This is a genomic window from Pseudomonas sp. 910_21, from assembly GCF_052850735.1.
The window spans coordinates 1-229,933 of record NZ_VXCY01000008.1 but is presented as its reverse complement, the minus strand read 5'-3'; the positions used below and the strand labels follow the sequence as shown (position 1 = coordinate 229,933).

The window sequence follows — 229,933 nt, the reverse complement described above, 5'->3', positions numbered from 1 at the left end:
AGGAATGCTTTACGACTAACAGTCAATACGGCACGGACTGGCCGGAACCTCCTCCCGTGAGTTACCCTTACGGCTTATGTGTGTTTTCCCACAAGGATTCTAGAATGTCCGAGCCAGTTAAACTGCGCGCTCATAACCAGGCCCATTGCAAGGATTGCAGCCTGGCCCCTCTGTGCCTGCCACTTTCCTTGAATTTGGAAGACATGGACGCGCTGGACGAAATCGTCAAACGTGGCCGCCCATTGAAAAAAGGCGAATTCCTGTTCCGTCAGGGTGACGGCTTCGACTCGGTGTATGCCGTGCGTTCAGGTGCCCTGAAAACCTTCAGCCTCAGTGACAGCGGCGAAGAACAGATCACCGGCTTCCACCTCCCCAGCGAGCTGGTGGGGCTGTCCGGCATGGATACCGAAAGCCATCCGGTTTCGGCACAAGCCCTGGAAACCACCTCGGTGTGCGAGATCCCCTTCGAACGCCTCGACGAACTGGCTCTGCAACTGCCGCAACTGCGCCGCCAATTGATGCGAGTCATGAGCCGTGAAATCCGTGACGATCAGCAGATGATGCTGCTGCTGTCGAAAAAGACCGCAGACGAGCGCATCGCCACCTTCCTGGTCAACCTCTCCGCGCGTTTCCGCGCACGGGGCTTTTCGGCCAACCAGTTCCGCTTGAGCATGTCGCGCAACGAAATTGGCAACTACCTGGGCCTGGCAGTGGAAACCGTGTCCCGGGTATTCACCCGTTTCCAGCAGAACGAACTGATTGCCGCCGAAGGCAAGGAAGTGCACATCCTCGATCCGATCCAGCTCTGCGCCCTGGCCGGCGGCTCGGTAGAAGGCTGAACCACAGCGCTGGCGACTGAGCCAAGCCGCTCGGTCGCGGGTATACTGGCGCGGCCTATTTGCCCGCCAGGACACCTGAAGATGGCCTTCGATTCCTTCGACATCAAATCCCTGATCCGCCCCGTCATCGACTTCCCGAAACCGGGCGTGATCTTCCGCGACATTACCCCTCTGTTCCAGTCTCCCCGGGCCCTGCGCCTGGTGGCCGACAGTTTCGCCCAGCGTTATGTCGAAGAAGACTTCAGCCACATCGGTGCCATGGACGCCCGGGGTTTCCTGATCGGCTCAATCATCGCCTACCAACTGAATAAACCGCTGATCCTGTTTCGCAAACAGGGCAAGCTGCCTGCGGACGTACTCGCCGAGGGCTATCAGACCGAATACGGCGAAGCCTTCCTCGAAGTCCACGCCGACAGTCTGTGCGAAGGCGATTCAGTACTGATGTTCGATGACCTGATTGCCACCGGCGGCACCCTGATTGCCGCGGCCAATCTGGTACGGCGCATGGGGGCGAAGATCTACGAGGCCGCCGCCATCATCGACCTGCCGGAACTGGGCGGCTCGCAGAAGCTGCAAGACATGGGCATACCCACCTTCTGCCTGACGCAGTTTTCGCTGACTGAGCGCTAGAGTCCACCCGCGTATTCATCGGCAAGCAGGTTCCTACAGGCCCATCTGCTTGCTGATGATTTCGTTCATCACCTCGCGGGTGCCGCCACCGATCGAGAGAATGCGGTTGTCGCGATACAGGCGCTCCACCAGGCTCTCGCGCATGTAGCCCATGCCACCGAGTATCTGCACCGCATCATGGGTAATACGGTCAGCGGTGTCGGTGGCAAAGTTCTTGGCCATGGAAATCTCCTTGATCACGCTCTTGCCGGCGGCCATCTTCGCCGCCTGGCGATAGGTGAACTCCCGCGAGACCTCCAGAGCCGTAGCCATCTCTGCCAGACGATGCTTGAGCACCTGGAACTTGGCGATGGGCTTGCCGAACGCCTCCCGCTCGCGAGCCCACTTCAAGCTTTCCTCCAGGGCCATCTGTGCGGTCATGTTGGCCATCAGCGCCAGGGCCAGGCGCTCGCTCTGGAAATTGCCCATGATGCAGGCAAAGCCCATGTTCTCGGCGCCGATCAGGTTGCCCACCGGCACCCGGCAATCGTCGAAGAACAACTCGGCAGTGTCCGAGGCCCACCAACCCATCTTTTTCAGCTGTCGACCGATAGTGAAGCCCGGCGCGCCCTTTTCGATCAGCAGCAAGCTGATACCGCCGTAACCGGACTCACCGGTACGCACCGCAACGGTATAGAAATCGGCGCGTACGCCGCTGGTGATAAAGGTCTTGCTGCCGCTGACCCGATAATGATCGCCGTCGCGCACAGCGCGTGTCTGCAGATTGGCCACGTCCGAGCCGCCCCCGGGCTCGGTCACCGCCAGAGCGCAGATTTTCTCTCCGGACAGCACTTGGGGCGCCACTCGGTCCCGCACCTCGGGACGGGCCCATTTGACGATGGGCGGCAGGCCGATATCCAGGGAGCCCAGCCCCGCTACCAGGCCACCGGAACCGCTGCGCATCAGCTCTTCACTGGCGGCGATCTTGGCAAACAGGTCACCTTCGTGACTGCCCCCCAGCGCTTCGGGATAACCGATACCCAGAATCCCTGCAGCACCGGCCTTGAGATACAGCTCGCGGGGGAAGCTTTCAACCTCCTCCCACTGATCGATCTCGGGGAGGATTTCCCGTTCGACGAAACGTCGCACGCTGTCACGGACCAACTGGTGGCTGGGGTCGAAGTATTCCTGGCAGGCAGACATCGGCAAGATCCTCTGAAGGGTCGAGGAAACTTACCAAGCGCTTGCTTGGTTTTCAAGAAGATGTGTGACGCGTCTTTCGCCGGCAAGCCGGCTCCTACCGCCTTATAGCGCTATGGGTTTGCGGCCGGCGAAAGAATGGGCCAGGGTGCCACCATCCACCAGCTCCAGCTCGCCACCCAGGGGCACGCCGTGGGCGATACGCGAGGTGATCAGGCCTTTGTTGGTCAGCAACTGGGCAATGTAATGGGCCGTGGCCTCACCTTCCACCGTGGGGTTGGTGGCCAGGATGACCTCGGTAAAGCTGCCCTGCTCTTCAATCCGCGTCAGTAACTGAGGGATGCCGATGGCTTCCGGGCCCAGGCCATCCAAAGGTGAAAGATGCCCCTTGAGCACGAAGTAGCGACCGCGGTAACCGGTCTGCTCCACCGCGTAGACATCCATCGGCCCTTCCACCACACACAACAAGCTGTCGTCACGGCGAGGATCGGCGCACTGCGGGCACAACTCGTCTTCAGTCAGGGTCCGGCATTGACGGCAATGGCCCACCCCTTCCATGGCCTGGCTCAGGGCCTGGGCCAGGCGCAAACCGCCACTGCGATCACGTTCAAGCAGCTGCAAGGCCATGCGCTGGGCGGTTTTCTGACCCACGCCCGGCAAGGTGCGCAGGGCATCGATCAGTTGGCGAATCAGGGGGCTGAAGCTCATGAGCAAAGGTCCGACAAAACAACGAGACGCGGTTTATACCCGCGCCTCAGGGTAGCGTCAAATACTCGCGTGCGCGGCAACCTTGACCACCAGCTTGCCGAAGTTGCGCCCTTCCAGCAGGCCGATGAAGGCTTCAGGCGCCTGCTCCAGGCCTTCGACCACATCCTCCTTGAACTTGACCTTGCCTTCGCGCACCCAGGGCGCCATGGCCTTGATGAACTCTGGATGCCGGTCGCCATAGTCGTCAAAAACGATAAAGCCCTGAATCCGCACCCGCTTGGTCAGCATGGTGCGCTGCAACAGCGGCAGGCGGTCCGGACCCGGCGGCAGCTCTTGGGCGTTGTACTGGGCGATCAGCCCGCACAGAGGAATGCGCGCCTTGGGATTGAGCAACGGCAGAACGGCATCGAACACCTTGCCACCGACGTTCTCGAAGTAGATATCCACACCCTTGAAGCAGGCCTGGGCCAGTTCATCGGCAAAACTGGCGCTCTTGTGATCGATGCAGGCGTCGAAACCCAATTCCTCGACCACGTAACGGCACTTGTCCGCACCGCCGGCCACACCCACCACCCGCAACCCCTTGAGCTTGGCCACTTGCCCCACAACAGAGCCCACAGCTCCGGACGCCGCAGCCACCACCAGGGTTTCCCCGGCCTTGGGCTGACCGATGTCCATCAGCCCCATGTAGGCGGTCATCCCGGGCATGCCCAGCACGCCCAAGGCCATGGAGGGGCTGGGCAGGCCGGAAGGCACGGGAATCAGGTTACGGCCATCACTGATGCAGTGGCTCTGCCAGCCAGTGGCCCCCACCACCAGATCGCCTTCCTGGAACTTCGGATTCAGCGAACGTTCGACCCGACTCACTGCGCCACCGGTCATGACTTCATTGATTTCCACCGGTGCGGCGTAGGACGGTGCGTCGCTCATGCGGCCACGCATGTAGGGGTCCAGGGACAGGTAGAGGGTCTTCAGCAGGACCTGGCCGTCCGCCAGTTCCGGCAAGGCGACCCGCTCCAGGCGGAAGTTCTCAGGGACCGGTGCACCCTGGGGACGAGAGACCAGCACCACACGCTGGTTGAGGGTCAATGTTTGCGGCATCACAGACACTCCTGTATCGAGGGTTGGATAGGACTGTATAGGGTGCAGACCCTGAGAGGGCCGTGGCGTTCGATGTTTCTGCAGAGAGATCGGGGGGCGGCCTTCGCCGGCAAGCCGGCTCATGCGAACAGCGCAGTGCTTATCGACAGGATAAAAAAAGCCAGGCTCAAGGCCTGGCTTTTTTACGTCCATCCGAAACGCCCGGGCGAATCAGAACGGCAGTTTCATGCCTGGAGGCAGTTGCATGCCGGCAGTCATGCCGGACATTTTTTCCTGGCTGTTGGACTCGATCTTGCGCACGGCATCATTGACCGCCGCCGCAAACAGATCTTCCAGCACTTCACGGTCATCTTCGCTGACGCCTTCCAGCAGGCTCGGGTCGATGCTCACACGCTTGATGTCGTGACGACCGGTCATGACCACAGTGACCATGTCGCCGCCGGCCTTGCCGGTGACTTCGGCGTTGGCCAGTTCTTCCTGCATCTTGGCCATTTTTTCCTGCATCTGCTGTGCCTGCTTCATCAGGCCGGCCATGCCACCTTTCATCATGGGAATTACCTCAAAGTACGGGGATTGAAACAGCGCCCGGCCCATGGCCCGACGCCCTTTAAGTGATCAACCCTGAGCGGCCAGGGCCTCGACAGGTTCAATAGTATCCTGGCGCACCACGGCACCGAACTCCTGGACCATCTGCTGGATGAACGGATCGCCGTGAATCGACTCCTCCGCCTCGCGCTGACGGTCGGCCCGGCGCCGTGAAGCCGCCTGGGCCGGGGTTTCCTGCTCGGGCTTGATCAGCTCGATGGCCAGGGTCAGGGTACGTCCGTGGTACTGGTTCAGCGCGTCATTGAGCCGGCGCTGCTGAGTGGCGTTGAACAGCGCGCTGTGGGCCGGGTCCAGGTGCAACAGCCAGTTGTCGCCCTCTACGGCCATCAGGGTGCAGTTGGCGGCGATGCTGCCAGTCATGCCGGAGATCGGTAGTTTCGGGAACAGCTGCAGCCATTCCAGGGCCAGGCCGGTGGCCGGCTTGGCCGCGGGTTCCGGCTCGGGTTCCGGGGCCGGATCGGCGGCGTGCTCACTGGCCAGCTCGTCAAGATAGCTGTAGGCCGAGTCCATGTCCGGCTCGATGTAGTCCTCGTCCAGGGGCGGCTCGTCATCCAGATCGATGCCCGGGGTGGCAGCCTCGACCTCGGCGACACTCGGCTCAGGCACCGGCGCACTGACCCACTCCGGCGCATCCGGCACCACACTGTCGGGCGTTGGAGTTGGCATTGGCGTCAGCTCGGGCTGTTCGGCCACCACTTCCAGCACCGGTTCAACAGCTGGTTGCTGCTCGATCTGCGGCGCTACCGGATCGTTCCAAGGCAGGTCGACCACCTCCTCGGCGGCCACCGGCCCAGGCTCGACGTCAACCGCTTCGACGGCAACCGCTTCGGCAACCGGCGGGGCGACAGGTACAGGCGCAACCGGCGGAGCGGGAATCGCTGCCGGTGCGACCGGCGCGCTGGCAATCGGAGTAACGGGAGCCACAGGCACAGCAGGTGCTGGTACCGCCACGGCTTGGGCGGAATCAACTGTGGCCTGGCTGATCCCCACTGGCTTTAGCGGCTGTCTCGGCGCATCCGCGGTGTCCGCCGGACGGAAGGCCAGCATCCGCAGCAAGACCATTTCGAAGCCCCCCCGCGGGTCCGGAGCCAATGGCAGATCGCGACGGCCGATCAGGCCCATCTGGTAATAAAACTGTACGTCTTCGGCCGGCAGCGCCTGGGCCAGGGCCAGTACCCGGTCACGATCGCCATGACCGTTGTCGACCCCTTCGGGCAATGCCTGGGCAATCGCCACCCGGTGCAGCACGTTGAGAATTTCCGAGAGCACGCCGTTCCAGTCCGGGCCCTGCTCCGCCAGATGGCGCACAGCCTCCAGCAACGCCTTGGCGTCACCATTGATCAACGCATGGAGAACGTCATAGACCTGGCCGTGATCAAGGGTGCCGAGCATCGCTCGCACATCGGCGGCCATGACCTTGCCTTCACCGAAAGCAATGGCCTGGTCAGTCAGACTCATGGCGTCACGCATCGATCCGTCGGCGGCACGGCCCAGCAGCCACAATGCGTCGTCTTCGAACGGCACGTTCTCCACACCCAGCACATGACTCAGGTGCTCGACCACCCGTTCGGGCGTCATGTTCTTCAGGGAGAACTGCAGGCAACGGGACAAAATGGTCGCCGGCAGCTTCTGCGGGTCGGTGGTTGCGAGGATGAACTTGACGTAGGGTGGCGGCTCTTCGAGGGTCTTGAGCAAGGCGTTGAACGAGTGACTGGAGAGCATGTGCACTTCGTCGATCAGGTAGACCTTGAAGCGTCCGCGACTCGGTGCGTATTGCACGTTATCCAGCAATTCACGGGTGTCCTCGACCTTGGTCCGGCTAGCGGCGTCGATCTCGATCAGGTCGACGAAGCGCCCTTCATCGATCTCGCAGCACACCGAGCAGGTGCCGCACGGTGTGGAAGTGATGCCTGTTTCACAATTCAGACATTTGGCAATGATCCGCGCGATGGTGGTCTTGCCCACCCCGCGGGTGCCGGTAAACAGATAGGCGTGGTGCAGCCGCTGGCTGTCCAAGGCATTGATCAGAGCCTTGAGCACATGGGTCTGGCCGACCATTTCGCGGAACGAGCGCGGACGCCATTTACGTGCAAGAACCTGATAACTCATCGAAAACCGTCGCAACTGGAAAGCGGAAGCCGGTAATGCTAGCGGAGCAAGGGCGAAATTGCATCCGGCGCGCTCGTCTAATCTGTCTAAGCTGCATTTTGCAAAGGATTGCTCGGCCGTTTGAACCGTGGGAGACCGTATGCGTTTGACCTGGGGCGCCCTGCTACTCCTGAGCACCAGCCTGGAAGCCGCCGAAGCGCCTTTACGCTTTGTCATCGCCGACAGCTGGGCCATGCCGACCATCGAGGTCGATGGCGAGCAGCCCACCGCCGGCATCCTTTACGACACCATGAACAGCCTCGCCCGACATATGGGCACCCGCGCCGAGTTCCACGTCCTGGCCCGCGCCCGGGTGCAGAACGCCATGGCCCAGGGCGAAGTCGATGTGCGCTGCTTCGCCGCCCAGGCCTGGCTACCGAACCTGTCCGGGGATTACCTGTGGAGCGTGCCGCTGTTCGTGCAACGCAACCTGCTGGTCAGCGATCGCTACCATCATGAGCCGATCAATCCGCAGGAGTTGCCCACTCAGCACATCGGCACCGTACTGAGCTACACCTACACGTCACTGCAACCCCTGTTCGAGAGCGCCCGGTTGATTCGTGACGATGCCCGCAACGAGGAGCAAGTCCTGCAAAAGCTTCAGATAGGACGCTACCAGTACGCAGTCGCCAGCCAGTGGACCCTTGACTGGTTCAACAAGACCCAGGCCTCCAGCAAACCCTTGCACCGCGTCGCGCTGCTGCAGGAACAAGCCGTGGGCTGCTATGTGCGCAATGACCCTGCAGTACCGGCCCAGCGGATTCTGCGGACCCTGCTGAAGATGAAGATGTCCGGCGAGATCGATGCCATCGTCCAGCGCTACGTCGACCCGCAGACCGGCGCTCAGGCCTCCGACACCGCCTCGCCCTGAAGCGTGCCGCACCGCCACGGCAGCGGCGGCTCGAAACTGCTGACCCACTCCAGCACGGCGTCGGCGGGCATGGGCGCAGCAATGAAATCCCCCTGAGCCACCTCACACCCGAGGGCCATCAATCGCTCCCCATGGGCCAGGCTTTCCAGGCCTTCCGCCACTACTTGGCGGCCAAACGCCCGGGCCAGCCCGACCAGAGCCTGGATCAGGGCCTGATCATCCTGGTCGTGAAGCATGTCGCGGACAAACAATCGATCGATCTTGATGGTCTGGGTACGCAGACGCTTGAGGTAGCTGAGGGACGAATGCCCAGTGCCGAAATCCCCCAGGGAGAACTGCACACCAAAGCCCTGACAGGCATCGAGGCAATCGCTGACACGCTGGATATTGTCGATGGCCACCGACTCGACGATCTCCAGATCCAGCAAGACCGGTGACACATCCGGGTAGCGATCGAGCATCCCCTTGAGCCGCTCGACAAAATCCGTGCGCTGGAAATGCCGGGCCGCGACGTTCAGGCTCACCGGCCAGACATGGCCCGCCGCCTGCCAGCGTTGCAGTTGGCTCATCACCTGATCCATGACCCACTCGCCGATGTCGACGATCAGGTCGGTCTCCTCCACCTGAGGCAGGAAGTCCTGGGAACCCAACATCCCGCGCTGCGGGTGCTGCCAGCGCAACATCGCCTCGAACCCCACCACCGCGCCGCTGCGCATGTTGACCTTGGGCTGGAAATACAGATGCAGCTCGCCGCTGTTCAGCGCCTGGCGCACGTGCTCTACCGTCTGGTAGGTGACCATCACTTCGCGATCACGCAGAACATCGAACAGGTGGAAGCGGTTGCGCCCGCTTTGCTTGGCCACGTACATCGCCTGGTCGGCGTGGCGCAACAAGGTATCGGCATCATGGTTATCGGTGGGAAACAGAGTCACTCCAATGCTGGCAAAGACATTGATGTCCTTGCCCTGGATCGAATACGGCTGGGAAATGCTCGCCAACACCCGCTGCAGCGCAGCACGCAGCTCCAGCATGTCCCGTACGTAACGCAGGATCAGCACGAACTCGTCCCCGGCCAGGCGCGCCACTACATCCTCGCCCCTGATGATCGAACGCAGGCGCGCAGCCACTTCCACCAGCAGCAGGTCGCCACAGGCGTGACCGTAGCCATCATTGACCGCCTTGAAGCCGTCCAGATCGAGCATGCATACCGCCAGGGGGATATTCTCCTGGCGGGAGAAATCCAGGGCCTGATGCAGCAAATCGGAAAGGAAGGCTCGATTGGGCAGACCAGTGAGCACGTCATGCCCAACGCGCCATTGCAGCGAGTGCAGCAACTGGCGCTTCTCACTGACATCGAAGCGGATCGACACGTAGCGCATCACCTTGCCGGAACGCTGGTCCACCAGGGGCACCATGGTGCTGTCGACCCAGTACAGGCTGCCATCCTTGGCACGGTTGCAGATCTCCCCCTTCCACACCCTGCCCTGGACGATGGTCTGCCACAGCTCGGTAAAGAACTCCGGAGGGTGTAGTCCCGAACTGAGCATCCGGTGGTTGGCTCCGATCAACTCTTCACGGCTGTAGCCCGATACCTGGCAGAACAGGTCGTTGACATAGGTGATGCAACCGCCGAGATCTGTCTCGGAGAAGATGGCGGCAGCATCGACGGCCCTGCGGTATTTCTCATCCATGAGTCGAACTCACTGTCGCTAGCGGTTGAACCGCTCGACCAAGGCACGTAGCCCGGAAGAGATGTTTTCCAGCTCCGCGCCGCGAACCACGCCAGCGCTGGCATTCTCGGCAGTGCGCTGCACCGTGGCGGCGACACTGTTGATCTGTTCGGAAACCGATTCCGCTACATGGGACTGCTCCTGGGACGCCGCAGCCATCTGCTGGCTCATGTCGGTGATGCGCTCCACCGCCGCGCCTATGCCCTGCAACGCCTGCTGCGCCTGCAAGACCTGTTGCACCCCTTGCTCGGCCTCCTCGATGCCGAGGCTGGCGATCTGCACCGCCTCGTCGGCACCGGCCCGCAGGCTTTGGATGATCCCCTGGATCTGCTGGGTGGACTCACGGGTCTTGCCGGCCAAGGCGCGCACCTCGTCGGCCACCACGGCAAACCCGCGCCCCTGCTCACCGGCGCGAGCGGCTTCGATGGCTGCGTTCAAGGCCAGCAGGTTGGTCTGGTCGGCAATCGCCTGGATCATGCTCGCCGCCACCATGATGTCCTGGGTCTGCCCGGCCAGATCGCCCACCGCCTGGTTGATCTGGGTAACAGTGCGGGCCAGCAACTGGATGGCGTCACGGGAAGTGCCCGCCACCTGACTGCCCTGCTGGGCCAGCAGGTTGGCTGTGTGGGCCTCGCTGGCGGTGTGCTGTACGTGTTCGGCAACCTCGGTGATCGAAGCGGCCATCTGGGTCATGGCGGCGGCCGTCATATCGGTCTCCGCTCGCTGCTCCAGTAGCGCCGACTCAGTACGGCTGGACAGCTGGCTGGAGTCGGCGGCCGCCGTTGCCATCTGTCGGGCCAGGTCGCTGAGGCGGGTCAAGGCGGTTTTCAGCCGCGCCTCTTCACTGAGCAGAATCAGTTGCAACTGCGCCGCTGGCCCCAGTGCGTCGCTGTAAGCCAGGGCACAGATCGGATCGGCAAAGGTGTTCGCAGTGCTACGCACAATCTGCTTGAGCTGCTGCCCCAAGCGGCGCTGGGCCAGCAGCCCGACAGCCACGAATCCCGTGACCGTCAGTCCCTGGGCCACCAACGTCGGCAGCCAGGTGAATGCCGCCAGGCAACCCACCGCCACCGCCACCGGCAATAGCAATGGCCTGGCTGCAGCCTCCAGGCGCCGCCAGGCCGAGACCGGTGCCTTGTCGGCGCGCAATCGCGCGTAGAGGATTTCAGCGCGGTTCACTTGCTCCCGGGTCGGCTTCACCCGCACCGACTCATAACCCACCAGTCGCCCCTCTTCGAGGATGGGCGTGACATAGGCGCTGACCCAGTAGAAATTGCCGTTTTTGCAGCGGTTCTTCACCACACCCATCCAGCTCTGTCCCGCCTTGAGATACCCCCACATCGACTCGAACACCGCTGCCGGCATGTCCGGGTGGCGCACCAGATTATGGGTGCTGCCGATCAGCTCGGCCTGGCTGAAACCACTCATCGCGGCAAACTCGGCATTGCAGTAGGTGATGTGGCTGTTGGTATCGGTGGCGGATATGAGCCGCTGCTGGTCGGGAAAGGTCTGCTCAACAGAGGTGACCGGCAAATTGAGACGCACTTTAGAACTCCATAGACAGCCTGCGATCAACAGTACCGGGAGGCCGGCAACAGCTTGATTCGCGACGTACTTTCCTGGCGGCACGACTCAATCGAAAGGTTCGCCCTGATTGCAGCCGTACAGCGGTTTGCGCGGCAGTTGACCATCGATTCGACGAAGATCAACTAGGATCAGATAAGGCGTCAGGTGGGGACGGCGGACGGAACGTTGGCGGGATTTACGAGACGGTCGGGCCTCTGCCAAGTCCTCGGTTTAGGTGAACAAGGGAAATGCAATGATTTCTTGTTTCATAAACCTGCCTTCTGAAACTAGATCACCAAATACCTGTCCGAAGCGCCGATTCTACGAAATGCATCACATTTTGCAAAGCAAGGTGATGAACCATGGTGTTGTCTAATGCCAATATTTATCGTTAAGTTCTTGATTCTAAATGGGAATTGAGCGATGCAAATTTCAAGTTTGGGTGCAGCCATCAAGCGTTATCGAAAGGTAGCGGGGCTTACTCAGGCTGAACTAGGTGAAAAAACCGGTTTTGACCCAAAAACCATCAGCCGCTTCGAAACCGGCACCTACACCCCCAGCGTTGAAGCTCTATTTCTGCTAGCCGAAGTACTGGGAGTGAAGCTGAAAGCCTTCTTCGCCGATCTGGGCGACGAAGAGGAACAGCGGGCTTATTTGTTCGGTGTCATTCACAAAGCCACCCCGAAGGATCTGGGAAAGCTGATAGCAGCGGTAGACCAGGCCTTGTCCAAGCCTTGAGCCCCGCAACAAATCAACGAGAAGAGGCACGCTTATCAACCCTGATAAGTTGGCCTCTTTTTTAATCCACGACTCCTGACAGGAACTGACAGACCCAGCCCATAAGCTTGTGCCCACAACACAGCCCAAAGGACCCTGGAGTCGTCATGATCACTAACACCTACTTCCTGCTTTATGTGGACAGCCCGACCGCCAGCGCGGAGTTCTACAGTCGCCTGCTGGACAAGCCACCGGTGGAGTCATCGCCGACCTTTGCCCTGTTCATCCTCGATTCGGGGATCAAGCTCGGCCTCTGGTCCCGCCACACGGTTGAACCGAGCGCCCAGGCAACCGGTGGTGGCGGCGAACTGGGCTGGGCCGTGGACAGTCGAGAAGCCGTGGACGAACTGCATCACCACTGGCATGCCCTGGACATGACCATCGCCCAGCCCCCCACCCAGATGGATTTCGGCTACACCCTGCTCGCCCTTGATCCGGACGGGCATCGCTTGCGCGTGCTCTATCTCACTGTCGACTGAGCCCATGACCCAGCAGAGGCGCCGATACCGGCGCCTTCCTCGCCCCAGACGGAAAATTAATAGAAACGTCTCATTGAGCGCCCCGACACTCATCGTTATCCTCCCCGCCGACTTGTCACAATTTGTAAGGGAATACGATGAAGTACCTGCGCCTCCTCATGGCGATGGCCGTCCTCTGCGCCACGCCACTCCTTGCCTTTGCTGCCACGCCGAACGAGAGCAAAGACGCCGAATCCCAGACCGCCGAACAGTTTCTCGCCTCGCTCTCCCCACGCCACGGTAACGTCAAGCTACCCGGGGATATCGCCAGCCTCGACCTGAGCCAGGAGTTCTACTACCTCAATCCCAAGGACACCGAGAAGCTGCTGACCGAAGGCTGGGGCAACCCGCCCGGCTTCACCACCTTGGGCATGATCGTGCCCAGCGCAGTCAGCCCGCTGTCCGCCGAAGGCTGGGGCGTAATCATCAGCTACAAGAATGACGGCCACATTTCCGACGACGACGCGGCGAAAATCGATTACCAGGACCTGCTCAAGCAAATGCAGGAAGCGGACGAGGAAGACAATAAGCAACGCAAGGAACAGGGCTACGGCGCCATCCACCTGCTGGGCTGGGCCGAACAGCCAAGCTATGACGCGCAATCCCACAAGATGTACTGGGCCCGCGAACTCAAGGCCGAAGGCGCCCAGAGCAACACCTTGAACTACAGCATCCGCGTGCTGGGACGCGAAGGCGTGCTGGAACTCAACGCAGTCGCTTCCATGGACGACCTGGCAACTATCAAACGCGAGATTCCCAAGGTCCTGGCCTTCACCAACTTCACCGACGGCAACCGCTACGCCGACTACAACCCCAGCACCGACAAACTGGCGTCCTATGGCCTGGCCGCTCTGGTGGCCGGAGGCCTGGCCAGCAAGGCTGGCTTGTTCGCCAAGCTGGGGGTACTGCTCCTGGCCGGCAAGAAGTTCATTGTCATAGGCGTGCTCGCCCTTGCCGCGTTCGCCGGCCGGCTGTTCAAGAAGAAAGGCTGACTGCAAGCTGCAACGCCCCTGCATGACGGGGTGTTGCAGCTCATCAACCACCCTGTTTCACCTGCACATCACACTCTTTCTCAGGCGATGTCCGCAGCCGCCAACGTCCTTCCAATTGCATGGCCATCACACTGCCCAGCACCACGGCCGCCCCCAGCACCACAGAAGATTGCACCCTCTCTGCAAGGACCATCGCAGCCAGCAGCATCGCCACCGGCGGAATCAGATACATCGCGATCGATGCCCGGCTGACCTCCACCCGCGCCAACACGTAAGCCCAGGCCAGATACGCCAGAGCACTGGGAAACAGCCCCAGCAACAACACCGCCAGATTCACCCGCCACGACGCCTGTGCCACCGCCTCGGGTAACCCGGGCGCATACACCGACAACAGCAACGTGCCGCCCCAAACCATGTAGCACACCGTGGTCAACACTCCGTAGCGCCCGGAAAAGCGCCGCTGCAAAACGAAGTACAAGCCCCAGGAAAACGCCGCCAACAACACCAGCAATCCACGCGGCTCGATCGATCCCAGCCCCTTGTCGGCGGCAACCACCAGCACCGCCCCAAGCAAACCCGCCAGCACGCAGCCCCAGCGCCAACCACTGACCGGCTCCTTGAGCCAGAAGAAGGCGATCAGCGTGCTGAAGATCGGCGCCGACTGCGCCAGCACGCTGGACGCTCCGGCACTCAAGCCCTGCTGACCATAGTTGAGGCTGACGTGATGCAGGGCGATGGCAAAGAACCCCAGCACCAGCAGCCAGGGCAGATCACGCCAACGCGGCAGGGATATTTTCAACAGCACTGCCATTGCCGCCATGAACAGCGAAGCGATCAGGAAACGCAACAGCGCCAGATGCCCAGGACTGTAGCCCTCAAGGCCAATATGGATGCCCACCGGCGAATAGGCCCAGCACAGAATGACCGCAGCGGTAGCCAGCAATAGCTTGAACCCAGGTAAGCGCTTCACGACACAGGCATCCAGACAGAGAGAAGAAACCCAGTCTCTCGCCCTCCACAACTCACCACAACTAACCGATACTGAGGCCATTCCTCACTGGAAATGAGCAATGGAACTGACCCAACTGAAGATGGTGAAAGCCGTGGCTCGCACCGGCAGCATTGCCCGCGCGGCCGAGCAATTGCATTGCGTGCCCTCCAACATCACCAACCGCCTCAAGCAGCTGGAGAACGAGCTCGGTACCCCGCTGTTCACCCGGGTCGGACGCGGCCTGAAGATCAGCCCGGCCGGGGACATATTCCTCGGCTACAGTGAGCGCATCCTGGCCCTGGTCGACGAAGCCAAACGCGCCGTGGACAGCCAGGCGGAGCCCAGCGGGTTGCTGCGCCTGGGCTCGATCGAATCCTGCGCCGGCGGCCGTTTGCCACCGCTGCTGGCGCAATACCACCGACGCTATCCCCAAGTGAACGTGGAACTGGTGACCGGCACCTGGTCGCAACTCTTTGAAGAACTGCAACACCAGCGTATCGACGGCGCCCTGGTGGCCATCGACACCTTGCCGACAAAGCTGCAGCAAACCGTGCTCTACCACGAGCCGCTGGTACTGATTTCCAGTGCAGGCACCGCCCCCATCCGCAACGCAAGCGATTTGCAGGGGCAAAATCTGTTCATGTGGCCACCGGGCTGCCCTTATCGCCGCGCCCTGGAAAACTGGCTGGCCAGGCACGGCCTGAACCTGCCCATTACCGGGTATGCCAGTTGGGGCACCATTATCGGCTGCGTCAGTGTGGGTGCCGGCGTCTCGCTAATACCGGAAGGCGTGCTGGAGCGCTATTCACAGTCGGCGACCCTGAACGTGCAGCGTTTCAGCGACCTGCTGCCAGTGGACAACCGCTTTGTCTGGCACCAGGACGTGCAGCGACACAGTGCGCGGGATGCGTTTGCCCAGCTGTTACGGGAACAGTTGGGGGCATGACGACGCCCCTCCTCGGCAAGCCAGCGAGCGTTTCGGCACAATGCACGAGCGCCCCGGCACAACAGCGGATTCTGCCTGCCAATAAACTCGTCTTTCATCACCAACACCCAGACGAGCCCCTCATGAAAAACCGACTTTTACTCAGCGCGCTTTCCTTGGGTCTGAGCCTTGGCGCTCACGCCGCCGAGTTCAGCATCAGCAGTCAAGACATCAGCGACGGCCAACCCTTGAGCCCTGGTGAAGTGTTCCAGGGCTTTGGCTGCGAAGGCGGCAACACCTCTCCCGAACTGTCCTGGAAAAATGCCCCACCGGGCACCAAAAGCTTTGCCATCACTGTTTATGATCCGGACGCCCCCACCGGCAGCGGCTGGTGGCACTGGACCCTGGTCAACCTCCCGGCTTCCACTCAGCAATTGCCCAGGGGCGCCGGCAGTGCCAAAGGCGAGCAACTGCCACCCGGCGCCATCCAGGGTCGTACCGATTACGGCCAACCCGGCTTTGGCGGCGCCTGCCCGCCAACGGGCGATAAACCGCATCGTTATCAGTTCACCGTCTGGGCATTGAAGGTGGATAAACTGCCCGTCGATGCCCAGGCCAGCGGCGCATTGGTGGGCTACATGCTCAACGCCAACGCCCTGGCCAAGACCACACTGACCGCTACTTACGGACGCTAGTAACGATGAACGCCCCTGCCGGCCTGCAGCATCATGAAAGCCGTATCGACACCTGCATCATCCGCGCCCGGCAAGCCCATGCCCTGCAACGGGTACCGATTTTCGTCAGCGCTCTGTGCCGAGTGCGCCAGGGCGAGAAACGCATGAACTGGGACGACCGCGAAATGCGCGTGGGCGGCCAGCACCTGATCCTGCTACCGGCGGGACGCGAAGTGGGCATCAGCAACTATCCGGGCGCGCAAGGTCACTACATCGCCGATGTCGTGACCTTTCCTGCCTCGGCCTTGCGGGCGTTCAGCCTGCGCTACCACCAGCAGATCATTACCCGTCCCGGGCGCAGCGGCGCGGACCTCTGCGTCCCCCTGGAGCGGCACACCGCCCTGGCCTGGGACAACCTGCTGGAATGCATTGCCAGCAATGCACCGGATGCCCTGCGCAGCCACTACGGCGAAGCGGTGCTGCTAGCCCTGGCCCTTGGCGGCTGGATTGGTCCGTTGTTGCTGGATCGTCACGACCCACTGTGCGAACGGGTGCAACAGATACTCATGAGCAACCCGGCGCGGGACTGGACGGTAGCCTGCGTTGCCGAGCGCTTGAACCTCGGGGCTTCCACATTGCGCCGCCAGCTGGCGCACGAGGACAACAGCTTCAGCAACATCCTCGAGAACGTCAGGCTGGGCCTGGCCCTGCAGTGGCTGCAAACCACGCCACGTCCCATCGGTGAAATCGCCGCAGCCAGCGGCTACGCCTCGGCTTCACGCTTTGCGGTGCGCTTTCGCAAGCATTACGGGCTTTCGCCCCGAGCGCTGCGGGCAGCGATCTAGCCAGCGCGCCTCACCGCGACAGGCCATCCATCACCGCATCGATGAAGGGAGCCTTTTGCGCGAGATACTCGCCAATGCCCTCGCGATTGCGAGCTTCAAGCTCAAGCTTCAGGTTTTGGTATTGCTGACGCAGATCGCCGTCCTGGCGCAGCAGGTCGCGAAAATGCAGCATGCGCTCGATCTGCTCATGACCCGAGAGACAGACATGCACTTTGTGGGTGCGCACGCCATCGACATCACGACGATAAAAATGATGTCCCTGGCTAAGGTTACTGCCTCGGACATAACCCAAAGTGACCATGAAGGCATTGCGCGCCAGTTCATCTCGGTGTTCTGCAACCACGACCAGCAGATCGATTTCCGGCTTGGCCGCCAACCCGGGAACAGCAGTGCTGCCCACGTGATGTACATCCATCAGTTCGCAACTGAAACCTTTGGCTATGCGCTCCTTCTCAGCTCTGAATGCCGCAGGCCACTGATCGTCATAGAGGGAAATCTTACTGGTAAGCGCCATGACCACTCCTTGATGCAAAGGCGTTGGATATTCCAGGAACGAACCGCACGGGCTGACTGGACAAGGGATTCGCGAGCCAGAAACCGGGCGCACGACAAAAAACACGCCAACAGAAATACTGCGCGAGTTCGAAGATTTTCAAGTGCTTTAAGAGTTTTGATCAATCTCGTTGAGGACCAACGAGAGGCGTTATGGAGGCAACCCCACCAGCCACACCCCGGCACACAATGTTCCCGCTGTGGCTGCTGCCTTCCGGCTCTGACCAGGTTCACGGGTAATCGTTGCGGGGGGACCGATGGGGTCACCATAACGACGCTCACCTGACGGCGAGCCGCGCCATTGTACCTATCTGAGTTGAACTTACAACCGCTCGTTGCAGATTAAAAAATCCGATGAGCTTCAAGCACTTGGATGTGGTCCGCCGACCGTACGGAGAGGCTCAGTCCAGGGACAGCACTTCGTCGGCGCGGCCACCTTCTTGCTGGATCACCAAGTGGATGAAATGCAGCTTGGCAATCACCGCCGGCGGCAGGATGAAGGGATAGAAATCCGGCTGGCCCATGCTGCGGGACAGTTCGTTGAGCATCCCCGCCAGTTCGATCCAGGCGTTGACGAAGGCCAGGAACGCCGGGCCGCCAGGGTGCTGCGGGTCGTACAGGCTGCTCAGGGGAAACGGCTGGTAGTCGAGATCGACGTCGCGGGCACTCATGCCAAAGCCCAGGGCGGTGTCCACCGCGTCCATCATGTGCAGGTAGTGAGCCCAGGTTTCCGCCCAATCCTCCCAGGGGTGCATGGTGGCGTAGGCGCTGACGTGGCTGTGTTGCCAGCCGTTTGGTGCGCCCTTCTGATAGTGCCGCTCCAGAGCCTCAGCGTAGCTATAGCGCTCGTCGCCGAACAGGCTGCGAAACGACTCCAGCCAGGGGCTATTGGCAATCAGCCGATCCCAGTAGTAATGCCCTACCTCATGACGGAAGTGCCCAAGCAGGGTGCGGTAAGGCTCATGCATCTGTGCCCGTACCCGCTCGCGATGGGCGTCATCGGCTTCCTTGATGTCCAGGGTGACCAGGCCATTGGCGTGTCCGGTAATCGGCGCCCTGCCCTCAAGATCGACACCAATGAAGTCGAAAGCCAGGCCCCGTTCTTCGTCGTCGCTCTTGGGGATCACTTGCAGGCCGAGGGCAATCAGCTGTGCTACCAGGCGGCGCTTGGCAATTTCCACTTTGCGCCAGCGCTCCGGATTCTCCGGGACGGACAAGTCGGGGATGGTGCGGTTAAGGTTGCAGGCTACGCACAGGGTGTCGGTCAGGTGGGCCGGCAGCAGCCAGTTACAAGCCGCGGGAGTATCGAGGTTGGCGCAGCGCTTGAAGGCACCCGCCTCAGGCTCGGCATCCAACACCCAGGTCCCAACAGCGGGTCCCGGCTGCAGGGACGACAGACAGCCCAGTTGCGGCGCGTAACCGAGCAAGGCCGAGCACGCCAGGCACTGGCTGTTGCGAAAGAACAGCGACTGCCCACAGCGGCATGACCAGAGTTTGCTGTTGCGTGAGCGGTCACCGACGAAGGGCGCGGCGATCCGGGAACTGAGCTGCTCGAAGAAACGGTACATGGCGCATCCTCCCTGGGGCTTGCCAAGACTAGATCATCCTGGCTGCCTCATCGTTCCCTCGGCCAGTCAGGAGCCGGCTTGCTGGCGAAACCATCACTGCCCAGCCGGCTCCAAGGATCACGCGGGGACGGGGATGCCGTGGTCGCCGAGGAAGGCAACAAAGGCCGCTTCATCCAGGACCTTGAGCCCCAACTCATTGGCCTTGGCCAGCTTGGAACCGGCTCCGGGGCCCGCGACGACGCAGTGGGTTTTCGCCGAAACGGACCCCGCTACCTTGGCGCCCAGGCTCTCCAGCTTTTCCTTGGCCACATCGCGACTCATCAACTCCAGGGAGCCGGTGAGCACCCAGGTCTTGCCAGCCAGGGGTAGGCCTTCGACCACCTTCTTCTCGCTCTGCCAATGCATGCCAAAGGCCTTGAGCTGCTCCTCGATGGCCTGGGCCAACCGAGCATTGGCCGGGATGTCGAAGAACTCCCGCACCGACTTGGCCTGCTTCTCCGGCAGGGCCTGGCGCATATCCAGCCAGTCTGCCGCAATCACGCCCTGCAGGGAGCCGAACTTGTCCGCCAGTTTCTGCGCCGCACCCGGCCCCACCGAGGGGATATTGAGCTTGTCGAGCATGCCGCCCAGCGTGGTACTGGCGGCGAACTCCGCCCCCAGCTCGCCCTGATCCTGCAACACCAGGCCGCATTGATCCGCGGCCAGCAAGGCACCAATCACATCCTGGTTATGGCTGTCTTCGAAGAAACTGTGAATCTCATGAGCCACTTCCAACCCCACATCCGGCAGGTAGGTCAGCACCTGGGGCAAAGCCTGCTGGACCCGCTCCAGGGTTCCCAGGGAACGGGCCAGGACCTTGGCGGTTTCCTCGCCTACGTCAGGAATACCCAAGGCATAGATGAAGCGAGCCAAAGCTGGACGCTTGCTGTCTTCGATAGCCTTGAGCAGCTTGTTGCTGGAAACCTCGGCAAAACCTTCCAGGTCGATGATCTGCTCGTACTTGAGCTGATAGAGATCCGCGGGCGAAGCGATGAGCTTTTCGTCCACCAGTTGCTCGATGGTCTTGTCCCCCAGGCCTTCGATGTCCATGGCGCGACGGGAAACGAAGTGGATGATCGCCTGCTTGAGCTGGGCACCGCAGGCCAGACGACCGACGCAGCGATACACCGCGCCTTCGCTGACGGTTTCCCGGCCCTTGCTGCGCTTGACCAGTTGCGTGCGCTCGACATGAGAGCCACAGACCGGGCAGCTTTGCGGAATCTGCACCGGCCGAGCGTTTTCGGGGCGGCGCTCAACCACCACTTGCACCACTTGCGGAATCACGTCACCGGCGCGGCGGATGATCACGGTGTCGCCGATCATCAGCCCCAGGCGCGCCACCTCATCCATGTTATGCAAGGTGGCGTTGGACACAGTGACTCCCGCCACCTTGACTGGCTTCAGGCGTGCCACAGGCGTCACGGCGCCGGTGCGGCCAACCTGGAATTCCACATCCAGCAACTCGGTGAGTTCTTCCATGGCCGGGAATTTATGGGCAATGGCCCAACGCGGCTCCCGGGCACGGAAGCCCAGTTCACGCTGAGAGGCGATGCTGTTGACCTTGAACACCACACCGTCGATCTCATAGGGCAGCGCGTTGCGTCGCTCGCCGATCTCACGGTAATAGTCCAGGCATTCGTCAACCCCTTTGGCCAGGCGTAGCTCTCGACTGATGGGCATGCCCCACTGCTTGAGTTGCTCCAGGTTGCCGATATGGGTGTCGGCAATGTCGGCAGTGACCTGGCCCAGGCCGTAGCAGCAGAACTCCAGCGGCCGGCTGGCAGTGATCTTCGAGTCCAGCTGGCGCAGGCTACCCGCCGCGGCGTTGCGCGGGTTGGCAAAGGTCTTGCCACCCGCCTCGAGTTGCGCCGCGTTCAGGCGCTCGAAACCAGCCTTGGACATGAAGACTTCGCCGCGCACTTCCAGGGTCGCCGGCCAGCCGCTGCCTTGCAGCTTGAGCGGAATATTGCGCACGGTACGCACGTTGACACTGATGTCTTCGCCGGTGGTGCCATCGCCACGGGTGGCGCCCCGGACCAATACGCCGTCCTGATACAGCAGGCTGACCGCCAGGCCGTCGAGCTTGGGCTCGCAGCTGTACTCCACCGCCGCGCCACCACCGAACAGATCGCCCGCCGGCAGGTCCAGGCCTTCGTTGACTCGACGATCAAACTCGCGCATGTCGACTTCTTCGAAGGCGTTGCCCAGGCTGAGCATGGGGATTTCATGGCGCACCTGAGTGAAGGCCGAGAGCGCCGCGCTGCCCACACGCTGGGTAGGCGAATCGCTGGTCACCAGCTCCGGGTGCTCGGCCTCCAGGGCCTTGAGCTCGTGGTACAAGCGGTCGTACTCGACGTCCGGAATGCTCGGCTCGTCCAGTACGTGGTAACGGTAGTTGTGTTGGTCCAGCTCAGCGCGCAGCTCAAGAATGCGGGTTTCAGCGGCGGTCATGGGGTTCTCTCATAAAGCAAAAGAGCAGCCTAGGCTGCTCGATCTGAAGATGGGGGCAAGGGCTTCGCTGGCAAGCCAGCTCCTGCGAGAGGAGCTGACTGTGGAAGCTTAGCGCTTTTGGGTCAGAGCACGGCGTTCGAATTCGACGATACGCTGACGGTAGTGCTCGATGGTCTGGGCAGTCAGCACGCTGCGCTGGTCGTCCTTGAGTTCGCCGTTGAGCTCCTGGGACAGCTTGCGCGCCGCCGCCACCATCACGTCGAAGGCTTGCTTCGGGTGACGCGGGCCAGGCAAGCCGAGGAAGAAGCTCACCGCCGGAGTGCTGAAGTGATCGATATCATCCAGATCGAACACACCGGGTTTGACCGCATTGGCCATGGAGAAAAGCACTTCGCCATTGCCTGCCATGCTTTCGTGGCGGTGGAAGATATCCATCTCGCCAAAACGCAGGCCGCTTTCAAGGATGTTCTGCAACAGTGCCGGGCCTTTGAAACCGGCGCTGTCGCGGCAGATCACACTGATCACCAGGACTTCTTCGGCTTGCGGCTGTTCCTTGTCACTGTGACCGGCGGCCTTGCCTTCATCCGCCGGGAAGTCATCGTCGCGGCTACTGAAGCTTGGGCCGCTATCCAGATCCAGGTCCAGATTGAGGTCGCCCTGATGAGGCTCGCCACCGCGCTTGCCGCGCTTGGATGAAGAACTTTCCCGGGGCTCGCGGGCAGGCATGCTGACTGACGGCAGATCGTGCTCGTCCAGTTGCGGTTCTTTATGAGTATCCAGCACCCGAGGCGGCCCCAGAAGTTCGGCACTGCCTTCATCATCCGGCAGATTGGAAAGACTTCGATCAAGACGGAACTTCAACTTCCCCTTGCCGCCGCGCATACGCCGCCAGCCATCAAAAAGAATACCGGCGATAACAATAATGCCGATGACGATCAGCCACTCGCGCAGACCGATTTCCATGTAATCCCGTGCCTCTATAAAAAATGCTGAAAAATAAGGGGTTTACAATCTGTAAACCGCTTTAAAACGTGGCGCCAACTCTATGTTCTGAATGGCGTTTTGCCCACGCATAGGAAAAATTGACATTAAACTAGCACGACCAAAGGCAACTTTACACCGTCTGTCGCAACGGTTACGGCCAATATGTCGATTGGCCAGCTTGGTAATGGGAAAAATCCCCTGAATTGCCCTCCAACAGTCGCCTTAGTCGCACGGACTCAAGCGTCCACCATCGCCATCGCCTCCTCGACATCCACGGCTACCAGCCGCGAACAACCGGGTTCGTGCATCGTCACCCCCATCAACTGATCGGCCATTTCCATGGCGATCTTGTTGTGGGTGATATAGATGAACTGCACAGTCTGCGACATCTCTTTAACCAATCTTGCATAGCGTCCAACGTTAGCGTCATCCAGCGGCGCGTCAACTTCATCGAGCATGCAGAACGGCGCCGGATTCAACTTGAAGATAGCGAATACCAGAGCCAATGCAGTCAATGCCTTTTCGCCACCCGAGAGCAAATGAATGGTGCTGTTCTTCTTCCCGGGAGGACGCGCCATGATCGTTACCCCTGTATCGAGTAGATCTTCGCCCGTCAGTTCCAAATAAGCGCTGCCGCCACCGAAAACTTTTGGAAAGAGTGCCTGCAAACCGCCGTTGATCTGATCAAAGGTATCCTTGAATCGATTGCGGGTTTCCTTGTCGATCTTGCGAATCACGTTTTCCAGGGTTTCCAGGGCTTCCACCAGATCGGCGTCCTGGGCATCCAGATAGCGCTTGCGCTCGGACTGCTGCTGATACTCGTCGATGGCCGCTAGGTTGATCGCGCCCAAACGTTGAATTCTTGCCGCAATGCGTTCCAGCTCTTCTTCGGCGGCCTGCTCGCTGGCCTCCCCGGTCAGGGTCGCCAGCACGCCGTCCAGGTCGTAGCCATCGGCCAGCAACTGCTCCTGCAAGGTCTTGCGACGCACGGTCAGGGCTTGCCATTCCATGCGCTGCTGTTCGAGCTGGCCGCGGATCAGCTGGGATTGCTGCTCGGCCTGGTTACGGCGCTTCTCGGCATCGCGCAGTTCGCGATCGGCATCTTCCAGGGCGATCTGCGCGGTCTTGAGCTCGACATCCACGGTCATGCGCTTTTCCAGCAGCTCTTCGAGCTTGAGGCGCAGTTCTTCCAGTGGCGCCTCGCCCTCCTCCAGGTTGAGGCTGAGCTGTTCGCGCTTCTCGGTCAGACGCTCGGACTGCAGCTCCAGGCGCTCCAGGGCCTGACGCGTGGAATCATGCTGGGCCTTGAGGGAGCCCATGCGCACCGCCAATTGATGAGCATGATCCTTGTGCTGGCGTGCCTCCTGGCGCACCCGATCAAGGCGCTCGCGCAAGCTGTCGCGCTGAGCCAACAGCAACTCACGCTGCTCGGTATCCAGGGCCATGCTGTCGAGGGCTTCCTGCAACTGCAGGCGCGCCTCGCCCACCTGTTCATGCTCCAGCTCACGCTGTTCGCCAAGCTCTACCAATTCTTCATCGAGGCGAGTACGACGCAGATTCAACTGCTCGGCCTTCGCCTTGCCGGCGGACAGCTTGGCTTTCAATTCACCCTGCTGGCGAGCCTCGTCCTGCAACAGGCGACGCAAGTGTTCGCGACCGTTCTCCTGCTGACGTTGCTGGGCCCGCAAGTTGAGCAATTGGCTCTCCAGGGCTTCAACACTGGCTTCGCGCTCATCGCGCTCCAGCGTCAATTGCTGGATTTCCTGGCCCCGTGCCAGCACGCCACTCTCCGCTTCACTGGCCCGTCGCACCCGCAGGAAATGCCGACCGACCCAATAGCCGTCGCGGCTGATCAGACTCTGCCCGGCTGCCAGTTGCCCACGCAGGGCCAGGGCCTGTTCGAGATTTTCCACCGGTTTGACCTGACCCAGCCAGGGCGACAGATCCACTGTGGATTCCACCTTGTCCAGCAGGCTGCCGGGGATGCGCAAGGCATCGCCCTGCAGGCTCAGCAGACGCAGATCGCCTTGCTGGAAACCGGCCAGATCGATGCTGGAAAAATCGTCCACCAACACCGCTTGCAGGTCGGCACCCAGCACGGTTTCCACTGCCAGCTCCCAACCCGCCTCCACGTGCATGCCATCGGCCAGGCGCGGACGCTCGGCCAACTGCTGCTCACGCAACCATTCTGCAGTGCCGGTGCCAGGGTCCAGCGCAGCCTGCTGCAAGGCTTCCAGGGACGCCAGCCGGCCATTGAGGCGCTGCAATTCACCCTGGGCCTGCTGCTGTGCCTGGGTCGCCTGCTGTAATTGCTGGCGCAGTTGTTCCAGGCGCTCGACCTGGGATTCCTCGCTGGCTTGCAGGTCTTCCAGAGTTGCTTCGCTGGCAGCCAGTTGCTCGTTGAGCTCGAGGATCGCCGCGTCTTCCGGGTCGGCCGAGAGCAACTCGCGCTCCTCCCCCAGGCGCCGCTGGCGCTCGGACAAACGCTCCATGCTGCCTTCGAGCTGCTGGATCCGCGACTGCTGCACTTCCGCCTGGCGCCGCGGCTCGGCGGAGCTCAGGTTGAAGGCGTCCCACTGCTCCTGCCAGCCATGCATGGTGGTTTCGGCTTCTTCCAGGGTCGCGGCAGCTTCCTCCGCGGCGGCCGCCGTGACCTCCTGCTCGGGCTCGAGCATGGCCAGCTCTTCCCCCAGGGTTGCCAGCAAGGTGCGGTCGTGCCCCAGGTGCGACTCGGTCTCCAGGCGCGCACGCTCGGCTTCCTTGAGATCGTCCTGCAACTGCCGCAGGCGCTGCTGGCCGTGCTGGATGCTTTGCTCGACCCGAGCAATGTCGCCACCCACCGAGTAGAAGCGCCCCTGCACCAGATTGAAGCGCTCGGACAATTCATGGTGACCGTCACGAAAGCGTTCGATAGCAGCATCGGCATTACGCTGCTCGGCCACCAGGGCCTCGAAACTGACTTCCTGGCTACCGATCACCGACTCGCGCTGGCCAACCTGCTCATTCAATGCCTGCCAGCGCAGAGCCGACAGTTGCGCCTTGAGCTGGCGCTCCTCGGCCTTGTATTCCTGATACTTCTCGGCGGCCTGGGCCTGGCGATGCAGACGCTCCAGCTGACGCTCCAGCTCTTCGCGCAGGTCGGTCAGGCGGGCGAGGTTCTCGTGGGTGCGGCGGATGCGGTTTTCCGTCTCGCGCCGGCGCTCCTTGTACTTGGAGATGCCCGCGGCTTCTTCGATGAAATTGCGCAGATCCTCCGGCTTGGCCTCGATCAGCTTGGAGATCATGCCCTGCTCGATGATCGAGTAGCTGCGCGGCCCCAGGCCAGTGCCGAGGAAGATGTCGGTGATATCCCGACGGCGGCACTTGGCGCCGTTGAGGAAATAGCTGTTCTGGCTGTCGCGGGTCACCTTGCGGCGGATGGAGATTTCCGCATAGGCGGCGTACTCGCCCACCAAGGTGCCGTCGGAGTTGTCGAACACCAGTTCGATACTGGCCTGGCTCACCGGTTTGCGACTGGTGGAGCCATTGAAGATGACGTCGGTCATCGACTCGCCGCGCAGGTTTTTCGCCGAGCTTTCGCCCATCACCCAGCGCACGGCGTCGATGATATTCGACTTGCCGCAGCCATTGGGGCCCACCACTGCCGCCATGTTACTGGGGAAGTTCACCGTGGTCGGATCGACGAAGGACTTGAACCCCGCCAGCTTGATGCACTTGAGTCGCACGCTTAAGCATCCGCCAACGCAGACACCACCAGATCGCTGCTGCGCTGGGCGTAGGCCGTCAACACCTGGCGGATCTGCTCCAGATCACGGGCCAGCACCGCGGCCAGCAACTGCTCGAACAACGCCAGGTACTCGCTCATCGACGCCTTGCGCTGATCCAGTGCCAGGTAATAGGCACGGCTCATGGCCGGCTGCAGGTTCTCGACGGTTTCCTGCAGATAAGGGTTGTTGGCGAAAGGATAGGCCGCGCGCATCACGCTGAAGCTGTCCTCGACGAAGGCGCGGATGTCCTGGCGCTCGTAGGCGCCCTCCAGGCGCTGCTGAATCTGCAGGAACGGCGTCATGTCGCTCTGCTGCGCCCAGCCGCTGGCCACCGAATTACCCAGCAGGATGTACAGCTCGCTCATCAGGGTGCAGAGACTGCGGACCTTGTGCTCGGTGAGCTCGGTCACATGAGCACCACGGCGCGGCAGGATGGCAATCAGATGGCGGCGCTCAAGAATCAGCAAGGCCTCGCGGACCGAACCACGGCTGACATTGAGGGCCAAGGTGACCTTCTGTTCCTGGATGCGCTCTCCAGGCTTGAGATCCCCGCGAATGATACGTTCGGCGAGGTGGTGAGCAATCTGCTCGGCGAGGCTGTCCGGCGCCTTGAACGTCATGGTTTTCCTTCAAAATCTTTAATCGGCACAAGCGGCGCAGTGTAGCGCAATTGCTACATCATCGCGGAGTGCCCCGACAGGGGAATTTGGCATGAAACAAGCAGATTGATGTTGATTCAAGGGTTTCTCAAATGCCGTTCATACTTGAAATGTTGAGCATGGAAAATTCCTGACCTCAAAGTCAGAAAATCATTGACCGAAAAGTCAGACATGACTAAATTCGGCTCAGTTCGCTTAACAACAATAAAGAGTCTGCGAGGCCTTCCGTGATCCAGTTTTTACTCAACCAGGAACTCCGTAGCGAGCACGCCCTGGACCCAAACCTGACCGTGCTCAACTATCTGCGCGAGCATCTGGGAAAACCCGGTACCAAGGAGGGCTGCGCCAGCGGTGACTGCGGCGCCTGCACCGTGGTGGTGGGCGAGTTGCAGATGGATGCCCAGGGCGGCGAATCCATTCGCTATCGCAGCCTCAACTCGTGCCTGACCTTCGTCTCCTCCTTGCACGGCAAACAGCTGATCAGCGTCGAAGGCCTCAAGCACCAGGGCCAACTGCACAGCGTGCAGCAGGCCATGGTCGAGTGCCACGGTTCACAATGCGGCTTCTGCACCCCCGGGTTCGTCATGTCGCTGTTCGCCCTGCAAAAGAACAGCAGCGAGCCGAACGCCCACAAAGCCCATGAAGCCCTGGCCGGCAACCTGTGCCGTTGCACCGGCTACCGGCCGATCCTCGCTGCCGCCGAGCAGGCCTGCTGCGGCCAGCAGAGCGATCAGTTCGACGCCCGCCAGACCGAGACCATCAGTCGCCTCAAGGCCATCGCACCCAAGGACACCGGTGAACTCAACAGCGGCGACAAGCGCTGCCTGGTGCCGCTGACCGTGGCCGACCTGGCCGACCTCTACGACGCCTACCCCCAGGCACGGCTGCTGGCCGGCGGCACAGACCTGGCCCTGGAAGTCACCCAGTTCCACCGCACCCTGCCGGTGATGATCTACGTCGGTAACATTGCCGAAATGAAGCGCATCGAGCGCTTTGACGATCGCCTGGAGATTGGCGCGGCCACAGCCCTCACCGACTGCTACGACGCACTGCACGCCGAGTACCCGGATTTCGGCGAATTGCTCCAGCGCTTCGCCTCGTTGCAGATCCGCAACCAGGGCACTCTGGGGGGCAATATCGGCAATGCCTCACCCATCGGCGACTCACCGCCCCTGCTGATCGCCCTGGGCGCGCAAATCGTACTGTGCAAGGGCGAAGTACGCCGCACCCTGGCCCTGGAAGACTATTTCATCGATTACCGGGTCACGGCCCGTCAGGACAGCGAGTTCATCGAGAAGATCATCGTGCCCCGGGCCAGCGCCGAACGGCTGTTCCGTGCGTACAAGGTCTCCAAGCGCCTGGACGACGATATCTCCGCGGTCTGCGCGGCCTTCAACCTGCAGATTGAAAACAGCGTGGTCAGCGACGCCCGCATTGCCTTCGGCGGCATGGCGGCGATCCCGAAACGAGCCAAGAGTTGTGAAACCGCACTGATTGGCGCGTCCTGGAACCTGTCCACGGTGGAGCGCGCCTGCGCCGCCCTGGCAGAGGATTTCACCCCGCTTTCGGATTTTCGTGCGAGCAAGGAATACCGCCTGCTGAGTGCACAGAACCTGCTGCGCAAGTACTTCATCGAACTGCAAACACCGCACATCGAGACCCGGGTGACCGCTTATGTCTAATCATCACAAAGTCGAGAAGACTCAAGCCGAACTGACGGCCCTGTTTCACCAGGACCTGACCACGGGCGTCGGCCGCAGCGTCAAGCACGACAGCGCCGACAAACACGTGTCCGGTGAGGCGCAGTACATCGACGACCGCCTGGAATTCCCCAACCAGTTGCACGTCTACGCGCGACTGTCGGACCGAGCCCACGCCAAGGTCATCAGCATCGATACCGCGCCCTGCTATGCCTTCGAGGGTGTGCGCATCGCCATCACCCACGAGGACATTCCCGGCCTGAAGGACATTGGCCCGCTGATGCCCGGCGATCCGCTGCTGGCCATCGACACCGTACAGTTCGTCGGCCAACCGGTGCTGGCGGTGGCGGCCCACGATCTGGAAACCGCGCGCAAGGCGGCCATGGCCGCGATCATCGAGTATGAAGACCTGGAGCCGGTGCTGGACGTAGTGGAAGCCCTGCGCAAGCGTCACTTTGTGCTGGACAGCCACACCCACCAGCGCGGCGACTCGGCCGGCGCGCTGGCCAGTGCCGAACACCGCATTCAGGGCACGCTGCACATCGGCGGCCAGGAACACTTCTACCTGGAAACCCAGATTTCCTCGGTAATGCCCACCGAGGACGGCGGCATGATTGTCTACTGCTCGACCCAGAACCCCACCGAAGTGCAGAAACTGGTGGCGGAAGTGCTCGACGTGTCGATGAACAAGATAGTGGTCGACATGCGGCGCATGGGCGGCGGTTTCGGCGGCAAGGAAACCCAGGCTGCCAGTCCCGCCTGCCTATGCGCCGTGATCGCCCGCCTCACCGGCCAGCCGACCAAGATGCGCCTGCCACGGGTCGAAGACATGCTGATGACCGGCAAGCGCCACCCCTTCTACGTCGAATACGACGTGGGCTTCGACAGTACCGGACGCCTGCACGGCATCCAGCTGGAACTGGCAGGCAACTGCGGCTGCTCACCGGACCTCTCGGCGTCCATCGTCGACCGCGCCATGTTTCACTCCGACAACTCGTACTACCTGGGCGATGCCACCATCAACGGCCATCGCTGCAAGACCAACACCGCGTCGAACACTGCCTATCGCGGCTTCGGCGGCCCGCAAGGCATGGTTGCCATCGAGGAGGTGATGGACGCCATTGCCCGCCACCTGCACCTGGACCCGCTGGCGGTACGCAAGGCCAACTACTACGGCAAGACCGAGCGCAACGTCACCCACTACTACCAGACCGTCGAGCACAACATGCTCGAAGAGATGACTGCCGAATTGGAAGCCAGCAGCCAGTATGCCGAGCGCCGCGAAGCCATACGGCTGTACAACGCCAACAGCCCGATCCTGAAAAAGGGCCTGGCACTGACCCCGGTGAAGTTCGGCATCTCCTTCACCGCCAGTTTCCTCAACCAGGCCGGCGCGCTGATCCACATCTACACCGACGGCAGCATCCACCTGAACCACGGCGGCACCGAAATGGGCCAGGGCCTGAACGTCAAGGTGGCCCAGGTAGTGGCCGAAGTGTTCCAGGTGGATATCGAGCGGGTACAGATCACTGCCACCAACACCGACAAAGTACCCAACACCTCACCGACCGCTGCATCCAGTGGCGCCGACCTCAACGGCAAGGCCGCGCAGAACGCAGCGCAGACCATCAAGTCGCGCCTGGTGGAGTTTGCCGCGCGCAAGTACCAGGTCAGCGAAGAAGATGTGGAATTCCACAACGGCCACGTGCGTGTCCGCGAGCATATCCTGACCTTCGAGGAACTGATCCAGCAGGCGTATTTCGCCCAGGTGTCGCTGTCCAGCACCGGTTTCTACAAGACCCCGAAGATCTACTACGATCGCGCCCAGGCTCGGGGTCGGCCGTTCTACTACTTCGCCTTTGGCGCAGCCTGCGCCGAGGTCATAGTCGATACCCTGACCGGCGAGTACAAGATGCTGCGTACCGACATCCTGCACGACGTCGGTGCCTCGTTGAACCCGGCCATCGACATCGGCCAGGTAGAAGGCGGTTACATCCAGGGCATGGGCTGGCTGACCACCGAAGAACTGGTGTGGAACGCCAAGGGCAAACTGGTGACCAATGGTCCCGCCAGCTACAAGATCCCGGCGGTGGCCGACATGCCCCTGGACCTGCGGGTCAAGCTGGTGGAGAACCGCAAGAACCCGGAAGACACAGTGTTCCACTCCAAGGCCGTGGGCGAGCCGCCGTTCATGCTTGGCATCGCCGCCTGGTGCGCGATCAAGGACGCAGTGGCCAGCCTTGGCGACTACCGCCATCAACCGCAGATCGATGCCCCGGCGACACCGGAGCGAGTGTTGTGGGGCTGCGAGCAGATGCGTCGCTTGCAGGTGACCAGGGCCGCGGATCAGCAAGTCGAGCTGGCGCCGCTGTAACGGCCTTCGCCGGCAAACCTGCTCCTGCCTCACGCCCGTAGGAGCCGGCTTGCCGGCGCAGAAGCCTGAACAGACCACCAAGATGTCGAGGTAAACATGTACAACTGGATCAGCGCCCTCGCCGACCTGCAGACCCAGGGTGAACCCTGTGTGCTGGTGACCATCATCGAGGAGCTCGGCTCGACGCCGCGTAACGCCGGTTCGAAAATGGTCGTCAGCGCCACCCAGGCCTTCGACACCATCGGCGGCGGGCACCTGGAACACAAGGCCATGCAGATCGCCCGAGACATGCTCGCCAGCGGCCAGCAGGCCACCCATCTGGAGCGCTTCAGCCTCGGCGCCAGCCTTGGCCAGTGCTGCGGCGGCGCCACGGTGCTGCTGTTCGAACCCATGGGCCAGGTGCAAGCGCAGATCGCCGTATTCGGTGCCGGCCATGTCGGCCGCGCTCTGGTGCCGCTCCTGGCCAGCCTGCCGTGCCGGGTACGCTGGATCGATTCCCGGGAACAGGAATTCCCCGAACAGATTCCCCAGGGCGTGCGCAAGATCGTCAGCGACGAGCCGGTGGAGGAAATCGATAACCTGCCGCCTGGCAGCTATTGCATCGTCATGACCCATAATCACCAACTGGACCTGGAGCTGACCGCCGCCCTGCTCAAGCGCAACGATTTCGCCTATTTCGGCCTGATCGGCTCGAAGACCAAGCGGGTGAAGTTCGAGCACCGCTTGCGCGATCGCGGCTTCGACGCGGCCACCTTGCAGCGCATGCGTTGCCCGATGGGGCTCGCTGAAGTCAAAGGCAAGTTGCCCGTGGAAATCGCCATCTCCATTGCCGGTGAGATCATTGCTACCTACAACGCCCATTTCGGCCAGTCCAGCGCCAGCGCCGAACCCATTGCCAAACTGCTGCCGGCCTCGCGCCGCAGCCAGACTTCGAACTGACAAGCCACACACTGAGAACGACCATGCCTTTGACTCGCAAAGCCTACCGTGCCGCCATCCTGCACAGCATCGCCGACCCGGCCGAAGTCGGAATCGAAGCCTCCTATGAGTATTTCGAAGACGGCCTGCTGGTGGTCGAGGACGGCCGGATCAGCGCCCTCGGCCACGCCAGTGAACTGCTTGCCGGCCTGCCTGCCGATGTGCAGATCAATCATTACCCCGACGCCCTGATCACCCCGGGCTTCATCGACACCCACATCCATCTGCCCCAGACCGGCATGGTCGGTGCCTATGGTGAACAGTTGCTGGACTGGCTGAACACCTACACCTTCCCCTGTGAGAGCCAGTTCGCCGATCAGGCCCACGCCGATGAAGTGGCGGACATCTTCATCAAGGAACTGCTGCGCAACGGCACCACCACCGCGCTGGTGTTCGGCAGCGTGCACCCACAGTCGGTCAATGCCTTCTTCGCCGCCGCCGAGAAACTCGACCTGCGGATGATCGCCGGCAAGGTGATGATGGACCGCAACGCCCCGGACTACCTGACCGACACCGCAGAGTCCGGCTACCTGGAAAGCAAGGCACTGATCGAGCGCTGGCACGGCAAGGGCCGCCTGCACTACGCGGTGACCCCGCGTTTCGCCCCGACCAGCACCCCGGAACAACTGACCCTGGCCGGCAAACTGCTGACCGAGTACCCCGATCTCTACATGCAGACTCACATCAGTGAAAACCTGCAGGAGATCGAATGGGTCAAGGAACTGTTCCCGGAGCGCAAGGGTTACCTGGACGTATACGACCACTACCAACTGCTGGGGGAGCGCTCGGTATTCGCCCACGGCGTGCACCTGTGCGACGACGAATGCGCGCGTCTGGCAGAAACCGGTTCGGCCGTGGCCTTCTGCCCAACCTCGAACTTCTTCCTCGGCAGCGGCCTGTTCAACCTGCCCATGGCGGAAAAACACAAACTCAATGTCGGCCTGGGCACCGACGTCGGTGGCGGCACCAGCTTCTCGCTGCTGCAGACCCTGAACGAAGCCTACAAAGTCATGCAGTTGCAAGGCGCACGCCTGAGCCCGTTCAAGTCCCTGTACCTGGCAACCCTGGGCGGCGCCCGCGCCCTGCGCCTGGAAGAGCGGATCGGCACCCTGCACCCTGGCACCGACGCCGACTTCGTGGTCCTCGACTACCACGCCACGCCCTTGCTCAGCTATCGCCTGAAGCAGGCCAACAGCATCGCTGAAACCCTGTTTGTGCTGATGACCCTGGGAGATGATCGCACCGTGCTGCAAACCTACGCCGCCGGCCGGCCAGTCCACCAGCGCTAACCCCGCAAACGAAAAATCCCCCGCTCGCCGAACATCGAACGGGGGATTTTTCATGCCTGAGTCCCAGGCGATCAGGTGAAGACTAGAACGTCACTTCCATGTTCAAGGTCGGCGCCGTGGTCCGCGTACCCCGTCCACCGTCCACCCCGAACTTGTTGTGCCAGTACTCGTAGCCGACGCCCAGGTACAGGTTGGGCTTGACGTTCTTGCCCGGCAGCACCGCAAACATCAGCGACGTCCGCACCAGGGTTTCCGGCGCAGTGTCTCGGTAGTTGTAGTCGTGGCCCTTTTCCCCGATGTAGTTGACGAAGCCCTGGAACTTGGCGGCGTGACTGCCAACTTCGAAGGGGCGCATCCAGGCCAGGTTGAGCAGGTAGGTATCGTCGAAGGTGTGATCCGGGTCCTTGGCCCCGGGGATGCCGGAATGGTTGTTTTCCTTGTAGTACAGCAAGCTCAGGTCCAGCACGCCGACGGTATTGAACTTCAGGGTCGGACCGAAGACCAGGGCGCGTTTCTTGGCCGAGCCCAGGTTGTTGTTGCGGCTGGCATCGAAGCCCAGGGTCAGCGCGTAGTCCTTGACGAGGCCAGTGCCCAGGGGCGTATCGAACACCCGGGACGCGAAGAGCTGGTGACGATAGACGCCGTAGACTTCGCTACTGCCCTTGTTGGTGCCCTTGCGCGGATCGTCGTTGTCGGAGAGCAGTACGTCCAGGTGCAGGTAGTTGCTGCCGTACTGGTAGCCACTGGCGTGGGTGAAACTGTAGATGCGCTTGCTGATGTAGTGCGGATTGTTCGGGTTGGTGAACTCCTTGCCGTACCGAAAGCCGACGCTGTTGTTCATCCACTCCAGGGCGGCTGCTTCCCCTGCTCCGATCAATGTCATCAGCAGGGTTGCGCCTTGTAATGCCTTTTTCATTTTTATTATGTCCTGTGGCGGTGTGGCGTAAGGCAGCTTCGCTGGCTGCCGTCCGCACGCAGTATCGGCACAAGCACCACAGGGCCCAAAGAACAGAATATCGATCAGCGCGCTGCCAAAACGGCAACAGCCGCCCACAGCCATGGACTCAGAGCACTGGCTGGCCGAAGGCGCGCTCGGCCCGCTCGCGAATGGCGATCTCCTCGCCGAGCAGATGCGCCAGCGCCTCCACCGCGCTGGGCAGATCCCGACCGCTGCGGGCATAGAGCCCCAGGTCGCTGTAGATACCACCCTGGTCGCTCAGCGGGATATGCACCAGCTCTCCCTTGCTCAAGTCGCCCTCGACCCCGACCCGGGTCTGGAAGGCCACCCCCATGTTGTGCCGGGCCATCTGCCGCGCCAGCTCCATGGAGTTGCTCTGCAAGGGCGGCTTGTCCAACAGGCCCAGGCGCTTGTGCAACGGCGCCAGCAAGTGATGGATCGACAGCTCGCTCTTGGCCAGGATCAGCCCGTGCTCGGCGCAAGTGGCGAAATTGACGCTGCCCCGCTCGGCCAGGGGATGATCGGGGCTGACCAGGGCCCCCAGGCGAAAATGACCGACGCTCAACGGACGGATCTCCGGCGCCCTGGGCAGGGCGAACGCCAGGCCCAGGTCCGCACGACTGTTGATCAAGGCCTGGGGAATGGATTGCGAGCCCTGTACCGTGACGCCGATGGTCACCTGTGGATAGAGATCGCGCATGCGCTTGAGCACCGAGGGCAGCAGGTCCACCGTCGCGCCTTCCACAGCGGCGATCTCCACATGCCCGCTCTTGAGGCCACGCAAGGCATCGAACTCCAGGCGCACCCGCTCCAGGTCCTGCAGCACCAGATTGACATGACGGCTCATGACCTCTCCCGCCAGTGTCAGGCGCAAGCCGCCCGGCAGGCGTTCGAACAGTGGCGCGCCGATTTCATCCTCGATCTTCAGGATCTGCCGGTTTACCGCCGAAGACGCGACATTCAGGCGCCGAGCGGCCTCGCGGATCGAGTGACAGCGGCGAACCATATCGAAGTAATGGATGGCGGAAGAATGAATGCGTAGCGTTCTACCGATCATGCCGCGGCTCCTTTCGCAGGACCAGAGGCGCACCGATTGCCGGCCGTGAGCCTCGAAGCAGGCACTGTATACAATCCTCACAAGAATATAAAACAATCTTCCTACTCAGCAGGCAGACCCGCCGCCAAACAAAAATCCCCCGCTGCATAGGGTTACGCAGCGAGGGATTTTCAGTCTGATCGAGGCTTACAGCTTGGCGGTCGGCCGCCCCGGCTTCTTGGTTTGCAGCAGGTGCGAGAACACAGCATGCAGGTCGTCCGAGGCGCTTTCCTCGTCCAGGTTGAGCTTGCTGTCGATGTGATCCATGTGATGCATCATCAAGTTCACCGCCAGCTCGCCGTCTCGGGCCTCGATGGCGTCGATCAGCTGAGTGTGCTCATCGTAGGAGCAGTGGGAGCGGTTGCCGCTTTCGTACTGAGCGATGATCAGCGACGTCTGGGACACCAGGCTGCGCTGAAAGCTGATCAGCGGCGCATTCTTCGCCGCTTCCGCCAGCTTCAGGTGGAACTCCCCGGACAGGCGGATACCGGCACCACGATCACCTCGGGAAAAGCTGTCGCGCTCCTCGTTGACCATCTGCCGCAACTCCAGCAACTGCTCGGCGGTGGCGTGCTGGACCGCCAGCTCGGTAATGGCTCGCTCCACCAGACGCCGGGCGAGAAATACCTGACGGGCTTCCTCGACGCTCGGGCTGGCAACCACCGCCCCCCGATTGGGCCGCAACAGGACCACGCCTTCATGGGCCAGCCGCGACAATGCACGGCGGATGATAGTCCGACTGACTCCGAATATTTCCCCAAGCGCCTCTTCACTCAACTTGGTGCCGGGCGCCAGGCGCTGCTCGAGGATGGCCTCAAAGATGTGCGCGTAGACAATATCGTCCTGGGTTCCGCTGCGACCGGCTTTGCCTGCTCGCGGTTGTTTCTTGAGAGGTTGCAACTGTTCGTTCATGGGCACTCGGGTCGGGAGGACTGCGGCGATTTCGGCGTGACTTTAATACGCCACGGTGGGTCGCTGGCAAGTATCGCGTTAAAACAGGGGCACATTGTACACAACCGCTGGGGATCATTAGCAAAAAGTGTTACCGGCCCCACCACTTATTCAACGACTGTACGGCTATTTGTAGTCACGGCTGTATTGCAATGCAAAGTTGCTTTTAAGTTTAGGCTTGAACCTTGAACCCTATTACCGGCTCGTTGCTTGCGCAGGCTGCAAGCAGCGTTAGCTGGGTGTGGGGTTTGCGTCTTTCAAGAACAAGGAATAGCAGTAATGTCCGATGCCACCCACGCGCAATTACGCCCCCTAGCGGACACTTCGCCCTCCGCCATAGTCGCCGGTTTCATCGCCATGATGACCGGCTACACCAGCTCCCTGGTGCTGATGTTCCAGGCTGGGCAAGCCGCCGGCCTGACCAGTGGTCAGATCTCCTCCTGGATCTGGGCCATCTCCATTGGCATGGCGGTGTGCAGCATCGGCCTGTCCCTGCGCTATCGCACCCCCATCACCATCGCCTGGTCCACACCCGGCGCCGCCCTGCTGATCACCAGCCTGTCGGGGGTGACTTACGGCGAAGCCATTGGCGCCTACATCACTTGCGCGGTCCTGGTGACCATTTGCGGACTCACCGGCAGCTTCGAGCGCCTGGTGAAAAAGATCCCAGCGTCCCTGGCCGCCGCCCTGCTGGCCGGAATCCTGTTCAAGATCGGCAGTGAAATCTTTGTGGCGGCCCAGCACCGCACTGGTCTGGTACTGGGCATGTTCTTCACCTACCTGGTGGTCAAGCGCCTGTCGCCACGTTATGCCGTTCTCGCGGCCCTGCTGATCGGCACTGCACTTTCCGGGCTGATGGGCTTGCTGGACTTCAGTGGCTTCCACCTGGAAGTGGCGACCCCGGTCTGGACCACGCCACACTTCTCCCTGGCGGCCACCATCAGCATCGGTATTCCGCTGTTCGTGGTAGCCATGACCTCGCAAAACATGCCCGGGATCGCGGTGCTGCGCGCCGACGGCTACAACGTTCCGGCCTCGCCACTGATCACCGCCACCGGCCTGGCTTCGTTGCTGCTGGCGCCGTTCGGTTCCCACGGCATCAACCTGGCGGCCATCAGCGCTGCGATCTGCACCGGCCCCCACGCCCATGAAGATCACAGCAAGCGTTACACCGCCGCAGTGTGGTGCGGAATTTTCTATGGCATCGCCGGGGTCTTCGGCGCCACCCTGGCCGCACTGTTCGCGGCCTTGCCCAAGGAACTGGTGCTGTCCATCGCCGCCCTGGCGCTGTTCGGCTCGATCATCAACGGCTTGAGCATCGCCATGAGTGAAGTGAAGGAGCGAGAAGCGGCGCTGATCACCTTTATGGTGACGGCCTCGGGGCTGACGCTGTTTTCCATTGGCTCGGCATTCTGGGGAATTGTCGCGGGGGTGGTGACCTTGATGATTCTGAATTGGCGCAGCGCCTGATGGGCTTCGCTGGCAAGCCAGCTCCTACACAGACCGGCGCCCGCTGCAGGAGCCGGCCTGCCGGCGAATAGCGCCCACGACAAAACCCGGGGCTGGCCCGTGGCAGAGGCAAGGATACAAAGGGGAAAATCGACAGGTTGCCCTGGGGCAACAACGCATGAGCGACCCGGACGGGCCGCTCATGCATGACATCACGCGACTGGGTTGATCGCGTTGTCCGGGTACCAGACGTCCAGCAGCGGGCTGACTTCAACGCTGGTCAGCTCGGTACGGCCTTTGAGCCAGGCTTCAACAGCTGCACGCTGTGCTTCGCTGACGGAACCGCGCTTGCTCAGGCAAACCAGACCGAAGTCATCGCCGCCGACATAGCCCAGACCGTTGGCTTCCATCGCTTCTTTGAGGAACGCGTCGAGGAAAGCGTCAATAGCTTCTTCAGCCAGATCTTCTTTGAAATCCAGGTTCAGCTCAAAACCCAGCTCCTGAAATTCATCTACGCAGAGTTTTTTGCGCAGACGGCGGGAACGGTTAGTGGCCATGGAACAATCCTCATAAGTAATAACGGGCGGCACTTTACCAGTTTAGGCGGGCGATTGCCTGACTCTATGAGGATGCAGGACCGCCATTGGTAAAAAAAATACCGCCCTGGCGGCCCGTGGCACGGCACAAGCCGCTATACCTTGGGGCATAATGCCGACACTTTCATGACCACTGAGGGATTTTATCTGCATGCCCTCGCCTTTTTTCCCCTCGACTGCAGGGTTCCACTTCATATGATCAAATCGTTGCGTCCTCTGTTGCTTGCCAGTGTTTTTCTTCCCCTGGCATTCCCTGTCTCCGCGGCTCCGGTCAACACCACCCTGACCCCCAAGGTTCAACAAGCCCTCAAAGCCAGCAAACTCCCGGACAACGCCCTGTCGCTGGTGATGATTCCCCTTAACGGCCCTGGCACACCGACGATTTTCAACGCCGATGTCTCGGTCAACCCGGCCTCCACCATGAAGCTGGTGACCACCTACGCGGCCCTGGAAATGCTCGGCCCGACCCATCAATGGAAGACCGAGTTCTACACCGACGGCACCCTCAGCGGTGGGATTCTCAACGGTAATCTCTATCTCAAGGGCGGCGGCGATCCCAAGCTGAACATGGAGAAGCTCTGGCTGCTGATGCGTGACCTGCGGGCCAATGGCGTGCAGCAAGTCACCGGCGACCTGGTGCTGGACCGCAACTACTTCGTGCAACCGCAATTGCCGGAGTTCAATGACGACGGCAACGACGAGAACAAGCCGTTCCTGGTCAAGCCTGACGCGCTGATGGTCAACCTCAAGGCCCTACGCTTCGTCGCCCGCAATGATTCCGGCCGGGTGCTGGTGTCGGTGGAGCCGCCGATCGCCAAGATCCGCATCGACAACCAGGTCAAGGCCGTCAACACCAAGCAGTGCACTGGCGATGTTCGCTACAACCCGGTGACCCAGGCCGATGGCAGCGTAATCGTCACCGTTGGCGGCCAGCTCGGTGATGGCTGCAGCTCCCAGACCTACCTGTCGCTGCTGGACCATGCCACCTACACCGCCGGCGCGGTGCGGGCGATCTGGAGCGAGCTGGGCGGCAGCATCCAGGGCAAGGACCGCCTCGCGGTAGTCCCCAAGGATGCCAAGGTCCTGGCCCGTGCCTTCTCTCCGGACCTCGCGGAGATCATCCGCGACATCAACAAATACAGTAACAACACCATGGCCCAGCAGCTGTTCCTGAGCCTGGGGGCCAAGTACCGCAACGAAGCCGACGGCGATGACGCCAAGGCGGCCCAGCGCGTGGTGCGCCAGTGGCTGGCGAAAAAAGGCATCACCGCGCCGCATCTGGTGATGGAGAACGGCTCCGGCCTGTCCCGTGCCGAACGGGTCAGCGCCCGAGAAATGGCCGGCCTGCTGCAAGCGGCATGGAAGAGCCCCTACGCCGCCGAGTTCATCAGCTCCATGCCCATTGCCGGCATGGACGGCACCATGCGCAAGCGCCTGAAGCGTACCGCCATGTCCGGTGAGGCCCACATCAAGACCGGCACCCTGAACACCGTGCGCGCCATCGCCGGCTATAGCCGCGACGACAACGGCAACACCTGGGCGGTGGTGGCGATCCTCAACGATCCACGCCCCTTCGGCGCCTCTTCGGTGCTGGATCAGGTGCTGCTGGATCTGTATCGCCAGCCAAAACTGGCCACCAGCGCATCAGTTCTGTAACTCGCTGTTCCGACAGTGGCGGCCCCGCTCCGCCACTGTCAGCGATCAGGGCAGCTCTGGCTGGACTCGATCGCGTCCGGCCTGCTTGGCGGCATAGACCCCGGAGTCGGCCCGCAACAGCAAGCCATCCGCCCCCTCGCCTTCGCGCCAGCTGGCAATGCCAAAGCTGGCGGTGACACTGCCCACCGGCTCGATCGGCGAGCTGCGCAGTCCCTGCCACAGTTCCTGAGCCAGGATCAGCGCCTGCTGGGCACTGGTGCCCGGACACAGCACCATGAACTCCTCACCGCCGAGGCGGCAGAACACATCGGTACGCCGCAGACGCCCGCCAATGCGAGCACACAACCCCCGCAACACTTGATCCCCCACTCCGTGCCCGTACTGGTCGTTGATCCGCTTGAAATGATCGATGTCCAGCATGATCACCGCCATATCGCCTCCGACACGTTCCAGACGCTGCATTTCATTCTGCAACTGTTCCTGGAAATAGCGCCGGTTGTGAATGCCCGTCAGGGAGTCGGTCACCGACAATGCGCGCAACTCTTCCTCGACCCGCTTGAGGTCTGAAATGTCCGAGATATAGCCGTGCCAGAGCACCCCGCCGCCCTTCAGGCTTTCCGGGGTCGCCGCGCCACGCATCCAGCGCAGCCCCCGTTGCGGCAGGCAGACCCGGTACTCCTCGCGCCACGGACTGAGCTGCTGAGCGGAAACCTGGATCGACTTGCGTACCCGCTGCACATCCTCGGGATGGATACGCTCGAACACCGCCTCGGCATTCTCCTGCAGCAACTGCGGCTCGATCTCGTAGATTTCGCGAATGCCATCGCTGGCATAGGTGAAGCTCGCGTGTCCGGCGGCATCCAGCTTGAACTGGTAGATCCCTCCGGGAACATGGGCACTGAGCCTTTTCAACAGGCGATCCCTTGCCGCCAGGGCTTCGTGCACCCGCTTGCGCTCGGTGATGTCAATGCAGATGGCCAGGTGACCGATCCACAGCCCCTGGTCATCCAGCACCGGAGTCGCCAGCATATTCACTTGCAGGTGGCTGCCGTCACGCCTGACCAGCGTCCACTCCCGCGCCTCATGGCCACCGGCCAGGCCTTCTTCCACCAGCATGGCCTGAGACACCGGAATCGCCTTGCCATAGCGCTGGGTAAGACTCTGGGCCCAGCTTTCCAGCTCCTGGGGCAGGTGCAGGCTTTCCAGGGTCAGGTGGCCCACCGCTTCACTGCTGCTGTAGCCGAGCATCTGCTCGGCCCCGGCATTGAAGGTACTGATGACCCCACGCAGGTCCGTGGCGATGATCGCCACCTGGGTAGCGGCATTGAGGACGCAACGCAACTGACTGTGAGTGCCACGCAATTCCTGTTCGCGACTGCGCAGCTCCCCAGTGCGTTGCTCCACCAGGGCCAAAGCCCGTTGCCGCTGGCTCACCAGCACATAGAGCAAGGCGCTGAGCAGCAGACTGAGCATGCCACCGAGAATCACCAGACTGCTCAGGGAAGAGTGGTTGGCATGCAGGAACGCCGCGCTGGGGCGAATATCTACCTGATAATCCCGGTCCGCCAGGCGTAGCAGGCGGCTGGCCGTCAGGTGACTGGTGATCGGTGGATTGTTCGATTCATAGAGCACCTCGTGCTGACCCTCGGTGGACAGATCGAGAATCCGCACCGACAGGTTATCGCTGGCCGGCACCGGCAAGCCGTCCGCCACCAGTTGCCGCAGGCTGATCACCGCCAGCACATAACCGTAGGGCCTGGCCTGGGGCAAGGGGCTGTCCTGGGGTCGCCTGACCGGCGCCGCCAGCAGCACACCCCGGGCATAGGCAGGGTCCACGGCAACCAGATGCAAAGGCGGCGAAACCGCCAGGCCGTTGAGCTCCCTGGCCCGCTCCAGAGTAGCCCGGCGCTGAGGCTGGGCCAGCAAGTCATACCCCAGAGGCGAGCCCAGAGGGCTTTGGGTCTGGCTATACAGAACCGGGGCAAAGTCTTCCTGCTCACCCGCCGGCTCCATCTGGCCGCTGGCGTTCAATTGCAGAATGGTAAACCCCGGAACGCCCTGATCCCGCACCGCCTGTTCGAACGCCGGCCGCTGGGCACGACTCACCAGAGGCGCCCAGGCATAGGCCTGGGTGCGCCGCAGCAAGGGCTTGGCGTAACCATCGAAGTCCTGGCGGGTTACCAGATCGGAATTAACAAAGAAACGCCGCAAACCGTCCAGGCGTTGCTCCTGGTCTTGAAAGCGCTCTTCGATACGGCTGTAGCGTTCGCTGGCCAGCAATTGAAAGCGTTGGCGCAGCTGCTGTTTGTTCAGGTTGTAAGTGGACCAGGCCAGCAGCCCGGTGAGAATGCTGCCCGCAAGCAACACCAGCACGGCCACTAGCCAGGCAGATACTTCTTCACTAATGAAACCCAGGATTTTCGGGCGTACCACATGCAACGGCATAAGTAGAACTCATCACGCCAGCGAGTTTGGGTGTCATCCGGACTTGGTGTGAGTTATAGCTATTAGCCATTAATTTGACCAGCGTTAAACAGCCCCCAAAGCCCGAAAAAACGGGCTTTGGGGACTTATCCGGCCATCAGCGGGCGCTGATTTTCCAGGCGCGGTGAATTTTGCTGTTACGGGCAAAATCCGGGTCGATGGTTTTCGCCGTGATCTCCTCGACCTGATAGCGCGCGGCGAGGTTCTCATCCAACTGGAACTTGCGGAAGTTGTTGGAGAAGTACAGCACGCCACCCGGGGCCAGGCGGGCCATGGCCAGGTCCAGCAACTGCACCTGGTCACGCTGGACGTCGAACACCCCTTCCATGCGCTTGGAGTTGGAGAAGGTCGGCGGATCGATGAAGATCAGGTCGAACTCGTCACGGCAGCTGTCCAGCCAGGCCATCACATCGCCCTGCTCCAGACGGTTCTTGTCGGAGAAACCGTTGAGGGAGAAGTTGCGTCGCGCCCAGTCCAGGTAGGTTTTCGACAGGTCGACACTGGTGGTGCTGCGGGCTCCGCCCTTGGCCGCGTGCACACTGGCGGTGGCGGTGTAGCAGAACAGGTTGAGGAAACGCTTGCCGGCAGCCTCTTTCTGAATGCGCATGCGCATCGGCCGATGATCGAGAAACAGCCCGGTATCCAGGTAGTCGGTCAGGTTCACCAGCAGCTTGACTCCGCCTTCGCGGACTTCGGTGAACTGGCCCTGGGCGCTCTGGCGCACGTATTGCTTGGTGCCGCTCTGACGCTCGCGACGCTTGATCACCACCCGGCTCTTGTCCACGTTCAATGCCTGGGGAATCGCCGCCAGGGCATCGAACAGACGCGCCTGGGCCTTCTCCGGGTCCACCGACTTGGGCGCCGCGTACTCCTGAACGTGCACCCAGTCCTGATACAGGTCGATGGCCAGGGAGTATTCCGGCATGTCGGCGTCATAGACCCGGTAGCACTCGACACCTTCGCGCTTGGCCCACTTGCCCAGCAGCTTGAGGTTCTTTTGCAGACGGTTGGCAAACATCTGCCCGCCCTCGCTCAGGCGGGCCTGCTCGACCACCGGAGCCGGGGTCGGAGCCGGCTTGATCGGGTTGCCGTTCTTGTTGTACTGGCGCACTGGCGCTTCGTCAGCAGCGGCCTGGGCCTGCTCGCGTTCCACCTGACGCTGCTCGGCAGTGCGACGCTCGCCGGTGACGAACTGATCCGGCAGCACCTTGATCAGCAGCAGCTTGCACGGCAAGGCGCCGTTCCAGAACGAGTACTGCTTGTGGCTGCGAATGCCCATGCGCTTGCCCAGGTCCGGGGCGCCGGTGAACACCGCCGCTTCCCAGTTCAGGCAGGCCTGACGCAGGCGCTCGCCGAGGTTCTGGTAGAGGTAAAGCAGGCTGGCTTCATCACCCAGGCGCTCGCCGTAGGGCGGGTTGCAGATCACCAGCCCTTTCTGGTTCTGGTCCGGGCGCGGCTCGAACGTGCCCACTTCGCCCTGGTAGATCTTGATCCAGTCGCTGAGACCGGCGCGCTCGACGTTGTTGCGACCCGGCTGGATCAATCGTGGATCGGCCTCGTAGCCGCGAATCCACAGCGGTGGCTTGGCCAAGCCGGCCTGGGCCCGAGCCAGTGCTTCATCGTGCAGTTTGCGCCACAGCGCCGGCACATGGCCGAGCCAGGCGGTAAAGCCCCACTGCTCGCGCTTGAGGTTGGGGGCAATGTCCGCGGCAATCATCGCCGCTTCCACCAGGAAGGTGCCGACACCGCACATCGGGTCAGCCAGTGCTCCGCCTTGCGCGGCGATACGTGGCCAGCCGGAGCGGATCAGGATCGCCGCCGCCAGGTTTTCCTTGAGCGGCGCGGCGCCTTGCTGCAGGCGGTAGCCGCGCTGGTGCAGGCTGTGGCCGGAAAGATCCAGGGACAGGATGGCTTCACCGCGATCCAGGCGCAGGTGGATGCGCAAGTCCGGATTGAGCTTGTCCACCGAAGGACGCTCACCAGTAGGTGTGCGCAGCTTGTCGACAATGGCGTCCTTGACCTTAAGGGCGCCGAAGTGGGTGTTGTCGATGCCTGAACCGTGACCGCTGAACTCCACCGCCAGGGTGCCATCGGCCAGCATATGGTCTTGCCAGTCGACATCCAGCACACCGTGGTAGAGGTCCTCGGCGTCCTTCATTGGAAAGCGCTTGAGGACCAGCAGCACCCGGTTGGCCAAGCGCGACCACAGACACAACCGATAGGCCGTCTCCATGTCAGCCATGCCGCGCACGGCAGAAGTGTGCTCACGCGCTTGCTCAAGGCCAAGCCCGACGGCTTCCTCGATCAGCAGGCCTTCAAGGCCTTTGGGACAGGTGAGGAAGAGTTCGTAACGATCCGACATGGGAGTACCAGGGCCTTTAGCAATAAGTGAACGGACAACGCATCGCCCGTTCGGTTTTCAATCAAGCGCTTTTCTTCAAGAGCGCTCGTGTGGCACGAAACTGTGCCGTCCCACCCCGGCAGGCAGGCTTTCTTGCAAGGCAAAAGAGCTTAGAGGCCGGGACAGATAAAAAGTCAGGGCAACAAAATGACATAAGTCGACCCTTCGTCGAATAGTAGTTGAGTGCAACCGTTCGACATTCTCACTAAAGCATTAACCTCATCATCTAGTGAGAGGCTGATCACAGCGGGCTTTGCCTGACAAACAGGCTAAAAAACCCGCCCCGGCTTATGGCCTGGACAGCATTTTCGTTACGTCCTTATGACAAAACGATCATTCACTTGCTGTGACCTATTGGTTAGAACTCAACACAGGTTGGCGCCGCAATGGCGTCAACATCAAGGCTCGCGACGCCGGCAGCGAGCACCAACGGCAGAGACAATCTGCCCGACCTCAGAAGAAGGTCGACGGGACATAAGACAGTCAACAAGTGAGGGAAACACCCTATGAGAAGACTAAAGCGTGATCCGTTGGAAAGAGCATTTTTACGCGGATATCAGTATGGCGTTAATGGCAAGTCCCGTGAGCTTTGCCCATTTACTCTACCGTCGGTACGCCAAGCCTGGATTAACGGCTGGCGAGAAGGACGCGGCGACAACTGGGACGGTATGACAGGCACTGCGGGCATCCACAGACTCAACGAACTTCGCGCTGTCGGCTGATCAGGGCACATTCCGACACCTAAAACTTGAATAGATGACGACTTAACCACGCACGCCCCATCCGGGCGGCGGGCTTCGGCCCAGGGGCTCCTTCGAGGAGCCCTTTTTTATGCCCGCGCTTGCGCCCGTTCTTATCGGCCCATGGCCGCGATAGCATCCACCGACTCGCGAATCAACGCCGGCCCCTTATAGATGAAGCCCGAATACAGCTGCACCAGGCTGGCGCCCGCGGCGATCTTCTCAGCCGCGTGCTTGCCTTCAGTGATGCCGCCCACGGCAATGATCGGTAAACGGCCGGCCAGCTCAGTCGCCAGTACCTTGACCGTATGGGTGCTCTTGTCTCGCACCGGCGCGCCGGATAGACCGCCCGCCTCGTCGCCATACTCCATGCCTTCGACGCCTTCACGGCTCAGGGTAGTGTTGGTGGCGATCACTGCGTCCATGCCGGTTTCCAGCAGGGCGCGGGCCACTTCCAAGGTTTCCTCGTCGCTCATGTCCGGGGCAATCTTGATGGCCAGCGGCACACGCTTGCCGTGGATTGCGGCCAATTCCTGCTGGCGCTGGCTCAAAGCCGCCAGCAGCTGCTTGAGGGACTCGCCGAACTGCAGGCTGCGCAAGCCCGGGGTGTTGGGCGAGCTGACATTGACCGTGACATAGCTGGCATGGGCATAGACCTTGTCCAGGCAGATCAGGTAGTCATCCACCGCTCGCTCTACCGGCGTGTCGAAGTTCTTGCCGATATTGATCCCCAGCACGCCCTTGTATTGGGAGGCAGCGACCCGCGCCAGCAGATTATCGACCCCAAGATTGTTGAAGCCCATGCGGTTGATGATGGCTTCGGCCTGAGGCAGACGGAAGATCCGCGGCTTGGGGTTGCCCGGCTGCGGACGCGGGGTGACGGTGCCGATTTCGACGAAGCCAAAGCCCAGTTGAGCGAAGCCGTCGATGGCGGCGCCGTTCTTGTCCAGACCGGCAGCCAGACCCACCGGATTCGGAAACTCCAGGCCCATGACCTGCACCGGCAACTGCGCCGGCGCCTTGCACAACAGACCGTTAAGGCCCAAACGCCCGCCCGCACCGATCAGGTCCAGGGACAGATCGTGGGAGGTTTCCGGGGAGAGTTTGAACAACAGCTGGCGGGCCAGGGTATACATGGGCGGGATGAACTCGGTTGGCGGCGAATAAGGCGCCGATTATAGCCGCGCCTGGGGCTTGCAGGCGAGGCGCAGAATGAAATCCCCGGCAATGGCATATGCCTTGCACCCACTTGCTTCATCAGACCTGCGCCAATGGCGGTCCAGGTTCAAGGACAACGGCGTCGTCACCCGCACGGGCTTTGCCTGACCAGTGGGTACGACGCTTTTTTATGCAAGGTGCCAAGCCATGACTGAACACCCCAACTCCGCGCTGGCCTGGGTCAACGGCAGCGACGCCCCGGAAAAGTCCGCCATCAACCTGGGCTTCATGGCCCTGACCGATTGCGCTTCAGTGGTGGTCGCCGCCACCCAGGGCTTTGCCCAGCCCTACGGGCTGACCCTGAACCTCAAGCGCCAGAGCTCCTGGGCCGGGCTGCGGGACAAGCTGGTGAGCGGCGAACTGGACGCAGCCCACAGTCTGTACGGCCTGATCTACGCCGTGCACCTGGGCATCGGCGGGACCCATGCCTGCGACATGGCCGTGCTCATGGGCCTGAACCAGAACGGCCAGAGCATCAACCTGTCCCGGGAACTGCAGGCCCTCAAGGTGACCAGCCCTGATGCATTGGACCGCCATGTGCACCAAAGCCGGGCACGACTGACCTTCGCCCAGACCTTCCCCACCGGTACCCACGCCATGTGGCTGTACTACTGGCTGGCCAGCCAGGGTATCCACCCGCTGCAGGATGTCGACAGCGTGGTGGTGCCGCCGCCGCAGATGGTGGCTCATCTGCAGGCCGGGCGCATCGACGGGTTCTGCGTCGGCGAACCCTGGAGCGCCAGTGCAGTGCAGCAGGATCAGGGCTTCACCCTGGCCACCAGCCAGGCGATTTGGCCGGATCACCCGGAAAAAGTCCTTGGCTGCACCCGTGCCTTCGTCGAGCAATACCCCAACACCGCCCGGGTCCTGGTGATGGCGATTCTCGAAGCCAGCCGCTTTATCGAGCAAAGCCCGGAAAACCGCCGCAGCACTGCCCAGTTGCTGAGCGCCGCCGATTACCTGAATGCACCGCTGGACTGCATCGAGCCGCGGCTGCTGGGGGATTACGCCGACGGCCTGGGCAATCGCTGGCAGGACCCCCACGCCCTGCGCTTTCACCACCATGGCGCCGTCAACCTGCCCTACCTGTCCGACGGCATGTGGTTCATGACCCAGTTCCGGCGCTGGGGCCTGCTGCGTGAGGACCCGGATTACCTGGGCGTCGCTCGCCAGGTGCAGCAGCTTGAGCTGTACCGCGAAGCCGCCACCGCGCTGGGCATCGCCGCCTGGGGCCAGGACATGCGCAGCAGCCAGTTGATCGATGGCAAGGTGTGGGACGGTTCTCAGCCTGCCGCCTATGCCCGCAGCTTCCGCCTGCATGCGCTGAACGACACCCCTCCCCTTGTTGCCCAGCGCTGACCGGAGCCCGCGAACATGCTGCGTATCCTGCTGATCAACGACACCGCGAAAAAAGTCGGAAGGCTCAAGGCCGCCCTCAGCGAAGCCGGTTTCGAGGTGATTGACGAATCCGGCCTGACCATCGACCTGCCGGGCCGCGTCGAAACGGTGCGTCCGGACGTGATCCTGATCGATACCGAGTCACCCAGCCGCGATGTCATGGAGCAAGTGGTGCTGGTCAGCCGCGATCAACCACGACCCATCGTGATGTTCACCGATGAACACGATCCGGGGGTGATGCGCCAGGCGATCAAGTCCGGGGTCAGCGCCTACATCGTCGAGGGCATCCAGGTCCAGCGCCTGCAACCGATTCTCGACGTGGCCATGGCACGTTTTGAAAGCGACCAGGCCCTGCGCGCGCAACTCCAGGCCCGGGACCAGCAACTGGCCGAACGCAAGCGCATCGAGCTGGCCAAGGGCCTGTTGATGAAGATGAAAGACTGCGACGAAGAACAGGCCTACACCCTGATGCGCCGCCAGGCCATGAGCAAACAACAGAAGCTGATCCAGGTCGCGGAACAGATCATCGCCATGCAGGAACTGCTGGGCTGACCCCCGCCCCGTAGGAGCCGGCTTGCCGGCGAACAGGCGTATGAACCTTGGGCCAGTCTTGAGGACGTCTTCGCTGGCAAGCCAGCTCCACAGCCAGCTCCTGAGCCAGTTCCTGCCGCCGGTGTCGACCGGGGTTGGCGCGGCTCTTGCTATCAGATCCACAACGGTAACCAACGGCGGTTGCCCCACCTACGACAAAGACGTCGCGCACCCTGCTCGCCCTCAACGAGCCGGGTGCCGACGTTTTTTCGTTTTGGCCCCATTGACCGGGGTCGGTGGCGCGGCCGTGGCGGCGCTCCACCTGCAAGCTCATGACGACTCCAACGATTCTTATCAGCTGAGGTGCGCGATGAATTCAAGCTTCTGGAAATCCGGCCACACCCCGACCCTGTTCGCGGCCTTTCTGTATTTCGACCTGAGCTTCATGGTCTGGTACCTGCTGGGGCCCCTGGCGGTGCAGATCGCCGCCGACCTGCACCTGAGCACCCAGCAACGCGGGCTGATGGTGGCCACGCCGATCCTTGCCGGCGCGGTACTGCGCTTCATCATGGGCCTGCTGGCCGATCGTCTGTCGCCCAAGACCGCTGGCCTGATCGGCCAGGTCATCGTCATCGGCGCCTTGTTCGGCGCCTGGAAGCTGGGCATCCACAGCTATGAGCAAGCGCTGCTACTGGGGGTATTCCTCGGCATGGCCGGCGCCTCCTTCGCCGTAGCCCTGCCCCTGGCGTCGCAGTGGTATCCGCCACAACACCAGGGCAAGGCCATGGGCATCGCCGGTGCCGGCAACTCCGGCACCGTGTTCGCCGCACTGATCGCTCCGGTGCTGGCGGCGGCTTTCGGTTGGAGCAATGTCTTCGGCTTCGCCCTGATCCCGCTGATCCTGACACTGGTGCTGTTCGCCTGGCTGGCGAAGAACGCCCCCGAGCGGCCGCGAGCCAAATCCATGGGCGACTACTTCAAGGCCCTGGGGGACCGCGACAGCTGGTGGTTCATGTTCTTCTACAGCGTGACCTTCGGCGGTTTCATCGGCCTGGCCAGCGCCCTGCCCGGTTACTTCAATGACCAGTATGGCTTGAGCCCCGTCACCGCCGGCTACTACACCGCCGCCTGTGTCTTCGGCGGTAGCCTGATGCGCCCTCTGGGCGGCGCCATGGCCGACCGTTTCGGCGGTATCCGCACCTTGCTGGCGATGTACGGCGTGGCGGTGATCTGCATCGCCGCCGTGGGTTTCAACCTGCCCAGTTCCTACGCTGCCCTGGCCCTGTTCGTCTGCACCATGCTGGGCCTCGGCGCTGGCAACGGCGCGGTGTTCCAACTGGTACCGCAACGTTTTCGCCGGGAAATCGGGGTCATGACCGGGCTGATCGGCATGGCCGGCGGCATCGGCGGCTTTGCCTTGGCCGCCGGCATGGGCGCGATCAAGCAAAGCACCGGCAGCTATCAACTGGCGCTGTGGCTGTTCGCCAGTCTCGGGGTCCTGGCCTGGTTTGGCCTGCACGGGGTCAAGCGCCGCTGGAGAACCACCTGGGGCTCCGCCGCCGTGACTGCGGCGCGAGTCTGAGCGCGCCATGGGCCTGCAACTGAGCCACGCCGAGGCCAGCGCCACCGGACCGCGGGCGGAGAATCAGGACGCCTTGCGCCGGGTCACCCCGGCGCCGGATCTGGCGGCGAGCAAAGGCCAGCTGTTCGCCATCGCCGATGGCGTCAGTCAGTGCGCCGACGGCGGCCTGGCAGCGCGTTCGAGCCTGCAGGCCCTGGCCCTGGATTACTACGCCACCCCGGAAACCTGGGCCGTGGCCGAGGCCCTGGAACGCCTGCTGACCGCTCAGAACCGCTGGCTCCAGGCCAACGGCGGCGGTCAGCCCCTGCTCACCACCCTCAGCGCCCTGGTGCTGCGGGGCCAACGCTTTACCCTGGCCCATGTTGGCGACTGCCGGGTCTACCGCTGGCACCAGCAGCAGTTGCAACGCATCAGCGAGGACCACGTCTGGGATCAGCCGGGTATGCAGCATGTGCTCAAGCGTGCCCTGGGCCTGGACCAGCATCTGGTGCTGGACTTCCTCGATGGCGAACTGCGCCAGGGGGAAAGCTTTCTGATGCTCAGCGACGGGGTCTGGGCCACCCTGGGCGACAGCGCCATCGCCGCCATTCTGCGGGACCAGCCCGACCTGGACAGTGCGACACAGACCCTGGTCAACGCCGCGCACCTGGCCGGTAGCCAGGACAACGCCAGCGCGCTGCTGGTGCGGGTCGACGAGCTCGGCGAAAGCAGCCTCGGCGATGCCCTGCTGCACCTGCGGCAATGGCCCTTGCCGCCGGCGCTGAAACCCGGGCAGCGCTTTGAGGGCTGGCAGGTCGAGGCGCTGATCAACCAGAGCCAGCAATCCCTGCTGTACCGAGTACGTGACGAGCAGCACCAAGCCTGGCTGCTGAAAACCCTGCCCGAAGCCCTGCATGACGATCCCGGCGCCTGCCAGGCGCTGCTGTCCGAAGAATGGCTGCTGCGGCGGATCGCCGGCCGCCACTTTCCCCAGGTACATGGCAGCCCTTCGCGCCAGCACCTGTATTTCCTGATGCGCGAATACCCCGGCCAGACCCTGGCACAACTGTTCCAACAACACGGCCCCCTGCCCCTGGCTCAGTGGCAGTCCCTAGCCGAGCGCCTGTTGCGGGCCGTGGGCCTGCTCCATCGGCGGCAGATTCTGCACCGGGACATCAAGCCGGAAAACCTGCTGTTGGGGGACGATGGCGAACTGCGGGTGCTGGATTTCGGCCTGGCCTACTGCCCGGGCCTGTCGGCCGACCCGGCGCATTTGCTGCCCGGCACCCCGAGTTTCATCGCCCCGGAAGCGTTCAATGGCGAACCGCCCAGCCCACAGCAAGACCTCTACGCAGTGGGCGTGAGCCTGTACTTCCTGCTGACCGGGCACTACCCCCATGGTGAGATCGAAGCCTTCCAGCGTCCGCGCTTCGGCGTGCCGACCAGCCCCAGCCGCTATCGCCCGGACCTGCCGGAATGGCTGGAGCAGAGCCTGGAGCGCGCAGTGGCCAGCACCCCGGCACAGCGCTATGAAACCGCCGAAGAATGGCTGCTGGCACTGGAACAGGGCGAACGCCGCAGCCTGAACAGCCGACCCCGGCCCTTGCTGGAACGCGAACCGCTGAAGGTCTGGCGCGGCATCGCCCTGGCCGCCCTGCTGCTCAATCTGCTGCTGGTATTGCTGTTGCTGCATCGCTGACTGCCACTGCGGCAGCGCCTAGCAGTACCGAAAGTGGGCGTGGCGCCTCGATTCGGTGCAGCGCTCAACATCGGCCAGGACGAAATCTGTGCCTGAGCCCGGTAAAACCGCGCCCTCGGCAACTTGGCACAAGCGCTGCATTAGATCAGGCAACAGACATAAAGCCCGGCCTTCAACGACGAAGGCAGGCTTCCCGAGAGAACGGGATCGGACAAAGGCGTCCTCGTCAGGCCACTGACGGGACGCCTTTTTTGTTTGCGCGCATTTTGTCGAGCCAGGCCTCACTGACCCTGCCTGAGCTCCGGAGAAGCCCATGAAAAGACTCAAACTGGTGATGATCGGCAACGGCATGGCCGGGGTACGTACCCTGGAAGAGCTGCTCAAGCTGAGCGATGAGCTGTACGACATCACGGTCTTCGGCGCCGAACCCCACACCAACTACAACCGCATCTTGCTATCGCCAGTGCTGGCCGGTGAACAGACTTTCGAGGACATCGTCCTCAACGACCTGGACTGGTACCTGGACCACAACATCAAGCTGCTGCTCAACCGCAAGGTGGTAGAGATCGACCGGATCAAGCGCCGGGTAATCGCCGAGGACGGCAGCGAAGCCGAGTATGACCGTCTGCTGATCGCCACCGGCTCCACGCCCTTTATCCTGCCGATTCCCGGTAAGGACCTGCAGGGGGTAATCGGCTATCGCGACATTGCCGACACCCAGGCGATGATCGACACGGCCAGGACTCACAAGCATGCGGTGGTGATCGGCGGCGGCCTGCTGGGCCTGGAAGCCGCCAACGGCCTCAAGCTGCGCGGCATGGACGTGACCGTGGTGCATATCGGCGAATGGCTGCTGGAACGACAACTGGACCAGACCAGCGGCCAGTTGCTGCAAAGCGCCCTGGAAAACCGCGGCCTGAAGTTCCGCCTGTGCGAACAGACCCAGGCCCTGATCGATGCCGGCAATGGTCGGGTCGGGTCGGTGCAGTTCAAGAATGGCGAGATCATCCCCGCCGATCTGGTGGTGATGGCCGCCGGCATCCGCCCCAACACCGAGCTGGCGGAACGGGCCGGCCTGCCCTGCAACCGCGGAATACTGGTCAACGACACCCTGCAAACCTTTGACCCGCGCATCTACGCCATCGGCGAGTGCGCCAGCCACCGCGGTATCGCCTACGGGCTGGTGGCGCCGTTGTTCGAACAGGCCAAGGTCTGCGCCAACCACCTGGCCCAACTGGGTTTCGCCCGCTACCAGGGCTCGGTGACTTCCACCAAGTTGAAGGTCACTGGCATCGATCTGTTTTCCGCCGGGGATTTCATGGGTGGCGACGGCACCGAAACCATCACCCTCGCCGACCCCATTGGCGGGGTCTACAAAAAGCTGGTGATCAAGGACGACGTGCTGGTCGGCGCCTGCCTGTATGGCGACACCGCGGATGGCGGCTGGTACTTCCGGCAAATCCGCGAGCAGCAGGCCATCGGCGAGATCCGCGACCACCTGATGTTCGGTGAGAACGCGTTGGGCGACGTCGGCCATCAGGGCCAGGACAAGGCCATGAGCATGGCCGACACCGCCGAGGTCTGCGGTTGCAATGGGGTGTGCAAGGGCACCATCGTCAAGGCCATTCAGGAACAGGGGCTGTTCAGCGTCGACGAGGTCAAGAAGCACACCAAGGCCGCCAGTTCCTGCGGCTCCTGTGCCGGGCTGGTGGAGCAGATACTGATCAACACCGTGGGCGGCGCGGCGGACGTCAAGCCGAAAAGCGAAAAAGCCATCTGCGCCTGCAGCGACCTGAACCACGGGCAGATCCGCCAGGCAATTCGCGACCAGCATCTGCTGACCATCGCCGGCACCATGAGCTACCTCAACTGGCGCACCCCCAACGGTTGTGCCACTTGCCGTCCGGCGCTGAACTACTACCTGATCTCCACCTGGCCGGGGGAAGCCCGGGACGATCCGCAATCGCGGCTGATCAACGAGCGGGCCCACGCCAACATCCAGAAAGACGGCACCTATTCGGTGGTCCCCAGGATGTGGGGGGGCGTGACCAATCCGTCCGAGCTGCGACGCATCGCCGATGTCGCCGACAAGTACCAGGTGCCCATGGTCAAGGTCACCGGCGGCCAGCGCATCGACCTGCTGGGCATCCGCAAGGAAGACTTGCCCGGAGTCTGGAAAGACCTGGACATGCCGTCTGGCCACGCCTACGGCAAATCCATCCGCACCGTGAAGACCTGCGTCGGCAGCGAGTTCTGCCGCTTCGGGACGCAGAACTCCACCCAGCTGGGGATCGAGCTGGAACACGACCTGTTCAACATGTGGTCACCGCACAAGGTCAAGCTGGCGGTCTCCGGTTGCCCGCGCAACTGCTCGGAAGCCGGGATCAAGGACGTGGGCATCATCGGCGTCGATTCCGGCTGGGAGATGTACATAGGCGGCAACGGCGGGATCAAGACCGAGGTGGCGGAGTTTTTCGTCAAGCTCAAGACCGCCGAAGAGGTGCGCGAGTACAACGGCGCCTTCCTCCAGCTGTACCGCGAAGAAGCCTTCTACCTCGAACGCACCGTGCACTACCTGCAACGGGTCGGCATGGAGCACGTGAAAAAGGCCGTGCTGGAAGACCCCGAACGGCGCAAGGCGCTGAACGAACGCTTGCAGTTCTCCCTGTCCTTCGAGCAGGACCCATGGCAACAGCGTCTGGCCGAGCCGCAGCTGAAAAAAGAGTACGAGTCGATCCCCGTAAAACAACTGGAGGTGCCGGCATGAACTGGCTGGATATCTGCGCCCTGGAAGAGATCAATGCCCTGGGCTCGCGCATCATCAAGGGCCCCAAAGGCGATATCGCGATTTTTCGTACCAGCGATGATCAAGTCTTCGCTCTCGACGATCGCTGCCCGCACAAGGGCGGCCCCCTGTCCCAGGGATTGATCTACGGCAAGCGCGTGGCCTGCCCACTACACAACTGGCAGATCGACCTGGAATCCGGCGAAGCCCAGGCCCCGGACACCGGCTGCGCCCATCACCATCCGGCGCGGGTGGAAAGTGGCCGGGTGCAGTTGGCCCTGCGGGATGCTGGCTGATGAAGCCCCAGAGCACGGCCTCGACCTGTTGCTACTGCGGGGTCGGCTGCGGTGTGCTGATCGAGCATGACGGCCGGCAGATCCTCGGGGTTAGCGGCGATCCGGCGCACCCGGCCAACTTCGGCAAGCTGTGCAGCAAGGGTGCCAGCCTGCATTTGACCGGCGATCGCGACGCCCGCGCCCTGCACCCGGAACTGCGCCTGGGCAAGGATCTGGCTCGCAGCCGCTGCGACTGGGACAGCGCCCTGGAGCATGCCGCCGGGGTGTTCGCCCAGACCATCACCGAACACGGCCCGGACAGCGTGGCCTTCTATGTCTCCGGGCAATTGCTGACCGAGGACTACTACGCCTTCAACAAACTGGCCCGGGCCCTGGTAGGCACCAACAATATCGACAGCAACTCCCGACTGTGCATGTCCTCGGCGGTGGTGGGCTACAAACGCAGCCTGGGGGCCGATGCGCCACCTTGCAGTTATGAGGACCTGGAGCAGAGCGATTGCGTGGTGATCGTCGGCAGCAACATGGCCTATGCCCATCCGGTGCTGTTTCGGCGCCTGGAACAGGCGAAAAGCCAGCGTCCGGACATGAAAGTCATCGTCATCGACCCGCGCCGTACCGATACCTGCGATCTGGCCGACCTGCACCTGGCGATACTCCCCGGCACCGATGTCGCACTGTTCCACGGGATTCTCCACCTGTTGCTGTGGGAGGACTGGGTCGATCGGGATTTCATCCGTGAACACACCGAGGGCCTGGCCGAGCTGAAAACCCTGGTCCGCGACTACACCCCGGCGATGGTGGCGCAACTCTGTGGTATCAGCCTCGAGCAACTGCAGCAGTGCGCCCAATGGATAGGCACGGCGCCCAGTTTCCTGTCGCTGTGGTGCATGGGCTTGAATCAGTCCAGCGCCGGCAGCGCAAAAAACAGTGCGCTGATCAATCTGCACCTGGCCACCGGGCAAATCGGCCGAGTGGGTGCGGGCCCCTTCTCCCTCACCGGTCAGCCCAATGCCATGGGCGGGCGCGAAACCGGCAGCCTGAGCAACCTGCTCCCCGGGCACCGGGAAGCCGCCGACCCTCAACATCGTGCTGAGGTCGCCGCTTATTGGGGGGTGGAACAGTTGCCCGCCAGCCCCGGACTGACCGCTATCGAGTTGTTTGAACAGCTGCAAAACGGTCGCATCAAGGCCTTGTGGATCGCCTGTACCAACCCGGCGCAGTCCCTGCCGGACCAGAACGCTGTGCGCGCAGCACTGCAGCACTGCCCTTTCGTGGTCCTGCAAGAAGCCTTCGCCACCACGGAAACCGCGGCCTTCGCCGACCTGCTGTTACCTGCCGCCAGTTGGGGCGAAAAGGAAGGCACGGTGACCAACTCGGAACGGCGGGTTTCTCATGTGCGCCAGGCCGTGATCGCGCCCGGCGAGGCACGACCTGATTGGGCCATTACCGTGGATTTCGCTCAGCGCCTGGAGCAACGCCTGCGTCCCGGGCAGCCGAGCCTGTTTGGCTTCGATTCCCCCGTCCAGCTATTCGATGAGTACAAAGGCCTGACCCGGGGCCGCGATCTGGACCTGTCCGGCCTCAGTCACGAGTTGATCGACCGTCTCGGCCCGCAGCAATGGCCCTTCCCCAGCGGCGCGACACAGGGCACGCCGCGCTTGTATGGGGATGGGCGTTTTCCCACCGCCACTGGCCGTGCGCACTTTGTCAGTGATCCTTACCTGGCCGCCAAGGAACAACGGGATGCACGCTTTCCCCTGACCCTGATCACCGGTCGGCTGCGAGACCAATGGCACGGCATGAGCCGCACCGGTACCGCGGCGCAGCTGTTCGGCCATGTCAGCGAAGCGCTGCTGAGCCTGCATCCGGACGAACTGCGGCGCCAGCGGCTACGGGAGGGTGATCTGGTCAACCTGAAAAGCCGCCGTGGCAGCGTGATCGTCGCCGTCAGCAGTGATGACAGCGTGCGCCCCGGCCAGGCCTTTCTGCCGATGCACTGGGGCGATCGCTTCCTCAAGGGCGGGGTCAATGCCGTCACCCAGCCGGCCTTCGATCCTCTGTCCAAACAGCCGGAACTCAAACACAGCGGTGTGCGCCTGGAGCCGGTGCAGTTGCCTTGGCAATTGTTTGCCCTGATCGAGGGCGACGTGCAGGCGCACTTCAGGGCGCTGCGCCCCCTGTGCGAAGCCTTTGCCTATGTCAGCCTCAGCCTGACCGGTCGCGAACGTCCGGCCCTGGTGATTCGGGCCGCTCACCAGGCGGCGCCGCAGTCGGCGTTGCTCAAGCTCATCGATCAGCAGTTGGGGCTGGAAACCGGGCCGGTGCTGGCCTATGACGATCCGCGTCGGGCCATCGGCAAACGGGTGCGCATCGAACAAGGGCGGATCACCGCGATTCGCCTGGCCGGGGAAACCCTGGCCCAGCACTGGCTGCAAGAACTGTGGCTCGAAGGGCGCGCCGATGAGCAACTACGACGCTGGTTGCTGGCGCCGATGAGCAGTCCGCCGGGGGCCAGTGGCCTGGGCGGGGAACGGGAGCGCACCCTGTGCAACTGCAAGAACGTCAGCTACCGGGCGGTTCGTGCCGGTATCGCTGAAGGCCTGAACCTCGACCAACTGAAACAACAACTGGGTTGCGGTAGCCAATGTGGCTCCTGCGTGCCGGAGATCAAGCGCCTGCTGGCGGCTCCGGTGCAACCTGTCGCCGTCCCTGTGTGAGGAAAACGTATGAGCGCAAAAGTCTGGCTGGTAGGAGCAGGGCCTGGAGACCCCGAGCTGTTGACCCTCAAGGCCGTACGCGCCCTCGGCGAAGCCGATGTGGTGTTGATCGACGATCTGGTGAACAGCGCGGTGCTGGAGCATTGCCCCACGGCGCGGGTCATCCCGGTGGGCAAGCGCGGTGGCTGTCGCTCCACGCCCCAGGCCTTCATTCATCGCCTGATGCTGCGCTATGCCCGTCAAGGGCGCTGCGTGGTGCGCCTCAAGGGTGGCGATCCATGCATTTTCGGGCGTGGTGGCGAGGAAGCCCAGTGGCTGAAGGAACGTGGAATCGAGGTGGAGTTGGTCAACGGCATCACTGCCGGACTGGCGGGTGCAACCCGTTGTGATATTCCCTTGACCCTGCGTGGTGTGGCTCGGGGCGTGACCCTGGTGACCGCCCACACTCAGGATGACAGCAGCCTGAACTGGCAGGCTCTGGCTCAAAGCGGTACGACCCTGGTGATCTACATGGGGGTGGCGAAGCTGGCGGAGATTGCCAAACACCTGCGTGACGGTGGTCTGGCAGCCGATACGCCGGTGGCGATGATTGAAAATGCCTCGCTGCCTGAACAGCGGGAATGCCGCAGCGATCTGACGGGAATGGAGCGCGATGCCCTGCGCTTCGAGTTGAAGAGCCCGGCGATCCTGGTGATCGGTGCAGTGGCGGCCACTGAGTCCGCCATCCAAGCCTGCGCGCGACAAGCCTGAGTCGCACCTCTGGGCCAGGTAAATCGCAGACAAAGAAAAACCCGGCCTAGGCCGGGTTTTTCCAAGCTACAAGGCTAATTACTTAGCTTGAGCTTCAACCGAGGCTTCTACGCGACGGTTAACTGCGCGACCAGCTTCAGTTGCGTTGTCGGCAACTGGGCGGGACTCACCGTAACCAACGGATTGAACGCGGTTAGCGCCAACGCCGTACTGGTTGACCAGAACTTGTTTAACGGCGTTTGCACGACGCTCAGACAGCTTCTGGTTGTAAGCGTCAGGACCGACGGAGTCAGTGTGACCTTCAACAACGGTGGTGGTCTGTGGGTACTGATTCATGAAATCAGCCAGGTTTTTGATGTCAGCGTAGCTGTTAGGCTTAACGACCGACTTGTCGAAGTCGAACTTCACGTCCAGCTCAACACGAACAACTTCAGCAACTGGAGCTTCTGGAGCTGGCTCAGGAGCCGGAGCTGGAGCTACTGGAGCTGGAGCAACTTTGCCGCCGCTGCCACCGAAGTTCACACCCAGACCGATAGTAGGAGCGTAGTCCCACTTGCCGTTGTCCAGCTTGTAGTCAGCTTCAACGCCGGCACGGGCGAACAGGTTGTCGGTGAAGTAGTACTTAACACCAGCGCCTGCAGTCAGGAAAGTCGACTGGTCGCGGCCGCTGTGACCGTCAGCGATCACGTTGGTCATGCTCTTGTGAGCAACACCGCCGGAAACGTATGGACGCAGAGCGTCACCCACGGTACCAAAGTGGTACTGAGCGTTCAGGCCGAAGTTGTCGCCTTTGATTTTCTGGTTACCAGTACCGTCGTTAGAACGGGTGTGGTTGGTCTTGTCGTAGGTGGCGTTCAACGACAGATCGTCGGTCAGGAAGTAACCGATCGATGCGCCTGGGTTGAAGCCGTCTTCAACGTGATTAACGCTGTCGTTGTACTGTTTTTTGTAAAACAGTTCACCCTCGACCGCGCCTTGGCCTTGCGCCAGAACGCCGAACGAAGTCACGGCAACAATAGAACCAATGGCAATGCCCAAGGTGTTTTTCAGTTTCATCCGTTAAATCCCCATCTGGTGATTGTAAAGCAGTCCCACATACCGGGGGACAACTCGGCGGTAAGTCTATCAGAACTCACCTAGACGTAAGAGATATTTGCGCCGAACTAAGTTTCAGCAATGCCTGCAAATTTCTCACGCAATTTATCAAGAGCACGTTTGTAACGCATCTTTGTAGCACTCAACCCCATATGCATGATGTCCGCGATCTCCTGAAACTCCAGCTCTGCGACAAATCGTAGCACCAGAATCTCCCGATCAATCGGGTTCACATGCACCAACCAGCGGTCAAGTCCGCCCTTCTCCTCAGGTTTCGGCGCCTTCTCTTCAGAGGCCTCCTCGAGGGGGTCAAGACTTAAAGCGTCCATCAACCGACGCTTGCGCCGCTCCTTGCGATACTGCGTGATGCATTCGTTGTACGTGATGCTATATAGCCATGTCTTGAACTTCGATTTACCCTCAAAGTTCTTAAGGCCATACAGCACCTTCAACATCACTTCCTGACAGACATCATCCGCATCCCGATCGTTCCCTAGATAACGTGCACAAACATTAAATAGGGTCCTCTGATAGCGCCGCATCAACTCTTCATAGGCGCGTGTTACGTGAAACAGCTCCGTATGTGAGCGCGCAACCAACTCCTCATCAGAGAGCTCACGGGGGTCATAGCGCGTGGATAGCGATTGGGTTTTATTCAAAACGAGTCGTGCCGACAGTCAGGTCAATGTCCGCCGCTGCCCGGTGGGGCATTTTGCGGCGGCATACATTAGCAGGGTTTGCCGGGTTAGCGGCTACTTACATGCTGCTCCAGCAGGATCCGATTGGACAGAGAGACTAGCTCACCCTCCTCGGTCAGCAATGTAGTTTTAACCGTGCCGATCTCTTCGATCTGGCCTTCGACCTCACCAACACGTACTTGTTGCCCAACCTGATACAACTCACGCACATAGATTCCCGCAAGAATCTGTCCGGCAATTTCCCGGCTTCCCAAACCCATGGCCAGCGCAACGGCCAGACCAACGGTAATCAACACGATCACGATCACATGGTTGAGCAGGTCGGTTTTGACCTCCAACTGACTGATCGCAACGGAAATACTGATGATGATGACCAGCCCCTGGGCAATCCGTCCCAGGCCACTGGCGTAATCGAGGCCTACACCTTCCGCGGCTCCGCGCACCAGGCCGTTGGCCAATTGCGCCAGCAGAACCCCCACCAACAGCACCAGCGCAGCACCGAAAACCTTCGGCAAATACAGCGCAAGCATGTCGAGCGTAGCCGAAACTCGCTCAAGTCCAAGGGATTCAGCAGCAGAAACCAGAAAAATAAGCAGAACAAACCAATAGACGATCTTGCCGATCAAGGTTGAGATCGGTACTTGCAAGCCAGCGCGGGACAGCAATTTGGTCAAACCGGTACCGCCCATCAGGCGATCCAGGCCCAGCTTGGCCAGCAATTTCGACAGCAGGGTATCCAGCAGCTTGGCCACCACGAAGCCCAGCAACAGCACCACCAGCGCGCCGAACAGGTTCGGAATGAAGTTCGCCACCTTGGTCCACAAGGCAGTCATCGCCGTGACGAGGCTCTGCGTCCAGAGATCAAGTTCCATATTCAATCAGCCTTATCAGCAGTGCGAGCAGAAGATTTACGACGGGAAACCGGCGCGATATGGGCCGATCCGTTATTCAAGGCGATCATCAGCGCCGGCAGCCAACGGCCCAGCAGGCTGAACAGATCCCCCGCCCCAACCTGACGGTTGGCGGTTTTCAGTACGCGGCCCAGGCAGGCATCGTCATCGCGGCTCGATGGCGAAGCTTTGAGCATGTCACGCAAAGACTGTTCAAACGGATCGTGCATACGCACCTCTGGTGATGTCTGGAAAAGACGCGATCAGATTTATTCGGGTCACATGACGCATCATCACACCCAGCGCAAACGGCGAAACAACCACCATTGTCCCAGGGCCACCGACACCAGCAGCAGGCAGGCGATGATGAATCCGTAAGGGCTGGCGGAGAACGGAATGCCGCCAACGTTGATCCCCAGAAGACCGGTGAGAAAACTCATGGGCAGGAAGATCCCGGTGATGATTCCGAAGCGATACATGGTGCGATTCATGCGTACGCTCAAGCGTCGGTCTTCGGCCTCCAGCGCAAGCCCCACGCGCTCTCGAGTCAATTCCAGCTCTTCCAGGTAACGGGTCAGGCTGTTGTGCAGTTCGTTCCAATAGTCACCATCATCGACGGCGAACCAGGGCAGTTTTATTCGACTCAGTTGGGAGAAAATATCCCGCTGCGGCGCCAGAAAACGCTTCAACCCGGCAGCCCGGCGACGGATCTGCAAAATGCTTCCATGCTCAGGGGTATACCGTTCGTCGGCATCTAGCTTTTCCTCTTCAGCATCGACCACTTCAGACAGGTCGCTGACCAGATCCTGCACTTTATGGGTCAGGTACTCGGCCATATAGAGGAGGAGTTCGGCGGCGGTTTTCGGCCCCTTGCCCTCGGCCAGCTGCAACAACAGCTCATCGGTGGCCCGCAAAGGCCGCAAACGCAGGGAAATGACCCGCTGTGCAGACGCAAAGATGCGCACCGAGACCATGTCTTCAGGCTCGGCACCCGGATTGAGATTGATGCCCCGCAGAAACAGCAGCAGTTCCGACTCCGGCAAGGCCAGCAAGCGCGGCCGGGTATTTTCCTCCAGCAGCAGATCACAGCTGAATTCGCTCAAGCCACTGGAGCGGCGTAACCAGGTCTGGGTTTGCGGATGACTGCGATCCCAATGCAGCCACAGGCTTTCATGGGCCTGCAGCTGCAGAGCGTCAAGCTCAGTCCGGGCAATCGAACGCGCACCGCCTTCACCATCCAGTACCAGGGCATGCACCAGCCCCCATTGCGCGTTTTCTTCCTCGAACATCCTCATCCCTTGTCAGGCCAATTGCTTATTCAGGCATTTTCAGCGGGCTCGGCGATACGATCACGCCGTTGTTATCGGCGTAGACATACTGGCCCGGACGGAAAGTCACACCGGCGAAGGTCACCGCTACATTGAGATCACCAATGCCACGCTTGTCGGTCTTCATCGGGTGACTGGCCAGGGCCTGAACACCGAGGTCAGTCTGTGCGATGACATCCACATCGCGGATACAACCGTAGATCACCAGACCTTCCCAGCCATTCTTCGCCGCCTTCTCGGCCAGCAGGTCGCCCAGCAACGCGCGACGCAGGGAACCACCGCCATCGACCACCAGCACCTTGCCGTGACCCTTGAGTTCCACTTGCTCCTTGACCAGCGAGTTGTCTTCGAAGCACTTGATGGTGACGATTTCCCCGCCAAAGGAATCGCGACCACCAAAGTTGCTGAACATGGGCTCAACCACCTGGACCAGGTCCGGGTAAGCGTCGCACAGGTCGGGAGTGAGGTAATGGTTCATCGAGAAACTCCTGTAGCAGAAAGAACACGATCGAAGGTATCGGCAAATTCCAGGGGCTGCCTTGAAAATACGAGCTCAGGCGGCAGATGTTTAACCCGCAGTGCCTGAGGCGCTGACCGGCCTGTCGCGTATTTTGCAGCCGCACCACTGGAACGGAAAGTCGACTCAATAACTGAATGTGACCAAAACAGCACAATTCGTCATATCTTAGCCGCAAGCGCTATCGAGCGAAATGCCCTTGTCAGAGCCTTCGCGTCAGACCACAGCCACCTGCTCGGACGCTGAAACCAGCAACGGCGTCTGCTGATCCCTGAGCCAGCGCTCCACTAACGGCCAGACCTCAGTCTGCGCCGGTTTGCTCACCAACATCTCGACATGACCGAAATTGCTACTGAACCCTAGCTCACGGCCCAGGCAGACAAATTGTTTCTGCTCGCTGGCCAACTGATCGAACAACTTGCGACAGGCCCAGGTCGGGTCCTGATGATCCCCAGTTGCACTGACCGCCAGCGCCGGCACTGAAACCTCCGCGAGCCCCGCCCACCAATCCTTCTCGGCATCACCAAAACGACCGAACAGGCCATGCCAGCGCATGCTTTCCAACGCCAGGCCAATAGGCTCGTCTTCCGGACCGCGCTTGAGCCGGGAACCGGAGAGTTGAGCAAAGCGCTTGATCACCAGGCGCCCACCCCACTCCACCATAGGAATCTTCAGCGGCCAGTAGGTGCGACTGACCTGTGTGCCGAAAAACGCCGCCGAAGCCACCCCCGCATCCCCCAGATACTGCCCGCCCAAAGCCGCCGCCAGGGTGGTACCGCCCAGGGAATGGCCAATCCAGTGGGGTATTTGCGCACTTTGCTCACGAACGAAGGCAGCAATCGCCGGCAGGTCGTAACGGGCGTAGTCGGCCACCCGATTCTTGCGGTAATCGGCGTTGCGTCGCGACAGACCGTGGCCGCGCATCTCGGGAATCCACACATCAAAGCCCGCTCGGGCCAGATAGGCCCCGAGGCCAATGCCCTTGGGCGAATACCAGAAACGCCGGTTGGAAAAACTGCCGTGAAGCAGGACCACAGGCACACCCCGGGCTTCGGGCTCATCGGCCAGCCCCAGACGGGTCACCGCCAGCTCCACGGAGCTGTCCGGACTGTTGCCGGGTTTCAAGCGATAGACATCTTCGCTGAGGTCGCCTCGACGCTCGGCACTGATCAAGGCAACGGGAAATAGGTTGCTGCTGCTTTGCATATTCTTCTTGCACAAAAAAGGGCGGCATCCAGAAGAAGCGCGCCCTGCTTGAATCTTCAAGAGCCGGCCAGTCTCACGAGCGACCGGCTCTTCGTTCACCGATTACGCCGCGCCCTGGCCTTCAGCCAGGAAGAACCAGGTTTCCAGCACCGAATCCGGGTTCAACGAAACGCTTTCAATGCCCTGCTCCATCAGCCACTTGGCCAGGTCCGGGTGATCCGAAGGCCCCTGGCCGCAGATGCCGATGTACTTGCCGGCCTTGTTACAGGCGGCAATGGCATTGGCCAGCAGCTTCTTGACCGCAGGATTACGCTCGTCGAACAGGTGAGCAATGATCCCCGAGTCACGGTCCAGGCCCAGGGTCAGCTGAGTCAGGTCGTTGGAACCGATGGAGAAACCATCGAAGTACTCGAGGAACTCATCCGCCAGGATGGCGTTGGATGGCAGTTCGCACATCATGATCACGCGCAGACCGTTTTCGCCGCGCTTGAGGCCGTTTTCAGCCAGCAGATCCACCACTTGGCTGGCTTCGCCCAGGGTACGCACGAACGGCACCATGATTTCGACGTTGGTCAGGCCCATCTCGTTGCGCACGCGTTTCAGCGCGCGGCATTCGAGCTCGAAGCAGTCACGGAAGGATTCGCTGATGTAACGCGAAGCACCGCGGAAGCCCAGCATCGGGTTTTCTTCTTCCGGCTCGTAGAGCTTGCCGCCGATCAGGTTCGCGTATTCGTTGGACTTGAAGTCCGACAGACGCACGATGACCTTCTTCGGCGTGAACGCTGCCGCCAGGGTGCTGATGCCCTCGACCAGCTTGTCGACATAGAAGTCCACCGGATCGTGGTAACCGGCGATGCGCTTGTCGACGCTGTCCTTGATCTCTTGCGGCAGCCCGGCGTAGTTCAGCAGCGCCTTGGGGTGCACGCCGATCATGCGATTGATGATGAACTCCAGGCGGGCCAGGCCCACGCCGGCATTGGGCAGCTGGGCGAAGTCGAAGGCACGATCCGGGTTACCGACGTTCATCATGATCTTGAACGGCAGCTCCGGCATGGCATCCACGGAGTTCTTCTTGATGTCGAAGCCCAGTTCGCCTTCGAAGATGAAACCGGTGTCACCCTCGGCGCAGGAAACGGTCACACCCTGACCATCCTTCAGCAGCTCGGTGGCGTTGCCACAACCGACCACTGCAGGAATACCCAGCTCGCGAGCGATGATCGCGGCGTGACAGGTACGGCCGCCACGGTTGGTGACAATGGCGCTGGCGCGCTTCATCACCGGTTCCCAGTCCGGGTCGGTCATGTCGGAGACCAGCACGTCACCCGGCTGAACCTTGTCCATCTCGGAAACGTCCTTGATGATCCGCACCTTGCCGGCGCCGATGCGCTGACCGATGGCACGGCCTTCCACCAGTACGGTGCCGGTTTCCTTGAGCAGGTAACGCTCCATGACATTGGCCTGGGTGCGGCTCTTCACGGTTTCCGGACGTGCCTGGACGATGTACAGCTTGCCGTCGTCGCCGTCCTTGGCCCATTCGATGTCCATCGGGCACTGATAGTGCTTCTCGATGATCATCGCCTGCTTGGCCAGCTCGCTGACTTCCGCGTCGGTCAGGCAGAAACGTGCGCGATCGGCCGCGTCCACGTCCACGGTCTTCACCGAACGGCCGGCCTTGGCTTCATCGCCGTAGATCATCTTGATCGCCTTGCTGCCCAGGTTGCGGCGCAGAATGGCCGGACGACCGGCTTCAAGGGTGTTCTTGTGGACGTAGAACTCGTCCGGGTTGACCGCACCCTGAACCACGGTTTCACCCAGGCCGTAGGCGCCGGTGATGAACACCACATCACGGAAGCCCGACTCGGTGTCGAGGGTGAACATCACGCCGGCAGTGCCGGTTTCCGAACGGACCATGCGCTGCACACCGGCAGACAAGGCCACCAGCTTGTGGTCGAAACCCTGGTGTACACGGTAGGAAATGGCGCGATCGTTGAACAGGGAGGCAAACACTTCCTTGGCAGCGCGAATCACGTTCTCCACGCCACGGATGTTGAGGAAGGTTTCCTGCTGGCCGGCGAAGGACGCATCCGGCAAGTCTTCGGCAGTGGCCGAAGAGCGCACAGCCACGGCCACTTCGGGATTGCCCGCCGACAGTGCAGCAAAGGCAGTACGGATCTCGGTGTTGAGGCGCTCGGGGAATTCGGCGTCCATGATCCATTGACGGATCTGCGCACCGGTCTTGGCCAGGGCATTCACGTCATCGACATCCAGCGCATCGAGCGCCGCATGGATCTGGTCGTTCAGACCACTCAACTCAAGAAAATCACGGTAAGCCTGAGCTGTCGTGGCGAAGCCACCAGGGACCGATACGCCCGCACCTGCGAGGTTGCTGATCATCTCGCCCAGGGATGCGTTCTTGCCCCCCACATGCTCAACATCGTGTTTGCCGAGCTTATCGAGGGAAACTACGTACTCTACCAAGGTGATCTCTCCACTAACTGTGTTGGAAAAGCTCAGAAGCCGGCTGCTCTTTGGAGCGTTTGCCCGCTATATGGCCTGGACCTGGAAAATAAGTGAGAATGCGGGCCATTCCCGGCCGACAAATCGCGCCTATCATATCCAAGAATCGTCACTAGCTTAAGGCCCAAGCCGCAAATGAAACGATCTGCTTTCTTTATCTCCGACGGTACCGGCATCACAGCGGAAACCCTCGGCCAGAGCCTGTTGGCGCAGTTCGAAAACGTTACCTTCAGCAAATTCACGCGGCCGTATATCGACAGCATGGAAAAAGCGCGGGCCATGGTACAACAAATCAATATAGCCGCCGAAAAAGACGGCTATCGACCGATTATCTTCGACACCATCGTCAATCAGGACATTCGTGAGATTCTCGCGACCTCCAATGGTTTCATGATCGACATCTTCTCGACCTTCCTCGCGCCCCTGGAACAGGAGCTCAGCGAGCATTCTTCCTACTCCGTCGGCAAGTCCCATTCCATTGGGCACAACTCCAACTACATGGAACGGATCGAGGCGGTGAACTTCGCCCTGGACAACGACGACGGCGCCCGCACCCACTACTACGACAAGGCCGACCTGATCCTGGTGGGCGTGTCCCGCTGTGGCAAGACCCCGACCTGCCTGTACATGGCCATGCAATTCGGCATCCGTGCGGCCAACTACCCGCTGACCGAAGAAGACATGGAGCGCCTGCAACTGCCCAACGCCCTGCGCGCCCATAAACACAAGCTGTTTGGCCTGACCATCGACCCGGACCGCCTCACCGCGATCCGCAACGAGCGCAAACCCAACAGTCGCTACTCCAGCTATGCCCAGTGCGAGTTCGAAGTGCGAGAAGTGGAAAACCTGTTCCGCCGCGAAAACATTCCCCACATCAACTCCACGCATTTCTCGGTGGAAGAGATTTCGGCCAAGATCCTCGTGGAAAAAGGTGTGGAACGGCGCTTCAAGTAAGCATCGACGCCACTTCAGCCGATCCGAGGTGGCAAGGACCCGTCCTTGCCACCTCCCCTTGCTCCTTCAGCGCCTCACCACCCCGGCAATCCGGGTTCCTGACTCAGCGCCGTCGCCAGCGCAGCAAAGCCCTCGGTCAGTTTCCGATCATCGGCCGTGGTATTGCAGACACTGGCACGAATGAACTGCGGCACCGCCGCCTGGCCTACGGCAAAGGCCTCGGCCGTGGCCACCAGATAGTGCTGCTGCTTCAGATGCACTTCGATCTCCGAGGCCCGCCAAGGCTCGGGGACCCGGACCCAGAAATGCGGACACGCCTGCGGACTGCGCCACTCCAACCCTTGCAGCAAACCCGCCACCAGCTCCTTGCGACGAGTGATCTCGGCCATTTGCTGCTGACGCAGGCGCTCGGCAATGCCGTCGTCGATCCACCCGGCAGCAAGCTCCAGGGCTAACGGAGTGGCCATCCAGCAGGTCGCGCGCAATGCTGCGGCCAATCGTCCCACCAAAGGCTGCGGCCCATGCACGAAGCCGACCCGCAACCCAGCCGCCACGGCCTTGCTCAGGCTGCTGATCAGCACCGTGCGCTCCGGGGCAAAATGCGCCAACGGCGCTGGGCGCCGATCCATCAGCACGGCATGGGTTTCGTCTTCAAGAATCAACAGATTATGCCGCCGACAGACCTCGGCAATGGCCCCCCGTCGCGCCGGGGATTGCACCGCAGTGCTGGGGTTCTGCAAGGTCGGCGTGCAATACAGAGCTGCCAGTCGGTGATGTCGGCAAGCTTCCTCCAACGCCTCGGGCAGCAGCCCCTGCTCATCCATGGGCAAACCCAGCAACTTGATCCCCAACATCCGCGCGGTACTGATCAGGCCAGGATAGGTCAGGTGCTCGGTGGCCAGGGTATCCCCGGCCTTGAGCAGCGCCAGCAGGGCGATATGCAGGCCGTGCTGGGCCCCGTTGACACAAATGACCTGACGGGGATCGACCTGCAACCCCTCCTGGGTCAGCCAGCGCGCCCCGGCCTCACGATAGCGGGGCAACCCGGCCTCGGGACTGTAGCGAGCCACCTCCAGCAGCCCGTGGGGATCTTCCGCCAGTGCCCGCAGGCTCTGGGCGATAAAACGACTCTCCGGTCCGGGAATATGGGTATTGCGACTCATGTCGAACAGCGTGGGCGATTCGTCACCGGCAGTGCGGAATCCCGAGTCGCGCTGACGCTGCAAGCCGTCCTGGCGCACATAAGTGCCATCGCCGACCCGCGCCACCACCTGCCCCAGGCGCTCCAGTTCAGCATAGGCACGGCTGATGGTGCCGATGGTCACGCCCAGTTGGTCGGCCAGCAGCCGATGGGGGGACAGTTTGCTGCCGGGCGCCAACAGCCCTTGATCAATGCCTTGCTCCAGCGCCTCTGCCAGACGCTTGTACTTGGGCCCCGAGCCATCTCGCAACGCGGAACGCAACATTGACACCATGTCAATACTTACTTTGACAGCCATCACTTACCCCAATAACGTGCTTTACAGGTTCAATCACCGGAAATGACTCGCTAAATATAGGGGTCAATTGCCGATCACGAAAGGAATGTCAGTGTGAGCACAACCACGGCAGCACCCATTACTCAGGCGCCTTCGCGCCGCTGGCTCGCCGTTCTGGTGACCTGCAGCCTGTTCCTGATTGTCTGCCTGAGCTGGGGTACCACCTGGCTGGGGATCAAGATGGCCGTAGAAAGCACTCCCCCCTTGACCGCTGCCGGACTGCGCTTTCTGATCGCCTTCCCGCTGTTCGCCTGTTTTGCCTGGCTGCGGCGCGAACCCTTGATGTTTCCCAAGGGCAGCCGCGGCTTTCTGCTGTTTGTGACCCTGTGCTACTTCAGCCTGCCCTACACCCTGCTCAACTACGGCGAGTTGCACGTGTCTTCCGGCCTCACTGCATTGCTGTTCAGTTGCATGCCGGTATTCATCCTGATTTTTTCCGCCCTTCTACTGCGGGAAAAGATCCATCTGGCGCAGATGCTCGGCATCGCCATCGGCTTTGCCAGCCTGTACCAGATCATCCGCGGCCAGGGCCTGCACCTCGATCACCAAGGACTCAGCGGCGTACTGGCCATACTCGGCGCGGCGCTGCTGCATGCCTTGTGTTACGTGGTCACCAAGAAACATGGCAGCGCCATCAGCGTCATCACCTACAACACCCTGCCCATCGGCATCGCCGGCCTGCTGCTGTGCCTGGCAGGACTCTGGATCGAGCACCCGGATTTTGCCGCCATCACGCCACGCTCCTGGGGCGCCCTGCTGTACCTGGGGCTGGCGGCTTCGGTGGGTGGGTTCATCGTCTATTTCTTCCTGCTCAAACGCCTGAGCCCGGTCATCCTGTCCTTTGTCTTCATCATCTTTCCGGTGTTCGCGGTGATCATCGGCGCCTGGTATGAAGGCCAGAGCCTGTCCCGGGACTTGCTGCTGTACTGCGCCACCCTGCTCGGCGGCTTCGCCATCACCAAATTGCCATTGGATAAATGGCTGTCCACAAAGCCCACCCAACGCTAAAGAGACACTGTAGGAGCGAGCATGCTCGCGAAGCTTCTCGGAACGCCAGGTTCGCCCGGCAAACCCATGTCATCGTTGACGTTCATCGCGAGCAAGCTCGCTCCTACAAGGGGGGATCAGATCACCAGCAGGTCGACGAACCGGTGCACCGGCGTTGCCTCAAGCCGAGCCGGGTCCTTGCACAGTTGGAAAATCTGCGTCGAACGCTGGGTGGTGAAGCGCGTGGCCAGGTTGGCCCTGAACTTGTCCTCCAGCAATGGAATGCCTTCGGCGCGGCGACGACGGTGACCGATGGGATATTCCACCGCCACCTGTTCGGTGCTGGAGCCGTCCTTGAAGAACACCTGGATCGCATTGGCAATGGAGCGTTTGTCGGCCTCCAGGTATTCACGGGTGTAACGCGGGTCTTCGACGATCTCCATCTTGCCCCGCAACTGATCGATGATCGGATGCGCAGCATGGAAATCATCTTCGTAATGCTCGGCCACCAAGGTGCCGAAGGCCAGGGGCACTGCGGTCATGTATTGCAGACAATGGTCGCGGTCGGCGGCATTGGCCAGCGGCCCGACCTTGGAAATGATGCGGATCGCCGATTCATGGGTGGTGATGACGATCCGCTCGATCTCGGGCAAGCGATTGCGCACCAGGGGGTGCAGAGTCACCGCCGCTTCACAGGCGGTCTGCGCGTGGAACTCCGCCGGGAAGCTGATCTTGAACAGTACGTTTTCCATCACGTAACTGGCGTACTTCTGCGGCAGGCTGAAACAGCGCTGCGCCTCGGACTTCAACGCCAGGTCCTTGTTGGTGTGACTGAACAGCACGTCATAGAAGCCCCACTGCGGCGCCGTCAGGACACCGGGAATGCCCATTTCACCACGCAGGGCGATGTCCGCCAGACGCACCCCACGGCTTGAAGCATCCCCCGCCGCCCAGGATTTGCGCGAACCGGCATTGGGGGCATGACGATAGGTGCGCAGCGCCTGACCGTCGACAAAGGCATGGGACAGCGCCGCCAGCAACTGCTCGCGGTTAGCGCCCAGCAGCTTGGCGCAGACCGCTGTGGAGGCAACCTTTACCAACAGCACATGATCGAGACCGACCCGGTTGAAGGAGTTTTCCAGGGCAATCACCCCCTGGATCTCATGAGCCATGACCATCGCTCGCAACACATCGCCCATGGTCAACGGCGCTTCACCATTGGCCACACGCTTTTGCGAAAGATGGTCGGCCACCGCGAGAATGCCGCCGAGGTTGTCCGAGGGATGCCCCCATTCGGCCGCCAGCCAGGTGTCGTTGTAATCCAGCCAACGCACGATGCAGCCGATATCCCAGGCCGCCTTCACCGGGTCCAGACGATAGCTGGTGCCTGGAACCCGGGCACCGAAAGGCACCACGGTGCCTTCGACAATCGGTCCCAGGTGCTTGGTGCATTCGGGGAAACGCAGGGCCAACAGGCCGCAGCCCAGAGTATCCATCAGGCAATTGCGCGCGGTATCGAGGGCTTCTCGGGAGTCGATGGCATAGTTCAGGACATAGTCGGCAATGTCCTGCAGGACCGGGTCGTAATCGGGACGGTTGTTCAGGTCAACGTTGGCGCTCATGAGTGTGTCACTCCAGTTGCAAGGTTGTAGGTGGGGTCATTCCTCAGGTACAGGTCAATAACGGCATCGCAGGTCTGCGCCTGCTCAGCGATTCAATAACAATGTCACGACTGGCGGTTGTGGCGAGGGAGCCCCGCCACCACCGCCAGCATTACTCTGCCTAGAAACTGTCGCCGGGCACTCGCACCCAGCCTTCCATCAGCACGCGGGCGCTGCGGCTCATGATGGCCTTGACCACGGTCCAGTCACCGCCGCTTTGAGTGGCTTCGGCGCCGACGCGCAAGGTGCCCGAAGGGTGACCAAAACGTACCGCGCTGCGCGCACCGCCCCCGGCCGCCAGATTGACCAGGGTCCCGGGAATCGCCGCCGCGGTGCCGATGGCCACCGCTGCGGTGCCCATCATCGCGTGGTGCAACTTGCCCATGGACAGGGCGCGCACCAGCAGGTCGACGTCCCCGGCCTTGATCGCCTTGCCGCTGGAAGCCTGGTAATCCGCCGGCGCGGCGACAAAGGCCACTTTCGGCGTGTGCTGACGCTGGGCGGCTTCGTCCAGGTGCTTGATCAGCCCCATGCGCAGGGCACCGTGGGCGCGGATGGTCTCGAACATGGCCAGGGCCTTGGGGTCGCCATTGATATCGCCCTGCAGCTCGGTGCCGCGATAACCAAGGTCCGCCGCGTTGATGAAGATGGTGGGGATCCCGGCATTGATCAGGGTCGCCTTGAAGGTGCCGACACCGGGCACTTCCAGGTCGTCCACCAGGTTGCCGGTGGGGAACATCGAACCGCCGGCGCCCTCTTCCTCGGCCGCCGGATCGAGAAACTCCAACTGCACTTCGGCCGCTGGGAAGGTCACTCCATCCAGCTCGAAGTCACCGGTTTCCTGAACCTCGCCGTTGGTGATCGGCACGTGGGCAATGATGCTCTTGCCGATATTGGCCTGCCAGATGCGCACCACCGCCACGCCGTTCTGCGGAATGCGACTGGCGTCCACCAGGCCGCTGCTGATGGCGAAAGAGCCCACCGCCGCCGAGAGGTTGCCACAGTTGCCGCTCCAGTCGACGAAGGCCTTGTCGATGGCCACCTGACCGAACAGGTAGTCGACGTCGTGATCGGCCTTGATGCTCTTGGACAGGATCACCGTCTTGCTGGTGCTGGAGGTGGCAGCGCCCATGCCGTCGATCTGCTTGTCATAGGGATCGGGGCTGCCGATCACCCGCAGCAGCAGGGCATCACGCGCCGCGCCCGGCAGCTGGGCCACCTCGGGCAGGTCCTGCAGATTGAAGAACACACCCTTGCTGGTGCCGCCACGCATGTAAGTGGCAGGAATCTTGATTTGCGCTACAAATGCCATGGATTTCTGGTCCTGATAAAGACCGGGGGCGGCACCTTGCGGCCCGCCCCCGGTACGTCACTTAGCTGGCTACTGCCGATTCCAGGAAGTCCTGGGCGAAGCGCTGCAACACCCCGCCCGCGTCGTAGATCGACACCTCTTCGGCGGTGTCGAGGCGGCAAGTCACTGGCACCTCCAACCGCTCGCCGTTGCGGCGATTGATCACCAGGGTCAACTGCGCCCGTGGTGTGCGTTCGCCGATCACGTCATAGGTTTCGGTGCCGTCGATACCCAGGGTCTTGCGGTCGGTGCCCGCCAGGAACTCCAGGGGCAGCACGCCCATGCCCACCAGGTTGGTGCGGTGGATACGCTCGAAGCCTTCGGCAACGATCGCCTCCACCCCGGCCAACCGTACGCCCTTGGCCGCCCAGTCCCGGGACGAGCCCTGACCGTAGTCGGCACCGGCAATGATGATCAGCGGCTGCTTGCGCTCCATGTAGGTTTCGATGGCTTCCCACATCCGCGTGACCTGGCCTTCCGGCTCGATCCGCGCCAGGGAACCCTGCTTGACCTTGCCGTTTTCCTCGACCATTTCGTTGAACAGTTTCGGGTTGGCGAAGGTCGCACGCTGGGCGGTCAGGTGGTCACCACGGTGGGTCGCGTAGGAGTTGAAGTCCTCTTCCGGCAGGCCCATTTTCGCCAGGTACTCGCCGGCCGCGCTGTCGAGCATGATGGCGTTGGACGGCGACAGGTGGTCGGTGGTGATGTTGTCCGGCAGCACCGCCAACGGGCGCATGCCCTTGAGGCTGCGCTCCCCGGCCAGGGCTCCTTCCCAGTAAGGCGGGCGGCGGATGTAGGTGCTCTGTGGACGCCAGTCGTAAAGCGGTTCGACTTTCGGGCCGGTGTCTTCGTGAATGGCGAACATCGGAATGTAGACCTTGCGGAACTGCTCCGGCTTGACCGCCGCTTTGACCACCGCGTCGATCTCTTCATCGCTCGGCCAGATGTCCTTGAGGCGGATTTCACGGCCGTCGGCGTCCAGGCCCAGCACGTCCTTCTCGATATCGAAACGGATGGTGCCGGCAATGGCGTAGGCCACCACCAGCGGCGGCGAAGCCAGGAACGCCTGCTTGGCGTAAGGGTGGATACGCCCATCAAAATTGCGGTTGCCCGAGAGCACCGCGGTGGCGTACAGGTCGCGGTCGATGATCTCTTTCTGGATCACCGGGTCCAGGGCGCCGGACATGCCGTTGCACGTGGTGCAGGCAAAGGCCACCACGCCAAAGCCCAGTTGCTCCAGCTCATGGTCCAGGCCGGCCTCTTCCAGGTACATGGCCACGGTTTTCGAACCCGGGGCCAGGGACGACTTGACCCACGGCTTGCGGGTCAGCCCCAGCTTGTTGGCATTGCGCGCCAGCAGGCCCGCCGCGATCACGTTGCGCGGGTTGCTGGTGTTGGTGCAACTGGTGATGGCGGCGATGATCACCGCGCCGTCCGGCATCTGCCCCGGGGTTTCGGACCACTGCCCGGCGATGCCCTTGGCCGCCAGATCGCTGGTGGCGACCCGGGCGTGAGGGTTGCTCGGCCCGGCCATGTTGCGCACCACCGACGATAGATCGAACTGCAGGCCGCGCTCGTAGCGTGCGCTCTTCAGGCTGTCGGCCCACAGGCCAGTGTGCTTGGCATAGCTCTCCACCAGGCGCACTTGTTCGTCTTCACGGCCGGTGAGCTTGAGGTAGTCGATGGTCTGCTGGTCGATGTAGAACATCGCCGCAGTGGCGCCGTATTCCGGAGCCATGTTGGAGATGGTGGCGCGATCGCCCAGGGTCAGCGCCGCGGCGCCTGCGCCGAAGAACTCCAGCCAGGCACCCACCACTTTCTGCTTGCGCAGGAACTCGGTCAGCGCCAGCACCATGTCGGTGGCAGTGATGCCAGGTTGCAGCTTGCCGGTGAGCTCGACGCCGATGATTTCCGGCAGGCGCATCCACGACGCGCGACCGAGCATGACGTTCTCGGCTTCCAGGCCGCCCACACCAATGGCGATGACCCCCAGGGCATCGACGTGGGGGGTGTGACTGTCGGTGCCGACGCAGGTATCAGGGAAGGCCACCCCGTCGCGCACCTGGATCACCGGGGACATTTTCTCCAGGTTGATCTGGTGCATGATGCCGTTGCCCGGCGGGATCACGTCGACGTTCTTGAAGGCCTTCTTGGTCCAGTTGATGAAGTGGAAACGGTCTTCGTTGCGCCGGTCTTCGATGGCGCGGTTCTTGTCGAAGGCGTCCGGGTCGAAACCGCCGCATTCCACAGCCAGGGAGTGGTCGACGATCAACTGGGTCGGCACCACCGGATTGACCAGCGCCGGGTCACCACCCTGGTCGGCGATGGCGTCGCGCAGGCCGGCCAGGTCCACCAGCGCGGTCTGGCCAAGGATGTCGTGGCACACCACGCGGGCCGGGAACCACGGGAAGTCGAGGTCATCGCGGCGTTCGATCAGTTGGCCCAGGGACGCGTTGAGGGTCGCCGGATCACAGCGACGCACCAGGTTTTCCGCCAGCACGCGGGAGGTGTAGGGCAGGCTGTCGTAGGCGCCTGGCTGGAGCGCATCGACCGCCGCACGGGCGTCGAAATAGTCCAGCTGGCTGCCGGGCAGCGTCTTGCGAAATTCAGTGTTCATGGTCAGGGGACTCGATCACGGTAGTTTCAAAGGGAGCGCCTGGCACCGTATTGAATGAACATCTATCCCTTGTAGGAGCGAGCTTGCTCGCGATGACCGAAGCAGATCCGACATGGCTGTCGGCTGATCCATCGCTATCGCGAGCAAGCTCGCGCCTACAGGTGTGTGGTTCATTCAATGAACAGTGTCGGCACCCTCCCGGTCAGCGACGTTCGATTGGCACGAACTTGCGCTGCTCGACGCCGATGTACTCGGCGCTTGGACGGATGATGCGGTTGTTGCCACGCTGCTCGAACACATGGGCCGCCCAGCCGGTCAGGCGCGAACAAACGAAGATCGGCGTGAACAGCTTGGTGGGGATGCCCATGAAGTGGTACGCCGAGGCGTGGTAGAAGTCGGCGTTGGGGAAGAGTTTCTTCTGCTCCCACATGGTCTGGTCGATGGCCTCGGAAACCGGAAACAGCACCTTGTCGCCCACTTCGTCGGCGAGTTTTTTCGACCAGCCCTTGATCACCTCGTTGCGCGGATCGTTGTCTTTGTAGATCGCGTGGCCAAACCCCATGATCTTGTCCTTGCGCTCCAGCATGCCGAGGGTGCCCTTGATCGCCTCTTGCGGCGAACTGAAGCGCTCGATCATTTCCATGGCCGCTTCGTTGGCGCCGCCGTGCAGCGGGCCACGCAGCGAACCGATGGCCGCGGTGATGCAGGAGTACAGGTCGGACAGGGTCGAAGCACAGACCCGGGCAGTAAAGGTCGAGGCGTTGAACTCATGCTCGGCGTAGAGGATCAGCGATACGTTCATCACCTTGACGTGCAGGTCGCTGGGCTTCTTGCCGTGCAGCAGGTGCAGGAAATGACCGCCAATGGAAGGCTCGTCGCTGACACAGCTGATGCGCACGCCTTCGTGGCTGAAGCGGTACCAGTAGCACATGATCGCCGGGAAGGCCGCCAGCAGGCGGTCGGTGACGTCATGCTGCTGGGAGAAGTCTTTCTCCGGCTCGATGTTGCCGAGGAACGAGCAGCCCGTACGCATCACGTCCATCGGATGGGCCTGGGCCGGAATCCGCTCCAGCACTTCCTTCAGCGCCTGAGGCAGGTCGCGCAGCTTGCCCAGCTTGCTGGTGTAGGCCGCCAGTTGTTCCTGGGTCGGCAGATCGCCGTACAACAGCAGGTAGGCGACTTCCTCGAACTGCGCATCGGCCGCCAGTTCGCGCACGTCATAGCCGCGATAGGTCAACCCGGCACCGGCCTGGCCCACGGTGGACAGCGCGGTTTGCCCGGCCACCTGGCCGCGCAGACCTGCGCCACTCAATACTTTTGCTTCGGCCATTGCTCTCTCCAATCTTGAATTTGTTAGGGACTTGGCAACTTCGTTGGTCGGGACTCACCCCGACCATGGAGGAGCGAGCTTGCTGGCGATCTGGGCCCGCGCGCCCCAGCGTGTCAGGGATTGCGCGTCATTGTTGGTGGCCATCACGAGCACGCTCGCTCCCACAGGGATTGATTCAACCTTTCTTCTGGGCGAACAGCGCATCGAGCTTCTGCTCGAAGCTGTGGTAGTCGATGCGCTCATAGAGCTCCATGCGGGTCTGCATGGTGTCGATCACGTTCTGCTGGGTGCCGTCGCGACGGATCGCGGTGTAGACATTCTCCGCCGCCTTGTTCATGGCACGGAACGCCGACAGCGGGTACAGCACCAGGGAAACATCCACGGATTTCAACTGTTCGGTGGTGTACAGCGGGGTTGCGCCGAATTCGGTGATATTGGCCAGGATCGGCGCTTTCACCCGATCGGCGAAGATCTTGTACATCTCAAGCTCGGTGATGGCTTCCGGGAACACCATGTCGGCGCCGGCCTCGATGCACGCCGCGGCACGCTCCAGGGCCGACTCCAGACCTTCCACCGCCAGGGCGTCGGTGCGCGCCATGATCACGAAGCTGTCGTCGGTGCGGGCATCCACCGCGGCCTTGATGCGGTCGACCATTTCCTGCTGGGACACGATCTCTTTATTGGGACGGTGACCGCAGCGCTTGGCGCCCACCTGGTCTTCGATATGGATCGCCGCGGCGCCGAACTTGATCATCGACTTGACGGTGCGGGCCACGTTGAACGCCGAAGAACCGAAACCGGTGTCCACGTCCACCAGCAATGGCAGGTCGCAGACGTCGGTGATGCGGCGCACGTCGGTGAGGACGTCGTCGAGGCCGGTAATGCCCAGGTCAGGCACGCCGAGGGAACCGGCGGCGACCCCGCCACCGGACAGGTAGATCGCCTTGAAACCGGCGCGTTTGGCCAGCAACGCATGGTTGGCGTTGATCGCGCCCACCACTTGTAACGGCTGTTCGCTGGCGACCGCATCGCGGAAACGCTGGCCTGGAGTGCTCTTGTTGGAACTCATGACTCACCTCGTGGAGTGGCTGTCTGATGGGCGCTGTCCTGGTAGTGACGCGCGATGTTGCGTTTCGAGGCGCCGATGTGGCGGCGCATCAGTAGCTCGGCCAGTTCGCCGTCGCGATCGGCAATGGCGTCGAGAATCCGGTGGTGTTCGGCAAAGGCCTGGTGCGGACGGTTGGGGGTCGCGGAGAACTGGATGCGGTACATGCGCACCAGTTGATACAGCTCGCCACAGAGCATTTGCGTGAGGGTGCGGTTGCCGGCGCCCTGGATGATCCGGTAATGGAAGTCGAAATCCCCTTCCTGCTGGTAGTAGCCGACGCCAGCCTGGAACGCCGCATCGCGCTCGTGGGTATCGAGCACCCGGCGCAGCTCGTCGATTTCCTCGGTGGTCATGCGCTCTGCCGCCAGGCGACAGGCCATGCCTTCCAGGGATTCGCGGATTTCGTAAAGCTCGATCAGCTCGGCGTGGCTGAGGGACACCACCCGGGCGCCGACATGCGGCACTCGTACCAACAGGCGCTGACCTTCCAGGCGATGGATGGCCTCGCGCAGCGGACCACGACTGATGCCGTAAGTACGGGCCAGTTCAGGCTCGGAGATCTTGCTGCCCGGGGCGATCTCGCCCTTGACGATGGCGGCCTGGATCCGCCGGAAGACGTTTTCGGACAGGGTTTCAGAATCGTCCTGCGTCGGCAGCGGATGTTCCAGTTGATCCAGCATATTGTCGACACCTTGAAAATCAATTAGGCAAAAATTAGCCAATACACCCTAAACAGTCAAAGGAAAAATTGAGATTGTCGACAATCGTCTAATAACCCTTTGCACCAAAACGAGACAAAAGGCCCGCCCCCGACGCTGGCGCCATAAAACCAGCATGCTAGAATGCCGCCCGCATTGGCCTGTCATCTTTTTATGGCACGCATACGAGGGAGCTTGCGCAGCAATGCCGGTCGCCTTGAACTGAAGAACCCAAGCCCATCAGGATCTATGAGACTCAAGGCCCTTCCCCTACTCCTCTGTCTGCTTGCCCTGCCCGGCATCAGCGCCGCCGCCGGCAAGACGGTCTACGGTTTGAACGAGTACGCGCAACTGTCAGGTATCGACCTGGAAGTTGCAGCCAAACTCGACACCGGTGCCAAGACTGCTTCCTTAAGTGCCCGCGACATCAAGCGCTTCAAGCGCAACGGCGAATCCTGGGTGCGTTTCTACCTGGCCATCGACGCCGCCCATTCCCACCCCATCGAACGGCCGCTGGCCCGAGTCAGCAAGATCAAGCGCCGCGCCGGCGACTATGACCCCGATGAGGACAAGAACTACACCGCGCGTCCGGTGATCGCCCTGGATGTCTGCATGGGCAGTGCCTTGCGCAGCATCGAAGTGAACTTGACCGACCGCAGCGCCTTCCAATACCCGCTCCTGATTGGCTCCGAAGCCTTGAAACGCTTCGATGCGCTGGTCGACCCCAGTCTTAAATACGCTGCTGGCAAACCCGCCTGCGCCACCGACGCTCATACCGCAGAGTAATTCCAATGCGCTCTCTTACCCTTCATCTGAAAGTCCTGATCGCCATCCTGGTGGTGCTGGGCATTTCGATCACGGCCTATCAGATCTTCGTGCTCGGCATTCCGGTGACCGAAGACGCCACCGACGATCTGTGGAACATCGATGCCAAGGTCGAGTTCGTCGCCAACGGCAAGGACCCGATCAAGATCCAGATGTTCGTGCCGCCCCTGAGCCGCGACTATGTGAGCCTCAACGAGAGCTTCATTTCCAACAACTACGGGGTGGCGGTCAACCGCGTCGACGGCAACCGCAAGGTCACCTGGTCGGCACGCCGGGCCAAGGGCAACCAGACCCTGTACTACCGCCTGGTACTGACCAAGCGCTACAGCGCCGAGAAGTCCAAGATCAAGGGCCCGACCTTCCGCGACAGCATGGCCGTGGAAGGCCCGGAAAAGATCGCCGCAGAAGCCCTGCTGGCGCCGATCCGCCAGCACTCGGCGGACGTCGAGACCTTCATCAGCGAGGCCATCAAGCGCGTCAACAACGCCAATGACGACAACGCCAAGCTGCTGCTGGCCGGCGACCCGTCCAGCGCCAACAAGGCCAAGATCGTCGAACTGCTGCTGTCCATCGCCCACGTGCCGATGGAGAAGGTCCATACCATTCGCCTGGTGGCCGATCAGCCGCAGACTCCGGAACTCTGGCTGCGCAGCTTCAACGGCACCGACTGGCTGTACTTCAACCCGGAAACCGGCGAACAGGGCATGCCCAGCGATCGCCTGCTGTGGTGGACCGGCGATGACAACCTGATCACCGTCGATGGCGGCAAGAAGGCCAACGTCACCTTCAGCCTCAACAACAGCGAAATGAACGCCATTCGCCTGGCCAAGCTGACCGACGAGAACACCGACGCCAACTTCCTCGAATACTCGCTGTACGGCCTGCCGCTGCAGACCCAGCAGACCTTCATGATCATGGTGATGATTCCCATCGGCGTGCTGGTGATCCTGATCCTGCGCAACCTGATCGGCCTGCAGACCCTGGGCACCTTCACCCCGGTGCTGATCGCCCTGGCCTTCCGCGAGACTCAACTGGGCTTCGGCATCGTGCTGTTCACCGTGATTACCGCGCTCGGGCTGTCACTGCGCTCCTACCTGGAACACCTCAAGCTACAGATGCTGCCGCGGCTTTCGGTAGTGCTGACCTTCGTGGTGGTGCTGATCGCCGCCATTAGCCTGTTCAGCCACAAGCTGGGCCTGGAGCGCGGCCTGTCGGTGGCGCTGTTCCCGATGGTGATCCTGACCATGACCATCGAACGCCTGTCCATTACCTGGGAAGAACGCGGCGGCGGCCATGCGATGAAAGTCGCCATCGGCACCCTGTTCGCCGCGTCCCTGGCACACCTGATCATGAGCGTGCCGGAGCTTACGTACTTCGTCTTCACCTTCCCGGCGATGCTGCTGATCCTGGTGGGCTTCATGCTGGCGATGGGTCGCTACCGCGGCTACCGCCTGACGGAGCTGGTGCGCTTCAAAGCCTTCGTCAAGGCCGACTCCTGATGTTCGGCCTGTGGAAGACCTGGAAAGCCCTGGAAGCGCGGGGAATCATGGGCATCAACCGGCGTAACGCCGACTACGTGCTCAAGTACAACAAGCGCAGCCTGTACCCCATCGTCGATGACAAGATCATCACCAAGGAACGGGCGATCAAGGCCGGCATCCATGTACCGGAACTGTACGGGGTGATCTCCACCGAGAAGGAAATCGACAAGCTCGACGAGATCATCAAAGGGCGCAACGACTTCGTGATCAAGCCGGCCCAGGGCGCCGGCGGTGACGGCATCATCGTGATTGCCGACCGCTTCGAGGGCCGCTATCGCACGGTATCCGGCAAGATCATCAGCCATGAGGAGATCGAGCATCATATCTCCAGCATCCTCACCGGCCTGTATTCCCTGGGCGGCCACCGCGACCGGGCACTGATCGAATACCGGGTAACCCCGGACCAGATTTTCAAGAGCATCAGCTACGAAGGCGTGCCGGACATCCGCATCATCGTGCTCATGGGCTACCCGGTGATGGCCATGCTGCGCCTGCCGACCCGCCAGTCCGGAGGCAAGGCCAACCTGCACCAGGGCGCCATCGGCGTCGGCGTCGACCTGGCCACCGGCCTGACCCTGCGCGGCACCTGGCTGAACAACATCATCACCAAGCATCCGGACACCACCAATGCCGTGGACGGTGTGCAACTGCCCTACTGGGACGGTTTCATGAAGCTGGCGGCCGGCTGCTACGAGCTGTGCGGCCTGGGCTACATCGGCGTGGACATGGTGCTGGACCAGGACAAGGGCCCGCTGATTCTCGAACTCAATGCCCGGCCCGGGCTGAATATCCAGATCGCCAACGACTGCGGCCTGACCCAGCGCACCCACGCCATTGAAGCCCACCTTGAGGAACTCAAGGCTCGTGGCATCGAGGAAACCGTCGCAGAGCGTGTGCGCTTCGCCCAGGACCTGTTCGGCCACATTCCTCCCGTCGAAGGCTGACAGCCCCGGCTGTAGCCGCTGCCCCAGGCAACGGCTACAGGTCGGTAAATGCGCCGTTCAAGGGGCAATCGCCGACATCCCCTCTAGGAGCAACTCCTGCAGAGGCATACAATCGCCAGCCGCGCTCCGATGGCTGATCTGCCCCGCATGTTGACCTGCTCCGTACACCCGCTTCCCTATCGCGCCAACCCCGCCGAGTATTTCGCGGCAATCGAACACGCCCCCGGTGCCGTGCTACTGGACAGCGGCCGCCCCAGCGCCGAGCGCGGCCGTTATGACCTGCTCAGCGCCTGGCCCCTGGCAGAACTGACCCTGGCCGCTGACGAGCCTGGCGGCGACTTCCTGCAACGCCTGCGCGATAACCTCCAGCACCTGGGCCAGGCCCAAGTGCCCGCGCCTTATGAATTGCCCTTCGCCGGCGGCCTGATCGGCTACCTCAGCTACGATTTCGGCCGACACCTGGAGCGCCTGCCGAGCCAGGCCCGGGATGACCTGCAATTGCCCGAGGCACGCTTTGGCCTGTATGCCTGGGCGCTGATCAATGACCACCAGACGGGCACCAGCCAACTGCTGTTCCACCCCAGCCTGGAAGCCTCCGAGCGCCAGCGCCTGATCCAGCTGTTCAACCAGCCGCCCATGACGGCAGCAGCCTCGTTCAAGCTGACCAGCGCCATGCGGGCCGACCTGAGCGCCGAGGATTACCGCCAGGCCTTCCAACGCATCCAGCACTACATCCAGGCCGGCGACTGCTATCAGGTGAACTTCGCCCAGCGCTTTCGCGGCCAGTACCAGGGCGATCCCTGGGTCGCCTACTGCGCCTTGCGCGCCGCCTGTCCGACCCCGTTCTCGGGCTTCCAGCGCCTGCCGGATGACGGCGCGGTGCTCAGCCTGTCGCCGGAGCGTTTCGTTCATGTCAGCCAGGGCCGGGTGGAAACCCGGCCGATCAAGGGCACTCGTCCCCGGGGTCGGGATGCCGCAGAAGACGCCGCCAACGCCGCCGAGCTGCTGGCCAGCCCCAAGGACCGGGCGGAAAACCTGATGATCGTCGACCTGCTGCGCAACGACCTGGGGCGCACTTGCCGCACCGGCTCGGTGCGCGTGCCGGAGCTGTTCAGCCTGGAAAGCTACCCCAATGTGCACCACCTGGTGAGCGCCGTGACCGGCGAGCTGGCGGACGACAAGGATGCTCTGGACCTGATCGCCGGCAGCTTCCCCGGCGGCTCGATCACCGGGGCGCCGAAGATCCGTTCGATGCAGATCATCGACGAACTGGAGCCCACCCGGCGCGCGTTGTACTGCGGCTCGCTGCTGTACCTGGACGTACGCGGGGAGATGGACAGCTCCATCGCCATTCGCAGCCTGTTGGCCAAGGACGGGCAGATCTGTTGCTGGGGCGGCGGCGGGATCGTCGCGGATTCGGACTGGCAGGCGGAGTACCAGGAATCCATCACCAAGGTACGGGTGTTGCTGGAGACATTGCAGGGGCTTTAGGGCCTATTCGCCGGCAACCGGCGCCTACAAGAGCACGCCGTTCACCTGTCCGTAGGAGCTGGCTTGCCAGCGAAGGCGTCGACAGGATTTGTGAAAATCCAAGGGCCTCTTCGCCGGCGAACCGGGTTACAGGCTCAAGGTGCGATTGGAAGCCTTGATGAACTCCTGCTTCAACTCGGCAAAGCTGTGCACCGCGGGGAACTGCGGGAACTCGCGAATCACGTTGTCCGGCGCATGGAACAGGATGCCGGCGTCGGCCTCCCCCAGCATCGTCGTGTCGTTGTAGGAATCCCCGGCAGCGATGACCCGGTAGTACAGGCTCTTGAAGGCCAGCACCGACTGGCGCTTGGGGTCTTTCTGACGCAGTTGATAGCCGGTCACCCGGCCACCGTCATCGGTGATCAGGCGGTGACACAGCAGGGTGGGGAAACCCAGCTGGCGCATCAAGGGCTGGGAAAACTCATAGAAGGTATCGGAGAGGATCACCACCTGGAAGCGCTCGCGCAACCAGTTGACGAACTCCACCGCACCATCCAGAGGCTTGAGGGTGGCGATCACTTCCTGGATATCGGAGAGTTTCAGGCCGTGCTCGTCAAGAATCCGCAGGCGCTGCTTCATCAATACGTCGTAGTCGGGAATATCCCGGGTGGTTGCCTTGAGGGATTCAATCCCGGTTTTTTCGGCAAAGGCGATCCAGATTTCCGGGACCAGTACACCTTCCAGATCGAGACAGGCAATTTCCACAAGACACTCCCATTGGTTCTGATTATTTAAATTGAGCGAGCAAAAGGACTGCCGAACTCTAGCGATTCGCCTGCGCAGGCGCAACGCAGAGGAGCGCGCCAGGGCCGGGTGGATTTTGTTAAGATCGCCCCCCTATAGAGCGCACAGCGCCACCGACCTGTAGGAAACCGCCCTGATGAACCCATCGTTCGACGTCACTGAACTCGCCGCGACCTATGCCAACAAATCCGCCCAGGACATTCTCAAGCTGGCCTTCGCCCAGTTCGGCGATGACCTGTGGATTTCCTTCAGCGGCGCCGAGGACGTGGTGCTGGTGGACATGGCCTGGAAGCTGAACAAGAACGTCAAGGTATTCAGCCTCGACACCGGCCGCCTGCACCCGGAAACCTATCGTTTCATCGATCAGGTGCGCGAGCACTATAAGATCGACATCGAGCTGATCTCGCCGGACCACAGCAAGCTCGAACCCTTCGTCAAGGAAAAGGGCCTGTTCAGCTTCTACAAGGATGGCCATGGCGAATGCTGCGGCATCCGCAAGATCGAACCGCTGCGACGCAAACTGTCCACCGTCAGCGCCTGGGCCACCGGCCAGCGCCGCGACCAGAGCCCGGGCACCCGCAGCCAGGTGGCGGCACTGGAGATCGACAGCGCCTTCTCCACGCCGGAGCGCACCCTGTACAAGTTCAACCCGCTGGCGCAGATGAGCAGCGAAGAGATCTGGGGTTACATCCGCATGCTCGAGCTGCCTTACAACAGCTTGCATGAACGCGGTTTCATCAGCATTGGCTGCGAGCCCTGTACCCGTCCGGTGCTGCCGAACCAGCACGAGCGCGAAGGCCGTTGGTGGTGGGAAGAAGCCACCCAGAAGGAATGCGGCCTGCACGCCGGCAACCTCATCAGCAAAGCCTGACCCCTCCCTTCTTCTGTAGCAGCCGGCTTGCCGGCGAATGAGCCCTCCCCCCTGAGGACGCCTTCGCTGGCAAACGCAAGGCTCCCGGCCACCCCCCACAACCAACATGTACACATAAATGTCACTATCAGTGCCATTTTTGTGTGCACTTTCAGCAGCTACCGCCCCAAAAGGTTACAGACCTTTCTTCCGTCAGATTTCATGACATGCGCTGTCGTGCCTGACGAAAAATAAATACCTGTTCAAACGGTCAATTTTTAATCTCACTGTTTCATACAGTTAGGGACAACTCATAACAAAACGAAATCAGCAGCCCATTTCATAGCTGCGCAATTGGCACAGAAGTGGCTTTAGTCGATCTATGTTTTGTATACAAAAAAATCAAAACATACATACACTAACCGTCCGCACGCCTGATCCACGACTCAAGCTGCAGATGCCCCGAACCCAGTGATTCCTCCCCTGCGACGAAGATTGTCGAGCCTTGGGCTCAAGCACAGTCATCCAGGGCCGGAATCAGGAGCCGCCGGAATGCACACCAGCCCTTCCAACAACATCGCACTGGATCTGCCCTCCTCGCCGCACTCGCACAACCTGCAACAGCCCATCACTGCAACCGATCCGGACAGCGTCATCCTCAGCCCGCGCCTGCACAACCGCGACCTGGCGCCGACCAAGGTCGAAGGCCGCCGCTGGGGCGGCTACAGCATCTTCGCCCTATGGACCAACGATGTGCACAACATCGCCAACTACTCCTTTGCCATCGGCCTCTACGCCCTGGGCCTGGGCGGCTGGCAGATCCTCCTGTCCCTGGGAATAGGCGCGGCGCTGGTGTACTGCTTCATGAACCTGTCCGGCTACATGGGCCAGAAGACCGGGGTGCCGTTCCCGGTGATCAGCCGCATCAGCTTCGGCATCCATGGCGCACAGATTCCGGCACTGATCCGCGCGGTGATCGCCATTGCCTGGTTCGGCATCCAGACCTACCTGGCCTCGGTGGTATTTCGCGTGTTGCTGACAGCGATCCATCCGGGCTTCGCCGATTACGACCACAATTCGATCCTCGGCCTGTCCACCCTGGGTTGGGTCTGCTTCGTGGTGATCTGGCTGGTGCAATTGGTAATCCTCGCCTACGGCATGGAGATGATCCGCCGCTACGAAGCCTTCGCCGGGCCGATCATTCTGCTGACCGTGGCCTGCCTCGCCGGGTGGATGTACACCCAGGCCGACGGGCAGATTGCCTGGTCGATCCGCGAACCTTTGACCGGTGGCGAAATGTGGCGGCAGATCTTCGCCGGCGGCGCATTGTGGCTGGCGATCTATGGCACCCTGATTCTCAACTTCTGCGACTTCGCCCGCTCCTCGCCGTGCCGCAAGACCATCAAGGTCGGCAACTTCTGGGGCCTGCCGGTGAACATCCTGGTGTTCGCCACGATCACCGTGCTGCTGTGCGGCGCACAGTTCCAGATCAACGGCCAGGTCATCGAAAGTCCGACCCAGATCATCGCCTCGATCCCCAACACCCTGTTTCTGGTCCTGGGCTGCCTGGCGTTCCTGATCGTCACCGTCGCTGTGAACATCATGGCCAACTTCGTAGCCCCGGCCTTCGTCCTCAGCAATCTCGCGCCCAAGTACCTGACCTTCCGCCGCGCCGGGCTGATCAGTGCCGCGCTGGCGGTGCTGATCCTGCCGTGGAACCTGTACAACAGCCCGCTGGTGATCGTGTATTTCCTCTCCGGCCTGGGCGCCCTGCTGGGCCCGTTGTACGGGGTGATCATGGTGGACTACTGGATCCTGCGCAAAGCCCAGATCCACGTGCCGCAGCTGTACAGCGAAGACCCGCAAGGCGCGTACTTCTACAGCCGCGGGGTCAATCTGCGGGCGGTGGCGGCCTTCGTGCCCGCCGCGCTGATTGCCATCGTGCTGGCCCTGGTGCCGGGCTTTGCCAGCGTCTCGCCCTTTTCCTGGCTGATCGGCGCCGGTATCGCCGGCCTGCTGTACCTGATCATCGCCAAGCGCCAACCCGGGTACGCCGATGTCAGCGGCGAATCCATCGCCGTGGACAACGTCAGTCATTGAACCTGAACGGCCCGGCGCGCCGGGCCTTGAACTGCCCAACCTGTAAGGAACCCCCATGCGCATTCTCGTGGTCAACGTCAACACCACCGACAGCATCACCCAGGCCATCGCCCGCCAGGCACAAAGCGTGGCAGCGCCGGGCACGGAAATCGTCGGACTGACCCCCTACTTCGGCGCCGAATCGGTGGAAGGCAACTTCGAAAGCTACCTGGCGGCCATCGCCGTGATGGATCGCGTACTGGCCTACGACCAGCCCTATGACGCGGTGATCCAGGCCGGTTATGGCGAACACGGCCGCGAAGGTCTGCAGGAGTTGCTCGATGTTCCGGTGGTGGACATCACCGACGCCGCCGCCAGCACGGCGATGTTCCTTGGCCACGCCTACTCGGTGGTGACCACCCTGGATCGTACCGTGCCACTGATCGAGGACCGGCTGAAGCTGTCCGGCCTGTATGAGCGCTGCGCCTCGGTGCGGGCCAGCGGCCTGGCGGTACTGGAACTGGAAGAAGACCCACTACGGGCGGTGGAATCCATTGTGCGCCAGGCCGAGCTGGCGGTGACCCAGGACAAGGCCGAGGTCATCTGCCTGGGTTGTGGCGGCATGGCGGGGCTGGATGAGCAGATCCGCCAGCGCACCGGGGTGCCGGTGGTGGACGGGGTCACGGCGGCGGTGACCATCGCCGAGTCGTTGGTACGCCTGGGGTTGTCCACATCGAAGGTGCGGACCTATGCAACGCCGCGGCCGAAGAAAGTGCTGGGTTGGCCGATGCGCTTGGGGCGCTGAGCCAGGCCACGAGCGGATTCGCCGGCAAGCCGGCGCCTACAGGGCGCTGAAGGTTTGCGCCAGGCCCTGTTCGGCGAACTGCTCGATGACGAAGTCGACGAAGGCCCGGGTCTTGCCCGGGAGCATCTTGTGTTCGGCGTAGTAGATCGAGGTGTAGCCGTCATCGACGTACCAATCCGGCAAGACCCGCTGCAGAGCGCCGCTGCGCAGGTAGTTGACGGCAAACGGCATGCTCACCAGGGCCAGCCCCAGTCCCTGGGCCGCAGCGACGCAAGCCGCTTCGGAATCGCTCATGGTCATGCTGGCCTTGAGCTCCAGTGGGCGCACACCGCCGGCGCGGCCAGTCAGTTGCCAGGTGCGGATGCGCCCGGTCTGCGGTGAGCGAATCAGAATCCCCCGGCAGTGCCGTAGATCCTCCGGCTCGCCAATCGACGCCCGCCCTGCGAGATAGGCCGGGCTGGCCACCAGCACCCGATGGGCCGGTGACAGGCGACGGGCGACCACCCCTTGCGGCAGTTCGAAACCGCCACCGATGGCGGCGTCGAAGCCCTGGCCGATCAGGTCCACTTGGCGATTGTCGAAATGCCAGTCCGGCTGGATGTCCGGGTAACGCTGCAGGAAGGCCCCCAGCATCGGCACTATGTACAGACAGCCAAACACCGTTCCCATGCTGACCTTGAGCGTGCCCGCCGGACGCCCCTGGACGTTGGACAGGCTGCTCACGGCATTCTGGATGGTCAGCAGGCTGTCACTGACTTCTGCCAGGAACAAGCGTCCGGCTTCGGTCAGGGTCAAACGTCGAGTACTGCGCTGAAACAGCCGCACACCGACCCGGGCCTCCAGCTTGGCCACGCTTTTTCCTACCGCGGCCGGGGTCAATCCCAAGCGTCGCGCGGCCTCGGCAAAGCTGCCGACTTCAGCGCTGCGGACAAAACATTCGATACTGCTGAAAGCTTCCATTACCGGGCATTCCAAACTTTTGGTTTACACAGAGTATAGGGATTACCTGCTACACAGCGGCCAATCGACGGTCGATACTCGACGCAAAGCACAAGGCAACCCGCCCTTCAATCTCTGGAGAAGCACATGAGCAAGCACAACCTCAGCGGCAAAGTGGCCTTGATCCAAGGCGGTTCCCGCGGCATCGGCGCCGCCATCGTCGAGCGCCTGGCGGCCGAAGGCGCCAGCGTCGCCTTCACCTACATCAGTTCCGCGAACAAGGCGCAAACCCTGCAGGACAGCATCATCGCCAAGGGCGGCAAGGCCCTGGCGATACAAGCCGACAGTGCCGACGCCGGCGCCATTCGCGATGCCGTGAACAGCACCGTCCAGGCCTTCGGACGCCTCGATATCCTGGTGAACAACGCTGGCGTACTGGCGGTGGCGCCGCTGGACGAATTCAAACTGGAAGACTTCGATCAGACCCTGGCCATCAACGTGCGCAGTGTGTTCATCGCCACCCAGGAGGCCGCACGCCACATGGGCGAAGGCGGACGCATCATCAACATTGGCAGCACCAACGCCGAGCGCATGCCCTTTGCCGGTGGCGGCCCCTACGCCATGAGCAAGGCTGCACTGGTGGGCCTGACCAAAGGCCTGGCACGGGACCTGGGCCCGCGGGGCATCACCATCAACAACGTCCAGCCCGGACCAGTGGACACCGACATGAACCCGGCCGACAGCGATTTTGCCGACAGTCTGATGGACTTCATGGCCGTGCGTCGCTATGGCCGGGCCGAGGAAATCGCTGGCTTCGTGGCCTATCTGGCCGGGCCCGAAGCGGCCTACATCACCGGCGCCAGCTTGAGCATCGACGGCGGTTTCAGCGCCTGATCGGTCAACACAAAAAATAACCGGGCCACCTGTATCAGGGGGCCCGGTTGCTTACGCAGCATCCGCCAGCCGCTGCCGCAGAGGGCGAACCGGCGCGCAACGCCCTGCTTCTCTCTAACAGCGATCTGCTGACTTCAGACCCAGACCAGATGCGGCAAACCACAGGCGGCGGGCTGAAACCCCTTGAGCGAGCGCAGAATCCCGTCAGCGTGGGCGAACTTGGTATCCGCCATGGCCGGATCGGGCACCGCAAGCACCCGCATCCCCGCGGCCTTGGCAGCCGTCACGCCGAAGGGCGAGTCCTCGAACACCAGGCATTCCTCTGGAGCCACACCCAGGCGCCGGGCTGCCGTGAGAAAGATATCCGGCGCCGGCTTGGCCGCCGTCACTTCCGGATCATCGGCGGTGACAATGGTGTCGAACAGCGCGAACCAATCGCCATGACGGGTGATTTTCTCGCCGAAGGACATCTGCGACGAGCTGGTGCCCACTGCGATAGGCACCTGGTGCTGCTTCAAATGACGCACCAGTTGCTGAGCCCCCGGCATGGCCTCGGCTCGAGGAAAGCGCTCACGCATCAATGGCTCACGCATGACCAGGAACTCTTCGGCGCTGATGGGCAGGTCCAGTGCCTCGACCACGTAACGCGCCAGATCGGCGGCGCCACGTCCGATGATGTTTTGCTTGATGGTCCAATCGTAGGTGCGGCCATAACGCTCGGCGATCAACTGCGTGATCTCGGTGTAGATACCTTCGGTATCCAGGAGCAGACCGTCCATATCGAAAATGACCGCCTTGATCGGCCCCAAATCATTCAACTGTGCATTCATCGCATCTGATCCGTTAGCAAAAGTACATTCCAGGGAGCGGCTCAGGTACGGCCCGTTATGTTCGGCAACACGTCAATTAAAGGGTTCAGCAGCATAGCGGCGGGGCTGGCTCAGGAGCAACCGAGGGGCATGGCACAGGGAGCAGGATAGTTTCAGTCGCCAGGATCGAGCTCGTCGTCACCTTCTTCAGGTCCTTCCTGCAGCGGCACCAGCGCATCATCCATCAAGGAGCCGGGATCTTCATTCCCCGGGTCATTGATCACCAGCGGTTGCGCTGGGGCTGGCTCGACATTACCTGGCATTTCGCGGGGCATGATCCTCTCCTTAAACAGCGGGACTGGCTGCATCAAGTATGGCGAAGCCCTGGGTAACGCGCACAAAAAACCCGGCGCAGGGCCGGGTTTTTTGAACGTTGCGCCTAAATCAATGACGCTTCTTGTGCCCCATGCTGCTGCCCAGGGCACCGCCCGCCGCACCACCAATGCCGGCACCCACGGTGGAACCGGTGCTGCCGCCCAGGCGATTGCCGATCAGCGAGCCACCGGCCGAACCCAGACCACCGCCTATCGCGGCCTTGGCCCGGCTGCCCTTGCGCGCGCCCGCCGCACTACCGGCAGCCCCGGCAACTCCCGCACCAATGGCCGCGCCGGTACTGCCGCCGAGCTGTTGCCCGACCACGTTGCCCAGCGCACCGCCGAGACCGCCGCCAATGGCGGCAGTGCCATCGCCGGCCATCGCGCCTTGAGCCAGCAGAAGTCCCACAACCAGGGCAGGTAGAGTTGAACGCATGACTTGAACCTCAAAAAAAGACTGTCGAACTGACACAAAAGCCCAGCGCCGCGCGCCCTGCTACGGAGCGTCACGGCAACACCCGGTTGCTCTCCGGTGGCTTGGACAGCGGATTCTAAAAGAGTTTTATCGCCGCGCAAAAAAAAGCCCGCTGGGGAACGGGCTAGGGGTATTGCTTTTAACGGATGGTTTGAGCGTACTCAGGCAGATGTGAAGATTCTGTGAAAAGTACCCGCGACTGGGAGCAACAGACGCGGATCACACCATTTCTCATCCTGCCAACATCTTCAGTTCACCTTCTGAAGATGCTCGAAGCCGATCAATGCAGGTCAGCCCCTTGGTTGGCTGCCCCGCCACCGCTTCGATAGCGGCCTGAACGCTCACTGGCAACAGTGTTCTCAGCGAATGCTGCGAATGTTGCCCTTGTTGCCTTTGACAGTGACCGAGACTTTCTTGAAGACGAAGTAGTTTTCTTCGCTGACTTCATAGCGTGGAGCCACGATCAGGTCGGCGCCGGAAGACTTGACCGCCTTGAAGGCAGCAGCCGACTTGACTGCACTCACTGGATCCAGGCCCAGACCACCCAGACCGCCGCCGGTATCGCCGCCGTAGGTCACACCATCAGCAAACTGGTTATCGCCACCAAATTGCAGGAAACCAAAGAGGATATTCACCGACGACTGGCCCGAAATTGCCTCGCCCACTGCTACATCTGCCTTCAGGTCAGCCTTGACCTGGCTATCGATGGGCGACGATGGCTGGCTGATGTTGTAGCTGGTGCAACCAGAGGCTGCGGCTACGAGAGTGGACAGTGCGAGGAGTTTGAAAATAGCTTTCACGTTTATTTCCTTATCGCTTTTCATATAAAGGCATCATCGCTGGATGCGCAGCCCCGTTTGAATCGGGATAAAGAACATATCGCCAGTTATAGCCAATTGAGATAAGAAAATTCCTAAAAGCACAAAGGATGCCTCTTTACTTAACCCATCTCACTGGCGACAAACAATTAATACGACTACCCAAAATTGGAAAAAAAATTAATACACAAACAATGACCAAGAAAGTTATGACCTCAATCAACCACCGCAAATGAACCTGACAACTTTGTGACCGGCCCTCACCTCCAGCAGAACCACCCAAGCCCCTTCACAGAGCATCGTCCGGCGCAAACAGGAAGCTCTATCGCCAACAGGGCTGTTGGCCATATCAGGATTTTCCTCAAATTACCCATACCCTCGGATTGCAACTTCAATCCTGATAGACGTCCGGATTTAACTTTTTGCGGACAATAAAAAGCCCCGCATCAAACGGGGCACTCAGAACTAAATATTACTTTCTCTTTGGCATGGCCTTGGGAAAGAACATCGTATTACTGGCTACCGGCAGCGTTGCAGTTTTTTTCCTGCTACTGACCCGGGATTGTTCTTCAACATCGAATGCGGCCTGACCGCAACGCACCAAGTTGTTGATTGGGAACTCATCCCCGTTGTCTTCGATATAGGCAAGACTCCTCATATCCCAGCTCCCTCCAACAACCGATCAGTACCGGCAAGCTCCTGATTGCCTGGAAAATACTAACCGTCACGGCGTCTCAGACTAGCCAGTCATTTGTAGACCTGCCGTCCAAACCAGGCAAGCACCGACGAGCGGCAAGAGACCAGAGAAAAAAATGATCCAGAGCAAATTTCCGGACTCATGAACCCGACGGCCGCTTGATATGGCAGCACGTCCATTTAGAAATTAGCGGGGGCTTTGCTTCCAATTGCTTCATGGGGTGGCGGTGTACCCGCCTAGAAATGGAGACATTTCAGGGAAAACATTAACAACAGGCTCGTCAAACTCGAACTCTCGGGCCGGCCCCCCAATAAAAATCCAGGCTTTTAGCATTTTGTCAATAGTGCTGTTGAGCGACTGTGCGGAAGGCAGCACAGTAGTAGGCTTTCATGGCGCCACACTGCGCGAGCGCCCGATCTGTTCGGATTACTGATAAAGGCAGGTCAGGCTAATGTACAAGCCGCATGTCAGATACCTGAAAGGATTCGAACATGAAAAAGTCCATAGCTGCTCTGGCCGTATCCGCAACGCTCGCTTTCACCGCAACTGTCGCGAACGCCTCCGTGCATCCGACCCCCATCAAGGCTCCTCAGACCGTTAATCAGGTGACAGCCTCTGTTGACACTCCTTTCGGAACCCATCGGACAGCTGGTGAAATCCAGATGGCCAGCCTGGCCAGAAGCTGCTCCGATGATCGATATTCCTGGTGGGAATACAGCGGCTGGGAAATCGTTGGCTGTCTCATAAGCGGCCAGTGGTAACTATTCAGCCAGGCCTGGTGCGTGACTTACTTAATCAGTACGCACCAGAGCCTGCTAGTCCAGCCACATGCGACTTCGAAGATACAGATTCCCTCATACTGCTTACGCAACAATAGCCCTCGCCAGCAGACAATTGCTGGGGGTTTAGAGGCGAGCCTTGTTGCGTATTCGAGCTGGGACTTCAGCAACAAAATACCTTTTCATGCGCATGCTGCCGACGCTTAACGCTCGTCGAATTCGGCCTCGGTCATTTCGCCGAGATCGCTGCAGCCATCTACTACGCAAAGGGCAAACTTTTTAAGCAGATGTTATCCATTCAATGCTACCGAAAAACACCTGCCAGCCCCCTATTGGCCCCAGAGGCCATTTTTCAAACGCCAAAAACCACAAACCCCCGACTTCACTAGGAAAATTAGGGGTTTGTGTTTTCAGAATGTGGCGGTGAAGGAGAGATTCGAAACTACCCGCAAAGTTACTTCTATTATGCAAGTGCCCGGTTTACAAGGGCTGCAGGCCGATTGCTTTCGTGAAAATCGAGGCTCGCCAGTCCCATGGCAGTCCCATGGGTTTGTAAGCCAGGATGCTGCGAGAGGCCAAAAATGCCATTCCCCCCGATTTATGTTGAGCCCTGGGAAAAAGGTAATTTTGGTAATGCGTTGTCAGAACCCCAAGAAAACCCAATGAAATCAGTCATTTGGCGAACCTATCAATAGGTAATAAAAAGGTAAGTAAGAGGTTAGAAAATTACCTTCAGTCCGAGTAATACCTAACAACCCCAAACCCCAGCAAAATAAGGGCTTGAACAAAATATTACCTTTCTTATTACCTAAAATTACCCTCCAAGGTAATGTCTGAAAGCCACGCTCTATAAGGGCTCCAGCCCGTTTTGACCCATCGATTACCAAAATTACCTTTTTCCCAGCCCTCATCTGAAAAATGGTCATGAATCATCAGTCCAGGTGCTTACCTATCAACCCTTTACCTTGAACTCTAGGGCTCTCATGGAACCTGAGGCCCCAGGTATACTTTCAGTCATGCTCCGAGGTAACCCTCACCCACCGTGGACAAAATATGGACACTTTTTACGCTTAAACCAACCTTCACTTGACCACTTTTCGCTGCTGACGAATCATCATGTTGACTAGATCATTTAGAGGTCTGTCGAGCGCCAACTCCCCCCCGAACGATACAAACTTCAATGGCGAAGGATCCACTAGGCGTTGAACCATCAAACGCCCGAGCAGTGCGGCAGCTCTGAGATTGTCTCCGAAACCCTGTCGTAAACACCTCCTGATACCTGCACTTAGCAAATCCGCTAGCTGGACCCCAAAATCGCCTTGAGAATCAACAAACTGAAAGTCTTCTCTGAAGATTTTTCCGAGATTCAGTGATCCCGTTAGGTCTTTCTCAATGCCGTGACTCTCCCTGAGGTAGGTTGGTGCCTCTCCTTTTGCAAACACATAGCCAGAAAAGTGACTGTAATCAAACGCCTCACAGGTGACCAAGGGGGAACTGAGAGACATCGACTGTAAATACACAGGAGATAGCGTTTCAAAAGCAGACTCATACTCGGTCTTTTTCTCGCGAGCTTTCCGGTCAACACGCCACACAAATCCAGACAAGGTCTCCGGGGAGTTCTGCGGGTAGTAAAGGAGTGATTGCTGGAGCACTAACTGCATGAGTTCTACCTGACAGAAAAGCTGGATATAGAGCTGATCTGACAAGCTCCGAAGCAGATCAGCAGTGCTTTGAATAAGCGTGCGTCCCTCCTCGTGATACATTTTTTCTTTGTTTGTGAGTATTGCGCTTGCGGCACCCTCCTTGTGGGCAGCGACGGCTTGAGGAGTGTTAAGGTGGGCGTCAGTTGCCACCCCGTGCAACGTGCAATTCGCCCTCTCAAGCCGCCCTAGAAGGCGGAAGTAGCTCATCTCGTCCTTCAACACGCCAAGCTTGAGCTCTTCCGCAGGAGCACAGCCATTCTCTGATTTGAAGTCTCCTAGCGCACTCCTGGCCTCCTCAAGACTCCCTTCCGGGATAACAACAGCAGCAACCGCGCTCCAGGCTGCTACGTCTGGCGTAAAGACAAAGTTCCCGGACTCATCTATAAAAATGTGCATACCTCACTCCTATATCTTTGAACTCTTAGCTGCATATCATGGCAAGGCGACACAAGATGAAGATGCCAGCATAGTGAGATTTCATCGACCTTATGGACTTCAACCTCCTTTGACAAACTGTGAAATGGGGGCCTCCACCAACTGCCCCGGCGCTAGGTACTCTTGCCCCAAAACAGGAGGTTCCACCACCAGTCCCTGCAGGTAGCCGATACATCCCTTTCAGAAATGAAAAAGGTCTGATTGCGATGATTTTTTCTGCTCTCCCCAAGCGGGCTGGGCTTCTCAGAAAGGTCACTGCTTTAAGAATGCTCCATCGCACCACTAGCGGGAATAACATTTATCTGCAAAACCTTTCACCCTGTGCAATCACCAAACACCCGACAGACCCCGCAGCGGGCCTGGGTGGAGGCATGGTTTGCACCACCACGTGGCTTTGCACAAAAAAGGGACACAGAGCCCGTCGGCGGGAGGGGGATAAGTTTTTTTCAGAGGTTTTTTATTGGTAGGCCTGATTTTTACTTCACAAACTCATTGTGAAGCCCCTGCTACAGCAGGTATTGCGGCCCAAAGAGCCTAAATGTACCCTTGAAGACAGTTATTTGCGTAAAAACGCAACAAAACCCGCTTTGAGGTAAAAAAATGCTCCTTCGATTTGGCACTGCCAACCACCTTTCTATACGCGATTATCAAGAACTGTCCCTTACCGCGACGTCCTTGAAAGATCCTCAGGAGGGGCTGCTGCGAGTGACGCCCGATGTTGAGAAGGGGATTTCGGCTGTACCAGTGGTTGCTCTCTACGGAGCAAATGCCGCCGGTAAATCTACGATTCTGAGAGCATTAGACTTCTATGTAGCAGCCATTAGAAACTCTCAAACTGGTGCCACCGCTCGACGCGGAACGCCTTATGATCCTTTCTTACTAGATGACGACTCAAGAAATGAGCCATCTCGATATGATGCGGACTTCGTAATCGACGGTATACGCTATCATTATGGCTTTGAGCTTGATGGGGAAATTATCAATCGTGAATGGTTGTTCTCATTCCCTCCAGAAACACAAAGGCAAACCCGAAGTGTATTATTCCATCGGCAGGCTACCGAAGAAGAACCATTTTATTTTGGAAAAAACCTAAAAGGTGATAATAAAAGAATCGCCAAGATCACTAGGGAAAATAGCCTATTCTTATCTGCCGCTGCACAGAGTGCTCACCCACAACTATCAGAAATCTATGATTACTTTGATGTAGGCTTCTTGCGTCGGTTCGACAATATCGCTGATGAAAACAGCATGAACAAACAACTATCAGCATATTTCAGCCAAGATGATGAGCAGCGCAAGCGGGCTCTGAGCTTCCTAAAAGCAGCAGACATTGGAATTTCAGATATCCACTTCAAGAAAAAACCTATTGGTGAAAAAACAAAATTACTGATTCAAGAGTTCGAACACCTTTTCAGCAAGCACACAGACATAAACGGCTTAGATTTTGAAGGTTCGCTTTCAACCGTCGAAACTGAAATAGCGCACGCCGGCTCAAACTTCAAATCATACCCAATAAAGCTTCAGGACGAGAGTTCCGGCACAAAAGCACTCCTTCAGCTATTGGGACCAGTATTTACGAGACTGCAAATAGGTGGAATACTAGTTGTTGATGAACTAAACATAGCATTACACCCACTAGTATCACACGAACTAATCCGACTATTCTCTAATCCAGACACAAACCCAGGGGGGGCTCAGCTCATCTTCACGACTCACGATACGAGCATGCTGACCGCAGGCCTACTACGTCGGGATCAAATATGGTTTGTTGAAAAGGACAGAGTCGGTTGCACTTATCTTTATGCACTAAGCTCTATAAAAATTCGCCCTAGCGACAACTTTGAGAAAGGATATATTGAGGGTCGTTTTGGTGCGATCCCGATGTTCGGACTTGGGGAAAACGACTACCAGAAAATAGGACGTCGATTAGAAGAGGCCGAGGACTGAAAACATGGCCAGAAACATACCGGCAGCGCCTTCTCTAAAGCGAAGCGTACAGACAATTGACCCCAAAGTTGAAATATACATAGTCTGCGAAGGAAAAAATACTGAACCAACATACTTCGAAAGCTGCGCCAATTACTATGGTAATGGACTAGTCAAAGTAAAACCGCTACCGGGAGCAGGTGTACCACTAACAATTGTCCAGACCGCCAAAGACCTTAAGGAAAAACTGACTGATAGCCGAAACAAACAAAAAATTAAAAATAGTTTTGACTCATGTTTTAGAGTATGGGCTGTTTTTGATAGAGATGAGCACCCTGAAGTTGAGCGTGCATTAGCAATTGCAGCGGAAAGCAAAATAGATGTTGGCTTTTCAAATCCTTGTTTCGAAATATGGCCGCTTCTCCATCTTATCGAATATGGTAGCCAAGATGGCAGGCATGCGGTGCAAAAAAGACTCTCATCAGAAATGCCTAACTATGACCATGAGCGCGCTGCAATTATTGACTTCGATCTAATAAAAGAGAACTTTGGCACCGCACTAATCCGAGCCAATAAACTCCAAGCAGCAAGAGAGGCTGAAAACTGCATACACGGATGCCCATCTACGAACATTGGAAAACTTGTTGAAAAAATAGTACAAAACGGTAAAAAAGGGACTAAAAAACTCTAGATCTAGCAATAAAACTAAAAACAAAAACCCCTTTATTATTTAAGATATGAAAACCAATACAACCTAATAAATAATAGCCTTTAACTCTGTACTCAGAGCTAATGCCGTGGCTGCGTCAACCTTACAAGATATGGCTTCGCTCGGTATCGGACCTGCTTCATGCACATGCCTCGCGATTTGAGAAGCCATCTGTTCAATCAGACCCAACGTGTTACGTAACACCTGCAGCACATTGACCCACTCCAACCCGTGCCAGGTCTTCGGCGCCTGCAGGCGCTGACTGATCTCGCTCACGCTCTTGCGTAGGCCCTGGATCTGCTCCTGCAGGTCGTCCACGGCCGCCAGGCTCGCGGCCCCGCCGGAAAGCAGCTTGAGCGCCCCAATGGCCTCGATCTTCTTGACCTCTCCCACTGACTCGGTCGAATGGTCGTCCACCGTCCTGGTGTGATTCTGGGAGCGCTCGGCGTTATCCAGGGCCTCTACTTCGCGCTCGATCGCCTTGTCCTGAATCTTTCCGTCTGTCTGGCCCAACCAGTTGCCGTCGGCATCGACGCGGTGCTGGCAGGCCTCGCTGTGATGCCACACCTGATCGTCTTTCGGCACCCGGGGCAGGTTCAGGCCGTGCGGCAGGATCTGTTGGATAAACGGCCTGTGCGGCGTCCCATAGGCGAAGCACACAACCACCGTAGTGTTTTCCTCAGGGAAGCCGAACGCGGCGTGATTATTGAGATGGGTGAAAGTGAAAACAGGGGCCGAAGCCCCTGCCTATTACCGTTATGGTTGCAACAAGATGCGTACTAAACGAATTGACCAGTACGCGGCTTGCAATGCACGGATCAACTCTTCGGGGATGTAGCGATAAATAACTTTCATCGTTTAAACGCTCCGCTAAGTGAATGAAAAAGCTCCCACTAATGGAACTTGCCTCCCACCACCTAGCTGGCTCTTACGTCTGCGAGCTTCCAACTAGAACAACTTGCGTAAGCACTTACGCATATTGCACACGTTTCGCTCGGTTGACTGAGGGCTTGCTAGACCATACCCTTCGAATTGCGAGTACAAAGAGAAATGGCTGAAGCGGTGGTTGAGAGCATCTTCTGGTTTTTTTTGAGCCGGAGCAACCCCAGGTTTCAGCACGTGAAAGCCCAGCCCTAGCTGGGCTTTTTTCGTTTTCGAGGCTCTATAGTGGAAGGCTGGGCCGGACCACCCCCGAAAACAAAGGGCTTTGCTCAGGTCACTGCGCTAAAACCTGAAGCACTATAGTGTTTGCTAGTGTTTACATATCTAAACAACACACCAAAGAACTTTCCGACAAACGGTATGCGCCACTAGGACATAATGTCCTAAACAGGGCCTTATCAACTACCAATCCACTAAGCAAAAAAAACGATCGCAATTTTTAGCCGCTAAAAAACATTCGAAATTTTATGAAAAAACGTCATTCAAAAAAGCACTCCAAATAAACAGTCTCTAATAGGAACATTATTTGAGTTGTACGAAACGACGATAAAATTTCATCACTTTTTTTGGCATGCATAAACTGACGCTGAAAATTACAGCGTAATTGGTTTGAGCTTGATAGCTAGCGCTCCAGCTTTCGCTGCGTCGGACGTGAAGGCAGCGGCATTGCTAGGGAGTGGCGTTTGGCCGTGAGTGTGGCCAGCCAGCTGAACATTCATCTTCTGGACCAGGTCCAGCAGATCGCACATCACCTGCAGCACGTTGACCGACTCCGACCCGAGCCAGGTCTTGGGCGCCTGCTGACGCTGACTGATCCCGCTCACGCTCTTGCGCAGCCCCTGGATCTGCTCCTGCAGGTCGCCGCCCACTGTGGCGTTGAGCTTCTGCCCCACCACCAGGTTTAAGTCGCGGCCGGTGGCCTGGTGCAGGTCGTCTACGGCCGCCAGGCTGGCGGACCCGCCTGAAAGCAGCTTGAGCGCGCCCATGGCCTCAATCTTCTTGACCCCTCCCACTGACTCGGTCGAATGGTCGTCCACCGTCCTGGTGTGATTCTGGAAGCGCTCGGCGTTGTCCAGGGCTTCCACCTCGCGCTCGATCGCCTTGTCCTGGATCTTTCCATCGGTCTGGCGCAGCCAGTTGCCGTCGGCATCGACCCGCTGCTGGCAGGCCTCGCTGTGCTGCCACACCTGATCACCTTTCGGCACCCGGGGCAGGCTCAGGCCGTGGGGCAGGATCTGCTGGATAAAGGGCTTGTGGGGCAGTCCATAGGCGAAGCACACCACCACCGTGGTGTTTTCCTCGGGGAAGCCGAACATGCCGGCCTCTTGGCCGCCCATGGGCGCCGGCAGCGGCAGGCCGGCCAGGATTGGCAGATCCGGATCGGGTTCACCGTCGGGCAGCAGTACCTGGACGTCCACGCCATAGCGCGGCCGGAAGTCGTCGCACAACCCGGGCGCCGCCGGCGCATCCGGTACCGCGACCACACGGCCGAAGCGTGGCAGGTGGTAACCACCGGTGAGTTCGGGGAATTGCCGCTCTACACTGCGGCGGATTGCGTCTTCCATTTGATGGCCATCTGATTGCCGGCAAGCGTCACGCTGGTGACCCGCTCGCCCTGGTTGAAGGTGGCGCCCGGGCGCAGTCCTGGAAGAACCGCGATCATGGCGCTCTGATTGCCCTGGTAGTGGCCACCGCGATCATCGGCGCGGCGGTCATTGGCTACCAGGTGCATAAAACCCCTGAATCACGGACCCGGCTCGAAAGCTTGAGCCAGATGGCCAGCACCTTGGGAGAACTGAGTGACGCAGACGCTGCTGTAGTCGCCCAACTGCTCGCCCACCCCACCGATGGGGGCAAGTCAGGCCATGCCTAACAACACCGCAACAACGCCCGAACGGTCCTTTCCCTGGAATATTGACTACACCAGCGTTTGCGACCAGTGCGGCAAGTGGCGCGCCCAGGGCAATCATAAAAAATGCAGTCGGCGACGCCAGTTGCTGAATGCCCATCTACGCCAACACAAGCCCAAGCCATAGGCCGCGTCCACCAGAAGATGCGCACTTAGATACTTGGCCCGGAAACGGGCCTTTTTGTTTTCGATCATCAGACTGTCGATACACCAGTACAGCGTTAGGGGTTTACATGAGCGGGGTCGAAGCTCGCGGAAATTCCGTGAGAATCTATTTTCAGTACAACGGGGAAAAGTGCAGGGAATCAATCCCAGGAGGCAACAAACCAGCAACCATTGCCCAGGCAAAGCGCCTGATCGACATCATCGAATACGAGATCCAGACCGGCACCTTTGATTACGCAAGGCACTTCCCCAATTCGTCCAAGCTGGTCGAAAACACTTTCGGCCACTACCTAGATCTGTGGTTAAAGATCAAAGCCAACAGCGTGGCAGCATCGAGCTATCGAGGCTACGCAAACAAGGCGGAGGTTCACGTACGGCCACGCTGGGGGAAGGTGCAGATCAACGCGATTGATCACCTGGACCTGCAGGAGTGGATCCAGGGCACCCTGTCGAAGACACTCAAGAACAAGACCATCCGCGACATCATCAGCAACGTGCGACAGGTGTTCAGGCTGTACCGCACCAGGATGAAAGTTGCGCACGACCCCACCGAGGGTCTGATGGTTCGCCTGCCAGATCCCGAGGCACCCGACCCATTCACCAGAGCAGAGATCAAACAGATCCTCGAAACCCCGACCAGCCGCTCACAAGAGCTGCTGATGGTTCAGTTCATGATTTGGGCTGGTCCTCGAGTATCCGAAACCATCGCCCTGGCCTGGGAGGACGTAGACCTGGAGCAAGGCACCGTGACCTTCCGCAGATCAAAGGTCCGCGGAGCCTACCGAGTGACGAAAACCCGCCGATCGACACGCAAGGTGCGCCTGCTCGCCCCCGCATGGGATGCACTGCGCAAGATCGATGCACTCAATAGAAAGAAGAAGGCGGAAACAGTCGAAGTCGTTGAACGGGACAACAAGACGGTCAGGAAACACAAACTGCACTTTGTATTCCTGAACACCAAAAGCGGCCAGCCCCACGCCAATGACTTTGTGGTACGAGACAGGTTCTTCAAGGCACATTTGTTAGCGGCCGGGGTTCGCTATCGCGGCCCCGGCCAGTGCCGGCACACCTACGCCAGTCAGCTACTGACAACCGGCGTGGCCTCGATCGACTGGATAGCCGAACAGATGGGACATACCAACGGGAACATGATCCGTCAGCACTATGGAACGTGGATCAATGAAGACGGACCAGATGTGGTCGGAATGCTGCAGTTAGCCCTGAAGCTTTAAACTAAGCTCCCTTAGCCCAGCGTACCACTCCAGGAGAATTTAGTATCCAGGATCAAACAAAAAGGCCCCCGCACCTGACTTCGGTGTGAGGGCCGATTTGACGTAGGACACGTTATTCATATTCAGCGTTCAGTCTGCTAAACAACTCAGACCCTGGCTATCCACACAAAATAGATTAAGGGTTAATCGTGCCTGCGGCGGAGCCTGACTGGTTAGGAGATATTGATGCCTCTGTAGGACCAGCTTGAGGCGTGGGAACTGCTGCCAATGTCGCATGCGAAGCACCTTGGGAGTTTGCTGGTGCTGCCAGCATCTTTTCCGTTTCTTCTTGCGGTGGATGCATCTCGAACGCTTCTACGTTTTGATTATCTTTGCAGCGAGTAGTCATCGACTTTTGCTCACCCCATCGATCCACCAGCATAACAATGCTCTCGAAAATTTTAGCGTTCTGCGTCTTTTGGGAGGCCTGAATCACGAGGTACGCGCGCTTCTCCAAATTCACCAAGATCCCAACGAAGCACTCCTTCATCAATCGCTCGTCAAAGTCTCCATTCAAAACCCCTACAGAAATGAACTCGTAGTAGTTCAAAACATAGCTGAGATCGCGAGCAGCCTGCATGTATTCTTCAGGGAATTTAGCATTCTGGAATTTCTTGGCACTTGGATCAAGCATGAACTCGCTAAAAATCGGATTGACGGTCTTCTTCCGAGGAAACATCTTCATTACAAAATCATTTTTCGTGACGAAGAGTTCACTATTACGCTGATTCATTATGGTGTTGACGGTATGGGCCTTACGTGCAGCTGCAGAGCTAACCGTAGCTTGCACCCACCACCCCGCCCCGAGTAAAGCTGAAGAAACAAACAAAGCCAAAGAGGTCTGATAATCCTTATCCGCTTGGAGCCACAGTACTAGATAGGTAGCCACTGCAATACCGAACAGCGAATAGGCGATGTATTTTATACCTTTACGGGTCTCTTCATACCTTTCGTAAATTTTTGCATATAGCTTGTTAATTAACAGTGCAGAAATTGAGGAAAATATGACGAACCCAAGCCATTCGTCAATATTCTGCGTTTTCAATTTTTCCAGAATTACATCAAACTTTCTCAAGAATAGCAAAATGCTAATAATGACCGTCGTAGCCAAGAAAACACCATGACGGCATCCATGCTTTTGTTTTTTGTCCAACTTCTATTCCCTTATTCAAAGCGTAAAAAAGGCCTCTAAAGAGAGGCCTTCTCACGGACGTTAAATCTTATTCGTCGCAACCAATCAATACTAGCATCATGCTTCCCTCCATTAAGGTGGCCCTGACTATTGCACGCTCCTTCAGGGGTAAGCCTAATTTAGCTGAAGCGCAACCTCATGCCAAGGGGTATGACTTGATCAGAAGACTGAGTTGGTAGTTCCGACCCGGCCCTAAAAATATGGTCAAGGTCCACTCTTGAACCAAGGTAGTCACACACTGGGCAAGTCGTCCGTAGCCCGATGAATTGCCAACCCACAGATTCAGTGACTGGCGCCACCTTACGCACCAACCTAGCGCACCAGTCCCATGATAGTCCCATGGGGCTATTTTTCAGACGCCAAAAACCACAAACCCCCGACTTTCTCTAGGAAAATCAGGGGTTTGTGTTTTCAGAATGTGGCGGTGAAGGAGAGATTCGAACTCTCGATACAGTTTCCTGTATACACACTTTCCAGGCGTGCTCCTTAAGCCACTCGGACACTTCACCGTATCTCTTCAAACCGATTCAGTCTGTCGAGGCGCGCTAATGTAGTCGATAGCTTTTCAGATGGCAAACTTTTTTTTCAGAATTTTCATGCGCTTAAGGCCGATCCCTCCTTAAAGGGGTTCGCCCCCCCATCGACGACAAGGCAAACCGGCCATTCTCCAGCCTTGCCCACAGCTATATAGAAGAAACCACCCGTTACCCGCAGCGCCATACAGGCCGATGTCGGGCCACAAGCCTGACTCACCAGTCAGTCATGGCGCTTTACCAGATCTGTCGTGGTGGGTAACTTCTGCTGCACTTCAATACAAGGAATTGCGTCATGAGTGAGTTGATTTCCTACCATCTCGAAGACGGTATCGCGACCCTGACCTTGAGCAATGGCAAGGTCAATGCCATCTCCCCGGACGTGATTGCCGCTTTCAATGCCGCGCTGGATCAAGCAACGGCCGATCGCGCAGTGGTGATCATCACCGGTCAGCCGGGGATTCTTTCCGGCGGTTACGACCTCAAGGTGATGACCGCCGGCCCTAAAGAAGCGGTGGCGCTGGTGACCCTGGGTTCGACCCTGGCTCGCCGCCTGCTGTCCCACCCCTTCCCGGTGATCGTGGCCTGCCCCGGTCACGCTGTGGCCAAGGGCGCCTTCCTGTTGCTGTCGGCGGACTACCGTATCGGGGTCGACGGGCCGTTCAGTATCGGCCTCAATGAAGTACAGATCGGCATGACCATGCACCACGCAGGCATCGAACTGGCCCGTGACCGTCTGCGGCGCTCGGCCTTCCATCGCTCGGTGATCAATGGCGAGATGTTCGATCCTCAGAGCGCTGTGGATGCCGGCTTCCTCGACAAAGTGGTGAGCGCCGAGGAACTGCAAGGCGCGGCCCTGGCTGCCGCCCGGCAACTGAAGAAGATCAACATGCTGGCCCACAAGAACACCAAGCTGAAAGTGCGCAAGGCTTTGCTGGAGACGTTGGACAACGCCATCATCCAGGATCAGGAACACCTGAGCTAAAACACCCGCTGCCTCTGAACCAGCCCGACCTTCGTGTCGGGCTTTTTGCATTCGGCTGAACAACCAGCACCAACCGCTCTAGACCGCTGCTGGCCATCACAATCGGAAACATGCCCTTAAACATCGCCCATCTCCCGGCTGAGAACGGTAATTGCCGAAAACAGTGCACATCCGTACACTGCGCCACCTTTTGTCCCCGGTGGGCCGTTTAGATGCTGTATCTGTTTCGTATGTCGTTGATGGGCCTGCACTTTATCCTGGCCGGCAGCCTGGGCCTGCTGTTGGGGCTGTGCCGCCCGTTCAACCCGGACAACAGCCGCCTGTGCGCCCGCTTCTACGCCTGGCCGGCAATGTGCATTCTGCGCCTGCGGGTCAAAGCCGAAGTCGGGCCACTGATGGACAAACCCGAGAGCTGCGTGATCATCGCCAACCACCAATCCAACTACGACCTGTTCGTGTTCGGCAACGTGGTACCACGGCGCACCGTGTGCATCGGTAAGAAAAGCCTGAAATGGGTGCCTCTGTTCGGTCAGCTGTTCTGGTTGGCGGGCAACGTCCTGATCGATCGCGGCAACCCGCACAAGGCCCGACGCTCGATGCTCACCACCACCCACACCCTGCAGCACAAGGACACCTCGATCTGGGTCTTCCCGGAGGGCACACGCAACTTCGGCGAAGAACTGCTGCCCTTCAAGAAAGGCGCCTTCCAGATGGCCATCGCCGCCGGCGTGCCGATCGTGCCGGTGTGCGTCAGCAGTTACATCAAGCACATGCGCCTGAACCGCTGGAACAGTGGCAAGATCCTTATCCGTTCGCTGCCGGCTATCCCTACGGCAGGGTTGACCATGGAGGACATGCCAATGCTGATTGCCCAGTGCCGCGAGCAGATGCGCGAGTGCATCGCCAATATGGATCGCCAACTGCAAGCGGCCTGAAGCTGCCGCCCCATCAGTGACGCCGCCAAGCCCGCCTCGCGCGGGCTTTTATTTGTCGCCGAACTCAAGCTCCGCCAGTGACTCTGATGCTGCATTGCAGGCTAAGCTGCTGATCTGTCATCGCCACCATTGATAAGAAGAAGTGAACCGCAACCATGGGTAGAGTTGTTGCTGCCGCCGTATATAGCGGCGGGAAGAAAGTCGCTGATATCAGCCTCGACGAAGGGGCTGCCTGGGCCGCGAAACCCGGCCACTTCGTCTGGATCGGCCTGGAAGAACCCAATGCCCACGAGCTGGCCAATCTGCAACGCCAGTTCAACCTGCACGAACTGGCCATTGAGGACGCCCTGGAGAAACACAGTCGGCCCAAGCTGGAAACCTTCGGCGACGCGCTGTTCATCGTCACCTACTCACCGGTACGAACCGACGGCAAGCTGGAGTTCATCGAGACCCACATCTTTGCCGGCAACGGCTACATCATCACCGCCCGCAACGGCCACTCGGCGTCCTACGGCTATGTCCGCCAGCGCTGTGAGGCGCGCCCGCTGCTGCTGGAGCACGGCGAAGACTTCGTCCTCTATGCCTTGCTGGATTTCGTCACCGAGAACTACCAGCCGGTCAGCGAGGCCATCCACGGGGAAATCGACGAGCTGGAACGCAACGTGCTGTGCAATTCACTGAACGAGCGGGATATCCAGAACCTTCACGGCCTGCGCCGCGACGTGCTGCGCCTGCGCCGGTATGTGGCGCCCATGGTGGAGATCAGCGAGGAGCTGCAGAAACTCAGCTTTCCGTTCATCGACAAGAACATGCGCCCGTACTTCCGTGATGTGCAGATTCATGTCACTCGGCAAATGGAAGACCTGTCGACCCTGCGCGACATCGCCAGCCAGACCATCGAGATCGGCGTACTGCTGGAGGCTTCTCGGCAAAGCATCGTGCAACGCAAGTTCGCCGCCTGGGCAGCGATCCTGGCGTTTCCAACAGCGGTAGCAGGGATCTACGGGATGAACTTCCAGAACATGCCGGAGCTGAGCTGGCACTACGGCTACTTCGGGGTATTGGGCTTCATCAGTGTGGGCTGTGTCGGTCTCTGGGCCAGCTTCAAGCGTTCAGGCTGGCTCTGAAGAGACAATGGCCCTGCCCTCGCGGCAGGGCCACAGTCGCACTCAGGCGGCTTCCGGCTTGTGAGCGACAAAGCGCATCATCCACTCCGCAACGGTGGTGCCGTGATGATCATGCTCAAGGCTGGCCAGACCTTTCTGGTAGACCTGCTCACCGAGAAACTCCTGGCGCAGATCCAGCAGGGCCCGGGAATAATCGTGAATGAACTCAGGATGCCCCTGGAAGCACAGCACCTGGTCGTTGATGTGGTAGGCCGCGAACGGGCAGAAATCGCTGGAGGCGATCACCGTGGCATTTTCCGGTAACGCGGTGACCTGGTCCTGGTGGCTGATCAACAGGGTCAGTTCCTCCACCACCGGGCTCATCCACGGCGCCTTGGCCGCCAGCTTGTAGTTGTGGGTTCCCACACCCCAGCCCTGACTCGCCCGCTCGCTCTTGCCCCCCAGGAGCAACGCCAGCAACTGATGACCAAAGCAGATGCCCAACAGCTTGTCGCCGCGCTCGTAGCGACCCAGCAGGTAGGTCCTGAGGGTTTCAATCCAGGGATCGGTACCGAAGGAATCGGCCTTGCTGCCCGTCACCAGATAGGCATCGAACTCCAGCTCATCGCCGGGATACTCGCCCTGGACCACGTTGTAGACACTGAATTGGGCGGCGATGGGCTGCTGGGAAAACAGACGCTGGAACATCTGCCCGTAACCCTGATATTGATCGACCAGTTCGGGACGCAGGATATCGGTTTCAAGAATGCAGATGCGTAGCGACATAAAAAATTCCTGACAAGGCGATGGCAATAATGAACACCCCAGAGCCTGCCTTGAAATACCACGGCAAGGCAAGTCCCGGGGATGTCATTTACTGCCCGCTTATGTCAGAACAACTGGCCCTGGCGCGCCTTTTCCAGGAGCAGCGTCGGCGGGGTGAAACGCTCGCCGTACTGCTCCGCCAGGTATTGCGCGCGAGCGACAAAATCCTGCACCCCGTACTGATTGATGAACTGCAGGGCGCCACCGCTCCAGGCCGCAAAACCGATACCGAAGATCGAGCCGATATTGGCGTCAGCGGTGGACTGCAAGACGCCCTCCTCCACACAGCGCACGGTTTCGATGGCCTGGATGAACAGCAGGCGGTCGCGCACATCCTGGGGCGAGATCTGCCCGTCGGCCTTGTAGAAGCGCGTGCGCAATTGCGGCCACAGGTGCTTCTGACCGCCGGCCGGGTAGTCGTAGAAACCGCCACCGGCAGCCTTGCCCGCTCGCTTGTATTCGTTGAGCAGCAAATCGATCACGGCAAATGCCGGATGCTCGATGGCAGGCCGGCCTTCGGCCTGCAAATCCTTGGCGGTCTGCAGGCGAATATGGCTCATCAGGCTAAGGGAAACCTCATCGGAAATTGCCAGCGGCCCGATGGGCATCCCGGCCTTGCGCGCCTCGGCTTCGATCATCGGCGCCGCAATGCCTTCGCCCAGCATGGCGATACCTTCGTTGGTGAACGTGCCGAACACCCGGGAGGTGAAGAAGCCACGACTGTCATTGACCACGATCGGGGTCTTCTTGATCTGCAGGACGAAGTCGAAACCTCGAGCCAGGGTTTCGTCACTGGTCTTCGCCCCTTTGATGATTTCCACCAGGGGCATTTTCTCCACCGGGCTGAAGAAATGCAGGCCGATGAACTTGTCCGGATTGGGTACTGCGGTGGCCAGTCCGGTAATGGGCAAGGTGGAGGTATTGGAAGCAATCACGGCGTCCGCGCCGACCACCTGCTGGGCATCCCTGGACACCTTGGCCTTGAGTTCTCGATCCTCGAACACGGCTTCGATGATCAGGTCGCAGCCGGCCAGGTCGGCCTCTTCGGCCGTGGTGAGAATCCGGGCCAAGGTCGCCTCCCGCTGCTCGTTGCTCAGTTGTCCGCGAGCGACTTTTTTCTCCAGTAGCGCTGCCGAGTGGGCCTTGCCCTTCTCCGCCGCTTCGCGACTGATGTCCTTGAGCACCACCTCGATGCCCGCCACGGCACTGACGTAGGCAATCCCCGCGCCCATCATCCCGGCACCGAGCACCCCGAGTTTTTTCGTGGTCTGCGGCGCTATGCCTTGAGGACGTGAACCGCCGGCATTGATCTCGTTGAGCTGGAACCAGAAGGTACCGATCATGTTCTTCGCCACCTGGCCGGTGGTCAGCTCGGTGAAGTAGCGTGTCTCGATCAGTTGTGCGGTGTCGAAGTCCACCTGGGCGCCTTCGACGGCGGCGCAGAGGATCTTCTCCGGTGCCGGGAAGCAGCCCTGGGTCTTGTTCCGCAGGATCGACGGGGCAATGGCCAGCATTTGCGCCACTTTTGGGTTCGCCGGCGTGCCTCCGGGAATCTGATGGCCGCGCACATCCCAAGGTTGCCTGGCCGCCGGATTGGCCTGAATCCAGGCCCGGGCCTTGGCCAGCAGGTCGTCGCGGTCTGTCGCCAGTTCGTCGATCAGGCCGGCCTGCAGCGCCTGCTGCGGACGCACTTTCTTGCCCTCCAGCAGATAAGGCAAGGCCTTCTCCAGCCCCAGCATGCGCACCATGCGCACCACACCACCGCCACCGGGCAGCAGGCCCAGGGTCACTTCCGGCAGACCGATCTGCACCGAGTTGTCGTCCAGTGCAATTCGGCGATGGCAGGCCAGACAGATCTCCCAGCCACCGCCCAGGGCGGCACCGTTGATCGCGGCGACCACAGGCTTGCCCAGGGTTTCCAGGGCACGCAACTGGCCTTTGAGGGTCAGCACCATGTCGTAAAAGTCCTTGGCCTGCGCCTTGCCGACCTTGATCAGCTCATTGAGGTCACCACCGGCAAAGAAGGTCTTTTTCGCCGAGGTAATGATCACCCCGGCAATGGCATCCTGCTCGGCCTGCAGGCGGGCCACGGCAGCGGCCATGGCATCGCGGTACACCGCGTTCATGGTGTTGGCGCTCTGGCCCGGCATATCGATGGTCAGGACAACGATCTGGTCCTGGCCCTTTTCGTAACGGATGGCATCGGTCATGAAGGAAATTCCTTGAAGTCGGGGCTCAGAGGCGTTCGATGATGGTGGCGATACCCATACCGCCGCCGACACACAGGGTGGCCAGGCCATAGCGCAGGCGCCGGACTTCCAGTTCGTCGAGCAAGGTGCCGAGAATTGCGCAACCGGTGGCGCCCAGTGGATGACCCATGGCGATGGAGCCGCCGTTGACGTTGACCTTGGCCGGATCGATGGCCATGTCCTTGATGAACTTGAGTACGACCGAGGCAAAGGCTTCGTTGACCTCGAACAGGTCGATGTCCTCGACTCGCAGCCCGGCCTTGGCCAGGGCCTTGCGAGTGGCCGGCGCCGGACCGGTCAGCATGATGGTGGGATCGGTGCTGGTCACCGCAGTGGCAACGATCCGCGCCCGGGGCTTGAGACCCAGCTCACGGCCTTTGGCTTGCGAGCCGATGAGCATCAGCGCCGAACCGTCGACGATCCCTGAACTGTTGCCCGGGGTGTGCACATGGTTGATACGTTCCACATGGCTGTAGACCCGCAGCGCAGTGGCGTCGAAACCCATCTGCCCCATCATCTCGAAACTCGGCTTGAGACTACCCAGGCCTTCCAGGGTCGAATCGGCACGAATGAACTCGTCATGCTCCAGCAGCACGATGCCGTTCTGGTCCTGAACCGGCACCAGGGACTTGCTGAAGGCACCGCTGGAGCGCGCACGGGCGGCCTTCTGCTGGGATTGCAGGGCGAACCGGTCGACGTCCTCGCGGGAGAAACCTTCCAGGGTCGCAATCAGGTCGGCACCTATCCCCTGGGGCGTGAAATGACTGTGCATATTGGTCTCGGGGTCCAGTACCCAGGCGCCGCCGTCGCTGCCCATGGGGACCCGCGACATGGACTCAACGCCACCGACCACCACCAGTTCCTCGAAGCCCGAGAGCACCTTCATCGCGCCCAGGTTGACCGCTTCCAGCCCCGAGGCGCAGAAGCGATTGATCTGTACCCCCGCCACGCTCACATCCCAGTCCGCTGCCTGGACGGCGGTCTTGGCGATGTCGGCCCCTTGATCGCCGATGGGGGTCACGCAGCCCAGAACCACATCATCCACCTGGCTGGTGTCCAGCTCGCAACGTTGTTGCAGGGCCCTCAACAGGCCGGCTACCAGATTCACCGGTTTCACACTGTGCAAGGCGCCATCAGCCTTGCCTTTGCCACGGGGCGTGCGTAACGCATCGAATATCAAAGCTTGGGTCATGACGTCCTCGAACCGCTATCCAGGGGAAAATGTCGAGCTCCCACCTTAGGCGCGGCAGCGGCGGATTCAATGACCGATGCGCTCAGCCGCCTTGACGGTGACGCTCAGACGAACGGTAGGCAGCTAAGCGACCCCGCGATCAAGGGTCGCGAGCTGTCTAGCCAAAGGGCGGCCACCCGGTATCCGGGCGGATTTATAGCTTTTTAAGGGAATGCAGCTATAACTTCATACGAATTGGATCTAAGCCAGAGGATTCAAGGCCCCTAAGGTAGAAACTGTAGGAAGTCCCAGACGGATTCTGCGCCGGGACAGATCAGAGAAAGGACACATAGCCGGCTCATCGTAAAAATCAGCGACCGGCATGCATTGATGCTCAGGAATAACAACAAAAGGCATTCAGCCATGTTCAAACATTCGAAAGTACGTCAGGCGGGGCTCATTCTCTTCGCAACCACACTGCTGTTGATCTTGCCGAACCTCACCAAAGTGATCGGCTGATCTGTGGCTGCTCGATCAACGAGACAGAAAATCGTACCCCGGTTCCTACCGGGGTTCAGACTTGTGTGCCAATCTTCCTGAGGAACTGGACGAGGAAGATTCATGCGCCATTGGATTGCACTTGCCACACTCTTGAACGCTTGCGGCGCTCACGCCGGAATCATCGACGTCAACCGTGCGGTAGACGAAATCAATGACGGTGCGCTAATCCTCGATCTGCGCAACGAAAGCGACTTTGCCGCCGGCAACGTCCACAACTCGCTGCAGGTCAATCTCGAACTGGAGGACGGCACCGGCATCAGCGCCGAGGGCCTGGCCTTCCAGTTGCGCAAGGTGGTGCTGGACCCCAACGCTACGGTGGTGATCTACAGCGACACCAGCCAGCATGCCCTGGAAGCCGAAGATACCCTGGTCAAACGTGGCTATTTCGGTATCGTCAACGGCGGTAACTACGAAGAACTCCGGGACGCCCTGTTCGACCATGTGTCGCGACCAGACGATGTACTCCCCGGCGACGAACCCACTGACGACGATCCGACGGCCATCAATTGAAAGCTCTCATCCTTTGCGCTGCTCTGTTGTCGAGCAGTCCGCTATACGCTGCGCAACTGTTGATCGACCTGGGCTCAGGCAGCCGCACCTGGCAAACCGAAGAACTGCTCAAGCACCCCGAAGCCCGGGACATCCGCATCAAGGACGATGTGTCCTACAAGCGCGAGATGCAGTACCGAGCCGTTCCCATGGCGACCCTGCTCAAGGGCCTCAAGGCCGATGACCATCTGCAGGCCGTGGCCCTGGACGGCTTTGCCGCAGAGTTGAACGCCGCGCCCCTGCTCAACCGCAAGGGCGCCCAGGCCTGGTTGGCCATTGAGGACCCTGACAAGCCCTGGCCGGCACTGGCAGCAGACAAGCCCAGCGCCGGACCTTTCTACCTGGTCTGGAGCAATCCTGCGGCCGGGCACATCAGCCCAGAGCAATGGCCGTTCCAGGTTGCGCGCATTCAGCGCCTGGCGCCGGTGGCGGAGCGCTTCCCGGCCCTGGGCCCGGACCCGAAGCTGGCGGTCGATGATCCAGTCAACCAGGGGTTCGCCCTGTTCCAGAAGAACTGCCTGGCCTGCCACCGACTCAATGGTGCCGGCGACTCCCAGTTCGGACCGGATCTGAATATCCCCTATAACCCCACCGAGTATTTCGGCGGCGATTTTCTCAAGCGCTATATCCGCGATCCGCAAAGCCTGAGGCGCTGGCCCCAGGCGAAGATGCCGGGATTCAGCAGCAGTGTCCTGCCGGATGGGGAGTTGGAATTGTTGCTGGAGTATCTTCGGCATATGGCGGGGCGCAAGCAGACTCCTTGAGGACCTGTCATCGGCGAGCCGGCTCCTGCAGGAGTGACTATTGCTGCAGAATCCTGGCATGCATCTGTTCGCCAGCACCGCCCCGGTGCATGCCCCGCACCGGGCAGGCATCCAGGTAGTCCAGGCCCACCGCCAGCTTCAGGTGGCGCTCGGGACGAACCAGTTGATGGGTCACATCGAAGCTGTACCAGGCGCCGTCCAGCCAGGCTTCGGCCCAGGCGTGGCTGACCAGTTCCACGCTGTCCTGGCGATACAGGTAGCCGGAGACAAAGCGCGCCGGGATTCCCAGGCTGCGAGCGCAAGCCAGAAAGGCGTGGGTGTGATCCTGACAGACGCCGGAGCGCCCGGCGAAAGCCTGGGCCGCGCTGGTAGCCACATCCGTTGTCCCCAATGTGTAGGCCATGTGCTGGTGGAGCCCGTGCATCAGGTCGATCAGCCCGATGCGATCGCGGCGCCGTGCGCATTGCTGGCTGGCAAATTCGCGCAGCGCCTCGTCGGGCTCGGTCAGGCGAGTGAAACGCAGGAACGGCAGGGCCGACTGAGGTTCATGCTCGGCTTCACGCCGCTCATCGATCTCCACCTGGCCACGGGCGCCGATGATCACGGCCTCATGGGGCTCATCCAGAGTCAGTACATGAAGGATGTTGCCGAAGGGGTCCAGTTGCGCCCGCACGGGTCGAGGCAGGTCGAGCTGCCAGCAGAGCACCTGCTGGCGCTCGCTGTCGTGGGGTGTCAGGCGCAGGTACTGGATGCTGGCCCGCACCGGATCCTGGTAGTGATAGGCGGTTTCATGACTGATGGAGAGTCTCATGCAGCCTCCAGGTAGGCGCGGTGAATGGCATCGCCCAACTGGCGCACCAGGGGAATGAAGTCGGTCAGCCAGGCATGCAGGCCCTCGTCGAGAATTTCATCGATGCCGATGTAGCGCAGACGCGCATCCATCTCCGCCGCCAGACGCTGGGCCGGACGCCCGTTATCCCCTGGCAGGCTGGCGAGGATCTGGTCGATTTCTTCGGTGCAGGCGCGCAACGAGCGCGGCACGTCGGCACGCAACAGCAGCAACTGGGCTACATGCCGGGCACCGGGAGCTTCGCGGTAGATCTCGGTATAGGCCTCGAAAGACGACAGGGCACGAAGCAAGGCGCTCCATTGATAATAAGCGTGGGCGGTACCGTCACTGGCCGCATCAACCTGATCGCCAGCCATCTCGTAGCGGGCGTCCAGCAGGCGCAGGGTGTTGTCGGCCCGCTCGATAAAGGTGCCCAAGCGGATAAACCGAAAGGCATCATTACGCATGATGGTGCCGTAGGACGCTCCGCGAAACAGGTGGGAGCGCTCCTTGATCCATTCACAGAAGCGGTTCATGCCGTAGGTACTGAGGCCTTGGCGAGCAATCTGGTGAATATCCAGCCAGGTGGCATTGACGTTTTCCCACATATCGGCGGTGATCCGCCCGCGTACCGCATGGGCACAGGCCCGGGCCGATCCCAGGCAACTGTAGATACTGGCGGGATTGGCGGCATCCAGGGCAAAGAACTGCAATAGCCGCTCGGCATGCAGCGTCTCATGGCGGGCCCGGTAATCTTCCAGGGTGTCGGTGATCAACAGCGGCATGGCCAGTTCGTGCAGACCGTCACCGTGCCCATCCTGGGGCATCAGCGACAACGAATAGCTGACGTCGAGCATCCGCGCGAGGTTTTCCGCGCGCTCCAGATAGCGGGACATCCAGTACAGGTCCGAAGCGGTTCGACTCAACATGGCAGGCTTCCTTAATCCTCCACTACCCAGGTGTCCTTGGTGCCGCCACCCTGGGAGGAGTTCACCACCAGGGAGCCTTCCCGCAGGGCCACACGGGTAAGACCACCAGGCACCACACGGGTTTCACGACCGGCGAGGACAAAGGGGCGCAGATCGATATGCCGTGGAGCGATACCGTTCTCGACAAAAGTCGGGCAGGTGGACAGGGACAGGGTCGGCTGAGCGATATAGGCCTGCGGTCGGGCCTTGATCCGGGCACGGAAGGCCTCGATTTCCGCAGCGCTGGCGGTCGGCCCCACCAGCATGCCGTAGCCACCGGAGCCTTGGGTTTCCTTGACCACCAACTCCGGCAAATGCGCCAGCACGTGGGACAGCTCCTCGGGCTTGCGACACTGCCAGGTGGGCACGTTCTTGAGGATCGGCTCCTCGTCCAGATAAAAACGGATCATCTGGGTGACAAAGGGGTACACCGACTTATCGTCGGCCACTCCGGTGCCGATGGCGTTGGCCAGCACCACATTGCCCGAACGATAGGCCGCCAACAGCCCCGGAACACCCAGCATGGAGTCGGGGTTGAATGCCAAGGGATCCAGGAAGGCGTCATCCAGGCGCCGGTAGATCACGTCCACCGCCTGGGGGCCATCGGTGGTGCGCATGAAGACCCGATCGTCGCGAACGAACAGGTCGGCGCCCTCCACCAGTTCCACACCCATTTCCCGGGCCAGGAATGCATGTTCGAAGAAAGCGCTATTGAAGCGGCCCGGGGTCAGCACCACGACACTCGGATCGTCCATCTGGCTGGAGCTCTTCAGGGTATCGAGCAGCAGATTGGGGTAATGATCGATGGGAGCGACGCGCTGGGCGGCGAACAGTTCGGGGAACAGCCGCATCATCATCTTGCGGTCTTCGAGCATGTAGCTGACACCGCTGGGGGTACGCAGATTGTCCTCCAGCACGTAATAGCTGCCGTCGCCGTCACGCACCAGGTCGATGCCGCTGATATGGGAGTAAATGTCCCCGTGCAGATCCAGATCCTGCATGGCCAATTGGTACTGATCATTGGCCAGGACCTGCTCGGCGGGAATGATTCCGGCGCGGATAATTCGCTGCTGATGATAGAGGTCAGCAAGAAACAGGTTCAGCGCCCGCACCCGTTGAATGCAGCCGCGCTCGATGATCTGCCATTCACTGGCCGGAATAATGCGCGCAATGGTGTCGAAGGGAATCAGGCGCTCGGTGCCCAGCTCGTCGCCGTAAAGGGTGAAGGTGATACCGGCGCGGTGGAACAGCAGATCGGCCTCACGACGACGGCGGGCCAGAAGCTCGTCGGGGGTGCGCTCCAACCAGCTGGCAAACTCTCGATAGTGCGGACGCACCTGACCATCGGCCCCATGCATCTCATCAAATCCGCTGCAGTTCATGCCGCACTCCCTGTCACCCGGACATCAGGGCCTGGCAAGCCCCGTGTCATCGGCATAAGCGCCTTGAAATCCAAAAATTGCAGCAATCTGGTGCCCTCCGTTGCGCGGAGCCGCTGCCCTCCCTTGCGCATAATGGCCAGGCACGGGTTTTGGCTATCACCAGCATAGTCAGAGTTGATTTCACTGCCGGGTGGCGCACGGGGATAATCGCCCCATCGAGCAAACACTTCGCCAAGCCTGATGAAGTCGCTGCTGCAACCTTGATGACGCCGATGACAACCGGGTCCGGGCTCTCCCGACCGGTTCCCTCTCCTGACCGGTCTTCCCTTTTAGCCACCCTCTCGGGTGGCTTTTTTTTGCCTTTTCAGCCCCTGAAAACACAATTGGCCGACCCGAAGGTCAGCCAATTGCCAGTCTCGATGCACACAACCTGGGTTATACCAGTCGCCCACGGATTTCCTGTTTCACCCCCCAGCCTTCAATGATGCCGCCCAGGGGTTCGACCACTGCCTCGAAGTCCTGTTCAAAATCCCCGATGCCGCCATGAGTGGCGTACATCACCTTGCTCAACTCCAGATACCAGGCGCCGTCGTCACGCACGCTGACCTGGGCATTCAAGGATTCACCGCGAAACTGTCCTGCCGCCCTGCGCGCCCGCTCCTCATCCGGAAAAATGGCGTAGAACTCGATGGGATGGAATCGTGAAAAGTCAAAACCGCCTTCTTTCATGCGGCGCAACACACTGCTGCTGAGGTCTTCTTGAACGGCTGTGCTCATGAAACGTCCTCCTCAAACCGATGGATAGACTTTCCGTGCTTCCCGACCCGCCAGCCAAAAGTGACCGGCATCACGACCCGGGGTGGGTCGTCAGGAAACAAGCATGGAGCTGACAAGATCAGAGCTTAGCGAAGAATTCGCTGATCTCGTTTGCAGATTAGCGCCAACACCTGGACGACGCCAGAAATTGCTGTCGGAGCCCTCTCTGCTCTCATTGCATCGGCGTAATGCTGAGAATCTGAATGCTGTTCTGCTCTTTCAGGCTCTTGAGGGTGGGGGCATCGGTGCGCCCGTCCAGATCATTGAGATCCAGTTCGGCACTCACCGGCAGCAACCTGGCCCGCACCAATTGTGCGGCGCGCTCCAACGTCGGTTGCTGCTCGCAATCGAACTGCTCGACGGACTGGACGCCATGATCATCCACGAAAGTGACTTGCCACTTTTGCATCAACGCCTCCTCGATAGCCCCATGAGTGGGCCTACAGCATCTCGACCTTGAGTGACGGGCAAACGTTCCACAGTGCCGGCGGGCCAAACCAATAAAAAGACCGCCCGGAGGCGGCCTTGATGAATCCCTTGGACAATCAGCCGATTACGGCTTTTCGGCACGGGCCTTGAGTGCTTTCAAGGTGTTGAAGGGCGCATCCACCACGAACTTGTTGGCCAGCCAGGACGGCACGCTACCACCCGGCTCGGTGTGCACCTGATAGGTCACTTCCACCTGATCGGCACCTTTGGGCACAAACTTCCAATAACCCTCGACCTGAGACACACGCACGAAGCCTTTCTCCTCGGGAATGTAGGTCGGCACGCCTTCCAGCTTACGGATCAGGCTGCCATCGGCGGCTTCGCTGCTGGTGATGTGCAGTACCGAGTCACGGGCAGTGACCGGCCAGGGGGTATTGAACTGGGTGTAGGTCCAGCTTTGATCGCCCTCATGCTTGAGCAGCTTCTGGGTCTTGCACTCGTGAATCCAGGAGCAGGCACCGGCCACGTCTTCCTGCAGCGCGCGAAGCTTGGCGATGGAGGTCTTCATGGTGGTGACGCCGCGATAAGCCTTGTACTTGGAACCGGCCACTTCACTCAGGGAGATCTTGATGCCGTCTTCATCCTTGGCCGTTTGCCAGTCTTCGGCGTGGGCCGTTGCCGACAGCAGCACGGTTAAACCACAGAGCACAGCAATTCGATGCAGCGAACCCATTGTCTTATTCCTTATTGTTGAAGTTCCGTTCATTAAAACTAAGCAGCCGTCACTTGTTCCCACCAACCGAGCAAACGGATGGCATCTTCTCGGCTTTCGCCACACACCTCAGGATCCGCCTGAAATGCCCCACAGACCGCTGGCCGCTCCGGCATGCCGAAAAGACCACACAGGTGTTCGACAGAAAGGTGCAGGCAACGTTCTCCCGCCGGTTTGCCATTGGGCATTCCGGGAATCGGCGTACTGATGGAAGGGGCAATGCAGCAAGCGCCACAACCTTCACGGCAGTTCATGACGAAAAGCTCCTCGCGACAAGCATAGTGTTGAATGAGGCCGAACAAGAGTAACCGCTAAAACAGCCGTTTAAAATTACTCAAAGAACGGATTTGACGCACAACCGTGCGTGACTGATCAGTCTCCGACAAAGTGTCGGTCAACTCGGTCACAGAGAGGTTGAAGAATTTATTGCTTGAACTCGAAATCCAGGGCCGCACCCTCGATATCCCGACGCTCCTCGTTGCGTAACTGCAACTGCATTTCGTTGCTGAGCAACCGGCCGTTGAGTTGGAACGGAGTGCTTTCCTTGGGCTTCTCGCCAAACATCTGCGGCAGCAGAGGCTCGCGCTTGGGCAGCGGCACCGCCCCCACAGGCTGCAAGTGCTTGACCATTTCCGGAGGCAGGCTCAAGTCGAGTTTGGGAGTGGACAGAGGTGTCTTGATATCTTGATAGGCCCACTTGGACTTGGTCTGGGCCTTCTTGGGCGCAGGCTTGGCCTTTTTCTTGGGCTGGGCTTTGCTGGCATTGGCGGAGGGTTTGGTCTTGCTCGCCGGAGCCTGCTTGGCGCTGGAGGCCTTGCTTGAATGAGTAACGCTGGCAGCCGGTTTGTCCGGGGTCGAGGCCGCCTGGACAGGCGCCGCAACGACTCCCAAGAGGCAGGCACTCAACCAGATGGCAGGAAAAAAGGCTTTCATAAAGGCAGGTAGATCGACAAAAGGTGCCCTATGCTCGCTTGTTGCAAGCCCCATGACAAGCACGGGACCGCAGTGTTTAGAATCCGCCGGCCGCTTCTTGGCACAACTGACTGGCGAGCATGCCCAGGGTCATCAAGGCTCGCTCGGCCTCACGATTCCAGGGAGTCCCGCAATTCAGGCGCACGCAGTGGTTGAACTGCTCGGTGTTACTGAAGATCAGCCCCGGAGCGATGCTGATGCCCTGCTGCAAGGCCCGCACGTGCAGTTCCTGGGTATTGACCCGACCCGGCAGGCTGACCCAGAGGATGAACCCTCCGTTGGGCCGGGTAATCTGCGTGCCCTCCGGAAAATACTGCTGCACCGCCAGTTGAAAGGCGCTGAGGTTCTTGCGGTACTCCTGGCGGATGTAGCGCAGATGCCGGTCGTAACCACCATTCTCCAGATACGCCGCAACCCCCATCTGCGTCACGCTGCATGCAGAATGGGTACTGAAGGTCTGCAGACGCTGGATCTCCTGCTGATACTTGCCAGCGATCATCCAGCCGATACGCACTCCCGGCGATAGGGTCTTGGAGAAGCTTGAACAGTAGATCACCCGGTCCAGGCGGTCATAGGCCTTGAGGGCCTTGGTGCGCCCCACTTCGAACATCAATTCGCCGTAGATATCGTCCTCGACCACCTGGATATCAAAGTCCGAAGCCAGACGCAGCAGTTGCTTCTGCCGCTCCTCCGGCATGGTACCGCCCAGGGGATTGCTCAGGCGCGTTGTCAGTACCAGGGCCTTGATCGACCACTGGTTGGCTGCCAGTTGCAGAGCCTCAAGACTCATGCCCGTTGAGGGATCGCTGGGAATCTCGATGACCTTGAGCCCCAGCAGGTCCGCCAGTTGCAGCAGCCCGTAATAGGTCGGCGATTCCGCGGCGATCAGATCACCCGGCCGGGTCAAGACCCGCAGGGACATCTGCAGGGCATCGACGCAACCATGGGTAATCACCACTTCCGAAGGGTCGACCACCACCCCGGCATCGCGCATGCGAATCGCCACCTGGCGCCGCAAGGGCTCGAATCCCGGACTGAACATGTAGCTGAACGCCCGCGGACTGTGAAAGCGCGTGACCTTGGCCAATTGCTGATGCAGCGCCCGTACCGGCAGATAGTCAACGCTGGGCACCGCGGCCCCCAGGGGAAACACCCCTTCACGACGGGACTCCACCAGCACCTGCTGGATGATGCTGCTGCGAGTGACCAGTCCCGGACGTTCGACCCGGGCAATGTCCGGGGTCGGCGCGGTCAGCGCTGGAGTCTGGTGCACGTAATAACCCGATTGGGGACGCGCACGGATCAGCCCCTGGTCTTCCAGATTGGCGTAGGCCTGGAGCACCGTGGCGTGGCTGACATTGAGCTGCGAGCTCATCTTGCGCACCGACGGTACGCGCTCCCCCGGCTGGTAGACACCACGGCGAATATCCTCAGCCAGTTGCTGAGCGATACGTTGATAGAGCAAGAGATTGGTCATGGCGCAGCACTCGATTTCACGGCGTTTTATTCTTGTGTGAAACAATACCGGCACAGTTTAGAAGTGTACTGGGACAGTTTCTACAATAGTCGAGGACACGGGGCAGTGAAAAGTAGAACTCTAGGGTTTTTGCGACACCCTCAGACATAAAAAAACCCGACGCTTGCGAGGCGTCGGGCTTTTCGGGGGCAAAGGGGTCAGTGTTTCAGCGAGCAGCGCCGAGCTGGCCCTTGTCGTCGGAAAAGACAATTTCCACCCGACGGTTCTGCGCCCGGCCCCGCTCGGAGGCATTGGCTTCCACTGGGTAGTCGTCGCCATAGCCCTCGACATGGATACGCTTCTCGTCGAGCCCCAGGTCCACCAGCACATCGGCCACCGCCTGGGCACGATCGCGAGACAGCTGCAGGTTGCTCTGGCGCTCCCCGGTGTTATCGGTGTAGCCCTCGATGCGCACTACCCGCTTGGGGTTCAGCTGGAGGAACTGCACCACCTTGAGCACGGTGCGGTTCGCCGAATTCTTCAACTCAGCTTCACCGGTGTCGAACAGCACGTCTCCCAAAGTCATCACCAGGCCGCGATCGGTCTGGGTGGTGGCGAGGCTGATGATCTGCTCTTCGAGCCATTTGCCCTGCTGCTGCACGCTCAGCAGCTTGGCCTCACGCAGGGCCAGTTGCAGGCGTTGGCGCTCCAGCTCGAGCTTGGCCGCACGCTCCTGATTCAGCGCCTGTTCAGTGTGCTCACGGGCGATTTCGCTGTAACGACGGCTCAGGTAGGCATAGTGCTCTACGTCGCCACCGCTGCCCCAGTAGGTCGACAGGCGATCGGCGCGGGCCAGGGACTCACCGGCGCGTATCACGTCCTTGGGCGCGATACGCAGCACATTGGAGTCTTCCTTGACCTTCTGGAAGTCGTTGCCGGCTTGCTGCAAGGCTTCCTCGCTGTGCTGGCCGGCACAACCATAGAGACCGGCACAGGCCAACAGCACAGCGCCGCCGAAGATACGGATAGAGAGGCTCATTGGGCGTCTCCCAGTTGCTTGCGCAGACGCGTGATGCGGGTATTGAGCACATTCACCTGCTCCTGGCTTTTCTGGGTCAGGACCTTGGCCTCTGCCAGACGCGCATCCAACTCGGCCTGCTCGGCGCGCATCCGCGCCTTCTTGTACGACTCATCCTGCATATTGCCCTGGGCCCGGGAGAACTTGTCTTCGGCCAGTTTCAACTCAGGCATGTCCTCGGCCGAAGCCCCCACGGCCTTGGCTTGTTCCAGGGCCTGGGCAGTGAGGCGCATCTGCTCGTTGGGCGCCGGATCGGTTGCACAACCCGCCATGGCCAGCAGGGCCAGGGCAGCGAAAAGAGGTCGAATAGTCACACGTGATTCCTACGGTTTTGGGCTGCTGACGGGTTGCTGCAACTGGGCCTTCCAGCGCTCCAGATTGCGCTGCAGCAAGGCCTCCGTCAGACCGGACGCGGGCAATTCTGTCATCTTTTTTGCCAGCTGTCCGCGCAACCATGGATCATTGCAGGCGGAGTTGTGGGACAGGGCAAGGAACAGCCCCGGTTTGTCGACCGGCTGAGCAAAGGACGCCAGATCCGCCGCCATCCCCAAGGACTGGGCCATGGCCATGCCCGCGTAACGCGGCGCCAGAACGTAGTCCACTTCCCCCAGGAGCAAGGTCTGGAAGACCTGGGTCAGGTTCGGCAGACGCTTGAGTTGCAGATGCTCCTTGGCCATCGCCTGAAAGGGCTGGGTCAGCCTGGCCTTTTCCGATACCGCGCCGGGATGGCCGGCAAGATCCGCCGGCTGGGTATAGCTCAGGGTCGAGTCCTTGCGGGTCCATACAAGGTAGTCATTCTGCACCAGGGCCGGATGGATGTAGTCCAGGGACTCCAGCTCGTTCAAGGTCAGGGGCGCGTCGGCCAGCAGATCCATGCGCCCGCTGCGCACTTCATCCAGGGCCTCTGAACGTTTGCCGGCATACAGCAAATCGACCTTGAGCCCCAGCTCTCCCGCCACCTGCTGCAACAGGTCGGCGCTGGCCCCGATCAGGTGCTTGGGATTTTGCGGGTCGCGCCACAGGTACGGCGGTGCATCCGGGCTACCGGTAACCACCAGGCGTTCGCACTTGCCTGCAGCCATCGACAGCGATGGCAACAACGTCAGGCCCAACAGCGCTGACCAGCCACTCATGCGGCGCAGATCCATGGCGAAATTCTCCCCAGCAAAAAAAACACATAAAAAAAGCCCGGCCAAGGGGCCGGGCTCTTTATAAGTGAAGCCGCCGGATTAGACCAGCTTCTCCAACTCAGGTACGGCTTCGAACAAGTCCGCCACCAGGCCGTAATCGGCCACCTGGAAGATCGGAGCTTCTTCGTCCTTGTTGATCGCAACGATCACCTTGGAATCTTTCATGCCTGCCAGGTGCTGGATCGCGCCGGAGATACCGACGGCGATGTACAGCTGTGGCGCAACGATCTTGCCGGTCTGGCCGACCTGCATGTCGTTGGGCACGAAGCCTGCGTCCACCGCAGCGCGGGAAGCGCCGACAGCAGCGCCCAGCTTGTCGGCCAGGGCGTACAGGTGCTTGAAGTTGTCACCGTTCTGCATGCCACGGCCGCCGGAAACGACGATCTTGGCAGCGGTCAGTTCAGGACGATCGGACTTGGCCAGCTCTTCGCCAACGAAGCTCGACTTGCCGGCATCGTGAGCGGCGCCGACGGCTTCAACCGCGGCCGAACCACCTTCAGCGGCAACGGCGTCGAAGCCGGTGGCACGCACGGTGATGACTTTCACGGCAGCCGAGGACTGCACGGTAGCGATGGCGTTACCGGCATAGATCGGACGCTTGAAGGTATCAGCGCTTTCTACCGAGATGATCTCGGAGATCTGGTCGACGTCCAGCTGAGCGGCAACCCGCGGCAGGATGTTTTTGCCGTTGGAGGTAGCGGCAGCCAGGATGTGGCTGTAGCCAGCGCCCAGTTCGGCCACCAGCGGCGCAACGTTTTCCGGCAGTTGGTGAGCGTAGGCGGCGTTGTCGGCCACCAGCACTTTGGCCACGCCAGCAATTTTTGCAGCGGCTTCAGCCACGGCGCCAACGCCCTGGCCGGCTACCAGTACATGCACGTCACCACCGATTTTGGCGGCGGCGGCAACGGTGTTCAGGGTGGCCGGAGCCAGCGCCTTGTTATCGTGTTCGGCGATTACCAAGATAGTCATGATCAGATTACCTTCGCTTCGTTTTTCAGTTTCTCGACCAGTTCAGCCACCGACTTGACCTTGATACCCGCGCTGCGTGCAGCCGGCGCTTCGACTTTCAGGGTCTTGTTGGTGGAGGCGGTGGAAACGCCCAAAGCATCAGGAGTCAGCGTTTCAAGCGGCTTCTTCTTGGCTTTCATGATGTTTGGCAGAGACGCATAGCGCGGCTCGTTCAAACGCAAGTCGGTGGTGACGATGGCTGGCAGGTTCAGCGCAACGGTCTGCAGGCCGCCGTCGATTTCGCGAGTGACGTTGACCTTGTCGCCGGACACTTCGACCTTGGAGGCGAAGGTGCCTTGAGCGTAACCGCTCAGGGCCGCCAGCATCTGGCCGGTCTGGTTGTTGTCGCTATCGATGGCCTGTTTGCCCAGGATCACCAGTTGTGGCTGCTCCTTGTCGACCACAGCCTTGAGCAGCTTGGCCACAGCCAGGGAGTTCAACTCTTCAGCGGACTCGACGAGGATTGCGCGATCGGCACCCAGTGCCAGGGCGGTACGCAGTTGCTCTTGAGCAGTAGCAGGACCGATGGAGACGACGACGATTTCAGTCGCTACGCCTTTCTCTTTCAGGCGTACGGCTTCTTCCACTGCGATTTCGCAGAAAGGGTTCATCGACATCTTGACGTTGGCGAGGTCGACGCCGGAGTTGTCCGCTTTGACGCGAACCTTGACGTTATAGTCGACCACTCGTTTGACAGCTACAAGAACCTTCATGGATTCCTCGTTACTCTCCGGTGAAAAGAAAGTCGCCTAGGCGAGAACCTGGCGGTTGATGCTCATCGGCACAAGGGCACCTCCAAAAACGCTGGCGCATATCAGGTTGACCTTGCTCACGGGGTGATGACCGTTCGTCAGTGGTGACCGACGAGTCATTCATTATCGCGGCGTGTAAACTGCGCACTTTCAAGCTGCGCGGTGCGTCACCTTTATTGCCTTTGCCCTGTCTTTAGAGGTGCTCTTGAAACCAACAGTCAGCCTACGGCGAGCGCAAAACCGACCGTATCTTGACCGGAACGCCTTTTCCGGTCAATACGGCAAAATAGCCGTTTATAAGCCGCGCTTCTTTGATTTATCTGGGCTGCGGCAAATTCAAACAAACGTTTGTATTGGACGCTGAGAGTGGTGTAGATATAATGCGCCGCCCAGAGAGAAAGGTCGGCCGTCCTCCCCTTCTCCCCCCATGCGCGATGGGAGAAAGCGGGGATGCAACGCCAAACCTCCAATTAGAAAAAACCGTTGAGCCTTGAGTAGGAGATAGCCTAGTGGAACGCGAATACATGGAATTCGACGTGGTCATCGTCGGTGCCGGCCCCGCAGGCTTGTCCGCCGCTTGCCGCCTTAAGCAGAAGGCCGCTGAAGCCGGTAAGGAAATCAGCGTCTGCGTGGTTGAAAAAGGCTCCGAAGTCGGTGCTCACATCCTTTCCGGTGCCGTGTTCGAGCCTCGGGCCCTGAATGAACTGTTCCCGGACTGGAAGGAACTGGGCGCCCCACTCAACACCCCGGTCACCCGCGACGACATCTATGTCCTGCGCAGCGGCGAAACCTCCACCAAGGTTCCAGACTTCTTTGTGCCCAAGACCATGCACAACGAAGGTAACTACATCATTTCCCTGGGCAATCTGTGCCGCTGGCTGGCCCAGCAGGCCGAGAACCTGGGCGTGGAAATCTACCCGGGCTTTGCCGCCCAGGAAGCCCTGATCGATGAAAATGGCGTGGTCCGCGGAATCATCACCGGCGACCTGGGTGTCGACCGTGAAGGCCATCCGAAAGACGGTCTCTATACCCCAGGCATGGAACTGCGCGGTAAGTACACCCTGTTCGCCGAAGGCTGCCGTGGCCATATCGGCAAGCAACTGATCAAGCAGTTCAACCTGGACAGCGACTCCGATGCCCAGCACTACGGCATCGGCCTCAAGGAAATCTGGGAAATCGATCCGGCCAAGCACCAGCCGGGCCTGGTGGTCCACACCGCCGGCTGGCCGCTGGAGATCATGGGTAACGAGAACACTGGCGGTTCCTTCCTCTATCACCTGGAAAACAACCAGGTCGTGGTGGGCCTGATCGTCGACCTGTCTTACGCCAACACCTATCTGTCGCCGTTCGACGAGTTCCAGCGCCTCAAGCATCACCCGGTGCTCAAGCAGTACCTGGAAGGCGGCAAGCGCATCAGCTACGGCGCCCGCGCCATCTGCAAAGGTGGCCTGAACTCGTTGCCGAAGATGGTATTCAAGGGCGGCGCCCTGATCGGCTGCGACCTGGGCACCCTGAACTTCGCCAAGATCAAGGGCAGCCACACTGCCATGAAGTCCGGCATGCTGGCCGCCGATGCGGTGGCCGACTCGCTGTTCACCGGTTCCGAAGGTGCTGATGAGCTGAAGGGCTATGTCGACTCGTTCAAATCCAGCTGGTTGTACGAAGAACTGTTCGCCAGCCGCAACTTCGGCCCGGCGATCCACAAGTTCGGCGCTATCGTCGGCGGCGGCTTCAACTGGGTGGACCAGAACATCTTCGGCGGCAAACTGCCCTTCACCCTGCGTGATACCAAGCCGGACTACGCCTGCCTGAAGCTGGCCAAGGACTGCGCGAAGATCGACTACCCGAAACCCGACGGCAAACTCAGCTTCGACAAACTGAGCTCGGTGTTCATCTCCGGTACCAACCATGAAGAAGAGCAGCCTTGCCACCTCAAGCTGACCGACCCGAGCATCCCTCTGGGCCGCAACCTGCCGCTGTACGACGAGCCTGCTCAGCGTTACTGCCCGGCCGGCGTGTATGAAGTGATCACTCAGGAAGACGGCGAGAAGCGCTTCCAGATCAACGCCCAGAACTGCGTGCACTGCAAGACCTGCGACATCAAGGACCCAGCCCAGAACATCACCTGGGTCACCCCGGAAGGTGCCGGCGGCCCGACTTATCCGAACATGTAAGTCACCGCGGTACAAAAAAGGCCCCCTTTATGGGGGCCTTTTTCATGCTCGGGATTCGCTGGCACAGCCCCCTGTAGGAGCCGGCTTGCCGGCGAAGCCCCCCCCCAAGCCTTGATCCGGCCCAAGGGCGCATTCGTTGGCAAGGCAACTCCTACAAGGTGCGCGGAGTTTTCAGGCGGCGCGCTCATCCCCGGGATTACGCTCGAAGTAGCGCTTGTACTCGCGACTGAACTGCGAGGTGCTCTGATACCCCACACGATGCGCCACCTGAGCCACCCCCAGCCCCTCCCCCAGCAACAGTTGCTGAGCCTTGAGCAGCCGCAAACGCTTGAGGTACTGCACCGGCGAAAGCAGGGTGCTGCGCTTGAAATGCTCGTGGAAGGTCGAGGTGCTCATGTTGGCGCAGCGGGCCAGAGTCTCGACGTTCAACGGCTCGGTGTAATGCTCGTGCAGATGATTGAGCGAAGCGGCGACCCGGGCGAACTGCCCCTGCTGTTCCACCAGCGCCCGCAACGCATCGGCCTGGGGCCCGCGCAAGGCGGCGAAGAGCAATTCGCGTACCCGCGACGCCCCCATGATCTTGCACTCCAGGGGATCTTGCAGGCAGCGCAGAAGCCGCTCCACGCAGCCGCGCATATGATCGTCGAGTACCGCCGAAGTCATGGACTCCAGAGTCTGCGCCGACGCCGCACGGCCCTCGGTGATGCCCATGGCCAGCACCAGTTCTCCCAGGACCGCCCGGTCGATGGCGATGGAAACCCCCAACAGCGGTGCATTGGGCAGGGCGAAGGTTTCACATTCGAAGGGCACCGACAGGGCCTGGATCAGGTAGTGCCCGGCGCCATATTCCAGGGTCCGCGTCCCCAGGTACGCCAGCTTGCTGCCCTGGACGATGACCATCAGGCTCGGCTCGTAGATCTGCGGTCCCCGGGTCACATCCCGGCTGGCCCGCAGGATCTGCACGCCCGGCAAGGCGGTAGCGACGAAACCCTCGCGACTGGCAAGGGGCTGAATCAGCGAAACCAGGGTGGCGTTGGCGTCCAGATGACGAGTCAGCAGCATGCAGAAATCTTCACGAAAAAAGGGATGAAAACATCATCGCAGGTCTGCTGGCCAATGCCGTGCAAAAACCGCCAATGCCGGAGGAATAGGCATGACATGCCGAGGAATCGCCATGGTTGCCCTCAGGCTCGACGCCGAGAATGCACCGCCTCACTTGTCAGCGTTTTTGCGAGGTTCATCATGTACACCGCCATCGGTTATGCCGCCCAATCGGCCACCACTCCCCTCGCCCCCATGAGCTTCCAGCGCCGCAGCCCCCGTGCGGACGACGTCGCCATCGAGATCCTCTACTGCGGCGTCTGTCACTCCGACATCCATCAGGCTCGCAACGAATGGGGTATCGCCGTCTACCCGTTGATGCCGGGCCACGAGATCGTCGGCAAGGTCACCGCCGTCGGCGCCAATGTCAGCAAGCACAAGGTCGGCGACCTGGTGGGCGTCGGCTGCATGGTCGACTCTTGCCGCCACTGCGAAGCCTGCGCTGCGAACCTGGAACAGTACTGCCTGGAAGGTCCGACCATGACCTACGCCACCCCGGATCGGGTCGATGGCAGCAACACCATGGGCGGCTACTCCGACAGCATCGTGGTCAGCGAGCACTTTGTCGTGCGCATCCCGGAGAAACTCGACCTGGCCAGCGCAGCACCGATTCTCTGCGCCGGCATCACCACCTACTCGCCCCTCAAGCACTATGGCGTCAAGGCCGGTGACAAGGTAGGGATTCTCGGCATGGGCGGCCTGGGCCACATGGGCATCAAGTTCGCCAAGGCCCTGGGCGCCGAAGTGACCCTGTTCACCCGCTCGGCGAGCAAGGCTGAAGAAGCCCGCCGCCAGGGTGCGGACCACGTGATCGTGTCTACCGATGCGGCCCAGATGCAGTCGGTAGCCGGGCATTTCGACTTCCTCCTGGACACCATCCCGGTGCCCCACGACCTCAACCCCTACCTCGACACCCTGCGCTTTGACGGCGTACACATCCTGGTGGGCCTGATTGAGCCGGTGGACCCGGCACTGCACGCCGGCAAGCTGGTGATGAGCCGTCGAGTACTGGCCGGATCGCTGATCGGCGGCATTGCCGAGACCCAGGAAGTGCTGGACTTCTGCGCCGAGCACGGCATTACCTGCGATATCGAAATGCTGGATATTCGCCAGATCAATGAGGCCTACGAGCGCATGATCAAAGGGGATGTGAAGTACCGCTTCGTGATCGACATGGCTACCTTGAAGGTCTGAATCTCGATGCCATGACGCTCCGGCTTGTCGCTGGGAGGCGCTCCACGGAGTACGCCTTCGTCGGCAAGCCGGCTCCTACAGCGGCCAGCAGACGTCAGCCCCGAGCGAAAGCCCGCAGCACTTCGCCGTCCATGCGGTACTTGACCCACTCCTCCTGAGGCTGCGCACCCAGGGACTTGTAGAACTGGATCGCCGGTTCATTCCACTCCAGGACACTCCATTCGAAGCGTCCGCAATCGTTGTCACAGGCGATCTGCGCCAAGTGCCGCAGCAGTTGCTTGCCCGCCCCGCCACCGCGCTGTTCCGGGGTGATGTAGAGATCCTCCAGGTAGAGGCAGTTGCTGCCCAGCCAGGTGGAATAACTGAAGAAAAACACCGCAAAGCCGATCGGCACGCCGTCACGCAAGCAGATCAGGCCGTGGGCCGTGGCACCTTCACTGAACAGGCTGCGCTCGATATCGGCGACGCTGGCAATCACTTCATGACGAGCCCGCTCGTAGTCGGCGAGTTCAGTGATGAAAGCAAGAATCTGTGGGGCATCGCTGGGCAGTGCTGGACGGATTACGACGGTCATCGACGGTTCTCTTGGCGGAATCAGGCGGCCATATTAGAACGACAGCCGAAATACATGCACGGGCATTTACGCGCTGCTGATTCCTCGACCCGAGGCTTACTCCGCTATCGACTAACCATGAGGCCTGCAGGATCACAACAAACAGCGCAGAGGGCCATGTTAGAAAGCCTCCCACGACTACAAGCATAAGAGAGAGGCGCTTTCATGTCCGTGCGGACTATGCAGGAATCCAGGGCCCCGGGCCCCTTGTTCGGGTTGTTTTGTCTGGGCAGCTATCTGTTGTCGCTGTCTTACGGTTCGACCTTTCTCCTGTCCTTGCTGATCAGCAGCCGCGGCGGCAATGAGCACAACGCCGGCAGCGTGATTTCGGCAGCGATGCTCAGCACCTTCGTCGCGGTGATCGGTTCCGGGCACCTATCGGACTGGCTCGGCGCCGCACGTTCGGTGGCGCTGTTCGGCTGCCTGCTGGCCCTGGCCAGCCTGGGCTTTGCCCTGACCCCCGGGTTCGGCGACACCCTGCTGCTTTTCGGCCTGACCCTGGGCCTGGGCTGGGGAGTGTTCTACACCCTGGGGCCGATCATCGTGGCGATGCTGGTGGAGCCCGCGCAACGGGCCCGTTACTTCGCCCTGCTGTCGGGCAGCATGATGACCGGCATAGGTTCCGGGCCGCTGCTGGGACGCCTGGGCAGCGCCCTGGGCTATCCCGTGACCAGCGCTTTTTTCATTGCAGCGGCGGCCAGCCTGCTGGGGGTGCTGATCTTTTGGCGACTGGGCGCCCGCTTGAGTCGCGAACCCAATCACCTGGGCACTGCGGCAGCCCGGATCACCTGGAGCGGTGCAGCACGCGTGCTGTCTTCCAAGGCCCTGTGGCCAATCCTGATGGTCGGCCTGGGCGGCTGCGTGTTCGGCGGGCTGTCGAGTTTCCAGACCAGCTACGGACCGTCCCGGGGCGTGGACTATTCGCTGTTCTTCCTCGGGTTCATGAGCGCCGCCATCGCCAGCCGGATGCTGATCGCCGGCATTGTGGTCAAGCGTGACCCCTATCGCGCTTGCTGCTTGCTGTCGGGGTTGATGGTGGTGTCGATCCTGCTGTTCCTGTTTGTCGTCGACAGCAGCACCAGCTACCTGCTGGCCGCAGTGATACTGGGGGTTGGCTATGGCCTGACGTACTCGGTGATCAACGGCATGGCCGCCAACGAAGCACCTGAGGGCAGCACCTCGCAGGCACTGCTGTTGTTCAGCCTGTCCTACTTTGTCGGGGTGTTCGGCTTTCCCTGGCTGGCTGGACGGATCATTGTCGAGGCCGGCATGCAGGCGCTGCTGTTCACCGTACTGGCCGTTGCCCTGCTGAACTGGTTGATCAGCCTCGGCCGCCTGGGCTGGCGCCGAGCGTTGCAACTGCGTATGGCCCACAATCCATAGCGCCGTTCGTCGATAATCCGGCACCAACCCCACGCCAGGGCAGACCAATATCAGGTAGCGACTCTAACAATGGAGGCAACACCATGATCAAGGTCCAACTCTCAGCCCTGGCCCTGGCCGGACTGTTGTCCAGCGCCGCCCTGGCGGGCACCACAGGCCCCACCAATCCGGTAGAAGGCCCACAATCCCCAGCCCCCCAGAGCACACCGAAGATCAACATCAACCCGCCGGCCATGGACGAAGGCTCGCTGCCGCCGGCCACCGGCACCGACCCACGAATCCAGGGCAACGACAACGGCCGCCAGGGCGGCGCCGGCACCCTGGATGCCACGACTCCGGATAACGGCAAGACCGGTAGCGGATCGAAAACCACCACCGGCGGCGCAGGCTCTGAAGGCAGCAGCCAGTAACATCTGCCGCCGGTGCAATCCAACTGGCCCTGCGCAAGGCTGGCTGAAGGCCCATCAGGCCCGCAACATTGCGTCCACTTCAGCGCTGCACGGCGCGGTGGCCGGGCCACGGCGGGTCACCGCGATAGCCGCCGCCGCATTGGCCCGACGGGCCGCTGCCAGCGGTTCATGACCCGCAGCAAGCGCCGCAACGAAGACACCGGCATGAGCATCGCCGGCACCATTGCTGTCCACTGCTTCGACCTTGAACCCCGGCACCAGAACAGACCGCCCCTGCTGGCCGATCCAGCAACCCCGGGGGCCGTCCCGCAGTACCAGCAAGGCTTTGGGCGACAACAGTGAGCCGAGCTGCTGCAAGGCTTCGACAATCTCCGAGCTGGCACTCAAGCGCAGCGCCTCGACTCGGTTACTGCTCCAGATATCGATACGTGGCAGCAAAGCCGCCATCAACGGAGAATCCGCCGATTCCACCAGCGGCCCCGGGTCGAACATCAGAGGCACCGAGGGTGGCAATGCCAGCAGCCAGTCGACCAGGGCCTTTGCCTTGCTCGCCTGAAGCAGGCTGTAGCCACTGACGTAGAGGTAGTCCCCCGCCCTCACCTCGACCTGCGCCAAGTCTTCGACCGTTAGCTCGCCCTCGGCACCGATATGGGAAATGAAGGTGCGCTCGGCAGAGGCTTCAGTCAGGGCCACGCATAGACCGGTGTCGGCCCCCAGACTGGGTTCCAGGCTCATCTGGATGCCTTCGGCCTGCATCGCCTGCCGCGCCAGCTCACCAAAGCGCCCCTGGCCGTGACGGCCGAGATAGACCACTGGCAGGCCATTACGCGCGGCCGCGGCCATGACATTGAAACCGCCACCAGCCTCGAAACTGGCCGACTGTGCCAGCACATCACCGCCAGAATCCGGCAGGCGATCCACCGCCATCACCAGGTCGACGATCACCTGGCCACTGTGGAGCAATCTAGGCATTGGCATTCTCGACGAAAGCCCCACGCCGGTCGCGGGCGCCGCCCAGCAAGCCATAACCACCACCGGCCACGAGAAAGGTGACGATCCAGCCCAGACCGTTTTGCCCCAACCAGGAATCGGCCAATGGCCCGGTGAACCAGACATCCTCGGCCGTGGTGCCGATGCTGGTGAAACAGAAGCCCAGGACGATGGCCAGCACCCAGGCACCAAAGGCCCGCCATTCGATGCCGCCCTGATACCAGTAAGCACCGCTCGGGCCCATATTCAGTAAATCATCGGCGCTGTAGTAGTGGCGATGGGTCAGGTCCACCACGAAGATCCCCACCCAGGCCGTGATCGGCACCGCCAGCAAGGAAATGAAGCTGATGAAGGGGCCGTAGAAACTGTCGGCGATCAGCATGAAGTAGATCGAACCCAGGAAGATCGCCACGATCTCCACCAGTACCGCGTAGACCCGCTTGACCTTGAGGCCCAGGGTCAGCACGGTGAGACCGGCGGAATACACCGACAGGTTGTTGGACAGCAGCAGGCCACCAAAGGCGGCGATCAGGTAAGGCACGGCCATCCAGGTTGGCAGCATGTCGCGGATCGCGATGATCGGGTCCACCGCTGAAGCCAGATGATCATTGCCGACCGACAGCAAGCCTCCCAAGGTGATCAACAGCACCAGCGGGATACCGGCACCGAAGGCCGCCGAGGCCACCAGGCGTCCGGCGGTGACCGAACGTTGCTGATAACGAGACATGTCTGCCCCAGAGCTGGCCCAGCCGATCCCGGTGCCTGCGGCCATGGTGCCGATGCCGATGATCATCGCGCTCATGGGCGCGGGGGAGGCATTGAACACGGCGTTCCAGTCGATGGTGGCACAGAGAAAACCGCCCACCAGTATGTTCAGCGCGCCGAATCCATAGGTGGCCCACTTCTGGATCACCAGCAACGTGGCATGGCCCAGACCGGACACACTCAGCGTCATGAGCACAAAGAGGCCGATGAACAGCAGGGTCAACAGCGGCGCGTCCTTGGCCGAGGCCGGGGTGTGGAACAGGATCGAACTCAGGGACAGCAGAACAAAAGCTGCGGTGGTGGTATTGACCGTCTCCCAACCGACTCGCGACAGCATGGACACCAGGGTCGGACCGATATTGCCGCGCACACCGAAAATGGCCCGGGACAGGGTCAGGCTCGGCGCCCGACCACGACGACCGGCCACTGATATCAGCCCGACCACCGCGAACGACCCCACCGAGCCCAGAATCGCCACCAGCAGCACCTGCCAGATCGATAGGCCGCGAAACGCTACCAGGGTCGCCCCCAGGGGCAAGCCGAGAATACTGATATTGGCCGCGAACCAGACCCAGAACAGCTGCAAAGGATGGCCGTTGCACTCCGCTTCCGGAACCGGCTCGATGCCACGGGTTTCCAGTTGCCCGGCACTAGGCCCGACGGTCGATGAACTCATGAATAAGGCTCCTGTTGCCATTGTTGTGGTTTTTGGCAATTTCGGAAGTCACTGAACATCCCGGCATTCCTGGCCGCGTTTTTTAGCTTTCCATAGCCATGGGTGTTGTCAGAGCAAGATGGCTCAGCGCAGAGCCAGCAGCTCTTGTACCAGAGGCTGCAGATCCAGTTCATTGACCTGCTGCACCCGGTCGATCAAATCGCTGGGCCACGCCTCCAGTCCGAGGCAGGCGCCGAGCATGGCCCCAAGAATCGCGGCAATCGTGTCGGTATCGCCCCCCAGGCTGGCAGCCATGCACAAGGCCTCGAAGGCTTCCAGATGCCCCAGCGCCACTTGCCCGGCCAGGGCAAAGCTGGTCACCACCGACTCCTGGGAAGCCACCGAGGTACCCACCAGCTCATAGAGCATCCGGGCAAACCCCTGCTTGTCGCCATCCACGCTCAGCGTGGCGGCCCACTCCAGGCGCGCGGCAATATTGGCACCGGCGACCCAGTACCCTTGAGCCTGCGCCTGCCGGGCAATCTGCACCCCAAGGGGCAACGCGTCGGCCAGGCATGTGCCATTGATCCCGGCCGACACCACCGCCGCCACCGCCGCTGCACTGGCGATACCCAGGCTGGTGTTGTGGGTGACCTGGCACGCCTGGACCACTGCCTGGATGAAACCGTCGGAGTGGCCGACATCGCTGGCGATGCCCACTGGTGTGATACGCATCGCGGCGCCATTGGTGGTGCCGTAGCGGCCGGCCTCTTCCACCGAATGGCCAGCGAGGATCAGTTCAATCGCGTGTTTGGTGGAAGGGCCGAGCAGGTCCTGGGAGCCTTTGGCCTGCATCGCGGCTTCCCATTCGATGAGGCTCCTGGCCAGCGCAGTGGGAGCGATCCGGCCTTGGCCCTGGACCAGTAGGCGGCCCACCAGGATCGCCTGCTCGGTATCATCGGTAATGGAACCGGCTGGCATATTCGCCGCGATCGGCTGGTCCGGGCCGGCATCTTCCAGGCTACGGATAGCGCCAAAGCGCTGCTGGATCTGTTCACGACTCAGGGACTGGGTCGGCATGCCCAGGGCATCGCCCAGGGCCAATCCATAAAAAGCTCCAAGCGCCCGCCGGAGCAGGCTCACCGCGACTCTCCAAATTGCAGGTGCATGCGAAAATGCTGCGGGTCCAACAGGCTCTCCACCTGCTCCATGAAGCGTCCCTGGCGGTCATAGGTGGTGCGCAGGGCCTTGAGGAACACCTCCCCGGGAGCACGGCCCAGTAGCTCGGCGTCTTCGGCACTCAAGGGTTCAGCGCCGATCCACTGATCGCCACGCTCGCCGATATAGCCGTAGGCGGCCAGGGTAATGGTCAGGGAATCATCGATCAGGCCAACCCGGGGCAGGCCTTCAAGCTCGCCGGATGCCGGGATCAGGGAACGTTCAAGGGATAGCACCCGGCCCTCGGTGCTGCGACGGCGACGGTCCAGGGCAATGAATTGGTCTGTGCCCAGGCGGTGCTTGAGGTCGGGACGGCAGATCGCTTCCAGGCGCAACACCTCGGTATTGACCAGCGCTCCGCTGTCGGCCAGGGCCTGGGCCCACCCATGATGCTGGTCCAGGGCCACACCGTCGAAGGTGACGATGGAGCCGACGCCGCTCTGTGTGGCGATGTAGTTGCGACGCTTGAGCTCGGCCAGGGCCTCGCGCAAGGTGCCGCGACTGACACCGAACTCCTCGGCCAACTGGTGCTCCCCCGGAAGCTGGAAGCCGTCTTCCATCAGACCGCTTTCAATGCGCCGGATCAGCTCGTCGACCACTCTTGTTTTCTTATCGAATCGGACATGTTTGATCATGTCCGGTTTGATACATGAAAGGTCGGATCAAGAGCAAGAAATATCTTCTTACATCAGCTTGAAACGTCTGCCTGAGGCTCAAGACCTATGGGGAAAAACGTTCCGCTGCTCCACACGCCCAACCAGCTCTGTCCATCAAGGGTGCGCGTCTGCGCCAGCTCCACCAATTGGTAGAAGACGTTGCGATGGATCAGCGCCTCAAGATTGTGTCGCACCAGAATATAGGGCGCGGGCTCCTGGGTCTGAGGATCGATCACCACGCGCAAGGGATGTTCAGCGCTGGCAACCACCTGTTCATCGACATGAGTGGTGAAGCGCAGCACCTGGCTTTCGCCCTGCCCTTCGACCTCCAGGGTCACGGCAACGAAGGGTGCGTCATCAACCTTGATCCCCACTTTCTCCACCGGAGTGATGAGAAAGTACTGGTCGCCATCGCGACGGATGATCGTGGAGAACAGCTTGACCATCGGCTTGCGGCCGATGGGTGTGCCCAGGTAATACCAGGTCCCGTCGCGAGCGATGCGCATGTCGATATCGCCGCAGAAATCGGGGTTCCACAAGTGGACCGGCGGCAGGCCCTTCTCGGCCTTGGGAATCTGCGCCAACAGGTCGTTGGCCTTGCCTGGTCCACTCATACCGCTCTCCTCAATCAATCAGTCGCTCAAGCCCAGCAAACCGCGGGCGTATTGCTGCAACGGCGGGCCGAGCAGATCCTGGGGCTTGTTGTCGTGGAACGTCAGTAAACCGCCACGACTGCGAATACGTGCCGAATCGATCAGATACTGGGTACTGGTTTCGATCAGCATGATCTGGATGGTACTGGTATCGACCCCCAGGCGGTCGACGGCTTCCTGATCCAGCCACTCATCGGAGTTGCCGATACGGTCATCCGCCTTGGCAAAACGGGCATAGAGCAGATAATGCGCCCCCAGTTCCCGGGCTTCGGCCATGGCTTCGTTGAGGCCTTCGGCTGCACGGGCGCGACGCACCATGGGGAAATATTCGATAAAGCCGTTGAAGGCTTCCTCCGCTACCACGTTGGGTCGCGGGTAAGCGCTGCCTGGGGGAGCAAAAGGCCCCTGGGCGATGAAAATGAACGAATCCGGCTGAATGCGAAATGAGCTGGTACGGCGGGTGTCACTGTGGTCGAGCACCCCAGCGTCACTCAAGTGATAACGCACCCCTTCGCCCATATCACTGACATTCATGCAGCCGCCGAGCGCCAAAAAGGCCAGCAGCAAAACCAGGCTACGCATCCTACCCTCCAAAATCCGGTGACGGAAAACCGGCGAATGGCCACGGGATGCAGCTTCCGCGCCAGCTACGCGATTGAAGGAAATTCACTGAAGATCAGCCTCACCCACCGATGATCTTCATCACCGTGGCACCACCGGAAAAGGCCACATCCTGCTTGTCTCCCAAGGCCTTGACCAACAAGCGCTGTAGGGCCGGCAAGGCTTGATGGCGCGGCTTGTCCAGCAGATCGCCAACATAGTGACGATTGCTCGAAGACAGGCAGCCGTGCAACCAGCCAGTGGAAGACAACCGCAGGCGCGAGCAGGTCCGGCAGAACGGCACACTCTCGTTGGCAATCACTCCGAAATGGCCAAGGCCGGGAATCTCGTAGCGCACGGCCGTGGCATCCAGTGGCGCGTCGGCCTGGAGGTAGTCGTAACGCTGGCCGATCAAGTCCAGCAACTGCTGCAGGCTGACAAACTGCTGCAGGAAAGCATTGCCATCACTGGCCAGGTGGCCCATGCGCATCAATTCGATGAAGCGCAATTCATAGCCCTGCTGCAGGCAGTAGTCGAGCAACGGCATGACCTGATCCAGGTTCTGTCCACGCAACGGCACCATGTTGACCTTGATCTTCAACCCCGCCGCACGAGCTTGCTGCATGCCATCCAGCACAGTGGCCAGATCCCCGCCGCGGGCGATACTGCGAAAGGCCTTGGCATCCAGAGTGTCGAGAGAAACGTTGATTCGACGGATCCCTGCGTCCAGCAACAATGGCAGCTTGCGCGCCAGCAACTGGCCGTTGGTGGTCAGACTGATGTCATCCAGGCCCATCCGCCCCACCGCCCCCATGAAGGCTTCCAGCTTGGGGCTGACCAGGGGTTCACCGCCGGTGATGCGCAAGCGTTCGATGCCAGCCGCTTCGATCAGATACGCCACGCCCCGAGCCATCGCCTGGGCCGACAACTCATCCTGGGCAGCCACCAGCCGCTTGCCGTTGGGCACGCAGTAGGTACAGGCGTAGTTGCAGGCAGACGTCAGACTGATCCGCAAGTTGCGAAAGCGCCTACCTTGACGATCAACGATCATGGATGACTCCGGCGTAAGAAGGGAGAACCGGCAAAACCTGACTCAAAAATCAGGTTTTAGCAAGTCCCATGCCTGAGTATATTCCTCGGACACAGCGCCATACAGTTACCCGATGGCGCAATACAACGGGCAAATGCCTCAGCCGTTGGAAGTGTCGGGGTCGCGCTTGCGCTTGTTACCCATGCGCACGCCAATGTCCATCAGGAACTGGAAGAAACCTTCCTGATCCTCAAGCACATTGCTCCAGAACGGCGAGTGGTACAGCGCCACAGCACCGTGCACCAGCGCCCAGGAAGCGCAGTAGTGGAAGTAAGGCGGCACGTCTTCCAGCTTGCCTTCGCTGATGCGGCCCTTGATCAGCAGGGTCAGGCGCTCGAAGTTGGAAGCACGGATCTTGTGCAGTTCCTCGACCATCTCCGGCACCTGATTGCCCTTGACCACCTTCTCTTCCAGGCGGTCGAACAACCGGTAACGCTGCGGATCGCGCATGCGGAACTCGAAGTAGGCCCGGGACAGGGCCTCCTTGTCCTTGTCGACATCGGCAGAGTGCAGCAGCTCGTTCAGGTCGCGCTCATAATCGAGCATCAGGCGCAGGTAGATCTCCGCCTTGGACTTGAAATGCTTGTAGATGGTCCCTTTGCCGATACCCACGGCATCCGCAATCATCTCGACGGTGACGCTGTCTTCACCTTGTTCGAGGAACAGCTTGAGCGCGGTATCGAGAATTTCTTGCTCACGGCGACGAAACTCACGGACCTTACGAGGTTCTTTCTGCATAAGAAAAGGTCTGTTCGGGGTCAAAATCGAAGCCGCGTATTATGCCTAACTTGCGCCAAAATGCACGGATCATCCGTCGTTGCCACTGTTTCTGACGTAAAAGCCCACTAGACGACAGGACGCAGATGAGTCGCAAACATCCGGAAAATCCAGTGAATACGGGGCCGGCAAGCGGTTCAAATAGAAAACATCGATAGCTATATAGCCTCGGATCAGACCGTAAAGTCTCAATTTTTCTGTAATCGGCTCTCGATACCGGCCTCAGCCCCACACTCGACGAAAACACCGCAATGAGTCGCAATGGCTTCACTGCCTCGCAGGAGTGTTGCCTTTATCAGCATCAGGAAATATCACCGATGAGCCTCGAAAGAGCCACCCAGGACAGGCGACAGGTCTGAAAGTATCGATGCCATTGATGGGGATCAGGCTTCCGGGAAATTAAACTGCAACAGCTTGTGTGTTTAACAGGGCGGGAAAAATCGTCTAAATCGCGCAAATTTTGCAAAAAAAGGCTGATATTTGATGATTTTCAGCGAAGTAAGCCCTAAAACATGGCAAATGAGAACTCAACCGAAGCGCCCGTATTCCAAATTTGTTTAAAAAACGAGCAGGGCCAACTGGACTGAATGCAATAGTGATCAATACTTGAACTGTCGGCGGGACATCTCCCCCAAGTGAAACGCCGATCAAGGTACCGAAGGACCGCGTGCCTTAGTTTTACTCCTAATGGTCTTAACCCGGATTCACCCCCCAGAACCCGGGTTTTTTTTGCCTGGAATTTGCCCTCCCACGCACTGGCGGCTCAGGCCTCGCCCTTGACTCGCGCCAGGGGAAACAGACGCTTGAAGTTGGTCGTGGTCTGTTCGGCAAAGGCGTCATAGGCTTCGCCCCGCAGCATCGCCAGGAACTCCGCCACTTCACGTACGTACTGCGGCAAGTTGGGCTTGCCGCGATAGGGAATAGGCGCCAGATAAGGCGAATCGGTTTCCACCAGCAAGCGATCGGCAGGCACCTGCCGCGCCACATCGCGCAACGCGTCGGCATTGCGGAAGGTGACAATGCCCGACAGAGAAATATAGAACCCCAGGTCCAGAGCCGCCTTGGCCATGTCCCAGTCCTCGGTGAAGCAATGCAGTACGCCGGCATTGGGCAATGCCGCTTCACGCAACAGCGCTAGCGTATCGGCCCGGGCACCGCGGGTATGCACTACCACCGGCTTGCCAGTCTGCTGCGCGGCCTGCAGGTGCAAGCGGAAGGACTCCTGCTGCAACTCGGCAGCTTCCGGCTCGTAGTGATAATCCAGGCCGGTCTCGCCGATGGCCACCACCCGCGGGTGGTTCAATTCGTCCAGCAACCAGTCCAGCGCCGGTGCCGCCCCCGGTTGCACATCCAACGGATGCACCCCCACCGAACAATCGACGTCGTCATAACGCTCGGCCAGGGCTTTGACGTCCGCCGCGTTGTCGGCACTGACGCCAATGCACAGAAAATGCCCGACACCGCGCTGACGGGCCGCCTCAAGCGCGGCATCCAGTGAGCCGTCGTGGGCGGCAAGGTCGAGACGATCAAGGTGGCAGTGGGAATCTACGAGCATAAGAGGCTGCAACTACATCCGATAAATGAAAGGGCCGGACTGCACAGTCCGGCCGGATACAGGCTTGATTCTAGGTGTTGCCCGTCAGCGCTGGGTAGGCAGCGCCGACCACTGCACCAACAGCGCTTCCAACAGCAACACGCGGTTAAGGTTGGCCTTGCTCAGCACCTTTTGCCGCTGGGCCAGGATCCAGTCCTGGATCGCCAGCACCTTGTCCTGGCTGGACTTTTGCGCCAGGTACTGCAGCACCTTGCGCATGTCCTGCAAACCCAAGCCGTCTTCGTCCTGGGTCAGTTGGTACCGCAGGATCAGGTTCGACCAGTCACAGAACCAATCGAACAGCAGCAACAAGGGAATGGCATTCCAGGCCTCGGCCAACTGGGTTGGCGACTGTTGCTGCTTGAGCAACTTCTTCACCCCCTCCACCACCAACGCCCGCTGCTCACGCACGCCTTGTGCCTGCAGGCCGACGGCAGCCAGCGGCGATCCCGCTGCCAGGGTCAGCAGCTCCAACCGCTCCTCCTCGGTGCATTCGGGCAAGGCCTGGGACAGCCACTGCCGACTCATTGCCGAGCTGGGCAATGGGCACGCCTGCTGTACACAACGGCTCTTGATGGTGGGCAACAGCCGGCTGGGCTGATGGCTCACCAGCAACAACACAGTGTCGCCTGAAGGCTCCTCAAGGCTTTTCAACAAGGCGTTGGACGCATTGATGTTCATCGACTCCACCGGCTCGATCAGCACCACCTTGCGCCCGCCCAGTTGCGCAGTCTGGACCACGAAGCTCACCAGATCACGAACCTGGTCGACCTTGATCGCCTTGTCCGCCTCTTCGGGCTCCAGCACGTAATTGTCCGGATGACTGCCCGCCTGCAACAACAGGCACGACTTGCACTGACCGCAGGCATCCAGCCCATCGGGGCGCTGGCACAACAACCGCGCCATCAGGCGCTCGGCCAGGGCCCGCTTGCCAATTCCCGCCGGGCCGTGCAGCAGGTACGCGTGAGCATGCTGCGCGCGCCCCGCCAACTGCTGCCAGAGGCCGTCCTGCCAGGGGAAGACCTCAGCCACGGGCGCGCTCCAGCAATTGTGGCAGCAAGGCATCCAGGGACTGCTGGACCTGCGCCAGTGGCTGCGCCGCATCCACCAGGAAATAACGCTGTGGAGCAGCTTCGGCGCGCTTCAGGTAAGCCTCACGGACCTTCTGAAAAAACGCCTGGCCTTCCTGTTCGAAACGATCCAGCCGGCCACGGGCACTGGCGCGGGCCAGACCGACGTCCACTGGCAGGTCAAAAACCAGGGTCAGATCCGGGCGCAGCTCGCCTTGGACGAAATCCTCCAGGGCAGCGATGCGCGCAAGGCTCAGGCCACGACCAGCACCCTGATAGGCGTAGGTCGAATCAGTGAAGCGGTCGCACAGCACCACCGCGCCCCGGACCAATGCCGGGCGAATCACGGTGGCCAAGTGCTGGGCGCGGGCAGCAAACACCAACAGCAGCTCGGTATCGGCATTCATGACCTCCTCACCCGGAGTCAGCAACACTTCGCGAATCCGTTCAGCCAAGGGCGTGCCACCAGGCTCGCGAGTCAACACCACTTCGATACCTGCGGCGCGCAAACGCTCGGCGAGGTACTCGCGGTTGGTGCTTTTGCCGGCACCTTCCGGGCCTTCCAGGGTAATAAACAAGCCAGTCACAGGCAGTCCTTAATCAGAGTCATTGCGGGCTTTTCAGCGCGGGTTCGGGCTCCACCGGAGTGGGAGCTACAGCCGGCTCAGGCGACGCTGGCGGCGAGCTCTCCGGAGCCGCCTGAGGCGCGACTGCCGGCGCCGGACTCTCGGCTTCGGAAGCAGCCGGAGCAGTTACAGGCGCCGGGCTGGAACGATAGTCGGCGCGACGCTTGAGCTGAAATTCGCGCACGGCGCTGTTATGGGCATCCAGATCATCGGAGAACACATGGCTACCGTCGCCGCGGGCCACAAAATACAGGCTCTTGCCCGGTACCGGATTGAGAGCGGCATGAATCGCCTCGCGCCCGACCATGGCAATCGGCGTGGGTGGCAAACCGGCGATCACATAGGTGTTATAGGGTGTGGCTTCCTTGAGGTGCGCCCGGGTCAGCTTGCCGGTGTAGCGCTCGCCCAGGCCATAGATCACTGTAGGATCGGTCTGCAGCAGCATGCCGATCTGCATGCGCCGCACAAAAACCCCGGCGATCTGTCCACGCTCCTGGGGCACGCCGGTTTCCTTTTCCACCAGCGACGCCATGATCAGCGCCTGATAGGGGTCGCTGTAGGGCGCATCGTCCGCACGCTTGCCCCACTCCTTGGCCAACACTTCGTCCAGACGATCGTAGGCCTTCTCCAAGAGTTCGGCATCAGTCATGCCCCGCACAAAACGATAGGTATCGGGGAAGAAACGCCCCTCGGGAAACACGCCGCCGTGACCGAGTTTCTCCATCACCTGGCTGTCGCTGAGACCAGCCAGGGTCTGTTGCAATTTGTCGCTCTTGGCCAGGGCACTGCGCACCTGACGGAAGTTCCAGCCCTCCACCAGGGTCAGGCTGTACTGCACCACCTCGCCTCGCTGCCAGAGACCGATCAGGCCTTCGGCAGTCATGCCCGGAGTCATACGGTACTCGCCGCTGTGCAAAGGCTGGCCCGGCAAGTTGAAACGCCAGTACAGGCGCAGCCAGAACGCATCCTGGATCACGCCATCAGCCTGCAGACGATTGAAGGTTCCGGTGGGCGTAGAACCGGCGGGAACATCAAGCAACTGCTCCTGACCCAGGTTCAGCGGTTGTTCCAGGGCCGAGTGCAGTTTCCAGGCACTCGCGCCCAGCAGCAGCCCTGCCAGGACCAGTCCGGTTTCCAGCAGGAGCAGAAGTTTACGTCTCACGAATCAAGCATCCAGTAGTGCGCGGGTAATGCCCTGCAGTTTACGGGTGAGCGGTCCTGTCGACCAGCGCATCCCGGCGCAGGCACGCACCGGCCAGATGCCATAGACACTGTTGCAGACAAAGACCTCGTCCGCCTGTTGCAGTTGATCGAGACTGATATCCGCCACTTCAACGGGGATGCCTTGTGACTTGGCCTGAAACAAAATTTCAGCGCGCATCACTCCTGCCACACCGCAGCGGCTCAGATCAGCCGTCAGGAGACTTCCTTGGCTGACCAGAAACAGATTGCTGAATACGCCTTCGATCACCCGTCCGGCACCATCAAGCATCAAGCCTTCGGCGTGCTCGGGATCGCGCCATTCAGCGCGAGCCAGAACCTGTTCAAGGCGATTGAGATGCTTGAGGCCCGCCAACAGCGGTTGCTCGGATAAACGCGTGACACAAGGAAATAGCACAACCCCCTGATCGGCATGAACCGCAGGATAGGCCGGCAAAGCGCCGCCCTGGAGAATCCGCCGCGCAGCGCCTGCAGGATCGGCGGCATATCCTCGCAGACTGTCGCCCCGGGTCAGGATCAGCTTGAGCACGCCCTCACCCAGAGCGGCCGCATAGGCCAACACTTCACTGCGGATCAGCGACTGATCCGCATTCAGAGCAAGACGTCGACAGCCTTCGGCCAGACGCTGCAGATGCCGCTCCAGCAGTTGCGGCTGCCCGGATCGGACAGCGATGGTCTCGAACAGACCATCGCCATAGGCCAGGCCGCGGTCCTTGAGCGACAGTGCGTCAGCCGGCCGACCGTCGACCCAGCTATGCATCACTCGGAGAACCGGCGGAACACCAGAGAGCCGTTGGTGCCACCAAAGCCGAAGGAGTTGGAGAGCACCACATCGATGTCCATGCTGCGCGCAGTGTGCGGCACAAAATCGAGGTCACAGCCCTCATCCGGTTCATCCAGGTTGATGGTGGGCGGCGCGGCCTGACTGTTGATTGCCAGTACGCTGAAGATCGCCTCGATCGCCCCGGCAGCACCCAGCAGGTGACCGGTCATGGACTTGGTGGAGCTGACTGCGAGCTTGTAGGCATGGTCGCCAAACACGCTCTTGATCGCTTCGGCCTCTGCCAGGTCACCGGCCGGAGTCGAAGTGCCATGGGCGTTGATGTACTGCACTTGATCGACATTGAGCTTGGCGTCGCGCAAGGCGTTGGCGATGCAGCGAGCGGCACCGGCACCATCGGCGGGCGGCGACGTCATGTGATAGGCATCGCCGCTCATGCCGAAGCCGATCAGCTCAGCGTAGATCGTGGCACCACGGGCCTTGGCGTGCTCCAGCTCCTCCAGAACCAGCGCGCCGGCGCCGTCGGACAGCACGAAACCGTCGCGACCCTTGTCCCACGGCCGGCTGGCGCGGGTCGGCTCGTCATTGCGAGTCGACAGCGCACGGGACGCACCGAAGCCCCCCATGCCCAGGCCACAGGCGGCCATTTCGGCGCCGCCGGCAATCATCACGTCGGCTTCGCCGTAGGCGATGTTGCGCGCAGCCATGCCGATGCAATGGGTACCGGTGGTACACGCCGTTGAAATGGCGTAGTTCGGCCCCTGGGCACCCAAGTGGATGGACAGGAAGCCGGAAATCATATTGATGATCGAGCCAGGCACGAAGAACGGAGAAATCCGTCGTGGTCCGGAATCGTGCAGGATGCGGCTGGTTTCTTCGATATTGGTCAAACCGCCAATACCTGACCCCATGGCCACGCCAATGCGCTCACGGTTGGCATCGGTCACTTCCAGGCCGGCGTTACGCACCGCCTGAAACCCGGCCGCCAGACCGTATTGAATGAACAGGTCGAGTTTGCGGGCCTCTTTGACCGACAGGTATTCCTCGACATTGAAGCCCTTTACCGAGCCGCCAAAACGGGTGGAATAGGCAGAAAGGTCGGTGTGTTCGATCAGACCAATGCCACTTTGGCCAGCCAGAATGCCCTGCCAGCTACTCGGTACATCCGTACCCAGTGGCGACAACATACCCATACCGGTGACTACGACGCGTCTACGCGACACAGCACTCTCCTTTTTCTAATGACGACACTTTGTATCAGGCCTAAAGAAAAAACCGCACGCCGTAACGGCAGTGCGGTTTTTCCATGACAGCAAAAGACGACTACAAACGATTAAGCCTGGTGGCTGGTAACGTAGTCGATAGCTGCTTGAACGGTAGTGATCTTTTCAGCTTCTTCGTCAGGGATTTCGGTCTCGAATTCCTCTTCCAGAGCCATCACCAGCTCAACGGTGTCAAGGGAGTCGGCACCCAGGTCTTCAACGAAGGAAGCGGTGTTCACAACTTCTTCTTCTTTAACGCCCAGTTGCTCAGCAACGATTTTCTTGACGCGCTCTTCGATGGTGCTCATACCTTGTTTTCACTCCTAATGGACAAATTCAGGCAGCTGGCCAGTGGGTAAGTGTATAGAAAGGCTTTTCAGCTTTTCAACTGAAAGCTTCATCCCTCAAACCCTTTGGCCATCTGCCTATAAATTGATTGCAGCTTTATAACGGATTTTAGACAGCTCGTATGACATTTTTTTGAAGCAATCCGTCACATTTGACTCACATATACATCCCGCCGTTGACCGGGATTGTAGCCCCAGTAACGTATGCCGCACCGTCGGATGCCAGAAAAGCGACCACTTGCGCGATCTCTTGAGCCTGACCCAGACGACCCAGCGGAATTTGCGTCAGCAGGGCTTCACGCTGTGCTTCCGGTAGCTCGCGGGTCATATCGGTATCGATAAAACCTGGAGCAACCGAGTTTACAGTGATCGACCGCGAACCCACTTCACGCGCCAGGGCACGGCTGAAACCTTCCAGACCGGCTTTGGCGGCGGCGTAGTTTACTTGGCCTGCGTTGCCCATGGCACCCACAACCGAGCCAATACTGATAATTCGACCCCAACGAGCCTTGGTCATGCCACGCAGAACGCCCTTGGACAGGCGATACAGACTGTTCAAGTTGGTATCGACCACGTCATACCACTCGTCATCTTTCATGCGCATCATCAGGTTGTCGCGAGTGATACCGGCATTGTTCACCAGAATCGCTGGCGCACCGAACTGCTCGGTGATGCTGGCCAGGACCGCAGCCACGGACTCGTCGCTGGTGACATTGAGCTCAAGACCAGTGCCTTGAATGCCGTTTTCCTTGAGGGTGGCGGCGATGCGCTCGGCCCCCGAAGCGGAAGTGGCAGTACCCACTACAGTGGCGCCCATACGCCCCAGCTCAAGCGCGATGGCCTGGCCGATCCCACGGCTGGCGCCGGTCACCAGTGCAACTTTACCTTGCAGACTCATGCAAGCTTCTCCTAGTTCAGGCCAACGCTGCACGAGCGGCAGCGAAAGCATCTGGGGTATTCAGGTTAGAGGTCGATACGCCTTCAGCGCAGCGCTTGTTGAGACCGGCAAGGACCTTGCCCGGACCGCACTCGACCAATTGGGTAGCGCCTTGGGCCGCGAGGGTCTGCACCGACTCGACCCAGCGCACTGGCTTGTACAACTGCTCCAGCAGGTCGCGCTTGAGGGTGTCCAGATCGGCCGCTACAGCGGCGCTGACATTCTGCACCAGCGGAATCTGCGGAGCCTGCCAGTTGATCGCAGCAATCGATTCAGCGAAACGCTCAGCCGCAGGGCGCATCAGTTCGCAATGGGATGGCACGCTGACCGGCAATGGCATGGCACGCTTGGCACCACGAGCCTTGCAGCCCTCAATGGCACGATCCACCGCAGCCTTGGCACCGGCGATGACCACCTGGCCCGGGGAGTTATAGTTCACCGCGCTGACGACTTCGCCTTGTGCCGCTTCAGCACAAGCGGCAACTACGTCGGCGTCGTCCAGGCCAAGAATCGCAGCCATGCCGCCCTGCCCCGCAGGCACGGCTTCCTGCATCAACTGACCACGGCGCTCCACCAGCTTGACCGCTTCGGCCAGGGTCAGGCTACCGGCGGCTACCAGGGCACTGTATTCACCGAGGCTGTGACCCGCGACGAAGGCCGGACGCGCACCGCCCTCAGCCAGCCATACGCGCCACAGGGCGATGGAGGCAGTGAGGATGGCCGGTTGAGTCTTGTCGGTCTGATTGAGCAGCTCTTCGGGACCTTGCTGGGTCAGAGCCCAGAGGTCGTAGCCCAGAGCATCGGAGGCTTCTTTGAACGTGTCGAGGATCAGCGGGTACTGCGCGCCCAGCTCGGCCAACATGCCGAGGGACTGCGAGCCCTGTCCTGGAAAGACGAATGCGAGGGATGCAGACATGTAACAAGCCCCTAATGATCTTGTCGTCGGAGAATTGACGTCACACCGCAGTGGACGCAAGAAACTGACAGTTGGATGGCCAATTGAACTGAGCGGTCACATTTAAGCACTCCACAGGTAAAACGCCTAAAGCAACAAGTCTTCAAGACGCCCATGCAGGCGTCGCGGCAAGTCTTCCTGGATTTCAATCAGCGCACGCTGAATCGCACTCTGAAAACCCTGAACCCCTGCCGAACCGTGGCTTTTCACCACAATCCCCTGCAGCCCGAGGAAGCTAGCGCCGTTGTGCCGAGCAGGCGCCAGGTCCGCCTGCAGCCGCCGCATCAAAGGCAAGGCCAGCACCCCTACAGCCCGAGACAACAGATTCCGCTTGAACAGCGCCTCGATACGGGAGGCAATCATGGTGGCCAGGCCCTCGCTGGACTTGAGCAAGATATTGCCGACGAACCCGTCGCACACCACTACATCCGCCTCACCCCGATACAACCCGTCACCTTCGACAAAACCTATATAGTTCAAGCCACGAGCCTGCTGCAGCAGGCTCGCCGCCAGCTTGACCTGCTGGTTGCCCTTGATGTCTTCGGTACCGATGTTCAGCAAGGCAACCCGTGGCCGGACGATGCCCAGGCTTTGCGCCGCAACCGACCCCATGATGGCGAACTGCAACAGGTGCTCGGCACTGCAATCGACATTGGCCCCCAGATCCAGCAACTGGCAATAGCCGCGCTGAGTGGGGATGGCAGCCACCATCGCCGGACGATCGATGCCGGGCAGGGTCTTGAGTACGTAACGCGACAGAGCCATCAGCGCCCCGGTATTACCAGCACTGACACAGGCCTGGACCTTTTCATCCCGCAATAGCTCAAGAGCCACCCGCATCGACGAATCAGGCTTGCCACGCAATGCCTGAGCAGGCTTCTCATCCATGGTGATCACTTCGCTTGCCGGAGTAATCGTCAGGCGCGCGCGATCCACAGCCGAATGACCGGAGAGCAGCTCTTCAAGAAGGGAGGGTTGACCGACCAGGGTCAGGTGCAGCGAGGGGGTAGCAGAAAGGCAAGCAATACTGGCCTGAACAATGCTGCGGGGACCGAAGTCCCCGCCCATTGCGTCAATCGCGATGACTTGAGCGGACAAGGATTACTCGTCAGCGCCCTTATCGATCACTTTACGACCACGGTATACGCCTTCTGGCGATACGTGGTGACGCAGGTGAACTTCACCGGTGGTCTTTTCTACGGACAGGGTGCTAGCCTCGAGAGCATCGTGGGAACGACGCATGTCACGGGCAGAGCGGGATTTTTTGTTCTGCTGAACAGCCATAATTGATTAACTCCTAAACGTTTGGGTCACGCTTTAACTGCGCCAATACACTGAACGGGTTGGACCGCGTTACCTCGTCCTCGCTCGGTTCGGGCTCATCGAGCCCCGCCGGCTGCTGGCATTCTTCCGGATGATGAGCAGGCACGATGGGCAAGGCAAGCAAAAGCTCTTCCTCGACCAACGCCTGCAGATCCAAAGGATCTTCGCCCAGTTCCAGCACGTCATAACCTTTCGGCAACGACTGGGTATTCGCACCCTCCTTCACCACGGCATAACTGCACTCGCTGTGGATCGGCAGGGTGACCAGCTCAAGACAACGCTGGCAAACCATTTTGACTTCGACGTCGATGGAGCTGTGAATAACCACAGCTTTACGCTCGTCACGCTCGAAAACGAATTTAGCCTGCACCGTACCGACATTGTCGGAAAGCGGGTCGCAGAGTCTCTCCAAATCGGCCAGCAGCAGTTCACCTTGAAGGGTGGTGCCACGGTCAGCCAATTTGCGCGGGTCAACGTGAGGTGGAATCGGGTCATTCAACATAGGCGCAGCATTATAGGGATGCCCCCGGCCATGTCAAAGGAAATTCAGCCCTGTCCGTCACTTGCGAGCCCCGCTAGAATTCCAGCCCCACCCCAGGAGATGCGCATGCTGCCTTTATTACTCGCTTCGAGCTCGGTGTACCGCCGGGAATTGCTGTCTCGCCTGCAACTCCCCTTCACCTGCAGCTCTCCTGATATTGACGAAAGCCACCGCCCCGGCGAGCCCGCCATAGAGCTGGTGAAACGCCTGGCGGAGGAAAAGGCTCGCGCCCTCGCAACCACTCACCCGGCACACCTAATCATCGGCTCGGACCAGGTAGCGGTACTAGGGGAGCGCATCATCGGCAAGCCTCACACCTTCGACAAGGCCCGCCAGCAGCTGCTGGACGCCAGTGGCGCGAGCGTGACCTTCCTGACCGGCCTGGCCCTGCTCAACAGCCAGACCGGCCAATGCCAGGTGGACTACATCCCCTTTACCGTCAACATGCGCACCCTCGACAGCGCCCGCATAGAACGCTACCTGCACACAGAGCAACCCTTCGACTGCGCCGGCAGCTTCAAGGCCGAAGGCTTGGGAGTCAGCCTGTTCCAGAGCACTGCCGGCAGCGACGCCACCAGCCTCATAGGCCTGCCCCTGATCCGCCTGGTGGACATGCTACTGGTCGAAGGCGTGGAAGTACCCTGAGCAGGCACTAAAAAGCCGGCACTGCGGCCGGCTTTTTTACTTACCCCGGAGTCAACGCAGGGTTGGCCCCTGAAAGCCCATCCACATGGCGATCTGTTCAGCAACGCTGGCACCAAGTTTCTTCGAGAAACGATCAAAAGGCGATTCCTGAACAGTAAAATCCACCACCTCCTTCTCACCGATCACATCCCGCGCGACCGAACTGGTGTTGCCCAGACCGTCGATCAAACCCAGCTGCAATGCCTGCTCGCCAGACCAGACCAACCCTGAGAACAGCTCAGGATGCTCCTTATCCTTGAGACGCTCGCCACGCCCCTGCTTGACGCTGGCGATGAACTGACGATGAGTTGTGTCCAGCACGCCTTGCCAGAACTGGGTCTCTTCTGGCTTTTGCGGCTGGAACGGATCAAGGAACGACTTGTGCTCACCCGAGGTGTAGGTACGGCGCTCGACCCCCAGCTTCTCCATGGTGCCGACAAAACCGTAACCGGCAGCCGTCACCCCAATGGAGCCCACCAGACTCGCCTTGTCGGCATAGATCTGATCAGCAGCACTGGCAATGTAATAAGCACCGGAAGCACCAAGATCGGAAATCACCGCATAAACCTTGGTGTCCTTGTGCAGAGCCCGCAAACGGCGAATCTCGTCATAAACATAGCCAGACTGCACCGGACTGCCGCCAGGACTGTTGATACGCAAAACAATGCCCTTGACCTTGGGATCATCAAAGGCCGTGCGCAAGCTACCGACAATATTGTCCGCACTTGCAGACTCCTTGTCGGCAATCACCCCCGTGACATCGATCACAGCGGTGTAGCTGCCGCCACGAGTGGCGTTCTTTTCCATGGTCATCAACGGAGTAAACAGCGCCAGCGCAACAAACAGGTACACAAAGGTCAGCAACTTGAAGAAAATCCCCCAACGCCGCGAACGACGCTGCTCCTGAACGCCGGCCAAGAGGGTCTTTTCCAACAACTTCCAACTCTTATCGTCACCACCTTCAGCGCCGGCCTTGCTTGGCGCCTTCCATTCATCAGTCATGCTTGCTACCCCAGCGAAAACTTAATCGGCACCCTGGCTGAGCCAGGCGTGCAACTCAGGAAAACGGTCGATGGACAGGCGCGGTTCAAATGCCTGCAAAGCCTCAATGGACTGAGCACCGTAGCTCACAGCCACCGAATCCATGCCCGCATTACGCGCCATCAACAGATCAAAGGACGAATCCCCAACCATCAACGCTTGCCGAGGCCCGACACCGCAATGAGCAAGAATTTCCTCCAGCATCAAGGGATGGGGCTTGCTGGCAGTCTCATCGGCAGCCCGGGTGATATCGAAATACTCTTCCCAACCATGAGCTCTCAACACCCGGTCCAAGCCCCGACGCGCCTTGCCCGTAGCGACCGCCAACCGATACCCCTCAGCCCGAAAGGCCTCGAGAGACGACACCACTCCGGCAAACAACGGTGAAGGCTCAGCCTCAAGCGCTATGTAGTGATCCGCATAATGCTGACGAAAGGCTACCAACTGGCCGTCGTCGATATCCGGATACAAGGTACGAATCGCCTCCGGCAAACCAAGCCCGATGATGCCCTTGACGGCAAAGTCATCACGCCGAGGAAAACCGGATCGATCGGCAGACACGTGCATCGACTCAACAATCCGACCAATGGAATCAGCCAGAGTGCCGTCCCAATCGAAGATCAGCAGCTGATAATCAGGGTGCACTCAAGCGCTCCACGGTTTTGGCCCACATTTCGTCCACCGGGGCCTGCAACTTCAGCTCACCACCGTCCGGCAGCGGCACCGTCAACATATAGGCATGGAGAAACAGGCGTTTGCCGCCCAACTCGCGAATCTCACGCGTGAAATCATCGTCGCCGTACTTGCTGTCGCCGGCGATGCAGTGCCCGGCGTGCAGGGTGTGCACGCGAATCTGATGCGTACGCCCGGTGACCGGCTTGGCCTCAACCATGGTGGCGAACTCACCGAAGCGGCGCAGCACCTTGAACACCGTCAAGGCCTCCTTGCCCTCTTCGTTCACTTCCACCATGCGCTCGCCTGAGCGCAGATTGCTCTTAAGCAACGGCGCTCGTACCTGTTTCAGAGCGGTAGCCCAGTGCCCACGAACCAGCGCCATATAGCGCTTATCCACACCATCCCCCCGCAAGGCGGCATGCAGGTGGCGCAACATGCTGCGCTTTTTCGCGATCATCAACAGGCCAGAGGTATCACGGTCGAGGCGATGCACCAGCTCCAGCTCCTTGGCGTCCGGACGCAACTGACGAAAGGCTTCGATCACCCCGAAGTTCAGGCCACTACCGCCATGCACAGCAATGCCTGCGGGCTTGTTGATCACAATCAGGGCCTTGTCTTCGAAAACGATTGAGGCCTCAAGACGCTGCAGCAGACCTTGCGCCAGCGGCACCGGCTCGTCGCGCTCAGGCACGCGCACCGGCGGCACGCGCACCACATCGCCCGCCTGCAGCTTGTATTCGGGCTTGATCCGCCCCTTGTTCACTCGCACTTCGCCTTTGCGCAAAATGCGATAAATCAAGGTCTTGGGCACGCCTTTGAGCCGAGCAAGAAGGAAGTTATCAATTCGTTGGCCGGCATATTCCGGCGAGACCTCAAGCAATTGAACGCCTGGAGTCGAGGGGGCAGTAGTCGTCATGGCGCGAATGATAACAATTTTTTATGGATTTGAAGCACTTAATGATTGCTGCTATAGTCGCGAACGCCGCCAAAAGCGGCTGGACAGCGGAACAGCGGCAACTAGCCGGCCCTGACCAACGCAATTCATAAGGACGCAAGGCCGTCCTACGCAGCTCTCGCTACATACCGGAAGAGTTTGACGTTGTAACAAGCGCAGGTGACATGAGGCCTGAAACCCGTAGAAAGCAGAGTTATCACTCGCCTTTATACGCAGCGATTAACGGCCAGTTCACAAAGTGCAGTCGGCGACAGACGACCCCGAGCGAAGGTTACGGAAACAACGCCTTTAGCCATGATGCGTGACCTCCCCTTTCGGAGTTCACGGTAAATGCCAACCCGCTGCGGATTCTGCGCGCGGCAGCACCCGAATTATCAGGGATACGTGTAGGGTGGAGATGCACAACCGTCGGACTGTGTAGCATTAGGCTTTATTCAAGACGCTTCATCTCGTCCACAGTCGCCGGTTGATTCCTCCTCCTGACAGACTTTTGCTTAAGCGGTGCCTTAGTCACCACAGCAAGCAGGACGCGTGAGTCGCGACTTCGTTCTTAGTTATTCGGACGAACCTCGCTAGACACTCGAGTGGTCAACCACTCCTGACGCACCTGACACCGACCGTGAGAAGTCGTGTGTGCCGAACGCCGTTTCCGGCAGCCCGGAAACCGACGGTACTACATGAAAAGAATGCTGATTAACGCAACTCAACCCGAAGAGTTGCGTGTTGCCCTGGTAGACGGCCAGCGCCTCTACGACCTGGACATCGAGTCCGGTGCACGCGAGCAGAAAAAGGCCAACATCTATAAAGGCCGCATCACTCGTATCGAACCAAGCCTTGAGGCTGCCTTTGTCGATTTCGGCTCTGAGCGCCACGGCTTCCTGCCCCTCAAAGAAATCTCCCGCGAATACTTCAAGAAAGCCCCTGAAGGCCGCGTCAACATCAAAGACGTCCTGAGCGAAGGCCAGGAAGTCATCGTCCAGGTCGAAAAAGAAGAGCGTGGCAACAAGGGCGCTGCCCTGACCACCTTCATCAGCCTGGCCGGTCGCTACTTGGTGCTGATGCCGAACAACCCGCGTGCCGGTGGCATCTCCCGTCGCATCGAAGGCGAAGAGCGCAACGAACTGCGTGAAGCGCTGAACGGCCTGGTAGCTCCTGCCGACATGGGTCTGATCGTGCGCACTGCCGGCCTGGGCCGCAGCAGCGAAGAAATGCAGTGGGACCTCGACTACCTGCTGCAACTCTGGACCGCCATCAAAGAAGCGTCGCTGGATCGCTCCGCGCCATTCCTGATCTACCAGGAAAGCAACGTGATCATCCGCGCGATCCGCGACTACCTGCGCCAGGACATCGGCGAAGTGCTGATCGACAGCGTTGAAGCCCAGGACGAAGCCCTGACCTTCATCCGCCAGGTGATGCCGCAGTACGCCAGCAAGATCAAGCTGTACGAAGACAGCGTTCCGCTGTTCAACCGTTTCCAGATCGAAAGCCAGATCGAGACCGCCTTCCAGCGCGTCGTTGAACTGCCTTCCGGCGGCTCCATCGTCATTGACCCAACCGAAGCCCTGGTGTCCATCGACATCAACTCGGCCCGCGCCACCAAAGGCAGCGACATCGAAGAAACCGCCCTGCAGACCAACCTGGAAGCAGCGGAAGAAATCGCTCGCCAGTTGCGCCTGCGTGACATCGGCGGCCTGATCGTCATCGACTTCATCGACATGACCCCGGCCAAGAACCAGCGCGCCGTGGAAGAGAAAGTCCGCGAATGCCTGGAAGCCGACCGCGCCCGCGTGCAGATCGGTCGCATCTCGCGCTTCGGCCTGCTGGAAATGTCCCGTCAGCGCCTGCGCCCATCCCTGGGTGAAAGCAGTGGCATCGTCTGCCCGCGTTGCAACGGCACCGGCATCATCCGTGACGTCGAGTCGTTGTCCCTGGCGATCCTGCGCCTGATCGAAGAAGAAGCCCTGAAAGACCGTACCGCCGAAGTTCGCGCCCAAGTGCCGATTCCGGTCGCAGCCTTCCTGCTCAACGAAAAACGCAACTCGATCACCAAGATCGAACTGCGTACCCGTGCCCGCATCGTCATTCTGCCGAACGATCACCTCGAAACGCCGCACTTCGAAGTACAGCGTCTGCGCGATGACAGCCCGGAAGCCAACACCAACCAGTCCAGCTACGAAATCGCTGCTGCTGCTGCCGAAGCCGAAGAAGTTCAGCCAACCGCCGCCACCCGCACCCTGGTTCGCCAGGAAGCCGCGGTGAAGACCGCTCCGGCCCGCGCCAACGCACCAGTGCCAACCGAAGCCCCTGCCCCGGTTGCCGCTCCAGCCCCGGTTGTTGCCGAGCCAAGCCTGTTCAAAGGCCTGGTGAAGTCCCTGGTCAGCCTGTTCGCCACCAAGGAAGAGCCAGCGGCTCCGGTTGTGGTCGAGAAGCCAGTGACCGAACGTCCTGCACGCAGCAACGAAGAGCAACGTCGCAATGGCCGCCAACAGAGCCGCAACCGCAACGGTCGCCGCGATGAAGAACGCAAGCCGCGCGAAGAACGTGCTCCACGTGAAGAACGCGCACCGCGGGAAGAGCGTCAGCCGCGAGAAGTTCGTGAAGCCCGTGAAGAAGTACAAGGCGTAGCCCGCGAAGAACGCGCTCCACGCGCCCCTCGTGAAGAACGTCAACCACGCGCCCCTCGCGAGGACCGCAAGCCACGTGGCGAACGTGAAGAACGTGTTCGCGAACTGCGTGAGCCTCTGGATGCCGCTCCGGCTGCAGCCGCCGCTACCGCCGCTGTAGTGACTGAGGAGCGTCCAGCTCGCCAGCCACGTGAAGAGCGCCAGCCACGTCAACCGCGTGAAGAGCGTCAACCACGTGCCGAGCAGGCTCAGGCCGCTGCCGCCAGCGAAGAAGAAGTGCTGCCGAACGAAGAGCAACTGCAGGAAGAAGGCCAGGACAACGCCGAAGGCGAACGTCCACGTCGTCGCTCCCGCGGCCAGCGTCGTCGCAGCAACCGTCGTGAACGTCAGCGCGATGCCAACGGCAATGTGATCGAAGGCTCGGAAGAGAATGGCGAAGAGCCAAGCAGCGCCGATCTGGCTGCCGGCCTCGCGGTTACCGCCGCTGTTGCCAGCACCGCCATCAGCGCCAACGCTGAAGCCGAAGCTCATCAGCAGGCTGAACGCGCTACGGCCGCGGTTGAAGAAAAGACTCCAGAAGCACCTTCGGTTGAGGCGACCACTGCAGTGGAAGCTCCAGTAGCTCCAGCGGTTGAAGTTGCTCCTGTAGCCGAAGTGGCCCCGGTTGTTGCAGAACCAGCCCAGGTTGAAGTCGCTGCAGAACCTGCCGTGGTTGTGGAAGCACAGCCAGTGGTTGCCGAGCAACCTGTTGCAGAACCTGTAGCCCAAGCGCCAGCGGCTGAAGAGAAAGCCATCGAGCCGGCTCAGGAAGCTCCAGCGCCTGCAACCGAACCTGTAGCTGTCGAGCAGCCAGTGGTTGCCCAGCAGCCAGCCCAGGCTGAAGAGCCTGCTCCGGTTGCCGCCCCCGTGGTTGCCGAAACACCTGCTCCAGTGATCGAGGCTGCTCCTGCCAGCGCCCTGACCAGCAACGGTCGTGCACCAAACGATCCGCGTGAAGTGCGTCGTCGCAAGCGTGAAGCCGAGCGCCTGCAGAAGGAAGCCGAACTGGCCGCCGCTGCTGCCCCGGTTGAAGCCGTGGTCGCTGCCGAGCCTGCTCCGGTAGAAGCGCCAGTGGTCGTCGAGGCCGCTCCAGCGCCTGTCGAAGCAACCGAAGCAGCACCTGCACCAGTCGCCGAACCTGCGATCGAGCACGCTGCCCCAGCCGTGGAAGAGGCTCAGCACAACGTCGAACACGCCGTTGAGCACGTAGCCCACGTCGAGGAAAAACAGCACGAGCCTAAACCTCTCGTCTGATTCCATCGGCAATGAAAAAGCCCCGCCCGGTTAACCGAGCGGGGCTTTTTCATGCCTACCATTCAGCGATCCCGATAGACCAGCGCCTCGGGTCGATCCACATCCCATAGCACTCCCGGGTCGTTCACTGACACTTCGACCACCTTGCCCGGGGCGAACAGGCACCTGGCGCCACGATCGCCGGACAAGCCTTGCAATGCGGCGCCATAAGCCCGACCAAACCCCACCGGATGCCCCAGATCGTCACCCCGCCGAGGCACGCTGACGCCCTCCTCGGTCAACCCCTCGATCACCCGCGTTACGCTGGAAGGCAAGATAAAGGGCATATCTCCCAGCAAAATCAGCCAACCACCGGCATCAGCACTGGCAGCCACCGCCGCCGCCAGACTCTGGCCCATGCCAAGGGAATCCAGCAACAGCACCTGGCAGCCATATGCCCGCGCCAGCGCCGCCACCTGCGGCCGTCCCGGCGTCGTGACCAACACCCGCCGAAGCATTTCCACCGGCAGGTTGACCAACACCTGCTCCAGCACCGGCCGCATTACGCCATCGCGACCTCTACAAGGTGCCAGCAACTTATCCTGATCGCGCCCTGCCGCCTGTCGATAACGACTGCCCTGCCCCGCCGCCAGGATGATGGCGCAAGGCAGAGGAGTCATGTGGTCGCCTCGGTTGCGCGGGCCAACGGCTTCTTCTGCAGGGGCTCGACACCATTCTTGATCGCCACGATCTCCGCCATCAGCGACAAGGCAATCTCTGACGGCGTATGACTGCCAATGTGCAGCCCCACCGGGCCATGCAAACGCTCGATGGCCCGCGCCGACAGCCCCAAGAGCGCCAGATTGTCCCGCCGTTTCTGGCTGTTGATCCGGGAACCCAGCGCTCCGACATAAAACGCCGGGGAGTCGAGCGCCGTCAGCAGGGCCATATCATCCAGACGCGGATCGTGGGTCAGGGCCACCACCGCCGTGCGCTCATCAGGCTCGATACTCAGCACCGCATCGTCAGGCATGCCCGCGACAAAGCGTCCATCCTGATCCTCCCAGCCCTGCACGAACTCCTGGCGCGGATCACAGACCAGCACCTCGAAGTCCAGCAGACGAGCCATTTGTGCCACATAGCGGGAAAGCTGCCCGGCACCGATCAACAACAGACGCCAGCGCGGCCCATAGATCGCCCGCAAAGTGAGCCCGTCGAACGCCAGTTCATCCGTCTTGCTCGCGGCCTTGAGCAGCACCTGCCCACTGCTCAGGTTCAACTCCCGAGCCACGATCTGGTGCGCTTCGCAGCGCGCCAGCAACTCGGCGACCCAGGACGGATCGCCGACCCGCTCCTCGGTCAGGCGCAAGGTACCGCCACAAGGCAGGCCAAAGCGCGCCGCCTCCTCCAGAGTTACGCCATAGGTCAGCAACTGCACCGGCGGCCCGGACAGGGACAAGCGTCCATCCGCCAGGCGCGTGATCAAGTCATCCTCGATACAACCGCCGGACACCGAGCCAATCACCACCCCATCGTCGCGCAAGGCCAACATGGCCCCCGGTAGCCGGGGCGCACTGCCCCAGGTCTGGACCACGCTAAAGAGCACCACCGTGCGCCCGGCGCGGCGCCACTCCAGAACACTGCGCAGAACGTTCAGGTCGACGCTGTCCATCAGGCACCCGCCTGCTGCCAACCCTGCAGCTGGTAGCGCACGGGCAAATTGCGGATGCGCTTGCCGGTAGCGGCGAAGATGGCATTGCACAGGGCCGGCGCAATGGGCGGTACACCCGGCTCACCAACGCCCCCCAGCGGCACCTCACCCGGCGGAGTCAGCAAATGCACCTGCACCTCTTTCGGCGCCAGGGACATGCGTGCTACCTCATACATATGGAAGTTGTCCTGCTGCACCTTGCCGTCCTTGAAGCTGATCTCCCCCAACACCGCATTGCCCAGGCCCATGACACATGCCCCTTCGAACTGTGAACGAATGCGCTCAGGGTTGATCTGCGGACCGCAATCCACGGCGATGTCGGCCTTGTGCACGATCAGCGTGCCATCCTCCTTCACCTCCACTTCGATCACCGCTGCCACATAGGTCACGAAGCTGTAGTGCACTGCCAACCCCAGACCGCGCCCCTTGGGCAACGAACGCCCCCAACCGGCGGCCTTGGCCGCCGCTTCCAACACGCCACGCAGGCGCCCGGTATCGATGGGATAACGCTCGGGGGACTCGCCGTAATTCCACTCTTCGCTCAAGGTTCGCGGATCGATCTGACGATCCGGCCCCAAGAGTTTCAGCTGGTACTTCAGCGGGTCCTGGCCGGCCTTATGGGCCAGTTCGTCGATAAAACTCTGAATGGCAAAGCCGTGGGGAATATTCGACACCGAACGGTACCAGCCGACCCGGGTATGGGCTGCGGCCTCAGGGTTCTCCAGACGTACATTGGGGATTGCATAGGCCATGTTGGTGAAACCCATGCCCAGCTCGAAGGCGCCTTCATGGTTCATCCCCGGGGCGAACAACGCGGTAATGCTCGGTGCCACGGTGCGATGCAGCCAGGCGGCGGGCATGCCGTCCTCGTTCAGCCCGGCCTTGAGGTACTCCGCCGACACCGTATGGAAGTAGGAGTGGTGAATATCGTCTTCCCGGGTCCATTGCACCCGCACCGCCTTGCCGGGAAACGCCTTGGCCAGAATGGCCGCTTCAAGAATGAAGTCCGGCTTGGATTTGCGTCCGAAGCCGCCGCCCAGCAGGGTGACGTTGACCGTGACTTGGTCAAAGCCGATTCCCAATCGCTCGGCAATCCGCTCGCGGGTGACCTGTGGTGCCTGACTCGGCGCCCAGGCTTCGCACCGGCCATCCATGAAGCGCGCCACGGCCACCATCGGCTCCATGGGTGCCTGGGCCAAGTGCGGCAGGTAATAGGTGGCTTCCAGGCTGCTCTGCGCACCACTCAGGGCTTCATCGAGGTTGCCGGTGCTGCGCACCACCTTGCCCGGCTTTTGCGCCGCCGCCTCCAACTCCTTGCGATATTCGATGGAGTTGTACCCGGCATTGACTCCGTCGTCCCACTCGATCTTCAAGGCATCGCGGCCCTTGATCGCCGCCCAGGTGTTGCTCGCCACCACCGCCACACCGCCCAGGGGCTGGAACTCGGAGGGCAACGGACGGCCATCGATAGGCATGACCTTGATCACCCCAGGCACCTTCAGGGCAGCACTGTCATCCACGGACTTGACCTTGCCGCCATAGACCGGGGGCCGCGCCACCGCCGCGAACAGCATGCCTTCGAAGTGCACGTCGGCGCCGTACACCGCGCGGCCATTGACGATGTCCTGGCCGTCGATGGCGCGGGTCGCCTCTTTACCGATATAGCGAAACTCCGACGCCTGCTTCAGCCGCAGGCTGTCCCGGGCCGGCACAGCCAAGGCCCCCGCCGCTGCGGCCAGAGCGCCATAGCCCAGCTCGCGCCCGCTGGGTTGGTGAACCACTTTGTGCAACTGCGCCCGGCACTCGGTCAACGGTACTTGCCATTGCTCGGCGGCGGCCTGTTCCAGCATGGTCCGCGCGGCGGCGCCGCAACGACGCATGGGCTCGTACCAATGGCGCATGCTGCGCGAACCGTCGGTGTCCTGGTTGCCAAAGCGTGCCTCGTCCCCTGGCGCCTGCTTGACCTTGACCTGAGCCCAATCGGCATCCAGCTCGTCAGCCACCACCATGCTCAGGCTGGTACGCACACCCTGGCCCATCTCCGAACGGTTGCAGATCACCGTCACACTGCCATCGCTGGCGATACTCACATAGACCTTGGGATCATCGACCCAGCCATGAGGCATGCCATCGGCACCGAACTTATTGTCTTCGGCAAACGCCTCCTGCCAACCCCAGCTGGCAGCCAGCACCAGGGCCCCGGTGGCGCTCACGCCCTTGAGAAAGCTCCGGCGGCTGAGGTTGCTCAGGGCAAAATCACTGGGTAGGTGGTTCATGCCTTGGCCTCCTGCAGATGGTTGGCGGCCTGGCGAATTGCGGTCTTGATCCGGTTATAGGTACCGCAGCGACAGATATTGCCGAGCATCGCCTCCTCGATCTGCTCGTCGCTGGGATTGGGATGGGTCTTGAGCAATGCAGTGGCGGACATGATCTGTCCGCCCTGGCAGTAACCGCACTGGGCCACCGCTGTATCCAGCCAGGCCTGCTGTACCACCTGCCCGATCGGATCGTTGTGCAGGTTATCGATGGTGCTGATGTTCTTGCCCAGCACCGAGCCGGCCGGAGTAATGCAACTGCGCGCCGGATCACCGTCGATATGAACGGTGCAGGCGCCGCACAGGCCCATGCCGCAGCCGAATTTGGTACCGCTGTAACCCGCCACATCGCGGATGGCCCACAACAGCGGCATGTCCTCGGTGACGTCCAGTGGATGATCTTGACCGTTGAGCTTCAGGGTAATCATGGGCACGCCCGCATTCTATGAGGTGATGGGGTCGAGCCATCTGCCACGCAGCAGCGCGGCTGCAATACGCGCAGATCGGCTCAGGCTAATCGGGCTCTCTTGTGAAGACGGGGCTTCACCAGGCCTTTGGGGACGACAAATACTCACATTGTTAGCAAGCTAAGTTAAGTCGTCATGCATAAAAAAGCCTTGCAGGGTGTCAACCGTGCAAGGCTTTGGACTCAAGCGCTGAGCTTAGTTCAAGAGCGGCCTCAATACAGATTCGGCTCCATCTCCAGCTCGACACCGAAGCGCTCGGCAATATCGCGCTGGATGCGCCGGGCCAACTCCAACAGCTGCAAGCCTGTGGCCGTACCGTAGTTCACCAGCACCAGGGATTGCAGGCGATGAACGCCGGCATCGGCATCGCGAAAGCCTTTCCAGCCCGCCTGCTCGATCAGCCAGCCGGCCGCCAACTTCACTTGCCCATCGGCCTGGGGATAACCCACCAGCCCCGGATGCGACTGCTTGATCTGCGCCGCCAACATCGCCGATACCACCGGGTTCTTGAAGAAGCTGCCGGCATTGCCAAGCACCGCCGGGTCGGGAAGTTTCTCGCTGCGGATACTGCAAATCGCCCGGCTGACATCCCTGGCGGTCGGCTGTTCGATGCCCTGTTCACTCAGGCGCTGACGCACCGGACCGTATTCCAGATGCAGGTGATCGACACGATTGAGGGCAAAACGCACCCGCAGAATCAGCCAGCGACCGGCCTGATGCTTGAACAGGCTGTCGCGGTAGGCGAACTGGCACTGGGCCAGATCGAAGTCCCGCAGCTCGCCGGTCTGCCGGTCCAGGGCGGTGAGACCGACGAACACGTCCTTGATCTCGACACCATAGGCACCGATGTTCTGCATTGGCGCGGCGCCGACGGTGCCGGGGATCAGGCTGAGGTTCTCCAGCCCGGACAAGCCCTGCTCCAGAGTCCACTGCACAAAGGGATGCCAGGTTTCGCCGGCCTCGGCTTCCACCACCACCCGCTGCCCATCATCGCTGAGCAAGCGAATGCCACGGGTGGCCATGCGCAGCACCAGTGCCCGGATATCCGCAGTCAGCAGCAGGTTGCTGCCACCGCCAATCACCAGCAGTGGCAACTGCTGATCGGCGCAATAGGCCAGGGCGTCGCGCACGTCGTCATCACTGTGGGCCTGGGCGAACCATTGCGCCCTGACCTCGACCCCGAAACTGTTGAACGGCTTGAGGGACACATCGGATTGAATGTCCAGGCTCATAACCGCCCCTTCAATTCGATCACCAACCGGTCACAGGCATCCTCGATCAGGTCCAGTACCTGCTCGAAGCCCTGCTCACCGTCGTAATACGGGTCCGGCACTTCATCCAGCGGCGCCTCGTAGCGGCGCAGGAATAGGTCCAGCTCGGCTTTGCCCCGGGCCGGCTGCAAGGCCTTGAGGTTGCGCAGGTTGCTCTGGTCCATGGCGAAAATCAGGTCATACACGGCGAAATCGGCGCTGCCGACCTGCTGCGCCCGTTGCGCAGAAAGGTCGTAGCCGCGCCGCAAGGCCGCCTGCTGGCTGCGCTTGTCCGGCGCCTTGCCGACGTGCCAGTCGCTGGTACCGGCGGACGCGACCTGAACCTGATGACCCAGGCCGGCTTCATCCAATTTGCGGCGCAGCACGCCTTCGGCGGTGGGCGAGCGGCAGATATTGCCCAGGCAGACAAACAGAACCCGCATCAAGCCTCCAGCAGGCGCCGAACGCGCTCAAGGTCTTCGGCGGTATCGACGCCGGTGGGAGGCGCTTCCAGAGCATCGGCGACGTGGATGCGCACGCCGTGCCACAGGGCACGCAACTGCTCCAGGGACTCGGTGTTTTCCAGCCAGCACGGACCCCAGCTGACGAAGTCATGGAGAAAACCCGCACGGTAGGCGTAGATACCGATGTGCCGGCGATAAGGCACGCCTTCCGGCAGCTGATCACGACACTTGGCAAAGGCATCCCGGGCCCACGGCAAGGTGGCGCGACTGAAGGTCAGGGCCAGGCCGTTGAGGTCAGTGACCACCTTGACCACGTTCGGATTGAACAGGGTCTCTGCGTCCTCGATCGGCTCGGCCAGGGTGGCCATGCGCGCTTCGGTATGGGCCGCCAGGTTGGCCGCCACCTGATCGATCACCGAAGGTGGAATCAGCGGCTCATCGCCCTGGACGTTGACCACAATGGCATCAGCCGCCAAGCCGAGCTTGCCCGCGACTTCCGCCAAACGATCGGTACCCGAGTTGTGATCTTCCCGAGTCAGCAGCGCTTGCGCGCCAAAGCCCTGGCAGACCTCGACGATACGCTGATCATCGGTGGCCACCACCACCCGCTCGGCGCTGCTCTTGCAGGCCTGCTCCCAGACCCACTGGATCATCGGCTTACCGGCGATCAGTTGCAGGGGTTTGCCTGGCAGGCGGGTGGAGGCGAAACGCGCCGGGATGACCACGGTGAAGGCGCTGCTCATTTGTCCAGACGCTCTTCGGTGGTCAGGGTACGGGCCTCGCTTTCCAGCATCACCGGAATGCCATCGCGAATCGGATAGGCCAGGCCGGCGCCCTTGCTGATCAGCTCGGTCTTGTCGGCGCTGAGTTTAAGAGGGCCTTTGCAGATCGGGCAGGCCAGGATGTCGAGCAGTTTGGTGTCCATGAGGATTCCCTGGATAAAAGCTATTAAGGCAACAGACGATCAGGCAGCAGACGCATCAGTTGGGTATCGAACCAGGCGATGAAGGCCGCGGACGGCACCGCGTCCACCGCCAGGTACCACCAGTCGGCAGCCGCAAAGTCACGGCACTTGACCGCATCTTTTTCGGTCATGACCAGCGGCAATGACGGGGTGAAGGCCAAGGCCTGCGCACTGTATTGGGCGTGATCGGCAAATGCATGGGGGACAGGCTGCCAGTGTAGCGTTTCAAGGGTATTGAAGAAACGCTGGGGGTTGCCGATACCGGCCACCGCGTGCACCGCCTGCCCTGGCGCGAAGTGCTCCACCGGGCGGCGCTCGCCGCTCTGCAGATTGACCAGCGCCGAAGGCTTGAGGTGGAAGGCAAAACCGTCGGCGCGATCATCAAAGGCGCCGTTGTAGAGCAGTGCATCGACACTCTCCAGGCGCTCCACCGGCTCGCGCAGGGGGCCGGCCGGCAAACAGCGGCGATTGCCCAGGCCGCGGGCCGCGTCGATCAGCACCAGCTCCAGATCACGGGCCAGGCGGTAATGCTGCAGGCCATCGTCGGAAAGAATCAGGTCCAGCGGTTCGGCAGCCAGCAAGGCCTGCACCGCGCGGCTGCGATCCGGGTCGATCATCAGGGGCACGCCACAGCGCTGCACGATCAACAGCGGTTCGTCGCCGGCCACCCCGGCACTGTCAGCGGCAGTCACCCGCCAGGGCAATTGCGGCGGCTTGGCGCCATAGCCGCGACTGACCACCCCGACCCGCAGGCCCAGGCGCTGGCAGTGCTCCACCAACCACAGGATCAACGGCGTCTTGCCGGTGCCACCGACGGTGATGTTGCCCACCACGATCAAGGGCACCGGCGGTTGATAGATAGCCCCCTCACCTGCCAGGAAACGCTGGCGCTTGCCCACCACCACGCGGCGGTACAGCCATTCCAGGGGCTGCAGCAGTTTCAGCGCGGGATGGCCGTTGTACCAGGCGGCGAGCAGACGATCGGAAAGTGCCATCAGGGTGCCGGCGCCGCCTCGACGGTGGTCATGCGCAAATGGCTGAAACCGAGCTTGCCGGCCGCGTCCATGGCAGTGATCACCGCTTGATGTTGTGTCTTGCCGTCGGCACTGATGGACAGCGGCAGGTTGGTGTCTCCCGCCGACTCCTTCTGCAAGGCGTCCATCAGGGTCGCCAGGTCATTCTTGGGCAGCAACTGATTGTTGACCGAGAACACGCCATCGGCGCTGATGGCGATATCCAGCTGCTTGACCTGCTGGTCTTCGGCGGGCGAGCCGCTGACCGCTTCCGGCAGATCGACCCGCAGTTGGGTCTCCCGGGTAAAGGTGGTGGTGACGACGAAAAACAGCAGCAGGATGAACACCACATCGATCAACGACGCGAGGTTGATGTCCACGGTTTCCCGGGGTTTGCGACGGAATTTCACGCTTTGCCCTCAGCCAGGTCGACATCGCGGTCGCCCTGGATCACTTCCACCAGCTTGATCGCTTCCTGCTCCATGCCCACCACCAGTTCATCGACCCGGCGCTGCAGGAAACGGTGGAAGAACACCGAAGGAATACCCACCATCAAGCCTGCAGCCGTGGTGATCAGTGCCTTGGAAATACCACCGGCAAGGACTGCGGCGTTGGTGGTCATCCCCGACCCCATGAACGAACTGAAGATATCGATCATGCCCAGCACCGTGCCCAGCAGGCCCAGCAGGGGCGCCATCGCGGCGATGGTGCCGAGGGCGTTGAGGTAGCGTTCCAGTTCGTGAATGACCCGGGCCGCGGCCTCCTCGATGCATTCCTTCATGATCTCGCGACCATGCTTGGAATTGGCCAGGCCCGCCGCCAGAATCTCTCCCAGGGGCGAATCGGCACGCAGCTCCTTGAGTTTTTCCTTATTGAGTTGCTTGTCCTTGATCCAGCGCCAGACCTGACCCAACAAATGGGGCGGGGTGACTCGGCTGGCCCGCAGGGTCCACAAACGCTCGGCGATGATGCCCACAGCCGCGATGGAACTCAGAATGATCGGCAACATCATCCAGCCGCCGGATTTGACCAATTCCCACACAGTGACAGTCCCCTCGAAAAAGTGCGCCACTCTAACATAGGGGCTGGACGCACCGAAGACCGTGATGTCGCATGCTCAGGGGCTTTAATAACCCACGGTTATTTAAGGCATTGCTGGCGAGTCGCGCCAGAAACGCCGCTGTTGCCGCAGGCTTTCAGGCTGCCCGAAAGCCCCCAGTCGCAGCTTCAGTGCGCCTTGCTCGGCACTGTCATGGATCGCCACGCCCAGTTGCCGGTAGCGCGCCACCACCTGGGGGTGAGGATGGCCAAAGGCATTGCCCCGCCCCCGGGAAATCAGCACCGCCTTCGGTGCCAGCCGCCGGAGCAAGGCCATGGACGATGAGGTACGGCTGCCATGATGGGGCGCCTGCAACCAATGAGTGCGCACCGCCAGCGGACTGTCGAGCAAGGCCCGCTCAGCATGGACGTCGATATCGCCGGTGAGCAGCAGGCGTTCGCCGCCGGCCTCGACCAGCAGCACACAGGAAGCCTGGTTGCCGTCTGCAGCCGCCGCCCACTGCCAAAGAGTGAAGCGTGCACCATTCCAGCCCCAGCTCAGTCCGCTATCACAGGGGGCTGATTGCAGGGCGGCGGGCAAGGCCCCGGGCTCACCACTGCGCACCTGGCTCACCGGTAGCCCGCGCTGGACTGCCAGGGCGCCACCGGCATGATCGTTATCGGCATGGCTGAGCAGCATCAAGTCCAGCCGTTGAATGCCAAGCTTACGCAGCGTCGGCAGCACCACTCGCTCCCCCAGGTCGAAATCCGCGACTCGCGCACCGGCGTCATACAACATCGCGTGATCACGGGTACGCAGGATAAACGACAACCCCTGCCCCACATCCAACTGCCAGACCTCCACCTCTCCCTCGGGCACGGGGTCCTGGGGAGGCCAGACCGCCAGCAGCAACAGCGGCCAACCCAGCACCCGCATTGGCACGCCCTTGGGCAACAGCAACAACAGCGCCCCCAAGCTGCTGATGCCCCAAAACCAAAGGGGTATCAACGGCGCCACCCAGGCTGGCCATAATCCGGCCATCGCCCCCAATAACCGGAACAACCCATCCAGCAAGCCCCCCGCCAGCCATAACAGGCCTTCGCCCACATAAGGCACAGGCAGCAACAGACAGCCCAGCAACGCCGGGGGCAGGACCAGCAGACTGATCCAGGGCACGGCCAGCAGATTGGCCAACGGACCACTGAGACTGATGGGCAAGCCAAGGGCCAGCAATGGCGGCAACAGGCCGATACCCATCAGCCACTGGGCACGGGTCCAGCTCTGCCACCAGCGCCAGGTGCCCAGGCGCCCGGCAAAGGTGAAGATGAGTACCGCCACTGCCGCAAAGGACAGCCAGAACCCAGGCTGCAAGCTGGCCAGGGGCTCGAACAACAGCACTGCATTCAACGCCAGCAACAAGGGCCACCAAGCCCGCAGATGACGAAAGCGCAAGCGCCAGAGCAGCACCAGCGCCACCATCACGCAGGCCCTCTGCACCGGCACATCGAACCCTGCCAGCAGGCCGTAGCCCAGCGCACCGCCAAAGGCCAGGGCACAAGCCCATGGCAGCCAGGGCCAGCGCGCGGGCCAGAGTCCGTAACGGGCCAGCCCTGCCACTGCAAGGTAGATCACTCCAGCCAACAGGCTGATGTGCTGCCCGGATATCACCATCAGGTGCACCGTGCCGGTGTCCTGCAACAGTTGCCAATCTTCCCGCGTCAGCCCCGAACCGTCGCCCATCACCAACGCCGCCAGGCCTGCGGCGCGGCCGTGGGCCTCGACCTCAAGTACACGCTGGCGCAGACCGTCACGCCAGGCCTGACGAGCCGGCGCCAGTAGTTGTCCGTCCTTGACCGTGCCGGTGGCCCCAATGCGCCGGGCCAATAGCCAGGCCTCGTAATCGAAACCGTGAAGATTGAGCAGACCCGCAGGCCGCCGCAGCTTGATCGCCAAGCGCCAGCGCTCGCCGCTATTGACGGACGGCCCACCGTGCCAGGCCAGGCGAATTCGCCGTGGCAGGCGTTCTCGTCGAGACTGGGCATCCTTGAGCTCAAAGCGCACCACGCCCGCTCCCGGTTCCGGCAAGCCGACCACCCGCCCCTCCAGCCAACGGGTTTGCCCATCCAGAGACTGAGGCAGGCGATCATCCAGCGCCCATTGTCCGGATGCACAGGCCCAGGCCAAGCCGAACAAGAAAAATGCCACCGGATGTGTACGAAAAGGCAGCAACATCAGCCCCCCTATCGCCATCAGCAGCAACAACCAGCCGGGCGGCAGCACCGGCATGAAACCCAGCGCCAGCAGCCCTGCGGCCAACGCCAGCATCGCCATAGCCATCAGTCAGCCCATCCTTGGCAGTCCCTACTCTTGGCTTAGCCGAGGATCGCAAGTGCGGCTTTATCATTTGTCACAATGTCTGAATTTTCGCCGACTAGAATCCGGTCATAATCGTCGCCTGACCTGACCGAGAAGCCTTATGCCCCGGCACTTATTCAAACGTTACATGCCAGATCCGGTCAGCATCCGGGAACACAAGTCCTTACGCTTTCTCGGCACACTGCTGCATGACGCCAACCTCTGGCACCTCAATCGTCACTCGGTAGCCCGAGCCATGGCTGTAGGCCTGTTCGCGGCCTTTATCCCGATCCCGATGCAGATGCTGCTGGCTGCAGTGCTGGCCATCTGGTTGCGGGGCAATATGCCCATCAGCGTCAGCCTGGTCTGGCTGACCAACCCCATCACCATGCCGCCGGTGTTCTTCTGTACCTATCAACTGGGCGCCTGGCTGATGAATGTGCCGCCGCGCACCCTGCCCGACGAACTGACCTGGGAATGGATCAGCAGCCAGCTCAGTACCCTGTGGCAACCCTTCCTTCTCGGCTCGGTGGTGGCCGGACTGGTGCTGGGGGCGCTGGCCTATTGCCTGACCATGCTCTACTGGCGCTGGTGGGTCGGCCGCCAATGGCACAGGCGCAAGCAACAGCGGCGATGACAAACGAAAACGGCCTCCCAAAGGAGGCCGTTTTCAGTACACCATCACGGCGTTTACTGACGCATGCCGCGCCCGCTGACCAGCAGTCGGGCACAACCGATATAGAGCACCACGGTGGCTACCAGCATGAAGGTGATGGCCACGCTGATCTTGATGTCCGAAACCCCGAGAATGCCGAAACGGAAGGCGTTGACCATGTGCAGCACCGGGTTGGCCAGGGACACGGTCTGCCAGAACGGCGGCAACAGATTGATCGAGTAGAACACTCCGCCCAGGTAGGTCAGGGGCGTCAGCACGAAGGTCGGAATAATCGAGATATCGTCGAAGTTGCGCGCGAACACCGCGTTGATAAAGCCCAGCAGCGAGAAGATAGTCGCCGTCAGCACCACCACCAGCACGGTCACGCCCAGGTGATGCACCTGCAGCTTGGTGAAGAACAGCGACAACAGGGTCACGATGATCCCCACCATCAAGCCCCGCAGGACCCCACCCAGGGTGTAGCCGATGAGAATGGTGTGGGGCGATACCGGCGACACCATCAATTCCTCGATGGAGCGCTGGAACTTGCTGCCGAAGAAGCTCGACACCACGTTGCCGTAGGAGTTGGTGATCACCGACATCATGATCAGCCCGGGCACGATGTACTCCATATAGGTGAAACCACCCATATCGCCGATCTGCCGACCGATCAGGTTACCGAAGATGACGAAGTACAGAACCATGGTAATGGCCGGCGGCAGCAGGGTCTGCGGCCAGATCCGGGTAAAGCGTCGGACCTCGCGATAGACAATGGTGTTGAGCGCCACCAGATTGGGTTTCAACTCCGAACTCATACCGCCACCTTCGACAAATTCTTCTCCACCAAGGACACGAACAACTCCTCAAGTCGGTTGGTTTTGTTACGCAGGCTCAAGACCTCGATGTTCTGCAGAGCCAGTTGGCCGAACAGCGCCGTGATACCCACAGCCTTGTCCACCTGGACTTCCAGGGTGTGGCTGTCCACCAGCCGAGTCGGGTAGCCCACCAGTTGCGGCGCCACATTGAGATCGTGCTTGAGGTCGAGCAGGAAGGTTTCCACATGCAACTGGCCCAGCAACTGACGCATGCTGGTGTTCTCGACGATGGTGCCGTGATCGATGATGCCGATGTTGCGGCACAGCTGCTCAGCCTCTTCCAGGTAATGGGTGGTGAGGATGATGGTGATGCCTTTCTGATTGAGCTCGGTGAGGAAGCTCCACATCGAACGGCGCAGCTCGATATCGACCCCGGCAGTGGGTTCGTCGAGGATCAGCAGGCGCGGCTCGTGGACCAGGGCCCGGGCAATCATCAAGCGGCGCTTCATGCCGCCGGACAGGGAGCGTGACGGCACATCGCGCTTGTCCCAGAGGCCGAGCTGGGTCAGGTACTGCTCGGCCCGCTCCTTGGCGATCTTCGCCGGAATGCCGTAATAGCCGGCCTGGGTGACGACGATGTCGAAGGTCTTCTCGAACTGGTTGAAGTTGAACTCCTGCGGCACCACACCGATGCAGCGCTTGAGCGCCGCCGGTTCACGATCCAGATCGTGACCGAAGACATTCACGGTGCCGCTGGTCTTGTTCACCAGGGTCGAAAGAATGCCGATGGTGGTGGATTTACCGGCCCCGTTAGGGCCAAGCAGGGCGAAAAAGTCACCTTCGGCGACATCCAGATCGATACCACTCAGGGCCTGGAAACCGTTGCCGTAGGTTTTGGTTAGCTGCCGGATGGACAGAGCGGAACTCATATCGGATTCATGCACCAAGATGGGGGAATTTTATAAGTAAGGGCGGCCTGGCTGGATTGCAACGACGCCAGGCGCTCGCCATGTTGCGGGTCGAGGCCACGCAAGTACAGTCACCCGTATCGATAGTGGGTATTAAGTCAACGCGGTCATCACCGCCTGACGATAGGCCGGACGCTGCTTCAAACGCTGGTACCAGGCCTCAAGATGGTGCATCGACGGCCGCTCGATGGGCATCTCGAACCAGGCATAGATAAAGCTGCCAAGCGGGATATCGCCCACACCGATTTCTTCTCCCGACAGATAGGGCTGCAAAGCCAGCGCCTGATCGACCCGGGTCAGCAGCTCGGCGCAAGTGGCCTTGGCGGCATTGATCTGTTGCCAGTCCTGCTGCGCTGCGGGGGTGCGCAATACGCCCCAGAACAAATGCCGGAACGGTTCAGCGAAGGTCGAGGTGGTCCAGTCCATCCACTTCTCGGCGCTGGCCCGGGCCTGCACATCGGCCGGGTACCAGTGGCTATTGGCGGCATGCCGGGCTGCCAGGTAACGCACGATGGTGTTGGACTCCCAGAGCACAAAGCCATCGTCTTCAATCAGTGGGATGCGCCCATTGGGGTTCAGTGCCCGATACTCCGGGGTGTCCACTATGCCAAAGGCACCGCCGGCATCCAGGGACTCATAAGCCAGCCCCAGCTCTTCAGCACACCACAGCGCCTTTCTGACATTCGACGAGTTCTTGCGACCCCAGATCTTCAGCATGACCATCCCTCAGTAATGAATGCCGGGGCAGTCTACGCCTGATCAGCCGCGACTCAAATCGCCGTGCATGTCCCCCAGCGCCACAGGGCTCTGCTCATTGAACAGATGGGGATAGCACTTTTCCAGGTGAGCAAAGAACAGGCTCTGCGGTACATCGGCGAAGCGCCCGTGGTCCACCAGGTATTCCATGGACTGGTCGCCCTGGCGGTTGAAGGGGTGGAAAACGCTGTCCTGCACACCGTCAAAATCCAGCGGCGCCACATCGAACAGCTCGCACAGGCTCTGATTGAACGCTGGCGTCGCCTTGACCCAGCGTCCGTGCAGATACAGCTCGGTGTAGCCGTGCATGGCGAACACATCGCTGCGCAGCAACTCAAGCAGACGGGGCGTCGACAGATGATTGCGCACATCCGCCAGACCGATACGTGCAGGAATCCCGCAATGACGGGCGCAGCCGGCCAGCAAAGTGGCCTTGGGCACGCAATAGCTTTCGCCGCTGGCCAGGGCATGGCTGCCCCGCAAGGTCTCGGGATCGCGACTGAAGGCGTAGAAGTTGTAGCGCACGGCCTCACGCACTGCGTAGTACAGGCTCACCGCCTGCTGTCGCGGATCACCACTGGCACCGCGATGAGATTCGGCGAACTCCACCACGGCAGGGTGGTCACTATCGATGAAGCGGCTGGGACGCAGGTACTCGTGCATGGGCAAAACCTCCGAGCGAAGCCTGGAGTCTATCGAGGCGTCCGCCCCAGCGATAACGACGTTTCGGCCAAAGGTTAGGGTCGGCTCGATCCAACCGGGCCGGGTTTGCAAACCCTGGCTCGACGGCAAAGTCCACTGCTGTACCCGCACCGCCCCGATCACCCGCTTTGTCGGAGGCCGACTAAGCTCTGAAGGTGATTTGGCCCCTGGTTTCATGGAGGATTGAATATGCTGTTGTTGTGGATACTGGTTCTGCTGGTTGGGGTGGCCTATCTGGCGCACCGCCGCACCGCCCCTCTGCCCGCCCTGGGCGCAGTGGCCGTTTTCCTGCTGGCCATGGGCGCCTTCAGCCGAGCACCCGGCTGGCTGTTGCTGGTTTTCTGGGTAGTGCTGGCGGCCGTTGCCGCGCCTTTGCTGCTGCCGGACCTGCGACGCAAGTACTTCAGCGCACGGCTGTTCACTTGGTTCCAGAAAGTACTGCCACCGATGTCGCAAACCGAACGCGACGCCATCGACGCCGGTACCGTGTGGTGGGACGGCGAACTTTTCAGCGGCCGCCCGGATTGGAACACCTTGCTGGCCTATCCCAAGGCCCAGCTGACCGATGAAGAACAAGCCTTTATCGACGGCCCCACCGAAGAACTCTGCGCCATGGTCAGTGACTGGCAGATTGGCCAGCATATGGACCTGCCGCCCGCGGCCTGGACCCATATCAAGGAACATGGCTTCTTTGCCCTGATCATTCCCAAGGAGTACGGCGGCAAGGGCTTTTCCGCCTACGCCCACTCTCAGGTGGCGATGAAGCTGGCGACCCGCAGCGGCGACCTGGCCTCCACGGTCATGGTCCCCAACTCCCTGGGCCCTGCGGAACTGCTGCTGCATTACGGCACCGACGAGCAACGCAACCACTACCTGCCACGCCTGGCTCGTGGCGACGACATCCCCTGCTTCGCCCTCACCGGCCCGCTGGCGGGCTCCGACGCCGGGGCCATGCCGGATACCGGCATCATCTGCAAAGGCCAATGGCAAGGCGAGGAAACCCTCGGCCTGCGCCTGAACTGGGAAAAGCGCTACATCACCCTGGGCCCGGTAGCCACCCTGCTGGGGCTGGCTTTCAAGGCCCACGACCCGGATCACCTGCTGGGGGACGAGGAAGATCTGGGCATCAGCCTGGCGCTGATTCCCACCGACACCCCGGGGGTCGACATCGGCCGTCGTCACTTGCCTCTGGGCGCCGCCTTCATGAACGGCCCCAATTCCGGAAAGGACGTGTTCATCCCCCTGGACTTCCTCATTGGCGGTCAGGAAATGCTCGGCAAGGGCTGGATGATGCTGATGAACTGCCTGTCGGTGGGCCGTTCCATCTCACTGCCAGCGGTGGGCACCGGCGCCGCCAAGTTCACCAGCCTGGTGACCGGCCAGTACGCCCAGGTACGGGAGCAGTTCAATGTGCCCCTCAGCGCCTTCGAGGGGATTCAGGAAGCCCTGGCCCGCCTCGGCGGCAATGCCTGGCTGATGGACAGCGCGCGCATGCTGACCGCCAACGCCGTGGACCTGGGAGAGAAACCCTCGGTGCTGTCGGCGATCCTCAAGTACCACCTCACCGAGCGCGGACGCGAGTGCATCAGCCACGCCATGGACGTGCACGGTGGCAAGGGCATCATCATGGGCCCCAACAACTACCTGGGCCGCAGTTGGCAGGGCGCGCCGATCTTCATCACCGTGGAAGGCGCCAATATCCTCTCGCGCAACCTGATGATCTTTGGCCAGGGGGCAATCCGCTGCCACCCCTTCGTGCTCAAGGAAATGGCCCTGGCCGGGCGCGAGGACCATGACCAGGCACTGAAGGAATTCGATGCCCTGCTGCTCCAGCACATTGGTTTTGCCGTAAGCAACGCCGCCAGCACCCTGGTGCTGAACCTGGGCCTGGGCCACTTCGAACAGGCCCCGGGAGACAAGCTCAGCCAAGGCTACTTCCGCGCCCTGAACCGCCAGGCTGCGGCCTTCGCCCTGCTGGCCGACGTGTCCATGATGCTCCTGGGGGGCGAGCTCAAGCGCCGCGAGCGTCTGTCGGCGCGCCTGGGCGACGTGCTCAGCCACCTGTACCTGGCCTCGGCAGCCCTCAAGCGCTATCACGATCTGGATTCACCGGAGTACCTGCGGCCCCTGCTGGCCTGGGCCCTGGAAGAAAGCCTTGGCCACTCCGAACGCGCCCTGGACGAGTTGCTCAGCAACTTCCCCAGCCGAGTGTTCGGCTGCCTGCTACGGATATTGGTGTTCCCCTTCGGCCGTCGCCATACCGGGCCGTCGGACCGCCTGGATGCCGAAGTGGCGGCGATCATTGGCCGCGCCCAGGGCGACCCGGCCCTGGAAGCGGTGCTCGCCGGCTGCTATCGCCCGCAATCCACGGACGATCCGGTAGGCGCCCTGCAACACGCCTGCAACCTGCTGAGTGCAGCTCATCCACTGCAGAAAAAACTCCACGAAGCACTGAAAAGCGGCCAGGTCAAACCGGCTGCGGGCGAGTCGCCCATCGATGCAGCCCTGGAGGCGGGCGTGCTGCAAGCGGCCGAAGCCCAGAGCCTGCGGGACGCCGAAGCGGCGCGACGCAAAGTCATCGACGTGGATGATTTCGCCAAGGAAGAACTGACCTTGAGCGAGGGCAAGACCCGCTAAGCGGGTCCCTCGGGACAGGTCGATTATGAAACCGGGCGCGGGGGCTATATACTCCCGCGCCCGTTTTGCTCTTGAGGACCCTGTCATGTCCAACGTCGTCGCCGATCATCTCGTCCTCCTGGACCACCTGCGCAGCATTCTGGTGGCGGTGGGAGAAGCCGAACAGGTTCCCGAAGAAAGCCACGCGCTGTTCCTGGAGCGCTTCGATGAACTGCGCGCCTCGCTGCCGATCGACCCGATCGAAAGCCAGTACCTGGGCCAGGACCTGCTGTGCCAGATCATGCAGCGCTATCCGCAGATCGCTCATCTGGTGCCTCGCGACCTGCTGTGGTTCTTCGCCGGTGACTGCCTGCACTACATGCCCGATGAAGAAATCGACCTGTACCAGACCCTGGAAGAGCGTCGCTTCGAAGCCGAGCAGAACGACGAGCCCTTCGACTGGAACCAGGAAAAACAGCTGCTGGCGCTCTCCGCCCAGGACAGCAAGCACTGATCGCCGCGCCTCGCGCAGCCAAGGCCCGCCCGGTTTTTCCGGCGGGCCTTTTTTGTTCCCGCCTTAGCGCGTCGTCCTCGTAGGAGCCGGCTTGCCGGCGAAGAGGCCCTTGGGTCTTGCATCGCCCTCAGAGACACCTTCGCTGGCAAGCCAGCGCCTACAAGATGCGTTCTCCTTTGCCGGGGCGGTTCAGGGTCGGCTCCCTGGCCAAGCACTCCACCAGATAATCGATAAAGACCCGCAGCTTGGGCGGCAGGTAACGGGTCGGCGAATGCAGGAGCCAGGCACCGCCGTGGTAGGACGCAAGAAAGGTCCACTCCGGCAGCACCTGGACAATCAGTCCCTGTTCCAGAGCGTGACGCGCGGTGAAATACGGCAGGCTGCCAATGCCCAGGTGCTGGAGCACTGCATCCAGACGCACCCCTGTATGGTTAGCGGCATAACGCCCGCGCACGCCGACAGTCACCGCCTTGCCGCCCTGGGTAAATTTCCACCGCGCATCGCTGGGGGTTTCGCCAAGATAGATGCAACTGTGCTGGCGCAGGTCCTGGGGGTGCAACGGCGTGCCCTGTTCCGCCAGATACTGCGGGGTGGCACACAGCAGGTGATCAATGCGCAACAACTGACGGCCAATCAATCCTGGCGGCGGGCGGTCGGTGATGCGGATCGCCAGGTCGACATTGTCTTCAATCAGGTCGATATCCCTGTCTTCATGCAGCAGTTCGACATCCACCTTCGGGTAGCGCCGAAGAAACTCCGGCATATGGGGATGCACCACGAACCGCCCCACCGCCTTGGGCACACTGACCCGCACCACGCCCTCGGCCTCGTGGGTGAACTGACCGCTGATCTCCATGACCGAACGGGCCGCACTGACCATCTCGCTGCAGCGCTTGAAAACCTCTTCGCCGCCATCGCTCAAGCGCAACTTGCGGGTGGTGCGTTGCAGCAGACGCGTGGCCAGGGCCTTCTCCAGCCGCGAGATGCTGCGGCTCACCGCCGACGGCGAGGAGCCCATCTGACGCGCCGCTTCGGAAAAGCTGCCGGTTTCAACGACCCTGACGAAGATAGCCATTTCTGCCAGTAAAGGCAGGGGGAGATTTATGCTCATGACGCAATAGTCCATTGAGTTTTGAATGGATTATCACGCAATTGCTCAAGCCTCATAATAAAAAAACACTTGGTTCCAGGGTTTGAGAAATGACGCTTCGCCTGTACTACGAACATGACCTGCTGACTGCCCCGGTAGAACTGCTGACCTGCGTGCCCCGAGATGACCTGTTCGCTGCGACCCTTCACGCCACGCCCTTTCATCCCCAGGGTGGCGGCCAACCCAGCGATACCGGTTTTATTGGCGAGGCCCGCGTGCTGCGGGTCACCCAGGAAGGCGAGCAGATCGTGCATTACCTGACCCAGCCGCTGATGCCGGGAAGCCATGAAGCTCGCGTCGATGAAGAGCAGCGCCTGTTCAACAGCCGCATGCATTCCGCCGGGCACTTGATTGGCCACTTCGTGCAAAGCCAGGGCTGGATACCGGTCAAGGCTCATCACTGGCCGGACGAGGGGCGGGTGTCGTTCAAGCCCGGCGAACAGCCAGGAGAAATCGACTGCGCCAGGGTGCAGAACGCCCTCGCACAATGGATCAGCGAGGATTTCCCCCGGCACATCTCCCTGGCCGCCGGATCGCGCCAGATCAGCTTCGGCCAGTTGCCCGCCTACGGTTGCGGCGGCACTCATGTCCAGCGCCTGAAAGAGCTGGGACGGGTGATCATCGACTCGGTCGCAGAGAAAAAAGGCACCCTTTCGGTCAGCTACAGCCTCGACTGAGCCCCCACGTCTTTACCCACCTTCCTGCCTTGCGGAGTCCGCATGCTGTCCAATTATCTTGGGGAATTTCTTGCCCTGGCCGTCGTTCACTTTCTTGCCGTGGTCGCCCCAGGCCCGGACTTTGCCGTCACCATCCGCCAGAGCGTGCGCTTTGGCCGAATGACTGGTGTCTGTACCGCCCTGGGAATCGGCGCCGGTATTTCGGTGCATGTGCTCTACACCCTGCTCGGGGTCGGTGCACTGATGCACGCTACGCCCTGGCTGCTGAGCGCCGCCAAGCTGCTGGGCGCTGCCTACATTCTGTACCTGGGCGTCAGCCTGTTGCGCAGCAAGGCCAAGACCGGCATCCCAGGCGACACCGCGCCGGACGAGCCGCAGCAGACGTTGCTGCGGGCCTTTATCACCGGCTTCCTGACCAACGCCACCAACCCCAAGGCGACCCTGTTCTTCCTGGCGATCTTCACCACCCTGGTCAGTGCCACCACGCCATTGAGCATTCAGGCGCTATATGGCGCCTGGATGTGCCTGGTGAACGCCCTGTGGTTCGTCATTGTCGCGCTGTTCTTTTCCAGCGCCCGGGTCCGCCTGCTGTTCATGCGTCTGGGCCACTGGTTCGAGCGCTGCATGGGGCTGATCCTGCTGCTGTTCGCCGGACGCCTGCTGCTGTCGCTGTAAGCGACCCACGACAAAGGCCCGCACAGTCGTCTGACTGGCGGGCCTTTTTTTATCCATGGCAGGACGAAGCGTTGAATCGCAGACAAACAAAAACGCCGCTCAATGAGCGGCGTTTTTGTGAAATTGGAGCGGGAAACGAGACTCGAACTCGCGACCCCGACCTTGGCAAGGTCGTGCTCTACCAACTGAGCTATTCCCGCAAATGGCGTCCCCTAGGGGACTCGAACCCCTGTTACCGCCGTGAAAGGGCGGTGTCCTAGGCCACTAGACGAAGGGGACACGCTACCCGGAACACATGGTGTGTGTTTCGGTGTCCAGATCCGTATCCGAAGACTTGGTTCTGGTTTCACTCGACCCTGCCCGAAAGCAGTGCCGTTTAAAATTGGAGCGGGAAACGAGACTCGAACTCGCGACCCCGACCTTGGCAAGGTCGTGCTCTACCAACTGAGCTATTCCCGCAAATGGCGTCCCCTAGGGGACTCGAACCCCTGTTACCGCCGTGAAAGGGCGGTGTCCTAGGCCACTAGACGAAGGGGACACGCTACCCGGAACACATGGTGTGTGTTTCGGTGTCCAGATCCGCATCCGAAGACTTGGTTCTGGTTTCACTCGACCCCGCCCGAAAGCAGTGCCGTTTAAAATTGGAGCGGGAAACGAGACTCGAACTCGCGACCCCGACCTTGGCAAGGTCGTGCTCTACCAACTGAGCTATTCCCGCATTGGCGTCCCCTAGGGGACTCGAACCCCTGTTACCGCCGTGAAAGGGCGGTGTCCTAGGCCACTAGACGAAGGGGACACGCTACAGCATTCACTTCCTTCAACGTTTTGCTATTTGCTTTCCGTTGAAAGTGGCGCGCATTCTATGGATGCTTTGGGAGGCCGTCAACCCCCAGATATAATTTTATTTAAATCAATGACTTCGGAGTAGTTTTAGGCCCACTTGGGGCTTTTCTGCCGTCCGCGCTTTGACGCCTATATTCTGGCACTCGACAAGACGTTATAGTCCTCCGCAGCCGGTGATGGCAATTTGAACCTAGGGATGACCCTGGCGGTTCTATACCTATATAAGCAGCACAACTCATGCCCGGCTCGTCGAGCGGCGCTATGCGTCTAAATGCCAAGCCACTACACTCGCACGCGAATCCTATAACGAGGTTTTAACGGTGACACCACTCATGATCACCCTGCTGGTAATAGCCGGGATCGCACTATTGATCGCCATTGGCTACATGAACCATGTGGTGGAAAACAACAAACTGGAAAAGGCCCGCACCAAAGTCGAACTCAATGATCGCCTGCGGCGCTGCGGCGAGATCACCGAAACCTTCCCTGGCCAGTTCATGTCACCGGCCCTCAAGCTGCTGCTGACACGCCTGGAACTCAATGTTGTGCAGCGCATGCTCAACCTCGACAAGACGGACACCGCTCTCAAGGCGCGCCAGGCCGAACTCAATACCTTGGTGGGTCAGGGCGAATCGATTCCGGTGAACAATCCGCCATCGCCCATCCAGACCGAGGCCAAAGCCAAGGATGTACGCTTCCTGCTGGAGGCCATGCACGGCCAGGTAACCCGTGCCGCCCACGACGGCTTCCTGCAACCCAATGAAGCCAAGCGCTGGATCAAGGAGATCCGCCACATCCTGGTGCTGCTGCATATCGAGTTCTTCAACAACCTGGGGCAATACGCCCTGCAACAGAACCAGCCAGGCCAGGCCCGCCTGGCCTTTGAGCGCGGCGTGCAATACCTGCGCAAGCAACCGGACCCGGCGGTCTACAAGGAGCAGTTGGAATACCTGGATAAGCTCCTGGCCCGCGCCAACTCCATGGTGCTGTCGACCCTGGAGCCGGCGCCAGACGAGGACAACGAGCTGACCCAAGGCCTGAAGACCGTGGAAGCCGACGCCGACTGGAAGAAGAAAGCCATCTACGACTGATATGAAAAACCCCTGCCTGGCACATTCGGCGCCAGGCAGGGGTTCGCTGCAACAGCGCCCTCCTCGCCGCTACAAGCGGAAATGCCCCACCATCCCCTTCAACTCGACGCCCAACTGCGCCAGCTCAATGCTCGATGCTGCGTTGCCTTGCATGGCCAGGGAAGATTGGTCGGCACTGGCACGAATGCTGGTGACGCTGCGATTGATCTCTTCAGCCACCGAACTCTGTTGCTCAGCGGCCGCGGCAATCTGCTGGTTCATCTGCTGAATCAACGACACCGCCGCAGCAATACTGCCCAAGGCACTTTCAGTCTGCAGGGCATCGCTGACCGCCAGCTTCACCAGCTCACCGCTGCTCTGGATCTGCTGCACTGAAGAGTCGGCAGCTGCATGCAGTGCAGTCACCAGGCGCGCAATCTCCTCGGTGGACTGTTGGGTACGTTTGGCCAGGGCTCGTACTTCATCGGCTACCACCGCAAAGCCCCTGCCCTGCTCCCCCGCCCTTGCCGCCTCGATGGCAGCATTGAGGGCCAGCAGGTTGGTCTGCTCGGCAACGCTCTTGATGACATCCAGCACGCTGCCGATGTTGTCGATCTCTGCGCTCAGGCTCTCGATGCCGCTGCTGGCACGGGTCGCGGAATCCGCCAACTGCTCGATCCGCTGCATGCTCTGGCGCACGACCTGCTGGCCACTCTCCACCTTGTCATCCGCCGCCTGGGCGGCCTGGGCCGCTTGCTCGGCATTACGCGCCACATCATGCACCGTGGCGGTCATCTGGTTCATGGCGGTGGCCACCTGTTCGGTTTCTTCCTTCTGGGTACTGACTTCAAGGTTGGTCTGCTCGGTCACCGAGGACAGTGACTGGGCCGAACTGGCCAGTTGCTCGATCCCGGCCTGCAGACCACTGACGATACCGCTCAGGCCACTGCCCATCTGCTGCATCGCCTGCATCAGCTGGCCGATCTCGTCACGCCGGGTCACCGCCACCGTGGTGCTCAGGTCCCCCGCAGCGATCTGCTGGGCCACATGCATCACACTGCGTAGCGGACGAACGATCAGGCGAGTGATGCTCAAGGCCGCCAGCAGCCCCACCAGCAGCGCCAGGGCCGAAGAGCCGATGATCAGCAGGGTGTTTTTCTCCAGCTCCCCCTGCATCGACAGATCTTCAGCGGCATAGGCCTGATCGACCCGCGCCATCACCTGGGCGGCGCGCTCATGCAACGTCTGATAGACCTGTTTCTCCTGGGCCAACAGGCCGGTGTATTCGTTGAGCTTTTCGCTGAAGTTGCCGATATGCCCAGCGACCTCGTTGAGCACCGTCTGGTAGCCCGCGTCCTTGACCGCGGCCTTCAACTGTTCGGCTTGGGCCTGGGCCTGTTCGGCCTGTTCGATCTTGCCCTGCTCGGCACCGCCCTGCTCATCACCCTTGCGATTCTGGTCCAGGCGCACCCGGGCTTCGTTCATGGCTTGCAGCATCAGGCGCGAGACCTGGCTGATCTGGTTGGCCTGCTCGATGAACTCCGCGCCCTCCTTGCCCTGGGAATCCTTGAGCGTATAGGCGCCGTCATCTGCCAGCCCGGCCTGTAGCACATCGAGGTTGTTGGCCACACTGGACACCGACCAGCTGGCCATTTCCAGGGCCAGGTCCTTGGCCTGGGTGAGCTCGACGAATTCATCGAAGGCCTTGCGATAGTCCGCCAGCGCCAGCTCGACCTCCCCCATCACCGCCTGATTGGCGGACGACTGCCCCTTGAGCTGCTGGGCCAGGAGCAACAGTGCATCCAGGCTTTCATGCAGGCTGTCCACCGTCTTGCTATCGCCGTGCAAGGCATAGTCCTGCTCCAGCAGTCGCACCTTGAGCACGCCACTGTTGAGCTGGGACATCTGCTTGAGGCCATCGAAACGCTGGCTGATGGTTTGCAGGGACCAAACGCCGATACCGGCCACCAGGGCCGTCAATAGCAACACCAGGGCAAAACCGATTCCCAGTTTCTTTGCCATGCCCAGGTTGGCAAAACGTCCACTCGCGGCCGAAGTCATGGTGCGCAGTCCCCTTCCAATCCCCAATGGCAATAGGGCCATTTTGTCTTTGCGAAGGGTCGCAACGGCGTGTACCGGCGCACAAGTCTCTGACGTCGGAATAATGGCAAAAAGCTACGCCGAGGTCGTTTTCAGGACACTGAAGGTCGATTCCATCGGGGCCCGGCGGGCTGTTGCGCCAAGGCCCGAGCCTGCACTCAGATGGCCGTGGCGCCGCCGTCGACGGTCAAGGCGTGTCCGGTGGTGAAGGCGGCGCCATCACTGCACAGATAGAGCACCGCACTGGCGATCTCCTCGACCTTGCCAATACGCCCCACCGGGTGCATCGCCGCGGCAAATTCGGCCTTCTTCGGGTCAGACTCATAGGCACGGCGGAACATGTCGGTGTCGATCACCGCCGGGCAGACGGCATTCACCCGAATCTTCTTTTTGGCGTACTCAATGGCCGCTGACTTGGTCAGGCCGATCACTGCATGCTTGGACGCCGCGTAGATGCTCATCTTCGGAGCTGCACCCAGACCGGCCACCGAAGCGGTATTGACGATCGCGCCGCCGCCCTGGGCAAGCAGCAGTGGCAACTGGTATTTCATGCACAACCAGACCCCTTTGACGTTGACCCCCATGATGGCGTCGAACTCATCCAGGGAGCCTTCCGCCAAGCGCCCCTTCTCGATCTCGATCCCGGCATTGTTGAAGGCATAGTCCAGACGGCCATAAGCCTCGACTGTCCGGGCCATGAGGTTCTGCACATCCGCCTCCTGGGTGACGTTGCAAGACACGAACAGCGCCTCGCCTCCAGCCGCCTGGATAAGCGCCACCGTCTCTTCGCCTCCGAGCACATCCAGATCCGCCACCACCACCTTCAAACCTTCTGCGGCGAACGCCTGGGCAGTCGCCCGGCCGATACCGTTGGCCGCGCCGGTCACCAGGGCCACCTGGCCGGAAAACGTCATGCTCATTGCTCAGATCCTCGATCAAGTACGGGTCAGCTACCCAATCCAATCTAGCCACAGCCGGCCATGGTCACGTCAGCACTATCAAAAGGCCGGTTGAGGTCTTATGCATCCCGGTGATGAAAGCACCCCCTTCTACATCACCACACTGGATTGCCCCCCATTCGCTGGACTGGCAAACCTTGCGGCAACGTCCTTGAGGGTCTATCAACTAGAGCTTCATTCACCCCTTGAGTGCCTGCCATGACCACCCTGACCAATCGCCAGTTCCTGCTCGCCAAACGTCCCGTCGGGGCGGCCACCCGCGAGACCTTTACCTACCAGCAGGTTGCCGTCGGCGAACCGGCACCGGGGCAGATTCTGGTGAAGAACGAATACCTGTCCCTGGACCCGGCGATGCGCGGCTGGATGAATGAAGGCAAGTCCTATATCCCGCCGGTGGGAATTGGCGAGGTCATGCGCGCCCTTGGGGTGGGCCAGGTGATTGCCTCGAACAATCCGGGATTCGCAGTCGGCGATTACGTCAATGGGGCCCTGGGTGTGCAGGACTATTTCCTGGGCGAGCCCCGCGGCTTCTATAAGGTCGACCCCAAGCTGGCCCCTCTGCCGCGCTACCTGTCCGCCCTGGGCATGACCGGCATGACCGCCTATTTCGCACTGCTGGATGTCGGCGCGCCCAAGGCCGGTGAAACCGTGGTGCTGTCCGGTGCGGCAGGCGCGGTGGGCAGCATCGCCGGGCAGATCGCCAAGATCAAAGGCTGCCGGGTGGTGGGCATTGCCGGCGGCCAGGACAAGTGCAAGTTCCTCATCGACGAACTGGGCTTCGACGGCGCCATCGACTACAAGAGCGAAGACGTGCACGCCGGGCTCAAGCGTGAGTGCCCCAAAGGCGTCGATGTGTATTTCGACAACGTCGGAGGCGACATTCTCGATGCGGTGCTCAGCCGCCTGAACCTCAAGGCCCGGGTGGTGATCTGTGGCGCCATCAGCCAGTACAACAACAAAGAAGCGGTCAAAGGCCCGGCCAACTACCTGTCGCTACTGGTCAACCGTGCGCGCATGGAGGGGTTCGTGGTGATGGACTATGCCTCGCAGTTCGCCGCCGCCGGACAGGAAATGGCCGGCTGGATGGCCAAGGGGCAACTCAAGAGCAAGGAGGATATTGTCGAAGGCCTGGAGACCTTTCCGGAAACGCTGACCAAGCTGTTCAGCGGTGAGAACTTCGGCAAGCTGGTACTGAAGGTCTAACCTGCTGGAGCCGACTTGCCGGTGAACCGCAGCATGCGTTTCGCCAGCAAGCCAGCTCCTGCAGCAGGCTTAGAGGGCCAGTTCGGCCACTACGTCGGCCAGGGCCTTGGCCGGATCGGCCGCCTGGCTGATGGGACGACCAATCACCAGGTAATCGGAGCCGGCGTCCAGAGCCTGACGCGGGGTGAGAATCCGCCGCTGGTCGTCCTGGGCGCTGCCCGCCGGACGAATTCCCGGGGTCACCAGTTGCAGGGAAGGATGGGCGCTCTTCAGAGCTTGGGCCTCTAGGGCCGAGCACACCAGACCGTCCATGCCGGCCTTTTGTGCCAGGGCGGCCAGGCGCAGTACCTGCTCCTGGGGCTCGATGTCCAGGCCGATACCGGCCAGGTCCTCACGTTCCATGCTGGTAAGCACGGTGACGCCGATCAACAGCGGTTTGGGACCTGTACGCTGATCCAGCACCTCGCGGCAGGCTGCCATCATGCGCAGGCCGCCAGAGCAATGCACGTTGACCATCCACACGCCCATTTCCGCAGCAGCCTTGACCGCCATGGCGGTGGTGTTGGGAATGTCGTGGAACTTCAGGTCCAGGAACACTTCGAAACCCTTGTCGCGCAGGGTCCCGACAATCTCGGCGGCACAGCTGGTGAACAGCTCCTTGCCGACTTTGACCCGGCACAGTTTCGGGTCCAGTTGATCGGCCAGTTTCAGTGCGGCGTCACGGGTGGGGAAATCCAGGGCGACGATGATAGGAGTCTGGCAGGCGGACATGAAGGGGCTCTCAGGCAAGTCGAAATCGGCGCGGATTGTAGCGCAAGCCGTGGCGATCCGGGACCCGATGAAAGGTAAATCATCCTCAACGGTGGTCGAGAATGCCGATCCGGCCAACAAATCCCCCGGGGGACGCGGTCTTTGTATCAAACCGGATACACTGACGACACGTCAGCAACAACCCCCGACGCTACCCTCCCCAGCCGCAATACCCTCGAACAGCACTTCCAGCCCCCGGGCCGGACGCCTATGCTGAAGCCACAACCTCGCCGTCACCGTCTGGTGGCCGGTAGCCTACCTGGCAGATGAACGCCCCATGCATAACACTCCAGCCCCTCTCAACGACGACTCCAAAGCTGCAGTCAATGGCGACGACAAGCGCTGGAACACCCGGGCCCTGATCGTCGACGACGACGTACCGATCCGCGAACTGCTGATCGACTATCTGGCGCGTTTCAACATCCACGCCAGCGGCGTCACCGACGGAGCTGCGATGCGTCAGGCCCTGCAGGCCGAACACTTCGACGTGGTGGTACTGGATCTGATGCTGCCCGGAGAGGACGGCCTGTCCCTGTGCCGCTGGCTGCGCACCGAATCGGATATTCCGATCCTCATGCTCACTGCCCGCTGCGAACCCACCGACCGCATCATCGGCCTGGAACTGGGGGCCGACGACTACATGGCCAAGCCCTTTGAACCCCGAGAGCTGGTGGCGCGAATCCAGACCATCCTGCGCCGGGTCCGTGATGATCGCAGCGAACAGCGAGCCAATATCCGCTTCGACAACTGGCGCCTGAACAGCGTCCTGCGCCAGCTGATCTCAGCCGATGGCCTGGTGGTGCCGCTGTCCAATGCCGAGTTCCGCCTGCTCTGGGTATTCATCGAGCGCCCGCGCCGGGTATTGAGCCGCGAACAACTGCTGGACGCCGCCCGGGGACGCTCCATCGAGGCCTTTGATCGCAGCATCGACCTGCTGGTCTCGCGCCTGCGGCAGAAGCTCGGGGATGATCCGAAATCACCGCAGTTGATCAAGACCGTGCGCGGTGAGGGCTACCTGTTCGACGCCCGAGATATCGGCTGATGCGTGGGCGCTTCGATACGCTGTTCGGCCGCCTGTTCGGCGTCCTGCTGATCGCGATCGTACTCGCCCACCTGTTGGCATTCTTCTGGTTTCACCATTACGGGCCACCACGGCCACCACCTCCCCCCACCCATTCGGCGACGCTCAGCAATGGCCAGCCTTCGGCTCCGCCACCACATTTCCCGAGACGCCCGCCACGTCCCTGGTTCGGTGGCCCATTGGTGCCCCTGACCTTCCAGTTCATCTCCTTGATCATCGCCGCCTGGTACGGCGCCAAGCTGCTATCGCGCCCCATCCAGCGCCTCAGCGATGCCGCCGAACGCCTGAGCGAAAATCTCGACAGCCCGCCGCTGGAAGAGGTCGGCCCCCGGGAAGCGCGACAAGCAGCCAGCGCCTTCAACCAGATGCAGAAGCGCATACAGGAACAGGTTCAGCAACGGGGGCGCATGCTCGGCGCCGTGTCCCACGACCTGCGCACTCCGCTGTCGCGACTCAAGCTGCGCCTGGAACAGATCGAGGACAGCAAGTTGCAAGGGCAGATGCGCCAGGACCTGGACGACATGATCAAGATGCTCGATGCCACCCTCAGCTATCTGCATGAACAGCGCACCAGCGAGGCGCAGCAATGGATGGATGTGCAGGCGCTGGTGGAGTCGCTCTGCGAGAACGCCCAGGACCAGGGCGCCGACGTCCAGGCCCAGGGCCATTGCGCGCCCCTGCTGGTGCAGCCGATGGCCCTGCAGTCCTGCCTCAACAACCTGCTGGACAACGCCTTGCGCTATGCCGGGCAGGCCACCCTGGCCCTGGAAGACAACCGTGAGCAGTTGCTGATCCGGGTCATCGACCATGGACCGGGGATTGCCGCCGACAAGCGTGAGGCCGTGTTCGAGCCCTTCTTCCGCCTCGAAGGCTCGCGCAACCGTAACTCCGGCGGTGTAGGCCTGGGCATGACCATCGCCCGCGAGGCTGCGGAGCGCATGGGTGGACAATTGCTGTTGGACGAAACCCCGGGCGGCGGCCTGACTGCAGTGTTGCACCTGCCTCGCCCCTGAGCGCCTTATGTAGCGACGGGTAGAAAATTCAAATACCCAGGACAACTCCCCCTCTGAGGCTGCAAGAGCCGGTGTCTCCCAGTAGCAGTGGCGGTATCAGCAGCGATGAGCTCAAGGCGGCGCTGCAAGCCGGACGCAATCAGCACAGCAGCTCCCAGGAGCAGCAGGCGAATATCGCCGAAGCCCTGGGCAAGATGATCGCCAACTGGAGCAAGCAGTATCAGTTGAACACCAGCAGCGTCGGCAACAGCGTCAACGTCGCCCCTTGAAGCAACTGCCGCTCCCACGGGAGCGGCAATCGGAAGATCAGCGCGGTTCCTGGGTCCGGGCCTGGCTAGCGCTCCAGTCCAGCAACAGGCTGTAGGCCACCGCCAGCAGGGTCGGGCCGATGAACAGACCGATAAAGCCGAAGGCAATCAGGCCGCCGAACACGCCGAGCAGCACAATCACCAGCGGCAGGTTGCCGCCGCGACTGATCAGGTAAGGCTTGAGCACGTTGTCCACGCCACTGATGATGAAGGTGCCCCAGATTCCCAGGAACACCGCCATGCCGTATTCGCCCTTCCAGGCCAGCCAGGCCGTAGCCGGAATCCACACCAGGGGCGGTCCCATGGGAATCAGGCTGAGCAGGAAGGTGACGATCCCCAGCACCAGCGCCCCGGGAACGCCGGCAATCAGAAAACCGATCAGCGCCAGCACGCCCTGGGCCGCTGCGGTACCTATGACTCCGTTGACCACCCGTTGCACGGTGCCGGCCACCAGTTCGATGTAATACCCGGCCCGGTCACCGATCAGGCGCTCCAGCAGCTTGTGCACGAACAGCGCCAGGCGCGGACCGTCGCGGTAGAAGAAAAACACGAAGACAATACTGAGGGTCAGCTCAAGAATGCCCCCGCCAATCTGCGCACTGCGGGCCAGCAACCAGTTGCCCACCTGCCCCAGGTACGGCTTGACCGCCAGCATCAGGGCCGCGCCCTGCTGGTCGATGCTGTCCCACAGCCCTACCAGCCGCTCCCCTATCAGTGGCAAGCCGCCGAGCCAGGCGGGAGCCTCGGGCAGCCCATCCACCTGCACGTCCTTGATAAAGGCCGTGGCATCGCGCACATGGTCCGCCAGATTGAGACCCAGCCAGACCAGGGGCGCCGCCACCAGGACCATCCAGCCCAGGGTCAGCAACGCTGCGGCCAGGGATTCGCGGCCATTGAGCCAACGGGTCAGCAATCGCATCAGAGGCCAGCTGGCAAAGGCCAGTACCGCGCCCCAGAACAGCGCCGACCAGAAAGGCGCCATCACCCAGAAGCTGGCACCGAACAACACCAGGAGCAGGATCTGCACCAGCAGTCGATCGTTATTGGGCATGAAATGTCTCGCGCAAGAAGAATCAGAGAAGAGTAGGCGAACCCGCGAGTGCGGGCCGCCTGAAACAGCTTAACGCAGCCGTTCGAAGTGCAGGCCGGCCACTTCGGTGTCGCCGGTCTCCATGCGCGCGGCCAGCACGCCCTGGCCGATCAGGGCCTGGCGCCAGGCTTCAGCCTGTTTGCCGGACAGGCTGACCCGCATCGTGGTGTCCAGATTCAAGCCACGGGAGAGCAGGTTGAGCCAGACGGGCTGGGGGTCCGTCAGTTTTGGCAGATCCAGTTTTCCCGTGTCCTTCAACTGCCGTAACAGGGTCGCCGAGGTGGGCAGCAAGTCGCCCAGAGGCGCTCCAGCATCGAACTGCTCCACATGGAGGTAGGCCCGGCGATTACCCCGGGTGATGCTGTACAAGGCCACCAGGGTGTTGTCCTGGGGCGCCGCCAGCCGCAACAGCAGATAGGCCTGCTGCTCATCGGCGCCATACAGCTTGGCGTTGCCGAACACGTCATTGGCCCACAGGCTGCTCTCGCCGCAATCCCGGGCCTGGCACCAGAACAACAGCTCGGCCCCCTGCTTCTGCAGCGCCTCCCGGGCCAGGGTGAAGGCCTCGTTGGAGCTGCGCTCGGCAGGCAATTGGTAGGTAATGGCGGTGAGCTTGCCCCGGGCATTGACCTGTCCGTCAAAACGCAGCTGGCCGCTGATCCTGCGGACTGACCCCAAAGGGTAGACGCGCTCCTGCTCCACTTCGGGGCGGTAGTCGACGATTTGTGCGTCGGTCAGACGGGGAACCAAAGGCAGGTCATGACTGCCCGGCAGATCGGCGGCAAACGCCAGCGAGCTTAACAAGGCCAAGCCCGGAACACTGATTGAACGCATGAACACTCTCATCGGATAAGCATGGCCTGGGCACCTTTGACGACGCTGGCGTCGTCACTGCGTTGCGGAACCTGCAAGCCGCGCTGGACCGCAGGCCGGGCCTCCAGGGCCGCCATCCAGCGTTGCAGGGCCGGCAATCCCTGCACCGAGACTCCGGACCATTCATGACCGCGCACCCAGGGGAAGGTGGCGATATCGGCAATGCTGTAGTCCCCGGCCAGATAGTCGACCTGTTGCAGGCGAGTATCGAGCACCTCGTACAGGCGTCGGGTTTCATGCTGATAGCGGTCGATGGCGCCCTGGAGCTTTTCCGGGAAGTAGCGGAAGAACACGTTGGCCTGGCCCTGCATGGGACCCACCCCGCCCATCTGGAACATCAGCCACTGCATGACGATGGAGCGGCCCTTGGGGTCGGTGGGCAGCAACTGGCCACTGCGTTCGGCCAGGTACACCAGGATCGCGCCGGATTCAAATACCGGAAAATCACCATTGTCGCGGTCGACGATGGCCGGAATACGCCCATTGGGATTGATCTTCAGGAACGCTGGGGCTTTTTGCTCCCTCTTGTCGAAACTCAAGGCATGCACTTCATAGGGCAGCCCGAGTTCTTCAAGCAGGATGGAAACCTTGTGACCATTGGGGGTCGCAGCGGTGTACAGATCTATCATGGTTGTCTCCCATTTCAACCCGCCCAGCCTCGACAGTTGCCCCCGTCAAGTCAAGGAACGGCGAAAAACCGATTGAAACAGTCTGCGACAAAGCGGGCACCGGTCTCATCATTGAGATGCAGATGGTGCCCGCCTGGCAGCTGTTCACGGCTAAAGGGTAGACGCTGCAACAGCGCTTCGTGCCTGGCCAGCATGCCATCGGCCGCTACCACCAGCTGGGTTGGACAACTGACACGCTGGACGAAGGACATGGCCTGCTCTTCGGTCAGGCGCAGCGGCGAGGCCAGGGTCAGGCGACTGTCACTGCGCCAGGTGTAGCCGCCAGGCACCGGCATCAGGCCACGCTGGGCCAGCAGTTCGGCAGCCTCGCGGCTGACCGCCACCAGCCCCTTCATCCGCGCCTCGATGGCCCGCTCCAGGGTGCTGTAGACCGGCTTGCGCTTGTCCTGCAGGTGGATTTGCGCCTGCAGGGCCATGCCCAGGCGTTCGGCGGCGTCCTCACCCTTGGCGGTTGGTGGAATGACCCCGTCGATCAAAGCCAGGTGGCTGACCCGTTCCGGCAGCGCGGCCGTCAGCACCAGGGATACGATCGCCCCCAGGGAATGGCCCATCAGGGCGAAACGCTTCCAACCCAACTGTTCGGCGACTTGCAGCACGTCGTACACGTAGTCCCACAAGGCGTAGCCGGCCCCCAGGGGGCGATGCCCTGAATGACCATGGCCGGCCAGGTCCAGGGCAACGATACGCAGCCCCTTGAGCTTGGGCGCCAGCCGGGCAAAGCTGTTTGCGTTGTCCAGCCAGCCGTGCAGGGCGATGACCGGCAAACCGTCTTCGGGGCCGAACAGATGAGCCGCCAGCTCGATGTGGGGCAGACTCAGGCGCACTTCCTCGACGATATGGCTCATGCACAACTCCGTTGCTGGCGATCGTCCCAGCGGCTGAACAGTTCCTTGAGCAAGGCCGCCGTGGCATCGGGCCGTTCAAGGGGAAACATGTGGCCGCCGGGCATGGTCAGCGACTCACCATGGGGCATGCGCCCCACCGCACTGGTGTGATGACGCATCACCACCCGGCTCTGCTGCCCCCGCACCACCGCCAGAGGCACCTTTAGCTGGCGGGCACTGCCGGGGCTGGTGTGGGGCACACCGCGATAGATGCTGATCTCGGTAGCCGGATCGAAGCGCAACCGCAGCCGGTCGCCCACTTGCTGCAGGCCATGCTGCAAGTACGCGTCCAGACAGTCCGGGTCGAAAGCGCGAAACAGGGTCTTGCGCGAGAAGTAGCTGCGGGCCGCTTCGATATCGGCAAACTCCTCGCGACGTCCCAGGGTGCGCCCGGCGGGAGTCAAGCGGTCGATGAAACCAAAACGCTTGGCGGCGCGGATCACCCATTGATCGGCCCGGGTCAGCACCGGGGAGTCGAGCATGACCACGCCCCGATACAGCTCCGGACAACGCAAGGCCGCATGCAAGTGCAACACCCCGCCCAACGAATGTCCGACGCCCCATACCGGCTGGGCCTGCTGTTGCAGGTGATGAATCAATTCGTCCACCAGGCTGCGCCAGTTGTCGTCCACTGGAAAGCGCGGGTCATGGGCATGCTGCTGCAAGTGGCTGACCTGGAATTCAGGCGCCAAGGCAGCGAACAACTTGCCGTAAGTCCCAGAGGGAAACCCATTGGCGTGAGCGAAAAACACCTGTTGCGACATACCGACTCATCCATCCACCAAACCAACAACGATTGTCCGCAAGGCCCTGCGCCAGGGCAATGACCGTAACGGACAGGAATGCTGACACCCGGGCTCAGCCTATGGCCCGTCGTCTCAAGGCGCCGGCGGCTTCTACCCCAGCGGCACCACCGCCATGGTCAGGCGCGAGACGCAACTGGCCTTGCCTTCATCACTGCTCAAGCGGATGTCCCAGACGTGGGTAGTGCGCCCGATATGAATGGCCCTGGCCACCGCTGTCACCCGGCCGCTGCGCAAGCCCCGCAGATGGTTGGCGTTGATCTCCAGGCCCACGCAATAGAACTGGCTGGCATCGATGCACAAATAACTGGCCATGGAGCCGACGCTTTCCGCCAGCACCACCGACGCGCCGCCATGCAACAGGCCATAGGGCTGATGGGTGCGATGGTCGATGACCATGCTCGCCGTCAACGACTCCTCGTCGTAGGACTCAAAGCGAATATCCAGCACTTCGCCGATGGTGTTCTTCTGGATTGCGTTCAGTTGTTCAATGTTCGGAGTGGTACGCCACAGACTCATCGCCGCTTCCTTCTTTGGGGTTGTTCTTGTCGATCAATCCTGCCACAGCACGGCTTCGCTACGCTCGCTCCAGGTTTGAAAACTCCCGCCATAGGTGGCTTCGATCACATTGCGCTTGATCTTCAGGGTCGGGGTCAGAAAGCCGTTCTCCACGGCCCAGTTGTCCTTGACCACCACCAGCCGATGCAAACGCTCGTGCTTGTCCAAGCTGCCGTTGACCTGGGCCAGGAGGCTTTCCAGGCTGTTGTGCAACCCTTCCCGGGAGCTGCCGCCAGCAGCCTGCAAGCCGGCCGCTGAAAGCACACACAGCCCCAGCGGCGCGCTCAAGCCATCACCCACCACGCACACCTGCTCGATATGGGCATGCACCGCCAGGCGATTCTCGATGGGGGCCGGGGCCACATACTTGCCCTTGCTGGTCTTGAAGATTTCCTTGAGCCGGCCAGTCAGGCGCAAATTGCCGGCGGCATCCTGCTCGCCCTTGTCACCCGTGCGCAAAAAACCATCCTCGGTGATGGTTTCCGCCGTTTTCTGCGGGTCCTTGTAATACCCCAGCATGGTGGCCCCGCTGCGCACCTGGACCTCCCCCGCCTCATCGATACGGACTTCGACCTCAGGACAAGGCCGGCCGATCCAGCCCGGAACATGCTCCCCGGATCGCCCGATATGGGAATAACCGCAGCTTTCGGTCATGCCGTAGACCTCCAGCACATCCAGGCCCAGACGGCGATACCAGTGCAACAGGGTCTGGGGGACCGGCGCGGCCCCCGACAAGGCCAGACGCAATGCATCGAGTCCCAGTCCGGCCAGCACCTTGTGACCGACGCGCCTGCCGATGAAAGGCAGGCCCAGAAGAAAATCCAGGCGTTTGGCCGGCACCTTGCTGTAGACCCCCATTTGGAACTTGGTCCAGATCCGCGGCACGCCAAATAGCGCAGTGGGCCGGGCCCGTTGCAGGTCAACCAGGAAAGTATCGAGACTTTCGGCAAAGAACACGGTCTGCCCGGTGTAGATCGCCGCCATCTCGACGAACATGCGTTCGGCCACATGACACAACGGCAGGTAGGACAGCAACCGATCCTCGGGGCCCAGGCCGAAAAGCCCGACGCCGTGGCCGGCGGCAAATCCCAGGTTGCCGAAACTGTGCATCACGCCCTTGGGCATGCCGGTGGTACCGGAGGTGTAGATGATGGTGGCCAGTTGATCCGCAGACGGGCAAGGGCTGTCCGCCTGTGGTTGGCAACGCTGCACCTGATCCCAGTCGAAATCGAAATGCCCCTCGGGGCCCAGCGGCAGACGGATGGTGGGCAACCCGGGCTTGACCCCCGGGGCCATGCCCGGCCAGTCATCAAGCTTGCCGATGAATGCCAGGGCCGACTCGGAATGCTCCAGTACCTGGGCCACCGAATCGGCTGTGAGGTTGGGATACAGCGGCACCGACACATGCCCGGCCATCCAGATCGCCAGGTCGCTGATGATCCAGTGGGCGGAGTTCTTGCCGATGATTGCAATGTGGCTGCCAGGAGCCAGCTGCCGCTCCCGCAGCCACTGGGCGGCACGACGGGCCTGTTGGCCGACGTCGAACCAGCTCAACGCCTGCACCTGTCCTCCGGCGCTGGGCTGAACCAGGAAACGTTGGTGGGGATGACGAGCTTCGCGCTCGTAGAACACTTGCAGCGGCAAACTGAAAGCAGCAGACATGACTCGCTCCTTTGTTTTTATTCTGTTCGTGATACCAACCAAGCACTTGCTTGGCTGACTATTCCACGCACAAAGGAGCGCTGCAAGTTAAGAAATGTAGCGGATCACGACCCGATACCGACCGGGTGCAAAAGGTAATGGCGGCCGAAGGATTCCCGGCCGCCACCCGCATCAAGGGTGCTTGACGCCGTTGAGGGTCATCAGTCCCGCCAGAGGCCAGTCGCCCTCCAGCTCCGCCAGGCTGGCGGTGTTCATGGGCTGGGGATCACGCAGATGGCCATGCTGCAACAGGCCGATCAGGCTACCCACCAGGGGCTGATGGCTGACCAGCAGCAAATTGTCCGCACTGTCCAGTTGCTGCAGCACCTGCAGCGGATTGGCCTCCGGCGTCAGCCAGGACACGGTGCGGACCTCTCCTTCGAACCCCAGCGCCTCGCGTACCAGCTGGGCAGTTTGCTGGGCTCGTACATAAGGGCTGGCGATGATTGCGCTGATGGGCTGGCCAATCAGGTGCGCGGCGCTGCCCAGCACTTCCTCACGGCCGTGGGCGGTGAGATTGCGCTGAGCATCGGTGGGCGCGTGGGATTCGGCCTGACCATGGCGCAGGACCCACAGTTTCACAGCTTGGGCTCCTCATCGCGCACCGGATGGGGTGCTGGCGGCACGCTATGGGGAGCCTCCCCTTCAGGTGCCCGTGGGGTTGGCCAATCCGAGAACGGCCAGGGCTTCTGCTCGGTATGGAAACTGCCGAAACGGCCGATCTGAGCCAGGAACTGGCTCAGGCTGTCACCGAAATTCATCAGGCCGGCATTGGGTGCGCCATAGATCAACCGATAAACAAGCTGCACCAGGACCAGGGCACCCAGGAGAAACTGCGCCACCTGCCACACCATCACGAACACCAGCATCCACAGCACGCGCAGGAGGATGGATTCGTATTTGGCTTCGGAATTCGTATCGTTCATGTCTGGCTCCTGTGCTACTCAGTTGAATCCGCTGGTGGAGATAAAATCGACGTCGGTTTTCGGCTCGCCGCGCATCAAGAGCTCGATCACCTGATTCAGCGTACGCCCTTCGAACAGAATCGCGTGCAGCCCGGCTACCAGCGGCATGTAGACCCCCAGCTCCTGGGCCTTGACCTTGAGCACCTTGAGGGTGTTGACGCCCTCCGCCACTTCGCCCAGGCGGGTCACCGCCTCTTCCAGGCTCAGGCCCTGGCCCAGGGCAAAGCCCACCTGATAGTTGCGGCTCTTGGGCGAGGAACAGGTGACGATCAGGTCACCGACACCGGCCAGACCGAGAAAGGTCATGGGATTGGCGCCCTGACTCACGGCAAAGCGGGTCATTTCCGCCAGCGCGCGGGTAATCAGCATGCTCTTGGTGTTTTCCCCCATGCCCAGGGCCACCGCCATGCCGGCGATGATTGCATAGACGTTCTTCAGTGCCCCGCCCAGCTCCACGCCAAAGCGGTCGGCACTGGCATAGACGCGAAAAGTCCGGCCATGCAGTGCGGCCTGGACCCGCTGGCACAGTTCTTCGTCTTCGCTGGCAACCACGGTAGCGGTCAGGGCGTGTTCGGCCACTTCACGGGCCAGATTGGGCCCGGAGAGCACGCCGATCCGCGCTTGCGGGGCGATATCCTCGAGAATCTCGCTCATCAGCTTGAAGGTCTGGGCCTCGATGCCCTTGGTCAGGCTGACCAGCATCTTGCCGCTCAACAGTTGCGCGTGGGGCGCCAGTACCGAGCGCAGGGCGCTGGAAGGCAAGGCGACAAAGCACAGGTCACTGTCATTCAGGGTGGCCAGCAGGTCGGTGACCGGCTCCACCGCCGGATGAATCTTGATGCCCTTGAGATAGCGCGGATTCTCGCGATTGACCCGAATGGCCTCGGCCTGTTCGGGATCACGCATCCACTGCCGCACCGGATGACCGTTCTCGGCCAGCAGATTGGCCACGGCGGTACCAAAACTTCCGCCTCCCAGGACCGCAATAGGGCGCTGTTGTGTCATATGCAATCCGTTTATCCATAGCAGTGGCGATGGCGCATTATACGGGGCGGTTTTCCCACCACCAGCCCCAGCAGCCATTCAGGCGATCTGTCGGGAACGGGTGGAGTCATTCGGGGAATGTCGGGCTTATCGACTGGAAAACTCGACTGTCTCGGTTAACATGCGCGCCATCTTTCAAGATTCAAGGCTGTGCCGTGTCCGTTGGCCCCTCACCTCTTCGTCTGTCACTGCTGCTGGGCATGCTGTTCGGCCACTCGGTGCTGGCCGACGATCTGTTTCTCGACGGTTCCGCCCTGCCGCAAGTCTTGACCGCCACCCGCCTGAAACAATCCCCTGCTGCGGTCCCCGGCAGCATGACCGTGCTCGACAATGAACTGATCAAGGCCAGCGGCGCCCGGGATATCAGCGAACTGCTGCGCCTGGTGCCGGGCATGATGGTCGGCGCCATCAGCGGCAACCAGGCCACCATCAACTACCACGGTACCAATGCCAGCGAAGCCCGACGCATGCAGGTGCTGATCGACGGACGCTCGGTGTATCGCGCGGGCCTGGCCACGGTGGACTGGAGCGATATCCCGGTGGCCATGGAGGACATCGAGCGCATCGAAGTGTTTCGTGGCCCCAACACCGTCAGCTACGGCGCCAACGCGCTGATGGCGGTGGTCAACATCATTACCCGCTCACCCGCCAACAGCCACGGCACGCGCTTCAAGGTGACTCGGGGCCAGCGCGGCATCAACGACTGGTACGCCAGCCAGGGCACCGGCTGGGAAAGCGGCGACCTGCGGCTGTCGTTGTCGGGGCAGGAAGATGATGGCTTCGACAGCCGCCTCGATGGTTCGGACTACCGCGACAGCAGGCGCTTGAATCGCGTCAGCCTGTCGGTGAGTCAGATGCTCAATGAACAACAAAGCATCGATTGGCAATTGAATGCCAAGGAAGGTACCAACCAGCGGCCCTATACCTACAAGCCGGTGTTCTATGGCGTGTCCCAACAGGGCAACAACTCCGACGTGGTGGCCAAGGACTACGCCGGGTCACTGCGCTGGAACCTGGAGTTCAATGCGCAGCACAGCCTTTATGTCCAGGGCTCGGCACAGCACTGGGATCGCCAGCAGACCTGGCGGGCCTGTGATGCGGCCATTTCCTTCAGCCCCGAACTGACGCGCCTGTGGCAACTCAACCCCAATTACGCAGAGCGCCTGGCGCGCGGCATCAAAGGTTTCAGCGATGCCGGTGCCCCGCCCCCGGGATCTCCAGCCGAGCAGGCCATAGCCCAGCAGGTCCTCACCCAGTGGAACGCCGGCGGCAAGAATACCGTCTGCGGCAATATCGACCAGAGCGCCCGGGAAACTCGCTACGACCTGGAGTTGCAGGACACCCTGAGCCTCAGCGATAACCTGCGGCTGGTCAGCGGCATGAACTATCGTTACGACCGGGCCGACTCCGAAACCTACTTCAACGGCACCCTCGACGACACCACCTGGCGCCTGTTCGGCCAGTTGGAGTGGCGGGCCAGCGAACACTGGCTGATCCAGGGCGGGGCTATGTACGAAGACACCCAACTGACCGGCAACTCGCTGACGCCACGGATCGCCGTCAACTACCTGATCAATCCGCGCCACGGGCTGCGCGCGGTGTATTCGGAAGCCATCCGCTCTGCGGACATGTTCGAGAACAACGTCAACTGGAGTTACCGGGTCACCGGTCTGAGCGCTCCGGTCTACGGCCAGAACAGCGCCCAGTACTTCGTCAGGACCCGTGGTCCCGGCAATCTTGACCAGGAGCACATGCGCTCTCGAGAGCTGGGCTACAACGGCTATTTCATCGACCAGGCACTGAATCTGGACCTCAAGCTGTTCTACGACGAAATCACCGGAATGATCAGCGAACCGCTGCGCAACAACCAGTACATCGCCAGCAACAACAACTCGTCGCGCTTCTCCGGCACCGAGAGCCAGCTGGACTGGCAACTGAGCCGCGCCGACCGCCTGCGCCTGACCTACGCCTATGTCCATGCGCAAGCCAGCAATCGCCTGGACCAGCACCTGACCGCCAGCAACAGCGGTTCTGCCGGCTGGCTGCGCAATTGGGGCCAGGGCTGGTCCAGCGCCCTCTTCTACTATGGTGACAACGCCCTCAACGGCTACCGCTTCCAGCGCATCGACGCCCGCATCGCCAAACGCCTGGTCCTGGGCAAGGCCAGCCTGGAACTGGCAGGCACGCTGCAACAGCGGCTTGACCATGAGCCCACCACCTTCGCCGACAATCTCTACGACTCACGGCACGTGGCCTACCTCAGTGCCGAGCTGGAGTTCTAGCATGGGTCGGCGCGGGCCCTGGAAGGCCCTGGGCGTTCATCGCTGCCTCGGTCTCTGCCTGATCGTGCTGGGCCTGCTGCTGGCGACTCCGCTGCGGGCAGCCGACGTGTTGCTGACCGCCAGTGAAGACAACGACAGTGTGCGTACCTTCACCGAAGAACTGGCCACCCAGCGTCCTCAGGACCAGGTGCGCTTCGTGCCCTTGGCACAACTGCCGGCACCGAGCCAACTGCCCGCAGCCACGCGCCTGATCCTGCTGGACCCGCAAAGCCTCGATTGGCGCCTGCAAGACCCGCAAGGGCCGGCCACCCTGGTCCTGCGGATCAGCCGCCTGCAAGCCCAGCAGCGCCTGCAAGGCGCGCCTCACCCCAAACTCAGCCTGCTCTGGAGCGACCCGCCCCTGAGCCGCCAACTGCGGTTGATCCACAAGGTCTTGCCCCAGGTGCGCCGGGTCGGCGTGCTGTACAGCGAGGACAGCCAGTTTCTGCTCAAGGAACTGCGCAGCGCAGCGCAATCCATGGCAATGGAAATCGTCGCCGAACCCTGGGACAGCACTAATGACAGCCGCCCGCTGCAGAACCTGCTGCGCAACAGCGAGGTGCTACTGGGCCTGGACGACCCCAAGCTGTACAACCCGAAAACCGTGAAGAACCTGCTGCTGAGCAGCTACGCCCGGCAGCAGGCACTGATCGGGCCCAATGCCGGTTTCGTCAGGGCCGGCAGCCTGGCCAGCACCTACAGCGATCAGCAGGACTGGCTGCAGACCCTGGACAGCCTGCTGGATCAAGCACCGGCCCGCTGGCCCAGGGAGCTGTACCCGGCTGCCTTCAAAGTACTGAGCAATCCACAGGTGGCACGCTCCCTGGGCATCGAAGAAATCGACCCGCAAGCCGTCGCGCACCAGTTGAGTGAAGGAGAGAAACACCCATGACATTGCGTCGCCGGTGGGATATCCAGACCCGCACTCAGCTCATCAGCCTGGGCCCGGCCCTGCTCCTGACCCTGTTGCTGATCAGCTTCTTCACCTTCGTGCGTCTCCAGGATCTGCGCCAGGAGCTGAACCATACCGGCCAACTGATAGCCAACCAGTTGGCCCCGGCCACCGAGTACGGGGTGATCTCCGGCAACAACGAAGGCCTGGAAAGCCTGTTGCAAGCCACCCTGGCCACGCCCCATGTGCACTTTCTGGAGGTCCAGGACAGCGCCAACAACATCCTGGTGTATGTCGAGCAGCCGTCCGCCAGTCACAACCACGCCCAACAGATCAAGGTATTCCAGGCGCCGATACGCTTGCAGCGCATCCAGGTGCACAACGATTTTCTGCAGAATGATCCCGCCAGCCTGAGCCCCCAGGGTGACGGTTACCTGGGGCGGGTCATTGTTGGCATGTCCAATGACGCCTTCAGCCAGCGTCAGCAGGAAATCCTCCTCAAGGCCGGGATTCTCGCTCTGTTCGCCTTGCTGTTCACCTTCTTCCTGGCTCGACGCCTGGCGGCCGGCCTGGCGCAACCCATCAGCGCCATGGGCCACGCGGTGAAGGCGATTCAGGAAGGCGACTTCAAGACACCGCTGCCGATTGTCGACGACGGCGAGCTGGGCAATCTGGCGCGACATATCAACAACCTCGCCGCCGGCCTGGAACTGGCCAGCCGTGAGCAGCAACAGGCAATGTCACAACTGATTCAGACCCGGGAAGATGCAGAGCGAGCGAACAAGGCCAAATCCGACTTCCTGGCGATGATGAGCCATGAGCTGCGTACCCCGATGAACGGCGTGCTGGGGATGCTGCAATTGCTGGAAACCACCGAGATGACCCAGGAGCAGAGCGAGTACGCGGCATTGGCCTCGGAATCCACCGAGCACCTGCTGAAGGTGATCAATGACATCCTCGACTTCTCGCGCATCGAGCGCTCGGCCCTGGAGCTGGAGCACATTCCGTTCAACCTTGCCGAGTTGATCAGCAGCTCGGCCCAGGCCTTCCAGCACAGCGCATTGCAACGAGGCCTGGACCTGCAACTGCGGCTACCGCCGGGCATGGAATCGCTGCAGGTCAAGGGCGACCCCACGCGAATCCGCCAGATTCTGGTCAACCTGATCGGCAACGCGCTGAAATTCACCGAACAAGGCAACGTCACCATCGAGCCACAGTGGCAGGCCCTGGATCACGAACTCCTGTGGTTTACCTGCTCGGTGCGCGACAGCGGGATCGGCATCAGCCCGGCCAGCCTGGAACTGATGTTCGATGCATTCCAGCAAGCCGACAGTTCGATTTCCCGGCGCTACGGCGGCACGGGCCTCGGCTTGCCGATCGCCCGCACGCTGGCCGAACGCATGGGCGGCACCCTGCGCGCCCAAAGCGAAGAAGGCCAGGGCTCGGTGTTCACTCTGGAAATCCCCTTGGCGCTGTTTCAGCAAAGCCTGCCGGTGCTGGCGCCGCGAGTGAATACGGCCGCTCACCAGGGCGAAGGCCGCAACGTGCTGCTGGTGGAGGACAACCCGGTGAACCAGACCGTGATCCAGGCCATGTTGCGCAGCCTGGGCTTCACCGTGAGCATCGTCACTGACGGTGCCCAGGCGGTACGCAGCGCCGAAAGCCTGATTTTCGAGGCCATTCTGATGGACTGCCGACTGCCACTGGTCGACGGCTACGAAGCCACCCGGCAGATCCGCCAACTGCCCGGCTGCGCTGATTTGCCGATCATCGCCCTGACCGCCAACGCCTTGCAGGGCGACCGCGAAGCCTGCCTGGCGGCGGGCATGAACGACTACCTGGCCAAGCCGTTCAAGCGGGCGGATCTGCAGCAAATTCTCCAACGTTGGGTGCAGTAACAGGCTATTTTCGAACAGGTGCGACTGGCGTGATGGGCGAAAGTGCGGCAGTCTTAGGCACCCGACGGGGCCCCGAAAAGGCCCTCAAAAAAAATTTCAGTGCACAAGTGTACATTCATGCCCTTTGCGCTGTGACTTTCACTACAACGCAATAGTCTATGAGTAGGCTGCCGGCTCGAGGCATGAACGCTTCGATCGGCCGGGAAGATTGCCCAACCCTGCCGCACGGGACTATTGAGGAGCTCGCATGACCAAACAAAACGCCTTTACTCGGGAAGACCTGCTGCGCTGCAGTCGCGGTGAGCTGTTCGGCCCAGGTAACGCGCAACTGCCCGCCCCCAACATGCTGATGGTGGATCGCATCACCCATATCAGCGAAGAGGGTGGCAAGTACGGTAAAGGTGAATTGGTCGCTGAGCTGGATATCACTCCAGACCTGTGGTTCTTCGCTTGCCACTTCGAAGGCGATCCGGTGATGCCGGGCTGCCTGGGCCTGGATGCCATGTGGCAGCTGGTCGGTTTCTTCCTCGGCTGGCAAGGCCTGCCGGGCCGCGGCCGCGCCCTGGGTTCGGGGGAAGTGAAATTCTTCGGCCAGGTACTGCCGACCGCGAAAAAAGTCACCTATAACATTCACATCAAGCGCGTGCTCAAGGGCAAGCTGAACATGGCCATCGCCGATGGTTCGGTCAGCGTTGACGGCCGCGAAATCTATACCGCCGAAGGCCTTCGGGTCGGCGTGTTTACCTCAACTGACAACTTCTAAGGGTTATCCGCATGCGCCGCGTCGTTATCACTGGTCTGGGCATTGTTTCGTGCCTGGGCAATGACAAAGAGACCGTCTCCGCTAACCTGCGTGCAAGTCGCCCTGGCATCCGCTTCAACCCGGAATATGCCGAAATGGGTCTGCGTAGCCAGGTTTCCGGCTCCATTGACCTGAACCTTGAAGAGCTGATCGATCGCAAGATCTATCGCTTCGTCGGCCATGCGGCGGCTTACGCCTACCTGGCCATGAAAGACGCCATCGCCGACTCCGGTCTGAGCGAAGAGCAAGTGTCCAACCCCCGCACCGGCCTGATCGCCGGCTCCGGCGGCGCTTCGACCCTGAACCAGATGGAAGCGCTGGACATCCTGCGCGAGAAAGGCGTCAAGCGCGTTGGCCCATACCGTGTAACGCGGACCATGAGCAGCACCGTTTCCGCCTGCCTGGCCACACCGTTCAAGATCAAGGGCCTGAACTACTCCATCGCCTCTGCCTGCGCCACCAGTGCTCACTGCATCGGTACCGCCATGGAACAGATCCAGATGGGCAAGCAGGACATCGTCTTCGCCGGTGGCGGTGAAGAAGAGCATTGGACCCAGTCGTTCCTGTTCGATGCCATGGGCGCCCTGTCCACCCAGTACAACGAAACCCCGGAAAAGGCCTCCCGCGCCTACGACGCCAAGCGTGACGGTTTCGTCATTGCCGGCGGTGGCGGCATGGTGGTGGTCGAGGAGCTGGAACACGCTCTGGCCCGTGGCGCCAAGATCTACGCGGAAATCGTCGGCTACGGCGCCACTTCCGATGGCTACGACATGGTGGCTCCAAGCGGCGAAGGCGCAATCCGCTGCATGGAAATGGCCATGTCCACCGTCGACGCACCGATCGACTACCTGAACACCCACGGCACTTCGACTCCGGTCGGCGACGTTGCCGAGATGAAGGGCGTGCGTGAAGTGTTCGGCGACAAGGCCCCGGCCATCAGTTCCACCAAGAGCCTGTCGGGTCACTCCCTGGGCGCCGCCGGCGTTCACGAAGCGATCTACTGCATGCTGATGATGGAAGGCAACTTCATGGCCGGTTCGGCCAACATCGACGAGCTGGATCCGGAAGTGGCCGACATGCCGATCCTGACCAAGACTCGCGAAGATGCCACCATCAACACCGTGATGAGCAACAGCTTCGGCTTCGGTGGCACCAACGCCACCCTGGTGCTGAAACGCTGGCAGGGCAAGTAAGCCCCGCGGCTGCGCCGAATGAAAAAGGCCCCGACTGGTTCGGGGCTTTTTTTCGCCTGGAGCTCACTGGCAAGCCGCCTCCTACGCCACCTGTATGAAGCGGATCGCCGGCCAAACAACCTCACACCGAAAAGCGCGCCACCATGGTGTTCAGATCCACCGCCAGCCGCGACAGCTCCTGACTGGCGGCGCTGGTCTGGTTGGCCCCCGCCGAGGTCTGCAGCGCCAGATCACGGATGTTCATCAGATTGCGATCCACCTCCCGCGCCACCGCTGCCTGCTGCTCCGAGGCACTGGCAATCACGATATTGCGCTCGTTGATCAGGGTGAAGGCCGAAGCGATTTCCTCCAGCGCCTGCCCCGCCGCCTTGGCCACTTCCAGGGTCGAGCGGGCCCGGCTGTTGCTGTGCTGCATGGAACTGACCGCCTGGTCGGTGCCTTGCTGAATACCACCGATCATCTGCTCGATTTCCTGGGTCGACTGCTGGGTCCGATGGGCCAGGGCCCGCACTTCATCCGCCACCACGGCAAACCCGCGCCCGGCATCCCCGGCTCGCGCAGCCTCGATGGCCGCGTTCAGTGCCAGCAGGTTGGTCTGCTCGGCGATGGAGCGAATCACATCCAGCACCTTGCTGATGCCATAGACCTTCTGTGCCAGGTCTTCCACCTGACTGGCATTGGTCGTCACATCCTCGGCCAGCAACTCGATGGACAGCACCGTCTGATGCACCTGCTCACGCCCATGCTGGGCGATCCGGTCCGACTCCCGAGAGGCTTCGGACGTGGCCACAGCATTGCTGGCCACCTCCTCCACCGCGGCGGTCATCTGATTCACCGCGGTGGCCGCCTGCTCGATTTCCAGGCTCTGCTGATGCAGGCCCCGGGTCGCATCCTCGGTCACGCAACTGAGCTCTTCCGAGGCGGAGGCCAACTGGCTGGAAGAATCGGAAATGCGCCGAATGGTTTCCCGCAGACTGTGCTGCATGGCCTTGAGCGCTTGCAGCAGGCGTGCCGGCTCATCCTTGCCAACCACCGTGATATCCCCCGTCAGGTCACCGCCGGCCACCACCTCGGCGACACTCAGGGACTGGGCCAGGGGCAGGACGATACTGCGGGTCAGCAACAATGCCAGGCCAATGGTGACCAGCGCCGCCAACACGATCATGCCCACCACCCAGACCCGTGACTTGCTGAACACGGCCTGGGCCAGGTCCGTGGCTTGGGTCGCGCTCTGCTTGTTCAACTCGATCAGGTCATGCAGGGTCGCCGCCATTTCGTCGGCCAATTGGTTCATTTCGCCATTGACCACCTTGACCGCCTCTTCCAGCTGGTTCTGGCTGGAAAAGGCCATGACCTGGGCCTGGCGCTGCAGGTACTGCTTCTCAATGACCTTGAAACGATCGAACAGGACCCGCTCCTGGGGCAGCACGATCAATGACTCATAGCGGCCCTGGGCAGCCCCCAGGCCAGTCTTGATGTCGTTGATCTTGTTTTCGTTCTGGGCAATCGCCTGCGGGTCGCGATTGATCAGCAGACGCAGGGTCAGGGCGCGGATGCGCAGCAGGTCCTGACTCATGTCACCGACCGACATGACGCTGGGCAGCCAATTGCTTTCCACCTCATCGGACTGCTGACGCATATTGGCCATCTGCATCAGGGCGAATGCCCCGAGAGCAAACACCATCAGCGCCAGCAAGCCGAAACCCAGGCTTGCGCGCGGCGCGATATTGAGACTTCTGAGGCTCATTCCTCTGGCTCCTTCCTAGAGCGCTGCAAGAACTTGCAGCAGGGTGCTCTTAGACGGTATCGGGCCGTTGGAAAATTGCGTAAGACAAAAACGTGATATCAAAACGCCCTAGCACTCCAATACCTGGGCGTAAAACGATTCAGCGCACAGAAAATCGCTGTTCTGCCAACAAACGGTCACCCTGGAAGACCATGAAGTGCCATTCGCCGGGCACCACTTCGTGGCTCTCCGTGAATTCGTAGGCCATCACATCCTGAGGCGCATTGGGCACCAGCTTCTGGGTGATCTCGAACTTGTCATGGCGCGCACCGTCCGGGGTACGGATACCCGGAGTCAGGTAGAGCAGAGTCAGGGGCTGATCCTCGGCCACCTTGCCCAGCAGTTGGTAGCGCATGCCGAATTTGGTCCCCAGCTTGGCGGGCACCACCGAGGTTGGCTGGATCTTCTCGTTGCTGCGGCGCAGCACCCGTTCCCCCGACTGCAGCTCGGCCTTGGGCCCTTCGAACAGGCCATATTCCACAGGGCCTTCCAGACGAACTTCGGCACTGGCCAGGCCACTGAAAATCATCAGCGCCGCCAGGGCGCTGGTACGAGTGAAGTGCATATCGCGCTCCTTGATTGAGATGGCGCGAGCTTATGAAGCAGGCGTGACAGGCTGATGACAGTCTGCGACCAGGGCGAGGCGCCTACCTGCGGTGGCGGGCGGGGAGGATCGCGAGGAAGTTGTCATGGGCCACCTGACGCGCCACATCCTCGGGCAAGGCATCGAGGAAGACATCGAAGCTGTGCAGCTCCCGCCCCAGCTTGTTGAACCGTCCCACCACATCCGACCCCAGCATGAAGCGCTCCGGGAAGCGCTCCACCAGCTGCAGCCACTCCTGGCGGGGCTCGCCCTGCTCATCCAGCAGATAGGGCGTGAGCAAGCTCCAGGACAGGTCTATGTAGAGATTCGGGTAGCTGTCCAGCAGCCGCGCCAGGGTGGGCAACAGAAACTCCAGGCGCACCTGATGACGATGGATCTCGGCGCTAGTGCCGGCATGGGCCCAGATGAAGCGCGTATGAGGATGGTTGCGCAACGGCTCTTCGATTTCTGCCAGGTACAGCGGGTTGCGTTCGCGCTTGGAGGTGATGTTGGAATGCAGCATGACCGGTAGATCGTTCTCCGCCGCCAGGTGATAGATCTTGGTCATCGCCTCGTTGTTGGCCCGTGGCGTGTCACCGGCAGTCAAAGCCGTGAGGTCGTCATGGCGGGTGAAGACTTCACCGATGCCCTGCCACAGGCCCGGATCAAGGTCGAGCATGCGTTGGATATGCGCCGCAGAGTTCTTGTCATTGGGATTGAAACCGGACAGGAAGGGATGAAAACGCTGACGCTGCTCAGGGGACAGTTGCTTCACCGCAGCCGCCACCAGCACATCGGTGGCGCTGTACCAATAGGCATCAGCATCGTCACCGGCGTAATAACGTGGACGCTTGGGTTCATCCTCGTGCCATTTCTTGGCCACCGGAATGCCGGAAATCATGACCTGTTCGATACGGTTGTCAGCCATGGCCTTGAGCAACGCATCCATGCCCGCGGTTTCCTGGAAGAAGTCCACGTAATGCATGTGAGCATCGCTGTAGCGGTAATCCCGTGCCTGGGCCGCCCCACAGGGCAGTTGCATCAGCAACACCCCAAGGCACGTTCCGTATAAATGATTCCAGTGCACCACAGCGTCTCCGAAGGGTTGAAGCCGGGTAGACCCTGCGCCGAGGCAGCAGGTTCAGAAAAAGGGGAACGCCTGTGCCTCCCCATGCTCTATAACTTCAGCACCTTTACAGCCTGATCCGATATTCATCACTGCCTGAGGTTTGCCATGACCATTACCGTCAATACCGAGTCCAGCGAAGGTTTCCGCCACAGCATCCAAGTGGATGACCATCAGTTGTTCACCGACCTGCCCCAGTACGCCGGGGGCGAAGGCACTGCACCAGAGCCCCACGACTACTTCGATGCCGCTCTGGGTGCCTGCAAGGCCCTGACCCTGAAGCTTTACGCGCAGAAAAAAAACATCCCGCTCACCGGAGTCACGGTGGAGCTCAAGCACGACAACAGCCAGGAGCAGCAAGGCAAATACGCCCTGCATGTAAAACTGACCCTCAAGGGCGTGCTCACTGACGCCCAGCGCGATGAGCTGCACCGGGTGGCCGACCGTTGCCCGATCCACAAACTGATGACCACCAGTGAAGTCAGCATCGAGACTCACCTCTCCGAAGGCGCCTTCAGCCAGTAGCGGCAAGGCTGGCACAAGCGGGTTATGCTCCCGGGCATAACCCGATCAGCCTGGTATCCGCCATGAATTCTCCCCTCGTGATCCGTCCCCGTATCGAGGACGTTGAAGGCCAGCCCATCCTCCGCCCCCTGCCTTCGGCGCAGTGCCGCAGCGTCGGGCCCTTCGTGTTCTTCGACCATATGCTGGCCACGCCCTACCCCGCCGGCAAAGGCATGAACATCCGCCAGCATCCGCATATCGGCCTCTCGACCCTGACCTACCTGTTCAGCGGACAGATCCAGCACAAGGACAGCCTGGGCTCGGATCAGATTGTCCAGGCCGGAGACGTCAGCTGGATGACGGCCGGCAGCGCCATCGCCCATGTCGAGCGCACCCCCGAGGCCTTGCTGGCCGAGGATTTCGAGATGCATGGATTGCAGGTCTGGCTGGCCTCGCCCAAGGAGCACGAGCAAGGCCCGGGGCATTACAGCCACCACCCGGCCGCTACGCTGCCGGTGAGCGCCAACCTCGGGGTGACAATCCGCATGATTGCCGGAACGGGTTTCTGCCTGGAGTCCCAGGTGCCGGTGCTCTCTCCCACCCTGTACGCCGAACTGCATTTGCAGACCGCTACCAGCCTGCTGATCCCTACCGAGCATCAACAACGCGCCCTGTATGTACTGGACGGCGAGGCACAACTGGATGGAGAAGCGATCAGCGCGCACTCGCTGGTGGTGTTGCCGGAGGGAGAAAGCGTGACCCTGTTCGCCGAGAGCGACTGTCACGCGGTACTGATCGGTGGCGCGCCCCTGGACGGGCCACGGCGGATCAACTGGAACTTCGTCGCCAGCGATCCGGCACGTATCGATGAAGCTCGCCAACGCTGGGCCGCCGGGGATTGGCCCCAGGTGCCGGGAGAAAGCGAGCGCATCGAATTGCCACCCGCCCGCCACTGATCGGTAGGGGCCGGCTTGCCGACGAACAGGCCCGTGAGTCTGGCGTTGCTACCACTGACGCCTTCGCTGGCAAGCCAGCGCCTACGGGATCAGGAGTCAGCCGCGGAAGACTTCGTCCAGCAAGTAATAGAAGTTGGCGAAGGCCCGCGCCGAGGTCTTGGCGTCGTACATCATCTTGCCCGGTACATTGGCGTGGGTATCGGTGAAGGAGTGCACCGCACCGCCATAGCTGACCAGTTGCCAGTCCACACCCGCCGCATCCATTTCCGCCTCGAAGGCCGGCAGTTGCTCCTTGGCGACCAAAGGATCAGCCGCGCCATGCAACACCAGCACCGAGCCCTTGATGTTCTTCGCGTCAGCAGGGTTGGGGGTGTCCAGAGTGCCGTGGAAGGAGGCCGCAGCTTTCACCGGCGCACCGCTGCGGGCCAGCTCCAGGGCGCAGCAGCCGCCAAAGCAGAAACCGAAGGTGGCCAGCTTCGAGCTGTCCACGGCAGCCTCGGTCTGGCTCTGCAAGGCGCTGAACGCCGCTTGCATGCGCTTGCGCAACAACGCCCGGTCATCCTTGAGAGGCATCATCGCTGCACCGGCCTGGTTGGCGTCGCTGGGACGTACCGCCTGCCCATACAGATCAGCAATCAGTACCACGTAGCCCTTGGCCGCCACCGCCTCGGCGATCTTCTGCGCACCGGCGCTGACACCCATCCAGTTAGGCGCCATCAGCAACCCCGGACGAGCGCCCTGGTGGGCGGCATCGAAGGCCAGTCGACCTTCATAGGGCTGGCCATCGATCTGATAGACCACGGAACGCACTGTGATTTGACTCATGACTCATCTTCTCCAGTAGGGGGACACCAGAATGAAAAAACCCGCCGAAGCGGGTTTTTCTTGCAACGTGGTTAAACCGACAGTTCAACCAGCAGCTTGTTCAGTCGGCGCACATAGGCCGCCGGGTCTTTCAAGCTGTCACCGGCCGCCAGGGCCGCCTGATCGAAGAGGATGTGCGACAGGTCGCCAAACCGTTCCTCGCTCTGCTCGCCGTCGAGTTTCTCGATCAGCGGATGGCTCGGGTTGAATTCGAAGATCGGCTTGGAGTCCGGAACCTTCTGCCCGCTGGCTTCAAGGATCTGGCGCATTTGCAGCCCCAGGTCCTGCTCGCCGATGGCCAGGATCGCCGGCGAATCGGTCAGGCGGTGGGAAACCCGTACTTCACTGACGCTCTCGCCCAGGGCGGTCTTGATCCGCTCAACCAGGCCTTCCTTGGTCTTGGCAACTTCCTCGGCAGCCTTCTTGTCCTCTTCCGAGTCCAGATTGCCCAGGTCCAGATCACCACGCGCCACGTCGACAAAGCTCTTGCCGTCGAATTCGTTGAGGTAGCTCATCAGCCACTCGTCGATACGGTCGGTGAGCAGCAGCACTTCGATGCCTTTCTTGCGGAAGACCTCCAGATGCGGACTGTTCTTCACCTGGGCGTAGGATTCGCCGGTGAGGAAGTAGATCTTGTCCTGACCTTCCTTGGCACGAGCCAGGTAGTCGGCCAGGGACACATTCTGCTCGCCGTCGTCGCCCTGGGTGGAGGCAAAGCGCAACAGACCGGCGATCTTCTCCTTGTTGGCGAAGTCTTCGGCCGGGCCTTCCTTCATCACCTGGCCGAAGTTCTTCCAGAAGCCCTTGTATTGCTCAGGCTCGTTCTTCGCCAGTTTTTCCAACATGTCGAGGACGCGCTTGGTCAGTGCCGATTTCATCGAATCGATGATCGGATCTTTCTGCAGAATTTCCCGCGAGACGTTCAGCGACAGGTCGTTGGAGTCCACCACGCCTTTGATGAAACGCAGGTACAGCGGCAGAAACGACTCAGCCTGATCCATGACGAATACGCGCTGCACGTAGAGCTTGAGGCCCTTCGGCGCTTCGCGCTGGTACAAGTCGAACGGTGCGCGCGCCGGAACATAAAGCAGTGAGCTGTATTCAAGCTTGCCTTCAACCTTGTTGTGGCTCCAGCTCACCGGGTTCTCGAAGTCATGGGCGATGTGCTTGTAGAACTCCTGGTATTCCTCGTCCTTGATCTCGGTACGCGGACGGGTCCACAGGGCACTGGCGCGGTTGACGGTTTCCCACTCCAGCGCAGGTTTCTCTTCGCCTTCAGCGGCAGCGGCTTCTTTGGGCAGCTCGATCGGCAGCGCGATGTGGTCGGAATACTTCTTGATGATGTTGCGCAGGCGCCAGCCATCGGCGAACTCGTCTTCACCGGACTTCAGGTGCAGAACGATGCGGGTGCCGCGCTCGGCCTTGTCGATGGTTGCAACTTCGAACTCGCCTTCGCCCTTGGACGACCAGTGCACGCCTTCGCTGGCGGGCAGACCGGCACGACGGCTGAACACTTCAACCTGGTCGGCAACGATGAACGCGGAGTAGAAACCCACGCCGAACTGACCGATCAGGTGCGAGTCCTTCTTCTGGTCACCGGTGAGGTTCTTCATGAAATCGGCGGTACCGGACTTGGCGATGGTCCCCAGGTGGGTGATCACATCTTCACGGCTCATGCCGATACCGTTGTCTTCGAGGGTGACGGTTTTCGCGTCCTTGTCGAAGCTCACACGGATTTTCAGTTCGGCGCCACCTTCCAGCAACTCAGGCTTGGACAGGGCTTCGAAGCGCAATTTGTCGACGGCGTCAGAGGCGTTCGAGATCAATTCGCGAAGGAAGATTTCCTTGTTGGAATACAGCGAATGGATCATGAGGTGCAGCAGTTGCTTCACCTCGGTCTGGAAGCCCAGGGTTTCCTTTTGAGTTTCCACACTCATGGTCATCAAACTCCAATCAGATGGCTGTGGCCGCGTTCCGGAAGCGGGGGGCGGCGGGATGACATGAAAGTGGGGGTCGCTCGCAGGATTTCAAGGGGCAAGACTCTCTTCGATCTTGAAATGTGCCCTGGCGGTAGCAATTGGCTCATCGGCGGTGCTCTGCCAGGCCGTGATCGCGACATTGGCCACCCTCCTCCCCTGCCGGCACACCTGACAGCGAGCGAAGGTGTCGCGAAACTGCCCGGCACGCAGGTAGTCCAGGGAAAAATCGATGATCTTCGGCACCCCGGGCGAGCCGGTGAGAATCAGCAAATGCAAGGCCGCCGCCAACTCCATGAAACCGGCGATCACCCCGCCGTGCAGGGCCGGCAGCAGGGGGTTGCCGATATTGTCCTTATTGGCCGGCAGGCGAAACAGCAGCTCATCGCCCAGTGGCGTGCACTCGATGCCGATCAATTTGGCGTAGGGAATCTGCTCCAGCAACGCGCTGTAATCGCCCTGCTGGCGAACCTGATTCAACAGCGCTTGCAGGTCCACGCTCATGCCCGCTCCCCCTTGAGGGAGCTGACGAACCCGCGGCTGCCCTTGAGACCTTTGCCCATGCGCATGAAGGTACCGACCACGTGCGCCACCGGGCGTTCGGGATCGTCCTGGTAGGCAAAGCCACGGGTGAAGATCACATCGGTGGTGACCCGGTAACACTGGGCAAAACCGTGCACATCGTGATGAGGCACTGCCGGATGCATATAGTCTATGCGCAGGTCCAGGGTCGGACACACCTCGAACTCCGGCAGCACGCACAAGGTAGCCATGCCACAGGCGCTGTCCATCAGCGTGGTCAGGGCACCGCCATGAATGATCCCGGTTTGCGGGTCACCGACAATCTGCGGGCTATAAGGCAAGGTCAGGGTCATGCCTTCTACAGAGGCGCTGTGCACCCTGATATCCAGCACCTGACAGTGGCGCAGGGCGGAAAGAAAGCGTGTCGCACGCTCGAAAATTGGGTTTTGCACCATGGCTTATGCCTCTTGTTATTGTCAGGAATGTGCATTGAATGAAGCAGACAAAAGTTCCGTGAAACGAATACTTAATATATCTGTGAGCCTCAAGGAACTTAAATCACAAGGCCATGATCGAAAGGCCAGTAGATATCTTCACTAAGGAGAAACACCCCATGCGTAAGACTTTAGCTATTGCCCTGATGCTGACCGCTTCCCTCGGTCTGGCTGCCTGCGACAAAAAATCCGAGGACAAAGCTCAAGATGCCAATCAACATGCTGAGCAAGCTCAACAAAAAATGAACGAAGCTCAGGATAAAGTGAACGAGGCAGCGAAAGAAAACGCCGAAGCCGCCAAAGATCAGGCTGAATCCAACAAGGCCGCTGCTGAAGAAAGCGCCAAGGAAGCAGCACCTAAAACCAACTAAGTCGGTTTTAGCGCAACACAAAAAAGCCCGCCAAGTGCGGGCTTTTTCTTGTCCGCAAAACAGCGGCTCGATACAACTGTGCTTAGTTGTCGAATATCTAACTAAGCACAATGAAGCTCAATATCCTGACTCCAGGAACAACTCGTCCTGACGCGGCTCTGCCTGCAACGGCTGTCGTGCCTCTCCATTGTCTGAAGACTCCAACGCATAGTGCAAGGAACTGGATGCGGGCAACAGCCTGATGGGAAAGTCGTAGTGGGCGGTAAAGGGTGCCAACCACTGGCGAGTCTGGTAATCGACCGCGGTGATTCTCATGTGGCAAGGGTGCGGAGTGTCCTGGGGCCCACGGCCGGCCAGCACCATCACCAGCTCCCAGTCGGTTGCCTGCTCGACCTGGAAGCGTCCGTCGTCGCCAGTCAGGAACTGCGCCCCACACAAGGCGCCCTTGGCCCCGGCGACTGGTCTGCCGCTCAATGCATCCACCACCTGGCCCCGCGCTTCGCCATTCAGATACAGGGTTTGCACCCGGCAGCCCGACAACAACATGAATGACAAGCACAGCCACATCAGGGCACGCGGATTGTTCATTGGCCAACTCCTTTTAACCGGGCAACAGATCAATCGATAAGTTCTCCCCACTCAAACTGCGTCTTTGGGGCTATCGGCCAAAGGCGGTTCTGTCGGGGTATAGACCATGACGTCAAGTACATCGGAATGAAACTCCCGCTGGTACAGGACAAATACCACGCCTGCACTCATCAGCATGAACAACCAGGGGCTGACGAACCAGGCCAGCATGGTCATGCCGAAATAGTAGGAACGCAGACCGAAGTTGAACTGGTTGGCCGCCATGGAAATCACCCGGGCTGCCCGCGAAGCAAACGCCTTGCGCTCCTGCTCAGAGACATGTCGCTCACCGATCATCGGCGCCGACCCCACCAAGACTGCGGCGAAGTTGTATTGGCGCATGCACCAACTGAACGTGAAAAAGGCATACACGAACACCAGCGCCAGGCACAGCAACTTGATCTCCGACATGCCCTGAGAGGCCTGCTGGACCATCGGAATGTCCGCCAGCAGCGACACCGCACGCTCCGATGCACCGAGCACAGTGAGGATGCCTGCCAGGATGATCAAGGTACTGGAGGCGAAGAACGAAGCGTTGCGTTCCAGGTTGCCGATCACACTGGCGTCGGCGATACGGTTGTCCCGCAGCAGCATGCGGCGCATCCAGTCCTCGCGGTACAGGTGCAGGACACTGGCCAGACAGGCCGTGTCCCGGCCCTTCCAGGAGGCGTAACGGGTATAGCCGCCCCAGCAGACGACGAACCATAGAGCGGCCAGTAGGTGAATCAGGTTGGCTTGGACGAACGACATGCAAATTCCTGTAAGGCGTTGGCAAAAGACAAGGACACTGCTTCGACGCCACGCCGAGGAAAAAGACACCGCCCAAGCCCCATAAAAAATGCCCCGTATCGATGGATACGGGGCATTGTTCTTGGCACTCAGGGACCGCTTGTGGCGGTCCCGATCCATCAGCGGCGGATCAAGCCAGGGCTTCGGCCGGCTTGCCCAGAATACGGTCGAAGATCACCGCAACCGCCAGGATGATCACCGAAGGCACCAGCCAGGCCAGACCTTGCTCGCTCAACGGCAGGTGGGACAGCTGGCTAGGCAAGCCATCGGCCAGGCCGGCCCCCTTGAGCGCATCGATCAGACCGAACACGAAAGACACCAGCATCACCGGACCAACGATGCGCCGCTGGTCCCGCCAGAAGTCTTTGCAGAAGCTCAGGGCTACCAGGGCAATGCACGGCGGATAGATGGCGGTCAGCACCGGGATCGAGAAGGCGATCAGCTTGGTGAGGCCAAGGTTCGACACCAACAGCGAGAAGACCGCGAGGATCACTACCAGAGTCTTATAGGACAATGGTGTTACCCGGCTGAAATACTCGGCGCAGGCACAGGTCAGGCCCACGGCGGTCACCAGGCAAGCCAGGGAGATCAGTACCGCGAGGAAACCGCTGCCCAGGGAGCCAAAGGTGTGTTGTACATAGGCATGCAACACCGCCGCGCCATTGGTGGCACCAGCAGCCACTTCATGGCTGCCCGAACCGAGACGGAACAGACTGACATAAACCAGCGCCAGGCCGACCCCGGCGATCAGGCCGGCGATCACCGCATAGCGAGTGATCAGTCGAGGCGATTCGACCCCGCGCGAACGAATGGCGTTAACGATGACGATGCCGAACACCAGCGCGCCCAGGGTATCCATGGTCAGGTAGCCATTGATGAAGCCCTGGGAGAATGGTGCAGCAACGTACTCGGGCGTGGCCTCGCCGATGGTGCCGGCCGGCAAGGCAAACGCGGCGATGCCCAGCACTGCCAGGGCAATGATTTTCAGCGGTGCCAGGAAACGGCCAACGGTATCCAGCAGACGGCCCGGATACAGGGAGATGAAGAACACCAACAGGAAGTAGGCCGAGCTGTAGAGGAACAGTGCCAGCGGGCTCTCGCCGGTCAGTGGCGCCAGGCCCACTTCGAAGGACACGGTGGCAGTGCGCGGGGTGGCGAACAAAGGCCCCACTGCCAGGTAGCAGACGGCGGCCAGCACACCACCGGCGACTCTACCGATAGGACTGCTCAGGGCATCCATCGCGCCCCCGACCTTGGCCAGGGCGACCACGGTGATCACTGGCAGACCGACCGCCGTGATCAGAAAACCCAGCGCCGCCATCCAGACATGGGGTCCGGACTGCAAACCGACGATAGGAGGGAAAATGATGTTGCCAGCCCCGACGAACAGGGCAAAAGTCATGAAGCCGAGTGCCAGAATGTCCTGGCCTTTCAACACTTTCATTAAGGAAATACCACACTACTGAATCGGAATTTAGAGAGGGATTTCCCTTATGGGTGAGGGAAATGCTGTCAATCCGTATAAGACTGACCCGTTTAGCGCGCAGTTACCTTGTGGGCAGCAGACGCAAAAAGAGGCGGGTAGCCTACCGAATCTCCAAGACGAACGCACCGGCGCAGTGCGAATTTTCTGATATGCGACATTGGGATGTCGCATTTTCGAAATTATATTTCCATCGGGCTTAATCCCATCCCCGCACACCGGCCGGCATGCTGGGAGCCGAACCGTATAGAAACCGAATTGGCTAAGCGCGGCTTGTGTAGGAGCTGGCTTTCCAGCGCAGCCCTCCCCCAAGGCTGCATCGGACCTGAAGGCTTTTCGCCGGCAAGCCGTCCCCTACGCCAGAAAGCACAAAGGCCACCCGAAGGTGGCCTTTGCTGGTTTTGCGTCAGCTAAGCGCGAGGCTTACTTGACAGCCCAACCGGTCAGCTCGGCCAGGGCCTTGCCGATGTCTGCCAGCGAACGCACGGTTTTTACACCTGCGTCTTGCAGAGCAGCGAATTTCTCGTCTGCAGTGCCTTTGCCGCCAGAGATGATTGCGCCAGCATGGCCCATGCGCTTGCCCGGAGGAGCAGTCACACCAGCGATGTAGGAAACAACCGGCTTGGTCACGTGAGCCTTGATGTAGGCAGCCGCTTCTTCTTCAGCCGAACCGCCGATCTCACCGATCATCACGATCGCTTCGGTCTTCGGGTCTTCCTGGAACAGCTTCAGGATGTCGATGAAGTTGGAACCTGGGATCGGGTCACCACCGATGCCGACGCAGGTGGACTGACCGAAACCGGCGTCAGTGGTCTGCTTCACAGCTTCGTAAGTCAGGGTGCCGGAACGGGAAACGATACCGACCTTGCCTGGCAAGTGAATGTGACCTGGCATGATGCCGATCTTGCATTCGCCTGGAGTGATCACGCCTGGGCAGTTAGGGCCGATCAGGGTAACACCCAGCTCGTCGCACTTAACTTTAGCGTCCAGCATGTCCAGGGTAGGAATGCCTTCGGTGATGCAGACGATCAGCTTGATGCCGCCGAAAGCAGCTTCCAGGATCGAGTCCTTGCAGAAAGGAGCCGGAACGTAGATCACGCTGGCGGTGGCGCCAGTGGCAGCTACAGCGTCTTTCACGGTGTTGAACACTGGCAGACCCAGGTGCTCGGTGCCGCCTTTGCCAGGAGTTACGCCACCAACCATCTTGGTGCCGTATTCGATGGCTTGCTGGGTGTGGAAACTACCTTGCGAACCGGTAATGCCCTGGCAGATAACTTTGGTGTCTTTATTGATCAGGACGCTCATTATTTGCCCTCCGCAGCTTTGACAACTTGTTGAGCAGCGTCGGTCAGGCTGGTAGCAGCGATGATGTTCAAGCCGCTTTCTGCCAGTACTTTAGCGCCCAGTTCAGCGTTGTTGCCTTCAAGGCGAACAACAACCGGGATTTTCACGCCGACTTCTTTCACGGCGCCGATGATGCCTTCGGCAATCATGTCGCAGCGAACGATGCCGCCGAAGATGTTGACCAGTACTGCAGCGACGTTGGTGTCGGACAGGATGATCTTGAAGGCTTCGGTCACACGCTCTTTGGTAGCACCACCGCCCACGTCGAGGAAGTTGGCTGGCTTACCGCCGTGCAGGTTGACGATGTCCATGGTACCCATGGCCAGGCCGGCACCGTTGACCATGCAGCCGATGTTGCCTTCCAGGGCTACGTAGTTCAGTTCGAACTTGGCAGCGTGCGCTTCGCGCGGATCGTCTTGCGACGGATCGTGGAAAGTCTTCAGCTTAGGCTGACGGTACATGGCGTTGGCGTCGATGTTGATCTTGGCGTCCAGGCAGTGCAGATCGCCGTCAGCCTTGATCACCAGCGGGTTCACTTCCAGCAGGGCCAGATCGTGATCCTGGAACAGTTTGGCCAGACCAACGAAGATCTTGGCGAACTGGGCAACTTGCTTGCCTTCCAGACCCAGCTGGAAAGCCAGCTCGCGACCCTGGAATGGCTGAGCGCCAACCAGTGGATCGATAGTGGCTTTCAGAATTTTTTCTGGAGTGTCGTGAGCGATTTTCTCGATGTCCACGCCACCTTCGGTGGAAGCCATGAACACGATGCGACGGCTCGAACGGTCAACGACAGCGCCCAGGTACAGCTCTTTAGCGATATCAGTGCACGATTCAACCAGGATCTTGGTGACAGGCTGGCCATTGGCATCAGTCTGATAGGTCACCAGACGCTTGCCCAACCACTGCTGAGCGAATGCCTTAGCGTCTTCTTTGCTGCGAACCAGCTTAACGCCGCCCGCTTTACCGCGACCACCGGCGTGAACCTGGGCTTTGACAACCCACTCGGAGCCGCCGATTTTGTCGCAAGCTTCTGCTGCTTCTTCCGGGGTGTCTACCGCGTAGCCTTTGGATACTGGCAGGCCGTATTCAGCGAACAGCTGCTTACCCTGATACTCGTGAAGATTCATGCTTTTTACCGTCTTCGTTAGGTACTGCGCATTCGGCGCTGCGCTCAAGATTGAGTGCCGCACCACCTGTGACCGCTACTCTCAAACCAGCGCCACACCTGAACCCGGAGCCTGGGCCCCGGTCCAGTGTGTGGCGCTACCCTGAGAGGTCGAGTCCAGCGGATATTCCGCGGTGAGTCTTGCGCACAAGGCTCACGACGGGCCAACCGCCGTGGTTTCTTATTATTGCTTAGCGTTTCTTGCGGTTGGCAATGTGGATGGCAGTGCCATTCACAGCCAGAGCTGCTTCGTGCAGGGCTTCGGACAGGGTCGGATGGGAGAAAACCATCATGCCCAGGTCTTCGGCGCTGGTGCCGAATTCCATGCCGATCGCACCTTGCTGAACCAGTTCCGCAGCGCTTGGGCCAATCACGTGGACGCCCAATACGCGGTCAGTCTTGGCATCGGCGATGACTTTGACGAAACCGCCGGTGTCGTTGGCTGCCATGGCACGGCCGCTGGCGGCAAACGGGAAGGTGCCGACGTTAACTTCAACGCCTTCAGCTTTCAAGGCCTGCTCGGTTTTACCGACCCATGCAATTTCCGGGTGAGTATAGATAACCGAAGGGATCAGGTCATAGTTCATCTGGGCTTTGTGGCCCTTGATGCGCTCGGCAACCATGATGCCCTCTTCCGAGGCCTTGTGAGCCAGCATCATGCCGCGCACCACGTCACCGATGGCGTAGACGCCCGGTACGGTAGTAGCGCAGTGATCGTCAACGTGCACAAAACCGCGCTCGTCGAGGGTCACGCCGCAGTCGGCGGCCAGCAGATCGGTGGTCACCGGACGGCGACCAACGGCTACGATCAGCTTGTCGAAAGTGATGGTCTGTTCGCCGTTGGCATCGGTGTAGGTCACTACGACTTCTTCGCCGTTGACCTTGGAGCCGGTCACGCGAGCGCCCAGCTTGATGTCCAGACCCTGTTTGGTCAGGGTTTTCAGCGCTTCCTTGGAGACAGCGGCATCAGCGGCCATCAGGAAGGTGTCGAGGGCTTCCAGGACGGTCACTTGCGCGCCCAGGCGCGACCAGACCGAACCCAGCTCCAGACCGATCACGCCAGCGCCGATCACGCCCAGACGTTTTGGTACGGATTGGAATTCCAGAGCGCCGGTGGAGTCGACGATGACATTCTGATCGACCGGAGCCGGTGGAATGTCGATTGGACGTGAGCCTGGAGCCAGGATGACGTTTTCGGCTTCGATGACTTCAACCGAACCGTCAGCCTTGGTGACTTCGACTTTCTTGCCAGCCAGCAGTTTGCCGTGGCCCTGAATCGAGGTGACGCCGTTGGCTTTGAACAGGGTGGCAACACCGCTGGTCAGGCCTTTGACGATGTTGGCCTTGCGACCCACCATGGCCGGTACGTCCATGGTCACGCCAGCATGGTTGATGCCGTGGATGGCAAAACCGTCCTGGGCTTCGTGGAATTTCCAGGAGCTGTCCAGCAGCGCCTTGGAAGGAATGCAACCGACGTTCAGACAAGTACCACCGAGGGCCAGCTTGCCCTCTTTATCGGTGTACTTCTCGATGCAAGCGGTGGTGAAACCGAGTTGTGCGGCCTTGATTGCGGCGACATAACCGCCTGGGCCCGCGCCAATCACTACCACGTCGAATTTCTGAGTCATAAAAAGGTTCCTTTTAACGGCAAGCTAGAAGCCGCAAGCCGCAAGCTGGAGCCTCCGGCCCTGAGGGCCCGAGGCGAATCGCTTACAGCTTGCAGCTGCTTTTTAGATGTCCAGGAGCAGACGCGCTGGGTCTTCCAGCAGGTTCTTGATGGTCACCAGGAACGTCACGGCTTCTTTACCGTCGATCAGACGGTGATCGTAGGACAGCGCCAGGTACATCATCGGACGGATTACCACCTGACCGTTGATTGCCATAGGACGTTGCAGGATGTTGTGCATGCCCAGGATCGCTGCTTGCGGCGGGTTAACGATCGGGGTCGACATCATCGAACCGAAGGTACCACCGTTGGTGATGGTGAAAGTACCACCTGTCATCTCTTCCATCGACAGCTTGCCGTCGCGGGCCTTCTTGCCGAAGGTGGCGATGCCGCCTTCGATTTCAGCCAGGCTCATCAGTTCGGCGTTGCGCAGAACCGGAACCACCAGGCCACGGTCGCTGGACACCGCAACACCGATGTCGGCGTAGCCGTGGTAGACGATGTCGGAACCGTCGATCGAAGCGTTGACCGCAGGGAAACGCTTCAGCGCTTCGGTGGCAGCCTTGACGAAGAACGACATGAAGCCCAGGCGTACGCCGTTGTGGGACTTCTCGAACAGGTCCTTGTACTTCGAACGCAGGGCCATGACTTCGGTCATGTCGACTTCGTTGAAGGTGGTCAGCATTGCCATGTTCGATTGAGCTTCAACCAGACGCTCGGCAACCTTGGCACGCAGGCGTGTCATAGGTACGCGCTTCTCGACGCGATCGCCGGCAGCGAAGACTGGAGCAGCAGCGGCTGGAGCCGGAGCCTTGGCAGGCGCGGCAGCCGGAGCGGCTTTCTTGGCGGCAACAGCAGCCACCACGTCTTCCTTGGTCACACGACCGCCTTTGCCGGTGCCGGCAACGGAAGCGATGTTGATGCCGTTCTCTTCAGCCAGCTTGCGCGCGGCTGGAGCAGCGATTGGATCGTCTTCGCCTTCAGCGGCAGCGGGGGCAGCAGCAGCGGCCGGAGCGGCAGCAGCAGGAGCAGCGGCAGCAGCTGCGCCTTCAACGATGGAGCCCAGAACTTCGTCGGACAGAACGGTGTCGCCTTCGTTCTTGACGATAGCGCCCAATACGCCGTCAGCGGTGGCCAGAACTTCCAGCACAACCTTGTCAGTCTCGATGTCGACGATCAGTTCGTCGCGCTTGACGGCCTCGCCCGGTTGTTTGTGCCAGGTGGCAACGGTGCCATCGGCAACCGATTCCGGGAAAGTGGGGGCTTTGATCTCGATAGCCATTATCTGTGGTTCCTTAAATTCGGTTTCAGGTGCGCGAAGGCGTTAAACAGTGAAGGCATCTTGCAGCAGTTTTTCCTGCTGCTCAGCGTGCATCGATGCGTAACCACAAGCTGGGGCAGCAGAAGCGTCACGGCCCGCGTACTCGAGTACGAGCGACTTGTTGTGACCGCTGATGATGCGACGCATGTGATGCTGGCTGCAGTACCAGGCACCCTGGTTCATCGGCTCTTCCTGACACCAAACGATGTGTTTGAGGTTTTTGTACGGAGCCAGGACTTCGATCAGGTCGTCCTCAGGGAATGGGTACAGTTGCTCGATACGCACGATAGCGATGTCGTCACGACCTTCGGCACGGCGTTTTTCCAACAGGTCGTAGTAGACCTTGCCGCTACACAGAACGATGCGACCCACGTCTTTCGGATCCTGGGCATCGATTTCCGGAATAACGGTCTGGAACGAACCTTCCGCCAGATCTTCCAGGGTCGAGATGGCCAGTTTATGACGCAGCAGCGACTTCGGTGTCAGCACGACCAGAGGCTTGCGCAGCGGACGAATCACCTGACGGCGCAGCAAGTGGTAGATCTGAGCCGGCGTGGTCGGTACGCACACCTGGATGTTGTGCTCGGCGCACAGCTGCAGGTAACGCTCCAGACGAGCCGAGGAGTGCTCAGGGCCCTGACCTTCATAACCGTGTGGCAGCAGCATGGTCAGACCGCAGAGACGGCCCCACTTGTGCTCGCCGCTGGTGATGAACTGGTCGATCACCACTTGGGCACCGTTGGCGAAGTCGCCGAACTGGGCTTCCCAGATCACCAGCGCGTTAGGCGTGGTGGTCGAGTAGCCGTATTCGAATGCCAGTACCGCTTCTTCCGAGAGGAAGGAGTCGTACAGGTCGAAGCGCGGCTGACCGTCGAACAGGTGCTGCAGCGGGATGTAGGTGCTGGCATCTTTCTGGTTGTGCAAAACCGCGTGGCGGTGCGAGAAAGTACCGCGGCCGATGTCCTGGCCGGTCATGCGGATCGGGTGACCTTCGAACGCCAGGGTCGCGTACGCCATGGTTTCGGCGTAACCCCAGTTGATCGGCAGGCCGCCGGCTTGCATTTTCTGACGGTCTTCGTAGATCTTCGCGACCTGACGCTGAACCACGAAGCCTTCTGGCAGCTCCAGCAGCTTGGCGGACAGTTCCTGCAGGGTCTTGAGATCGAAGGTGGTGTCGTGACGTGCGGTCCAGGTGTGGCCCAGGTACGGGCGCCAGTCCACGAACAACTCTTTGTTCGGTTCCTTGACCAGGCTCTTCACTACGTGCAGACCGTTGTCCAGCGCATTGCGGTATTCGTCGACTTTCGCCTGAACACGCTCTGCGTCGAGCACACCGCTCTGGGTCAGACGATCGGCATACAGCTCACGGGTGGTGCGCTGCTTGGTGATCTGCTGATACATCAGAGGCTGGGTGCCGCTCGGCTCGTCGGCCTCGTTGTGGCCGCGACGACGGTAGCAGACCAGGTCGATTACCACGTCGCGCTTGTACTGCATGCGGTAGTCGATGGCCAGCTGGGTCACGAACAACACGGCTTCCGGATCATCACCATTCACATGGAGGATCGGCGCCTGGATCATCTTCGCAACGTCGGTAGCGTACTCGGTGGAACGCGAGTCCAGCGGGTTGCTGATGGTGAAACCAACCTGATTGTTGATCACGATGTGCACAGTGCCGCCGGTACGGAAACCGCGGGTCTGGGACATCTGGAAGGTTTCCATCACCACGCCCTGACCGGCAAATGCCGCGTCACCGTGGATCGAGATCGGCAGAACCTTGTCGCCGGTCTGGTCGTTGCGACGATCCTGACGGGCGCGCACCGAACCTTCGACCACTGGCGAAACGATTTCCAGGTGGGACGGGTTGAACGCCATGGCCAGGTGAACTTCACCGCCGGCAGTCATCACGTTGGACGAGAAGCCCTGGTGATACTTAACGTCACCGGAACCCAGCTCGACCTTCTTCTTGCCTTCGAACTCGTCGAACAACTCGCGCGGGTTCTTGCCGAAAGTGTTGACCAGCACGTTGAGACGGCCACGGTGGGCCATGCCGATCACGACTTCCTTGGTGCCGTAGGAACCGGAACGCTGGATCAGTTCGTCGAGCATCGGAATCAGGCTCTCGCCGCCTTCCAGACCGAAACGCTTGGTGCCCGGGTATTTGGTACCCAGGTATTTTTCCAGGCCTTCGCCGGCGGTGACGCGCTCGAGCAGGTGGCTCTTGATGTCGGCGGAATAGGTCGGACGGCCGCGTACGCTTTCCAGACGCTGCTGGAACCACTGACGCTGCTCGGAATCGGTGATGTGCGTGAATTCAGCGCCGATGGTGCGGCAATATGTCTGCTGCAACGCTTCGTGAATTTCGCGTAGGCTCGCTTCCTCTTTGCCGATGAACAGGTCGCCGGCACGGAAGGTCGTATCAAGATCGGCATTGGTCAAGCCGTAATGATTGATCGACAGGTCTGCAGGTGCAGGACGCTGCCACAGCCCCAGCGGGTCCAGCTGGGCTGCCTGGTGGCCACGCATCCGATAGGCCTGGATCAATCGCAGCACTTCAACTTGCTTCTTCTCGTGCTCACTGCTCACGCTCCCGGCGGATACCGGTTGGGCGCGGCGCTGGTTCTTTGCCAGCAAGACGAAATGATCGCGAATTGTCGAGTGCGAAACATCGATGGCAGTGCTGCCGTCGGTAGGCAACTTCTGAAAGTAAGTGCGCCACTCTTCTGGCACAGCGTTAGGGTCGTGCAGGTAGAGCTCGTAGAGCTCTTCCACATAGGCAGCGTTACTACCGGATAGGTAGGCGCTGTTCCACATGCGCTGCATCACGCTTTCTTGCATGCTTGGTCACCCTCGGTTAGGGGAACACCACCGGCGAAGACACCGAGCAAGCTTGCAGAAGTCCGAATGCAGCGACCAAAACAAGCCACTTAGGATCACGCTGATAGTCCGGGTACCAGCCCGGATGCCCCTGCTTGTCTCATTTCTTCAAAAATAAGAGCAGCCACTTTGTGAGCTGCTGCTCAGGTTAGAGCCATGACGCGGGTTGAAGCCCGCGCCTTGGCTTTTACGGGTACAGCGGTCCTACGGGTACAACAGCTGAATCACACGCCACTCTGCAGCAACATGTTACGAATGTGACCGATGGCCTTAGTCGGGTTCAGACCCTTCGGACAAACGTTGACGCAGTTCATGATCCCCCGGCAGCGGAATACGCTGAACGGGTCATCCAGGGAAGCCAGACGCTCGGACGTCTTGGTATCACGGCTGTCTGCCAGGAAGCGATAGGCTTGCAGCAGAGCAGCTGGACCCAGGAACTTGTCCGGGTTCCACCAGAAGGACGGGCAAGAGGTCGAGCAGCAAGCGCACAGGATGCACTCGTACAGACCGTCAAGCTTCTCGCGCTCTTCCGGAGACTGCAGACGCTCGATGGCCGGAGCCGGCGTATCGTTCTGCAGGAATGGCTTCACCTTCTCGTATTGCTTGTAGAAGATGCTCATATCGACGACCAGGTCACGGATAACCGGCAGACCTGGCAGCGGACGAACAACCAGCTTGTTCTTCTTGACCACGGCGGACAGCGGCGTGATGCACGCCAGGCCGTTCTTGCCGTTGATGTTCATGCCATCGGAACCGCAAACGCCTTCACGGCAGGAACGACGATAGGAGAAACCCTCGTCCTGCTCTTTGATCAGCGCCAACACGTCCAGCACCATCAAGTCCTTGCCACCGGTGTCGACCTGGAAAACCTGGGTTTTCGGAGCCGAGTCGGTGTCAGGGTTGTAACGATAAACTTCAACTTGCAACATATCGATCACCCTTTAGTAAGTCCGGACTTTTGGTTCGAAAGTCGGAACAGTCTTCGGCGAGAAGTTGACCGCACGCTTGGCAACGCGCTTCTCACCCGGGAAGTACAGGGTGTGGCACAGCCAGTTTTCGTCGTCACGGTCTTCAAAGTCTTCACGGGCGTGAGCGCCGCGAGACTCTTTACGCACTTCGGCAGCGATGGCAGTGGCTTCAGCCACTTCCAGCAGGTTCTGCAGCTCAAGTGCTTCGATACGCGCAGTGTTGAAAGCTTGAGACTTGTCGTTGATCTTGACGTTGGCGATACGCTCGCGCAGCTCAGCCAGCTGAGCAATACCCTTCTGCATGTATTCGCCGGTACGGAATACACCGAAGTAGTTCTGCATGCAGTTCTGCAGCTCGCGGCGCAGGGTTGCGACGTCTTCACCGGTGGTGCGCTCATTGAGCTTGGCGAGGCGGTTCAGAGCAACGTCGACGTCAGTGTCGCTGGCATCGCGGTATTCGATACCGTCGGTCAGCGCTTTTTCCAGGTGCAGGCCAGCTGCACGACCGAACACCACCAGGTCCAGCAGCGAGTTGCCGCCCAGACGGTTGGCGCCGTGAACCGATACGCAAGCCACTTCACCCACTGCGAACAGGCCAGGGATGATGGTGTCTTCGCCAGCAGCGTTCTGAGTGATCGCCTGACCATGAATGTTGGTGGCGACGCCGCCCATCATGTAGTGGCAGGTTGGAACGACCGGAACCGGAGCAACGACCGGGTCAACGTGTGCAAAGGTCTTGGACAGTTCGCAGATACCAGGCAGGCGGCTGTGCAGCACTTCCTCACCCAGGTGATCGAGCTTGAGCATCACGTGATCGCCATTCGGACCACAGCCGTTGCCGGCGATGATTTCCTTGACCATGGAGCGCGCTACAACGTCGCGACCAGCCAGGTCTTTGGCGTTCGGGGCATAACGCTCCATGAAACGCTCGCCGTGCTTGTTGATCAGGTAACCGCCTTCACCGCGGCAGCCTTCAGTAACCAGTACACCGGCGCCGGCGATGCCGGTCGGGTGGAACTGCCACATTTCGATGTCTTGCACAGGAACGCCGGCACGCAGCGCCATGCCTACACCGTCACCGGTGTTGATCAGCGCGTTGGTGGTGGAAGCGTAGATACGACCAGCACCGCCGGTAGCCAGAACGGTGGCCTTGGAGCGGATGTAGGTGGTTTCGCCGGTTTCGATGCAGATAGCGATCACGCCGACAAAGGCGCCGTCCTGGTTCTTGACCAGATCAACCGCGTACCACTCGTTGAGGAACGTGGTACCGGCTTTCAGGTTGCCCTGATAAAGGGTGTGCAGCAGCGCGTGACCGGTACGGTCGGAAGCTGCGCAGGTACGAGCAGCCTGGCCGCCCTTACCGTAATCCTTGGATTGACCACCGAAAGGACGCTGATAGATACGACCGGTTTCGGTACGGGAGAACGGCAGACCCATGTGGTCCAGCTCGAAGACCGCAGCCGGGCCTTCCTGACACATGTATTCGATAGCGTCCTGGTCACCGATGTAGTCGGAGCCCTTGACGGTATCGTACATGTGCCAGCGCCAGTCATCGTTCGGGTCCGCCGAGGCGATCGCGCAAGTGATGCCGCCCTGGGCAGACACAGTGTGCGAACGGGTCGGGAACACCTTGGTGATCACTGCAGTCTTGTGGCCGCCCTGGGCCAGCTGCAGCGCGGCACGCATGCCGGCGCCGCCGCCGCCAATGATGATGGCGTCGAAAGAAATGGTTGGAATGTTAGCCATGAATCAGATACCCCAGAGAATCTGCACACCCCAGACGAAGTAAGCGAACATCGCAACGCCGCATACTGCCTGGAAAAGGAAACGTACTGCTGTCGCCGACTTGCCCAGCGCCATCGGCGTCAGGTAGTCAGTCGAGATGGTCCACATGCCGACCCAGGCGTGAGCGCCCAGGGCCACCATGGCCAGCAGACTGAAGATACGCATCCAGTTGTTTGCGAACAGGCCATGCCACTGGGTGTAGTCAATGCCCGGATTCGCTACGAGGTATCCAATCAGGAAAATGAAATAAGCCGCGAGAACGACCGCAGACACACGCTGTGCCATCCAGTCATAAAGGCCCGAACGCGACAGGTTCGTAACGCTGGTTACCATATCCAAACTCCCGCCAGAACGATTACCACCACGGATACGGCGATAACGATTTTCGAGCCCAGCTTGCCGCCTTCCAGCGTCTCACCGATGCCCATGTCCATAATCAGATGGCGTACACCGGCCACCAAGTGATACAGCAAGGCGGACAGGAGGCCCCATGCAACGAATTTGGCCAGCGGACTGGTCAAGCACGCCTTCACCTCGGCATAGCCTTCCTCGGAGCCCAGGGATTTGCTCAATGCGTAAAGCATGATGCCGATGCCCAGGAAGAGGATGATGCCGGAAACACGGTGAAGAAACGACGTAACGCCGGTGATGGGGAGTTTGATGGTCCTTAGGTCTAGGTTTACAGGTCGTTGGCTATTCACGGCTTTTTTCACACTGAAGAGCCCCTAACAATCAGGGCAAAGTTGTTGGGGAGTGCACTGGTCAGGTAACCACTACCCAGGGAGTGCGACCCCCAATAAAGCGGGCCCAGAAGCCTACGGAGGTCGGTGGCCGAGTATAGACAGTTAGGCTACTAATGACAACGCAAACACCTTCCCCTAATAGCTGATTGCGTTAGCCTTATAAAAGGCGTAAATGGCAGTGAATTTCGCTAAAAAATCCCTCCCAAAGCCTTCTGGGACAAGACTTTAGGCAAATTGACATTCAGATTTATCTCACTATAGTGGTGCGGGCCCTGCGTGGGGGGTCTGTCTGATGATTTCAAGCATAAATAGGAGGCCACATGGCTGACAAAAAAGCGCAGTTGATCATCGAGGGCGCAGCCCCCGTCGAGCTGCCCATTTTAACCGGCACCGTTGGTCCCGATGTAATTGATGTTCGGGGCCTGACGGCCACGGGCCGCTTCACTTTTGACCCGGGTTTCATGTCGACCGCCTCCTGCGAGTCGAAAATCACCTATATCGACGGCGACAACGGCATTCTGTTGCACCGCGGCTACCCGATCGAACAACTGGCTGAAAAGTCGGACTATCTGGAAACCTGCTACCTGCTGCTCAACGGTGAATTGCCCACCGCCGAACAGAAAGCCCAGTTCGTCAGCACCGTGAAGAACCACACCATGGTTCACGAGCAGTTGAAGAGCTTCTTCAACGGTTTCCGCCGCGACGCCCACCCAATGGCGGTGATGTGCGGCGTAGTGGGTGCACTCTCGGCGTTCTACCACGACTCCCTGGACATCAATAACCCGCAGCATCGCGAAATCTCCGCTGTGCGCCTGGTAGCCAAGATGCCGACCCTGGCAGCGATGGTTTACAAGTACTCCATGGGTCAGCCGATGATGTATCCGCGCAACGACCTGTCGTACGCGGAAAACTTCCTGCACATGATGTTCAACACCCCGTGCGAGATCAAACCGATCAGCCCGGTGCTGGCCAAGGCAATGGACCGGATCTTCATCCTCCACGCCGACCACGAACAGAACGCCTCGACTTCCACCGTACGCCTTGCCGGCTCTTCGGGTGCCAACCCGTTCGCCTGTATCGCTGCCGGTATCGCCGCGCTCTGGGGCCCTGCCCACGGCGGTGCCAACGAAGCCGTGCTGACCATGCTCGACGAAATTGGCGATGTATCGAACATCGACAAGTTCATCGCCAAGGCCAAGGACAAGAACGATCCGTTCAAACTCATGGGCTTCGGCCACCGCGTGTATAAAAACCGCGACCCGCGCGCCACCGTGATGAAGCAGACCTGCGACGAAGTCCTGAAAGAACTGGGCATCAACAACGATCCTCAGCTCGAACTGGCCATGCGCCTGGAAGAAATCGCCCTGACCGATCCGTACTTCATCGAACGCTCCCTGTACCCGAACGTCGACTTCTACTCGGGGATCATCCTCAAGGCGATCGGCATTCCGACCAGCATGTTCACCGTGATCTTCGCCCTGGCGCGTACCGTCGGCTGGATCTCCCACTGGAAAGAAATGCTCTCCAGCCCTTACAAGATCGGCCGTCCTCGTCAGCTGTACACCGGCTACGAATCGCGCGACATCACCAAGCTGGAAGACCGCAAGTAAGACCTGCCTTGCGCACACGTCTTAGCTGCACCGGATACGGAGTCTAATAAGGGACG

The 229,933-nt window shown here is 60.8% G+C and carries 205 protein-coding genes, 7 tRNA genes, 1 other RNA gene and 5 pseudogenes; 69 read left to right on the top strand and 149 right to left on the bottom strand.

All coding sequences use genetic code 11. The features are described from left to right. Window positions 1–104 precede the first annotated feature (104 nt). The gene (fnrA, locus tag FW796_RS24490; protein ID WP_011060230.1) at window positions 105–839 is read left to right on the top strand and encodes a Crp/Fnr family transcriptional regulator FnrA; all 735 of its coding nucleotides are present in this window, start codon (window positions 105–107) and stop codon (window positions 837–839) included. A gap of 81 nt (window positions 840–920) precedes the next feature. After that, complete coding sequence (locus FW796_RS24485; protein WP_346631808.1) at window positions 921–1,469, top strand: adenine phosphoribosyltransferase; 549 nt, start codon at window positions 921–923, stop codon at window positions 1,467–1,469. Window positions 1,470–1,502: 33 nt separating this feature from the next. On the opposite strand, the gene FW796_RS24480 is transcribed toward FW796_RS24485, so the two are convergent. The 5 genes from FW796_RS24480 to dnaX all read right to left on the bottom strand — a co-directional run bounded on the left by FW796_RS24480 (window position 1,503) and on the right by dnaX (window position 7,172). Continuing rightward, complete coding sequence (locus FW796_RS24480) at window positions 1,503–2,651, bottom strand: acyl-CoA dehydrogenase family protein (RefSeq protein WP_346631809.1); 1,149 nt, start codon at window positions 2,649–2,651, stop codon at window positions 1,503–1,505. A 102-nt stretch (window positions 2,652–2,753) separates the two neighbouring features. Further along, on the bottom strand, window positions 2,754–3,356 hold the full coding sequence (gene recR, locus FW796_RS24475) for a recombination mediator RecR (RefSeq protein ID WP_346631810.1): 603 nt from the start codon (window positions 3,354–3,356) through the stop codon (window positions 2,754–2,756). A gap of 57 nt (window positions 3,357–3,413) precedes the next feature. Continuing rightward, window positions 3,414–4,457 carry an NADP-dependent oxidoreductase gene (locus FW796_RS24470; protein WP_404938854.1) on the bottom strand — a complete coding sequence of 348 codons (1,044 nt, stop codon included), beginning with the start codon at window positions 4,455–4,457 and terminating at the stop codon, window positions 3,414–3,416. 210 nt (window positions 4,458–4,667) lie between these two features. Further along, window positions 4,668–5,006, bottom strand: coding sequence for a YbaB/EbfC family nucleoid-associated protein (locus FW796_RS24465; RefSeq protein ID WP_015634779.1), 339 nt, complete (start codon window positions 5,004–5,006; stop codon window positions 4,668–4,670). Between the two features lie 66 nt (window positions 5,007–5,072). Continuing rightward, entirely contained in the window at window positions 5,073–7,172 is a 2,100-nt protein-coding gene (gene dnaX / locus FW796_RS24460) for a DNA polymerase III subunit gamma/tau (RefSeq protein WP_346631812.1), read from the bottom strand. Between the two features lie 139 nt (window positions 7,173–7,311). Between dnaX and FW796_RS24455 the strand changes: the two genes are divergently transcribed. Then, window positions 7,312–8,082 (top strand): substrate-binding periplasmic protein, encoded by a 771-nt coding sequence (locus tag FW796_RS24455; RefSeq protein ID WP_346631813.1) that lies wholly within the window; start codon window positions 7,312–7,314, stop codon window positions 8,080–8,082. On the opposite strand, the gene FW796_RS24450 is transcribed toward FW796_RS24455, so the two are convergent. The 3 genes and pseudogenes from FW796_RS24450 to FW796_RS24440 form a co-directional block, all read right to left on the bottom strand. Further along, window positions 8,055–9,773, bottom strand: coding sequence for a putative bifunctional diguanylate cyclase/phosphodiesterase (locus tag FW796_RS24450; protein ID WP_346631814.1), 1,719 nt, complete (start codon window positions 9,771–9,773; stop codon window positions 8,055–8,057). The genes FW796_RS24455 and FW796_RS24450 overlap by 28 nt on opposite strands. A gap of 18 nt (window positions 9,774–9,791) precedes the next feature. Further along, complete coding sequence (locus FW796_RS24445) at window positions 9,792–10,901, bottom strand: methyl-accepting chemotaxis protein (RefSeq protein WP_446440217.1); 1,110 nt, start codon at window positions 10,899–10,901, stop codon at window positions 9,792–9,794. 174 nt (window positions 10,902–11,075) lie between these two features. After that, window positions 11,076–11,357, bottom strand: a pseudogene (locus FW796_RS24440) (PAS domain-containing protein); the annotation flags it as partial. Window positions 11,358–11,801: 444 nt separating this feature from the next. Between FW796_RS24440 and FW796_RS24435 the strand changes: the two are divergent. The 3 genes from FW796_RS24435 (at window position 11,802) to FW796_RS24425 (ending at window position 13,665) form a co-directional block, all read left to right on the top strand. Continuing rightward, the gene (locus FW796_RS24435) at window positions 11,802–12,116 is read left to right on the top strand and encodes a helix-turn-helix domain-containing protein (protein WP_011060220.1); all 315 of its coding nucleotides are present in this window, start codon (window positions 11,802–11,804) and stop codon (window positions 12,114–12,116) included. A 146-nt stretch (window positions 12,117–12,262) separates the two neighbouring features. Continuing rightward, complete coding sequence (locus tag FW796_RS24430; protein WP_446440186.1) at window positions 12,263–12,634, top strand: VOC family protein; 372 nt, start codon at window positions 12,263–12,265, stop codon at window positions 12,632–12,634. Window positions 12,635–12,771: 137 nt separating this feature from the next. Beyond that, complete coding sequence (locus tag FW796_RS24425; protein WP_346631817.1) at window positions 12,772–13,665, top strand: DUF2167 domain-containing protein; 894 nt, start codon at window positions 12,772–12,774, stop codon at window positions 13,663–13,665. A gap of 43 nt (window positions 13,666–13,708) precedes the next feature. Here FW796_RS24425 and FW796_RS24420 read toward each other — a convergent pair whose 3' ends face one another. Beyond that, window positions 13,709–14,635, bottom strand: coding sequence for a DMT family transporter (locus FW796_RS24420; protein ID WP_446440185.1), 927 nt, complete (start codon window positions 14,633–14,635; stop codon window positions 13,709–13,711). Window positions 14,636–14,735: 100 nt separating this feature from the next. Between FW796_RS24420 and FW796_RS24415 the strand changes: the two genes are divergently transcribed. From FW796_RS24415 to FW796_RS24405, 3 genes are all read left to right on the top strand, one after another. Next, window positions 14,736–15,602 carry a LysR family transcriptional regulator gene (locus FW796_RS24415; protein ID WP_346631819.1) on the top strand — a complete coding sequence of 289 codons (867 nt, stop codon included), beginning with the start codon at window positions 14,736–14,738 and terminating at the stop codon, window positions 15,600–15,602. A 122-nt stretch (window positions 15,603–15,724) separates the two neighbouring features. Then, a complete protein-coding gene (locus FW796_RS24410) occupies window positions 15,725–16,276 on the top strand; it encodes a kinase inhibitor (RefSeq protein ID WP_346631820.1) in 552 nt (183 codons plus the stop codon). A gap of 5 nt (window positions 16,277–16,281) precedes the next feature. Next, complete coding sequence (locus tag FW796_RS24405) at window positions 16,282–17,100, top strand: helix-turn-helix transcriptional regulator (protein WP_446440184.1); 819 nt, start codon at window positions 16,282–16,284, stop codon at window positions 17,098–17,100. A gap of 10 nt (window positions 17,101–17,110) precedes the next feature. Here the strand turns inward: FW796_RS24405 and FW796_RS24400 are convergent, their stop codons facing one another. The 7 genes from FW796_RS24400 to FW796_RS24370 form a co-directional block, all read right to left on the bottom strand. After that, window positions 17,111–17,614, bottom strand: coding sequence for a GrpB family protein (locus FW796_RS24400; protein ID WP_346631822.1), 504 nt, complete (start codon window positions 17,612–17,614; stop codon window positions 17,111–17,113). A gap of 201 nt (window positions 17,615–17,815) precedes the next feature. Then, window positions 17,816–17,912: signal recognition particle sRNA small type (gene ffs, locus FW796_RS24395), an RNA gene on the bottom strand. A 141-nt stretch (window positions 17,913–18,053) separates the two neighbouring features. Then, entirely contained in the window at window positions 18,054–19,220 is a 1,167-nt protein-coding gene (locus tag FW796_RS24390) for a zinc-binding metallopeptidase family protein (protein ID WP_404938846.1), read from the bottom strand. A gap of 117 nt (window positions 19,221–19,337) precedes the next feature. Continuing rightward, window positions 19,338–21,710, bottom strand: a complete 2,373-nt coding sequence (gene ligA / locus FW796_RS24385) for an NAD-dependent DNA ligase LigA (RefSeq protein ID WP_404938844.1) — start codon at window positions 21,708–21,710, stop codon at window positions 19,338–19,340. 108 nt (window positions 21,711–21,818) lie between these two features. Next, entirely contained in the window at window positions 21,819–22,673 is an 855-nt protein-coding gene (gene zipA / locus FW796_RS24380) for a cell division protein ZipA (protein WP_123725813.1), read from the bottom strand. Window positions 22,674–22,930: 257 nt separating this feature from the next. Continuing rightward, on the bottom strand, window positions 22,931–26,419 hold the full coding sequence (smc, locus tag FW796_RS24375) for a chromosome segregation protein SMC (protein WP_446440183.1): 3,489 nt from the start codon (window positions 26,417–26,419) through the stop codon (window positions 22,931–22,933). Between the two features lie 2 nt (window positions 26,420–26,421). Continuing rightward, window positions 26,422–27,081 carry a GntR family transcriptional regulator gene (locus tag FW796_RS24370; RefSeq protein ID WP_346631826.1) on the bottom strand — a complete coding sequence of 220 codons (660 nt, stop codon included), beginning with the start codon at window positions 27,079–27,081 and terminating at the stop codon, window positions 26,422–26,424. A 266-nt stretch (window positions 27,082–27,347) separates the two neighbouring features. Between FW796_RS24370 and xdhA the strand changes: the two genes are divergently transcribed. The 4 genes from xdhA to guaD all read left to right on the top strand — a co-directional run bounded on the left by xdhA (window position 27,348) and on the right by guaD (window position 33,461). Beyond that, window positions 27,348–28,802: a xanthine dehydrogenase small subunit gene (gene xdhA, locus FW796_RS24365; protein WP_446440182.1), complete on the top strand. Its 1,455-nt coding sequence runs from the start codon at window positions 27,348–27,350 to the stop codon at window positions 28,800–28,802. Continuing rightward, on the top strand, window positions 28,795–31,194 hold the full coding sequence (xdhB, locus tag FW796_RS24360) for a xanthine dehydrogenase molybdopterin binding subunit (RefSeq protein WP_346631828.1): 2,400 nt from the start codon (window positions 28,795–28,797) through the stop codon (window positions 31,192–31,194). The genes xdhA and xdhB overlap by 8 nt, the downstream gene beginning before the upstream one ends. 96 nt (window positions 31,195–31,290) lie before the next feature. After that, a complete protein-coding gene (gene xdhC / locus FW796_RS24355; RefSeq protein WP_446440181.1) occupies window positions 31,291–32,133 on the top strand; it encodes a xanthine dehydrogenase accessory protein XdhC in 843 nt (280 codons plus the stop codon). A gap of 23 nt (window positions 32,134–32,156) precedes the next feature. Then, on the top strand, window positions 32,157–33,461 hold the full coding sequence (guaD, locus tag FW796_RS24350) for a guanine deaminase (protein ID WP_346631830.1): 1,305 nt from the start codon (window positions 32,157–32,159) through the stop codon (window positions 33,459–33,461). Between the two features lie 82 nt (window positions 33,462–33,543). On the opposite strand, the gene FW796_RS24345 is transcribed toward guaD, so the two are convergent. The 3 genes from FW796_RS24345 to FW796_RS24335 form a co-directional block, all read right to left on the bottom strand. Next, window positions 33,544–34,377, bottom strand: coding sequence for a nucleoside-binding protein (locus FW796_RS24345; protein ID WP_346631831.1), 834 nt, complete (start codon window positions 34,375–34,377; stop codon window positions 33,544–33,546). Window positions 34,378–34,525: 148 nt separating this feature from the next. Continuing rightward, window positions 34,526–35,476, bottom strand: coding sequence for a LysR family transcriptional regulator (locus tag FW796_RS24340; RefSeq protein WP_404938834.1), 951 nt, complete (start codon window positions 35,474–35,476; stop codon window positions 34,526–34,528). 186 nt (window positions 35,477–35,662) lie between these two features. Beyond that, window positions 35,663–36,427 carry a GntR family transcriptional regulator gene (locus FW796_RS24335; RefSeq protein ID WP_025128787.1) on the bottom strand — a complete coding sequence of 255 codons (765 nt, stop codon included), beginning with the start codon at window positions 36,425–36,427 and terminating at the stop codon, window positions 35,663–35,665. A gap of 318 nt (window positions 36,428–36,745) precedes the next feature. On the opposite strand from FW796_RS24335, the gene FW796_RS24330 reads away from it, so the two are divergent. Next, window positions 36,746–37,936 (top strand): benzoate/H(+) symporter BenE family transporter, encoded by a 1,191-nt coding sequence (locus FW796_RS24330; protein ID WP_346631833.1) that lies wholly within the window; start codon window positions 36,746–36,748, stop codon window positions 37,934–37,936. 191 nt (window positions 37,937–38,127) lie between these two features. Here FW796_RS24330 and FW796_RS24325 read toward each other — a convergent pair whose 3' ends face one another. Continuing rightward, window positions 38,128–38,472, bottom strand: coding sequence for a YggL family protein (locus tag FW796_RS24325; protein ID WP_102863834.1), 345 nt, complete (start codon window positions 38,470–38,472; stop codon window positions 38,128–38,130). A 234-nt stretch (window positions 38,473–38,706) separates the two neighbouring features. On the opposite strand from FW796_RS24325, the gene dacB reads away from it, so the two are divergent. Beyond that, on the top strand, window positions 38,707–40,167 hold the full coding sequence (dacB, locus tag FW796_RS24320; RefSeq protein WP_346631834.1) for a D-alanyl-D-alanine carboxypeptidase/D-alanyl-D-alanine endopeptidase: 1,461 nt from the start codon (window positions 38,707–38,709) through the stop codon (window positions 40,165–40,167). A 45-nt stretch (window positions 40,168–40,212) separates the two neighbouring features. On the opposite strand, the gene FW796_RS24315 is transcribed toward dacB, so the two are convergent. Together FW796_RS24315 and rlmKL are read right to left on the bottom strand one after the other, a co-directional pair. Then, on the bottom strand, window positions 40,213–42,612 hold the full coding sequence (locus tag FW796_RS24315; protein ID WP_404938830.1) for a sensor domain-containing diguanylate cyclase: 2,400 nt from the start codon (window positions 42,610–42,612) through the stop codon (window positions 40,213–40,215). A 136-nt stretch (window positions 42,613–42,748) separates the two neighbouring features. Next, entirely contained in the window at window positions 42,749–45,013 is a 2,265-nt protein-coding gene (rlmKL, locus tag FW796_RS24310; protein ID WP_446440180.1) for a bifunctional 23S rRNA (guanine(2069)-N(7))-methyltransferase RlmK/23S rRNA (guanine(2445)-N(2))-methyltransferase RlmL, read from the bottom strand. 545 nt (window positions 45,014–45,558) lie between these two features. Between rlmKL and rmf the strand changes: the two genes are divergently transcribed. Next, entirely contained in the window at window positions 45,559–45,774 is a 216-nt protein-coding gene (gene rmf / locus FW796_RS24305; protein WP_016965693.1) for a ribosome modulation factor, read from the top strand. Between the two features lie 131 nt (window positions 45,775–45,905). Here rmf and FW796_RS24300 read toward each other — a convergent pair whose 3' ends face one another. Beyond that, window positions 45,906–46,928, bottom strand: a complete 1,023-nt coding sequence (locus FW796_RS24300) for a quinone-dependent dihydroorotate dehydrogenase (RefSeq protein WP_346631837.1) — start codon at window positions 46,926–46,928, stop codon at window positions 45,906–45,908. Between the two features lie 229 nt (window positions 46,929–47,157). On the opposite strand from FW796_RS24300, the gene FW796_RS24295 reads away from it, so the two are divergent. From FW796_RS24295 to cobA, 8 genes are all read left to right on the top strand, one after another. Further along, the gene (locus tag FW796_RS24295) at window positions 47,158–48,369 is read left to right on the top strand and encodes a CmpA/NrtA family ABC transporter substrate-binding protein (protein WP_346631838.1); all 1,212 of its coding nucleotides are present in this window, start codon (window positions 47,158–47,160) and stop codon (window positions 48,367–48,369) included. 15 nt (window positions 48,370–48,384) lie between these two features. Continuing rightward, complete coding sequence (locus FW796_RS24290; protein WP_015634757.1) at window positions 48,385–48,960, top strand: ANTAR domain-containing response regulator; 576 nt, start codon at window positions 48,385–48,387, stop codon at window positions 48,958–48,960. A gap of 349 nt (window positions 48,961–49,309) precedes the next feature. Then, complete coding sequence (locus FW796_RS24285; RefSeq protein ID WP_446440179.1) at window positions 49,310–50,521, top strand: nitrate/nitrite transporter; 1,212 nt, start codon at window positions 49,310–49,312, stop codon at window positions 50,519–50,521. 7 nt (window positions 50,522–50,528) lie between these two features. Continuing rightward, complete coding sequence (locus FW796_RS24280) at window positions 50,529–52,199, top strand: protein kinase domain-containing protein (RefSeq protein ID WP_446440178.1); 1,671 nt, start codon at window positions 50,529–50,531, stop codon at window positions 52,197–52,199. 313 nt (window positions 52,200–52,512) lie between these two features. Next, window positions 52,513–54,966, top strand: a complete 2,454-nt coding sequence (gene nirB, locus FW796_RS24275) for a nitrite reductase large subunit NirB (protein WP_346631841.1) — start codon at window positions 52,513–52,515, stop codon at window positions 54,964–54,966. Continuing rightward, entirely contained in the window at window positions 54,963–55,280 is a 318-nt protein-coding gene (gene nirD, locus FW796_RS24270; protein WP_123725797.1) for a nitrite reductase small subunit NirD, read from the top strand. The genes nirB and nirD overlap by 4 nt, the downstream gene beginning before the upstream one ends. After that, a complete protein-coding gene (locus FW796_RS24265; RefSeq protein WP_446440177.1) occupies window positions 55,280–57,997 on the top strand; it encodes a nitrate reductase in 2,718 nt (905 codons plus the stop codon). The genes nirD and FW796_RS24265 overlap by 1 nt, the downstream gene beginning before the upstream one ends. A 9-nt stretch (window positions 57,998–58,006) precedes the next feature. After that, the gene (gene cobA / locus FW796_RS24260) at window positions 58,007–58,747 is read left to right on the top strand and encodes a uroporphyrinogen-III C-methyltransferase (protein WP_346631843.1); all 741 of its coding nucleotides are present in this window, start codon (window positions 58,007–58,009) and stop codon (window positions 58,745–58,747) included. 78 nt (window positions 58,748–58,825) lie between these two features. On the opposite strand, the gene FW796_RS24255 is transcribed toward cobA, so the two are convergent. The 8 genes from FW796_RS24255 to ppsA all read right to left on the bottom strand — a co-directional run bounded on the left by FW796_RS24255 (window position 58,826) and on the right by ppsA (window position 66,959). Then, on the bottom strand, window positions 58,826–59,803 hold the full coding sequence (locus FW796_RS24255) for an OmpA family protein (protein ID WP_025128772.1): 978 nt from the start codon (window positions 59,801–59,803) through the stop codon (window positions 58,826–58,828). A 107-nt stretch (window positions 59,804–59,910) separates the two neighbouring features. Further along, the gene (gene sigX, locus FW796_RS24250) at window positions 59,911–60,501 is read right to left on the bottom strand and encodes an RNA polymerase sigma factor SigX (protein ID WP_011060195.1); all 591 of its coding nucleotides are present in this window, start codon (window positions 60,499–60,501) and stop codon (window positions 59,911–59,913) included. An 86-nt stretch (window positions 60,502–60,587) separates the two neighbouring features. Continuing rightward, a complete protein-coding gene (locus FW796_RS24245) occupies window positions 60,588–61,412 on the bottom strand; it encodes a mechanosensitive ion channel family protein (protein WP_016964357.1) in 825 nt (274 codons plus the stop codon). Between the two features lie 2 nt (window positions 61,413–61,414). Continuing rightward, on the bottom strand, window positions 61,415–61,660 hold the full coding sequence (locus FW796_RS24240) for a hypothetical protein (protein ID WP_011060193.1): 246 nt from the start codon (window positions 61,658–61,660) through the stop codon (window positions 61,415–61,417). Window positions 61,661–61,723: 63 nt separating this feature from the next. Then, window positions 61,724–62,719 (bottom strand): zinc transporter ZntB, encoded by a 996-nt coding sequence (locus tag FW796_RS24235; RefSeq protein WP_346631844.1) that lies wholly within the window; start codon window positions 62,717–62,719, stop codon window positions 61,724–61,726. 25 nt (window positions 62,720–62,744) lie between these two features. Further along, window positions 62,745–63,236 (bottom strand): ribonuclease E activity regulator RraA, encoded by a 492-nt coding sequence (rraA, locus tag FW796_RS24230; protein WP_102863848.1) that lies wholly within the window; start codon window positions 63,234–63,236, stop codon window positions 62,745–62,747. A 255-nt stretch (window positions 63,237–63,491) separates the two neighbouring features. After that, a complete protein-coding gene (locus tag FW796_RS24225; RefSeq protein WP_346631845.1) occupies window positions 63,492–64,481 on the bottom strand; it encodes an alpha/beta fold hydrolase in 990 nt (329 codons plus the stop codon). A gap of 102 nt (window positions 64,482–64,583) precedes the next feature. After that, complete coding sequence (gene ppsA, locus FW796_RS24220) at window positions 64,584–66,959, bottom strand: phosphoenolpyruvate synthase (protein WP_346631846.1); 2,376 nt, start codon at window positions 66,957–66,959, stop codon at window positions 64,584–64,586. Between the two features lie 174 nt (window positions 66,960–67,133). Between ppsA and ppsR the strand changes: the two genes are divergently transcribed. Beyond that, window positions 67,134–67,952 carry a posphoenolpyruvate synthetase regulatory kinase/phosphorylase PpsR gene (gene ppsR, locus FW796_RS24215; protein WP_102863851.1) on the top strand — a complete coding sequence of 273 codons (819 nt, stop codon included), beginning with the start codon at window positions 67,134–67,136 and terminating at the stop codon, window positions 67,950–67,952. A gap of 74 nt (window positions 67,953–68,026) precedes the next feature. On the opposite strand, the gene FW796_RS24210 is transcribed toward ppsR, so the two are convergent. After that, a complete protein-coding gene (locus tag FW796_RS24210) occupies window positions 68,027–69,451 on the bottom strand; it encodes an aminotransferase-like domain-containing protein (protein WP_404938820.1) in 1,425 nt (474 codons plus the stop codon). Between the two features lie 93 nt (window positions 69,452–69,544). On the opposite strand from FW796_RS24210, the gene FW796_RS24205 reads away from it, so the two are divergent. Next, entirely contained in the window at window positions 69,545–70,498 is a 954-nt protein-coding gene (locus FW796_RS24205; RefSeq protein ID WP_446440176.1) for a DMT family transporter, read from the top strand. Window positions 70,499–70,614: 116 nt separating this feature from the next. On the opposite strand, the gene prpD is transcribed toward FW796_RS24205, so the two are convergent. The 6 genes from prpD to FW796_RS24175 all read right to left on the bottom strand — a co-directional run bounded on the left by prpD (window position 70,615) and on the right by FW796_RS24175 (window position 79,224). Then, entirely contained in the window at window positions 70,615–72,099 is a 1,485-nt protein-coding gene (gene prpD / locus FW796_RS24200; RefSeq protein ID WP_446440175.1) for a 2-methylcitrate dehydratase, read from the bottom strand. A 160-nt stretch (window positions 72,100–72,259) separates the two neighbouring features. Further along, window positions 72,260–73,450, bottom strand: coding sequence for a 2-methylaconitate cis-trans isomerase PrpF (gene prpF / locus FW796_RS24195; protein WP_346631850.1), 1,191 nt, complete (start codon window positions 73,448–73,450; stop codon window positions 72,260–72,262). Between the two features lie 61 nt (window positions 73,451–73,511). Beyond that, complete coding sequence (gene acnD, locus FW796_RS24190; protein WP_346631851.1) at window positions 73,512–76,106, bottom strand: Fe/S-dependent 2-methylisocitrate dehydratase AcnD; 2,595 nt, start codon at window positions 76,104–76,106, stop codon at window positions 73,512–73,514. A gap of 202 nt (window positions 76,107–76,308) precedes the next feature. After that, entirely contained in the window at window positions 76,309–77,436 is a 1,128-nt protein-coding gene (gene prpC, locus FW796_RS24185; RefSeq protein ID WP_123725785.1) for a bifunctional 2-methylcitrate synthase/citrate synthase, read from the bottom strand. A gap of 175 nt (window positions 77,437–77,611) precedes the next feature. Next, a complete protein-coding gene (prpB, locus tag FW796_RS24180) occupies window positions 77,612–78,505 on the bottom strand; it encodes a methylisocitrate lyase (protein ID WP_011060181.1) in 894 nt (297 codons plus the stop codon). Next, the gene (locus FW796_RS24175; protein ID WP_346631852.1) at window positions 78,502–79,224 is read right to left on the bottom strand and encodes a GntR family transcriptional regulator; all 723 of its coding nucleotides are present in this window, start codon (window positions 79,222–79,224) and stop codon (window positions 78,502–78,504) included. The genes prpB and FW796_RS24175 overlap by 4 nt, the downstream gene beginning before the upstream one ends. 267 nt (window positions 79,225–79,491) lie before the next feature. Here FW796_RS24175 and rloA point away from each other — a divergent pair, with 267 nt between their 5' ends. The 4 genes from rloA (at window position 79,492) to pabB (ending at window position 84,043) form a co-directional block, all read left to right on the top strand. Beyond that, the gene (gene rloA / locus FW796_RS24170; protein WP_402890994.1) at window positions 79,492–80,028 is read left to right on the top strand and encodes a retropepsin-like aspartic peptidase RloA; all 537 of its coding nucleotides are present in this window, start codon (window positions 79,492–79,494) and stop codon (window positions 80,026–80,028) included. Window positions 80,029–80,033: 5 nt separating this feature from the next. Further along, window positions 80,034–81,566, top strand: coding sequence for an osmotic stress tolerance membrane protein RloB (gene rloB / locus FW796_RS24165; protein WP_346631854.1), 1,533 nt, complete (start codon window positions 80,034–80,036; stop codon window positions 81,564–81,566). Next, a complete protein-coding gene (locus FW796_RS24160) occupies window positions 81,566–82,552 on the top strand; it encodes an alpha-L-glutamate ligase-like protein (protein ID WP_346631855.1) in 987 nt (328 codons plus the stop codon). The genes rloB and FW796_RS24160 overlap by 1 nt, the downstream gene beginning before the upstream one ends. Window positions 82,553–82,699: 147 nt before the next feature. Beyond that, a complete protein-coding gene (pabB, locus tag FW796_RS24155) occupies window positions 82,700–84,043 on the top strand; it encodes an aminodeoxychorismate synthase component I (protein WP_404939945.1) in 1,344 nt (447 codons plus the stop codon). A 126-nt stretch (window positions 84,044–84,169) separates the two neighbouring features. Here pabB and thrH read toward each other — a convergent pair whose 3' ends face one another. Then, on the bottom strand, window positions 84,170–84,787 hold the full coding sequence (thrH, locus tag FW796_RS24150; protein WP_015634738.1) for a bifunctional phosphoserine phosphatase/homoserine phosphotransferase ThrH: 618 nt from the start codon (window positions 84,785–84,787) through the stop codon (window positions 84,170–84,172). 175 nt (window positions 84,788–84,962) lie between these two features. On the opposite strand from thrH, the gene FW796_RS24145 reads away from it, so the two are divergent. The 3 genes from FW796_RS24145 to FW796_RS24135 all read left to right on the top strand — a co-directional run bounded on the left by FW796_RS24145 (window position 84,963) and on the right by FW796_RS24135 (window position 88,560). Continuing rightward, entirely contained in the window at window positions 84,963–85,697 is a 735-nt protein-coding gene (locus FW796_RS24145; RefSeq protein ID WP_346631856.1) for a phosphoadenylyl-sulfate reductase, read from the top strand. Window positions 85,698–86,228: 531 nt separating this feature from the next. Then, window positions 86,229–87,776, top strand: coding sequence for an NCS1 family nucleobase:cation symporter-1 (locus tag FW796_RS24140; protein WP_346631857.1), 1,548 nt, complete (start codon window positions 86,229–86,231; stop codon window positions 87,774–87,776). A gap of 55 nt (window positions 87,777–87,831) precedes the next feature. Then, window positions 87,832–88,560 carry an aspartate/glutamate racemase family protein gene (locus FW796_RS24135; protein ID WP_446440174.1) on the top strand — a complete coding sequence of 243 codons (729 nt, stop codon included), beginning with the start codon at window positions 87,832–87,834 and terminating at the stop codon, window positions 88,558–88,560. Window positions 88,561–88,596: 36 nt separating this feature from the next. Here FW796_RS24135 and FW796_RS24130 read toward each other — a convergent pair whose 3' ends face one another. Continuing rightward, complete coding sequence (locus FW796_RS24130; RefSeq protein WP_346631859.1) at window positions 88,597–89,520, bottom strand: LysR family transcriptional regulator; 924 nt, start codon at window positions 89,518–89,520, stop codon at window positions 88,597–88,599. Window positions 89,521–89,646: 126 nt separating this feature from the next. Between FW796_RS24130 and FW796_RS24125 the strand changes: the two genes are divergently transcribed. Further along, the gene (locus tag FW796_RS24125; RefSeq protein ID WP_346631860.1) at window positions 89,647–90,393 is read left to right on the top strand and encodes a 3-oxoacyl-ACP reductase family protein; all 747 of its coding nucleotides are present in this window, start codon (window positions 89,647–89,649) and stop codon (window positions 90,391–90,393) included. A gap of 134 nt (window positions 90,394–90,527) precedes the next feature. On the opposite strand, the gene FW796_RS24120 is transcribed toward FW796_RS24125, so the two are convergent. From FW796_RS24120 to FW796_RS24100, 5 genes are all read right to left on the bottom strand, one after another. Next, window positions 90,528–91,223, bottom strand: coding sequence for an HAD-IA family hydrolase (locus FW796_RS24120; protein ID WP_446440173.1), 696 nt, complete (start codon window positions 91,221–91,223; stop codon window positions 90,528–90,530). 152 nt (window positions 91,224–91,375) lie between these two features. Continuing rightward, window positions 91,376–91,537, bottom strand: a complete 162-nt coding sequence (locus FW796_RS24115; RefSeq protein ID WP_346632082.1) for a hypothetical protein — start codon at window positions 91,535–91,537, stop codon at window positions 91,376–91,378. Between the two features lie 109 nt (window positions 91,538–91,646). Continuing rightward, on the bottom strand, window positions 91,647–92,012 hold the full coding sequence (locus FW796_RS24110) for a glycine zipper domain-containing protein (RefSeq protein WP_047302868.1): 366 nt from the start codon (window positions 92,010–92,012) through the stop codon (window positions 91,647–91,649). Window positions 92,013–92,410: 398 nt separating this feature from the next. Beyond that, window positions 92,411–92,875: a hypothetical protein gene (locus tag FW796_RS24105; RefSeq protein ID WP_404938807.1), complete on the bottom strand. Its 465-nt coding sequence runs from the start codon at window positions 92,873–92,875 to the stop codon at window positions 92,411–92,413. 466 nt (window positions 92,876–93,341) lie between these two features. Beyond that, complete coding sequence (locus FW796_RS24100) at window positions 93,342–93,527, bottom strand: hypothetical protein (protein ID WP_346631862.1); 186 nt, start codon at window positions 93,525–93,527, stop codon at window positions 93,342–93,344. Between the two features lie 530 nt (window positions 93,528–94,057). Between FW796_RS24100 and FW796_RS24095 the strand changes: the two genes are divergently transcribed. Continuing rightward, window positions 94,058–94,327 carry a hypothetical protein gene (locus FW796_RS24095; RefSeq protein ID WP_346631863.1) on the top strand — a complete coding sequence of 90 codons (270 nt, stop codon included), beginning with the start codon at window positions 94,058–94,060 and terminating at the stop codon, window positions 94,325–94,327. Window positions 94,328–95,427: 1,100 nt separating this feature from the next. Here FW796_RS24095 and FW796_RS24090 read toward each other — a convergent pair. Next, window positions 95,428–96,444 (bottom strand): DUF3800 domain-containing protein, encoded by a 1,017-nt coding sequence (locus FW796_RS24090; RefSeq protein WP_446440172.1) that lies wholly within the window; start codon window positions 96,442–96,444, stop codon window positions 95,428–95,430. A gap of 639 nt (window positions 96,445–97,083) precedes the next feature. Here FW796_RS24090 and FW796_RS24085 point away from each other — a divergent pair. Together FW796_RS24085 and FW796_RS24080 are read left to right on the top strand one after the other, a co-directional pair. Continuing rightward, window positions 97,084–98,430, top strand: a complete 1,347-nt coding sequence (locus FW796_RS24085) for an AAA family ATPase (protein ID WP_446440171.1) — start codon at window positions 97,084–97,086, stop codon at window positions 98,428–98,430. Window positions 98,431–98,434: 4 nt separating this feature from the next. Then, window positions 98,435–99,100 (top strand): RloB family protein, encoded by a 666-nt coding sequence (locus FW796_RS24080; RefSeq protein ID WP_446440170.1) that lies wholly within the window; start codon window positions 98,435–98,437, stop codon window positions 99,098–99,100. A gap of 63 nt (window positions 99,101–99,163) precedes the next feature. Here the strand turns inward: FW796_RS24080 and FW796_RS24075 are convergent. Beyond that, window positions 99,164–99,811: pseudogene (locus FW796_RS24075) on the bottom strand (hypothetical protein); the annotation flags it as partial. Window positions 99,812–100,653: 842 nt separating this feature from the next. Beyond that, the gene (locus FW796_RS24070; RefSeq protein WP_446440169.1) at window positions 100,654–101,625 is read right to left on the bottom strand and encodes a hypothetical protein; all 972 of its coding nucleotides are present in this window, start codon (window positions 101,623–101,625) and stop codon (window positions 100,654–100,656) included. Between the two features lie 50 nt (window positions 101,626–101,675). On the opposite strand from FW796_RS24070, the gene FW796_RS24065 reads away from it, so the two are divergent. Together FW796_RS24065 and FW796_RS24060 are read left to right on the top strand one after the other, a co-directional pair. Beyond that, the gene (locus tag FW796_RS24065) at window positions 101,676–101,933 is read left to right on the top strand and encodes a hypothetical protein (protein ID WP_446440216.1); all 258 of its coding nucleotides are present in this window, start codon (window positions 101,676–101,678) and stop codon (window positions 101,931–101,933) included. 269 nt (window positions 101,934–102,202) lie between these two features. Further along, window positions 102,203–103,366 (top strand): Arm DNA-binding domain-containing protein, encoded by a 1,164-nt coding sequence (locus tag FW796_RS24060; RefSeq protein ID WP_446440168.1) that lies wholly within the window; start codon window positions 102,203–102,205, stop codon window positions 103,364–103,366. Between the two features lie 175 nt (window positions 103,367–103,541). On the opposite strand, the gene FW796_RS24055 is transcribed toward FW796_RS24060, so the two are convergent. Both FW796_RS24055 and FW796_RS24050 read right to left on the bottom strand, forming a co-directional pair. Further along, window positions 103,542–104,558, bottom strand: coding sequence for a DUF4760 domain-containing protein (locus FW796_RS24055; RefSeq protein ID WP_446440167.1), 1,017 nt, complete (start codon window positions 104,556–104,558; stop codon window positions 103,542–103,544). A gap of 458 nt (window positions 104,559–105,016) precedes the next feature. After that, a tRNA-Ser gene (locus tag FW796_RS24050) sits at window positions 105,017–105,106 on the bottom strand. A 319-nt stretch (window positions 105,107–105,425) separates the two neighbouring features. Between FW796_RS24050 and FW796_RS24045 the strand changes: the two genes are divergently transcribed. The 3 genes from FW796_RS24045 (at window position 105,426) to FW796_RS24035 (ending at window position 108,177) form a co-directional block, all read left to right on the top strand. Then, window positions 105,426–106,115, top strand: coding sequence for a crotonase/enoyl-CoA hydratase family protein (locus FW796_RS24045; protein ID WP_123725772.1), 690 nt, complete (start codon window positions 105,426–105,428; stop codon window positions 106,113–106,115). A 212-nt stretch (window positions 106,116–106,327) separates the two neighbouring features. Continuing rightward, window positions 106,328–107,050 carry a lysophospholipid acyltransferase family protein gene (locus tag FW796_RS24040; protein ID WP_346631864.1) on the top strand — a complete coding sequence of 241 codons (723 nt, stop codon included), beginning with the start codon at window positions 106,328–106,330 and terminating at the stop codon, window positions 107,048–107,050. A 155-nt stretch (window positions 107,051–107,205) separates the two neighbouring features. Then, entirely contained in the window at window positions 107,206–108,177 is a 972-nt protein-coding gene (locus FW796_RS24035) for a magnesium and cobalt transport protein CorA (protein WP_346631865.1), read from the top strand. Between the two features lie 42 nt (window positions 108,178–108,219). On the opposite strand, the gene FW796_RS24030 is transcribed toward FW796_RS24035, so the two are convergent. From FW796_RS24030 to FW796_RS24020, 3 genes are all read right to left on the bottom strand, one after another. Next, a complete protein-coding gene (locus FW796_RS24030; protein WP_123725770.1) occupies window positions 108,220–108,942 on the bottom strand; it encodes an amidotransferase in 723 nt (240 codons plus the stop codon). Window positions 108,943–109,046: 104 nt separating this feature from the next. Next, window positions 109,047–111,191: a 3-hydroxyacyl-CoA dehydrogenase NAD-binding domain-containing protein gene (locus FW796_RS24025; RefSeq protein WP_446440166.1), complete on the bottom strand. Its 2,145-nt coding sequence runs from the start codon at window positions 111,189–111,191 to the stop codon at window positions 109,047–109,049. A gap of 25 nt (window positions 111,192–111,216) precedes the next feature. Continuing rightward, window positions 111,217–112,422 carry an acetyl-CoA C-acetyltransferase gene (locus FW796_RS24020; RefSeq protein ID WP_346631867.1) on the bottom strand — a complete coding sequence of 402 codons (1,206 nt, stop codon included), beginning with the start codon at window positions 112,420–112,422 and terminating at the stop codon, window positions 111,217–111,219. Window positions 112,423–113,022: 600 nt separating this feature from the next. On the opposite strand from FW796_RS24020, the gene FW796_RS24015 reads away from it, so the two are divergent. Together FW796_RS24015 and FW796_RS24010 are read left to right on the top strand one after the other, a co-directional pair. Further along, on the top strand, window positions 113,023–113,472 hold the full coding sequence (locus FW796_RS24015) for a rhodanese-like domain-containing protein (protein WP_346631868.1): 450 nt from the start codon (window positions 113,023–113,025) through the stop codon (window positions 113,470–113,472). Further along, the gene (locus tag FW796_RS24010) at window positions 113,469–114,275 is read left to right on the top strand and encodes a c-type cytochrome (protein WP_346631869.1); all 807 of its coding nucleotides are present in this window, start codon (window positions 113,469–113,471) and stop codon (window positions 114,273–114,275) included. Before FW796_RS24015 ends, FW796_RS24010 begins: the two co-directional genes overlap by 4 nt. A gap of 37 nt (window positions 114,276–114,312) precedes the next feature. Here FW796_RS24010 and FW796_RS24005 read toward each other — a convergent pair whose 3' ends face one another. From FW796_RS24005 to FW796_RS23940, 14 genes are all read right to left on the bottom strand, one after another. After that, a complete protein-coding gene (locus tag FW796_RS24005; RefSeq protein ID WP_446440165.1) occupies window positions 114,313–115,086 on the bottom strand; it encodes a transglutaminase family protein in 774 nt (257 codons plus the stop codon). Then, a complete protein-coding gene (locus FW796_RS24000) occupies window positions 115,083–116,033 on the bottom strand; it encodes an alpha-E domain-containing protein (RefSeq protein ID WP_346631871.1) in 951 nt (316 codons plus the stop codon). The genes FW796_RS24005 and FW796_RS24000 overlap by 4 nt, the downstream gene beginning before the upstream one ends. 11 nt (window positions 116,034–116,044) lie before the next feature. Further along, complete coding sequence (locus FW796_RS23995; protein WP_446440164.1) at window positions 116,045–117,454, bottom strand: circularly permuted type 2 ATP-grasp protein; 1,410 nt, start codon at window positions 117,452–117,454, stop codon at window positions 116,045–116,047. A gap of 435 nt (window positions 117,455–117,889) precedes the next feature. Further along, the gene (locus tag FW796_RS23990) at window positions 117,890–118,231 is read right to left on the bottom strand and encodes a ribonuclease E inhibitor RraB (RefSeq protein ID WP_016964989.1); all 342 of its coding nucleotides are present in this window, start codon (window positions 118,229–118,231) and stop codon (window positions 117,890–117,892) included. 211 nt (window positions 118,232–118,442) lie between these two features. Next, window positions 118,443–118,679 carry a hypothetical protein gene (locus FW796_RS23985; RefSeq protein ID WP_123725764.1) on the bottom strand — a complete coding sequence of 79 codons (237 nt, stop codon included), beginning with the start codon at window positions 118,677–118,679 and terminating at the stop codon, window positions 118,443–118,445. Between the two features lie 144 nt (window positions 118,680–118,823). Beyond that, the gene (locus FW796_RS23980) at window positions 118,824–119,432 is read right to left on the bottom strand and encodes an START domain-containing protein (protein ID WP_346631873.1); all 609 of its coding nucleotides are present in this window, start codon (window positions 119,430–119,432) and stop codon (window positions 118,824–118,826) included. A gap of 38 nt (window positions 119,433–119,470) precedes the next feature. Next, window positions 119,471–119,725, bottom strand: coding sequence for a YkgJ family cysteine cluster protein (locus FW796_RS23975; RefSeq protein WP_346631874.1), 255 nt, complete (start codon window positions 119,723–119,725; stop codon window positions 119,471–119,473). A gap of 169 nt (window positions 119,726–119,894) precedes the next feature. Then, on the bottom strand, window positions 119,895–120,404 hold the full coding sequence (locus FW796_RS23970) for a translation initiation factor 2 (protein ID WP_404938799.1): 510 nt from the start codon (window positions 120,402–120,404) through the stop codon (window positions 119,895–119,897). 76 nt (window positions 120,405–120,480) lie between these two features. After that, window positions 120,481–121,920 carry an aminotransferase-like domain-containing protein gene (locus FW796_RS23965; protein WP_011060145.1) on the bottom strand — a complete coding sequence of 480 codons (1,440 nt, stop codon included), beginning with the start codon at window positions 121,918–121,920 and terminating at the stop codon, window positions 120,481–120,483. A gap of 205 nt (window positions 121,921–122,125) precedes the next feature. Then, a complete protein-coding gene (locus tag FW796_RS23960; RefSeq protein ID WP_346631876.1) occupies window positions 122,126–122,938 on the bottom strand; it encodes an OmpA family protein in 813 nt (270 codons plus the stop codon). After that, on the bottom strand, window positions 122,935–123,291 hold the full coding sequence (locus tag FW796_RS23955) for a DUF4398 domain-containing protein (protein ID WP_346631877.1): 357 nt from the start codon (window positions 123,289–123,291) through the stop codon (window positions 122,935–122,937). The genes FW796_RS23960 and FW796_RS23955 overlap by 4 nt, the downstream gene beginning before the upstream one ends. A 9-nt stretch (window positions 123,292–123,300) precedes the next feature. Continuing rightward, the gene (locus FW796_RS23950) at window positions 123,301–124,125 is read right to left on the bottom strand and encodes a substrate-binding periplasmic protein (protein WP_346631878.1); all 825 of its coding nucleotides are present in this window, start codon (window positions 124,123–124,125) and stop codon (window positions 123,301–123,303) included. Window positions 124,126–124,206: 81 nt separating this feature from the next. Beyond that, window positions 124,207–125,136, bottom strand: a complete 930-nt coding sequence (locus FW796_RS23945) for an electron transfer flavoprotein subunit alpha/FixB family protein (protein ID WP_025128724.1) — start codon at window positions 125,134–125,136, stop codon at window positions 124,207–124,209. Between the two features lie 2 nt (window positions 125,137–125,138). Then, window positions 125,139–125,888 (bottom strand): electron transfer flavoprotein subunit beta/FixA family protein, encoded by a 750-nt coding sequence (locus FW796_RS23940; RefSeq protein WP_015634720.1) that lies wholly within the window; start codon window positions 125,886–125,888, stop codon window positions 125,139–125,141. 548 nt (window positions 125,889–126,436) lie between these two features. Between FW796_RS23940 and FW796_RS23935 the strand changes: the two genes are divergently transcribed. Beyond that, window positions 126,437–128,101, top strand: coding sequence for an electron transfer flavoprotein-ubiquinone oxidoreductase (locus FW796_RS23935; protein WP_346631879.1), 1,665 nt, complete (start codon window positions 126,437–126,439; stop codon window positions 128,099–128,101). Window positions 128,102–128,272: 171 nt separating this feature from the next. Here FW796_RS23935 and FW796_RS23930 read toward each other — a convergent pair whose 3' ends face one another. Then, window positions 128,273–129,163 carry an AraC family transcriptional regulator gene (locus FW796_RS23930; RefSeq protein WP_404938797.1) on the bottom strand — a complete coding sequence of 297 codons (891 nt, stop codon included), beginning with the start codon at window positions 129,161–129,163 and terminating at the stop codon, window positions 128,273–128,275. A 180-nt stretch (window positions 129,164–129,343) separates the two neighbouring features. On the opposite strand from FW796_RS23930, the gene FW796_RS23925 reads away from it, so the two are divergent. Then, a complete protein-coding gene (locus FW796_RS23925; RefSeq protein ID WP_404938795.1) occupies window positions 129,344–130,396 on the top strand; it encodes an NAD(P)-dependent alcohol dehydrogenase in 1,053 nt (350 codons plus the stop codon). 94 nt (window positions 130,397–130,490) lie between these two features. Here the strand turns inward: FW796_RS23925 and FW796_RS23920 are convergent, their stop codons facing one another. Next, the gene (locus tag FW796_RS23920; protein WP_346631882.1) at window positions 130,491–130,970 is read right to left on the bottom strand and encodes a GNAT family N-acetyltransferase; all 480 of its coding nucleotides are present in this window, start codon (window positions 130,968–130,970) and stop codon (window positions 130,491–130,493) included. Between the two features lie 204 nt (window positions 130,971–131,174). On the opposite strand from FW796_RS23920, the gene FW796_RS23915 reads away from it, so the two are divergent. Further along, complete coding sequence (locus FW796_RS23915; RefSeq protein ID WP_446440163.1) at window positions 131,175–132,392, top strand: MFS transporter; 1,218 nt, start codon at window positions 131,175–131,177, stop codon at window positions 132,390–132,392. Window positions 132,393–132,475: 83 nt separating this feature from the next. Further along, window positions 132,476–132,802, top strand: a complete 327-nt coding sequence (locus FW796_RS23910) for a hypothetical protein (protein WP_346631884.1) — start codon at window positions 132,476–132,478, stop codon at window positions 132,800–132,802. A 54-nt stretch (window positions 132,803–132,856) separates the two neighbouring features. Here the strand turns inward: FW796_RS23910 and FW796_RS23905 are convergent, their stop codons facing one another. The 20 genes from FW796_RS23905 to FW796_RS23810 all read right to left on the bottom strand — a co-directional run bounded on the left by FW796_RS23905 (window position 132,857) and on the right by FW796_RS23810 (window position 150,824). Next, window positions 132,857–133,774 carry a PfkB family carbohydrate kinase gene (locus tag FW796_RS23905; protein WP_346631885.1) on the bottom strand — a complete coding sequence of 306 codons (918 nt, stop codon included), beginning with the start codon at window positions 133,772–133,774 and terminating at the stop codon, window positions 132,857–132,859. Next, window positions 133,767–135,233 carry a purine-cytosine permease family protein gene (locus FW796_RS23900; RefSeq protein ID WP_446440162.1) on the bottom strand — a complete coding sequence of 489 codons (1,467 nt, stop codon included), beginning with the start codon at window positions 135,231–135,233 and terminating at the stop codon, window positions 133,767–133,769. The genes FW796_RS23905 and FW796_RS23900 overlap by 8 nt, the downstream gene beginning before the upstream one ends. 123 nt (window positions 135,234–135,356) lie before the next feature. Beyond that, window positions 135,357–136,355, bottom strand: a complete 999-nt coding sequence (locus tag FW796_RS23895) for an ADP-ribosylglycohydrolase family protein (protein WP_346631887.1) — start codon at window positions 136,353–136,355, stop codon at window positions 135,357–135,359. Beyond that, the gene (locus FW796_RS23890; RefSeq protein ID WP_346631888.1) at window positions 136,352–137,065 is read right to left on the bottom strand and encodes a GntR family transcriptional regulator; all 714 of its coding nucleotides are present in this window, start codon (window positions 137,063–137,065) and stop codon (window positions 136,352–136,354) included. Before FW796_RS23890 ends, FW796_RS23895 begins: the two co-directional genes overlap by 4 nt. A 53-nt stretch (window positions 137,066–137,118) precedes the next feature. Continuing rightward, entirely contained in the window at window positions 137,119–137,700 is a 582-nt protein-coding gene (locus FW796_RS23885; protein ID WP_346631889.1) for a DUF1285 domain-containing protein, read from the bottom strand. A gap of 18 nt (window positions 137,701–137,718) precedes the next feature. Next, entirely contained in the window at window positions 137,719–138,321 is a 603-nt protein-coding gene (locus tag FW796_RS23880) for a DUF4823 domain-containing protein (protein WP_102863903.1), read from the bottom strand. 100 nt (window positions 138,322–138,421) lie between these two features. Continuing rightward, entirely contained in the window at window positions 138,422–139,390 is a 969-nt protein-coding gene (locus FW796_RS23875) for a GTP 3',8-cyclase MoaA (RefSeq protein WP_346631890.1), read from the bottom strand. 138 nt (window positions 139,391–139,528) lie between these two features. Further along, window positions 139,529–140,167, bottom strand: coding sequence for a TetR/AcrR family transcriptional regulator (locus FW796_RS23870; RefSeq protein WP_159897239.1), 639 nt, complete (start codon window positions 140,165–140,167; stop codon window positions 139,529–139,531). Window positions 140,168–140,969: 802 nt separating this feature from the next. Continuing rightward, a complete protein-coding gene (locus FW796_RS23865; RefSeq protein WP_346631891.1) occupies window positions 140,970–141,761 on the bottom strand; it encodes a TatD family hydrolase in 792 nt (263 codons plus the stop codon). Window positions 141,762–141,845: 84 nt separating this feature from the next. Then, window positions 141,846–142,832 carry a DNA polymerase III subunit delta' gene (locus FW796_RS23860; protein ID WP_446440161.1) on the bottom strand — a complete coding sequence of 329 codons (987 nt, stop codon included), beginning with the start codon at window positions 142,830–142,832 and terminating at the stop codon, window positions 141,846–141,848. Beyond that, a complete protein-coding gene (gene tmk / locus FW796_RS23855; protein WP_404938783.1) occupies window positions 142,825–143,457 on the bottom strand; it encodes a dTMP kinase in 633 nt (210 codons plus the stop codon). Before tmk ends, FW796_RS23860 begins: the two co-directional genes overlap by 8 nt. A gap of 19 nt (window positions 143,458–143,476) precedes the next feature. Then, window positions 143,477–144,658 (bottom strand): endolytic transglycosylase MltG, encoded by a 1,182-nt coding sequence (gene mltG, locus FW796_RS23850; protein ID WP_404938781.1) that lies wholly within the window; start codon window positions 144,656–144,658, stop codon window positions 143,477–143,479. A gap of 3 nt (window positions 144,659–144,661) precedes the next feature. After that, complete coding sequence (gene pabC / locus FW796_RS23845; RefSeq protein ID WP_404938779.1) at window positions 144,662–145,477, bottom strand: aminodeoxychorismate lyase; 816 nt, start codon at window positions 145,475–145,477, stop codon at window positions 144,662–144,664. Further along, entirely contained in the window at window positions 145,477–146,721 is a 1,245-nt protein-coding gene (gene fabF / locus FW796_RS23840) for a beta-ketoacyl-ACP synthase II (protein WP_011060119.1), read from the bottom strand. The genes pabC and fabF overlap by 1 nt, the downstream gene beginning before the upstream one ends. Window positions 146,722–146,831: 110 nt before the next feature. After that, window positions 146,832–147,068, bottom strand: a complete 237-nt coding sequence (gene acpP, locus FW796_RS23835) for an acyl carrier protein (protein WP_003175607.1) — start codon at window positions 147,066–147,068, stop codon at window positions 146,832–146,834. A 196-nt stretch (window positions 147,069–147,264) separates the two neighbouring features. Continuing rightward, on the bottom strand, window positions 147,265–148,005 hold the full coding sequence (gene fabG / locus FW796_RS23830; RefSeq protein ID WP_011060118.1) for a 3-oxoacyl-ACP reductase FabG: 741 nt from the start codon (window positions 148,003–148,005) through the stop codon (window positions 147,265–147,267). A gap of 16 nt (window positions 148,006–148,021) precedes the next feature. After that, the gene (gene fabD, locus FW796_RS23825) at window positions 148,022–148,960 is read right to left on the bottom strand and encodes an ACP S-malonyltransferase (protein WP_016968270.1); all 939 of its coding nucleotides are present in this window, start codon (window positions 148,958–148,960) and stop codon (window positions 148,022–148,024) included. A gap of 126 nt (window positions 148,961–149,086) precedes the next feature. Continuing rightward, window positions 149,087–150,097 (bottom strand): phosphate acyltransferase PlsX, encoded by a 1,011-nt coding sequence (gene plsX, locus FW796_RS23820; RefSeq protein ID WP_346631896.1) that lies wholly within the window; start codon window positions 150,095–150,097, stop codon window positions 149,087–149,089. A 3-nt stretch (window positions 150,098–150,100) separates the two neighbouring features. After that, window positions 150,101–150,283 carry a 50S ribosomal protein L32 gene (gene rpmF / locus FW796_RS23815; RefSeq protein ID WP_003179396.1) on the bottom strand — a complete coding sequence of 61 codons (183 nt, stop codon included), beginning with the start codon at window positions 150,281–150,283 and terminating at the stop codon, window positions 150,101–150,103. Window positions 150,284–150,296: 13 nt separating this feature from the next. After that, complete coding sequence (locus tag FW796_RS23810) at window positions 150,297–150,824, bottom strand: YceD family protein (RefSeq protein ID WP_011060115.1); 528 nt, start codon at window positions 150,822–150,824, stop codon at window positions 150,297–150,299. 105 nt (window positions 150,825–150,929) lie between these two features. Between FW796_RS23810 and FW796_RS23805 the strand changes: the two genes are divergently transcribed. Then, a complete protein-coding gene (locus FW796_RS23805; RefSeq protein ID WP_446440160.1) occupies window positions 150,930–151,508 on the top strand; it encodes a Maf family protein in 579 nt (192 codons plus the stop codon). A gap of 51 nt (window positions 151,509–151,559) precedes the next feature. Here FW796_RS23805 and sppA read toward each other — a convergent pair whose 3' ends face one another. From sppA to rluC, 3 genes are read right to left on the bottom strand one after another with little or no spacing between them, the layout of a single operon-like run. Continuing rightward, window positions 151,560–152,549 (bottom strand): signal peptide peptidase SppA, encoded by a 990-nt coding sequence (sppA, locus tag FW796_RS23800; RefSeq protein WP_446440159.1) that lies wholly within the window; start codon window positions 152,547–152,549, stop codon window positions 151,560–151,562. A 21-nt stretch (window positions 152,550–152,570) separates the two neighbouring features. Next, on the bottom strand, window positions 152,571–153,233 hold the full coding sequence (locus FW796_RS23795) for an HAD-IA family hydrolase (protein ID WP_404938772.1): 663 nt from the start codon (window positions 153,231–153,233) through the stop codon (window positions 152,571–152,573). Next, window positions 153,223–154,179: a 23S rRNA pseudouridine(955/2504/2580) synthase RluC gene (rluC, locus tag FW796_RS23790; protein WP_016965316.1), complete on the bottom strand. Its 957-nt coding sequence runs from the start codon at window positions 154,177–154,179 to the stop codon at window positions 153,223–153,225. The genes FW796_RS23795 and rluC overlap by 11 nt, the downstream gene beginning before the upstream one ends. Before the next feature lie 716 nt (window positions 154,180–154,895). Here rluC and rne point away from each other — a divergent pair. Next, window positions 154,896–158,135, top strand: coding sequence for a ribonuclease E (gene rne / locus FW796_RS23785; RefSeq protein ID WP_446440158.1), 3,240 nt, complete (start codon window positions 154,896–154,898; stop codon window positions 158,133–158,135). Window positions 158,136–158,197: 62 nt separating this feature from the next. Here rne and FW796_RS23780 read toward each other — a convergent pair whose 3' ends face one another. From FW796_RS23780 to FW796_RS23725, 12 genes are all read right to left on the bottom strand, one after another. Then, entirely contained in the window at window positions 158,198–158,794 is a 597-nt protein-coding gene (locus FW796_RS23780) for a nucleotidyltransferase family protein (RefSeq protein ID WP_446440157.1), read from the bottom strand. After that, window positions 158,791–159,786, bottom strand: a complete 996-nt coding sequence (locus FW796_RS23775; protein WP_446440156.1) for an XdhC family protein — start codon at window positions 159,784–159,786, stop codon at window positions 158,791–158,793. The genes FW796_RS23780 and FW796_RS23775 overlap by 4 nt, the downstream gene beginning before the upstream one ends. After that, window positions 159,786–162,101, bottom strand: coding sequence for a molybdopterin cofactor-binding domain-containing protein (locus FW796_RS23770; RefSeq protein ID WP_446440155.1), 2,316 nt, complete (start codon window positions 162,099–162,101; stop codon window positions 159,786–159,788). The genes FW796_RS23775 and FW796_RS23770 overlap by 1 nt, the downstream gene beginning before the upstream one ends. After that, entirely contained in the window at window positions 162,098–162,568 is a 471-nt protein-coding gene (locus FW796_RS23765; RefSeq protein ID WP_317072079.1) for a (2Fe-2S)-binding protein, read from the bottom strand. The genes FW796_RS23770 and FW796_RS23765 overlap by 4 nt, the downstream gene beginning before the upstream one ends. Before the next feature lie 251 nt (window positions 162,569–162,819). Beyond that, window positions 162,820–163,839 (bottom strand): UDP-N-acetylmuramate dehydrogenase, encoded by a 1,020-nt coding sequence (gene murB, locus FW796_RS23760; RefSeq protein ID WP_446440154.1) that lies wholly within the window; start codon window positions 163,837–163,839, stop codon window positions 162,820–162,822. Then, entirely contained in the window at window positions 163,836–164,300 is a 465-nt protein-coding gene (locus FW796_RS23755; protein ID WP_123725733.1) for a low molecular weight protein-tyrosine-phosphatase, read from the bottom strand. Before FW796_RS23755 ends, murB begins: the two co-directional genes overlap by 4 nt. Then, on the bottom strand, window positions 164,300–165,064 hold the full coding sequence (gene kdsB / locus FW796_RS23750; RefSeq protein ID WP_346631907.1) for a 3-deoxy-manno-octulosonate cytidylyltransferase: 765 nt from the start codon (window positions 165,062–165,064) through the stop codon (window positions 164,300–164,302). Before kdsB ends, FW796_RS23755 begins: the two co-directional genes overlap by 1 nt. After that, window positions 165,061–165,246, bottom strand: a complete 186-nt coding sequence (locus tag FW796_RS23745) for a Trm112 family protein (RefSeq protein ID WP_011060103.1) — start codon at window positions 165,244–165,246, stop codon at window positions 165,061–165,063. The genes kdsB and FW796_RS23745 overlap by 4 nt, the downstream gene beginning before the upstream one ends. A gap of 23 nt (window positions 165,247–165,269) precedes the next feature. Next, entirely contained in the window at window positions 165,270–166,280 is a 1,011-nt protein-coding gene (lpxK, locus tag FW796_RS23740; protein ID WP_446440153.1) for a tetraacyldisaccharide 4'-kinase, read from the bottom strand. After that, window positions 166,280–166,708 (bottom strand): ExbD/TolR family protein, encoded by a 429-nt coding sequence (locus FW796_RS23735; protein ID WP_346631909.1) that lies wholly within the window; start codon window positions 166,706–166,708, stop codon window positions 166,280–166,282. The genes lpxK and FW796_RS23735 overlap by 1 nt, the downstream gene beginning before the upstream one ends. Further along, entirely contained in the window at window positions 166,705–167,340 is a 636-nt protein-coding gene (locus tag FW796_RS23730; protein WP_025128684.1) for a MotA/TolQ/ExbB proton channel family protein, read from the bottom strand. The genes FW796_RS23735 and FW796_RS23730 overlap by 4 nt, the downstream gene beginning before the upstream one ends. 102 nt (window positions 167,341–167,442) lie before the next feature. Continuing rightward, the gene (locus FW796_RS23725; protein WP_446440152.1) at window positions 167,443–169,674 is read right to left on the bottom strand and encodes a DNA internalization-related competence protein ComEC/Rec2; all 2,232 of its coding nucleotides are present in this window, start codon (window positions 169,672–169,674) and stop codon (window positions 167,443–167,445) included. Between the two features lie 139 nt (window positions 169,675–169,813). Between FW796_RS23725 and FW796_RS23720 the strand changes: the two genes are divergently transcribed. Next, complete coding sequence (locus FW796_RS23720) at window positions 169,814–170,329, top strand: DUF2062 domain-containing protein (protein ID WP_346631911.1); 516 nt, start codon at window positions 169,814–169,816, stop codon at window positions 170,327–170,329. A 53-nt stretch (window positions 170,330–170,382) separates the two neighbouring features. On the opposite strand, the gene FW796_RS23715 is transcribed toward FW796_RS23720, so the two are convergent. From FW796_RS23715 to FW796_RS23700, 4 genes are all read right to left on the bottom strand, one after another. Next, the gene (locus tag FW796_RS23715) at window positions 170,383–171,162 is read right to left on the bottom strand and encodes an ABC transporter permease (RefSeq protein WP_102863930.1); all 780 of its coding nucleotides are present in this window, start codon (window positions 171,160–171,162) and stop codon (window positions 170,383–170,385) included. Further along, on the bottom strand, window positions 171,159–172,091 hold the full coding sequence (locus FW796_RS23710; protein ID WP_346631912.1) for an ABC transporter ATP-binding protein: 933 nt from the start codon (window positions 172,089–172,091) through the stop codon (window positions 171,159–171,161). The genes FW796_RS23715 and FW796_RS23710 overlap by 4 nt, the downstream gene beginning before the upstream one ends. Window positions 172,092–172,223: 132 nt before the next feature. Further along, window positions 172,224–172,847: a glutathione S-transferase family protein gene (locus FW796_RS23705; protein WP_346631913.1), complete on the bottom strand. Its 624-nt coding sequence runs from the start codon at window positions 172,845–172,847 to the stop codon at window positions 172,224–172,226. Window positions 172,848–172,889: 42 nt separating this feature from the next. After that, window positions 172,890–173,549, bottom strand: coding sequence for a transglutaminase-like domain-containing protein (locus FW796_RS23700; RefSeq protein ID WP_346631914.1), 660 nt, complete (start codon window positions 173,547–173,549; stop codon window positions 172,890–172,892). A gap of 228 nt (window positions 173,550–173,777) precedes the next feature. Between FW796_RS23700 and FW796_RS23695 the strand changes: the two genes are divergently transcribed. Beyond that, the gene (locus FW796_RS23695; RefSeq protein ID WP_446440151.1) at window positions 173,778–176,225 is read left to right on the top strand and encodes an acyl-CoA dehydrogenase; all 2,448 of its coding nucleotides are present in this window, start codon (window positions 173,778–173,780) and stop codon (window positions 176,223–176,225) included. A gap of 85 nt (window positions 176,226–176,310) precedes the next feature. Then, entirely contained in the window at window positions 176,311–176,718 is a 408-nt protein-coding gene (locus FW796_RS23690) for a PA2817 family protein (RefSeq protein ID WP_346631916.1), read from the top strand. A gap of 157 nt (window positions 176,719–176,875) precedes the next feature. Here FW796_RS23690 and FW796_RS23685 read toward each other — a convergent pair whose 3' ends face one another. After that, window positions 176,876–177,829, bottom strand: a complete 954-nt coding sequence (locus tag FW796_RS23685) for a LysR substrate-binding domain-containing protein (RefSeq protein WP_446440150.1) — start codon at window positions 177,827–177,829, stop codon at window positions 176,876–176,878. Between the two features lie 89 nt (window positions 177,830–177,918). Here FW796_RS23685 and FW796_RS23680 point away from each other — a divergent pair, with 89 nt between their 5' ends. Both FW796_RS23680 and FW796_RS23675 read left to right on the top strand, forming a co-directional pair. Further along, window positions 177,919–178,545 carry an alanyl-tRNA editing protein gene (locus tag FW796_RS23680; protein WP_446440149.1) on the top strand — a complete coding sequence of 209 codons (627 nt, stop codon included), beginning with the start codon at window positions 177,919–177,921 and terminating at the stop codon, window positions 178,543–178,545. Window positions 178,546–178,587: 42 nt separating this feature from the next. Beyond that, window positions 178,588–179,220: a LysE family translocator gene (locus FW796_RS23675; protein ID WP_346631918.1), complete on the top strand. Its 633-nt coding sequence runs from the start codon at window positions 178,588–178,590 to the stop codon at window positions 179,218–179,220. Between the two features lie 124 nt (window positions 179,221–179,344). Here the strand turns inward: FW796_RS23675 and FW796_RS23670 are convergent. The 6 genes from FW796_RS23670 to FW796_RS23645 all read right to left on the bottom strand — a co-directional run bounded on the left by FW796_RS23670 (window position 179,345) and on the right by FW796_RS23645 (window position 180,016). After that, a tRNA-Gly gene (locus tag FW796_RS23670) sits at window positions 179,345–179,420 on the bottom strand. Between the two features lie 3 nt (window positions 179,421–179,423). Continuing rightward, window positions 179,424–179,499: transfer RNA gene (locus tag FW796_RS23665), tRNA-Glu, on the bottom strand. A gap of 104 nt (window positions 179,500–179,603) precedes the next feature. Then, window positions 179,604–179,679: transfer RNA gene (locus FW796_RS23660), tRNA-Gly, on the bottom strand. Between the two features lie 3 nt (window positions 179,680–179,682). Continuing rightward, window positions 179,683–179,758: transfer RNA gene (locus FW796_RS23655), tRNA-Glu, on the bottom strand. A gap of 104 nt (window positions 179,759–179,862) precedes the next feature. Next, window positions 179,863–179,938 (bottom strand) — tRNA-Gly (locus tag FW796_RS23650). A gap of 2 nt (window positions 179,939–179,940) precedes the next feature. After that, window positions 179,941–180,016, bottom strand: a tRNA-Glu gene (locus tag FW796_RS23645). 367 nt (window positions 180,017–180,383) lie between these two features. Between FW796_RS23645 and FW796_RS23640 the strand changes: the two genes are divergently transcribed. Continuing rightward, on the top strand, window positions 180,384–181,154 hold the full coding sequence (locus tag FW796_RS23640; RefSeq protein ID WP_346631919.1) for a hypothetical protein: 771 nt from the start codon (window positions 180,384–180,386) through the stop codon (window positions 181,152–181,154). Window positions 181,155–181,223: 69 nt separating this feature from the next. On the opposite strand, the gene FW796_RS23635 is transcribed toward FW796_RS23640, so the two are convergent. The 3 genes and pseudogenes from FW796_RS23635 to FW796_RS23625 form a co-directional block, all read right to left on the bottom strand. Beyond that, window positions 181,224–182,087 carry a methyl-accepting chemotaxis protein gene (locus tag FW796_RS23635; RefSeq protein WP_371826160.1) on the bottom strand — a complete coding sequence of 288 codons (864 nt, stop codon included), beginning with the start codon at window positions 182,085–182,087 and terminating at the stop codon, window positions 181,224–181,226. After that, a pseudogene (locus FW796_RS23630) lies at window positions 182,085–182,309 on the bottom strand (HAMP domain-containing protein); the annotation flags it as partial. The pseudogene FW796_RS23630 and the gene FW796_RS23635, both read right to left, overlap by 3 nt. Window positions 182,310–183,391: 1,082 nt before the next feature. Further along, on the bottom strand, window positions 183,392–184,153 hold the full coding sequence (locus FW796_RS23625; RefSeq protein WP_346631921.1) for an SDR family oxidoreductase: 762 nt from the start codon (window positions 184,151–184,153) through the stop codon (window positions 183,392–183,394). A 237-nt stretch (window positions 184,154–184,390) separates the two neighbouring features. On the opposite strand from FW796_RS23625, the gene FW796_RS23620 reads away from it, so the two are divergent. Next, window positions 184,391–185,395 carry an NADP-dependent oxidoreductase gene (locus FW796_RS23620; RefSeq protein ID WP_346631922.1) on the top strand — a complete coding sequence of 335 codons (1,005 nt, stop codon included), beginning with the start codon at window positions 184,391–184,393 and terminating at the stop codon, window positions 185,393–185,395. Window positions 185,396–185,464: 69 nt separating this feature from the next. Here FW796_RS23620 and pyrF read toward each other — a convergent pair whose 3' ends face one another. Next, a complete protein-coding gene (gene pyrF / locus FW796_RS23615) occupies window positions 185,465–186,166 on the bottom strand; it encodes an orotidine-5'-phosphate decarboxylase (protein WP_213664951.1) in 702 nt (233 codons plus the stop codon). A gap of 316 nt (window positions 186,167–186,482) precedes the next feature. On the opposite strand from pyrF, the gene FW796_RS23610 reads away from it, so the two are divergent. The 3 genes and pseudogenes from FW796_RS23610 to FW796_RS23600 all read left to right on the top strand — a co-directional run. Further along, window positions 186,483–187,247 carry a response regulator gene (locus FW796_RS23610; protein WP_346631923.1) on the top strand — a complete coding sequence of 255 codons (765 nt, stop codon included), beginning with the start codon at window positions 186,483–186,485 and terminating at the stop codon, window positions 187,245–187,247. Further along, window positions 187,247–188,299 (top strand): sensor histidine kinase, encoded by a 1,053-nt coding sequence (locus FW796_RS23605; RefSeq protein ID WP_346631924.1) that lies wholly within the window; start codon window positions 187,247–187,249, stop codon window positions 188,297–188,299. Before FW796_RS23610 ends, FW796_RS23605 begins: the two co-directional genes overlap by 1 nt. Before the next feature lie 83 nt (window positions 188,300–188,382). Further along, window positions 188,383–188,568, top strand: a pseudogene (locus FW796_RS23600) (calcium-binding protein); the annotation flags it as partial. 37 nt (window positions 188,569–188,605) lie between these two features. On the opposite strand, the gene FW796_RS23595 reads toward FW796_RS23600, so the two are convergent. The 10 genes from FW796_RS23595 to FW796_RS23550 all read right to left on the bottom strand — a co-directional run bounded on the left by FW796_RS23595 (window position 188,606) and on the right by FW796_RS23550 (window position 197,175). Then, window positions 188,606–189,658, bottom strand: coding sequence for an AI-2E family transporter (locus FW796_RS23595; RefSeq protein ID WP_346631925.1), 1,053 nt, complete (start codon window positions 189,656–189,658; stop codon window positions 188,606–188,608). Between the two features lie 69 nt (window positions 189,659–189,727). Beyond that, the gene (locus tag FW796_RS23590) at window positions 189,728–190,531 is read right to left on the bottom strand and encodes a DUF4892 domain-containing protein (RefSeq protein ID WP_404938758.1); all 804 of its coding nucleotides are present in this window, start codon (window positions 190,529–190,531) and stop codon (window positions 189,728–189,730) included. An 8-nt stretch (window positions 190,532–190,539) separates the two neighbouring features. After that, complete coding sequence (locus FW796_RS23585; protein WP_346631927.1) at window positions 190,540–191,199, bottom strand: glutathione S-transferase family protein; 660 nt, start codon at window positions 191,197–191,199, stop codon at window positions 190,540–190,542. Between the two features lie 50 nt (window positions 191,200–191,249). After that, window positions 191,250–192,104: an alpha/beta hydrolase gene (locus FW796_RS23580; RefSeq protein ID WP_346631928.1), complete on the bottom strand. Its 855-nt coding sequence runs from the start codon at window positions 192,102–192,104 to the stop codon at window positions 191,250–191,252. Then, entirely contained in the window at window positions 192,101–192,907 is an 807-nt protein-coding gene (locus FW796_RS23575) for an alpha/beta fold hydrolase (protein WP_346631929.1), read from the bottom strand. The genes FW796_RS23580 and FW796_RS23575 overlap by 4 nt, the downstream gene beginning before the upstream one ends. A 132-nt stretch (window positions 192,908–193,039) precedes the next feature. After that, window positions 193,040–193,465 (bottom strand): hotdog fold thioesterase, encoded by a 426-nt coding sequence (locus FW796_RS23570; protein ID WP_446440148.1) that lies wholly within the window; start codon window positions 193,463–193,465, stop codon window positions 193,040–193,042. 33 nt (window positions 193,466–193,498) lie between these two features. Continuing rightward, the gene (locus tag FW796_RS23565; RefSeq protein WP_446440147.1) at window positions 193,499–195,166 is read right to left on the bottom strand and encodes an AMP-binding protein; all 1,668 of its coding nucleotides are present in this window, start codon (window positions 195,164–195,166) and stop codon (window positions 193,499–193,501) included. A gap of 171 nt (window positions 195,167–195,337) precedes the next feature. After that, on the bottom strand, window positions 195,338–195,787 hold the full coding sequence (gene sixA / locus FW796_RS23560; protein WP_346631931.1) for a phosphohistidine phosphatase SixA: 450 nt from the start codon (window positions 195,785–195,787) through the stop codon (window positions 195,338–195,340). Next, window positions 195,784–196,131: a DUF4389 domain-containing protein gene (locus FW796_RS23555; RefSeq protein WP_102863952.1), complete on the bottom strand. Its 348-nt coding sequence runs from the start codon at window positions 196,129–196,131 to the stop codon at window positions 195,784–195,786. The genes sixA and FW796_RS23555 overlap by 4 nt, the downstream gene beginning before the upstream one ends. A gap of 18 nt (window positions 196,132–196,149) precedes the next feature. Continuing rightward, window positions 196,150–197,175 (bottom strand): NAD(P)H-dependent glycerol-3-phosphate dehydrogenase, encoded by a 1,026-nt coding sequence (locus FW796_RS23550; RefSeq protein ID WP_123723827.1) that lies wholly within the window; start codon window positions 197,173–197,175, stop codon window positions 196,150–196,152. Between the two features lie 194 nt (window positions 197,176–197,369). Between FW796_RS23550 and FW796_RS23545 the strand changes: the two genes are divergently transcribed. The 5 genes from FW796_RS23545 (at window position 197,370) to fabB (ending at window position 204,320) form a co-directional block, all read left to right on the top strand. Next, entirely contained in the window at window positions 197,370–199,496 is a 2,127-nt protein-coding gene (locus tag FW796_RS23545; protein ID WP_404938752.1) for a TonB-dependent receptor plug domain-containing protein, read from the top strand. Window position 199,497: 1 nt separating this feature from the next. Further along, on the top strand, window positions 199,498–200,427 hold the full coding sequence (locus FW796_RS23540; protein ID WP_346631933.1) for an ABC transporter substrate-binding protein: 930 nt from the start codon (window positions 199,498–199,500) through the stop codon (window positions 200,425–200,427). After that, window positions 200,424–202,325 (top strand): ATP-binding protein, encoded by a 1,902-nt coding sequence (locus FW796_RS23535; protein WP_346631934.1) that lies wholly within the window; start codon window positions 200,424–200,426, stop codon window positions 202,323–202,325. Before FW796_RS23540 ends, FW796_RS23535 begins: the two co-directional genes overlap by 4 nt. Before the next feature lie 247 nt (window positions 202,326–202,572). Next, entirely contained in the window at window positions 202,573–203,088 is a 516-nt protein-coding gene (gene fabA, locus FW796_RS23530) for a 3-hydroxyacyl-[acyl-carrier-protein] dehydratase FabA (RefSeq protein WP_011060067.1), read from the top strand. Between the two features lie 11 nt (window positions 203,089–203,099). Further along, window positions 203,100–204,320 carry a beta-ketoacyl-ACP synthase I gene (gene fabB / locus FW796_RS23525; RefSeq protein ID WP_123723831.1) on the top strand — a complete coding sequence of 407 codons (1,221 nt, stop codon included), beginning with the start codon at window positions 203,100–203,102 and terminating at the stop codon, window positions 204,318–204,320. 121 nt (window positions 204,321–204,441) lie between these two features. Here fabB and FW796_RS23520 read toward each other — a convergent pair whose 3' ends face one another. The 4 genes and pseudogenes from FW796_RS23520 to FW796_RS23505 all read right to left on the bottom strand — a co-directional run bounded on the left by FW796_RS23520 (window position 204,442) and on the right by FW796_RS23505 (window position 207,731). Beyond that, the gene (locus tag FW796_RS23520) at window positions 204,442–205,305 is read right to left on the bottom strand and encodes a methyl-accepting chemotaxis protein (protein ID WP_372342471.1); all 864 of its coding nucleotides are present in this window, start codon (window positions 205,303–205,305) and stop codon (window positions 204,442–204,444) included. Then, window positions 205,297–206,067 (bottom strand): annotated as a pseudogene (locus FW796_RS23515) (MCP four helix bundle domain-containing protein); the annotation flags it as partial. The gene FW796_RS23520 and the pseudogene FW796_RS23515, both read right to left, overlap by 9 nt. Window positions 206,068–206,206: 139 nt before the next feature. Beyond that, entirely contained in the window at window positions 206,207–206,671 is a 465-nt protein-coding gene (locus FW796_RS23510; RefSeq protein ID WP_346631936.1) for a DUF3859 domain-containing protein, read from the bottom strand. An 82-nt stretch (window positions 206,672–206,753) separates the two neighbouring features. Further along, window positions 206,754–207,731: an amidohydrolase family protein gene (locus tag FW796_RS23505; protein WP_404938748.1), complete on the bottom strand. Its 978-nt coding sequence runs from the start codon at window positions 207,729–207,731 to the stop codon at window positions 206,754–206,756. 192 nt (window positions 207,732–207,923) lie between these two features. Between FW796_RS23505 and FW796_RS23500 the strand changes: the two genes are divergently transcribed. Further along, on the top strand, window positions 207,924–208,340 hold the full coding sequence (locus FW796_RS23500) for an OsmC family protein (RefSeq protein ID WP_346631938.1): 417 nt from the start codon (window positions 207,924–207,926) through the stop codon (window positions 208,338–208,340). A gap of 62 nt (window positions 208,341–208,402) precedes the next feature. After that, on the top strand, window positions 208,403–209,275 hold the full coding sequence (locus FW796_RS23495; RefSeq protein WP_404938746.1) for a pirin family protein: 873 nt from the start codon (window positions 208,403–208,405) through the stop codon (window positions 209,273–209,275). 96 nt (window positions 209,276–209,371) lie between these two features. On the opposite strand, the gene FW796_RS23490 is transcribed toward FW796_RS23495, so the two are convergent. From FW796_RS23490 to FW796_RS23475, 4 genes are all read right to left on the bottom strand, one after another. Then, window positions 209,372–210,100: a dienelactone hydrolase family protein gene (locus tag FW796_RS23490; RefSeq protein ID WP_446440146.1), complete on the bottom strand. Its 729-nt coding sequence runs from the start codon at window positions 210,098–210,100 to the stop codon at window positions 209,372–209,374. A gap of 71 nt (window positions 210,101–210,171) precedes the next feature. Continuing rightward, a complete protein-coding gene (gene htpG, locus FW796_RS23485) occupies window positions 210,172–212,076 on the bottom strand; it encodes a molecular chaperone HtpG (protein ID WP_446440145.1) in 1,905 nt (634 codons plus the stop codon). A gap of 90 nt (window positions 212,077–212,166) precedes the next feature. After that, window positions 212,167–212,619 (bottom strand): PaaI family thioesterase, encoded by a 453-nt coding sequence (locus FW796_RS23480; RefSeq protein ID WP_346631942.1) that lies wholly within the window; start codon window positions 212,617–212,619, stop codon window positions 212,167–212,169. Further along, a complete protein-coding gene (locus FW796_RS23475) occupies window positions 212,616–213,092 on the bottom strand; it encodes a PaaI family thioesterase (RefSeq protein WP_446440144.1) in 477 nt (158 codons plus the stop codon). Before FW796_RS23475 ends, FW796_RS23480 begins: the two co-directional genes overlap by 4 nt. Before the next feature lie 158 nt (window positions 213,093–213,250). Between FW796_RS23475 and FW796_RS23470 the strand changes: the two genes are divergently transcribed. Next, a complete protein-coding gene (locus FW796_RS23470; RefSeq protein ID WP_016968094.1) occupies window positions 213,251–213,502 on the top strand; it encodes a hypothetical protein in 252 nt (83 codons plus the stop codon). A 117-nt stretch (window positions 213,503–213,619) separates the two neighbouring features. Here the strand turns inward: FW796_RS23470 and FW796_RS23465 are convergent, their stop codons facing one another. The 12 genes from FW796_RS23465 to sdhC all read right to left on the bottom strand — a co-directional run bounded on the left by FW796_RS23465 (window position 213,620) and on the right by sdhC (window position 228,237). After that, window positions 213,620–214,090: a hypothetical protein gene (locus tag FW796_RS23465; protein ID WP_446440143.1), complete on the bottom strand. Its 471-nt coding sequence runs from the start codon at window positions 214,088–214,090 to the stop codon at window positions 213,620–213,622. Window positions 214,091–214,141: 51 nt separating this feature from the next. Continuing rightward, window positions 214,142–214,879, bottom strand: coding sequence for a DUF599 domain-containing protein (locus FW796_RS23460; RefSeq protein WP_346631945.1), 738 nt, complete (start codon window positions 214,877–214,879; stop codon window positions 214,142–214,144). A 169-nt stretch (window positions 214,880–215,048) separates the two neighbouring features. Further along, window positions 215,049–216,362: a branched-chain amino acid transport system II carrier protein gene (brnQ, locus tag FW796_RS23455; protein ID WP_446440142.1), complete on the bottom strand. Its 1,314-nt coding sequence runs from the start codon at window positions 216,360–216,362 to the stop codon at window positions 215,049–215,051. 462 nt (window positions 216,363–216,824) lie between these two features. Beyond that, on the bottom strand, window positions 216,825–217,706 hold the full coding sequence (gene sucD / locus FW796_RS23450; protein ID WP_003223019.1) for a succinate--CoA ligase subunit alpha: 882 nt from the start codon (window positions 217,704–217,706) through the stop codon (window positions 216,825–216,827). After that, window positions 217,706–218,872, bottom strand: coding sequence for an ADP-forming succinate--CoA ligase subunit beta (gene sucC / locus FW796_RS23445; protein WP_009047768.1), 1,167 nt, complete (start codon window positions 218,870–218,872; stop codon window positions 217,706–217,708). Before sucC ends, sucD begins: the two co-directional genes overlap by 1 nt. Window positions 218,873–219,101: 229 nt before the next feature. Continuing rightward, window positions 219,102–220,538, bottom strand: coding sequence for a dihydrolipoyl dehydrogenase (gene lpdA / locus FW796_RS23440; RefSeq protein WP_346631947.1), 1,437 nt, complete (start codon window positions 220,536–220,538; stop codon window positions 219,102–219,104). Window positions 220,539–220,640: 102 nt separating this feature from the next. After that, complete coding sequence (odhB, locus tag FW796_RS23435) at window positions 220,641–221,858, bottom strand: 2-oxoglutarate dehydrogenase complex dihydrolipoyllysine-residue succinyltransferase (protein ID WP_446440141.1); 1,218 nt, start codon at window positions 221,856–221,858, stop codon at window positions 220,641–220,643. 42 nt (window positions 221,859–221,900) lie between these two features. Beyond that, complete coding sequence (locus FW796_RS23430; protein ID WP_346631949.1) at window positions 221,901–224,732, bottom strand: 2-oxoglutarate dehydrogenase E1 component; 2,832 nt, start codon at window positions 224,730–224,732, stop codon at window positions 221,901–221,903. 263 nt (window positions 224,733–224,995) lie between these two features. Then, on the bottom strand, window positions 224,996–225,700 hold the full coding sequence (locus FW796_RS23425) for a succinate dehydrogenase iron-sulfur subunit (RefSeq protein ID WP_011060051.1): 705 nt from the start codon (window positions 225,698–225,700) through the stop codon (window positions 224,996–224,998). A gap of 12 nt (window positions 225,701–225,712) precedes the next feature. Continuing rightward, window positions 225,713–227,485 (bottom strand): succinate dehydrogenase flavoprotein subunit, encoded by a 1,773-nt coding sequence (gene sdhA / locus FW796_RS23420; protein WP_102878886.1) that lies wholly within the window; start codon window positions 227,483–227,485, stop codon window positions 225,713–225,715. 3 nt (window positions 227,486–227,488) lie between these two features. Next, window positions 227,489–227,857, bottom strand: coding sequence for a succinate dehydrogenase, hydrophobic membrane anchor protein (gene sdhD / locus FW796_RS23415; RefSeq protein ID WP_011060049.1), 369 nt, complete (start codon window positions 227,855–227,857; stop codon window positions 227,489–227,491). Continuing rightward, window positions 227,851–228,237: a succinate dehydrogenase, cytochrome b556 subunit gene (gene sdhC / locus FW796_RS23410; protein WP_015634665.1), complete on the bottom strand. Its 387-nt coding sequence runs from the start codon at window positions 228,235–228,237 to the stop codon at window positions 227,851–227,853. Before sdhC ends, sdhD begins: the two co-directional genes overlap by 7 nt. A 350-nt stretch (window positions 228,238–228,587) precedes the next feature. On the opposite strand from sdhC, the gene gltA reads away from it, so the two are divergent. Further along, entirely contained in the window at window positions 228,588–229,877 is a 1,290-nt protein-coding gene (gene gltA / locus FW796_RS23405; protein WP_011060047.1) for a citrate synthase, read from the top strand. Window positions 229,878–229,933 lie beyond the last annotated feature (56 nt).

What these genes read in the sequence shown, in the direction of transcription:
- fnrA (WP_011060230.1), top strand. Translation starts at nt 105, where the DNA reads ATGTCCGAGCCAGTTAAACTGCGCGCTCATAACCAGGCCCATTGCAAG.
- FW796_RS24485 (WP_346631808.1), top strand. Translation starts at nt 921, where the DNA reads ATGGCCTTCGATTCCTTCGACATCAAATCCCTGATCCGCCCCGTCATC.
- FW796_RS24480 (WP_346631809.1), bottom strand. Translation starts at nt 2,651, where the DNA reads ATGTCTGCCTGCCAGGAATACTTCGACCCCAGCCACCAGTTGGTCCGT.
- recR (WP_346631810.1), bottom strand. Translation starts at nt 3,356, where the DNA reads ATGAGCTTCAGCCCCCTGATTCGCCAACTGATCGATGCCCTGCGCACC.
- FW796_RS24470 (WP_404938854.1), bottom strand. Translation starts at nt 4,457, where the DNA reads ATGCCGCAAACATTGACCCTCAACCAGCGTGTGGTGCTGGTCTCTCGT.
- FW796_RS24465 (WP_015634779.1), bottom strand. Translation starts at nt 5,006, where the DNA reads ATGATGAAAGGTGGCATGGCCGGCCTGATGAAGCAGGCACAGCAGATG.
- dnaX (WP_346631812.1), bottom strand. Translation starts at nt 7,172, where the DNA reads ATGAGTTATCAGGTTCTTGCACGTAAATGGCGTCCGCGCTCGTTCCGC.
- FW796_RS24455 (WP_346631813.1), top strand. Translation starts at nt 7,312, where the DNA reads ATGCGTTTGACCTGGGGCGCCCTGCTACTCCTGAGCACCAGCCTGGAA.
- FW796_RS24450 (WP_346631814.1), bottom strand. Translation starts at nt 9,773, where the DNA reads ATGGATGAGAAATACCGCAGGGCCGTCGATGCTGCCGCCATCTTCTCC.
- FW796_RS24435 (WP_011060220.1), top strand. Translation starts at nt 11,802, where the DNA reads ATGCAAATTTCAAGTTTGGGTGCAGCCATCAAGCGTTATCGAAAGGTA.
- FW796_RS24430 (WP_446440186.1), top strand. Translation starts at nt 12,263, where the DNA reads ATGATCACTAACACCTACTTCCTGCTTTATGTGGACAGCCCGACCGCC.
- FW796_RS24425 (WP_346631817.1), top strand. Translation starts at nt 12,772, where the DNA reads ATGAAGTACCTGCGCCTCCTCATGGCGATGGCCGTCCTCTGCGCCACG.
- FW796_RS24415 (WP_346631819.1), top strand. Translation starts at nt 14,736, where the DNA reads ATGGAACTGACCCAACTGAAGATGGTGAAAGCCGTGGCTCGCACCGGC.
- FW796_RS24410 (WP_346631820.1), top strand. Translation starts at nt 15,725, where the DNA reads ATGAAAAACCGACTTTTACTCAGCGCGCTTTCCTTGGGTCTGAGCCTT.
- FW796_RS24405 (WP_446440184.1), top strand. Translation starts at nt 16,282, where the DNA reads ATGAACGCCCCTGCCGGCCTGCAGCATCATGAAAGCCGTATCGACACC.
- FW796_RS24400 (WP_346631822.1), bottom strand. Translation starts at nt 17,614, where the DNA reads ATGGCGCTTACCAGTAAGATTTCCCTCTATGACGATCAGTGGCCTGCG.
- FW796_RS24390 (WP_404938846.1), bottom strand. Translation starts at nt 19,220, where the DNA reads ATGTACCGTTTCTTCGAGCAGCTCAGTTCCCGGATCGCCGCGCCCTTC.
- ligA (WP_404938844.1), bottom strand. Translation starts at nt 21,710, where the DNA reads ATGACCGCCGCTGAAACCCGCATTCTTGAGCTGCGCGCTGAGCTGGAC.
- zipA (WP_123725813.1), bottom strand. Translation starts at nt 22,673, where the DNA reads ATGGAAATCGGTCTGCGCGAGTGGCTGATCGTCATCGGCATTATTGTT.
- FW796_RS24370 (WP_346631826.1), bottom strand. Translation starts at nt 27,081, where the DNA reads ATGACGTTCAAGGCGCCGGACAGCCTCGCCGAGCAGATTGCTCACCAC.
- xdhB (WP_346631828.1), top strand. Translation starts at nt 28,795, where the DNA reads ATGTCTAATCATCACAAAGTCGAGAAGACTCAAGCCGAACTGACGGCC.
- xdhC (WP_446440181.1), top strand. Translation starts at nt 31,291, where the DNA reads ATGTACAACTGGATCAGCGCCCTCGCCGACCTGCAGACCCAGGGTGAA.
- guaD (WP_346631830.1), top strand. Translation starts at nt 32,157, where the DNA reads ATGCCTTTGACTCGCAAAGCCTACCGTGCCGCCATCCTGCACAGCATC.
- FW796_RS24345 (WP_346631831.1), bottom strand. Translation starts at nt 34,377, where the DNA reads ATGAAAAAGGCATTACAAGGCGCAACCCTGCTGATGACATTGATCGGA.
- FW796_RS24340 (WP_404938834.1), bottom strand. Translation starts at nt 35,476, where the DNA reads ATGATCGGTAGAACGCTACGCATTCATTCTTCCGCCATCCATTACTTC.
- FW796_RS24335 (WP_025128787.1), bottom strand. Translation starts at nt 36,427, where the DNA reads ATGAACGAACAGTTGCAACCTCTCAAGAAACAACCGCGAGCAGGCAAA.
- FW796_RS24330 (WP_346631833.1), top strand. Translation starts at nt 36,746, where the DNA reads ATGTCCGATGCCACCCACGCGCAATTACGCCCCCTAGCGGACACTTCG.
- FW796_RS24325 (WP_102863834.1), bottom strand. Translation starts at nt 38,472, where the DNA reads ATGGCCACTAACCGTTCCCGCCGTCTGCGCAAAAAACTCTGCGTAGAT.
- dacB (WP_346631834.1), top strand. Translation starts at nt 38,707, where the DNA reads ATGATCAAATCGTTGCGTCCTCTGTTGCTTGCCAGTGTTTTTCTTCCC.
- FW796_RS24315 (WP_404938830.1), bottom strand. Translation starts at nt 42,612, where the DNA reads ATGCCGTTGCATGTGGTACGCCCGAAAATCCTGGGTTTCATTAGTGAA.
- rlmKL (WP_446440180.1), bottom strand. Translation starts at nt 45,013, where the DNA reads ATGTCGGATCGTTACGAACTCTTCCTCACCTGTCCCAAAGGCCTTGAA.
- rmf (WP_016965693.1), top strand. Translation starts at nt 45,559, where the DNA reads ATGAGAAGACTAAAGCGTGATCCGTTGGAAAGAGCATTTTTACGCGGA.
- FW796_RS24300 (WP_346631837.1), bottom strand. Translation starts at nt 46,928, where the DNA reads ATGTATACCCTGGCCCGCCAGCTGTTGTTCAAACTCTCCCCGGAAACC.
- FW796_RS24295 (WP_346631838.1), top strand. Translation starts at nt 47,158, where the DNA reads ATGACTGAACACCCCAACTCCGCGCTGGCCTGGGTCAACGGCAGCGAC.
- FW796_RS24290 (WP_015634757.1), top strand. Translation starts at nt 48,385, where the DNA reads ATGCTGCGTATCCTGCTGATCAACGACACCGCGAAAAAAGTCGGAAGG.
- FW796_RS24285 (WP_446440179.1), top strand. Translation starts at nt 49,310, where the DNA reads ATGAATTCAAGCTTCTGGAAATCCGGCCACACCCCGACCCTGTTCGCG.
- FW796_RS24280 (WP_446440178.1), top strand. Translation starts at nt 50,529, where the DNA reads ATGGGCCTGCAACTGAGCCACGCCGAGGCCAGCGCCACCGGACCGCGG.
- nirB (WP_346631841.1), top strand. Translation starts at nt 52,513, where the DNA reads ATGAAAAGACTCAAACTGGTGATGATCGGCAACGGCATGGCCGGGGTA.
- nirD (WP_123725797.1), top strand. Translation starts at nt 54,963, where the DNA reads ATGAACTGGCTGGATATCTGCGCCCTGGAAGAGATCAATGCCCTGGGC.
- FW796_RS24265 (WP_446440177.1), top strand. Translation starts at nt 55,280, where the DNA reads ATGAAGCCCCAGAGCACGGCCTCGACCTGTTGCTACTGCGGGGTCGGC.
- cobA (WP_346631843.1), top strand. Translation starts at nt 58,007, where the DNA reads ATGAGCGCAAAAGTCTGGCTGGTAGGAGCAGGGCCTGGAGACCCCGAG.
- FW796_RS24255 (WP_025128772.1), bottom strand. Translation starts at nt 59,803, where the DNA reads ATGAAACTGAAAAACACCTTGGGCATTGCCATTGGTTCTATTGTTGCC.
- FW796_RS24245 (WP_016964357.1), bottom strand. Translation starts at nt 61,412, where the DNA reads ATGGAACTTGATCTCTGGACGCAGAGCCTCGTCACGGCGATGACTGCC.
- FW796_RS24240 (WP_011060193.1), bottom strand. Translation starts at nt 61,660, where the DNA reads ATGCACGATCCGTTTGAACAGTCTTTGCGTGACATGCTCAAAGCTTCG.
- FW796_RS24235 (WP_346631844.1), bottom strand. Translation starts at nt 62,719, where the DNA reads ATGTTCGAGGAAGAAAACGCGCAATGGGGGCTGGTGCATGCCCTGGTA.
- rraA (WP_102863848.1), bottom strand. Translation starts at nt 63,236, where the DNA reads ATGAACCATTACCTCACTCCCGACCTGTGCGACGCTTACCCGGACCTG.
- FW796_RS24225 (WP_346631845.1), bottom strand. Translation starts at nt 64,481, where the DNA reads ATGCAAAGCAGCAGCAACCTATTTCCCGTTGCCTTGATCAGTGCCGAG.
- ppsR (WP_102863851.1), top strand. Translation starts at nt 67,134, where the DNA reads ATGAAACGATCTGCTTTCTTTATCTCCGACGGTACCGGCATCACAGCG.
- FW796_RS24210 (WP_404938820.1), bottom strand. Translation starts at nt 69,451, where the DNA reads ATGGCTGTCAAAGTAAGTATTGACATGGTGTCAATGTTGCGTTCCGCG.
- prpD (WP_446440175.1), bottom strand. Translation starts at nt 72,099, where the DNA reads ATGAGCGCCAACGTTGACCTGAACAACCGTCCCGATTACGACCCGGTC.
- prpF (WP_346631850.1), bottom strand. Translation starts at nt 73,450, where the DNA reads ATGGCATTTGTAGCGCAAATCAAGATTCCTGCCACTTACATGCGTGGC.
- acnD (WP_346631851.1), bottom strand. Translation starts at nt 76,106, where the DNA reads ATGAACACTGAATTTCGCAAGACGCTGCCCGGCAGCCAGCTGGACTAT.
- prpC (WP_123725785.1), bottom strand. Translation starts at nt 77,436, where the DNA reads ATGGCCGAAGCAAAAGTATTGAGTGGCGCAGGTCTGCGCGGCCAGGTG.
- prpB (WP_011060181.1), bottom strand. Translation starts at nt 78,505, where the DNA reads ATGAGTTCCAACAAGAGCACTCCAGGCCAGCGTTTCCGCGATGCGGTC.
- FW796_RS24175 (WP_346631852.1), bottom strand. Translation starts at nt 79,224, where the DNA reads ATGCTGGATCAACTGGAACATCCGCTGCCGACGCAGGACGATTCTGAA.
- rloA (WP_402890994.1), top strand. Translation starts at nt 79,492, where the DNA reads ATGAGACTCAAGGCCCTTCCCCTACTCCTCTGTCTGCTTGCCCTGCCC.
- rloB (WP_346631854.1), top strand. Translation starts at nt 80,034, where the DNA reads ATGCGCTCTCTTACCCTTCATCTGAAAGTCCTGATCGCCATCCTGGTG.
- FW796_RS24160 (WP_346631855.1), top strand. Translation starts at nt 81,566, where the DNA reads ATGTTCGGCCTGTGGAAGACCTGGAAAGCCCTGGAAGCGCGGGGAATC.
- pabB (WP_404939945.1), top strand. Translation starts at nt 82,700, where the DNA reads ATGTTGACCTGCTCCGTACACCCGCTTCCCTATCGCGCCAACCCCGCC.
- FW796_RS24145 (WP_346631856.1), top strand. Translation starts at nt 84,963, where the DNA reads ATGAACCCATCGTTCGACGTCACTGAACTCGCCGCGACCTATGCCAAC.
- FW796_RS24140 (WP_346631857.1), top strand. Translation starts at nt 86,229, where the DNA reads ATGCACACCAGCCCTTCCAACAACATCGCACTGGATCTGCCCTCCTCG.
- FW796_RS24135 (WP_446440174.1), top strand. Translation starts at nt 87,832, where the DNA reads ATGCGCATTCTCGTGGTCAACGTCAACACCACCGACAGCATCACCCAG.
- FW796_RS24130 (WP_346631859.1), bottom strand. Translation starts at nt 89,520, where the DNA reads ATGGAAGCTTTCAGCAGTATCGAATGTTTTGTCCGCAGCGCTGAAGTC.
- FW796_RS24125 (WP_346631860.1), top strand. Translation starts at nt 89,647, where the DNA reads ATGAGCAAGCACAACCTCAGCGGCAAAGTGGCCTTGATCCAAGGCGGT.
- FW796_RS24120 (WP_446440173.1), bottom strand. Translation starts at nt 91,223, where the DNA reads ATGAATGCACAGTTGAATGATTTGGGGCCGATCAAGGCGGTCATTTTC.
- FW796_RS24115 (WP_346632082.1), bottom strand. Translation starts at nt 91,537, where the DNA reads ATGCCCCGCGAAATGCCAGGTAATGTCGAGCCAGCCCCAGCGCAACCG.
- FW796_RS24110 (WP_047302868.1), bottom strand. Translation starts at nt 92,012, where the DNA reads ATGCGTTCAACTCTACCTGCCCTGGTTGTGGGACTTCTGCTGGCTCAA.
- FW796_RS24105 (WP_404938807.1), bottom strand. Translation starts at nt 92,875, where the DNA reads ATGAAAAGCGATAAGGAAATAAACGTGAAAGCTATTTTCAAACTCCTC.
- FW796_RS24100 (WP_346631862.1), bottom strand. Translation starts at nt 93,527, where the DNA reads ATGAGGAGTCTTGCCTATATCGAAGACAACGGGGATGAGTTCCCAATC.
- FW796_RS24095 (WP_346631863.1), top strand. Translation starts at nt 94,058, where the DNA reads ATGAAAAAGTCCATAGCTGCTCTGGCCGTATCCGCAACGCTCGCTTTC.
- FW796_RS24090 (WP_446440172.1), bottom strand. Translation starts at nt 96,444, where the DNA reads ATGCACATTTTTATAGATGAGTCCGGGAACTTTGTCTTTACGCCAGAC.
- FW796_RS24085 (WP_446440171.1), top strand. Translation starts at nt 97,084, where the DNA reads ATGCTCCTTCGATTTGGCACTGCCAACCACCTTTCTATACGCGATTAT.
- FW796_RS24080 (WP_446440170.1), top strand. Translation starts at nt 98,435, where the DNA reads ATGGCCAGAAACATACCGGCAGCGCCTTCTCTAAAGCGAAGCGTACAG.
- FW796_RS24070 (WP_446440169.1), bottom strand. Translation starts at nt 101,625, where the DNA reads ATGGAAGACGCAATCCGCCGCAGTGTAGAGCGGCAATTCCCCGAACTC.
- FW796_RS24060 (WP_446440168.1), top strand. Translation starts at nt 102,203, where the DNA reads ATGAGCGGGGTCGAAGCTCGCGGAAATTCCGTGAGAATCTATTTTCAG.
- FW796_RS24045 (WP_123725772.1), top strand. Translation starts at nt 105,426, where the DNA reads ATGAGTGAGTTGATTTCCTACCATCTCGAAGACGGTATCGCGACCCTG.
- FW796_RS24040 (WP_346631864.1), top strand. Translation starts at nt 106,328, where the DNA reads ATGCTGTATCTGTTTCGTATGTCGTTGATGGGCCTGCACTTTATCCTG.
- FW796_RS24035 (WP_346631865.1), top strand. Translation starts at nt 107,206, where the DNA reads ATGGGTAGAGTTGTTGCTGCCGCCGTATATAGCGGCGGGAAGAAAGTC.
- FW796_RS24030 (WP_123725770.1), bottom strand. Translation starts at nt 108,942, where the DNA reads ATGTCGCTACGCATCTGCATTCTTGAAACCGATATCCTGCGTCCCGAA.
- FW796_RS24025 (WP_446440166.1), bottom strand. Translation starts at nt 111,191, where the DNA reads ATGACCGATGCCATCCGTTACGAAAAGGGCCAGGACCAGATCGTTGTC.
- FW796_RS24020 (WP_346631867.1), bottom strand. Translation starts at nt 112,422, where the DNA reads ATGACCCAAGCTTTGATATTCGATGCGTTACGCACGCCCCGTGGCAAA.
- FW796_RS24015 (WP_346631868.1), top strand. Translation starts at nt 113,023, where the DNA reads ATGCGCCATTGGATTGCACTTGCCACACTCTTGAACGCTTGCGGCGCT.
- FW796_RS24005 (WP_446440165.1), bottom strand. Translation starts at nt 115,086, where the DNA reads ATGAGACTCTCCATCAGTCATGAAACCGCCTATCACTACCAGGATCCG.
- FW796_RS24000 (WP_346631871.1), bottom strand. Translation starts at nt 116,033, where the DNA reads ATGTTGAGTCGAACCGCTTCGGACCTGTACTGGATGTCCCGCTATCTG.
- FW796_RS23995 (WP_446440164.1), bottom strand. Translation starts at nt 117,454, where the DNA reads ATGAACTGCAGCGGATTTGATGAGATGCATGGGGCCGATGGTCAGGTG.
- FW796_RS23990 (WP_016964989.1), bottom strand. Translation starts at nt 118,231, where the DNA reads ATGAGCACAGCCGTTCAAGAAGACCTCAGCAGCAGTGTGTTGCGCCGC.
- FW796_RS23985 (WP_123725764.1), bottom strand. Translation starts at nt 118,679, where the DNA reads ATGCAAAAGTGGCAAGTCACTTTCGTGGATGATCATGGCGTCCAGTCC.
- FW796_RS23980 (WP_346631873.1), bottom strand. Translation starts at nt 119,432, where the DNA reads ATGGGTTCGCTGCATCGAATTGCTGTGCTCTGTGGTTTAACCGTGCTG.
- FW796_RS23975 (WP_346631874.1), bottom strand. Translation starts at nt 119,725, where the DNA reads ATGAACTGCCGTGAAGGTTGTGGCGCTTGCTGCATTGCCCCTTCCATC.
- FW796_RS23970 (WP_404938799.1), bottom strand. Translation starts at nt 120,404, where the DNA reads ATGAAAGCCTTTTTTCCTGCCATCTGGTTGAGTGCCTGCCTCTTGGGA.
- FW796_RS23965 (WP_011060145.1), bottom strand. Translation starts at nt 121,920, where the DNA reads ATGACCAATCTCTTGCTCTATCAACGTATCGCTCAGCAACTGGCTGAG.
- FW796_RS23960 (WP_346631876.1), bottom strand. Translation starts at nt 122,938, where the DNA reads ATGAGCCTCTCTATCCGTATCTTCGGCGGCGCTGTGCTGTTGGCCTGT.
- FW796_RS23950 (WP_346631878.1), bottom strand. Translation starts at nt 124,125, where the DNA reads ATGGATCTGCGCCGCATGAGTGGCTGGTCAGCGCTGTTGGGCCTGACG.
- FW796_RS23945 (WP_025128724.1), bottom strand. Translation starts at nt 125,136, where the DNA reads ATGACTATCTTGGTAATCGCCGAACACGATAACAAGGCGCTGGCTCCG.
- FW796_RS23940 (WP_015634720.1), bottom strand. Translation starts at nt 125,888, where the DNA reads ATGAAGGTTCTTGTAGCTGTCAAACGAGTGGTCGACTATAACGTCAAG.
- FW796_RS23930 (WP_404938797.1), bottom strand. Translation starts at nt 129,163, where the DNA reads ATGCTGCTGACTCGTCATCTGGACGCCAACGCCACCCTGGTTTCGCTG.
- FW796_RS23925 (WP_404938795.1), top strand. Translation starts at nt 129,344, where the DNA reads ATGTACACCGCCATCGGTTATGCCGCCCAATCGGCCACCACTCCCCTC.
- FW796_RS23920 (WP_346631882.1), bottom strand. Translation starts at nt 130,970, where the DNA reads ATGACCGTCGTAATCCGTCCAGCACTGCCCAGCGATGCCCCACAGATT.
- FW796_RS23915 (WP_446440163.1), top strand. Translation starts at nt 131,175, where the DNA reads ATGTCCGTGCGGACTATGCAGGAATCCAGGGCCCCGGGCCCCTTGTTC.
- FW796_RS23910 (WP_346631884.1), top strand. Translation starts at nt 132,476, where the DNA reads ATGATCAAGGTCCAACTCTCAGCCCTGGCCCTGGCCGGACTGTTGTCC.
- FW796_RS23905 (WP_346631885.1), bottom strand. Translation starts at nt 133,774, where the DNA reads ATGCCTAGATTGCTCCACAGTGGCCAGGTGATCGTCGACCTGGTGATG.
- FW796_RS23900 (WP_446440162.1), bottom strand. Translation starts at nt 135,233, where the DNA reads ATGAGTTCATCGACCGTCGGGCCTAGTGCCGGGCAACTGGAAACCCGT.
- FW796_RS23890 (WP_346631888.1), bottom strand. Translation starts at nt 137,065, where the DNA reads ATGATCAAACATGTCCGATTCGATAAGAAAACAAGAGTGGTCGACGAG.
- FW796_RS23885 (WP_346631889.1), bottom strand. Translation starts at nt 137,700, where the DNA reads ATGAGTGGACCAGGCAAGGCCAACGACCTGTTGGCGCAGATTCCCAAG.
- FW796_RS23880 (WP_102863903.1), bottom strand. Translation starts at nt 138,321, where the DNA reads ATGCGTAGCCTGGTTTTGCTGCTGGCCTTTTTGGCGCTCGGCGGCTGC.
- FW796_RS23875 (WP_346631890.1), bottom strand. Translation starts at nt 139,390, where the DNA reads ATGATCGTTGATCGTCAAGGTAGGCGCTTTCGCAACTTGCGGATCAGT.
- FW796_RS23870 (WP_159897239.1), bottom strand. Translation starts at nt 140,167, where the DNA reads ATGCAGAAAGAACCTCGTAAGGTCCGTGAGTTTCGTCGCCGTGAGCAA.
- FW796_RS23865 (WP_346631891.1), bottom strand. Translation starts at nt 141,761, where the DNA reads ATGCTCGTAGATTCCCACTGCCACCTTGATCGTCTCGACCTTGCCGCC.
- pabC (WP_404938779.1), bottom strand. Translation starts at nt 145,477, where the DNA reads ATGCATAGCTGGGTCGACGGTCGGCCGGCTGACGCACTGTCGCTCAAG.
- acpP (WP_003175607.1), bottom strand. Translation starts at nt 147,068, where the DNA reads ATGAGCACCATCGAAGAGCGCGTCAAGAAAATCGTTGCTGAGCAACTG.
- fabG (WP_011060118.1), bottom strand. Translation starts at nt 148,005, where the DNA reads ATGAGTCTGCAAGGTAAAGTTGCACTGGTGACCGGCGCCAGCCGTGGG.
- fabD (WP_016968270.1), bottom strand. Translation starts at nt 148,960, where the DNA reads ATGTCTGCATCCCTCGCATTCGTCTTTCCAGGACAGGGCTCGCAGTCC.
- rpmF (WP_003179396.1), bottom strand. Translation starts at nt 150,283, where the DNA reads ATGGCTGTTCAGCAGAACAAAAAATCCCGCTCTGCCCGTGACATGCGT.
- FW796_RS23810 (WP_011060115.1), bottom strand. Translation starts at nt 150,824, where the DNA reads ATGTTGAATGACCCGATTCCACCTCACGTTGACCCGCGCAAATTGGCT.
- FW796_RS23805 (WP_446440160.1), top strand. Translation starts at nt 150,930, where the DNA reads ATGCTGCCTTTATTACTCGCTTCGAGCTCGGTGTACCGCCGGGAATTG.
- sppA (WP_446440159.1), bottom strand. Translation starts at nt 152,549, where the DNA reads ATGACTGATGAATGGAAGGCGCCAAGCAAGGCCGGCGCTGAAGGTGGT.
- rluC (WP_016965316.1), bottom strand. Translation starts at nt 154,179, where the DNA reads ATGACGACTACTGCCCCCTCGACTCCAGGCGTTCAATTGCTTGAGGTC.
- rne (WP_446440158.1), top strand. Translation starts at nt 154,896, where the DNA reads ATGAAAAGAATGCTGATTAACGCAACTCAACCCGAAGAGTTGCGTGTT.
- FW796_RS23780 (WP_446440157.1), bottom strand. Translation starts at nt 158,794, where the DNA reads ATGACTCCTCTGCCTTGCGCCATCATCCTGGCGGCGGGGCAGGGCAGT.
- FW796_RS23775 (WP_446440156.1), bottom strand. Translation starts at nt 159,786, where the DNA reads ATGGACAGCGTCGACCTGAACGTTCTGCGCAGTGTTCTGGAGTGGCGC.
- FW796_RS23770 (WP_446440155.1), bottom strand. Translation starts at nt 162,101, where the DNA reads ATGAACCACCTACCCAGTGATTTTGCCCTGAGCAACCTCAGCCGCCGG.
- FW796_RS23765 (WP_317072079.1), bottom strand. Translation starts at nt 162,568, where the DNA reads ATGATTACCCTGAAGCTCAACGGTCAAGATCATCCACTGGACGTCACC.
- murB (WP_446440154.1), bottom strand. Translation starts at nt 163,839, where the DNA reads ATGAGCCTGGACATTCAATCCGATGTGTCCCTCAAGCCGTTCAACAGT.
- FW796_RS23755 (WP_123725733.1), bottom strand. Translation starts at nt 164,300, where the DNA reads ATGCGGGTTCTGTTTGTCTGCCTGGGCAATATCTGCCGCTCGCCCACC.
- kdsB (WP_346631907.1), bottom strand. Translation starts at nt 165,064, where the DNA reads ATGAGCAGCGCCTTCACCGTGGTCATCCCGGCGCGTTTCGCCTCCACC.
- FW796_RS23745 (WP_011060103.1), bottom strand. Translation starts at nt 165,246, where the DNA reads ATGGACACCAAACTGCTCGACATCCTGGCCTGCCCGATCTGCAAAGGC.
- lpxK (WP_446440153.1), bottom strand. Translation starts at nt 166,280, where the DNA reads ATGGCACTTTCCGATCGTCTGCTCGCCGCCTGGTACAACGGCCATCCC.
- FW796_RS23725 (WP_446440152.1), bottom strand. Translation starts at nt 169,674, where the DNA reads ATGGCTATGGCGATGCTGGCGTTGGCCGCAGGGCTGCTGGCGCTGGGT.
- FW796_RS23720 (WP_346631911.1), top strand. Translation starts at nt 169,814, where the DNA reads ATGCCCCGGCACTTATTCAAACGTTACATGCCAGATCCGGTCAGCATC.
- FW796_RS23715 (WP_102863930.1), bottom strand. Translation starts at nt 171,162, where the DNA reads ATGAGTTCGGAGTTGAAACCCAATCTGGTGGCGCTCAACACCATTGTC.
- FW796_RS23710 (WP_346631912.1), bottom strand. Translation starts at nt 172,091, where the DNA reads ATGAGTTCCGCTCTGTCCATCCGGCAGCTAACCAAAACCTACGGCAAC.
- FW796_RS23705 (WP_346631913.1), bottom strand. Translation starts at nt 172,847, where the DNA reads ATGCTGAAGATCTGGGGTCGCAAGAACTCGTCGAATGTCAGAAAGGCG.
- FW796_RS23700 (WP_346631914.1), bottom strand. Translation starts at nt 173,549, where the DNA reads ATGCACGAGTACCTGCGTCCCAGCCGCTTCATCGATAGTGACCACCCT.
- FW796_RS23695 (WP_446440151.1), top strand. Translation starts at nt 173,778, where the DNA reads ATGCTGTTGTTGTGGATACTGGTTCTGCTGGTTGGGGTGGCCTATCTG.
- FW796_RS23690 (WP_346631916.1), top strand. Translation starts at nt 176,311, where the DNA reads ATGTCCAACGTCGTCGCCGATCATCTCGTCCTCCTGGACCACCTGCGC.
- FW796_RS23685 (WP_446440150.1), bottom strand. Translation starts at nt 177,829, where the DNA reads ATGAGCATAAATCTCCCCCTGCCTTTACTGGCAGAAATGGCTATCTTC.
- FW796_RS23680 (WP_446440149.1), top strand. Translation starts at nt 177,919, where the DNA reads ATGACGCTTCGCCTGTACTACGAACATGACCTGCTGACTGCCCCGGTA.
- FW796_RS23675 (WP_346631918.1), top strand. Translation starts at nt 178,588, where the DNA reads ATGCTGTCCAATTATCTTGGGGAATTTCTTGCCCTGGCCGTCGTTCAC.
- FW796_RS23635 (WP_371826160.1), bottom strand. Translation starts at nt 182,087, where the DNA reads ATGGGCAGTGGCCTGAGCGGTATCGTCAGTGGTCTGCAGGCCGGGATC.
- FW796_RS23625 (WP_346631921.1), bottom strand. Translation starts at nt 184,153, where the DNA reads ATGAGCATGACGTTTTCCGGCCAGGTGGCCCTGGTGACCGGCGCGGCC.
- FW796_RS23620 (WP_346631922.1), top strand. Translation starts at nt 184,391, where the DNA reads ATGACCACCCTGACCAATCGCCAGTTCCTGCTCGCCAAACGTCCCGTC.
- pyrF (WP_213664951.1), bottom strand. Translation starts at nt 186,166, where the DNA reads ATGTCCGCCTGCCAGACTCCTATCATCGTCGCCCTGGATTTCCCCACC.
- FW796_RS23610 (WP_346631923.1), top strand. Translation starts at nt 186,483, where the DNA reads ATGCATAACACTCCAGCCCCTCTCAACGACGACTCCAAAGCTGCAGTC.
- FW796_RS23605 (WP_346631924.1), top strand. Translation starts at nt 187,247, where the DNA reads ATGCGTGGGCGCTTCGATACGCTGTTCGGCCGCCTGTTCGGCGTCCTG.
- FW796_RS23595 (WP_346631925.1), bottom strand. Translation starts at nt 189,658, where the DNA reads ATGCCCAATAACGATCGACTGCTGGTGCAGATCCTGCTCCTGGTGTTG.
- FW796_RS23590 (WP_404938758.1), bottom strand. Translation starts at nt 190,531, where the DNA reads ATGCGTTCAATCAGTGTTCCGGGCTTGGCCTTGTTAAGCTCGCTGGCG.
- FW796_RS23585 (WP_346631927.1), bottom strand. Translation starts at nt 191,199, where the DNA reads ATGATAGATCTGTACACCGCTGCGACCCCCAATGGTCACAAGGTTTCC.
- FW796_RS23580 (WP_346631928.1), bottom strand. Translation starts at nt 192,104, where the DNA reads ATGAGCCATATCGTCGAGGAAGTGCGCCTGAGTCTGCCCCACATCGAG.
- FW796_RS23575 (WP_346631929.1), bottom strand. Translation starts at nt 192,907, where the DNA reads ATGTCGCAACAGGTGTTTTTCGCTCACGCCAATGGGTTTCCCTCTGGG.
- FW796_RS23570 (WP_446440148.1), bottom strand. Translation starts at nt 193,465, where the DNA reads ATGAGTCTGTGGCGTACCACTCCGAACATTGAACAACTGAACGCAATC.
- FW796_RS23565 (WP_446440147.1), bottom strand. Translation starts at nt 195,166, where the DNA reads ATGTCTGCTGCTTTCAGTTTGCCGCTGCAAGTGTTCTACGAGCGCGAA.
- FW796_RS23555 (WP_102863952.1), bottom strand. Translation starts at nt 196,131, where the DNA reads ATGAACGATACGAATTCCGAAGCCAAATACGAATCCATCCTCCTGCGC.
- FW796_RS23550 (WP_123723827.1), bottom strand. Translation starts at nt 197,175, where the DNA reads ATGACACAACAGCGCCCTATTGCGGTCCTGGGAGGCGGAAGTTTTGGT.
- FW796_RS23540 (WP_346631933.1), top strand. Translation starts at nt 199,498, where the DNA reads ATGGGTCGGCGCGGGCCCTGGAAGGCCCTGGGCGTTCATCGCTGCCTC.
- FW796_RS23535 (WP_346631934.1), top strand. Translation starts at nt 200,424, where the DNA reads ATGACATTGCGTCGCCGGTGGGATATCCAGACCCGCACTCAGCTCATC.
- fabA (WP_011060067.1), top strand. Translation starts at nt 202,573, where the DNA reads ATGACCAAACAAAACGCCTTTACTCGGGAAGACCTGCTGCGCTGCAGT.
- fabB (WP_123723831.1), top strand. Translation starts at nt 203,100, where the DNA reads ATGCGCCGCGTCGTTATCACTGGTCTGGGCATTGTTTCGTGCCTGGGC.
- FW796_RS23520 (WP_372342471.1), bottom strand. Translation starts at nt 205,305, where the DNA reads ATGCAGCACAGTCTGCGGGAAACCATTCGGCGCATTTCCGATTCTTCC.
- FW796_RS23510 (WP_346631936.1), bottom strand. Translation starts at nt 206,671, where the DNA reads ATGCACTTCACTCGTACCAGCGCCCTGGCGGCGCTGATGATTTTCAGT.
- FW796_RS23505 (WP_404938748.1), bottom strand. Translation starts at nt 207,731, where the DNA reads ATGCAACTGCCCTGTGGGGCGGCCCAGGCACGGGATTACCGCTACAGC.
- FW796_RS23500 (WP_346631938.1), top strand. Translation starts at nt 207,924, where the DNA reads ATGACCATTACCGTCAATACCGAGTCCAGCGAAGGTTTCCGCCACAGC.
- FW796_RS23495 (WP_404938746.1), top strand. Translation starts at nt 208,403, where the DNA reads ATGAATTCTCCCCTCGTGATCCGTCCCCGTATCGAGGACGTTGAAGGC.
- FW796_RS23490 (WP_446440146.1), bottom strand. Translation starts at nt 210,100, where the DNA reads ATGAGTCAAATCACAGTGCGTTCCGTGGTCTATCAGATCGATGGCCAG.
- htpG (WP_446440145.1), bottom strand. Translation starts at nt 212,076, where the DNA reads ATGAGTGTGGAAACTCAAAAGGAAACCCTGGGCTTCCAGACCGAGGTG.
- FW796_RS23480 (WP_346631942.1), bottom strand. Translation starts at nt 212,619, where the DNA reads ATGAGCGTGGACCTGCAAGCGCTGTTGAATCAGGTTCGCCAGCAGGGC.
- FW796_RS23475 (WP_446440144.1), bottom strand. Translation starts at nt 213,092, where the DNA reads ATGGTGCAAAACCCAATTTTCGAGCGTGCGACACGCTTTCTTTCCGCC.
- FW796_RS23470 (WP_016968094.1), top strand. Translation starts at nt 213,251, where the DNA reads ATGCGTAAGACTTTAGCTATTGCCCTGATGCTGACCGCTTCCCTCGGT.
- FW796_RS23465 (WP_446440143.1), bottom strand. Translation starts at nt 214,090, where the DNA reads ATGAACAATCCGCGTGCCCTGATGTGGCTGTGCTTGTCATTCATGTTG.
- FW796_RS23460 (WP_346631945.1), bottom strand. Translation starts at nt 214,879, where the DNA reads ATGTCGTTCGTCCAAGCCAACCTGATTCACCTACTGGCCGCTCTATGG.
- brnQ (WP_446440142.1), bottom strand. Translation starts at nt 216,362, where the DNA reads ATGAAAGTGTTGAAAGGCCAGGACATTCTGGCACTCGGCTTCATGACT.
- sucD (WP_003223019.1), bottom strand. Translation starts at nt 217,706, where the DNA reads ATGAGCGTCCTGATCAATAAAGACACCAAAGTTATCTGCCAGGGCATT.
- sucC (WP_009047768.1), bottom strand. Translation starts at nt 218,872, where the DNA reads ATGAATCTTCACGAGTATCAGGGTAAGCAGCTGTTCGCTGAATACGGC.
- lpdA (WP_346631947.1), bottom strand. Translation starts at nt 220,538, where the DNA reads ATGACTCAGAAATTCGACGTGGTAGTGATTGGCGCGGGCCCAGGCGGT.
- odhB (WP_446440141.1), bottom strand. Translation starts at nt 221,858, where the DNA reads ATGGCTATCGAGATCAAAGCCCCCACTTTCCCGGAATCGGTTGCCGAT.
- FW796_RS23430 (WP_346631949.1), bottom strand. Translation starts at nt 224,732, where the DNA reads ATGCAAGAAAGCGTGATGCAGCGCATGTGGAACAGCGCCTACCTATCC.
- FW796_RS23425 (WP_011060051.1), bottom strand. Translation starts at nt 225,700, where the DNA reads ATGTTGCAAGTTGAAGTTTATCGTTACAACCCTGACACCGACTCGGCT.
- sdhA (WP_102878886.1), bottom strand. Translation starts at nt 227,485, where the DNA reads ATGGCTAACATTCCAACCATTTCTTTCGACGCCATCATCATTGGCGGC.
- sdhD (WP_011060049.1), bottom strand. Translation starts at nt 227,857, where the DNA reads ATGGTAACCAGCGTTACGAACCTGTCGCGTTCGGGCCTTTATGACTGG.
- gltA (WP_011060047.1), top strand. Translation starts at nt 228,588, where the DNA reads ATGGCTGACAAAAAAGCGCAGTTGATCATCGAGGGCGCAGCCCCCGTC.